The following is a 230089-nucleotide window of genomic DNA, read 5'->3' as shown; positions in this document are numbered from 1 at the left end:
GCGCTGCGTTTGGCGACAACGTTCTTAAGATCCTGGCGATTGACGCGGCGCGGGGCAATGCGGCGCGCCCAAAGGGTGAACCGGGTGTTCCCGCCGGGCACTGTGATCGCGATCAGCAACAACGCCCCCATCAGCGCCATGTTCTGCCAGAACACCGACAGCGCCGCGACCGTGGCCGCGTTGCCAAATTGCGAGAAGGCCGACCAGAAGACATAGACCGCCAGCAAAAGAGCCGCCGGTCTGACGCAGAAGCCCACCATCACGGCGAAAGCAGTTATGAACAGATACGCCGTGGTGACGGCCACCGCGGCGTCACGGGGCAGAATCGGATCCAGGAAGGTTCGCGTAGAGGGATCAAACACAAGACCCGTCGCGGATGCCAGGAAGTAGGACGCGATCAAGATCCGAACAATTGACAAAACCGTCCGACTAATCACATCCCCACCGGTGTTGATTTGAGCAGGTCGTGCCGTTTTCATCGTAGTTCCTCCGTGCCAATTTTTGTTGTTGGAAGGATCTAAGAATGGGCGGTGTGGCGCGGCTTGGTTCGAATCGCGTCAGCTTTAAGGCGACAACCCTAAGCGTATATTTTTATTAATATTGGTTAAAAATTCGATGTGAATTTGGCTGCAACTAAAACTGAAATGGCCCCGCATTGTTCAAAATACAGGGCCAATTCCTGAGACACGCCTGGGTTGCGGGCGCGTTAACGAATCACGACGCCTAGGGTTGTTCCGGAGCGATCTCGCTATCCTCTTCGTCGCCCTGATCCGCGATCCAAGCGACCGAAGCCACCCTTTCACCCTTGGCGGTGTTGAACACTTTCACGCCGCCCGCCCCGCGCGACCGGAAGCTGATCCCGTCCACCGGGCACCGGATCGATTGCCCGGTCGAGGTCACCAGCATGATCTGGTCGTCCATATCGACGGGGAAGCTGGCCACAAGCCGCCCGCCGCGCATGGCCCTGTCCATCGCCATCACGCCTTGGCCGCCGCGCCCGCGCACGGGATAATCGTGGCTAGAGCTGATCTTGCCCGCGCCTTCCGAGGTGATCGTAAGGATCAAATCCTCGGTTGCGGACATCTCGGCATAGCGCTCCTGCGTGATCAGGCCTGGCGCGACCTCGTCCTCGTCGGTCTCAGCGTCGTCGGCCAGACCGGCCACGGCACGGCGCTGCTTAAGATAGGCCACGCGCTCTTCAGGCGAGGCGCGGAAGTGGCGGATCACGGACATCGAGACGACCTCGTCATCGCCCTTCAGGTTGATCCCGCGCACGCCCACAGAGGCGCGGCTGTTGAAGACGCGTACCTCAGTTGTGGGGAAGCGGATCGCCCGGCCACCGGAGGTGACCAGCATCACATCGTCGTCTTGCGAGCAGATGCGCGCGTTGATCAGGCGCGTCCCGGCATTCTCGTCCTCGAACTTCATGGCGATCTTGCCGTTGGACTTCACATTCGTGAAGTCTGACAGGCGGTTACGCCGCACAGTGCCCTTGGAGGTCGCGAAGACAATCTGCAGATCGCCCCATTCCTCCTCGGGGACATCCACCGGCATAATCGCTGCGATCGACACGCCCTGCGGGATCGGCAGGATCTGGATGATCGGGCGGCCCTTGGCGGTGCGGCTGCCCTGCGGCAGGCGCCAGGTCTTGAGCTTGTAGGCCATCCCGTCGGTGGTGAAGAACAAAAGCTGCGTATGCGTGTTGGCCACAAAGAGCGTGGTGACCACGTCCTCTTCTTTGGTGGCCATGCCCGACAGGCCCTTACCGCCGCGCGCCTGGCTGCGGAAATCGGCCAGGGGCGTGCGCTTGATATAGCCGCCCTGGGTCACGGTCACGACCATGTCCTCGCGCTCGATCAGGTCCTCGTCATCCATGTCGCCGGACCATTCAACGATCTCAGAGCGGCGCGGCACGGCAAACTGCTCTTTCACCTCTTTCAGCTCATCAGAGATGATCGTCATAATCCGCGAACGCGAGCGCAGAATATCCAAGAAATCCTTGATCTTAGCCGCAAGCTCTTCAAGCTCGTCAGTGATCGTCTTGACACCCAGCTGCGTCAGGCGCTGCAATTGCAGGTCCAGAATGGCGCGGGCCTGGATCTCGGACAGGTAATAGGTCCCGTCGTCATTGACCGTATGGCTCGGGTCGTCGATCAGCCGGATATAAGGCGCGATGTCATGAGCGGGCCAGCGCCGCTCCATCAGCTTTTTGCGCGCCTCGGCGGGGGTGGCAGAGGCCCGGATCGTGGCCACGACCTCGTCCACATTGGACACCGCCACAGCCAGACCGCATAGCACATGCGAGCGCTCGCGCGCCTTGCGCAGCTCAAACGCCGTGCGGCGCGCGACAACTTCCTCGCGGAACTGGATGAAATAGCTCAGGAAATCCCGGAGCGTCAGCTGCTCCGGGCGGCCACCATTCAGCGCCAGCATGTTGCAGCCGAAGGAGGTCTGCATCTGGGTGAAGCGGAAGAGCTGATTGAGCACGACCTCGGCCGTGGCATCGCGCTTTAGCTCGACAACGACGCGCACACCGACGCGGTCGCTTTCGTCCTGAACATGGGCGATGCCTTCAAGCTTTTTGTCCTTGGCCAGCTCCGCGATCTGCTCGACCAGGCGGGCCTTGTTTACCTGATAGGGGATCTCGTCCAGCACGATGGCGTAGCGGTCCTTGCGGATCTCCTCGATGCGGGTCTTGGCGCGCACGATCACGCTGCCGCGGCCCTCGGAATAGGCTTTGCGGGCGCCGGAGCGGCCCAGGATGATCCCGCCGGTGGGGAAATCCGGGGCGGGCACGTATTCCATCAGCTCCAGGCTATCGAGATCGGGGTTCTCGATCAGCGCCAGCGTGGCGTCCACGACCTCGCCCAGGTTATGCGGCGGGATATTGGTCGCCATGCCCACGGCGATGCCGCCGGCGCCATTGACCAGCATGTTGGGGAAGCGGGCGGGCAGGACCGTTGGTTCCTGGTCCTTGCCGTCGTAATTGTCTTGGAAATCAACGGTTTCTTTGTCGATATCGGACAGCAGGAAAGCCGCGGGCTTGTCCATGCGCACCTCGGTGTAACGCATGGCCGCCGGGTTATCGCCGTCCATCGAGCCGAAGTTGCCCTGGCCGTCCAGCAGGGGCAGCGACATCGAGAAATCCTGCGCCATCCGCACCAGCGCGTCATAGATCGCCTGGTCGCCATGGGGGTGGTACTTACCCATGACGTCGCCCACCGGGCGGGCCGATTTGCGATAGGCCTTGTCGTGGCTATTGCCGGTCTCGTTCATCGCAAAAAGAATGCGGCGATGCACCGGTTTTAGGCCGTCCCGGAGGTCCGGGATCGCACGGCTGACGATAACCGACATGGCATAGTCGAGATAGCTCGACTTCATCTCGTCAGAGATCGAGATCTGCTCACCATCATAGGCCGGGCGTTCCGGCGTGTTTTCGTCATCGTTTTCAGGAGGTTCTGGCGTGTCGCTCACGTGGCGGTCCGTACTCGTTTTGGGCCTGCATTGTTGTTGCGAGCCTTATACAGCACGCAAGATATGGTGTCTAGCGAAGCCGGGCGATGTTTGGGTGTTTCGGTGGCCCAGAAAGGCCGCGCGGTGGCGCTCGGCGGGGACGTTGCGCGCGGCATGCGTTACCCGGTGGTAAACGGTGCGGGCGGTGGAATCGCGACGGGTTGGCGATTGCGTGGGGTAACGGCCTATTTTGTTGGGAAATTCGCGGTCGGCAAAGCGTCGGCAAAACGTCGGCCTTGCGTATGGCACCTTGTATGGCAACTGGTGGGGTTAACACACCGCGCGGTGGTGATGGCGTCGCGGTTTTTCCCAGGAGCGGTGCGTGAGGCCACGTATCCGGTGTTTGCATTGCATGGAGGGCGCGCGTGATCACGGTGGGCAAATTGCCCACCCTACAGATCGCACAAAAACCCTTGAGAGCGTGGTGGGCAGATTGCCCACCCTACGGGATGATGCGGGTGTATTTTGTGCCCTTTAGCGTGGCGCCGGCCTGTAGGCCGGCCTGACCAAAGATCAGCGCGATCACCGGCGACAGGGCGGTCACGGTGTCGGCCGAAAGGTTCTCGCCATTCTCGTTCAGCACGAACTCGGCATCGGCGCCCGCGGACCAGCCCGGCGAGGAGCGGAAATCGCTCAACGCGTCTTGGGTCATGAAGAACAGCACATGGCTGAACTGCTGCGCGCCGATTTGCAGCCCGAAGGACCCCGAGGCCTGGGAATAGTAGTCCACCGTGACCCCGCCCACGCGCAGCGCACCGCGCCCGTAGGAGGCGCCCACGCCGAAGCCGGCCTTTGTGACCAGCGGCATCACCAGCTTGCCCACTGCCTTGTTGTCCAGCTCAACGGTGTTTGGGTATTTGTTGAACAGAAAGTTCAAAGTCGACTCCACGCGCGCCTCGATCGTCTGAGCGCCACGGGAGTTCACGCCATTGCCACAGGCCGCGGTCATCAGCGTCGCCGCGCCTGCGCCCACCATGAAAGTGCGACGGGGAAGTTTGTCCATGAGTGTCTGCCTTGTCTTGCCGGTTGCCTCGGTCTAGCGATTTTCTGCCAGTTGCGCCCTTTATAGAGTGTGTAACCTGGGTTGTCACCACAGCATGTATGCTTTGGAAGATTGTTGCCGACGATTGCCGCCGCAACCGGCGCAGGGTTTCCGGGCGGTCCCCGCTTAGAATGCCAATGGAGACGTCGCTATGGCAGGGCGATTGCCTCAGCCCCCTTGGGCTTGCAGCAGGCGGGCAACCTGCGGCGCGAAGTAGGTCAGGATGCCGTCGCAGCCCGCGCGCTTGAACGCCAAGAGGCTCTCTAGCATGACCTTCTCGCCGTCCAGCCAGCCGTTCTGCGCCGCGGCCTGCAGCATCGCGTACTCGCCCGAGACCTGATAGGCGAAGGTCGGCACGCCAAAGCTGTCCTTAACCCGGCGGCAAATGTCGAGATAGGGCATGCCGGGCTTGACCATCACCATATCGGCGCCCTCGGCGAGGTCGCGGGCGACCAGCCGCAGCGCCTCGTCCGAGTTGCCCGGATCCATCTGATAGCTGTTCTTGTCGCCCTTGAGCGCGCCAGAGGCGCCCACCGCGTCGCGGAACGGCCCGTAAAAGGCGCTGGCATATTTGGCGGCATAGCTCAGGATCGTGACGTTCTGGTGCCCGGCGGCCTCGAGCGCCTTCCGGATCGCGCCGATGCGCCCGTCCATCATGTCGGAAGGGCCCAGGATGTCGGCGCCCGCCTCCGCCTGCGCCAGCGCCATCTTCACCAAAGCCTCGACGGTTGCGTCATTCACGATCTCGTCGCCGACAACGAACCCGTCATGGCCGTGGATGTTATAGGGGTCCAGCGCGATATCCGTCATCACGGCCACCTCTGGCACCGCCGCCTTGATGGCGCGGATCGCGCGGTTGGACAAGTTGTCCGGGTCCCAGGCCATGGCGCAATCCTGGGTGCGGTGCTCCATCGCCGTGTAGGGGAACAGGCAGACCGCCGGGATGCCCAGGCGGGCGGCCTGCTCTGCGGCGCGCACGGCGCGGTCCACCGAAAGCCGGCTGACGCCCGGCATCGAGGCAATCGGCTCTTCCACGTTATCGCCATCGCGCACGAAGATCGGCCAGATCAGGTCATCGGCCGTCAGGATGCTTTCGCGCATCAGGCGGCGCAGCGCGGGCTGCGACCGCATGCGGCGAAAGCGCGTTTCGGGGAACGGGGCAGGGGTCATCGGCGTCATTTGGGCTCTCTTCAGCGCGTGATCCGCATTTTGCAGGGAAAAGCCACCACCTCAACCCTAGGAATCGCCGCAGACAGGCGGTATGTCTCCCCAAACAATAATGCAGGCGCCCGAGTTGACCTGGTACGACACCGTTTTCGAGCTCATAGACATGCGGTCCTTCTCGAACCTCTGGTTCTGGATCGCGCTGGCCGTTGTCTGGTCCACCGCAAGCCATTGGGTGCTTGGCGTGCCCTTCGATATGGTGGGCCGCGCGGCGCGCAATGGCGGGCAGGCGGCGCAGGATCTCGAGGACATCGTCCGGATCAACTGCAACCGGCTGCTTTATGTGGCGCGGGTCTCGGGGCTTTGGATGGTGGGGATCGTGTTCGCCGCGCTGACGGCGCTAGCGTTGCTGGGGTTCCTCTACTTCTTGGAGTTCGCGCAGGCGGTGTTCCTGCTGGCCTTCCCGCTCTCATTTGTGGGCGCGTTGAGCCTTGCCACCGCGAATAAGATTGTCAGCCTGGGGCTCTCGGGGGAGGCGCTTTATGCGCAGATGAAGCGGCACCGGCTTTACATCCAGTTTATCGGCATATTCTCGATTTTCGTGACAACCCTGTGGGGGATGTATCAGAATTCCACGGTCGGGGCGTTGGGCGGGTGATCTGAGCCGTGCCGGGTGCTCCAGATCGTCGCAGGGGCGGATGCGTTAACCGAATCTTAGGCCAAAATTGGCGACAAACATAATCGAGGGTGGGCGGCGCCTTGGGCACGGTTCCCCACCACCACCCTTTGATTCTGCCTGAGTCGCTCTAACATCTCATGAACATCCGCCGCGCGTAATCAGCGCAGCCCGCGCGGCGATGCACCGCGCAGAGTTGACACCGCCCCAAACCGCTGTAGGTGAAGCGCGCCATGCCAAGCCAAACCCATATCTCCGTCGGCGGCGCGCCCGAGGGTTTCGACGCCCAGCTGGTGCTGCGCGAGGTGTCGAGCACTGGCGGCGCGGTGGTGCATGTGGCGCGCGACGACAAGCGCCTGGCCGCGATGCAGGCCGCGCTTGCGTTCTTCGCCCCGGACGTGCCGGTCTTGGTCTTCCCGGGCTGGGATTGCCTGCCCTATGACCGGATCTCGCCCAACGCGGACATCTCGGCGGCCCGCATGGCCACTCTGGCGACTCTGGCCGCGGGGCTGGACGGGCCGTTCATCGTTCTGACCACGCTGAATGCCGCCACCCAGCGCGTCCCGGCCCGCACGCTGCTGCGTGAGGCGGCCTTTGTGGCCCGGGTCGACCACCGGATCGACGAGAAGGGCCTGCGCGGTTTCCTGACCCGCATGGGCTTTACCCAGGCGCCCACGGTGATGGAGCCCGGCGACTACGCGGTCCGCGGCGGCATTATCGACATCTACCCGCCGGGCGAGGGCGGGCCGGTGCGCCTGGATCTCTTCGGCGACGTGCTGGACGGCGCGCGGCGTTTTGACCCGGTCAGCCAGCGCACCACCGAGCAGCTTGAGCTGGTCGAGCTTGCCCCGGTCAGCGAGGTGATCCTGGACGAGGCCGCGATCCGGCGCTTTCGGCAGAACTACCGCATCGAGTTCGGGGCGGCGGGCACGGATGACCCGCTTTACGAGGCGGTTAGCGCGGGCCGCAAGCACGCGGGTGTCGAGCATTGGCTGCCTTTCTTCCATGAAGAGCTGGAAACGCTCTTTGACTACCTGCCCGGCGCGTCGGTATGCCTGGACGACCAGATGACGCCGGCGCGGCTCAGCCGCTGGGACGGCATCACCGACCAATATGAGACGCGCCAGCACGCGCTGACCCAGAAGAACCGCCTGGACACGGTATACAAGCCCTGTCCGCCCGATCTGCTTTATCTCGACGATGCGGCCTGGGAGGGCGCTCTGGACGGGCGGCGATCCTTGCAGTTTCATCCGCTGGCCCAGGCCTCGGGGCCTGGCGTGATCGACGCGGGCGGGCGCATCGGGCGCAACTTCTCGCCCGAGCGGCAACAGGAAAACATCAGCCTTTTCGGTGCAGTCGCCGATCATGTTCAGGAGCGCGCGCAAGAGGGCGCCGTGGTGCTGGCCGCCTATTCCGAGGGCGCCGCCGAGCGGTTGGGCCACCTGCTGGAGGATCACGACATCCAGGGCGCGGCCACGGTGCGCCGCCACGCCGACCTTGGCAAGCACGAGATCGCCCTGGCCATCTGGCCCATCGAGGCGGGGTTCGAGACCCCCGAGCTGACCGTGATCGCCGAGCAGGACATCCTGGGCGACCGCCTGATCCGCGCACCCAAGAAGAAGCGCCGGGCCGAGAACTTCCTGACCGAGACGCAGAGCCTCAGCCCCGGTGACCTGATCGTGCATGTCGACCACGGGGTCGGCAAGTATAACGGGCTGGAGGTGATCGAGGCGCTGGGTGCTCCGCATGAGTGCATCGCGCTGGAATATGGCGGTGGCGACCGGCTGTTCCTGCCGGTGGAAAACATCGAGCTGCTCAGCCGGTATGGCCACGAAGAAGGCTTGCTCGACCGGCTTGGCGGCGGTGCATGGCAGGCCAAGAAGGCCAAGCTTAAGGAGCGCATCCGCGAGATGGCCGACCGGCTGATCCGGGTGGCCGCCGAGCGTCAGCTGCGTCGCGCGCCGATCATGGAGCCGCCCACCGGCATGTGGGACGCCTTCGCCGCGCGCTTCCCCTATCAAGAGACCGACGACCAGCTGCGCGCGATCTCGGAGACAATCGAGGACCTGTCCGGCGGCATGCCGATGGACCGGCTGATCTGCGGCGATGTGGGTTTCGGCAAGACGGAGGTCGCGATGCGCGCGGCCTTCGTGGCGGCGCTCAGCGGCAAGCAGGTGGCCGTGATCGCCCCCACCACGCTGCTGGCGCGGCAGCACTATAAGAGCTTTGCCGAGCGCTTCCGCGGCTTTCCCATCGAGGTGCGCCAGTTGTCGCGCTTCGTGTCCACCAAAGAGGCCGAGGAGACCCGCAACGCCGCCTCGCGCGGCACGGCGGATATCGTTATCGGCACCCATGCCTTGCTGGCCAAGAACGTGCGGTTCAAGGATCTGGGCCTGCTGGTCATTGACGAGGAGCAGAAATTCGGCGTCACCCATAAGGAACGCCTGAAGGAGCTGCGCAGCGACATCCACGTGCTGACCCTGACCGCCACGCCGATCCCGCGCACGCTGCAGCTGAGCCTGACCGGCGTGCGGGACCTGTCGATCATCGGCACCCCGCCGGTGGACCGGCTGGCGATCCGCACCTATGTCTCGGAGTTCGACGCGGTGACCATCCGCGAGGCGCTGCTGCGCGAGCATTACCGCGGCGGGCAGTCCTTTTATGTGGTGCCGCGCCTCTCGGATCTGCCGGAGATCGAGGAGTTCCTTAAGACGCAATTGCCCGAGCTGACCTATGTGGTGGCGCATGGGCAGATGGCGGCGGGGCAGCTCGATGACCGGATGAACGCCTTCTATGACGGCAAATATGACGTGCTGCTGGCGACCACGATTGTGGAAAGCGGGCTGGACATCCCCACGGCGAACACGATGGTGGTGCACCGCGCGGATATGTTCGGGCTGGCGCAGCTCTATCAGATCCGGGGGCGGGTGGGGCGTTCGAAGACGCGCGCCTACGCCTATCTGACGACCAAGCCGCGCACGCGCCTGACCACGACCGCCGAGAAGCGGCTGCGGGTGCTGGGCTCGCTCGACAGCCTGGGCGCGGGGTTCACCCTGGCCAGCCAGGACCTGGACATCCGCGGCGCGGGCAACCTTCTGGGCGAGGAGCAGTCGGGCAATATCCAAGAGGTCGGCTATGAGCTATATCAGTCCATGCTGGAGGAGGCGATTGCCAAGATCCGGTCCGGCGAGATGGAGGGGCTGACCGATACGGACACGCAATGGGCGCCGCAGATCAACCTGGGCGTTCCTGTATTAATTCCAGAGGATTACGTGCCCGATCTTGATGTGCGTCTGGGGCTCTACCGGCGCCTCAGCGACCTGAAGACCAAGGTCGAGCTAGAGGGTTTCGCCGCCGAGCTGATCGACCGCTTCGGCAAGCTGCCCAAAGAGGTCAACATGCTGCTGCTGATCGTGCGCATCAAGGACAAGTGCAAACAGGCCGGCATCGCCAAGCTCGACGGCGGCCCGCGGGGCGCCACGATCCAGTTCCACAACGACAAGTTCGCCAACCCGGCGGGACTGGTGGAGTTCATCAACGCGCAGGACGGGCTGGCCAAGGTGCGCGAGAATAAGATCGTGGTGCGGCGCGACTGGAAGAAGACCTCTGATAAGATCAAGGGCGCTTTTGCCATCGCGCAGGACCTGGCGAAGCACGCGAAATCGGCCTGACCGGTTGGTTCTGGGTGGGGGAAAACTCTGACTTCAGAGTTTTGCAATTTCCTTGGAGAGACCTCAGCGAAACGGTTGGATTTTCTCTGACTGCTTTTGCGTGTGGATTGATGTCCGCGGATGGGTGTTTTGGGGATGATTGGGCCGGGTTGCGTCCGCTGCCTCCCCTTTTTGGAGGGGCGTCACCTTGGTTGGGCGGCGATTGGTGGGGTTGTGGCGGTTGCGACTGAGGGTCAGCCGTATAGCCTCCTGAACCGCGCCCCTTTATGCAGGTTCCATCCGATGGCGGCGAGCGTCGTGACGGTCATCATCTTCGCCTCTCCCAAGAACCGGGTCCTGCGCAGGCCCCAGTGCCTCTTCCAGTGGCCGAAGATCGCTTCGACCCGACCGCGGGTCACGCCGATCTCGACATTGCGCGCCTTGTTCTCGTCGGAAAGCGGATGCCCCCGCGCGCCGCGGCGCTGCACCCGGTCGGCCATGCCCCTGCGCGCCAGCAGGGCCCGCGTGCGCGGCCCGATATAGGCCGCGTCGGCATAGAGCGCGCTTTCGTCGCCGGCCACCAGGGCCTCCAGGCTGTCCACCTCCGCGCGGTTGCCGGCGCTCACCGCGACCCGCCGTATGTACCCGTCCTCGTCGCAGTTGACAAAGGCCTGCCAGCCCCAGACCGCCTGCTTGCGGCCCTTCACCGTGACCTTCACGGCCGAGCCCGCGCCTGGATCCCGCTTGCGCAGCCCGCTCCGCGCCGCCTCCACCACGGTCGCATCGACGATGGCCACGCGCCCCTCCGCGAGCACCACGCGGGCCGCTTCGAGCTGCGCCACGACCTCCGCCACAACCGCCTCCAGCCGGTCCCTCAGCCGCGCCCGGAACCGGCCCAACGTGCTCGCCTGCGGCACGCCCTGGTCCAGCTCCAAGCGGCAGAACTTGCGGAACAGAAGGTCGCGGGCCAGCTGCGCCTCCAGCTTCACGTCCGAAAGGTCGTACCACAGGCCAAGCAGCAGCGCCCGAAACAGGGTCTGCGCCGGATAGCCCGGCCTGCCGGTCCGCGCCCGGTCTTAGCCGCGCGGCAGGAGCGCCTCGATCCGCGACCAGTCGAGCAGCTCCTCGACCCCGTCCAACGCGCTCATCGCGGGGTGATCAAACAGCTCCTGCGGAGCAAACAAGGCGGGCTGGGTCGTGAAGCTTTGTCTCATGCCGCACGATAGCAATCATTAACCGGCGCGGGAATCCCAAGAGTTTCGCTGAGGTCTCTTGGAAGGAAATTGTCGCACTAATCCTCGATCGAGCGCATCAACAGGACCGCTCCGGTGGCCGCCATGCAGACCGTCAGCACCTGCACCCACGGCGTGCCGTCAAAGAACATCCCCGCCAACGTCGCCAAGACCCCCGCGATCACCGTGCCCACCGCGGCGATGATCGAGTTCGCCAGCCCCGCCATATGCCCCAGCGGCTCGACGCCCAACGCGTTCAGATTGCCCAATGAGAGACCGCCTCCGACCATGAACACGGTCAAAACCCAAATCCAATAGGCGTAGAAATAGGCGAGCTCGGAGAGAACCCCGCTTAGGATCACCAGCAGCATCACCGCCGAGAACCCGATCTGCGCGCCGTTGGCCGCCAGGGTGACCCGCCGCATCCCCAGCACCGGCACCACCCGCGAGTTCAGCAATGCCCCGGAGGCCGATATCACCGACATCAGCGCGAACCACCACGGGAAGCTCGCCGCGCGGTCAAAGGTCGCGTCGAACACCTGCTGCACCGTCGAGATTATGAAGAAGATCATGTAGTAGGACAGCGACATCGTCAGAAGCACCACCACCACCCGGCGATGGTCAAAGACCTCTTTTATGCCGCCCCAGATCACCGAGACGCGCAGCGGGCGGCGGTCCTCCACCCGAAGCGTCTCGGGTTGCCGCGCGCCAAGCCAGAGGCTCATCATCGCCGCAAAGATCACGAAGGCCACAAAGATCCCACGCCAGCCGAACCCCGCCGCGATGAAGCTGCCGATAAGCGGCGCCACCGCTGGCACCATGGTGAAGACCATCATCGCCAGTGACAGGATCCGCGCCATGTCGCGCCCCGAGTAAAGGTCGCGCACCAGCGCCAGAGCCGCGATGCGCGGCCCCGCCGAGCCCAGGCCCTGGATGAACCGCGCCACCAGGATCGCCTCGATGGATTGCGCGAAATAGGCCCAGGCGGCGGCCAGCGAATAAATCACCGCGCCGCCAATGATCGTGCGCTTGCGCCCAATCGCGTCGGCCATGGGGCCGCTAAAGAGCGTCCCGATCCCCATCCCGAACACGAAGCTGATGATCATCAACTGCGCCCGATTGGGATCGCTGGGCGTCAGCTCGGCCGCGATCTCGCCCATCATTGGCAGCATCGAATCCACAGAGAAGGCGATCGTTGCGAACATCATCGCGCAGAGGGCCACGAATTCGGTTTGCGAAAGGCGAGGGCGAGCAGTCATCGCCGAGCTATCCCACTGGTTGCAGGGATATACCAGGGGAAAGCGACCGGCTTTGCTATACTAGTGAGACTTTGCTATATTGATGAGATCATGTGTGAAATCAACCTGCCATACCTGAAGGACGGTGTGTTTTGGTGGGGGATCGTGCTGGCATCCCTGCTGGTGGGGTTGTTGGTGCTCTTTGCGATCAACGTGCAGAATTCGGAAGCGATGGACCGCATCGCGGCGGCCTTTGGGGTGCCGCTGGCGGCGTCCGGCCTGGCCTGGGGACATTTCTTCAAAGCGAAATCGCAATCCATCGAAATGTATCGCGAACTCCACTCCAAGCGCCACGAGGAACGGCGCTGCAAATTGCGGAAACAGCTTGCGGAGTTTCGAAAGGAGGCCTCAGGTATCTATTGGGGCGTGCGCGCCTTTGGGGTCGTCTTTGTTTTTGCGGTGATAGGCCACGCGAGTTTCACCTGGTTCGCCAATGGCACGATTGAGTTCGCCGTCGCCTCCGGCCTGATCACCATGGCGATTGGCAACATCTGGGGGCATTTTTTTGAGCGCGCCGTTGAAATTCGCGCGCGCCATTATTTCAAGGGACGCGACCAAAAAGGGGCGTAGGGCTAGATCGACAGCCGGGCGGCCTGGGTGCCGCGCTCGCGATAGGGGGTCGTGTCGTAATGCGCCCGGTAGCATTTCGAGAAATGCGACGGCGAGGCGAAACCGCAGGCCAGGGCCACGTTGATCACGCTCATATCGGTCTGCAGAAGCAGGTTGCGCGCCTTCTGCAGCCTTAGCTCCATGTAGTAACGCTTTGGCGAGCGGTTCAGATAGCGCCGGAACAGCCGCTCCAACTGGCGCGTCGACATGCCGACATCCTTGGCAAGGACCGAGGGGCTGATGGGCTCCTCGATATTCTGCTCCATCATCTGGATGACCTTGCTCAGCTTGGGGTGGCGCACGCCGATGCGGGTCGGCACGGACAGGCGCTGGGTGTCCTGGTCGGTGCGGATCGAGGTGTAGATCAGCTGGTCGGCCACCAGGTTTGCAAGCTGCTCGCCATGGTCGTCGGCGATGATCTTGAGCATCAGGTCGATCGAGGCGGTGCCGCCCGCGGTGGTGATCCGGTTGCCGTCCATCACGAAGACGGATTTCGTCAGCTCGACCTCTTCGAACTCCTCGGCAAAGCTGTCCTGGTTCTCCCAGTGGATCGTGGCACGCTTGCCGTCCAGAAGCCCGGCCTTGGCCAGGGTGAACCCCGCCGTGCAGAGCCCGCCGATCACCGGCCCGCGCCGCGCCTCGCGCCGCAGCCAGTTCAGCACCCGCTTGCTCGAGGCGGCCTGCACGTCAATGCCGCCGCAGACCAGGATCACGTCATCCCGACCGACCTCGGCCAGATCGCCATCAACCCGGAACACGGTGCCCGCCGAGCACCGCACCTCCTCGCCGCCCTCGCCAACCAGCGACCACGAATAAAGCGGCTTGCCCGACATCCGGTTTGCAATCCGCAGGCTCTCGACGGCGCTGGCAAAGCAAAGCATGGTAAAATCGTCCAGCAAAACAAACACAAAGCGCTTGACCGGGGCCTCGCGTGTGCTGGTGTTGGATGCTTGGCGCATAGCTTGCATGGGACTCACAGGCGTATTGATCGAAAGACGGAAGCAGCTTTGTTCACCACGCGCAAGGTTACGCAAGGGTAAAAAAACCGAAATTCTCTGTTGACGCACGTTTTGGCCCCTTTTAGCCCGCGCGCCGCCCGCCTATAACAAGGCTCCTTAACCTTGCGATCTTGGAGCAAAGACAATGAGCATTTGGGACAAATCTGCCTGGCGGTCCAAGCCTCGGGTGCAGATGCCCGACTATCTGGACGCCGACAAGCTGACCGCCGTTGAGGCCCAGCTTTCTCAGTATCCGCCGCTCGTTTTTGCGGGCGAGGCGCGGCAGCTTAAAGAAAAGCTTGGCGCGGTCTCCCGCGGCGAGGCGTTTCTTCTGCAGGGCGGCGACTGCGCGGAGAGCTTTGGCGAGTTCAGCGCGGACACGCTGCGCGACACGTTCAAAGTGTTCCTGCAGATGTCGATGGTGCTGACATTCGGCGCCAAGCTGCCGGTAGTGAAAGTGGGCCGCGTGGCCGGGCAGATGGCCAAGCCGCGCTCGGCCCCGATGGAGACCGTGGAGGGCGTGGAGCTGCCCAGCTACCGCGGCGACATCATCAACGGGTTCGACTTCACCCCGGATGCGCGGATCCCCGATCCGGACCGGATGCTGCAGGCCTACACCCAGGCGGCGGCCTCGCTGAACCTGTTGCGCGCTTTCTCAACGGGGGGCTTTGCGGACATGCGCCGGGTGCATGCATGGACGCTGGGCTTCACGGATCAGGACGACGCACGCAAGTACCGCGACATGGCGAACCGCATCCAGGACACGATTGATTTCATGGAGGCGGCGGGCGTTGGCTCTGCGGCGGCGCATGAATACTCCACCGTCAGCTTCTACACCTCGCATGAGGCGCTGCTGCTGGAGTATGAGGAAGCGCTGACGCGGATCGACAGCACCTCTGGCAAGTGGCTGGCGGGCTCGGGGCACATGATCTGGATCGGCGACCGCACGCGGCAGCCCGACGGCGCGCATGTCGAGTTCTGCAAGGGCGTGATGAACCCCATCGGCCTGAAATGCGGTCCCTCGATGACCACCGGGCACCTCAAGTCCCTGATGGCGACGCTGAACCCAGAGAACGAGCCGGGCCGCCTGACCCTGATCGCGCGCTTTGGCGCCGGCAATGTGGGCGAGCACCTGCCGCGCCTGATCAAGGCCGTGCAGGAAGAGGGCGCCAACGTGGTCTGGTCCTGCGATCCGATGCATGGCAACACGATCAAGGCCGCATCCGGCTACAAGACGCGCCCCTTCGAGTCCGTGCTGCGCGAGGTGCAGGAGTTCTTTGGCGTGCACCGGGCCGAGGGCTCGATCCCCGGCGGCGTGCATTTCGAGATGACCGGCAAGGACGTGACCGAATGCACCGGCGGGGTGCGCGCGGTGACGGACGAGGACCTCTCCAGCCGCTACCACACGGCCTGCGACCCGCGTCTCAACGCCAGCCAGTCCCTAGAACTGGCCTTCCTGGTGGCTGAGGAGCTGATCGGGCTGCGCGAAACCCGGGCTGTGAAGGCGGGCTAACTGCCGAACTTGGCGCGACGGCCCAAATTCCTTCCAAGGAATTTGGGCCGTCGCGCCAAGGTCAGAAGCTGCGAGATACCACGGATCTTGTGGAAAAGGCCGCCCGAGACGATATCTTGGGCGGCCATCTAGTTTCACGTGAAGCATTCACGCCTTATTTTACTGGCGTTTCCCGGTGTCAGCCCCCCGCGTTCCTCGCCTTGTCAGTCGCTTTTCACCAGCTTCAGATGCGGGTGCTTTGTCTCTTTCAGGCGCGCATCCGGCGCGGGCTGGAACAGCGAAGGCGCCTCGGCCAGTTCGGGCTTGGTCTTGGGCGCGATGCTTTGCGGCTCGTCAAAGCTCTTGGCCCCCGCCGCCGCAACGATGCGGCGCGTATGCACGTCCGCAACCGTAAAGCGCCGCGGCGTGCGGCCGATGCCGCCATGCGATTGCAGGCACCCAAGCAACCGGCTGCCACCGCGGCCCTCATTGCTGAGCGGCGCAAGATACAGCCGCGCATTGATCGCGGGCCGGCCGATCCCCGCCGGGCTGGACAGTTGCACCTCGGCCACCTCGGGGCGCTGCGAGACGCGCTGCAGGATATCGGCGACCTTGCCGCGCGCGGCGGGCTCGAAGAAAGCGGTCAGCGGCATGCCGCGCACTTCCATGCCCAGGATGTCGCTCAGATGCATGCCGGCCACGCGGATGCGCGCCACGCCCGGCGCCACCATCTCGAGCATCAGCGCGAATTCCAGCGCGTTCTCCAGCCCGCGCGGATCCACCTCGGCGCGGTTCGGCATCAGGCGGCCATCGCGCAGCCCCTCCCAATAGGCGTCGACCTGTTTGATCGCGGGAAACTTCATTTCCATGGCCTGCGTCCCAAACGACAAGATTTTGCCGATCGTGTCACGTCCGAACTCCATACTAAACCCCTTCCCGAAACATCGCATTGCGTCGCATGTGATACCCCGTCTATTAACCCTACGGTTAGATTCCTTACTCTTTCCTTAATCTGCCACAGAATGGGGCTAAAAGGGGGCGAAAACACATAAATGGTTAACTCAGATGGTTAATTCGATGACGGGGTTCGCAACCCTGAAGGGCGAGGCGCAGGGCTGGAGCTGGGTCTGGGACATGCGCGCGGTGAACGCGCGCGGGCTGGACGTGCGGGTGCGCGCGCCGGACTGGCTGGACGGCCTGGATCAGGCCGTGCGCGCCGCGGTGCCCAAGGCCGTTTCGCGCGGCAGCGTGACCATCGGGCTGCGGCTTTCGCGGGGCGAGGCCGAGACCACCGAGGAAATCGACCTCGACGTGCTGGGCCGCGCCTTGGCGCATATGCACACGATCGAGGTCGCCGCCGACCGCGCCGGGGTCGAGCTGTCCGAACCCAGCACGCTGGACGTGCTGGCGCTGCGCGGGATGCTGACCGCCGACGCCGCGCAGGATGACGGCGCCGCGCTGACCAAGACGCTAAGCGCCGACCTGCCCGCGCTGATCGAGGCCTTCAACGCCATGCGCGCCACCGAGGGCCAGGCCCTGGTCGAGGTCGTCACCGCCCAGCTCGACCGCATCGCCGCGCTCACCGATCAGGCCGCCGAGATCGCCGAGGCGCGCAAGGATCAATGGGCCGCCAAGCTGAAAGAGAACCTTGCCCGCGTGCTGGAGAACTCCGAGGGCGCCGACCCGGCCCGCGTGGCGCAGGAGCTTGCCATCATCGCGGTCAAAACGGACGTCACCGAAGAGATCGACCGCCTGCGCGCGCATGTGCAGGCCGCGCGCGACCTGCTGGCCGCGAAAGAGCCCGTGGGCCGCAAGCTCGACTTCCTCAGCCAGGAATTTAACCGCGAGGCAAACACTTTATGTTCCAAGTCGCAATCGGCAGAGCTTACGCCGGTCGGGCTTGACCTCAAAGCCACCATCGATCAGATGCGCGAGCAGATCCAGAACGTGGAGTGACAGATGGCGCAGCGGCGCGGCCTATTGGTGATCCTTAGCTCGCCCTCTGGGGCGGGAAAATCCAGCCTCGCCAGGGCCCTGCGCGCCTGGGACGACAGCATCGTCTTCTCGGTCTCGGCCACGACCCGCCCGGCGCGCCCCGGCGAGGTGGATGGCGAGCACTACCATTTCGTCAGCCATGACCGGTTCAACGCGATGATCGACGGGGGCGAGATGCTAGAGCACGCCACCGTGTTCGAGAACCTCTATGGCTCGCCCATCGGCCCGGTGGAGGCCGCCATTGAGGGCGGCCGCGACGTGCTGTTTGATATCGACTGGCAGGGCGGGCAGCAGATCCGCAACTCGCGGCTGCAAAACGACGTGGTGTCGATTTTCATCCTGCCACCCTCGATTGCCGAGCTGGACAGCCGCCTGCGCTCCCGCGCCCAAGACAGCGACGAGACCATCGCCAAGCGCATGGCGCAGAGCCGGGCCGAGATCAGCCATTGGGACGCCTATGATTACGTGCTGGTGAACCGCGATCTGGAGGGCACCGCGACCGAGCTGCGCTCTATCGTGGTGGCCGAGCGGCTCAAACGCAGCCGCCGCCCGGGGCTTAGCGATTTTGTACGCGGGCTGAACACCGAATTTGAGGAACGCATATGACCCTCTACGCGCTTGGCGAGCATCGCCCGCAGACCCCCGAGGATGGCGATTTCTATGTCGCCCCGGGTGCTCATGTGATCGGTCAGTGCGTGCTGCATAAAGCCAGCTCGATCTGGTTCGGCGCCGCGCTTCGCGGCGATAACGAGCCCATCACCCTGGGCGAGGGGTCCAACATCCAAGAGAACTCGGTGCTGCACACCGATGCGGGCTTTCCGCTGAACATCGGTAAGAACTGCACCATCGGGCATAAGGCGATGCTGCATGGCTGCACGATTGAGGACGGCGCGCTGATCGGCATGGGCGCCACGGTGCTGAACGGCGCGGTGATCGGCGCGGGCGCCCTGGTGGGCGCCGGTGCTTTGATCCCGGAGGGCAAGGTGATCCCGCCCGGCGTGCTGGTGCTGGGCGCCCCCGGCAAGGTCGTGCGCGAACTGACCGATCAGCACCGCCAGACCATGCTGGCCGCCGCGCTGCATTACCAAGAGCGGGGCCGCGAGTATAAGTCCCAGCTTGTCGCATTGCCGTAACATTTTTGGCCCATAGGGGCGGTCCGGGCCGTCGCGCCCGATGGGGAAAGACATGACGAAGACACCACCCAAAACCATCGTGCGCCGCACGCCCTGGCCGGAAAGCTCTACCCGGGCGATTGGCACACCGCTGCAGCCCTCGGTGGTCTATGCCGCCGAGAGCCCCGACGCTCTGGACGATATGTATGAGGGCAGGGCGCCCGGCTATGCCTATGCCCGCGAGGGCCACCCCAACGCGGATGTTCTGGCGCGCAAGATCGACGCTTTGGAGGGCGCTACCGGCGGGCTTGTCTTCGGCAGCGGCATGGCGGCGGTGACGGCGGTGATGCAGGGGCTCTTGCGGTCGGGCGATCATGTACTGGCGGGCAACCAGCTTTATGGCCGCTCAATGCGGATGCTGTCCGAGGAGCTGCCGAAATGGGGTGTCGAGGCGGATCTGGCCGATCCGACCGATGCCGCGCGCTTTGCGCAAGCCATAAAGCCCAACACCAAGTTGATCCTTTTGGAGGTCGTGTCGAACCCGACCCTGCGGGTCTCTGATGTCACCGGGATCGCGGCGCTGGCGCGCAAGCATGGCTGCATCCTGGTGATCGACAACACCTTTACCACGCCGCGCGGCTTCCAGCCGTTCCAGCATGGTGCGGATATCGTGATCCACTCGGTGACAAAGCTTCTGGCGGGGCATTCCGACGCCACTTTGGGCTATGTGGCGTGCAGCGATGCGGCGCATCGCGATCCGATCTATGCCACCGCGGTGACCCTGGGGCTTACGGCCAGCCCCTTCGATTGCTGGCTGGCCGAGCGCGGGCTCTATTCCTTCGAGCTGCGCTATGACCGGGCCGAGGCGAATGCGCGCGCGCTGGCGGACGCCCTGGCCGAGACCCCGGGCGTGGCCCGTGTGCTCTACCCCACGCGCCCCGACCACCCCGACCACAACCGCGCCGCGTCCCTGCTGGGCGCGCGGGGCGGCAACATGGTCAGCTTTGAGATTGGCGGCGGCAGGGCGGCGGCGAACGCATTGGTGCGCGCGGCACCCGACATCGCCTTTGCGCCCACGCTGGGCGATATCGGCACCACGCTGAGCCACCCCGCCACGTCGTCGCACCGGGCCCTGACGCCCCAGGCGCGCGCCGAGCTTGGCATGTCCGAGGGGTTCTTTCGCGTCTCGGTCGGCGTTGAGGACGTAGATATGCTAATCGGCGAATTCCGCGCGGCCATCGCCGCCGCGACCGGTGCCTAGATGACCCCGGAGCAAGCCGCCTCTCTGATGGACGCCGTCCCGATGGCCCTGGTGCTGATCGGGCGGGACGAACGCGTGATCGCCGCCAACAAGGTGTCGCAGGGGCTCTTTGGGAACAACCTGGAGGGCCGACACTATATCACGGTGCTGCGCCAGCCCGCGGTACTGGACTGTGTCGAGCGGGCACTGAAGGCCGGGGAGACCACGGAAAAGCAGTTCCCCAGCCGCGACGCGACGCGCGACACCACCTATCAGGTCATCGCCACGCCGGTGCGCACCGAGATCGTCCGCGGCGCGCTGCTGAGCCTTGAGGACATCACCCATGTGCAAGAGGCCACGCAGATGCGGCGCGACTTCGTCGCCAATGTCAGCCACGAACTGCGCACGCCGCTGACCGCGCTCTTGGGGTTCATCGAGACCCTGCGCGGCCCTGCGCGCGACGACCCCGCCGCGCAGGAGCGTTTTTTGGAAATCATGGCGCGCGAGGCCGAGCGCATGAACCGGCTGATCCACGACCTGCTGTCGCTCAGCCGCGTGGAAGCCGAGGAGCGTATGCGCCCCACCGATATGGTGGACTTGGCAAGCCTGTTGACCTCTGCCTCGACGACGCTGGGGCAGACCGCAGCGGATCACGGTGTCGAGCTTTCGTTGACCGGGGTCGAGGAGAGCTTGCAGGTGCCCGGCGATGCCGACCAGCTGTTGCAGGTCTTCACCAACCTGATTGAGAACGCGATCAAATATGGCGGCGGCCGCGCCGAGGTGAACGTGTCGGTCAGTGAGCGCGACCCGGCGCTGCGCGGCCCGGCGGTGCGCGTCGAGGTCAAGGATGACGGCGACGGGATTGATCCGCTGCAATTGCCGCGCCTGACCGAGCGGTTCTACCGCGTCGACAGCCACCGCTCGCGCGAGATCGGCGGCACGGGGCTGGGCCTGGCCATCGTCAAGCACATCGTGAACCGGCATCGCGGGCGCCTTCGGATCGAGAGCACGCAGGGGCAGGGCAGCCGATTTGTGGTGATCCTGCCGGCGCCGGAGTAGCGCCGCGATTCGCCCGATTCCATCGTTGCGCGTCGCATGGATGGCATCGGCGACGAAATTTACCATGAAATCTGAACAGATCTTAACTTGCTGGGCGTTGGGGCGATTTAGTTAATCGGCCCGACTCGGGCGAGTTTAGGGGCCCGTGACCCGCAAGGCGTTGAAAGAAAGGAAATATCCCTCGTTTGACCATAGCGGCTTTTGTTGCGCGCCCGGTCGGTTGTCACAAAACCGTTACGCAACCGTCACAAAAGTAAAACGCGCCATTCCTAGGAACGGCAGCACGGACGCAGAGGGGGCTCTGCGTCGGACAACCAACCAGGAGTTTTCCATGTCCTTCGTTAAATTGACCGCCTCTGCACTGGCGATCAGCGCAATTGCTGCCACCGCGGCCTCGGCTCGCGACCAGATCCGTATCGTTGGCTCGTCGACCGTATTCCCCTTCTCGACCGCTGTGGCCGAGCAGTTCGGTAAAACAACCGACTTCCAGACCCCCGTTGTTGAATCGACCGGTTCCGGCGGCGGGCTCAAGCTCTTCTGTGCCGGTGTTGGCACCGAGCATCCCGACATCACCAACGCCTCGCGCCGCATGAAGGCGAAAGAGTTCAAGCTGTGCCAGGAAAACGGCGTCAGCGACATCACCGAGGCCGTTGTGGGCTATGACGGCATCGTCGTTGCCAACGCCATGGAAGGTGCGGATTTCGAACTGACCCGCGCGCAGATCGTTATCGCCCTGGCCGAGAACGGCCCCAAGCCGATGACCTGGGACGAGGTCGACCCCTCGCTGCCCGCCATCAAGATCGAGGTTCTTGGACCTCCGCCGTCCTCCGGCACCCGTGACGCGTTCGAAGAGCTGGTCATGGAAGAGGGCTGCGAGGACACCGACCTGGTGGACTGCGAAGGCGTGTCCGTGCGCGAAGACGGCATCTACGTTGACGCCGGCGAGAACGACAACCTGATCGTGTCCAAGCTGGAAGCCAACCCGAACGCCCTGGGCGTCTTCGGCTTCTCCTTCCTGAACCAGAACTCCGACGCCATCAAAGGCGCCACCGTTGACGGCATCGAGCCGACCTTCGAGAACATCGCCGCTGGCGACTACCCGGTCTCGCGTTCGCTGTTCTTCTACATCAAGCAGGCCCACGTAGGCGTTGTTCCCGGCATCCAGGAATACGCAAACGAGTTCCTCTCGGACGCCGCCGCTGGCGAAGAGGGCTACCTGGTTGACAAAGGCCTGATCCCGCTGCCCGCCGACATGTTCGGCACCATCCAGGGCAACGTGGCTGGCCTGGTGAAAATGACCGGCAACGAGTGGAACTAATCCACCCGGCCTAAGACATATATCGAGGGGCGCCCAACTCGGCGCCCCTCGGCACCTTTGTGACCCTTCGCGCGCGCGTGGCGCGATGCTGTTGCCACCGTCCAGGAAACTCCAATGACTACCGTTTTGTTTGCCTTCGTTCTTCTGGCTGCGGTCGCTTCCTTTGTGCTGGCGCGTCAGCGGGCCGTCTCTGTGGTCGGTGGAGAGGTCAGCGCGCTGCACTCGCGCCCGTCCTTCCATGGGCTCTATAGCGGGCTTTGGGTTCTGATGGCGGGCATCGGCGCTGTCATCCTGCTGACCATTGTCCCGAACTTCTTTATCGACCGCGCCCTGATGGGCCAGATCGCCGCCGCGCTGCCGGATGACCCACGGATCGCGCATCAGCTGGTGCTGTCGGACGCCAAGGCGCTGGCCTCGGGCGAGATCGCCTCGAAGACCGATGATCTGCGCCTGGAGATCGCCGCTAAATACAGCAGCAGCGCCGGGCTCTGGAATTGGGTGCGGGTAATCATGGTCGTCGGCGGAGCCGTGCTGGCCGCGTTCATGACGTTGGGGGCGATCTCGCCCGACCGCCGCGCCCGCAATCGCTCTGAGACGATCATCCGGTTCATCCTTGCGGGCATGGCCACCATCGCGATCCTGACCACGGTCGGCATCGTGATGTCGCTGATCTTCGAGACGCTGAATTTCTTCAACAAGATCGACTGGCAGCTGCAGAAGTTCCTGTTTGGCACCACCTGGTCGCCGCTGTCGGGCGTGCATGAGGGCAAGCTGGACGCCGATAAGGTCGGCGCGATACCGCTCTTCGCGGGCACGCTGATGATCACGATGATCGCGATGCTGGTGGCGGTGCCGGTGGGGCTTTTTGCGGCGATCTTCCTATCAGATTTCGCGTCGCGGCGGGTGCGCTCGGTGGTCAAGCCGATGCTGGAGATCCTCGCGGGGATCCCGACCGTCGTCTACGGCTTCTTTGCCGCGATCACCGTGGCGCCGTTCCTGCGCGGCTCGGGCGAGGCAATAGGGCTGACCGTGGCGTCGGAATCGGCGCTGGTGGCGGGGATCGTGATGGGGATTATGATCATCCCGTTCATCTCCTCGCTGTCCGATGACGTGATCAACTCGGTGCCGCAATCCCTGCGTGACGGGGCCTATGGCCTGGGGGCGACCAAGGCCGAGACCATGCGCCAGGTGGTGCTGCCCGCGGCCCTGCCGGGCATCGTGTCGGCGGCGCTTTTGGGGTTCAGCCGTGCCGTGGGCGAGACCATGATCGTGGTGATGGCCGCGGGGCAGGGGGCGAACCTGACCGCCAACCCGTTTGAGGCCGTGACCACGGTGACCGTGCAGATCGTGATGCTGATCACCGGCGACACCGAGGCCGAGACCGCTGCGGGCCCCGCCTTTACACTGGGCTTCACGCTGTTCTGCGTGACCCTTCTGATGAACTTCGCCGCGCAGCGCCTGGTGCGCCGCTACCGCGAACTCTACGACTAGGGGCCGGGTATGACCGACGCAACTTCCTCTTCCGGCCATTACGGCAATCTCATCGGCGGCGCCTCGCGGGCGTCCGGGCTGCGGCGCCGCAGGGCGGCCGAGACCCGGCTGAAGGCCTATGGGATCACCGCGATCACGCTGGCGGCCATCGCGCTGTTCTCGCTGATCGGTTCGGTGGTGTACCAGGCCTCTGGAGCGCTGACCGAGGCCTATGTGACGCTCGACGTCACGCTGAACGCCGACGATGTCGACCCGGACGGCACGAAGGACCCCAAGAAGGTGCTGCGCGCCGATTTCGGCGGGCTGACCAAGGCCACGCTGCGCGAGGCCTTCCCAGACGTGACCGCGCGCAAGGCCAAGCGCCAGCTCTATGACGTGGTGTCCTCGGGCTCGGCCTTTGAGCTGGCCGACCATGTGTCGAACAACACCGACCTGATCGGCGAGACCATCAGCTACCGCTTCCTGGCCTCCGACGTCACCGACCTCTATCTGAAGGGCAATTTCGGCAAGCTGCGCGAGCAAGAGGTGCGCGGGCTTCTGTCGGTGTTCCTCGACGAGAAGGGCAAGACCGCCACGATCTCTTCCTCCTCCAATGACTTCGCTGACGTGCTGGCCCAGGTAAAGCTGAACCTGATCGAGGACGCCAAGCGGTTGCGCCGCCACGCCGCGCGCCAGAACAACGCCGTCTCGGTGTTCCAGCGCCGCATGGAGAATGCCGTCGACGAAGAGACCCGTGCCGCCACCGAGGCGCAGTTCAAAACCGCCACCACGCAGCGCGACAAGCTCTTGGCCGAAGCCGAGGCGCTTGAGGCGCGGGCAGGGGGCACCGAGGGGGCCGAGGATCTGTCGGACGACAACCGCTCGATCTTCATTCGCGCGGGCGGCGGCTGGATCAAGCTGACCAAGATTGACGCCACAGTGGCCGAGGGCACGGTGATGAGCGCTCTGTCCGGCGATCTGGAGAACACCGACGCATGGACCCTGCTCAAGACTGATCTTCCGGAGGCCGCGCGCAAGGTCACCGACACCCAGATCGTGGTGATCGAGGACCTCAAGGCCGCCGGCGCCATCGACAGCGTGTTTAATTGGCGCTTCTTCTCTTCGGGTGACAGCCGCGAGCCAGAGCTTGCGGGCATCTGGGGCGCCACGGTGGGCAGCCTGTTCACCATGCTGGTGACGTTTAGCCTAGCCTTCCCGATTGGCGTCGCGGCGGCGATCTACCTTGAGGAATTCGCGCCCAAGAACAAGTTCACCGACCTCATCGAGATCAACATCAACAACCTGGCCGCGGTGCCGTCCATTGTGTTCGGCTTGCTGGGCTTGTCGGTCTTCCTGGGAGTCTTCGGGGTGCCGCGCTCGGCGCCGCTGGCGGGCGGGATCGTGCTGGCTCTGATGACGCTGCCGACGATCATTATCGCGGGCCGCGCGGCGATCAAGGCGGTGCCGCCATCGATCCGGGACGCCGCCCTTGGGGTCGGAGCCTCGAAAATGCAGGCCAGCTTCCACCATGTGCTGCCGCTGGCCATGCCCGGCATCCTGACCGGCACGATCATCGGCATGGCGCAGGCCCTGGGCGAGACCGCGCCGCTGATCATGATCGGCATGGTCGCCTTTATCGTCGAGGTGCCCACCAGCATCACGGACAGCGCCTCGGTGCTGCCGGTGCAGGTCTTCCGCTGGTCGGACTTCCCGGAACGGGCCTTCGAGGCCAAGACCGGGGCGGCGATCTGCGTGCTGCTGGTCTTCCTGGTGATTATGAATGCGATCGCAATTGTGTTACGACGTCGCTTTGAGCGGCGCTGGTAAGGAGATCCGGAGCGATGTTCGACAACGAGAAAGCTGAGAGGGACGCTGGCGTGACCGAAACGAAAATCTCCGCAAAGGGCGTGCAAGTCTTCTATGCTGACAACCACGCGATCAAGGACGTGGATGTTGACATCGGCGACAAGACCGTCACCGCCTTCATCGGGCCGTCGGGTTGCGGGAAGTCGACTTTTCTGCGCTGCCTCAATAGGATGAACGACACAATTGATGTCGCGCGGATCGAGGGCCAGATCCTTCTGGACGGCGAGGACATCTATGACCGCCGCGTCGATCCGGTGCAGCTGCGCGCCAAGGTGGGCATGGTGTTCCAAAAACCGAACCCGTTCCCGAAATCCATCTACGACAACGTCGCCTACGGGCCGCGCATCCACGGGCTGGCCAAGAGCAAGGCCGACCTGGATGAGATCGTCGAGAAATCCCTGCGCCGCGGGGCGATCTGGGACGAGGTCAAGGACCGGCTGCAATCGCCTGGCACGGGGCTTTCCGGCGGGCAGCAGCAGCGCCTATGCATCGCGCGCGCCATCGCCACCCAGCCCGAGGTGCTGCTGATGGACGAGCCGTGCTCGGCGCTTGACCCCATCGCCACGGACCAGATCGAGAACCTGATCCACGAGCTGCGCCAGAGCTACTCGGTGATCATCGTGACGCACTCGATGCAGCAGGCCGCGCGGGTCAGCCAAAAGACCGCCTATTTCCACCTGGGGAATATGGTAGAGTTCGGCGACACCAGCGACATCTTCACCAACCCGATCGATCCCCGGACCGAAAGCTACATCTCAGGACGTATTGGCTAAGCCCATGATGCAAGAGAAACATATCTCCTCAGCCTTCGACCGCGATCTCGAAACGCTGCAGGCGCTCATCATGAAGATGGGCGGGCTGGTCGAGGATTCGATCCGCGACGCCACGGACGCGCTGATCAATCGCGACGAGGAGCTGGCCCAGAAGGTGCGCCGCGCCGACAAGGCCATCGACGCGCTTGAGGAAGAGGTCAACCAGGAGGCCGCGCGGGTCATCGCGCTGCGCGCGCCCGTGGCGGGGGACCTGCGCACGGTGCTGACCGTGATGAAGATCTCGGCCAATCTGGAGCGCTGCGGCGACTACGCCAAGAACATGGCCAAGCGCACCTCGGTGCTGGTGCAGATGCCCAATGTGGACGGCGCCTCGCATGCGATCCGCCGCATGGCGCGCGACGTGGACCTGATGCTGAAGGACGCGCTAGACGCCTATATCGCCCGCGATGACGGGCTGGCCTCTGAGGTGCGCGAGCGCGACAGCGATATCGACCAGATGTACAACACGCTGTTTCGTGAGTTCCTGACCCATATGATGGAGGACCCGCGCAACATCACCGCCTGCATGCACCTGCATTTCATCGCTAAGAACATGGAGCGCATGGGCGACCACGTGACCTCGATCGCCGAACAGGTGATCTACCTTGTCACCGGCGAGCTGCCCGATGATCCGCGCAACAAGTCCGATAAGACGTCCTATGATCTTCCGGAGGGCGATGCGTAATGTCCGTGGCGCAACCCAAAGTCCTGTTGGTCGAAGACGAACCCGCGCAGCGCGAAGTTCTGGCCTATAACCTAGAGGCCGAGGGCTTTGACGTCGCCCGCGCCGAGAACGGTGACGAGGCGCTCATCCTGGTCGACGAGGAGGCGCCCGACATCATCCTGCTGGACTGGATGCTGCCCGGCGTGTCCGGGATCGAGATCTGCCGCCGCCTGAAATCCCGCCGCGAGACCCGCACCGTGCCGATCATCATGCTGTCGGCGCGTTCCGAAGAGGTCGACCGGGTGAGGGGGCTCGAGACCGGCGCGGATGATTACGTTGTGAAACCGTTCTCTGTGGTCGAGCTGATGGCACGCGTGCGCGCGCAACTGCGCCGGACACGGCCCGCGACCGTCGGGCAGCGGCTGGAATTCGATGACATCATCCTCGACAGCGAGACCCATAAGGTATCGCGGTCCGAAAAGCCGCTAAAGCTGGGGCCGACCGAGTTCCGTCTGCTGACGACCTTCATGGAGAAGCCCGGCCGCGTCTGGTCGCGCGAGCAGCTCTTGGACCGCGTCTGGGGCCGCGACATCTATGTGGACACCAGAACCGTGGATGTGCATATCGGGCGGCTGCGCAAGGCGCTGTGCCAGCATGGCGGCGAGGACCCGGTGCGCACGGTGCGCGGCGCGGGCTACGCGCTGGGGTAGGGCGCGCGCTAGCGCGCCTCCGCCCGCAGGCGCGAAAACGGATCGGTTGCCAGCTTTGTTTTTACCTCGGCGCGGGACATGCAGCGCTTTGTCGGTTTGGGCATCCTGACCCTCTTCTTGCCGGTGCCGCCGCCTGCCAGATTGATCACGAGGAAGATCAAGCCGAAGACGCCCAGCACGCCCAGCAGAGCAATGTTGACCTGTACATTCTTATCCTGAAGGTCGATGGCCGAAAGGACGACGGGCAGGGCGCCTGTGTCCGGGCTGATCGGGGCCGCGGCCAGATTGCTGCCATCCGTTGGCAACACGACCGCTGGCTCGGAAGCCCCCTGGCCGCCCGTTGACCAAACCGCGCTCATTATGCCGTTCATCGTTTCGCTGGCGGAGCCAAGCATCAGGAGCACGCCAAGAACCAAAACCCCGGCCAGTGCATACACGCTCCGCAGTAACCTGTTTGGCTTAGCCGAGCTTGCCGGTAGTGGTTTACGGTCGCCCTCCGCGGCATGTTTTAGTGGTTCGTCCGCTTGCGCTATGGGCTGGCTCGCCTGATTTGTTGCCGCCTCTGCACCGGAGGGGACCCCGTATTTCTCATACAACTCGGCCAATTGGGTGTTCTTGGGGGCTTGCAGAACTCGGGCATTCGCGGTGCTTTGGGATCTCGCCGCAACAGATCCATACGTGTGAACCTCCGCCTGTACACCTTTGTTTTCTCTTGGTTTTCCACCAATTATCTTGAAGAAGGCAAACCGCCCAACACCAAAGAGCGCCAGCCCCAGCGAAATCAAGTTGAAGAGCAGTCGCGTCTCGGAGGCTGCCTTGGGATTGGGCTGCAGAGCAACCTCGCGACCTTCGAAGTAAGGCACGACGAACACAAACTCCGGCGATTGGATCAGGCCTTCCTCCCACAAAACTTCGTTGAATTGGCCTTTCAGGGCGACGCTGGTGTCAATCTCGCCGCTGATCTTCAGGATTGGGCCGTTCGGTCCGTCCCGCAAAACCATCCCGGCAAAGAGCGCGTCAAACTTATCCAATTGCGTCTCATGAAGAGAAATGGCGGCGCGCACCTCGCGGCTCTCATACGTGTCACCCTCACCGAACAGCATGAAGACATAGCGTTCGGTATCCGTGAAACGACCTTCTGTGATAAGCTGGTAGTAGTAGTCGAGGTTTATCCAACCGCTGATGTTGATCTCATTCGCGGGCCCGACATTGGTAGCCTGCGAGAACTCCGCCAGGTCAACGAGGGCAGGGGCACCTTGCTGCAGGGCCACGGCTTTCTCTGCTTCAAACTGCTGCGCGTCCTTGGCGGCCATATGACCGAGGTAGACCACGCCACCAGCAGCCAAAAAGAACACCCAAAACGGCATGCGAAGGACGAGAAAGATGAGGTGGTGCATAGCTGAACCTGCTGTCCATGCGTTAAATTCCCGCCTTGGAGAATGGACGTGCTTATGGGCCAAATCACGGCGTGTTCTTGAAATTTAAGGTCAATTCTGAGGGCGCGGGCCGTCGGATAGGGCGCCGGGTGCAGATTCCATTCGGGCATCTATCGTTCGTATAATCAGTAACATGTTAAACGCCTAAACGCGACCTCGCGTTCTAGCTGTAGCTAGGGCGTCCAGATCTTGTAGATAGCGGTATCCTACGGACTACCGCAGGTGTTTTCAAGCCCTTCTATCGCTAGTTGTTATGATTTTTTGCACCACGGTACAAATTCTCTGGACCCCCCTGTCCCCTTTCTAGCCTCCCGGCTATCGGGTCTTTTTTTGCACCTTTTGGCGCGCGCTGCCTGGGTCAACGAATTCGGTTCATCCTCATGCGCCAAAGATGGCTTTATGCTGGGGGGTGTCCTTGAGTTCACAGTGGTGATTACATTGCTTTGCAAGGCGTGCCCAGGCGTCAAAGTCTGCGGGCGAGCCGCTTTCTTTATGCCTCTGTTTAAGGACCGCTTCGCTAAGTCTGGCGGCAATTTTTTGCGCCTTGGTTTTTCCTCTGAAACAACGGGCGCAGGGGCGCGGGCCACCACAGGTGGCCCGGATTCGCGCGGCTTGGACGCGCTTGTTGTTTTCCCCGTGACTGGTGGCGAGATGTGTCCGCCACTGCTGGAGGTCGAACGCTTGGGCTTCTTGTCTTTCTTCCGGGCCATATATCAAGTCCTCATAGTCGGTTACATTTTCAATTTGTTCCAGCGTGGATAGTAGGGTTGACCATTGAGGGGCATCGCGCCCCGTTTCCTGACGGACGTATTGATTGACATCATGGAGCATAAGGCACCATTGGCGCCTTATGGCTCCCTTGGGCCACCAAAACCCGGAATACCCGGGTATGGTTAGCTCTAGCTTTGGCGGCACCGCCCGTAGATCTTTCAGCCGCTGCGCTTTTTCTTCCAGATACCGAAGCCCTATTGGAGGCTTCTTAGACATTCTAAAGACGCCATGGGCATACGCTTCCGCGTGTTCCGCGCGGGCCTTTCCCTTGGATCGACCGGAACCAAATTGGGTTTTGAGTGCATATTTAAGCACGTAGGAGATACCCGCTTGGTCTGGGGCGTGCGTTACTATGTGGCCGTGCGGCCAGATGGACCAATGGTCCATAAACGCGTGACGCCGCCCCATTGGTGTGATCCTTGGTCCGTTTTCCCGACCCCTTTTTGCGTGCGTTACGTGATAGAAATCACTCCACTCACCGAGGTGTGCGAAAGCCCGCTTGGCAAACACGATGGTATGCCAATGGACGCGGCCCTTATTTTCGCCAAGCTCGCCGCAAATTATGTACGAAATCTCACCGGTTACACCGTATTCCCTCTCATAGAGGAAGCGGAGATTTTTTAGCCATAACTGGATGTCGCGATATTTGAACGCTCTTGCGCCGTCTGGCTTTTCGCCGTCGTGTTTATCACGGTAGGTAAGGTTGAACGCATAAGCGTGCTGAGACGTGGCCCGTTCGGCCATCGCCCGCGCAACCCAATCGTTTTTTCTGGCGCCAATACATTGGTCGCAGTTACGACAGGCGAAGGTATGACCGTTATGGGTTATGGGGTCGGAGCACATTTTCTTTTTCCTCGCTGTCACTAATTGCATACAGGATCAAGCAGTGATGCGACGACTTTTCCCTATTGTTCCAATAGGTTAAAAGCCGTCGCTGCTCCGCAGGCCATTTCATGGAGACCCTGCGGGGCTGTTAGCCACATGGCAGACCTGCAAACGCGCTTGCAGGCCGTTCCAAGTTTAGGAAGGTTTTGTGCGTCAAGCGAAATGCGGTCCAGTTGGTCCTATTTCGCTTGACCCACGGTTAGTTAGCCACCTCGCCGGGAATGCCGCTTGGCGACATCTGGGAGGACTTCGCAGAAGCGCTCCCATAGCTCGGATTGATTGAAGTGGCGCTTAACGATGCCTGGGGGATCGCCCGCCCGAATACGGTCGGCCTCCTCTTCCGCCCAGATACGTTCGAGACGCGCCCGGTTGGCCTTCCAGTCATTAAGCTCAATGTGGGCGCTATCTTTGAAGCGCCAATAGTGGCCGTGTTCAAGCTGGACGTCGAAGACCTCACCGACGATCCGCACGACCGACGCGAGTGTTTCCCAATAGTCCTTGGAGACGTCCCAGCCTTTGGACTTGTGGCAGATATCGACAGCATCATCGAATTGATGCGCACTCTCCCAAGGCCCCGCCCTCGTGACCTTGCGCCCCGGGGCCGTGCGGCCCTTGGCGTAGAGCTTCGCTTGGCGCTCAGCAGTGCGCCGCCCAAAGACGACCCTGGAAGGATAGCCCGCCTCTTGCATTCCCTTAACAATTTGCTGGCCGAGGAAGATCATAGGCCCCTCGGTATAGGTGAAGCGGGTTTGCAGCTTCACCTCCTGCATTTTCTCTTTCGGATATTGCTGCTCTAGCGCTGCGGCATAGAGCGCCTGCGGCGTCAGCTGCGTTTCTTCCGGCTCGCCACGTAGTGTCTCGCGAATCGCTCGAATAAATCCCATAGATTTTCTCCTGTTTTTTTCTGGGGCAAGGCGGGCGTGTGCCGCCCATTATGGGCTTTAGGCCGCGCCCTCCTCGGGCGGCTCTTTAACGGGCTCCCTGGGGGCCCCCTTGGGGGCCTCCTTCGGGGGCTCCTGGGGGGGCTCCGCGGGCTGCTCTGCGGGCTGCTCTGCGGGCTCATCCGGCTCGGCAGGCGGTTGTTTGGCAGCCGATTGCAGCGCCTTCAACGCAGATGCTTGGCGCTCAAGCGCACTCGACGCTCGCGCGGCGCCCTCCACCAATTGCCTCATGCGAATTTCATTCGCCGTTGCGGCGGTGGGGCGGAAATCCGGGTTAGCGCCGGTCGCAAAGGGCCGAGGGTCTAGAGCCGTTTCGGCGCGTAGACCTTCCGCCACAATCACTGTGACGCCTTCCGAAACCCCGACCGTGCCACCATCCGGCACAAGGTCTGCCAGATGGGCCAAGCCAACGACACCCGGCTCCAACCCTACGGAGGCCAGCACCTCGCCCTCGGCGCCATAGACAAACGCCGAACCCCCGCCGGCAGGGACAGCCGCTCGCGCTGTGCTTAACTCTGACTTTTCCATTAGCTCTCTCCTTTGTGTGATGTTTTGCCTAAACCGCGTCGCCAAAGACGTCGGCGGTCTCGATCTGTTCGAGCTCCTCGACCGGACGAGGGCCGAAAACTCGGGGCGTTTCGATGATAGCTTGCGAAGCAATGGTATACTGGCACACTTCGGCCAGTCGATCCGCGAACGGGTAATGGTGGATATCTGCAGGATAGGAGACCGTTTCCGGCGTTACAGAAATCGGCACGTCGACCCGCCAAATGGCCGTTTTTGCCGCCACTGTGGTAAGATCGGTTTTGCGACTGAAGCCGTAGTTGACATAGTTACGCTCAATCTCGTTGATGCCGGTATAACACACTACGTCCTTACGGTTTGCACTATCGACAGACGAGTCTACATCGGCAGCGTAAAGCGGCTGCGGATCGATCTGGATCTCGTCTGCCACATGATTGCGCGCCTTCCAGCCGCGCGTAAGGATAGGATGCGGCATACGTGCAAGCGCTTCATCGGGCTTAACCGACGCCATAGTAATAATGACGCCGCCCATCTCCGTCTTGGGAATTGGCACGGCAAAGTCGATCGTTTGAGTAAGACTGCTTTGCAGCTTGCCAAGGTTGGGGCCATCCGTCGCTCGCTGCAGGTTCTGTCCGAATGTAACCTCGTTCTCATAGATCACGAACGGCTGCGCGCCGACATCTACGTTAAAGCCTGCGGCAAACCTTGCCACGAGTTCGCCGCCATATTCGGGGAATTTATCGACCAGATCGCGCATTTCGCGCGTTAACTTGTCCATTTCCTCGGCACGATAGAAATCGCGCAAGCTGAGGCTTTGCGCGGCCCTTGCGAGATCTGCAAACAGGCCTGGGAAGCCCGGATTATCGGGGTCTTCTTGAAGAAGGAATTCGGAGAAGTCACTATCCCACTTTTTGGCATAGGTGACTCCAGGCAGGCTGCCGCCGGTCTCTTTAATCTTCGCCTCGTCTCCGCCCGGGCCTTTAACGACACCGAGGCCGGTAATCGGTATTTTTCCGGAAAGATCAACCGCCCCGTCCACCCGATCTTCGGGATCAAGCACGCCATTGAGACGCTCGAGGACGGTGCGACTATAAAGGGAAGGGACGACTTCATTAGACAAGACGCCCAACTGAGCGGCCTTATGATACTTCCGACGCCGCAGATAATTGACCGCGCAGTTGTATCCCAGCCGCGCCACTTCGTTCACCACCGGGCCCAAACCAGTCTGGCGCGGCTCGACGCCGAGACGCTTACTGATATCGTTTTCTGGTTCCAAAGCGAACGGGGTTTGCCCGAGCAGCATCTTATGCCGCAAGAACTCTGTATTTCCCGGAAGGTCGACCGAGGGATCTTTCAACGCGTCGATTGCTTGCACCGGAACGAAGACGGAGATCAACTCGGCTGTAATAGGGGAGACCAAACGACCAGCGATGGGGTCCAGCTCGTAGAACATAGTCTGTTGAAGGTATCCGCCCTCACTTTCGCGAAGCGGCACGCACATGACGGGCGCGAGCTTGCCACCCCGAAAGCGCCCCGCCTTCGTGACGCTCTCGCGCCGGGTATTCCGGCGCTGCTGATTACGGTTGTACATGTTAGTTCTCCTGTATTCAGGCCCGCAGAATTGCGGCCTGTTAAGTTGGTCGTTGGTAGGGGAGGGGCGGGTTCATCGGCTGCTAGCCGCACTTAGCGGTGTATGCCAGGAAAACGGGTGCGGGGCAGGGACCACCCCTCAACGGGGGTGTGCAACTGCACCCAGCCCTTAGGGAGCTCCTTGCCTTTGTACCAGAACGGCGGCCTGGGTACCCCATCGGGGATATCGTGCTCAGCTCGATACTCCTCCCACTGGCGATTTTGCTCCTCCCGGTGCATGCGTACCTTTTCCGCCAGGGTATACGCAACGGCATCTGCGCCCGCGGCTAGACCGAGTAAGGCTCCACCGACTTCGCCGGTTGCGTCTTCGAACGTTTCACCAGTGGAAAAGTTACCGGACCCGACGAAATCTTGCCCAAAGACAGTAAACCTTGGCGCACTGTTATCGTTAAACTCCTGCGGCGCGTTTACTGACCGATCAGCGACGCGAGGAAACCCAGCGTCATCCGACCCAAGAGAAGGCCGAGCGAGAAAATCAGAAACACCTCGAGGACCAGGCGAATCCGCTGGCGCCACGGTTCGCGGGTCTTGTGTTCTCGGGACTGGCGACGTTCGGCCATCGAATACACTCCTTGAAGGCGCCTTTAAGCTATTCTTTCTGACAAGTTTTTCAAGGCGTTTGTTTTCCGCCTCAAGGGCGCTCTCCCTCACTTTACGCCTCCGGCTATCGACCGCATCGCCCAGAAGCGCTCCAGCGCTGGCGACGCTGTCCCCGAAGGAAGGCGCATAGGCGAGGCCTTGAAGGCCCTGGCCAGCGAAGAGCAACGGGTTAAAACCCGCAAGCTCCGCCTCGCGGCGAATGTTTATAGGCCTTTGCGCCTCTAGCTCACGCCGCCGCTGCCGCCTGTCCGATGCGCCACCGATAAGGCTAGCGACACCGCCCAAGATAGATGCTAACGGCATCACTCAACCCCCCAGCTACCCGGCTGATAGCCGAATAGCTTTTCCACCCGGGCGAACTCTTTGACGAGGTACGGCAGGGCCTTTTCATCGCCCGAGCTGTGAATGAGGGTTTTTGCCTCGGCCGCCAGAACGACCATCAACGCGTCTTGCGCTCGTTGTTTCGGGGTAACCTTGACCGCTCGCTTGCCAGTCATGGCCGCATTCCTTGACGGCGGTTAAACCAGGAGGACAGGAGATCAACTCCTACGCCGCTAACAATAAACGCGGCTTCGGGCAACAAGCTTGCAGTTTCTCCGTAGAGATAACCGCTAGCAGCCAAGGTCCCTCCGACAAGCGTTCCTACACGCCGCGCGAAGGGGCCGATCAGGTTTTCCATTAAAACACGGTTCATGTGTCGTTTCTCCTTTTCGGCGAACTAATTCGCATAATCAGTATTATGTAAATAATGGACATATGGGAACCTGTTGAACCGACAGATCCCTCGCCAGGAAAAACTAAGAAATTATCATTTATTTAAAACGCCCTAGACTGCGCCCTTCACTAAACGCACAAAGAAACCCGCGGGCGCCACCCTGGCGACGGCATGCCTCTATCGGGTCGGCACGTATTCCGTCAGTCTCAGGCGCTGGATCTTGCCCGACGGACCTTTCGGCAACTCATCTAGGACGTGGATGACATCCGGCGACTTAAACGCGCCCAGCTTGTCGCGGCACAGCGCCATCAGATCCTCGGAGCCGATGCGAGAGCCGTCCTTGAGGCGCACCGCGGCCTCGATGGTCTCGCCATACTTCGCGCATTGCCGGGCAAAGGCCGCGGCCTCTACGACGTCGGGATGCGCGTAAAGCGCCTCGTCGACCTCGCGCGGCGCGATATTCTCGCCGCCCTTGATGATCAGCTCCTTCAGGCGCCCGGTCACAAACACGTAGCCGTCGCTATCCTTGCGCGCCAGGTCGCCGGTCCGCAGCCAGTCGCCGCGGAAACTTGCGCCCGTGGCCTCCGGGTTCTTGAGGTATTCCAGCATCACGTTCGGGCCACGGACCACGATCTCGCCCTGAACGCCCTCTGGCAGGCTCTGGCCATCCTGGTCTTGAATGTCGACCTGGCAGCCAAAACCGATCCCCGGTGAGCCGATCTTTCGGACGCCTGGCGGCAACGGGTTGGACAGGATCTGCGCGGCGGTCTCTGTCAGCCCCATGGTCTCGATGATCGGCACGCCGAACCTGGTCTCGAACGCGCTTTGCGTCTCGACAGCCAGCGCTGACGAGGCCGAACGCCCAAATCTGAGCCGCGCGCAGCAGGCCCGGCTTGGCGCGGCGTCCCCGTGCAACAGATGCGAGATGATCGTTGGCACGGCCGAGAACCACGTCGCCTTGGTGTCGTCGGCCTGCTGCCAGAACTTAGAGGCCGAAAAGCGCGACGTCATCGCAAGCGACCCGCCGGACACCAGGCTGCCCATGACCGTCACGCAGAGCCCGTTAATGTGGTAGATCGGCAGCACGCAGAACCCGCGATCCTGCGGCGTCAGCTCATGCGCGATGGCGGTGGTCCAGCCCCCCGCCAACAGACTGGCATGGGTATGCACGACGCCTTTTGGGCGCCCGGTCGTGCCGGAGGTATACATCAGCAAGGCGTGATCCGTGGCGTCGATCTGGTGCAATACCGCGTCGCCCGCCTGGGATAGCTCAACCCGTTGAATGCCAGCGGCGTTGGCCGCGTCGAAAACCTCGGCCGCGTGGCGGTGCACAAAGGCGAACCGGGCCTCGGAATGCTCCAACGCGTAGGCAATCGCATCGCGCCCGGCGGCAAGGTTGATCATCGTCGCGCGGAACCCGCCAAGCAGCGCACCGTAAAGCGCTATGACCCCCTCGCGGCTGTTTGGGGCCACGATGGCGACGCTTTCACCCTTCGCGGCGCCCAGCGCGGTGAGGCCGCAGGCAAAGCCGCGCGCCTGGGCCTCTAGGTCCGTCCAGGAAAGCTGCTCGCCGGTCTCGGGGAATACAATGGCAGCGCCACCCCCTGCCCCCGCCTGCGCCCGCGCAGCCAGCCAATCGCGCACCGTGCCCTTCGGCGGCTGCCGCGGGTCGAGCTTCATTTTCCGGCCTCTTGCCAATAATCGGCGAAGACATCCTCGACGGCGGGCTCGCGCGGTGGGATCTCGCGGACGACCTTGGTGGACTGCATGAAATGCCGCCAATGCAGGTTGTCGTCGATGGCGTTGCCACCCCAGCTGCCGCAACCCATGGACAGCGAGAACGCCATGCCATTGGTGAAAGAGCCGCCGGTGGCAAAGGTATGGGCCTGGTTCACGATGATCCGGCTGGTCGGTATCTGCGTGGCCAAGGCTAAGGCCCGCGCATCCATCGCGGAATGCAGCCCAACGGAATGCCCCGCGCCCTGGTGCAGCTGGATGTCGCGCGCGGTGGCGACGGCGGCGTCGAAATCCGGGGCGCGGTAGAGCGCCAGAACGCGGCTCAGCTTCTCGCCGCTCAGCGGGTGATCTGGCCCGATGCCGGTTGTCGGGACGGCGATATACTCCGTCCCCTCGGGCACCTGCCCCTCCAGGCCAAGCGCGGCGATCATCCTGTCTGCGTCCTGGGCGATCACCGTGCGGTTGAGATGCCCATCGGGCCAGAGCGCCCGCACGATTGCGGCCTCGTCTTGCACCAGCGCGCCCCCTGCCCCCGCCATCGCCTGGGTGAAGGCGTCATAAACCGCGTCCACAACGATCACCGAATTCTCTGAGCTGCACGAGGTCGCATTGTCAAAGGTCTTGGAGGCGCGGATCTTTTCCGCAGCATCGGCCAGGTTCGCGGTCTCGTCCACGATCACCGTGACATTGCCCGCGCCCACGGCCACGGCGGGCGTGCCCGCGGTCTGCGCCCGGTGCACGTTGTTCTGGCTGCCGGTGCATACGATCTTGTCGCAGGTCTCCATCAGGCGCTGGGTTTTCTCCTTAGAGCCCGGCGCGGGCACCATCTGCACCAGGTCCGGGTCCTCGCCGATCTTGGCGAATTCCGCATGGATGAAGGCGATCAGGCGCTCGCAGCAGGCCACGCCCTTTGGCGAGGGCGCCACCACGATAGAATTGCCGCATTTCAGCGCGTTGATGATGTTGTTGGCGGGCGTCGCGGCGGGGTTGGTCGAGGGCACGATGGCCCCGATCACCCCCATGGCGCGGGCGATCTCGGTGATGCCACTCTCGGCGTCGTCGCGGATCACCCCATAGGTGGCCGCGCTTTGGATGTCGCGCATCAGGCCGAGGGTCTTGCGGTGGTTCTTGATGATCTTGTCGGGCACGTTGCCCAGGCCCGTGGTCTCGACGGCCAGCTTTGCCAGCTCTGCGTTGCGCTCTGGCTGCATGATGGCCCAGGCGGCGGCCTGGGCGGCACGATCATATCTGGCCTGACTGCCACCCGCCTCATAGCGCGCCTGCGCGGCGCGGGACGCGGCGATGATGACGTCCAATTCAGCAATCGGGTCAGAGATGGTCATGACAAGTCCTTGGTTGATGAGGGGCGCAGACAGGAAACCCGCGCCCCTCTTAGGTTTTCTTTAGAGGCCGGCAAGAAGCTCTTTGAGCGTCTCCTCGCGCGCCGCCCACATCTCGAGCACTTCGTCGCGCGTCATGATATGCATCGGCGAGCCGCCAGCCTTCATGCGCGAGGCCACGCGGGAGTTTTCGAACATCGCGGGCACGGTGGCCGCAAGCTTGTCGATCACGCCCTGCGGGGTTCCCTTGGGCACCATCACGCCGCGGAAGTTCACCGAGGCGTTGTCGATGTCATAGCCCTGCTCTTTCAGCGTCGGGACGTCCGGCAGGAAGTCGTTGCGCTCTAGGTCGAACACGCCCAGGATCTTCACGTTGCCGGCCTCACGCGCGCGGAACGCGTCGGAGAGGTTGTTCACGCCGCCCAGGACCTCGCCCGCGATCACGGCCTTCATGGCGCCGGCGCCGCCCTTATTGTTGGGGATGTAGGCCAGCTTGACGCCCGCGGCCTTCTCCAGCTGCAGCGCCGCGATATGGTGGCCCACAAACAGCCCCGCGCCCGAGAAGGTCAGCTTGCCGGGGTTCTCCTTGGCATAGCCGACCACATCGGACATCGAGTTAAACGCGCTATCGGCGGCGACAACGAACACGGCCGGGTCGGCGCCCCAATTGGCGATGGGCTCGAAGCTATCGGTGGAATAGCTCACGCCGCCCTCAATCGACTGCGCGATAAAGTGCGGCACGTTATAGGCGCCCATGGTGTAGCCGTCCGCATCCGCCTGCCCGGCGAACCAGTTCCAGCCTACCCGGCCTCCCGCACCAGGCTTGTTGATGATCGCGATCGGCATGCCAAGCGCGTCCTCGTTGCCCGCGGTCATGGTCACGATGCGCGCCTGAAAGTCCGTCGCACCGCCCGCGCCATAGCTGACCATCAGCATGACCGGGCGCTCGGGGTAGTTGGCGTGGCCGTCCGCCTGGGCCGTGCCGGTGACGGCGGCGAGCGCAATGGCTGCCCCTGCAAGTAATTTCTTCATGGGTTTCTCCTCCCTTTGGATTGGTTCCTGCCGCTATTGCGGTTCAGAAAAATATCTCTCGTGGGGTGAAGACCCCCAAGAGCATGGCAAAAAGGCCGTACATCACCGCCAAAAAACCGGCGGTGATCACCGCGCGCCTGACCCAGCTCTTCAGCTCGGAATGCGGCGCGGGGTCGTAGAGCGATAGCAATATGAAGAAGGTGATCGTGCTGGCGGTGTAAAAGCCCAGGCCCTTGGCGGCCCAGAAGATGTAGACCAGCGCCACCAGCAGCCCCGGCGCGATGCGCAGCAGCGCCTCCGCGCTCAGCCCGTTGCCGACTTTGCTGCACCCAAGGATGGCCTTGCCAAAGGTCCACAGCGCCAGCACCACGAACACCGTTGAGATAAGGCGCGGGAACAGGAAGGCCGCCGCGGGTTCCTGTGTGTAGCTGACCCAGGTCACGGTGACGCCGACCAGCGCGACAACGCCCGAGGCACAGATATGCTGGATGCGCGGCAGGTCGGTCATGACAGCGCCTCCTCCTTTGCCACGGCCTCGTCCTTGGTGGTGACAACCCTGCGCGCGCGCAGCTCCATCAGGACAGAGTACCCGACCGACAGCACAACGATGGCGATCAGCGTCAGGTTCAGCGCGCCGGTAAAGAAGTACTGGCTGACGCTCGAGGTGGCATTGGCGATCATCGAGCCTTGGATGAAATTCGCCTCTGCGATGGGGCCTAGGATCAGGCCCAGCACCAGGGGCGCGGCGGAAAAGCCGAAGCGCTCGAGAAAATACATCCCCGTGCCAAGCGCGGCCATCACATAGACGTCCCCCATCGAGGTCTGCACCGAGTAGCTGCCGAACACCGCCAGCGCCAGCACCACCGCGGCCATGACCTCGTTGGGCACCTGCGCCACCCGCGCGGCCAGCCCGGCCACGTAGAGGCCAAAGATGCACATCAGCACCTGCCCGATCAGCATCGAGTTGATGAAGGTCCAGGCCACCTGCGGGTGGTTGTCGAACAGGTCCGAGCCGGGGAAGATGCCGTGGATCAGCAGCCCACCCAGCAGCACCGCCGCCGTGGGCGACCCGGGGATGGACAGCGTCAGCAAGGGCACAAGCGACGGGCCGACCATGGCGTTATTGGCGCTCTCTGCGGCGATCACACCCTCGGGGTGGCCGGTGCCGAACTTGTCGCGCTCGGGGCTGGTCTTCTTGGCCTGATCATAGGCCACCAGCCCGGCGATCTGCCCGCCCACGCCGGGGATCAGCCCAATGATGGACCCGGTGATCGTGCCAATAGACAGGGCGCGCATCCGGCCAAAGACCTCGCGGATGGCGTCCCCGATGGGGTGGCGCTCGACCTCAAGCACCTCGGCATCCAGCCGCGACCGGCCCTTGGCGAACATGGTTATGACCTGCGGGATCGCGAAAAGCCCGATCAGCGCCGGGATCACGTTGATCCCCCCCGCCAGGCTGTCGTGAAAGATGAAGCGCTGCGCGCCCATGATGTCGTCAAAGCCGATGGTCGACAGCCAAAGCCCGATGCACCCCGCCAGCAGGCCCTTCACCACCGACCCGCCATCCAAAGAGCCGATCACGGTCACGCCCAGGATCGCCAGCCAGAACAGATGCGACGGGCCAAAGGCCAGCGCCCATTGCGCTAGGACCGGCGTCAGGAAGATCAACAGGAAGACCCCGAATATGCCGCCCACCGCCGAGGCCAAGAAGGAAAGCTGCAGCGCCCGCGCGCCCTGCCCCTTCTTGGCCATCGTGTGACCGTCCAGCGTGGTGGCGATATTGGCGGGCGCGCCGGGGATTTTCAAAAGGATCGCGCTTACCGCACCGCCCGCCACGGTCGAGGTATAGGCCGCCCCCAGCAGGATCAGGCCCTGCGCGGGCTCCAACCGAAACGTGAAGGGGATCAGCAGCGCCACCGCCATCGTCGGCGACAGCCCGGGCGTCGCCCCCAGGATCAGCCCGCCGACCGTTCCCAGCATCAGAAGCATGAAGTTAAACGGGACGAAGACGTCGCCAAAGTACTGAATGAACTCCAAGCCCAGCCCTCCCCGCCAGCCGTGTTCAGGTTGACATCACAGAGTAGCCAATGAAAATAGTATTGCAAATGTTTTCATTTTTTTATGAGAGGTGGTCGACAAGGCATTGTTATGGATCATAAAAAGATAGATATTGTGGCCGTGGCGCGCGCCGCAAAGGTGTCCGCCTCGACGGTCTCGCGCAGCTTCAACCACCCCGATCTGGTCAAGGGCACGACCCGCAAAAAGATCGACGCGGCGGTGCGCCGGTTGGGGTACATCCGCAACCGGGCGGCGCAGACGATTCACGGCATCCGCAGCGGGACGGTGGGATTGATCGTGCCCACGATTGACCACACGATCTTTGCGGAGCTGATCCAAAGCTTCGCCACATCCATCGAAGAGCGCGGCTTTACCATCCTTTTGGCCTCGCATGGCTACAGCCTGGACCGCGAATATGGGATGGCGCGCAAGATGCTGGAGCACCGAGTCGATGGGCTGGCCTTTGTCGGCCACAACCATTCCGAGGACACTTTCGAGCTGCTGCGACGGCAAAAGACGCCCACGATCCTGCTTTGGAACTACGCCGAGGCCTCGCCCTTCCCCTCTGTGGGGTCCGACAATTTTCTGGCCGGGCGATTGGTGGGGGAGCATGTTGCGGGCCTTGGGCACCGCTCGGTGGCGCTGCTGTTCCCGCCGCTGGCGGGGAATGACCGCGCATCAGAGCGATTCGAGGGCGTGGTGAGCGCGCTGGGGGCCGCGGGTTGCGCGCTGCGGGACGATTGGCAGCTGGAGACGCCCTATAGCGTTGATGCCGCCAAGGAGGCGGTGATGCGCTTTGTAAGCGACGGTCACCGGCCGACCGCCATCATCTGCGGCAATGACGTATTGGCCTGGGGGGCGCTGCATGCGCTGGCGAAGCTGCGGCTGCGGGTGCCGGATGATGTCACGGTGACGGGGATCGGCGATTTCAAGGGGTCGGGCGCGTTCGAGCCGGGGCTGACCACCGTGCGCATTCCGGCGCATCAGATTGGCGCGCAGGCCGCCGAGATGATCGCCAACACGATCACGACCGACGCCTCCACGCCCAAGAGCGTGCTTGTCCCTCCAGTGCTTGTGCCGCGCAAAACCAGCGCACCTAAATAGGTGAATTTTGACCTCGCGAAAGAAATTCGTCGAATGTGACCGGTCACCTCTCGCAATAGGGTCAGTTTTTTGTTGTATAGTTGAAACTATGGGATGAGAATTTCAGGCCCGCCTGCTCGGCGGACCGGATGCTTTTGATTGATTTGGTGAACTTTGGAGGTTCGAGCATGCTCGACTACGTCGATGCTGTTGTGTCTGCGCGTACCATGGAAACCATCTGGCCGATCCACTGCGAGGCCATGGCGAAATTCGGTTTCAACCGCATCATGTATGGGATGACGCGGTCTCGGAACCCAGGCGCATTGGGCAGCCGTGAGGACTTTTTGGTCCTGACCAATCTCGAAGAAAGCTATGCTGAACCCTTTGTGGATAAGGGTCTCTACAAGCACGCGCCCATGATGCGCCATGTCCTGCACAACACCGGCGCGGCCAGCTGGGCCTGGCTCAGCCAGAACGCCTCGAAGCTCACGCCCGAGGAAAAGGCCGTGATGCGCTTTAACGCCGAACACAACGTTAAGGCCGGCTACACGATCAGCTTTCTTCAGATCACGCCGCGCACGATTGCCGCGATGGCGTTGATTGCGGACGAATCAGTCTCCCAAGAGGCGGTCGATGCCATGTGGGAGAACCGCGGACGCGAGATTCTGGCCCTCAACAATGTGTTTCACCTCAAGGTGACGCAACTTCCCTATACCGCCGCCCGCAAGACCCTGACAAAGCGGCAGCGCGAGACGTTTGAATGGGTGGGTGAGGGCAAAACAACACAAGATATCGGCATCATCATGGGCCTGACGCCCGCCACGGTTGAAAAACACTTGCGCCTTGCACGTGAGGCGCTAGATGTCGAGACGACTGCCCAGGCTGTCGTTAAGGCGTCCTTCCAGAATCAGATCTTTCTGGTGGACGGATTGGATGCGTGAATTGCGTTTCCGATCTCCAAATTTCGTTGATTTATTGGGTGTCAATCAGATAACCCTGACATGGTAAGGAATCCCGTACTTTCTAAATTTTCCCTTAATGGCATTCTGAGACTGTTCCGTGAGTGGTGGCATTAGCCAAGGAACAGCGGACCCGAGCGAGCCGAGATTTTGGCAAGCAACGGTCCGGTATCCGGGCAACCGGACGCTGGGTAGGGGCCTTTTAGTCGGGCCCCTCCCAGCACCTAAAAGAGGGAGCCTCCGTCCTCATCCCCAATAGTCGGGGCTCCCGAGGAATTTCGGCGCGGATCGTGCATGGATCCGCGCCGTTTCCTCGTCTTCCAGTTTGCTCAGGAAATCGGCGACCGGCAGCCCATCAGCGGAGCCGCGTCCCAAACGAAAAAGGGCGCCTCGCGGCGCCCCTTCCCGAACTCTTTGAAACGGCAATCAGCCCTGCGCGGCCTTTGCGACCTCGGCAGCGAAGTCCTCTTTCTCGACCTCGATGCCTTCGCCGACCTCAAGCCGCACGAAACCGGTGATCTCGACGCCGGCCTCTTTGGCGGCCTGCTCGACGGTCAGGTCCGGGTTCACAACGAACTTTTGGTTCAGCAGGGTGATTTCGGCCATGAATTTCTTCATGCGGCCCACGATCATCTTCTCGATGACCGCTTCGGGCTTGCCGCTTTCGCGGGCGATATCCATCTGGATCTGCTTTTCCTTCTCGACGACAGCCGCGTCAAGCTCGGCCTCGTTGAGCGCCTGCGGGCGCGGATCAGCGGCGGCCACGTGCATCGCGACCTGCTTACCAAAGGCTTCGTTTTCGCCGGTCATCGCGACAAGCACGCCGATCTTGCCCATATTCGGAGCGACGGCATTGTGGACATAGCTTGCCACCGTCTCGCCCTCTATTGTGGCCATGCGGCGGACGCTCATGTTCTCGCCGATAGTGGCGATCTTCTCGGTCAGAACGTCCTTCACGGTTTTGCCGCCCATGTCAGAGGCCAACAGTTCGTCCACATCGGCGGCATTCATCGCCAGTTTCGCGACGCCGCCAACCATTTCTTGGAACTCGGCTTTCTTGGCGACGAAGTCGGTCTCAGAGTTCACCTCAACCGCAACGCCCTTGCCGCCCTCAATGGCCAGCGCGACCAAGCCCTCGGCCGCGGTGCGGCCGGATTTCTTGGCGGCCTTGGCCAGGCCCTTGGTGCGCAGCCAGTCGACTGCGGCGTCCATGTCGCCATCGTTTTCGGTCAACGCCTTCTTGGCGTCCATCATGCCTGCGCCGGTCTGATCACGCAGCGCCTTCACCATGCTCGCGGTGATTGCCATCTTGGCTCTCCTAAGTCTTGAACTACTCGCGGGAGCGGCCTACCCGCCCCCGGTCTCAGTTATGTGACGCCTAAGCGCCTAAGCACCTTTGTGCCGGGGCGATTATGCCTCGGCTTTGGGCTCTTCAGCGGCGGCCTCTGCTTCGGCGGCGGGGGCCTCTTCTGCGACGGCCTCCTCGGCGGGGGCTTCTTCCAGCTCGCCGATGTCGATGCCTGCGGCGTCCATCTGCGCGCTCATGCCGTCCAGCGCGGCGCGGCTGACGAGGTCGCAGTAAAGCGCGATGGCGCGGGCCGCGTCGTCATTGCCGGGGATGATGTAGTCAACGCCGGCGGGCGAGCAGTTGGTGTCGACCACGGCCACAACCGGGATGCCCAGCTTGTTGGCCTCGGCAATCGCCAGGTCTTCCTTGTTGACGTCGATCACGAAGATCAGGTCCGGCAGGCCGCCCATTTCGCGGATCCCGCCCAGCGAGGCCTGCAGTTTGTTGCGGTCGCGCTCGATCGAAAGACGCTCGCGCTTGGTGAGGCCGTCGGCGCCCTCGACCATCTGCTCGTCGATGGACTTAAGGCGACCGATGGACTGCGACACGGTCTTCCAGTTGGTCAGCGTGCCGCCCAGCCAGCGGTGGTTCATGTAGTATTGCGCGCAGCGCTCTGCGGCGTCCGCGATGGGCTTTTGCGCCTGGCGCTTGGTGCCCACGAACAGCACCGAGCCGCCCTTGGCGACGACTTCGCGCACCGCGTTCAGCGCAGCGTCGAGCATCGGCACGGTCTGGGTCAGGTCCATGATGTGGATGCCGTTGCGGTCGCCATAGATGAACTCCGCCATGCGCGGGTTCCAGCGTTGCGTCTGGTGACCAAAGTGAACGCCCGCTTCCAACAGCTGACGCAAAGAGAATTCAGGCAATGCCATCTCTTGTCTTCCTTTCCGGTTTCAATACTCGGCGCAGCGCATCACCCCGGGTGGGGCAACCGGCGGACGCGATTGGGGATTTCTCCCCCAATGGCCCAAGCCACGCCTGTGAAGTGCGCGCCGATTACGCCAAGTGACGGGCTTTGACAACCCCCTTAGCCCTTGCGATATGGGCGCAATGGCAGATTCCCAACAAATCCTATGCATCGGCTCGGTCCTGTGGGACGTCATCGGGCGCTCTGCGGCGACGATGCGCGCGGGCTCGGACGTGCCCGGGCGCATCACCCGCGTTCCCGGCGGCGTGGCGCTGAACATCGCGATGACGCTACGCCGCTTTGGCCTGGCGCCCGCGCTCTTGACCACGATTGGCCGCGACGAAGAGGGCGACGAGCTGATCACGCGCTGCAACCAGATGAGTCTTCTAACGGATTTCGTTTATCGTTCCGAGGACTTACCGACCGACATTTACATGGCCATCGAGGGCGGAAACGGGCTGATCGCGGCCATTGCGGACGCGCATTCGCTGGAGGCCGCGGGCGACAAGATCTTGCGACCGCTGGCCGATGGAACGCTGGGCTCGGCAGACGCCCCCTACCCTGGCGTGATCGCGCTGGATGGCAACCTGACCGAGGCGCTTTTGTCGGAGATCGCACAAAGCCCGCTCTTCGTGGCGGCGGATCTGCGCGTCGCCCCCGCCAGCCCCGGCAAGGCCGAGCGCCTTTTGCCGCTGCTCGGGCATCCGCGCGCGACGCTTTATGTGAACAAAGAAGAGGCGGGTTATCTCTGCCAGCGCGGCTTTGAGACCGCGCCGGAGGCCGCCCAGGCGCTGGTCGAGCGCGGCGCGCCGCGCGCGCTGGTCACCGATGGCGGGGCAGAGACCGCCGACGCCACTGGCGGCGGGCTGATCGTCGCCACCCCGCCCGAGGTCATGGTCACCCGCGTCACCGGCGCAGGCGATACCTTTATGGCGGCGCATATCGCCGCTGAAACACGTGGACAGGATCGCGCCACGGCCCTGAATGCCGCGCTTTCGGCCGCTGCATCCTATGTCTCTGGAGACGTGCCCCAATGATCGACATCCACTATTCGGACGAGGTGCAAATCGCCAAGCTTGACGGCGCGCCGTTGGTGGCGCTGGAGAGCACCATCATCACCCATGGCATGCCCTTCCCGCAGAATGTCGAGACCGCGCGGCGGGTCGAGGCCGAGATCCGCGCCACCGGCGCGATCCCCGCGACCATAGCGGTCCTGGGCGGCGCATTGCATGTGGGGCTGAGTGACGGTGATCTGGACGCCTTGGGTCAGGCCAAGGACGTGATGAAACTCAGCCGGGCCGATCTGCCCGTGGCCATCGCCTCGGGCCGCACCGGGGCCACGACAGTGGCTGCCACCATGATCGCCGCGCATCTGGCGGGGATCGAGGTCTTTGCGACCGGCGGCATTGGCGGCGTGCATCGCGGCGCCGAGCAGAGCTTTGACATCTCCGCCGATCTGCGCGAGCTGGCGCTGACCCCGGTCACGGTGGTCTCCGCCGGGGCCAAGGCGATCCTGGATCTGCCCAAGACGCTAGAGGTGCTGGAAACCTACGGCGTGCCGGTCATCGCCTATGGTCAGGACCCCCTGCCCGCCTTTTGGTCGCGCGACAGCGGCCTCATGTCGCCGCTGCGGATGGACACGGCGCATCAGATCGCCGCCGCGCAGCGCCTGCGCGCCGAGATGGGCCTCAGCGGTGGGCAGCTTGTCGGCAACCCAATCCCCGCTGCGGCCGAGATCCCGCTTGCCGAGATGCAAGACGTGGTGGCCCGCGCCCTGCAAAGCGCCGATGCCGAGGGTGTCAGCGGAAAACACGTCACCCCATACCTGCTGGATCGTATCTTTAAGATCACTCAGGGCCGCTCGCTGGAGGCGAATATCGAATTGGTGCTGAACAACGCCCGTCTCGCCGCCGAGATCGCAAAAGAATTAAGCAAAATGCGCTAAGATCGGGCGCGTGGGGCGCAAGCTCTGTTGTGACCTGCGGGTTAACCCCTTATGTTGGCTAAGTGACAAATTTTGATACATCCGCATGACCGCCCCCTTTGATCCCAACGAGCCAGAGGTGCCCAAACCGCGCCGCGCGCCGATCACGGGGCTGCGCAACTCGTTCCTGACGGGGCTGGTAGTGATCGCGCCCATCGGGCTGACGGTTTGGCTGCTTTGGACGGTGATCGGCTGGGTGGACGCGTTTGTGCTGCCCTTCGTTCCGGGCGCCTATATGCCCGACGCGCTGCTGAACCGCTTCCTGGGCAACGCGCCGGGCAGCGAGGACTGGATCAAGGTGAATGTGCGCGGCGTAGGCGTCGTGGTGTTCCTGCTCTTCACGCTATTTATTGGCTGGATCGCCAAGGGGCTGATCGGGCGCTCTATCATCGCCTGGGCGCAGGGGCTGTTCGAGCGCACGCCCGTGGTGCGCACCATCTATAACGGGCTCAAGCAGATCGCCGAGACGGTGTTCAACCAGTCCGAGACCTCGTTTGATAAGGCCGTCCTGGTGCAGTACCCGCGCACAGGGATCTGGGCGATCGCTTTCGTGTCGACCTCCGCCAAGGGCGAGATCCAGTCCAGCATCCCGCGCGAGGAACAGCTGATGTCGGTGTTCCTGCCGACCACGCCGAACCCGACCTCTGGCTTTCTGCTCTTCGTGCCAAAGAGCGACATGATCGAGCTGTCGATGTCGGTGGAGGACGCCGCAAAGCTGGTGATCTCGGCAGGCCTTGTCTATCCGAACGGCACGGTCGCGCCGGTGGACCTGGACGCGATCCCCGAGAAGGACCGCGAACGGCTGAGCGCCTAGGCGAACCAAGAACCACAAAGCGTTTCGCGTCATAGGGTTAGGTTCCGGATGGCGGCGACGGTCCCGCTCTAACACGGGCTGTCCGCGGCATTCTTCAACCAGCGCACAAATCGCCGCGACAATCCTGTTTCGCGTCCATCAATCTGTAGGGTGTAGAACCCGACATGGATGTCCTCGCTATGCGGCAGCGGCACAAGACGGCCCTCGGCGACATCGTCTTCAACCATAAAACCGGCGGATAGCACCATGCCCATCCCCGCGGTTGCGGCACGCAATCCGGCGTCATCCAGGTCAAAACGCTCAGCATAATTGAGCTGCACATCGCTTTTGCCGGATTCGCCCAGCCAGAGCCGCCAATCCCAGTTCCCTTTCGTGCATTGCAGAGCGGGAATGGACGCCACGTCCAGAGGGTCGACCAGTTTCGACAGCAAACCGGGCGCAAGATACGGGCGGCAGACATCATGGAACAGGATGTGCGCGCCATCTGGGCATTTGTCGCGCCTGTAGTAACCGATTGTCACATCGGCGGTTCCGGTCGGTGGGTCGTCGACATCATAGAAGGTCTCAACCTGAACATTGGCATTGGGGTGCCTGGACTTGAACAAATGCAGCTTAGGGATCAGCCAGCGCATGGCGAATGACATGGAGGCCCGCACCCGAAGCTCGTCGCTGTCGCGGACGACATCCTCCAGCGCTGTGTGCAGCATCTGAAGGCCGGGCAAGGCCTGTCGAAACAATCGAGAGCCCGCCTCGGTCAGGTCGATCGCATTGTTGCGGCGCACAAAAAGCTGAACCCCCAACGACTGTTCAAGCGCTTTGATCTGATGGCTGACCGCGCCCGGGGTCACCGCAAGGAACTCTGAGGCCTTCCGGATGCTCATATGCTGCGCCACCATGCAGAACACGCGCAGAGCATTCAGTGAAATCGCATTGGCATCTTGCATCAAATTTCCTCACTCAAGCAGAGAATAACTCGTTTGAACGCAATGGGAAGCGTTCATTAGGAATAAAGAAATTCACGATCCGGGGTTCTCATGTCATCATTTCATACCAATGCTCAGGCCATCCTTTGGGTCCTGGTGAGCACAGCCATATTCACTGTCATTTTCGCTGCCGCAAAGTTCGCCGACGGGGCCATTGGAACATTTCAGATCCTGTTTCTGCGATATATCAGCTCTGGCGTGACCGTGTTTTGCTTGGCGGCGCGTTCGGGGCCCTTGGCGCAATACAAAAGCAAGGTCCCGTTTCGGCATTTGTTGCGCGCGATCTTAGGCACCTCTGCCGCCGCGGCGATCACCTGGGCTTCGGCGCATATGCCTGTCGCAGACGCATCTGCCATTGGCATCCTTTACGGTGTGATAACAGTTCTGATTGGCGTCGTTTTCCTGAAGGAATATGTCGGGCTGCGCCACGGGCTTGCGGTGCTGATATCGCTGGCGGGCGCTGCGTTGGTCATGTTTTCGCAAGGGGCATTCCAGAGCGGCCTCGCCGCAATTCCGGCTTTCATCGCCTTGCTCAGTGCCATTCTGATGGCCTCCGAGGGGTTGCTCATCCGCCTGCTGAGCCAGACCGAAAGCGCGCTGTCGATGATGCTTCACGTCAGCGTTTTCGGCGTGCTGTTGATGTGCATCCCGGCCTACATCGAGTGGAAACCCGTCAGTATGGCAGTGGTCTTGGGGTGTTTTGCGCTTGGGCCGCTTTCGGTCTTCGCACAGTATTGTACGATCCGGGGGTATCGCATTGCGCCGCTGTCCGTTGTCGGACCCGTTGATTACGCATGGCTGATATTCGCAATGATATTGGGCGTGGTTGTTTTTGGGGAGTATCCAGGCGCCGGTGTCCTTGCAGGTGGCGTTTTGATCATCATCGGCGGCGGGGTGCTTGCCAGCGTTCCCACCCAGAGGCGACGCACAAGTGCCGCAAATCGCGCGACATGCGTGCCGGACCCTTGAGATCCGCCCTTCGCGGAAAACGCTGCGCCGCGCCTAAACGCGCCGCAGCATCAGAAAGATCACCGGCAGGGTGACCAGATACATGGTGATGCCGTAGACCCCGGACGGCAGGGCGTAGCTGGAGAGCGCCTCGCCCGCGATCAGGCTGCCCACGGTGATCCCCAGAGTCGCGTTCTGCACCCCGGCCTCTATGGAGATCGCGATGCCCTCCTTGCGCTGCAGCCCGGCCACGCGCGCCAAGGCCATTCCGATCCCCAAGAGCAGCAGGTTCAGCGCCACCAAGAGCGGGCCAAGGCTGGCGAGGTTCTCGATGAACAAGGTCCAATTCGCCACAACCGCCGCCAGCACGATCAGAACAAACAAAGCGGCCGCGGCGCGGAACACGAAGGGTTCGATATCCGCCGTGGCCGCGGGCCGGAAGTGGCGCAGCAAAAGCCCCAGCGCAACCGGCAGGATTGTAATCAAAAACATCGCCACCGCCAGCGAGGCCACGTTGATCTCTGGCGCGGCGGCACCCTCGAAATACCCTGCGGCCCAGGCCACCAGCAGGGGCACGGTCAACGCCGAAACCAGGCTGATCACTGCCGTCAGCGAGATCGACAGCGCCACGGAGCCGCCCGCAAGCCGCGTCAGCATGTTGGACGTCACCCCGCCGGGGCAGAAGGCCAGGATCATCACGCCCACCGCCAAGGCGCTTTCCACCGGGAAGGCCAGAAGCACCAGAAAGGCCACCAGGGGCAAAAGGACAAGCTGCGCCAAGGCGCCAATGGCGAAGGCCTTGGGCGCGCGCGCGACCTGCGCGAAATCCGCCACGGTCAGCCCCAGCCCCAGTGAGAACATGATAAAGGCCAGCACCAGCGGCAGGCCCAGATTCAGCAGTATGTCCAAGTCGATCCCCCCGTTTTCGATGACCATAGGGGCAAAGCGGCGCGCCGCAAAGCGTTAGCCGAACATCTCGCGCAGGTCGACCGAGCCTTGCTTGCCCAGCTTGTCCCAATGGTCGTCCAAAAAGCCCGCCGCGGCGCGACGCCCGGCCTTGTGCAGCGCCGTAAGTACCTGCGGGACCGGCACCATCTTTGTCGCCACGCTGAGCTCGCGCATCAGCGCGTCATCGGCGATCATATGCACCAGAACGTCCTTCTTGACGCCCTTGGCCAACGCGCCCTCGGCAATCAGGTCCTTGACGAACTGGATGGCGCGCAACTCTCGAAAGAGCGAGGAGTTAAAGCTGATCTCATTGATCCGGTTCTGGATCTCTTGTGGTGTGGTGGGCAGGTCGAGCCGCTCTAGCGGGTTGATGTTCACCACAACAATGTCGTCCGGCAAGTCCCTGGCAAACATCGGGAAAAGCGCCGGGTTGCCGGTGTAGCCGCCGTCCCAGAACGCCTCGACATTGCCGGTCTTTGGGTCGCGGAACTCCGGCGCCTGAAACAGCGTTGGCAAACAGCCCGATGCCAGGATCACATCGGCATGGATATCGGCGCCCTCAAAGACGCGGATCTTTCCGGTGCGCACATTGGTGGCCGTGACGAAAAAGCGCGGGCCGGCATCGCCGCAGACCGCGTCGTAATGGAACCGCTCGACAATGCGGCGCAGCGGGTTCTTATAGAGCGCGCCATAGGCGTAAGGGCTCACCAGACGCGAGGCCGCGTCGGCGGCGGCAAAAAACGGCGAATACTCCAGCATCTTGGACACCGCGCCAGGGTCGCTGACCCCGCCGAACATCCAAGGCTTCAGCAAGGATGCCTCCACCGCGCCGATCTGCTTCCAAAGCCAGGCCAGGTTCTCTTTGGCGGCCTTACGGTCGCCCCGCACCAGCCCGGCCTTGACCGCGGCGCCGTTCAGCGCGCCGGCGGAGGTGCCTGAGATCGACGCGATCTCTAGGTCGTCCTGCTCCAACAGCCGGTCCAGCACGCCCCAGGTGAAGGCGCCATGGGCACCGCCACCCTGCAGGGCTAGGTTGATGCTTTTCTTCTTCATTCGACATGCTCCTCGCTGCGAGGTCGCGCATTCGGGCGGATGAGCGGCCCGCGCTAAAGCGCCGTCCAGCCGCCATCCACGCTGATTGTCGTGCCCGTAACCTGCGCCGCCGCGTCCGAGCACAGATACACAACCGTGCCGCCAAGTTGCTCGACCGTGGCGAACTCTTTCGACGGCTGCCGCTTTAGCATCACCTCGCGGATCACCGTCTCGCGATCCATGCCGTATTCCTTCATCGTGTCGGGGATCTGCGCCTCGACCAAAGGTGTCAGCACGTAACCCGGGCAGACGGCGTTGCAGGTGATGGGCTCTTCGGCGGTCTCCAATGCGGTCGTCTTCGACAGGCCGACCACGCCGTGCTTGGCGGCGATATAAGCGGACTTGTATGGCGACGCCGTCAGGCCATGGGCCGAGGCGATGTTGACCACCCTGCCCCAGCCCGCCTTGCGCATCACGGGAAGTGCTGCGGCGGTGGTGTGGAAGGCCGAGCTCATATTGATGGCGATGATCGCGTCCCATTTCTCCACCGGGAATTGATCAATCGGGGCCACGTGCTGGATCCCGGCATTGTTGACCAGGATGTCGCACGCGCCCGCATCCGCGATCAGGCGGCGGCAATCCTCGGCCTTTGACATATCGGCCTGGATGTAGCGCGCGGTCACGCCGGTCTCTTGCGCGATCTCGGCGGCGATGGCGTGGTCTTCGTCGCGATCGGTGAAGGAGTTCAGAACAACATCCGCCCCCGACTTGGCCAGCTCCCGGGCGACGCCCAGGCCAATGCCGGAGTTTGACCCGGTGATAACGGCGGTCTTACCTTTAAGAATCATTCCTTAACCCCATGCTGCGCTTGCAAGGCAGTTTATGCTGCATCCGCAAAGAAATGAAGGCGCGCCGGGACCGCACAAAAAAACGCCCGCACAAGGCGGGCGTTAAGTTATTGAGGCAGGTTTCATACAGGCAAGAAACCTATCGAGCAGTAAGGCGGTTATACGCCATCCCTCGCGCCCGTCCAAGCTAAAAGTTTGAAAAGGCTGGCTGCGCTCGGTAGGTTCGGGCAAAATCTTGGCGAAGAGCAGAGAGATTGTTGCGCAAATGAGACAGAGCTTCTTAACGAAAATTGGGACATTGGCGGCGTTTGCGGCGATTTCCTTAACGGCCGCGCCCCTTAAGGCAGAGCCCAAACACGGCATCGCGATGTATGGCGAGCCCGCTCTGGGCCAAGATTTTATAGCTCTTCCTTACGCAAACCCTAACGCGCCGAAGGGTGGAAAAATCGTTACCGCCGAAACCGGAAGTTTTGACAGCCTCAATCCGCATATCCGAAAGGGCTCGGTTCCCTGGCAGCTTCGCTTCCTGGCCTATGAGAGCCTAATGGGCCGCTCTTACGACGAACCGTTCACGCTTTATGGACTATTGGCCGAATCAATCGAGACTGGACCGAACCGCGAATGGGTTGAGTTCACCCTGCGGCCCGAGGCCCGATTCTCTGACGGCTCGCCGGTGACGGTCGAGGACGTGATGTGGTCCTACGAGACGCTCGGCACCCAGGGCCACCCGCGCTACGCCGGCGCCTGGACCAAGGTCGGCGCGATGGAGCAGACCGGCCCGCGCAAGATCAAGTTCACCTTCAACACCGAAGACCGCGAGATGGCGCTGATCATCGGCATGCGCCCGATCCTGAAGAAGGCGCAGTGGGAGGGGATCGATTTCACCGAGTCGGGGCTAGAGAACATCCCCGTCTCCTCGGCGCCCTATGTGATCGCGGATTTCGAGGCCGGGCGGTTCGTGTCGCTCAAGCGCAATCCGGATTATTGGGGCAATGACCTGCCCTTCCGTCGCGGCACGAACAACTTCGACGAGATCCGCATGGAGTTCTTCGCCGACGGCACCGCCGCGTTCGAGGCTTTCAAGGCGGGCGTGGCCAACACCTCTCGGGAATTCAACCAGCAGAAATGGGACACGCAATACGACTTCCCGGCTATCGACAGCGGCGATGTGATCAAAGCGATCCTGCCGCATCAGCGGCCCACCGGGATCACCGGGTTTGTGATGAACACCCGCCGCGCGCTGCTCGACGACTGGCGGGTGCGCGACGCGCTGATCCACGCCTTTAACTTTGAATTCATCAACCAGACCCAAACCGGCGGCAAGCAGACCCGGATCACCTCCTATTTCTCCAACTCGGTGCTGGGGATGCGGGATGGCCCGGCCGAGGGCAAGGTGCGGGCGCTCCTGACACCCTTCGAGGCCGAGCTGCTGCCCGGCGCGCTTGACGGCTACGCCCTGCCCGCGGGCGACGGCAGCGAGCGAAACCGCGCCAATATCCGCAAGGCCACCGCGATTCTGGCCGAGGCGGGCTGGACCGTGGACGATCAGGGCGTGCTGCGCAACCAAGCCGGAGAGGCGTTTGAATTCGAGGTGCTGCTGAGACAGGGCTCGGCAGAGAACAAGGCGATCATCGACATCTACACCAAGTCGCTGGAGCGGTTGGGTATCACCGCCAACGTCACCGTGATCGACCCGGCGCAGTATAAGCAACGCACGGATATCTATGATTTCGACATGACCTATTACCGGCGTGGGCTCTCTCTGAGCCCCGGCAACGAGCAGAAGCTTTATTGGGGCGCGGAGGGCGTCGAGGCGCCGGGCACGCGCAACTGGATGGGGATGAACTCGCCAGCGGCGGAGGCGATGATCGACAAGATCCTGAACTCACAGAGCCGCGATGACTTCATCGCCGCAACCCGCGCGCTGGACCGCATCCTGACCTCTGGGCGCTACGTGATCCCCATCTATGCGTTCAACATAAGCCGCGTGGCCCATGCCAAAGAGCTGCGCTATCCCGAAAATCTGCCGATCTATGGTGACTGGATCGGCTGGCAACCTGACGTATGGTGGTACGAAGAATGAAGTATTTTCTGCTGATCGCGCTGATGGCGCTGGCCTCCTGCGGCGTGCCGGGCGTGCCCTTTATCTAAGCCGCTTGCCAACCGCATCGCGCCGGGCCACAAACCCCACGTGACTTGGTGCCAATGGGGTAAACATGCAGCGGCTTTGGGCGGAATTTATCGGCACCGCGTTTCTGCTGATTGGCGTCGTGGGCTCTGGCATCATGGCCGAAGCGCTGGCGGGCGGCAACGTGGCGGTGGCCTTGTTGGCGAATGCGATTGCCACCGGCTGCGTGCTTTATGCGGCGATCACCATCCTTGGGCCGATCTCGGGGGCGCATTTCAACCCCGCTGTGACGCTGGCCTTCGCGCTGCGCCGCGAGATTGAGGTGCCCGAAGCGATGGCCTTCGTGGCCGTGCAGATCGTCGGCGGCGCGGTGGGCGTCTGGCTGGCGCATCTAATGTTCGACCTCGCGATCTTCCAGACCAGCACCACGGACCGCGCCAGCACTGGGCAATGGGCGGCGGAGGTGATTGCCACGTTCGGGCTGCTCACGATCATCTTCGGCGGCCTGCGCCACCGGCCCGAGGCGGTGCCCACGCTGGTCGCGCTTTACATCACCGGGGCCTACTGGTTCACCGCCTCCACCAGCTTTGCCAACCCCGCGGTGACCATCGCGCGCACGCTCAGCGACACCTTCGCGGGCATCAATCCAGCGCACGCGCCGATGTTTATCCTGTGTCAGATCGTCGGGGCGGTTGCAGCCGTCTGGGTCGCGCGTAAACTCTTTGCATGAGCAAAGCCCTCTTCGACGACGGACCACCGGAGCCCTGCCCCGCGCCGTTTAATCTCACCGAGTATGTGTTCGCCGCGGGGCAGGAGACGCCCGACAAGATCGCGCTTGCGGTGCTGTCGCTGACGGGCGCCGAGCGCTGGTCCTACGGCAAGCTGACCGAGGCCGTGCTGGGCACCGCGACGGGGCTTTTGCAGCAGGGGCTGGGGCCCAGGGACCGCGTGCTCATGCGGCTGGGCAACACCGTGGACTTCCCCGTGACTTATCTGGCGGCGATCGCCGTCGGGCTGATCCCGGTGCCGACCTCCGCGATGCTGACCGCCCCGGAGGTGACCAAGATATGCGCCGAGGTGGCGCCCCGGCTCATCGTTGCCGCGCCAGGCATCGCGGTGCCGGACGGTCCGCCCTGCCCTGTGATGGACGCGGCGACGCTGCGAGACATGCGCGCCCTGCCCCCGGCGCGATTTGAGATGGGCGACCCCGAGCGCCCGGCCTATATCATATACACTTCCGGCACCTCCGGCGTGCCGCGCGCCGTCACCCATGCGCATCGCGCGATCTGGGCGCGGCGCATGATGTGGGACGGCTGGTACGGGCTGACGCGCGAGGACCGGCTGCTGCATGCGGGCGCCTTCAACTGGACCTACACGCTGGGCACCGGGCTGATGGACCCCTGGGCGATCGGCGCCACCGCGCTGATCCCCGCCGAGGGCACCACGCCCGAGCAGCTGCCGCTTCTGCTCAAGCGCCATGATGCAACGATTTTCGCCGCCGCACCCGGCGTCTACCGGCGGATGCTGCGCGCGGCGCTGCCGGCGCTGCCGCGGCTGCGCCACGGGCTCTCGGCGGGCGAGAAGCTGCCTGCCGTGACCCGTACTGCCTGGGAGGACGCCACCGGCACCCTGCTGCACGAGGCCTATGGGATGTCGGAATGCTCTACCTTCATTTCGGGCAGCCCGCGGCGCTCCGTTCGGGGCGCGATCCTAGGGTTTCCGCAGACCGGACGTCGGGTCGCCATTCTGGATGGCGCAGAGATCTTGGCCAGGGATACGCCTGGCACGCTAGCGGTTAACGCGCAAGATCCCGGCCTCATGCTGGGCTATTGGTCCGCGGCCAAGAACGCCCCGGAACCCATTGAAGGCGAATGGTTCTTGACCGGCGACACCATGGCTATGGGCACCGATGGCGCGCTGAGCTATCTGGGCCGCGAGGACGACATGATGAATGCCGGAGGCTTTCGCGTCTCGCCGCTAGAGGTCGAGGCCGCGCTGTCCCAGCACCCGGCCATCCAGGAATGCGCGGCGGTGGAGCAGCGCGTCGCCGATGACACCAGCATCATCGCGCTGCATTATGTCGCGGTTGCCGAACAGGATTCAAAGGCCCTAGAGGAATTCGCCGCCGCCCATCTCGCGCGCTACAAGTGCCCGCGCGCCTACCATCGGGCCGACGACCTGCCGCGAAACCCCAATGGCAAGATCCAGCGCCGCGCGCTGCGAAGCGGTTAGACCTTGGCGCAGCCCTTGGCCTTGGCCAAGGTATTCATGGCTTAATATAGACGTCAAGCGCGCTGCGGGTCCCCGCTTCTTCGGTTCTCAAATATCCTGGGGGGTGCCGTTCGTTTGGCGCCATTGGTTCAAGCCCAATGGACGGCGGGGCTAGCCCCCCAGTCGGTCGGATTTGCGAAGCAAATTCGAATGCCCGCTCAAGGCCAGAAGCCGTTACATCTCCATCCAAATGTCACCCCATCATTGGCTCAGCCCTGGGATCCAGATCACCATATTCTCGGAGGTTATCGCCACCAAGGCGCACCCCAGAATGAGCGCCAGCGTCATCGCCCACATCACCGGCGTGAAACGCGCCGCGCGGCGCTTTGCCTCGGCCATGGCCAGGGCCTTGCCCTGCGGGGTGCGAAACTCTCGTGCGGTGTTTTGCCTGTGCATCGCCTGCTCCGTCAATTGCGCTACAGGGGCCTGCATAGACCGAAAGCCTCGAATATTCGGTTAAGCGCCGCCCGCGCGTTGCGGCCATAAGCAAAATCCGGCATAGGGCTGGGCATGGTAAAGCTCGACATCATCTCCGACCCGATCTGCCCCTGGTGCTATATCGGGAAATCCAACCTTGACCGCGCGCTGGAGAAGGCGGGCGACCACCCGTTCGAAATCGAGTGGCATCCCTTTCAGCTGAACCCCGACATGCCCGAGGGCGGCATGGACCGGCGCGAGTACCTAGAGACCAAGTTCGGCGGCAAGGAGAACGCTGTGCGGGTCTATGGGCAGATCGAAGAAGCCGCCAAGGCCGCGGGGCTGGAGATCAATTTCGAGGGCATCACCCGCACCCCGAACACGCTCGACGCGCACCGGCTGATCCATTGGGCGGGGATCGAAAAGCGCCAGACGCCCGTCGTCCAGGCGCTCTTTAAGGCCTATTTCGTTGAGGGGCGCGACATTGGCGATATCGACGTGCTGGCGGATATCGCCGACGGAGCCGGGCTGGATGCGGCGATGATCCGCGTCCTGCTCCAGGGGGACGCGGACCGCGAGGACATCCAGGGCCGCGACAGCTGGGCGCGCGAGAAGGGCGTCACCGGGGTGCCCTGCTTTGTGGTGGGCCAGCGCCACGCGGTGCCCGGCGCGCAGCCGCCGGAGCTTTGGGCGAAGGTAATCGAGGACATCGCCGCAATGGATGAGGGCGAAAACGGCGCGGCCTGACCCCCGGCCGACTGGCCTCCTCTGCATCGTTGCTTGGCGGGACCAAAACTCTTCCAAGAGTTTTGCAAATTTCTTGCAAGAAATTTGGCCCGCCCAGATTAACCCGGTGTGACCCGGTAGAGCGCGCCCTCATGCACGCTGAGGAACCAGATCGCGCCATCCGGGCCCTCGCGCACATCGCGCACGCGGCCCGATTCCGGGCCTTGCAGCTGCTCGATCTCTGTGAGCTTCGCGCCGCTAATCCTTGAAATATAATCAAATTTTAGCGACCCCACGAAGATATCACCGCGCCATTCCGGCCACAGCGCGCCGGAATAGACCATCATGCCCGAGGGCGCGATGGAGGGGTCCCAGTAATGCGCAGGCTGCTCCATGCCTGGTTTCGCGGTGCCCTCGCCGATCACCTCGCCCGAGTAGTGCCGCCCATAGGCGATGACCGGCCAGCCGTAATTCGCGCCGCGCCGCACCCGGTTCACCTCGTCGCCGCCCGCCGCGCCGTGCTCGACCACCCACAGGTTGCCCTCAAGGTCCAGCGCCGCGCCCTGCGGGTTGCGGTGCCCATAGGACCAGATCGCGGGCTGGCCCTGGCCGATGAACGGGTTGTCCGCGGGCGCCGAGCCGTCACGGTTCACCCGCACGACCGAGCCATTCTCGTTGCTTAGATCCTGCGCCGAGGGGCGGTCGCCCCGGTCCCCAACCGTCAGGTACAGCGTGCCATCCGGCGCCTCGACCACGCGCGAGCCGAAATGCCGCCCGCCTCTGGACCCCCGGGCGATCTCAAAGATCACCCGCATGTCCTCAAGCTCGCGCCCGTTCTCTGACAGGCGCCCCACGGCCAATGCGGTGCCGCTGCCCCGCAGCCACTGCTGTTTGGAGAAGCTGAGGAAGACCTCGCGCGTCTCAGCAAAGTCCCGCGCCGCGACCACATCCAAGAGCCCGCCCTGGCCGCGAACCACCGGGCTCAGCCCGTGCCGCACCTGTGTCAGATCGCCGCTCGCGCGACGCAGCAGCAAGTCACCGCCGCGCTCGGTGACCAGGATCTCCCCGTCGGGCAGGAAGGTGAACCCCCAGGGCTCGTCCAGCCCGGTCAACACCGCCTCTACCCGCAGCGGCCCCGCAGAGCTCTGCCAGTCCGCCGCCATAGCCGCGCTTAGGGATGAAATCAGGAAGGCAAAAGCCGTCAGAACACGCATGGGGTTCTCCTTTCTAGAGGTAGACTATCCGGTCTCTGCGCAATTTCCAGACAAGCTTTTGCGATCTGCGCAGCGCTTGGGCAAAGCCAGGAAAACCCGCGAACGGCATCGCAGAACCTGGCTTCCCTTTTTGCGGCACTCATTTTACGATGTCGGGCACAAACATATCCACTGGGAGGATAAACATGAAAAAACTGCTTATGACGAGTGCAGCGGTTGCGGCTTTGGGAACAAGCGCGATGGCTGCGGGGCATGAGGAAATCAAGCTTGGCGTCATCCTGGGCTTCACCGGGCCGATTGAATCGCTGACACCCTCGATGGGTGACGCCGCCGAACTGGCGATGGCCGAGGTCACGGCCTCGGGCAAGCTGCTGGGCGGCGCCAGTGTGACCGGCGTGCGCGGTGACAGCACCTGCATTGACAGCGGCGCGGCGCAGGCCGCCGCCGAGCGCCTGGTCGGCGAAGGCGTCAAGGGCATCATGGGCGCGGATTGCTCGGGCGTGACCGGCGCGATCCTGACCAACGTGGCCATGGCCAATGGCATCGTGATGATCTCGCCCTCGGCCACCTCGCCGGGCCTGAGCCACAATAACAACGAAGACAATGGCCTGTTCTTCCGCACCTCGCCGTCGGATGCGCGCCAGGGCGTGGTGATGACCGAGGTCCTGATGGAGGCCGGCATCAGCGAGGTCGCCGTGACCTACACCAATAACGACTACGGCAAGGGACTGGCTGACAGCTTCCAGGCGGCCTTTGAGGCTGCGGGCGGCTCTGTGACCATCAACGCCGCGCATGAGGACGGCAAGGCGGACTACACCGCGGAAGTGGGCGCGCTGGCCTCCGCTGGCGGCGACCGGCTGGTCGTGGCGGGCTATGTGGACCAGGGCGGCTCTGGCATCGTGCGCGCAGCACTCGACAGCGGCGCGTTCGACACGTTCCACTTCCCCGACGGCATGATCTCGGCCAAGCTGGTTGAGAATTTCGGCGCGGAGATCGACGGCTCCTCGGGGCAGCACCCGGCCCCGTCCGACGAGCTGGCGGCGCGCTTCACGGCGCTTGTTGACGGCGCCTTCGATGCGACCTCGCCCTTCACGCCCGAAAGCTACGACGCGGCGGCGCTGATGATGCTGGCAATGCAGGCGGCGGGATCCTCGGATCCGGCGATGTATAAAGAGCACATCATGGCCGTGGCCAACGCGCCGGGCGAGCAGATCCAGTCCGGTGAGCTTGGCAAAGCGCTGGAGATCATCGCGGCGGGCGGCGACGTGGACTATGTCGGCGCGACCGGTGTCGAGCTGGTCGGCCCGGGCGAAGCCGCGGGCAGCTACCGCGTTGTGGGCTTTGAGGGTGGCGAAGAAGTCACCGCTGGCCGCAAGTAATCTTGGCGCTTAAAAAGATGAGGAACGCCGCCCGCAAGGGCGGCCTTCCTTTATCAAGGGGGGCGACCCTGCGGGTCGCGATGTTACTGGGTTACCGAATATGATCGTCGTCGAGGACGTACACAAACATTTCGGCGGGTTCCGCGCCGTGGACGGCGCCACGCTGGAGATCAAAGAGGGCTCGATCACCGGGCTTATCGGGCCCAACGGCGCCGGAAAAACCACCCTTTTCAACGTGATCGCGGGCGTTCTTCCACCGACCTCCGGCCGGGTGACCATGGCGGGCGAGGACATCACCGGCCTGCCGCCGCACACGCTGTTCGGTAAGGGGCTCTTGCGCACCTTCCAGATCGCCCACGAGTTCACCACCATGACCGTGCGCGAGAACCTGATGATGGTGCCCGGCGGGCAGTCCGGCGAGAACATCGTCAGCGCCTGGTTCCGCCGCAGCGCGATCCGCGTCGAGGAGCGCGCCCTGGCCGCCAAGGCCGACGAGGTGCTGGAGTTCCTGACCATCGACCACCTGGCCGACGAGCGGGCGGGAAACCTCAGCGGCGGGCAGAAGAAGCTTCTGGAGCTGGGCCGCACCATGATGGTGGACGCGCGCATCGTATTCCTTGACGAGGTCGGCGCCGGGGTGAACCGCACCCTGCTGAACACCATCGCCGACGCCATCCTGCGCCTCAACAAGGAGCGCGGCTATACGTTCTGCGTCATCGAGCACGACATGGATTTCATCGGGCGGCTCTGCGACCCGGTGATCTGCATGGCCGAGGGCAAGGTCCTGGCGCAGGGCACGCTTGCCGAGATCAAGGCCAATGAGGACGTAATCGAGGCCTATCTGGGCACCGGGCTAAAGAACAAGGTGACGGCATGAATTTGGTTTCGAATTTCGCTTCGCGAAATCCGACCGATGCGAGGGGGCGCTGCCCCCTCGCGCTCCCCCGGGATAATTTTAAACCGAAGAAGCGGGGGGAGCTGACCAATGGCTGACCCGTTTCTGATTGGCGACAGCATGTCGGGCGGCTACGGCGCCGGGCCTGACATCCTGCATGACTGCACCATCGCGGTGAACAAGGGCGAGATCGCCGTCATCGTCGGCCCGAACGGCGCGGGGAAATCCACCGCCATGAAGGCGGTGTTCGGCATGCTGGACGTGCGCCAGGGCGCGGTGCGCCTAGGCGGCGAGGACATCACCGCGCTCACCCCGCAGGCCCGCGTGGCCAAGGGCATGGCCTTTGTGCCGCAGACCTCCAACATCTTCACCTCGATGACCGTCGAGGAAAACCTAGAGATGGGCGCCTTTCTGCGCCGCGACGACATCCAGACCACGATGCGCCAGGTCTATGACCTGTTTCCCATCCTGCGCTCCAAGCGCAACCAGAAGGCGGGCGAGCTGTCCGGCGGGCAGCGCCAGCAGGTCGCCGTGGGCCGCGCGCTGATGACCGAGCCGCAAGTCTTGATGCTGGACGAGCCCACCGCCGGGGTCAGCCCCATCGTGATGGACGAGCTCTTTGACCGCATCATCGAGGTCGCCCGCACCGGCATCTCGATCCTGATGGTCGAGCAGAACGCACGCCAGGCGCTGGAGATCGCCGACAAGGGATACGTCCTGGTGCAGGGGCGCAACCGCTTCACCGACACCGGCCAGGCGCTGCTCGCCGACCCCGAGGTCCGCAAGAGCTTCTTGGGGGGGTAGATGCGTATTTGTGACAAGGTGAATCGAGGGATGTTTTGGGTGCCGCTGACCTTGGCGTCCGCGGCAGGCCCTGCCTCCGCCGAGCGCGTCTATTGCGAGATGGTGCCCCCTTGCGCTGGTGCCGTCTGTGCCGCCGAGGCGGTGCCGTTGCGCTTTGAGATCGACCACAACCAGTTCGCCCCGCCAGTGGACGCCAAGGAGCCGCCGCGCAACAAGGTCACACTGGTGGCACTCGGGGATCAGCAGTTTCGCGCCGAGCCCATCGTCATGGAGGACGGCACGCTCGGCTTCTGGGCCCATGTAGCGGGCGTGGACCACCTAATGACCATGCGCCCCGACGGGTTGGGCACCTACGCTACCACCGGGGACATGCTGTTTCTTACCGGGCGCTGCGAGGTGACGGGATGAGGGCGCAAATCGCCGCCGCGGCGCTTTTGCTTGCCCTGCCCGGCCCGGCCGGCGCGAATACGCGGTTCGAGCCCGAGACGCGGTCATTCACCTGCACCTTCACGCAGAGCTGCACCACGCCCGAGCCCTATGAGGATGGCGCGTTCTGCCGCGACGAGATGCTGCGGCTGAGCATCATTGGCGGCGACGGGGAGACGCTAATCTACACGCCGAACGCGGACGGGCTGGCGGGCAGCTTTCACCGCTATTTCATCCATGCGACGCCGAAATACAGCGCGTTTGTATCGAGCGATGGCGGCGGCTCGAACCTGGTGACGATTTTCCCTGACATGTCAGTGGTTTGGACCGGGCACTTCACCCAAGCCGCACATCTGGCCTATTCGCATTTCGGCAGCTGCGAGGAGAAGCAATGAGGGTAACCCACTGAGATGATAGACCTCCTGAACGCCCTTGTGGTCCTGATGAACTTCGTGGTGATCCCCGCCGCGGCCTATGGCGCGCAGCTGGCGCTGGGGGCGCTGGGGGTGACGCTGATCTACGGGATCCTGCGGTTCTCGAACTTCGCCCATGGCGACAGCATGGCCTTCGGGGCGATGTGCACGATCCTGTTCACCTGGTGGTTCCAGTCGATGGGGATCACCCTGGGGCCGCTACCCACGGCGCTGCTGGCGCTGCCCTTTGGCATCGTGATCACCGCCGCGGTGATGCTGGGCACCGACCGCGCGGTCTATGCCTTCTACCGCGCGCAGAAGGCCAAGCCGGTGATCCTGGTGATCGTCTCCATGGGCGTGATGTTCATCATGAACGGGCTGGTGCGCTTCATCATCGGGCCGGACGACCAGCGCTTTGCCGATGGCGAGCGCTTCATTATCTCAGTGCGCGAGTTCAAGGCCCTGACCGGCCTCAAAGAGGGGCTGGCGTTCAAGACCGGCCAGGGCATCACCCTGATAACCGCGATCATCGTGGTGGCGGCGCTGTTTTGGTTCCTTAACCGCACGCGCACCGGCAAATCCATGCGCGCCTTCAGCGATAACGAGGATCTGGCGCTGCTCAGCGGCATCAACCCCGAGCGCGTCGTGGCCATCACCTGGATCCTGGTCGCGGCGCTGGCGACCATCGCGGGCACTTTATATGGGCTGGATAAGTCCTTTAAACCCTTCACGTATTTCCAGCTGCTGCTGCCGATCTTCGCCTCGGCCATCGTCGGCGGGCTGGGCAACCCATTGGGGGCCATCGCGGGCGGTTTCGTGATCGCCTTCTCCGAGGTGACCTTTACCTATGCCTGGAAGAAGGTGCTGAAATACGCCCTGCCCGAGAACCTGGAGCCCACCAGCCTGGTGCAGCTTCTGTCCACGGATTACAAATTCGCGGTGAGCTTTGTGATCCTGGTGATCGTGCTCTTGTTCCGTCCGACCGGCATCTTCGCGGGGAAAGCCCTATGAGTGTGCAGACGCGCAATATCCTGCTCTTCGCCCTGGTGTTTGGGCTGATCATCGCCAGCGGGTTCTATCGCAGCCCCGACTACGCGCTGCGGGTGGTGAATCTGGGCCTGATCAGCGCGATCATGGCGATCGGCGTGAACATGCAATGGGGCTATGCGGGGCTGTTCAACATCGGCGTGATGGGCTTTGTGGCGCTTGGCGGGCTGATGGCGGTGCTGGTGGGCATGCCGCCGGTGCCCGACGCCTGGACCGCCGGGGGGCCGCGCGCGTTGCTGGCGCTGATCGTGGGCGGGGCGCTGATCTTTGCGGCGGTGCTGGCCTGGGCCCGGCTGCCCAAGGGCAATGTCCGCGCATTCGCGATGCTGGTGCTGCTGGGCGGTGGCTTCTTTGCTTATCGCGGCATCTTCGACCCCGCCGTTGTGGCCATCGAGAAGGTCGAGCCCGCCCTGCTGGGCTACCTGGGCGGGCTGGGCTGGCCTGTGATCCTGGCCTGGCCCATCGGCGGGCTGGCCGCGGCGGGGGCGGCCTGGCTGATCGGCAAGACCGCGCTGGGGCTCCGCAGCGACTACCTGGCCATCGCCACGCTGGGCATCGCCGAGATCATCATCGCGGTGCTCAAGAACGAGGAATGGCTGAGCCGCGGCGTCAAGAACGTCAACGGCGTGCCGCGCCCGGTGCCCTATGAGATCGACCTGCAGAACGACCCGGCCTTTGTGGAGCGCGCCCAGGGGCTGGGGCTGGACCCGGTGGTGGGCTCAACCCTGTTCGTAAAGCTCTGCTACGCGGGGCTGTTCCTGGCGGTGCTGCTGATTGTGATGTTCCTGGCGCAGCGGGCGCTGAACTCGCCCTGGGGCCGGATGATGCGCGCGATCCGCGACAACGAGGTCGCCGCCGAGGCGATGGGCAAGGACGTCACCGCGCGGCATTTGCAGATCTTCGTGCTGGGCTCGGCGGTCTGCGGCGTGGCGGGCGCGATGCTGATCACCCATGACAGCCTGTTCACGCCCACCTCCTACCAGCCCCTGCGGTTCACCTTCCTGATCTGGGTGATGGTGATCGTAGGCGGATCGGGCAACAACTTCGGCGCGGTGCTGGGCGGGTTCCTGATCTGGTTCCTCTGGGTCGAGGTCGAGCCGCTGGGGCTGTGGCTGATGGACGTGATCACTGCCGGAATGGCCGAGGACAACTGGCTAAAGGCGCATCTGCAGGAATCCGCGGCGCATATGCGGCTTCTGACCATGGGGCTTATCCTGCTGCTGGTGCTGCGGTTCAGCCCGCGCGGGCTGATCCCAGAGCGCTGACCCCGTCGCGATGATCGTCACGCTTATTCCGGCGGCCGGGGCCTCCGCGCGCATGCGCGGGGCCGACAAGCTGTTGGAGCCGGTGGACGGCATCCCTGCCCTGCGCCACGCGGTCCAGACCGCGCTCGCCGCCGATCTTGGTCCGGTGCTTGTGACATTGCGCGAAGAGGACGCGGCGCGGCGGAGGGCCGTGACCGGGCTGGACTGCCAATTGCTGAGCGTGGCCGACGCATCGAGCGGCATGTCCGCCTCGCTCCGGGTGGGCGGCGCGGCGGCGCTGGCGCTGCTGGACGCCGACCGGTCCGAGGGTTCCGGACTGCTAGTGCACCTGCCCGATATGCCAGACATCCAAAGCGCGGATTTGGTCACGCTTGCGCAAGCCTTTTCCGCCGCAGAGCCTCACCCGCTGCGCGCCGCGACGCAGGACGGGACGCCGGGGCACCCGACGCTGTTTCCAACGCGCCTTCTGCACCAGTTCGCGGATCTGACGGGCGATCAAGGCGCCCGCAGCGTGCTGGCCACCGAGGGCGTCCAGCTTGTCCCCCTGCCCGGCCGCGCGGCCGTCATGGATCTCGACACGCCGGAAGACTGGGAGCGATGGCGCGCGCATAGGTCCTCAAACACGGTCTGAACCGGTCATTTTGGATCAGTTGCCCATAGGGACAGCCTTAGACTGAGCTGTAGGCCATCGAACCGTCATCAAGAGGCGCTGGGCAAGTGACCTAGCCGCGGATCTGAGCAATCTGACGGCCCAGAACATCGTCCAGAAGGAAGCGATACGCCGTCTTGCGCCGGATACGCAGATCATAATCCTCTGAGTCCGCCGCACGGTCAGCGAACAGCCGCGCAAGGTCACGCACAGATGCCGTAACAAAGCCATCAACGGAATCCAGAACATGCGCGGCGTCCGCGCCTTTACCCTCATCTCGCACGATCAGAACCACGACATCTTCGGGGCCGATCTTGATCCCAGGCAGGCGTTCGGTCGTTCGCACGACAACAGTGAGCTGCGCTTGCGCTTCCGTCACAGTGACGTCAAAGGGTTTGCCAGTCAGGGTCGCTTGCAGGCGCTGTGCGAGTTCCCTGAGGGCCTGATCGACGGGCACCCGTCCCGCGCGATAGAACACTTCTCCTGCCCCCCCCGCACTGAGCACTGCGGGGTCGGGCGCATCAACGCCCGCATGACCGCGTTGGATCTCGGCCGCCAGACCGGACGTGGCGTAAAACTCTCCGGTGCCAGCACCTACATGGTTCAGCGCAAAGATGGCCTGAAGCGCTGTGCAGATGCCCTGCCACAGCGGCGCTTCCGGCGCATCCGGGGCGCCCACTGCTTTGGACAGCGCCGCGCGATCCGCCAGGATCCGATGGGCCAAAGTGCTGGTTGCGTTCTGGATCAGGAACAGAAGCTCGCATTGATCGCGCTCTTCTCCCTCGGGGATCTCCGGGCCGATAACGCGCCACATCTCAGCGATTGTTTGCGGGTCCAGCAGCGCGGCCGCATGCGCGACAATGTAGTCGTCGAATGCGGCCACCCAAAGGTCCGTCGTATAGCTTACCTTGGTCGACGCAAGCAGCGCCTCAAGCCCCCAAGCCAGCGCCGCCGAACGCAGGTCCTGCTTTGCCAGATCCAACGTCGCGGCTGCCTTTGGGAGGGCCTTGGCAACGGCGGCACGGCGATGCGCGATGGCCTGGGTGATCGAAGTCTTGTCGCTGAGCAGGACCAGGCGCAGCCTGCGCAGGCGCTTGGCCAGTTTCCGGTCCACGGTTTTGTTCGCAATGGCCTCTCTGATGATGGTCGAGAAATCGTCGACGAAATAGGGCAGCGTTGGGATCGGAATGCCATCAAGCACAACTCCGTGGCCTTTCTCGACCCTGACCGAGCGCCAATGCTCTAGAAGTTCGACGGAACTGCGGGTCGAGATGCCAATGTCGATGAGTTCTCCGTTGACGCCCGAGGGGCGCACCCGAGATTGCGCCAACGCGCCGGAACCGGTGCCCGACATCTCCAAAGCCTCAGGGGCCAGATTGCCGGACAGAAGCGCCATCCTGGTGTATTCCGAGTGCTCATCGGGGTCGGTCAGATCGTCGAAAGCCAGATCGTCCGTCGCCTGCGGCGCAATCCGAGGCGCCGCCAATTGACCGGCATGCGCGCCGAGCAGCTGGGTGTAGCCGAACCGGGCCTGATCCAAGAATTCAAGGATTAGATCATTCACCTTGCGGAAGGCCGCGTACCAGTACTCTGGCGAAAGCGTGGGGTTGATCAACACGCCAGTGTCCCAGTCGTTGCCGCCTTTCTCCGGCGCACCCAGCGCCACATACATGGCCCGCCCGCCCTTCAGGTGAAACCGAAGCACATCCTGCGCAATACCAAACTCTGCCATCAAAGCGTCATTCAGTTCGCCCAGTTTGGTATCCAGCCAGACCACCCGGTCTTCGTGCCATTCGGTCAGCCACAGCCAGTCGGGTCGGTGCAAAGCGCCGGTCGCGGCACCGCTGGCAATGCCTTTGGCGGATAAGGTCATGGGCGCGCCTTCCGCGCCGCCCAAAAACCGGTGCATCAAGCGATAGAGATAGAACGGCCCGATGTTGTACAGGCTGCGCGGCGAAGCCGCGGCCACCGAGGGTTCTGTCAGGGGCTCGATCAGGCGCTCTCGCACCTCATCCACCAGCGCTTGAGTTTGCGCGGCCGATTGGTTGGGGTGCGCACGCGCCCAGTGAGCTCCTACGTCAGGGGGAGGAAAATCGTAGAGCCCCAGATAGGCGGCAGCGCTGCGCACCCCGTCGGTCGCAAATGCCAAGCTTTCGGCACTTGTCATACGGGCCACCAATTCGGCGGCGCTCTGCACGATTTGAACCAAAAGATCATAGGCCCCCTTCTGCTGCCCGTCGGCCTGCACCTGCGTAAACTTGAACGCGGCCAGCAGATCTTTTGTGGCCTCGCCGATCAGCGGAGCCGTCGCGACCCCAAGTGGAGCCGGTTCAGTGGATTCAAGGATGAAGAACTTCGACAGAGCCTGAAAGGCCGCCTCGCGCGCTTTGTCTGTATCGCTCCCGGCTTCAGCCTCTGCCTGTTGGACAAGCCGAATATACGCGGTCTCCAGAACGGCCATCGGGTGCACCGCAATGCCGGCCCAGGATGCCGATTTCGGCGTTTGCAGGTCGTCGAACACCTCGGGCGCCGGACCTGGCCCCGGCCATTTGTCGGCGACGGCTTCGGTCGCGATGTCGGCAATGCCTTGAAAATACTGCGCCAATGGCGCGGGGAGCCCTTGGTTCTTCATCAACATTGTTCAAATCCTGAGTTGAAACATATGAATGCTGGCGCGGAGCTGCGGCCCCGCGCCAGACCTCTTACACTCGATCAATTCGGAGCAGATTGGATGGTGGCGCCCCAGATCTGGGTCTTACCCTTGTCCAACTTGTAGCGGACGCTGAAACTGCCATCCTCGTTGTGGGTGAACTTCTGCTCATGCGTTGCCTTTGCAGTGCCCGAGAAGAACGGCCAAACCCCAAAGCGCGCCTCGGTCGAGATCTTCTGGTAGTCAGACTTCGAATAGCTGGCCGAGCTGGTCACGGTAAGATCGTAGTCGCTGACCAACAACAATTGGCTGACGCGGCGGGCAAGCGAGCCGTTCTCGGAAAAGAAGCTGTCCCAGTCGCCCTGGTTCGAGTTCTTATCCCAGACATCATAGTCGTTCTTGGCGTTGTAGGACCGAGAGACCTGCGAGCCATCATACCACTGCGCGGCTTGGGTGGTCATCGTGCCGTACTTGCCGATCGTGCCTTTGATCGAGAAGTTGGACGAAGTCGCCAATTCGTTCAGGCTCTGGAAGTCGACACTGGCTCCGCCCGAGAAGATCGAATAAAAACCCGAGGCCGATCCGTGCACCGTTGTGCCGTTCGAGGACGTGTCTGCGGTCGCACTATTGTAGTCGATGGTCACGGGACCGCCGCCGCCATTGATCGCGGCTTTCGCTGCATCGACGGTGCCCGAATATTTGGGCAGAGAGACCGGATCCCCCGCGCTGTCCTTGAACTCCTGGTAGAAGCTGGTGTTCACGAAGTTGTTCAGCGCGATGGTCAGCGGCTCGCTCTCGGCCAATGCAAAGACCTGATCGCCGGCATTCTTCACCACCGGGTCCAGATACCGGTTCGCAAATTGATTGAACAACTGGCGCTGGGTCGTGTCCGGCTTCCAGTTGCTGGCGTCGTTACGATAGTCGATCCACTTAGAGTACATGTCCCCCAGGGCGTCGCGTAGGTCGCTGGCCGTCGAGAGATTCAGCGCATGAAGAAGCTGATTGTAAGCGGTGGAGCGCTTGTTCTTGCCCGAGGCATCGAAATACGCGGTGGTCGAGACCGGCGGTACTGCGTCAGCCATTAAAAACAGGCCACTTGAATCGGAGGTCTGGAGGCCCAGCGTGCCTTGGGCCAGTTGAAAATTCGTGCTGTCCACCCCAAGAACTGTGGTCACTTGATTGCGCCATCCAGCGTTTAGGTCGTTGATTGTTTGTGCGACGGCGCTGTTGCCGGCGTCCATTTTGTCTAGCATTGTAATTCTCCTAAAAATTATACCCCGATCTTGGGAGGCATGGTTGACAGTGGAGCCACGATCCCACGACCGCCGGAGAAACACCTGAAAGGTCAACGAAACTGTTCCGAAATATTTTTTGATAGAAATTTCGGATAAGTTTCGGAAAACTTTTAGGACACCGATCAATTGCCAATCTAGCCTTTGGATATCCGTTCTTTGCGCATCGCACGAAGATCCCACCCAAGGCCACTGCATTGAAATAGCAACGTATTTCACCCTGCTTTGATCGGCCGCAGCAAGGTCAGCCCAATAAAGTGAATGCGATAATCGGTGGACTTGCTCAGTTAGCATCTGGTCGCAGAACTCAACTCTTTGAGCCTGCGCGGCGAGGCCAGCACGTTTCACGGCTGCGAAATAGCGGTCCTGGCCTTGGTCCCGACCGGCCCGTCATCTGCCACATTCACAGCGAGGTAATTCTTGCTGAAAGACAACTTTCCCCCTACCCTCCTAAACTGGAGCACAATCGGGGGCTGTATTTGGAGAACCTGGCCGGGCAGCAGCCGGCAATGTCCGTAGGTAACGCGGTGTATTCGCCCAGCTCGAAGCTGCTGACAGATTCAGCAGGGAAAGAAATTCGGCTCCGAGCGAAATCCGTTAGCGTGTTTGAGTTCCTGTTTGCAAATGCCGGCCGGCTTATTCCGCGCGAAGAGATAATTGACCAGGTTTGGAGCGGACTGGAAGTCACAGACGACAGCCTGACCCAATGTATCTCGGAAATTCGCAAAGCGATTGGCGACACCAAGCACTCGGCCCTGCAAACCGTTTCCAAACGCGGCTACAAACTGAATGTGGAACCGCTCCAGCCGGGAAACACACCTTCAGAAACCATAACCCAACGAGATCACTCGACGGTCGAAGTAATCGATGCCTTCGAGGGCGAAGGCGGTTCAGCCTGCCTATTCATCGAATCCGCTGAAGATCTGATGTCATACCCGCTGCAGTCGGATAACATTCGGCGTGTCGACACCGGAACGATGCTGATCTTTGCTGACGTCAATCAGGCGCTGGAATATGTCGTATCCTTGCGGGATGGCAGCTTTAAAGCCGTCGGCGTGACCATGGGAGGGCCAGACGCTCTGCCCGTGGCCCAGGCGCTGGCGCAGCTTTCAACGCAGGGAAGCGTTGTCGCATCCCTCTCGGTTTGGGACGCAGCATCCACAAATCCGCGGGTCAAATTCGAAGACATGGGAGAGCTGCTCTTCAAACCCAATCTGGGGCGCGGCAATGTGCAAATCCGCGCCTTCAACGTCGTGCGTGTTCCGGGTCCGGCACAGGTCGGCAACTTTACTCTGAACGTCCTCCCAACGCTGGCCATCCTACCTTTGCGGCAAGGTATTGAAGGAGAAACAGGCGGACCGCTGGGGCTTTTATTTGCCAACTCGATCACTCAGGAGTTCTCGCGCTCGCATGAGATCAACGTGATCTCCAGCATGTCGACCTCGGCCTTCATCGGGCAGAGTATGGACCTGCGGGACGTCCGTAAGATGCTGAGCGCGGATTTTGTTTTGTCCGGTTTCTGGGTCGAACATGGCGGTGAGATTCAGTTCAATTGCGAGTTTTCGGACACGCGGACGAACCGGATACTTTGGTCGGATGTGATATCGAGACCCCGCGGGGAACACCTGGACTATCTGGACGCGGCCTATCAGGCTGCGGGCCAAATTCATCGGGCCATCGTTCTGAATGAAACGCTCAAGGTTCAGTCGCAACCGTTGAACAGTCTGGAAGCCTACAGCATCCTCTTCGGTGCAATCGGGTTGATGCATCGCCTGTCACCCATCGAATTCAAGCGGGCCCGAACCCTGCTCAGTGCCCTAATCGATCGTGTGCCCGAACATCCGACGCCACTGGCCTGGATGGCGCGCTGGCATCTGCTGCGGGTTATTCAAGGGTGGTCCGACGATCCCGGCCATGACAGCGAGCTTGCCTATGCCTGCACCGCCCGGGCATTGGACATTGACCCCAACCACACCCAGGCGCTGGTCAGCGAAGGTCAGGTGCTTACGCATCTTAAGCGCCAATTGGATGATGCCGAGCATCGCTACAACACCGCGCTGGAGCTCAATCCGAACGACACATCCGGCCGGATGCTCAGGGCTATGCTGCTGGCCTTTACGGACCGAGGCGGCGAGGGGTTGGAGGACGCCAACCTCTCGCTGAAATTGTCTCCGCTCGACCCGCACCGGTTCATGAACCTAGCCCTGGCGGCGGGTGTCAATCTCAGCGCCGGCGACAACGAAACAGCCGCCGAACTGGCGCGGGCCTCTTACCGTATGAACCGCACGCACACTTCTACGTTGCGGATGCTGGCCGTGGCAGAGGCCAGATGCGGAAACATGGCCCAAGCGCAGAAAATCACGTCAGAACTTATGCGTCTGCAACCGGGGCTAACCGTCAGCCAGTGGCTGAGCGCGTCTCCAAGTGCAAGTTTCATCAACGGCCAGAAGTTCGCCTCGGACCTCAAATCCCTAGGCGTTCCAGAGTGATTTCAAATCCAATCACAGAGGGATGTGTTCATGTTTTTTCCAAGCGGCTTTCCGCAGAACGGGTACAACGGATATAACGGCTACAACGGGTATAATGGGTACAACGGCTATAACGGATATAACGGGTATAATGGCTACAACGGGTACGGCGTTCCGGATGATGGCGTACCTGTCCAGGCCCTGCTGACGAACCGTGACGGGATCGTCGGGGCCGAGCTGGAGTTCCCCCAGCACATCGTCTCAAATGTGCAGAACGATCCTGAGAACCTGAAAAGACTATCGCCCGGCGTGCGCGCCCAGATCCTTGACTTTGCGTTGAAATCTGAAATCGAGATGACCTTTGACAAGGGGAAAGCGTCCCTGTGGCGCCGCGGGCCTTTGACCGGAAAGAAGCCCAAGACGGCCTACCATTCGCTTATCTCGATGAAGGCGCCGGAGGAAAAGCAGCTCATAAGGCAGCTTCGTTTCCTCTACGGGTACGCCAATATCCGGCAGGATCGCGCGCCCGAGATCATCTCTCAGGTTCAGGCGCCGATGCCGTTTTACGCAACGATTGGTTTTCTGGACCCCGCCCGCACGCCCTATACGCTGGAATTCCTGGGCGCGGCGCTTCGCTTTACCGTCTATGCAGAGATGCAGCTGAAATACGCGCTCGCGGTCAAACGCCCGATCGAGTTTTCGCCGCAAGTCCAACCGATGATCCAGACGCCGACCCACGGGTCGCTGCCCAGCGGACATTCGACGGAAAGCTTCCTGACGGCCCGGCTGTTGCTGCACGTCTTACGCAGCTCGAACGCGCCGCAGTACAAACCCGCGGGGGACGGAGACGACCATTGGGGCGAAATGCTGATGCGCCTGGCCTCGCGCATTGCGACCAACCGCACCGTTGCGGGCGTTCACTTCCCGGTCGATAGCGTCGCGGGCGCCATCCTGGGTCTGACGCTGGCCAATCTGGTCACATCGCTCAGCACCGGAAAACACGTCTGGACCAGCGCCTCCTTCGACGGCACCGCGTTCAATGACGAAGACGATTTTGACTGGCACAAGCTCTACGACGCCAAGAGTGACAAGCAGGCCAAACTCCTGAAGAACGGCAAAAAGACCTGGGCTACGGCCGAGCGGTGTGAGCCACTGGGCGCCGCGCAGCCGGTTTTGGCCTGGCTGTGGAATAAAGCCGTCACCGAGTGGGACGACTTCGACAGCAGCAGCAAGTCCGGGGTTTGAGATGACCCAAAATGGCGCACTTAGACCACTTCATCCGGTCAAAAACGACCTAACGGATTTTCGCCTTGGCTTGTCTCCGGATGACGGTCAATGGTGGTCCGCCCTGTTGACGCTCGAAGAGGCCGCGCGTGGGATCAGCATCGACGAGTTTGTGCAATCGCTGCCGCCTGGCTTGATGGAGCACGTCATTGTGCCCGTGGCCTATACTCTGGGTGACCGGAGCGTGCGGCACCCGCGGAACTTTCTAACGGTCATCGCACACCAATCGGCGTTGCACGAGCTCAACCGGGCGAATGCTTTCCCCAATGTTGTCGATGTCGACCTGGGAACCCATGTCGACGAAGAACACCTCGATTTCAACGCAGAACCGATCGACACCACCTTTAACTTTGTCGCTGTGCCGCCTGACTCGGTCGTGATGGTGGTCATCGATGACGGCATCGGCATCGCGCATAATCTGCTTCGAGACAAGCGCACCTCGACCCGCGTCCTTCAGGCCGATTTCTTTGCCGTAAAACCTGATCCGGAGGCCAAGAACGCCACCTATGGGCGCCGCCTGGACAAGGCCCAGATCGATGCGTTGATGGAGGAATACCACATCAACGGCATTCTTGACGAAGTGGGCTTTTACAAGGCGACCGGACAGATCGATTTCGCCAGCAAGACGTTCGACGCGGTCTCGCTCAACCGCTCGCACGGGACCCATGTGGCCGCAATGGCCGCGGGCTATCCGATGGGAAAGATTGATACGGACGACCTGACGAAGCAGGGCGTAAAGAACCGGCCAATTGTCTGCGCCGCGCTCCCGGCGGCGGTCACCCAGGATGTGACGGGGCAAAGCCTGCTGCCCAGCCTTGCGCTGGCGCTGCAATCGATAAGCAACCTTACCCGGCGGCTGGTACTTGGCGACACGAAGGACCTTGCGCCCGTTATCTTGAATTTCTCGTATGGGAACACCTCGGGTCCACATGACGGCACCGACGGCACCAGCGAGTTGTTGGAGTTCTACGGGACCATCGCGCAGGACCAGAAAACATGGATGGCCTTGCCCGTTGGAAACGACAACCTGTCGCAGGGCCATGCCGTTGTACCGCTTGGGAAAAGCAAGAAGCCAAAAACCCTCACCATGGTCATGCTGCCTGATGACCGCACCGCAACCCAAGTCGAGTTTTGGATGCCCTTCGGCCTGGACGAAGAGCGAAGGTCTCGGATCAGCATCGCCGTGAGCTCACCCGATGGCGAGACGACCGAGTTGACGGCCATTGGCGCGGCCAACTCAAAATGGATCTGCGACAGCAATGGATGTGCGATCGGCCGGCTGTCCTTCAAATTCAAGCCCGCTCCCACCGAGCGCGGCATGTTCCTGCTATGTCTTAACCCAACCCACTCGCTTAGTTCAGACGCAGCACTGGCCCCGTCGGGTCGATGGCAGATCACGATGAAAACGAAGCAGAAGGGCAAGAAACTTGCCGGAGAAATACACGCTTGGATCCGCCGTGATGAAAGCCTGCCCGGATATGCCCCGCATGGGCGCCAGAGCTTCTTCGTGGGACCAGATTACAAGCGCTTTGGCGAGTATGGTCTGCCCATTACGACGGACCCAAACCTCGATGCCTCGCTGATCCGCCGCAGCGGCACGATAAGCGGGTTTGCCTGTGGCGAAACTCCGATCGTGATCGCGGGAATGAACCACAAAGCCAGCCAACCGGCGGACTATTCTGCAACTGCGCTGGCCCCGGTCCCGCAAAACGGCGGACATGCCCCGATGCCTAGAAATCCAGACGTCGCCACCATCAGCGATGAGAGCTATGTGCTGCGAGGCACGATCAGCGCTGGGACCTATAGCGGCTCGTTTGCTCGCATGAATGGGACAAGCGTTGCGGCCCCACGGGTGGCCCGGTTTGCCGGGGACCATATTGCCGAAGCTCATGTCCCTGCCAGAACGTTCCTCTACAAGTATCTCGGCGCCCCAAAACACGTTAGCCCGCGCATTGGTGCCGGAGTCCTTAATGTCCAAGTGCCTTGGTATACAGGCGAATAGTGCAACATGATGGCCACGGCCCGCCAGGAGGCGGCGCATATCCCAGGCCAGCACAGAATTCGAGGACACCACCAACACCGCGCTGGACTGCCCCAGTCGCGCGCGGCCACGCGGGCTGGGACGCCGTCATGGATCTCGACACGCCGGAAGACTGGTCGCGATGGCGCGCGCAAAGGACCTCACGGACGGTCTGAACGGGTCCATTTCGTCTCAGTTGCCTATAGGGGCGAAACCCTATGCCAACCGAGTATTTTTGACTTCGGTCTCACTTGGACTTGTTGGAAACCACGCGTTGTCGATCTTTGATGCACCTGAGGGCCATTCTGGGGAAGGCGGACGGTAGATCAATTGGGTTAATGAAGGTCGCCAGCGTGGGACAAAGTTAGCTTTCGCTGCGGCTGCGCCAATGGCTGCTGTCTATTGCAAACTCTAGGAAACTTTGCGTGCGCGACGATATAAGTTTCGTTCCATTTCTTTGACAAAGCGCTGATACTCGAAGCCGTGTTTGGTGAGTAACGCGTTAGAAGCGGCGTTCTCAGGATGGGCAAAAGCCGTGACAAAATCGGCTTCAACGTGTCGATCTGAGTAGTTGAGAGCCGCTCGACATAGCTCCGTCGCATACCCGTTTCCCCAGCTGGTTGGATCAAAGTAGTACGCAAGTTCGACACCCCATCCGGGGTCAAAAGGGTCATCATAAAGCCCGCCCCAGCCAATCACCTTTCCTGTTTTCTTGAGACGCACTGTCCAAGGAGCAAAGCCATCACGTCTTCTTCGCCATTCATGAACCGCAATGCGTTTTCGGCATTCTCGGACATTCGCATCACAGTGCGTATGCTGCATCGCTTCCCGATCACCCAAAAAAACAAACAAGTCGGGCACATCCATCAAGCGCGGGCGAGCAAGGTGTAGTCGATCTGTTTCAAAATAATCGTGCATACCCAATTGTATCCGGCGAGAGTTTGGGAAACCAGACATTCACGTACCGCGCGGCATCAGTTACTTCGGGCTCGAAGCCGCCATCCTCCGCGCAAAGGCAGGACAGACAATCTTTGCGTTAAAGCGTTATGCCCGCCAGGCGGCACATATCCCAGGCCAGCACAGAATTCGAGGACACCACCGGCACAGCGCAGGACTGCTCCAGTCGCGCGCGGGCCTCCAGGGTCGGCAGGTTGGTGCAGCTTAGGAACAGCGCGTCGGCCTCGATGCCCTGCATGAGCTCGGCGCTGGCAGCGACCACGCTGTCGGGCGAGATGCGCACCACGGCCTCCTCGCTGGGCTCATCAAAGGCCCCCAGCACGACCACCTCTATCCCGGCCTGGGTGATCGCGTCCACCAGGCGCTGGGAGACCTCGGGCGAGTACGGCGTCAGCACCGCAAGGCGCCTCACATCATGCGCCGCGCACCAGGCGACCAGCGCGTCCAGCGGCGTGGTCACGGCGCGGCAGGCGCGGCCTTGGCGGACCAGGTCGGCCACGCGCTTTGACCCCAGCACGGCGGTGGCGGAGGTGCAGCCATAGCCGATCACGTCATAGCTTGGCGCGGCGGGCAGCTGCGCCGCCCCGGCTGGGATCGTCGCCTGCATCGCGGCCAGGCTGTCCTCGGTGACCTCGGGCGCGCTGATCACCCGCGCGCTGTGCAGTTTCGGGCTGCCTGCGGCGCCCAGCCTGCCCGGAAGGGTCAGCCGCAGCTCCTCCTCTAGGGTCTCGTCGGTGGACAGCAGCAGCACGCCCATCACCGGGCGGGGCGAGTCCGCGCGCCGCGCCGTGAACCGCTGCACCGCCACCATCAGCGCGCCGCCAGGGCGTCGGTGAGGACCGCATGCACCACCTCGCGCGGCACATCTGATGTCACAAATGCCGCACCGATGTCGCGCGCCAGGATAAAGTGCAACCGCCCGTCCAGCACCTTCTTGTCCTGCGCCATCAGCGTCAGGAGCCCGTCGGCATCGGGCAGATCGCCCGCGATATCCGCCAGGTCCACCTTCATCCCCATGGCCCGCAGATGCGCACGCACCCGGCTGGGGGTCTCTTGCGGGCAAAGCCCAAGCCGCGCCGAGGTCTCAAACGCCAAGGCGCAGCCCACCGCCACGCCCTCGCCATGCAGCAAGCGGTCGGAATACCCCGTAGCGGCCTCCAGCGCGTGACAGAAGGTATGCCCGAGGTTCAGCAGCGCCCGGTCGCCCTGCTCGGTCTCGTCGCGCGCCACGATATCGGCCTTCATCTGCACCGACCGACGCACCGCCGCGGTGGCTAGCGCAGGATCGCCCGCCAGGCGCGGGCCGTGCGCCTCGAGCCAGGCAAAGAACTCCGCGTCCCCCAGCAGCCCGTATTTGACCACCTCGCCATAGCCCGCCAGGAAGTCCCGCGGCGCAAGCGTGCCCAGCACGTCGATATCGGCCAGCACCAGCGAGGGCTGGTGGAAGGCGCCGATGAGGTTCTTGCCCTGCGGCGCGTTGATCCCGGTCTTGCCGCCGACCGAGCTGTCGACCTGCGCCAAGAGAGTCGTAGGGATTTGCACGAAACGCACGCCACGGCGCAGCACCGCGGCGGCGAAGCCGCCCAGGTCGCCAATCACCCCGCCGCCAAGCGCGATCAAAATATCCTGGCGCTCCACCTTCTCGGCCAGGAGCCACTCGACCGCGCGCGAAAACTGCGGCCAGGCCTTTGTCGCCTCGCCGGCCGGCAGAGCCAGGGCGCTCATCTCGATGTCAGCCCGCGCCAGCCCTGCCCGCAGCGCGTCCAGATGCAGCGGCGCCACGCGCTCATCGGTCAGAACGGCGACCTTGCGGCGCTGCAAGAGCGGCGCGATCTCGGCGCCCGCGCGTGCCAGCAAACCCTGCCCGATGCGCACCTCATAGGCTCGCGCGCCCAGCTCTACCCGCACCGTTTCGCTCATGTCTTTCTCTCCAAAACATCGGGGCGCGTCAGCAGCACCTCGATCACCTTCTGCGCCATTTCCTCGATCGAGTAGCTTGGATCGGCATCCACCGCCAAGTCCGCCAGCGCATAGATCGGCTCGCGTTCGCTCTTGATCTCACTCAGCGTTTTGCGCGGGTTATCGGTGCGCAGAAGCGGCCGGGTGGTCTTATGCCGGACGCGGTTCCACAAGAGCTCCAGATCGGCGCGCAGCCAGACCGAGACCCCAAGCTGCGAGATCGTCTCGCGGTTGCCCGGCGTCATGAAGGCGCCGCCGCCGGTGGATAGGATGCCCGTCTGCGTTTCCAGAAGCCTGGCGATCACCTGGGCCTCCTTGTCGCGGAAAAACGGCTCGCCATCGCGCTCGAAGATCTCCGGGATGGTCATATTTGCCGCCCGGACGAGCTCGACATCGCTATCGAGGAAGGCCACATTCAGCATACGCGCCACCGCAGAGCCAACAGCGGTCTTGCCCGAGCCCATCATGCCCACCAGTACGGCGGTTTTTTTTAGTAGATATGTCAAACTGGCAATAGCCCGCGCAAAGATTAACCCATATCTCAATGGCGGGTGACGGCAAGAAATGCCATATATAAAACGCACGCGTCGCAAGAACCCAGCGGCGCCGCAGCGCAGCTAAGAAAGAAGGCACTGTCCCGGATGCTAAGATTATTGAGGTTTCTCACGATTCTCGTGTTCCTTGGAGGCATAGGACTGGTGGGCTACGCCTATCTTGGGGACCTCTCGCCCGAGCAAGAGGACGTCTCGGAGCCGGTGATGCTGGATGCGCGGTAGGCTTTGCCTCCTTGCGGCCCTTCTGGGCCTTGGGATTTTCCCGGCGCAGGGCCAAGCGCCCCTATCAGCCATAGACTGGCTGGAGGAGGTGCCCACAACGCCGGTCGAGACGCTCGATGCGCCGCAGCTCCTCAGCGAGCCCGCGGTGTCTCGCGGCGTGATCTCCGAGCCAATCCGGGTGACGCCGCTGGACGCGCCCACGCCCGACGCGGTGGGGCTGCTGCCGCGCGCGATCAGCGGCCTGCCCGCCACGCTCTGGGGCCCGACGCCAAAGGCCGAGCTTATTGCGCTGCTGCGCGATATCGAGACCGACGACCTGCTGCCCGCCACGCGCGAGCTTCTTTACACGCTGCTTCTGTCCGAGCTGGACCCGCCCATCGACAGCGACAGCCGCGCCGAGCTTTTCCTGGCCCGCGTCGACACGCTGGTGCGGCTGGGCGCCATCGAATCGGCACAGGCCCTGCTGGAGCGCGCGGGCCCCGACAGCCCAAAGCGCTTCGCGCGCTGGTTTGACCTCAGCCTGCTGCTGGGCACCGAGAGCATCGCCTGCGAGCGGCTCGTGACCATGCCGGGGCTGGTCAGGGCGCTGGCGCCGCGGGTCTTCTGCCTGGCGCGCACCGGCGACTGGGCGGCGGCGGCGCTGAGCTTTGAGACCGGCGCCTCCCTGGGCGGGCTTGACCCGCTATCGGAACAGCTGCTGCACCGCTTCCTGGACCCGGAGTTCGCCGAGGGCGCCCAGGCCCTGGCGGCCCCCGACAAGCTGGATCCGCTGACTTTTAAGTTGTTTGAAAGCATCGGCGAGCCGCTGCCCACCACGACGCTGCCCCTCGCCTTTGCCCATGCCGATCTGCGGCCAAGCACCGGCTGGAGGGCCCAGATCGCAGCCGCCGAACGCCTGACACGCCAGGGGGCCGTGCCCGCAAACAAGCTGCTTGGCCTCTATACCGAGCGCCAGGCCGCCGCCTCCGGCGGGATCTGGACCCGCGTCGACGCCGTCCAGACCCTGGACAAGGCGCTGGACGCCGATGCCGCCGAGGCCACCAGCCGCGCCCTGCCCATCGTCTGGGATGAGATGAAGAATGCCGGGTTAGCGCCTGTTTTCGCAGGGCTTTACGGTGAACGCATCAACGAGATCGCCCTGGCGGGCCCGGCCAGCGCACTGGCCTTTGAGCTTGCCCTTCTGACCAAGGACTACGAACGCGCCGCCATGGCGCACCTGCCCCAAACCGCCCGCGAGCGGTTCTTGATCGCCGTGGCGCGCGGCGACCTGCGCAATGTGTCGGCTCCGAACCAGACGGCGGCCGCAATCGCGGACGGTTTCCTGGCCCGCACGGCGGATCCGGCCACGCAACAGGCGCTGCGCGCAGGCGCGCTCGGCGCCACTCTGCTGACGGCGATCAAGCGGATGGGCGAAGGCGCGAATGGCGATATCGAGCAGCTCTCCCAGGCCATCGCGACCTTCCGCGTGCTGGGGCTAGAGGACGCCGCGCGCCGCACAGCGCTTCAGGTTCTAATCCTGGACGGGCGCGGATGAGCGACACCTGGCTCCGCAACTTCATAGAGGCGCAAGCCGCCGAGCAGGACGCCGCCGCGAACACCCTTAAGGCCTATGCCCGCGACCTTGGCGACTTCCGCGACTGGCTGGCGCGCAGGGGCGGCGATCTCGCACGGGCCCAGCGGGGCGATGTCGAAGCCTACCTTGTGCATTGCGACGCCCAGGGCTTTGCGCAATCCACCCGCGCGCGGCGGCTCTCGGCGATCAAGCAGCTCTACCGCTTCGCCTATGAGGAGGGCCTGCGCCAGGACAACCCCGCGATGCAGATCAAGGGACCGGGGCGGCAGAAATCCCTACCCAAGACGTTGAGCGTGGACGAGGTGGAACGGCTCTTGCAGGCCGCCCGCGAGGCCGGGCGGACGCCACTGGATCGGCTGCGCAACACCTGCCTTATGGAGCTTCTTTACGCGACGGGGATGCGGGTGACCGAACTGGTGTCCCTGCCCGTCTCCTCTGCCCGAGGCGACCCCAGGATGCTGCTGGTCAAGGGGAAGGGCGGCAAGGAACGCATGGTGCCGCTGTCGCCGCCCGCGCGCGAAGCCCTGGTGGCCTGGCTGGCCACAAAGGACGCCGCGGAGGCCGAAAGCGGACAGGCGTCGCCCTATCTCTTCGCCTCGCGCGGCAAGCTTGGCCACCTGACCCGGCACCGGTTCTACGCGCTGATCAAAGAGCTGGCCGTGGCGGGCGGGGTCTCCCCCGGCAAGGTCACGCCGCACACGTTGCGGCATGCTTTCGCCACGCATCTGCTGGCGAACGGCGCGGACCTGCGGGTGATCCAAACGCTCTTGGGGCATGCGGATATCTCGACGACAGAGATCTACACCCATGTTCTGGACGAGCGGCTAAAGGAACTGGTGCTCGAGCACCATCCGCTGTCCAAGAGCTAATTTTGTAGTTGGAGACAGAGGCGGAGGGCGGGACAAGTCCCGCCCTACATTTCTTGCGAGCTTAACCGGGTGACATCCCGCGCAGCCTCTCGGACCGGCGCCGCAGCAATTCAACCGTTGTCAGCAAGGCAATCGAGACCAGCACCAGGATCGTCGCCACCGCCAGGATCGTCGGCGAGATCTGCTCGCGCAGCCCGGTGAACATCTGCCAGGGCAGCGTCTTCTGGCTCGCCGAGCCCACGAACAGCACCACCACAACCTCGTCAAAGGATGTGATGAAGGCGAACAGCCCGCCCGAGATCACCCCCGGCAGGATCAGCGGCATCTGGATCCGGAAGAAGGTCGTCACCGGCCCTGCCCCCATATTCGCCGCGGCCCGCGTCAGCGAGCGGTCAAAGCCCACCAGCGTCGCCGTCACCGTGATGATCACGAACGGGATCCCCAGCACCGCGTGCGCCAGGATGACTTTAATATAACCCGATACTTTTTTGCTGACTCCGAATGCCTCAATCAAATGGCCGATGTCCGAATAAAAGAAGAACATCCCCGTGGCCGAAATGATCAGCGGCACAATCATTGGTGAAATCAGAATAGCCATAATCGCGCGTTTGCCGGGCACATGCGATTGGCTTAAGCCTATGGCTGCCAGCGTACCAAGGCTGACGCTGATCAGGGTCGCAATTGGCGCAATGGTAAAAGAATTCTTCAACGGAGTTATCCAGGCGCCGTTCAACCCCCACAGTTTGCCGATTATCAGACCGAAGACGGTAAATACCAAGATCAGAACGATAGCGCCGATTTGGCTGGTCTTTCCAAAGAAGGCCAATACAAGCGCCAAAAGCGCTCCAAGAACCGCCCCGGTGATCAGCCCCGTTACCGGGAAACCGCCGCCTTCAAGAAATTCCTTGCCCAGGAAGTCGCGGTAGTGCTTCAGGCTATAGCCCTCGGCCTCAAAGGCCAGCATCTCGGGCGTGAAGGTGAAGAAATCCTGTGCGTTGAACGACAGCCACATCACCGGGACCAGCGGCGCGACCAGGAAAAAGAAGATCAGCCCGCAAATCACCCGGAAGGCGTAGTGCCACAGCACCTGCTCGGCCGTGAGATACGGCAACAGGCGCGAGCGGTACCGCCCGCGCTCCATCCAGAACGAGAACCACCAGAAGAACGCCCCCAGCGGCAGCCCCAGGATCAGCGCGGGCACGATGCGCCCGGTGATCGCGAAACAGATTGCCACGAACGCCACGAGGGCGACCCAGAAGGCCAGCCGCTCGTTGCGGATCAGGCTGACCATCACAAAGGCCAGCCCCGCGGCCAGCACCGCGCCCGCGACCACGCCCAAGAGGCCCGACCCGTTCGCCGTGCCAAAGAACAGCCCCGCCAGCGCCCCCGCGCCCGCCACAACCGGCAGCGCAAAGCTGAGCGGTGTGGGCCTATCCGGTGTCAAACTCGCCATTGCGCTACCCCAGCTTCACGTTGTCGATGCCCACGATCTTGTCGTAGCACCAATAGAGTCCCAGAACGACGACCAGCAGGATCGTCCCCAGCGCCGCCGCCAATCCCCAGTTCAGCGACGAGGAGATGTGGTAGGCGATCCGGTTCGAGATGAAGACACCCTTGGTGCCGCCCACGATCTCGGGCGTGATGTAGTAGCCGATCGCCAGGATGAACACGAGGATCGAGCCCGCTCCGATCCCCGGCACCGATTGCGGGAAGTAGACCCGCCAGAACGCCGTCCAGTTCGTTGCGCCCAGGGACTTCGCCGCGCGCAGATAGGTCGGCGGGATCGTCTGCATCACCGAGTACATCGGCAGGATCATGAAGGGCAGAAGGATATGCGTCATCGCGATGATCGTGCCGGTCTGGTTGTTGATCATCACCAGCCTGCCGTCATCGGCCACCATGCCCAGCCAGACCAGGATGTCGTTGATCACCCCCTGCTGCTGCAGCAGCACCTTCCAGGCGGAGGTTCGCACCAGCAGTGAGGTCCAGAAGGGTAAGAGCACCAATATGAGCAACAGGTTGGCCTGCCGCATCGGCAGGTTCGCCATGATCCAGGCCACCGGGTAGCCCAGGATGATGCACACGCTGGTGATCACCAGCGACATCCAAAGCGTGCGCCCGAAGAGCTTGATCAGGACCCGCTTATCCTCGGGCTGCGCCGCCGCGCCCTCGGGCGTCAGGCGCATGTCCACCGCGTTCAGGAAGTACCCGCGCGTCACCGTGGGCGAGTAGGTCTGGATTACCTTCCAGGTCTCGATGTCGCCCCAGCCGTCATGCACATCAAGGAACTTCTCCTTGAAGGGCGCGTCCTCTACCGGGTCCCATTTCTTGACCGTGCGCCCGGAGCGCCGGAACATCGAGGCCATGCCGGTTTTCTCGTAGTTCAAACGAGAGCCCAGGCGGGTGTGCTGCTTGGCGTCGATCGCCACGATCAAGTCGCGGGCGAAGGCGGCATAGACCTCCTCAGAGGGCAGCTCGCCGGTCGAGGCATCCCACTCGGCCAGCGCCACTACGGTCTCGGGCAGCGTGTTGGCCACGATCTCGTTATTGACCGAGCGCGAGAGCATCTCGATGATCGGCCAAACGAAGGACAGCACCACAAAGAGCAGCAGCGGCGCGATCAGCGCCAGCGCCCGCAGCTTCTGGCGCCGCAACGCGCGCCCCAGGGAGCGCTTCAGCGGCGTGCCGTCGGCGGCCAGAACCGGCCCGGCTTGCGCGGTCAAATCAGCCATCCCAACCTTCCACGATCACCGCCATGGTTTCCGCATTGGCGAGACGGATCTTTAAATTTTCTTGGTATTCAGGACTGTTATAGGCGTCCTGCGCGGCCTGATAGCTAGGGAACTCGATCACCACCTGGCGCGGCAGTGTCTCACCCTCGGGCATGACGCACTGGCCGCCCCGGACCAGGAACTTGCCGCCGTATTTGGAGAAGATGTCGTTATTCTTGGACGCGTATTCTTGGTAGGCTTCTGGGTTATCCACCCTGCCGAACGCGATCATGTAGCCTTTTGGCATGTGTCCCCTCCGTCTGATTGTAGGGCGGGACTTGTCCCGCCCTAGCTGAGTGATTTTTATTGAGCGGGGCGGGACAAGTCCCGCCCTACGGGCACCAGCGCTTATTGCGCCAGCCAGGCCTGCCACTTGGCGTCGATGTCGTCGCGGTAGTCGGCCCAGAACTCGTAGTTGTAAAGCAGCGTGTTCTTGGCGTTCTCCGGATCGGTCGGCATGTGCGGCGCCATGTCGATGCCCAGGTCGGCATGCTGGCCCACCAGCGGCGCGGACGACATGCGTGCCGGGCCGTAGGAGATGTACTTGGCCTGGTCGGCCAGGCGCTGCGTGTCGGTCGCGAACATGATGTAATCACGCGCGCGCGCCTCACGCTCGGGGCTCAGGCCGGCGGGGATGATCCAGCCGTCCAGGTCGAAGACCTGCGCGTCCCAGAGCATCGCCACGGGCTGCTTCTGCTCCTCGATCACGCTGAACAGGCGACCATTATAGGTCGAGCCCATAACGACCTCGCCATCGGCCAGCAGCTGCGGCGTGTCGGCGCCCGCGGACCACCAGATCACGTCGTCCTTGATGGTGCCGAGCTTGGCCAGGGCCTGGTCCTGCCCCGCCGGGGTCGACAGCACGTCATAGACGTCCGCCTTGGCGACGCCGTCGCACATCAGGGCCCATTCCATGTTGTTGATCGGGCGCTTCTCCAGCGCGCGCTTGCCCGGGTAGGCCTCGGTGTCGAACACGGCGCAGACGGTGGTCGGCGGCGTGTCGCCCACCATGTCGGTGCGGTAGCCGAAGGTGGTCGAGTAAACGATCTGCGGGATGAAGCAGTCGCTGACCAGCAGGTCGCCGAAATCCTCAGAGGCGGGCGTGCCATCGGGGGCAGCGGCCAGGTCCTCATCCGGGTTGATCTCCAGCGCCAGGCCCTCGTCGCAGAGGCGGATCGCGTCAGCGGCCACCACGTCGACCACGTCCCAGGTGACGTTGCCCGCCTCGTTCATGGCGCGCAGCTTGGCCACAGCCTCGGCAGAGCTGTCGTCGTTCAGGATGGTGGCGCCCGTCTTCTCGGAATAGGGCTCGTGATAGGCGTTGAGCTGCGACTTGGAATAGGCGCCGCCCCAGGACACGATGGTCAATTCGGATGCCATGTGGCCGCCTGCAAATGCCGGAGCCGCAGCCATGGCGGCACCTGTCAGCATCAGTAGTGCTTTCGTTTTCATACAGTTAACTCCCATAGTTGAACCCGTGTAAGCTCCCCCCCTTGCCACGGGCAAGGCCTCCCAGTGAGGGGGAATTCGATATCGTCGCTAGGATCGCGGCCCGCCGGGCCGCCGCCCCTGGCCTCATGCGTCCAGTGCCCGGCAATCCTGCGGGCGCCAGCCGATCTCTAGCTTCTCGCCCGCCTGCAAGCGGCGCTGGTCCGGCGCGTTGCGCGTCTTGACGATGAAGTTCTCGTTGCCCGCCACCCGCAGCCGGGTGCGGTAGATGTCGCCCATATAGATGAACTCCAGCACCTCGGCGTGCACCGTATGCGCGCCGGGCTGTAGGCGGTCCTTGTTGAACTCCACCCGCTCGGGGCGGATCGACACAAGCGTGCGCTCGCCCACGGCGTTGACGTTCACCGGCACGGTGTCGATCACCTCGCCATTGTCGAGCTTCACCTCGGCCTTGTCCTCGGCCATCGAGACAACTTCGCCCATCAAGGTGTTGTTTTCGCCGATAAACTGCGCAACGAAGCTGTTCTGCGGCTCTTCATAAAGAAGGTCCGGCGGCGCAAGCTGCTGGATCACCCCGTCATTGAACACCGCGACGCGGTCGGACATGGTCAGCGCTTCGGTCTGGTCATGGGTCACATAGACCACGGTGATGCCCAGATTGTCGGCGATGTGCTTGATCTCGAACTGCATATGCTCGCGCAGCTGCTTGTCCAGCGCGCCCAGCGGCTCGTCCATCAGCACCAGCTCGGCCTCGAACACCAGCGCGCGGGCCAACGCGATGCGCTGTTGCTGCCCGCCAGAGAGCTGCGCGGGCCGCCGGCCCCCGAACTCGCCCATCTGCACCATGTCCAACGCGCGCTTGACCTTGCCCTCGCGCTCGGACTTGCCCATGTTGCGCACCTCCAGCGGAAAGCTGAGGTTCTCGGCCACGGTCATATGCGGGAAAAGCGCGTAGTTCTGGAACACCATGCCGATGCCGCGCTTATGCGGCGGGATGTTGTTGATCGAGACGCCGCCAAGGCGGATATCGCCGTGGGTGGCGGTCTCGAACCCCGCAAGCATCATAAGGCAGGTGGTTTTGCCGGACCCCGAGGGCCCTAGCATGGTCAGAAACTCGCCGCGCGGCAAGCTGAGGTTGAGATCTTTAACGACGAGCGTCTCGCCGTCATAGCTCTTTTGTACCCGGTCGAATTCGACGAATGCGTCGCCGTTGGCGTCTAGTGCCAAATTGATCTCCCTGACATCCCCTGGGCTTTTTATGCCCGTTTTTTACGCACCCCACCAAATCAAATGCCGAGCAATGACGCAACCGCCTCTGGGGGGCAAATCTTCTTTTTTAGAGGTCTTTTCCGGGTTTGACCTGCAAAATGGCGCGTTCATTCAGGAACGGGTGATATTTGAGCGCCTCTCGAACCGCCACCTGCGCCAGCGGCAGCTTGCCCTGGTTGAACAGGATCACCGCCTTTCCGCTGAGCGCGCCGAAATGGCGCGGCTCGCGGGCCAGCACCTCGTCCACATCGGCCAGGGACCTCTCGAATTGCCCGGTCAGGTAGAACAGCGTGGCGCGCTGGTTCCAGCCCTCGGCATAGTCGGGCCAGCCCTCGATCAGCAGGTTCGTTTCGCGGATCGCGCCCAGAAAGTCGTGATTGGCGCGCCGCTCCAGCGCGTTGTCCAGCACCTCCTGCGCGGCCTCGTCCGGCGCGGTCAGCCAGACCTGCCAGATCGCGCCGCTCAGCCGGTCGGCCTCTGCCTTGCTGGGGGCGGCGGCCAGCTCGGTCATCAGCGCCTCATAGGCCTCGTCCGCCTTGGCGGGGGCGACCAGGATGAGAACGGCAAGCAGAAGGCGCAGGAACGTCATGCCAGAATACTATGGCGCGGCCCGGCGACGCGTCCAGCCCCGAGGCTTCACATTCCCGCGGGGATACCCGTCAGCGGATAGCGATGCACCGCGTGGAAACGCCCGTCATTGTCCTCGCCGACCAGCGTGACCGCGTCGATCACCACCCGGCCCGGAATGAGCCGCGCGAAATGCGGCGTCAGCACATGGCGGCACGTCTCCGCCTCGCGCTCTGGCAGGCGCCCCGAGAGCGTCATGTGAAAGCGGAACTCGTTCATCACATAGGGGTAGCCCCATTTTTGCAGCATCTCTTCCTGGGCGGGCGACAGATTGGCCATGCGGCGGCGGGCAAGCTCTGCCTCGGTGGACGGGGCGCGAAAACTGTCCAGCCCGCGCACCAGCCGGGCGGCCAGCCCGCTGACAGGTTCCATCGAGCCCACCGGCACCAGCGCCAAGAAGCTGCCAAGGCGCTTGATGCTGAGGCCGTCCAGCACAACCGTGCCCAGCTCGCCGCAGAGCCGCTCAAGCGTCAGCCCCAGGGCGCTGATATTGGTGTGCTCGGCCAAGCGGAAGGGCGGCTTCAGCGTGGCATGAAAGCCATATTTGCGCGGCGTCGCGGTGATCTCTTCGATGGATTTCGGCAGGCCGGGGATCTTGGGATGCGGGCGCGGGCGCGCCGCCAAGCAGTCCCAGCCCAGCCAGCTTGCGCCAAACTCGGCCAGCGGCCCCACCGAGGGCGTGAAGTAGATTCCGTAGCGACGAAAATCCGGTTCGGTTTCGCCGATCTGCAATGCCAAGGCCATGTTTCAACCAGCCTCCCTGTTGACCGCGCCCGATAGGGCGCCGCGACTCGCTACCAATAGGGCCCACATTGCCCCTCTCTGGGTGTTTTTGGCAAGTTTGCTTGACCCTTTGTTAACAACGCGCAAATGATCCCCCCAAACCGGAGGCTTTGATGACCCATATACTCGCCATCGACCAGGGAACGACCTCGAGTCGCGCGATCATCTTTGACGCGCAGATGCGGATCGTGGCCGTGGATCAGCAAGAATTCACCCAGCATTTCCCCGCCTCCGGCTGGGTCGAGCATGACCCCGAGGACATCTGGCGCACGGTGGTCGAGACCTGCGCGGGCGCGATGTCCAAGGCGGATCTTGCCGCCAGCGACATTGCCGCCATCGGGATCACCAACCAGCGCGAGACCACCCTGGTCTGGGACCGCGCCACCGGGCAGCCGATCCACAACGCCATCGTCTGGCAGGACCGGCGCACCTCCGACACCTGCCAGGCCCTGAAGGCCGCCGGGCATGAGCCGATGGTGACCGCCGCCACGGGGCTGCTGCTGGACCCCTATTTCTCGGGCACCAAGGTCAAATGGATCCTCGACAATGTCGAGGGCGCGCAGGCCCGCGCCGCCGCCGGAGAGCTCTGCTTTGGCACCGTGGACAGCTATCTGATCTGGCGCATGACCGGCGGCGCGCGGCACGTGACCGACGCCACCAACGCCGCGCGCACGCTGCTCTATGACATCCACAAGGGCGCGTGGAGCGCCGAGATCTGCGCCCTGCTGGGCGTGCCGGTGTCGATGCTGCCCGAGGTGCTGGACTGCGCCGCCGATTTCGGGGTCACCGACCTGCTGGGCGGGCAGACGCCCATCCTGGGCGTGGCGGGCGATCAACAGGCGGCGACAGTTGGCAACGCCTGTTTCCAGCCTGGCATGTTGAAATCGACCTATGGCACGGGCTGCTTTGCGCTGTTGAACACCGGCGCGGCGCCCGTCGCCTCCAACAACCGGCTGCTGACCACCATTGGATACCAGCTGGACGGCAAGCCGACCTATGCGCTTGAGGGCTCGATCTTTATTGCGGGCGCCGTGGTGCAGTGGTTGAGGGACGGGCTGCAAGTCATTGACTCGGCGTCCGAAACCCAGGCCATGGCCGAGGCCGCGGACCCCGCGCAAGATGTCATCCTGGTGCCGGCCTTCACCGGGCTGGGCGCGCCCTATTGGGACGCCGAGTGCCGCGGCGCCGTGTTCGGCCTGGCGCGCAACACCGGCCCGAACGAGTTCGCCCGCGCCGCGCTGGAAAGCGTCGGCTACCAGACCCGCGACCTGCTGGAGGCGATGCAGCGCGACATGGGCGGCGATGGCGAGGCCGTGCTGCGCGTCGACGGCGGCATGACCGCCAGCGATTGGACGATGCAGTTCCTGGCCGACATCCTGGGCGCGCCGGTGGACCGGCCGCAGATCCTCGAGACAACCGCGCTGGGGGCCGCCTGGCTGGCGGGCATGCGCGCCGGGCTCTACCCCGACCAGGCGGGCTTTGCCGAGACTTGGGCGCTGGAGCGGCGCTTTACCCCGGCCATGAACGCCGAGACACGCGACGCGAAATACAGCAACTGGAAGACCGCCGTGGCCAAGACCTTGACCGATAGCTAGATGCGTCCGGGGCCCAGCCATGCCTGATCCCGAAGTGATCATCGCGGGCGGCGGCCCGGTGGGGCTGGGCCTTGCGATTGACCTGGCGATCCGGGGCGTGGCGACCACGGTGCTCGAGCGCAGCTCCGCGCTGCACGACATCCCCAAGGGCCAGAACCTGACGCAGCGCACGGGCGAGCATTTCCGCGCCTGGGGCGTGACCGCGGCGATCCAGGCCGCCACGCCGATCCCGCGCAGCTTCGGCAATGCCGGTGTGGTGACCTATGGCCAGCTTTTAAGCGACTATTCCTACGACTGGTTCCAGCGCTCCAAGGTTGGAGCCTATTACTTCGCCCAGAACGAGCGCCTGCCGCAGTATCGCACCGAGGCGGTGCTGCGCGCCCGCGCCGCCGCGCTGCCCCAGCTGCGCTTTATCGAGGGCGCGCGCCTGACCGGCCTTGCGCAGGACGGCAGCGGTGTGACCGCAAGTTACGAATGTGACGGCCAGACCCACCACATCACCGCCCCCTACGCGGTCGGCTGCGACGGCGCGCGCTCGACCACGCGCGGCCTGGTCGGCATCGAGAATGAGATCGACCACGAGGGGCCCAAGATGGCGCTCTTGGTGTTTCGCTCGCGCGCGCTGCATGCGCTGCTGGAGCGCTACCCCGGCAAGTCCATCTACAACGTCATGAACCCCGCCATGGACGGCTATTGGCAGTTCCTGGGCCGCGTGGACCTGGATGGCGGCTGGTTCTTTCACTCCCCCGTGCCCGCGGGCACCACGCGGGACAATTTCGACTTCAAGCGGTTCCTCTATGACATGGCGGGGGCAGAATTCGCGCTGGAATTCGAGCATATCGGCTTTTGGGACCTGCGCATCAGCCACGCGCGCGACTACCGCGCCGGGCGCGTCTTTATCGCGGGCGACGCCTGCCACAGCCACCCGCCCTATGGCGGCTATGGCGTGAATACCGGGCTTGAGGACGCGCGCAATCTCGGCTGGAAGCTGGATGCGGCCTTAAAGGGCTGGGCCGGCCCAGGCTTGCTGGACAGCTACAGCGCCGAGCGCCACCCGGTCTTTCAATCGGTGAACCGCGTTTTCATCACCCGCATGATCTCGGATTTCCGCGACTTCTCAGCAGCTTACGCCCCGGAGCGCAACAAGGACGCGTTCGAGGCCGCCTGGGCGCAGCGCGCCAGCGGAGGCAATGCCGACGTCACAGAGTTTCTGCCGCATTACGCGGGCTCGCCGATTGTGATGGGCGAGCCGGGCGCGGTCTCGGGCGCGCGGGGCAAGCATAGCTTCGCCGCAAGGGCCGGGCACCACCTCGCCCCGCAACCCATGCCGGATGGCGGCGATCTTTGGGACGCTCTGGGGCTCGGCTTCACCCTGCTCACGGCGACAGAGGCCGGGGCGGATGGCTTTGCCCAGGCGGCCGCCGCGCTAGGCGTGCCGCTGACGCGGGTCAGGCTTCCGGCAAGGAACGCCTATGGCTGCGAGGCGATCCTGGTACGCCCCGACCAATTCATCGCCTGGGCGGGACCCATGGCGGGTGCCGACGCCGCATCCATTCTGGCGCGGGCAATCGGACGAGACGCATGAGAGGCTAAGCATATGGACGGGCGGCATTATATTGGCGGGCAGTGGCTGGACGACGCGCCGAACGGCAGGCGCGCGGTCGAAAACCCCTCGGACGGGGCGGTCTTCGCCCAGGCGCCCAATGGCTCGGCAGAGCTGGCGTCGCAGGCGGTCATGGCCGCGCGGGAGGGTTTTGAGCGCACCGATTGGGGCTCCAGCCCGCGTTTGCGCGCCGCGGTCTTGCTGGAGTTCGCCGACATATTGGAATCCCGGGCGGATGACATCGCTCACCTCATGTCCCAGGAGAACGGCAAAGTGCTGGCCCAGGCGAGCCACGAGGTCGCGGCGGGCTACGGCGAGGCGCGCTACTATGCCGGGGTGGCCCGCAACGTCTTTGGCCGCACCTTCGAGAGCGCGCCGGGCAAGATGAGCCTGATGACGCGCGAGCCCGCGGGCGTCGTCTCGGTGATCGTGCCCTGGAACGCGCCGGTGACGCTGCTGGTGCGCTCGGTGGCGCCGGCGCTGGCGGCGGGCTGCGCCGTGGTGGTAAAGCCCGCCCCGCAGACGCCGCTGACCAACGCCGCGGTGATGGCCTGCTTTGACGCGGTCGCGTCCCTGCCCAAGGGGGTGATCAACTCGGTCAACGAGCATGGCACCGAGGTCGGCACGCTGCTGTCGACCCATCCCGAGATCGACGTGATCAGCTTCACCGGGTCCTCGCGCACCGGCAAGGTGATCATGGCCAACGCGGCCCAGACCATCAAGCATGTCTCGCTGGAACTCGGCGGCAAGGCCCCTGCCCTGGTCTTTGGCGATGCCGATCTTGACCTGGCGGTGGCCGAGATCAAGCGCGGCGTGCTGGCGCTGAACGGCCAGATGTGCACCTGCATCAGCCGCATCCTGGTGCAGGACAGCGCCTATGACGAGATGCGCGCCCGCCTGCGCGATGCGTTTGAGGCCACCGTAACTGGCGACGCCCGCGCCCCGGGCACCGAGCTCGGCCCGATCATCGACAGGCCAAACCAGCAGCGGTTGCTCGGCATCATCCAGCGCGCCGCGGACGAGGCCCAGATGGTGCTGCGCGGCACCTCGGGCGGCAATGACCTGGCGAGGGGGTATTTCATCACGCCCTCGATATTCGAGATCGACGACATCCAGCACGATCTGGTGCAGGACGAGCTCTTTGGCCCCATCGCGTCGCTCGAGAGGTTCTCGGACGAGGCCGAGGCGCTGCACAAGGCCAATGCCACCCGCTTTGGCCTGGCCGCCTCGGTCTATACGCGCGACCTGGGCGTCTCGATGCGCATGGCGCGCAAGCTCAAATTCGGCACGGTCTGGCTGAACAGCCATAACCGCCTTCTGGCCGAGGTCGAGACCGGCGGCTACCGCGAGAGCGGCATCGGGCGGCTGCACGGCGTGGAGGCAATGAATGACTTCCTCGAGACCAAGCACATCTATTACGAGGTCGAATAGGTGCCGCTGATCCAGTACCTGTCCCGCATCCTCTTTGATTTTGGGGCGCTCAGCGGCCTTGGGGAAGAGATCGCGCGGCTTGGGATCCGGCGCCCGCTGCTGGTCACGGATAAGGGCATTGCCGCCGCGGGCATCCTGACGCGCGCCCTGGATGCGGCCAAGCCATTCGCGCCGGTGCTCTATGACGCAACGCCTGAGAACCCGACCGAGGCGGCGCTGCTGGACTGCCTGGAGCTCTGGCGCGACAGGGGCTGTGACGGGGTGATCGCGCTGGGCGGCGGCTCGGCGATTGATCTGGCCAAGGCGGTGGCGCTGCTGACCAGCCATGGCGGCGCGCTGGCGGACTATGGCGTCAAGACGGGCGGTTCTGAGGGGATCGGTAAGGTCTCGCCGCAGATCGCCATCCCCACGGCCGCCGGCACCGGGGCCGAGGTCGGGCGCGCCTGCGTGATGTCCCTGCTGGACGGCCGCAAATCGGTGGCGGTGAACCTCAATATGGTCGCAGACACGGTGATCTGCGATCCCGAACTGACGCTCAGCCTGCCGCCGCAGCTGACCGCCGCCACGGGCATCGACGCGCTCAGCCATGGGATCGAGACAACCTGCAGCCCCTGGCAGAACCCGCCCGCCGCCGCCATCGCGCTCGACTGCGTGCGGCGCGCGGCCAAGTGGCTGCCCATCGCGGTGCAGGACGGCGGCAACCGGCAGGCGCGCTGGCAGATGATGATGGCCGCGCTCATGGGCGGCATGTGCCTGCAAAAGGCCCTGGGCGCGGCGCATGCCATGGCCAACCCGCTGGGCGCGCTGGGTCTGCATCACGGCACGCTGATCGGCGTGCTGCTGCCGCATGTGCTGCGCTGCAACGAGGGCCACGCCGACGCCGCCATGTCCGAGCTGCGCGCGGCGATTGGATTGCACCCGAGCGCGGCGCTGCATGATTGGGCCCGCGATCTGGTCGCGCAGCTGGGCCTGCCCGGCACGCTTGGCGCGCTGGGCGTTGACGCCGCTGTGCTGCCTGAGATGGCGCGCAAGGCCAGCCAGGACCGCCTGTCCCAAACCAACCCGCGCCCATTGACCCAGGCCGATTACTTGGCGCTGCTGCAAGGCGCGGCTTGACGGCATTGTTAAAGAGTTCATAATCCCTCGGAAAATTGTCAGTTAACCTGTGCGCGCGTTCCGCTGAATGAATACTTAAACGCTGGTCAGCGCCCCGGGGGCGCGAGGGGATTTCCAAAAATGAACGACGCGCTGAACGGGGCAAACGCCCCCGAAGAACATGAAAAGATTCGCGAAGAGCTTATGCGGGTGCTCCAGCACCAAGTGGCGCAGCGCTGGACGGAATCCGGCGCGCTCCTAGAGACCCTTATCGAGGAATATGGCGACCGCCCTATCCTGGTGCATTATCAGGGTCTTACCGCGATCGGGCAAGGCGATGACGAGACCGGGCAGGCCCTGATGGAGCGGGCGCTTGAGGCCTCCCCCGACGATCCGATCATGCTGTGCGACTACGGCGCGCAGCTGGCCAGTAAGGGCAAGCTGGACGAGGCGCTCCTGCATTTCCAGTCCGCGGTGGACGTGGCGCCGAACTATGCCATCGCGCGCGGCAATCTGGGCGCGGCCCAGGTCCTGAACAAGGATTACCGCAAGGCCATTGCCAACCTCAAGAAGGCCGTCGAGCTGGACAGCAACCTTTTGGATGCGCATACCAATCTTGGCGTTGCTTATATGGAGACGAACCACTTCGGACCCGCCGTAGATATCCTCTTCAAGGCGTTGTCGATCAACCCCTTAGGCGCCGACATTCACACGCGCCTATCGGCGGCGCTGTTCCGCCGCGAGCGCCATGACACCGCCGAATATCACGCCCGGCGCGCCATCGAGCTGGCCCCCAAGGCGGGCGAGCCCTATCTGCATCTGGGCAACGCGCTGGCCGCCGCCGGGCGCACGGATGACGCGGTGCAGGCGCTTATGTTTGCCGCCCGCCGCCCGCCGGTCGGGCTGGCCGCGCTGTCGCGCCTGATCCACGTGCGCAAGACCAAAGAAGACTCGCCAGAGTTCAAGCTGCTGCAGGACTTCCTGCAGCGGGCGGAAAAAACCGGCGACGAGCCGCGCGCGGCGCTCTACTATGCCGCGGGCAAGGCCTTTGACGACATGGGCGACTACAAGCAGGCCTTCGATTACTTCCACAAGGCCAACGAGCTGACGGCCGAGCAATTCCCCTTTGATGCCGAGCAATATGTCGCCCGCGCCGACCGCATGCGCGAATTCTGCGCCCCCGCCCTAATCAAGCGCTGCAGCGGTGGCGGCGTCGACACCGTGGCGCCGATCTTCATCTGCGGCATGCCGCGCTCTGGCACCACGCTGACCGAACAGATGTTCTCGCGCCACCCCAAGGTGCAACCCGGCGGCGAGATGTCCGCCGCGCTTCAGGCGCTGCAGCGCAACCAAAGCATTCGCGACGCGCTGGAAGAGAAAATCCCCGACGAAGAGATCACCGCCGACGATTTCAGCCGTTTGGGCGAGGATTACGTCGCAGCGGTGCGCGCCGAGGGCATTCGGGCGCAATATTTCACCGACAAGATGCCCGCGAACCACCGCAATATCGGGCTCTTGTCGCTGGCCCTGCCCCGCGCAAAGTTCCTGATCATGCGGCGGCACCCGCTGGGCTGCCTGTTCTCGAATTACATGCAGCATTTCGGGCAGAACCAGCCTTTCGCGAGCAAGTTTCAGAACCTCGCCATCGCCTATAAGACCTTCGACATCGATGCGACGCTTTGGGCCGACCGCCTGCCGGACGCGGCGCGCGAGGTGCCCTATGAGGGGATCGTGCAGGACGCCGAGGCCAGCATGCGCGGCCTGCTTGACTTCGTGGGGCTGGAATGGGCCGATGAGGTGCTTGATCACAAGGCGTCCACGCACCAGGTGAACACCGCCTCGATGGCGCAGGTCCGCGAGCCGATCTACACCCGCGCCGTGGCCCGCTGGGAGCATTACAGAGAGGAGCTTGCGCCGCTGATTGAGGCGCTCGGCCCCCTGGCCCAGCTGGACGGCACCGCCCACTAGCGCGCGGCGAAGAACCTAGATCACCGCATTCGGCCCTGCGCGCCCGCGATCAAGGCCGGGCGCTCTTTTGGGTCGTCATCGTGTCGTCGCGCCGGTGCCAGGGGATGCGCTGGAACCTGCCTGTTTGTGTTGCGCTCCGGCGCTGACCGCACGGTGGGTTAACCAATTTTTAACCAGCGACGTTTACCCATTTTTAACTGTTGGCGAGTCGGAGCAAGTTATGAATATCCTGCTGCTGGAGGATGACCCGGCTCTTCGTTTCGCATTGACCCAAGTCTTGGAAGACGAAAACCATAGGGCCCACGCCGCCGCCAATATCCTGGAAGCGGCCAAGCTGATGGAGACCGAGCATTTCGATCTGCTTTTGCTGGATCTTATGATCGGCGATGAACTCTCCACTCAGATTGCGGATCTTGCGGGGTATCGCTTGCCCAGGGCCGAGGTCATTTACATGACCGGCAGCAACCGATTTCCAAACGCCGAGCTGTTCAGACTGTCTCGAAACGCGTCCTGGGTTCTGCGCAAACCGGTCGATTTCTTCGAACTCAAAGCCATGATCGCGCATATAAACCGGTCAATTCCGGAAAGGCGCATGTCGTCTGCTTGCGCCTTTGCACATCGGGGGACAAGCACATGAAGAAACTGGCCCATATCTGCGCGATAACTGCCCTTCTTTGGGGCGCCTCCCCCGCGCTTGCCGATCAAAGAACGCTGACAGTCGTCGCGGACGAATGGCCGCCATTCTCGGGCGAGGCCCTGCCCAACAAGGGCATCTCCCTTGATGTCATCTCGACGATCTTGACCCGCGCGGGATACGAGGTGCGCACGTCCGTTCTGCCATGGGCCCGCATTATGAGCATGGCGACAGAGCAGGATATCGAGATTGTCGGCAGCCTGTTCTTTGACCCTGAAATGACAGAGTTTGTGACCTATGCAGAGCCGTTTTTCTCGACGGATGTGCGGCTGGTGGCGCAGACCGGGTCCGTTATCGCCTATACAAGCGTTGAGGACCTCCGGCCCTACTCCATCGCCGTCGGGACTGGGTTCCTTTATCAGGACGAGTTTGATCAAGCCGACTACCTCAACAAGGTCGAGGTGACGACGACCCTGCAAGCCATGCGCATGCTCGCGGACGGTCGGGTGGATTTGACGTTGGATAGCGAGGATGTGATCAATTATTCCTTTCGCAACCATGATCCATCGCTGGCGCAGAGGATAGCACTCCAACCGGGCGTTCTGGCCTCCCAAGACATCCACATGGCGGTCGGGAACTCTGTCGAGAACCGCGACGCGATCATCGCAGATTTCAACCGGGTGCTGGGCGAGATGCGGGCGGACGGCTCTCTTGATCAGTTGCTCGCCGTGCATACCGGCGGGTGAACACGAACTGGATCAAACGGGCCTTCGGCGATCCGCTTGGTCGGCGCTTGGTGGTCTACTCGCTGCTGATTAGCACGGTTCTGTCCACCATCGCCGCAGGCATCCAGCTATCGCATAGTTACCAGCGCCAACGCGAAGACGTCTCGGCGATCTTTGACCAGATCGAAGAGGCGCTCGCCTCTCCGCTAGAGAAAGCCCTGTGGAAGTTCGATTTCGGTCAGGTCGACGTCATCCTGGACGGCATATTCGCAAATGACGCCGTCGCCACGCTGACGCTGAGCATTCCATCGGGACAAACCTGGCAGCGGGGCGAAGGCGCGAGGTTTGATCTAGAGAACCTCTACACATTGATTCATGTCGATCAATACGGGCAAGAAATCGTTGTTGGCAAGCTCACGGCCTTCTTGACGCTCGACGAAGTCAACAGCCTGATTTGGGCGCAGTTCTGGACGCTCCTAGCGTCGAACTTGATCAAAGCCTATATCAGCGCAAGCTTGATGCTCGTCCTTTTCTATCTCCTCGTGACGCGGCATCTCAAAGCGATCACGCGGTACATCGCGCGTGCGGCTTCCGAGGCCGGGCCATGCGATCTGCGCCTCGCCCGCCCGCCCAAACATACAACGGACGATCTGGACAACATCGCCACGGCGCTCAATCAGTACCGGCACAGGCTGGCCGAGAAGATCGCCGATCTGCGATCCGAGATCGTCGTGCGAGAACGGGCGGAGGCAGAGGCGCAAAAGGCGTTCGAAGTCCGCAAGGTCTTCCTCGCCAACATGAGCCACGAGGTCCGCACGCCGCTGAACGCCATCATTGGCCTGTTCCAACTCATTCAGATGTCCGATGCGCCAGAGCGCCAAAAGAAGCAGGCCGAGGTCGGCCTCAACGCATCGCATCACCTTCTGTCGCAGCTGATAAACGTGCTGGAGATCTCGCGGATGGAGGCCGACTCCGTCGATGTCAAAATCCAGAAAGAGGCGCTGCAGCCCTTGACGGAGCAATGGTTGCAAACCGCCATCGCCACGCTGCACCGCCTGGGCAAGCCCATCGAGATCTCGTTGGATATCGCCGACGGCATGCCGGAATTTTGGCACCTGGACGCCAGGCGGGTCACCCAGATCGTGAACAACCTGACCGACAACGCGCTTAAGTTCACCGAGAAGGGCAAGGTCGATATTCGCATCGGCCTGGATGCGGCCACGGGTCAGGACGGCTCCGACCAGTTGGCGATTTCGATATCCGATACCGGCTGCGGCATCGCTGACCACCAGCGCGCGACGATCTTTGACCGGTTCGTGCAAATCGACAGCAGCGAGACCCGGGAGAACACCGGCTCGGGCCTTGGTTTGACCATCAGCCGGGAGCTCGCAGACCTAATGGGGGCGACGCTCGGGATCAGCGCTTTACCTAAAGACAGTTGTTACATGGCAAAATTCACGCTAAAGTTGCCATTTAACTTTCAACGGGGTGGCTAAGATATGCCAGACAAAAAGAAAATCCTGCTTGTCGAGGATGACGCCTTCACCCGTTTCATGATGAGAGAGATCATCGCCACTCTGGAAGTGGACGTGGATATCGCGATTAACGGCTACGAAGGCTGTGACCAGATCAGGCAATTCCCCGACGATTATGGGCTGGTCCTGATGGACATCCACATGCCCAAGCTCTCCGGTGTCGATGCCACCCGCATTATCCGCGAAGAGCCCAACGACCCGCCCCGCAACGTGGCCATCATCGCCGTCACCGCAGACGAGCGCTACCATGACAAATCGGTGGTGAGCGATCTGGGCATGGACGGCTTCATCGTGAAACCGATTACCGCGGGCGAGCTTCTGGGGCTTGTTGAGCAATACTGCTCCGCGGCTTAGCCGCGCCCGTCAGCTGCGCCAGCCCAGCAATCGGCGCTCGATCATCCCGATGATGAAGCTCACGAAGACCCCCAGAAGCGACAGGATCACCACCCCGGCGAAGAGCCGTTCCAGGTCGTAAAGCGACCCGGCCTCCAGGATGTATGCCCCGATCCCGTATTGCGCGCCCAGCATCTCGGCGGCCACCAGCAGGATGATCGCGATCGCCAGCGAGATCCGCAGCCCCGACAGGATCCCCGGCATCGCGCCCGGCAGTACGATCTTGCGCACGATGGACCACCAGGACAGGCCAAAGCTCTGCCCCATGCGGATCAGGGTCCGGTCCACATTGTCCACCGCGCCATAGGTCGCCACCACCGTGGGCGTGAAGGTGCCAAAGGCGATCAGCGCGTATTTCGAGCCCTCGCCGATGCCGAACCAGATCACAAAGAGCGGCAGCAGCGCGATCTTGGGGATCGGGAATATGGCCGCCACCAGGGGCACCAGCCCCGAGCGGATGTAAGAGAACAGCCCGATCAGCACGCCCACGCTGATGCCCACGCTGGCCCCGATGGCGGCCCCCACCACCAGCCGCGACAGCGACGGGCCAAGGTGCTTAAACAGCAGCCCGCTTTCGTAGAGCTCTCGGAACGTGTCGAAGACGTCCGAGGGCTTGGGCAATGTCAGCGCCGTGATCCAACCGCTGCGCGTGCCCCACTCGGCCAGTAGGATCAGGGTCACGAAGACGAAGACGCCGATCCAGCGCTGCGGCTTCGGCGCAAAGCCGCCACCGCGAAAGGCCACCGTTTTGCCGCGGCTCATGTCAGACATTGATCAACTCCGCATCCGCCGCGCGGGCCTCGTCGCGCATCAACTGCCAAAGGTGCTTTTGCGCGCGGTCCAGATCGGCGTCGCCGAATTCGCGCTCGGCCAGGGGCTTGTCGATCTCGACGACCTCGCGGATCTGCCCGGGCCGGCGCGACAGCACCACAACGCGGTGCCCCAGCCGCACGGCCTCGGCCAGGTTATGGGTGACATAGACCGCCGTGAAGGGCTGGCGGGACCATAGCTCGACCAGGTCATCCATCAAAAGCTCGCGGGTCTGGCTGTCCAGCGCCGAGAGCGGCTCGTCCATCAGCATCACCGCCGGGTTCACCGCCAGCGCCCGCGCGATGGCCACGCGCTGCTTCATGCCGCCCGAGAGCTGCTTGGGCAGCGCCTTGGCGAAATCGGTCAGCTTGGTGCGCGCCAGCACGTCGTCGATGATGCCCTGGGCGGCCTTGCCGCGAATGCCGTGGTCGTCCAGCACCAACGAGATATTGCCCGACACGCTGCGCCAGGGCAGCAGGGCGAAGTCCTGGAAGATATAGGTCAGCGGGTTCAGGCAGCCCTCTGGCGGCTCGCTCAGCTGCAGGACCCGCCCCCGCGAGGGCCGCTCCAGCCCGCCGATGAAGCGCAGCAGCGTGGACTTGCCGCAGCCCGAGGGCCCGACGATGCAGACGATCTGCCCGCTGGAGATGTCGAGGCTGATGTCGCGCATCACCTCGAAATCGTCATAGGAATGGCTGATCGCGTCGAGCCGAATATCCATGTCTGCCCCGAACTTAGACTTAAGGGTAGGATGGGTTTAAAACCCATCCTACGATCGTTGCGATCATGCGCCGATGATGTCGACGTAAGAGCGGTCGACCAGTTGGTCGATGCTAATATCGGCATCCACCAGGCCCTCGGACTGGAACCAGCTCAGCTGATCCTGGATCGAGGCAATGTTGAGCGCCGCGCCGCTGTTGAGGCGCATCGTGCCGTTGATGATCGAGGGCGCCGCCTTCTCGCGCGGGCGATCCGTGTAGACATATTTATGGATCAGATCGACCATCGCGTCCTGATCGGCGGTCTTGTCGATCATCGCCGCGGCGTAATCGTCGACACCGGCCGAGAAGCCCTGCAGGAAGCTCTCGGTCAGGCCGCGCTCGTCGGCGGCGTTCTTGGCCGAGGTGAACACCGTCGTGACCTGGTAACCCGGGATGTAGTCCGAGACATTGGCCACCATGTGCCAGGCGCCCGCCTTGGCCAGCGGCTTGGCGATATGCGGCACGATGGACCAGCCATCCACCTGCCCGGATTTCATCGCGCCAATGATCGCGCCGACCTTCTGCAGCGGCGTGAAGCTCAGCGAGATGCCCTCGGCGGCGGCCATCTTTGCCCCCATATAGTGGAAGGACGAGCCGGCCTGCGTCACGGCGTATTTCTTGCCGTCCAGATCCTTCAGCGTCTTGATGCCCGCGTCGTAGGACGCCGAGGAGATCAGGTATTTCTGCCCGTCAATGCCGTCTTCCTCGGCCAGCGCGCCGCCGATCACCTTGATCGCGCCCTTCTGGGCCAGGCTGACCAGCCCGCCGGACACGGCGGTGACCGCATAGTCCACATCGCCGGAGGCAATGGCCACGGCCATCGGCTGGGCGGCCTGGAAGAACTCGAACTCCACGTCCAGGCCCGCATCGGCGAAGTAGCCGCGCTCTTGCGCGATGAAGCTGCCGGAATGCGAGGTGAAGCGCAGCGCGCCCACCTTGATCTTCTTGTTCATCGCCAGCGCGGGGGCGGCAAGCCCGGACGCGGCAACGGTGCTGCCCATCAGGGCCAGCGCCTTACGGCGGTTAAGTTTCATCATGATTCCTCCCTTGGTGATCGCTATTTGGGTTTTAGCTCGGCCTCGATGTCCGCTTGGAGCAGCTCTATGGCCCGGGCCTTGTCCTTGCTCAGGATCGCGTCAAGCAGCGCCTTCTGCCGCGCCTTGCGGGCCGCCCAGTCCAGCTTGCCCTCGCGCATCAGCGCCAGGCGGAAGCGGCGGCTCTGGTCAAAGAACTTGGCGTGTGTGTCCAGCAGGCGCGGGCTGTCGCAGGCCTCTAGCAGGGCCAGGGCGAAGGCGCGGCAGGCCTCGTCCCATTCCAGCGCGGTCAGGTCGTCGGGCGCGTCGCGCAGCGCGGCTTCGGCCTTTTGCAGCGCGTGATGCGCGGCCATCACCCGGCCTTCCCAGGCCACGTCGCCCAGCTCGATGGCGCGCGAGAGCGCGATCTTTTCGACCTCCACCCGCACCAGCGCGATGTCGCGCAGGTCGTCCTCGGTGGCCGATGTCACGCGAAAGCCGCGCTGCGCGGTGGCCTCGACCAGCCCCTCCGATGTCAGGATGCGCAGCGTCTCGCGCATGGAGTGGTTCGAGCCGCCATAGCGGGTGCGCAGCTCGTTCAGCTTCAGCTTTTGGTCCGGAAGCAGCGTGCCAAAGGCGATGTCGCGCCGCAGGGACAGGGCCAGCAGCTCGACGATGGTGCTATCTTCGGACTTTTTGGCCGAGAAGATCATTTCTGTTCCGCGATTCCGAAAATGTTGGACATTTCTAGAGATCAGGGAGCATTAAAGTCAACCGGCCATCAAGGCGCCCTCAGCCATTCCAAAGAGCGGTGCCCGGATGGAATTGCGACCAGGCGAACCAGAACGCCTGGTGGCTGCCCAGATCCGCGCCGTCCGCGCTCACCGCCCGGATGCCGCCCGCGTCAAGGCGCAGCCGCACATTCTCAAAGCCGACCTCGTTGCCCGCCTGCAGCGCCAGGAACGCCTTGCTGCGCTGGAACGCCACGGGGGCGCCGGAGGCGGTGATCACGCCAATGATGTCCTCTTGCACCGGCAGGCGCGGGTCCACGTCGCCCACCGGGAAGATCGGCCCGCTCGCGTCCCGCCCGTTGCGGAAGTCGTAATTGCGGCCCAGGGCCAGCGCCTCGACCAGCACCGTGGTCTCGGGATGCGCCTCTTTCCAGGTGCCCCAATCGGTGGTGACAACGCTGGCCTGCTTAAGCTGCACGCCCTTCTCGGCCAGCGGCCCGGTGACGGCCTTGCCCAGGAAGGTGTCGAACACCGAGGACGTCTCGAGGTCATACATCACCTTGTTGGAGCGGATCAGCAGCCCCGAGGTGCGCAGCACGGGGCGCTGCTCGGCGCCGGGCACGTCATCGGTGAAATAGGCCTGCGCGGCGCCGCAGAGCGTGCAGTAGGGGATGCCAAGGTCGCGCCCGCCCAGCGTGTCGTTGACCATCTCGCGCACCTCCATGATCTGGCGCGGATAGGCGCGGTACTCGCCATTCACCTCGACCCCGAACACGATGTCGTCATCGTCCAGCCAATCGGCCTCCTGCGCGGTCGAGACCTCGGGGTTGTCCGCCGCCGGGATGCAGTTGCACAACGCGTCGGTCTTGTCATAGGGCCGGTCGTCGATCAGCACGCCGCCCCAGGACACGTGGCGCCAGTCGATATCGCCCTCGACAAAGATCTTGTCCCAGCCGGGCACCACCCCGGTGAAGATCGCCCGCTTGGCCCGCAGGTAGTCCGGCGGCGCGGGCACGTCCCAGGCGATCAGGTGGTCGGTGACCGCACCCCAATGGTCCTGACCGTCGAAATCCGCCCCCAAAAGCTCGGCGGCAAGCGCCCCAAGCTCGAAATGCAGCCCCTGGTCCGAGACAAAGCGCATCATATCCGCCAAGAGCCAGGCCAGGCGCGGGTCCTTGGCGGCGGCGATCTCATCCAGCGCAAGCCGCTGGTCGCGGCCCCAGGTGCCGTCCTGCATGCTGACGACAAAGACCTGCTCGACGGCGAAGGCCAGGCTTTCCGACAGCGGCCCGGTTGGGATCGGCGGCGGCGCGCCGAACTCCGCGATCACGTGATCGGACACGGGCGTCTTGTCCTGGGCCTGGGCCAGCCCGGGCCAGAGCAGCGCCAGCGCGGCGGCCGAAGCCAATAGAGTCGAACGGAAAGCGGAGCCGGGTGCAGTTGCCATTTCGGGGCCTTTCAAGATCAGGTTCGAAGCAGAGCATAGGACCCGACCTTCTCACGCCGCCAATCACAATCGCATCAGCAGAGCGCGAGCGCCCCGCGGCACGCTCCGCACGAGACGCAGAGCGCCCGCCGCCCGACCGCGCTCCTGCCTGCGAATGACCTTAAGCTTCTCTGCGGCTGGGTCTCGCATTCGTCGTCGCTCCCATCCCCAAGCATGCTTTCTTGCAGCAAACGGTTCACCGGCGTCAGCTCGCCACGATCGCCTTCAAGTCACGGGAATCCCAACGCAGATCCCTCGCCAGGCGTCACAAAACCATCACTTTGCAGCGGCACCTAGTGCAAATATTCATGAATTATGGAAACACTGATTCCCAGCCGGCTTTCGACGCTCGGTCATCCGCAACGGTTGGCCCTGTTCCGGCTCCTTATGCGCCGCTACCCGGATCGCGTCCCCGCGACCGAGCTGGCGCAGGCCCTGGGGCTCAAGCCGAACACGCTCTCGACCTATGTGAACGCCTTGATGCAGGCGGGTCTGCTTAGCCAAGAACGCGTGGGCACCTCCCTGCGCTATTCCATTGATATGGAGGCCGCCCGCCAGACCATTGATTACCTGCTGCACGACTGCTGCCGAGGCCGCCCCGAAATTTGCGACCCCGTCGCTCCTCCCGCCTCCGTCGCCGACAATCCAGAGCCCGACCGAAAGTACAACACCCTCTTCATCTGCACCGGCAATTCGGCGCGTTCGATCTTTGCCGAGGCCATTCTGCGCGACCTCGCCGGTGATCGCTTCGAGGTCTATTCCGCCGGGACCAAGCCTTGCTCGGAATTGAACCCCTTCGCGCTTAAGGTGCTCGAGCAGAAGGGCCATGATGTGTCGGCGCTGCAGTCCAAGGATATCACCGAGTTCCAGAGCGCCACTGCTCCGGTTCTGGATTTCGTGTTCACCGTCTGCAACCACGCCGCCAACGAGGAATGCCCCTCCTGGAAAGGCCAGCCCATCACCGCGCATTGGGGGCTGTCCGATCCGGTCAAGGTTGAAGGCTCCGCCTCGCAGAAAAGCCGCGCCTTCGACCGGACCTACGACGCCTTGCGCAATCGCATGACCGGATTTGCCAACCTGCCAATCGCCTCGCTCGACCGTTTGTCCCTGCAAAGGGCGGTCGATGAGATCGGGCAATCAAACGAAAAAGGAATGACCGAATGACCGTCTACGCCCTCAACGGCCTTGGCCGCATTGGCAAGCTCGCCCTCAAGCCGCTATTGGAGCGGGGGGCCAAGATCGCCTGGATCAACGATGCCGTCGGCGATCCTGAGATGCATGCGCATCTGTTCGAGTTCGACACTGTCCACGGCCGTTGGAGGGGCGATTTTTCCCACGATGCGGACAGCGTCACAATCGACGGGACCCGCCTGCCCTTCATCGGCACGCGCGACATAGCCGACCTGCCTTTAGACGGCGTGGACGTGGTCATCGACTGCACCGGCGTGTTCAAGACCGAGGCCAAGATCGCGCCCTACTTCGAGGCGGGCGTGAAAAAGGTGGTCGTGTCCGCGCCGGTCAAGGACGGCGATGCGGCCAATATCGTCTACGGCGTCAACGAGGACATCTATGAGCCCGCCCGCCACCGCATTGTCACCGCGGCCAGTTGCACGACCAACTGCCTGGCCCCGGTGGTCAAGGTCATCCACGAGAACCTGCGGATCAAGCACGGCTCGATCACCACGATCCATGACGTCACGAATACGCAGACCATCGTGGACCGCCCCGCCAAGGATTTGCGCCGCGCCCGCTCGGCGCTGAACTCGCTGATCCCGACCACCACGGGCAGCGCCACGGCGATCACGCTGATCTACCCGGAGCTGACCGGCCGCCTGAACGGCCACGCGGTCCGGGTGCCCTTGTTGAATGCGTCGCTGACGGATGGCGTTTTCGAGGTGGAGCGCTCAACCACCGCCGCCGAGGTCAACGCGCTCTTCAAGGCCGCCGCCGAGGGGGCTTTGCAGGGCATTCTGGGCTATGAGGAGCGCCCGCTGGTATCGACGGATTACACCAATGACGAGCGGTCCAGCATCGTGGATGCGCTCTCCACGATGGTCATCAATGGCACGCAGGTGAAGATCTACGCCTGGTACGACAATGAGATGGGCTATGCGCATCGCTTGGTCGATGTGGCCTTCATGGTCGGGGACAGCCTGTGACCGACCCCTCCGCGCGGCCAGAGGGGTTGTCGGCCTATATCGCGGTCACGGCGGCTTATTGGGCCTTTATGCTGACGGATGGGGCGCTGCGGATGTTGGTGCTGCTGCACTTTCACACGCTGGGGTTCTCGCCGGTGCAGCTGGCCTATCTGTTCGTGCTCTACGAGATCGCAGGGGTGGTGACCAACCTCTGCGCGGGGTGGATTGCCGCGCGGTTCGGGCTGACATCGACGCTCTACGCCGGGTTGGGGCTGCAGGTGCTGGCCCTATTGGCCTTGGCGCAGCTCGATCCCGCCTGGGCGGTCGGGGCCTCGGTTGTCTATGTCATGCTGGTGCAGGGGGCCAGCGGCGTGGCAAAGGACCTGGCCAAGATGTCGTCCAAGTCGGCGGTCAAGCTGTTGGCGCCCTCCGAGGACGGCGGGCTGTTCCGCTGGGTGGCGCTGCTGACGGGCTCCAAGAATATGGTGAAGGGCCTGGGCTTTCTTCTGGGGGCGGCGCTGTTGGCGGTGCTGGGCTTTGTCTGGGCGGTGCTGGGGATGGCCGCCATTCTGGCCGCGATCCTGGTCGCGGTCCTCATCGCGATGCCCCCGGGCCTGCCCAAGGGGCGCAAGGGCGCCAAGTTCTCCGAGGTGTTCTCCAAATCGGCCAATGTGAACTGGCTGAGTGCCGCGCGGGTGTTCCTGTTCGGCGCGCGGGACGTCTGGTTCGTGGTGGGCATTCCGATCTACTTCTATGCGGTGCTGTCGGACGGCACGACCGCGGGCAACCGCACGGCCTTCTTTCTGATCGGCACGTTCATGGCGCTCTGGGTGATCCTCTATGGCCTGGTGCAGGCCAACGCGCCGCGCATCCTTCGGGCCAAATCCCGACCAGAGCCCGAGCTGATCGCCTCGGCCCGCAATTGGGCCTGGGGGCTCGCCGCTGTGCCCGCGGGTTTGACGGCGGTCGCGGTGGCGGCGGGTGAGCCGCAACAGTGGTTGACGATCAGCCTCGTGGCCGGGCTCTTGGTCTTTGGGGCGGTGTTCGCTGTGAACTCATCGCTGCATTCCTACCTGATCCTGTCCTTCACCAAGGCCGAGCGCGTCACGATGGATGTGGGCTTTTACTACATGGCCAATGCCGCGGGCCGCCTGGCCGGAACGCTATTGTCTGGACTGACCTACCAAGCTGGCGGGTTGGCACTGATGCTTGGCGTCGCGACTGTGATGGTTACGATCTCTGCCGCCGCGGTTGGGTTTTTAAAGCCAGAGCGTTAACCTTGCCCCCTCGATGCTGTCGAAGTGATATCGCCCCAGCCATTCCTTGATCATGTGGATCCTGAACGCACTTATCGTGCTGTCACAAAACCCATGCTAGTGTTTGCAGCATATGCGAAATGAATTGAGTGTCCCCCATGGCGAGACCAGAGTTCGAATTCCGGTTTGCGAAGCCTCAGGACCATGCAGCGCTCGCTGACCTTATGCTCGAGGCAAACCGTCACTATTGGGGTGACGTCGAGAACGCAAAAGAGATGACGTCAAGAGCCGCCGAGGCCCTCGTGAGCGGCCGAACCGGGTGCCAAGCGGTCCTTGCCTGTGAGGCGGGCCTTCTCAAAGGCTTTGCGACGGTATGTGTTCTGCTCCCAGCAGTGAATGAACACGGCACATTCTTTATGAAGGACCTGTTTGTCTCCGAACGCGCGCGCGGCACCGGCTTGGGCAATCTCTTCATGCGCCACTTGGCCCGGCACGCGGTGGAGTTGGGATGCCACCGGTTTGACTGGACGGCAGAGACAGACAACCCCCGCGCGGTTGCGTTCTATGATGACCTCAAGGCCGAACGTGTTGCCGAGAAGGTCTATTTTAGGTTCAGCGACGCAAATCTGCGCGCCTTCGCTGGCACCGGCAAGGACTGAGCGCCCGCCGGGGAGCGGACATGCGGCGCCCCTCATGGTGCGTCAGCAAGCACGCTTAAGGTGGTGATCTCACGCATCTTCCCCCGATCACGCCACAACGCCCGCACCACCGCGCGCTCTGTTAATCCACCGGTTTGCCCGACAAGGTGCCATACGCAAGGCCGACGTTTTGCCGACGCTTTGCCGACACGCCCAAACCTCATGAAATGCTGGCCTTAACCCCCGATTCGCCGCGAGCCGCCACGAATCCGCCGCGCGGTGCGTTAAGACCTGAGTAACCGTCTCGGCCAGCCCCTCGCCAAGGCGCCGCCGCTGCGCTAGCCTGCACCCAAAAGGAGACCGCTTATGCCCGCAGCCACGCCACCCGTTTGCGACTTTGACTGGCCCGCCCCCGATTTCAGCCTGCCCGGAACCGACGGCAAGACCCACAGCCTTGCAGATGTCAAAGGCGAGAATGGCACCTTGGTCTTGTTCATCTGCAACCACTGCCCCTTTGTGATCGCGATCCTGGACAAGCTGGTGCGCGATGGGCGCGACCTGCAGGCGTTGGGCGTCGGCGTGGCGGCGATATGCTCTAACGACGCGACCTCGCACCCCGCCGACAGCTTCCCCAACATGATCAAGCTGGCCGAGGCGCAGGCCCTGCCCTTCCCCTACCTGCATGACGAGGACCAATCCGTGGCCCGGGCCTATGGCGCGGTCTGCACGCCGGACTTCTTCGGCTTTAACGCGGATCTCGGCCTGCAATATCGCGGCCGCCTGGACAGCGCCGGCATGTCGCGCGACCCTGACGCGCCAAGGGAGCTCTTTGCAGCGATGCAGCGCGTGGCCGAGAGCGGTCGTGGTCCCGCCGAACAGGTCGCCTCTATGGGATGTTCGATAAAGTGGCGCTGAGCCTTCGCTGAGTGCTTACGCATTATTAACATTTTAGTCACCAATTTGGTGCATTCGGCCAGATTGTTTCACGGCCTCGCCACAGTTTTTGCGCAATCCGCCAGTACCTTGCGGCCTAACGTATTGGAAAAGCGCGGAAAGTGATAAAGTGCAGAGCAGTGCAACCCTATTCTATGCCACCCCTCCAGAGCACGTCTTTGACCGCCTCGGCGATGACTTAACCGAAGCGTTTAAGGAGACCGGCATCACACCGCGCGCAGAGTTCACCTCCTCGACGGATGCGGCTTACTCCATCGACGCGCTGCGCGTGGCGGTCTCGCATGTCCCCATGGCGGTTGATTTGCACCCGATCCTGCGGGCCCATGCGCGCAGCTCCCACGGCCAGGCGCCCGCCTGTTTGCGGCGCTCGCTGCTCGAGCACCGCGCGGCGGTGTTCATCCAGGTCTCCGGCTCGGCGGAGGCCGCCCACGAGGCCACCCGCCTTGCGATCTGCTACATCGCCACCGCCGGGCTGATCCGCCGAACGCTGCCAGAGCTCATCAACTGGACCAAAAGCGGCGCACTTTACACGCCCGCCGAGTTCTTTCAGCAAACCGGCGATGAGGCCCCCTCGGTGGAGCAAGCGCCGGCACCCGCGCCCGTCGCGAATTTGGACAGCCCGGTGGTGGGCCACGTCGCCTAGAGGCCAACTTGAGCCCAAGCTGAATGACTTAAGCCGATTGTGCTGCGCCCGAGTTGCGAGACTTGGGCGAAATTATTCCCACCAGATCCGCGATAGCGACGCGCTGGTCGTCTCCGACGCCATGGCCAAGGTGGATACCCCCCCAATCTAGATCGTGAAGCCCCCACTAAGGCCCGCCGAAATTGCCGTCATCACGGCCGTGGGTCGTGGAGCGAACCCTCGCGTGACTATGCCGCTGGTTTGCAAAGGACTGTGAACGTTCCTTCGCCCCTGTTGAGGCGTGAACACCTATCGCAGCGATCCGGTGATCTAATGTTAACATCCTAACAAACGCCGCCCTGGAGTACTGAACCAGACTCTCTCAGTAAGACGCCAATCGAAGCTTAACAGGTCACATAGACTTCGCTCTATTGGTGGCAATGGCGCCACACTGATTACAAATGCCTATTCACAACATAATCTCGCGAAGGCCACATTCGCGCCAGGAACGTGAACAAAACCTTAACCCACCAAGAATGGTTGAAGGATTGCAAACAATGGACCGCAGAAGTCCCGCGTTCGAAGCAACGCTACTCTTAAAGACCACACCACAGGCCAAACACACTAGAATGACGGCCGAAGTAACTAAAACGATCGAGGCAAACACCAAGGCCAAGTGCGAAGCAGAGAAGTTAGACAGGCAAAACTTCCTGTTCAAGACCTCGGCCGTCAAAGTTCTTGTGGCGGTTCGGCCAGAGCCTTTGCCAATGGACGGTCTATTGGCCTGCGGCACGGCATCGGACCGCGAAACGCTTGCCACCAGAGTGCTGGACTCCAACGCCAGCGTGACGGTGCTGGTGATGCAGTTGGACGTGGTGCCAGGCCAGGTGCTGCGGCATCTCTGCGTCGCGATTGCCCAGAAAATCCACGCCATTTACCCCGCCGACCTGCTCTTTTGGAGCGACACCGAGACACTGCTGGGCTGCGAGGAGTTCGACCAGCTTAGCGCATTCGCTGCGGATCCGGCGGAGGAGGACAGCCTGGAAAAGACAATCGCTTCGCTCAAGGCCTCCCGACCGGCGCAATGGGACACAGGCACCCCAGAAATGAGCGAAGCGATGAAGGCCTGGTTCGAGGGCGGCGACGACGAGGCGCTCGGGTCCCATGAGCACGTGGAACAGAGCTTAAGCGAACTGGGGCTTTTGGCGGCCAGAGGCCTTGCTCAGAACTTTGTCGGTCAGGGCAGAGAATGCGCCGCGCGCCTGACTTTGGCATGCACAGCCGCCACCGTCAGCATGAGCAGCTACCCACGCATCACCGCGCTGGTCAGCTAGCCCACTGTGCCGCGCTCTTCGCCCAAGAGATGGGTGTGCTCGGCCAAGTGGCTCGCCAAGGCGGCCCGCTCTGCGGCGTCCATCGCGTCGCGATGCACCACCGATGTGTGGATCGAAAACGCCACCGCGCCGGTCCTTGGCAGCCGCAACAGGCATTGCCGCTCGGCGCGGATAAAAACCGCTTCGGCCTTGATCGGGCGGGAGCGGCGCGCATCCTCTGGGCGGGGCTGGAACAGTTCGAAATCGGCGTAGGGCAGGCAATTGGCGCGCATGATGGGCCGGTCCGCATGCAGCGCGTTGAACAGTCGCTGCACCCGGGTGGCGACGTTTTCGTCATAGCTTTCAACGGGTTCGTGGATGCCCACCAGCGGGCGCCCGATCTTTTCCGCCAGCGACCAGCTGGCCGGAAAGCACAAGATCGCGCCGGTCAGCACATGCTCGGAGCCCTGCTTGTCGAGCAGGCAGAAATCTTCTTGCACCAGCCGCCCCAGGGTCATGAGCGGCTCGGCACGCTCCAGTGCGACGGTCACTCCGTCCGGGCGGGTGACGGCGGCCTCCGCGACCTGGAAGCCGTCACGCGCACGCAACACCGCCAGCGCCATCTCTAGCAGCTCGTCCGCCGCGGCGCGCCCCTTGGGCAGCAGCGCATGGACCGCACCCGTTGCCTGCGCGATCAGCCGCTCTCGCAGCGCCATCTGGTCGGCAAAGGCATCATCCACCCGCATCCAATCATCCCTGGCAACTGGCCCGGTGCCTGGCAGCTTGGCGCCATTCGGAAACGACCAAGGCGGGTCAAGAAGCGCCCGTTGCAGGATGGGATTGGGCTGAATTTTCATGCGCTTAACACCCGCGAGTAATGCAGCATGCCCAGCCCGGTCAGCGCCGTCTCCACCGGCCCCCAGGCCGCGCCGAACGCGATCGGGTCCATTTTTGCGGCCTGTCGCAGCGCGGCAAGATTGCGGCGCCCGTTGACACCCGCAACGATCCCCGCGGCGGATTTCGGCAGCGCGATGTCGATGTCCTTGCCACCGGCGCTGGCGTTTATGCTGCCCTTTTGCGCGATGGCCCGCGCGAGCCTTGCCGGGTCCAGCCCGCGCAGATGCGGAATGGCCTCGGGATGGCCTTTGGGCGGCGCGACCCGGGCGCCCTTTTTGACCGCATAGACGGTGTGGACCTTAATTGTGCCGCGCAAGTCTTCGGAAAGTTGCATCTTTTCGGCGTCACCCAGCGTGTCGGGCAGCGCCCCAACCAGCGGCTCTGGATCATACTCAGCGGGCACCGGAACGCCCGCGAGTTCCAGCCCGGCGCGATCCAGGGCTGCCAAGAGCTCGGATATCCGGTAGGGCCGGTCCGAGCTGTGCAGCAGGAGGTCGTAGAAGCCTGCCTCGCTGGTGTTGTGGTCCACCAAATGGGGGTTGCGCTTGAACGGGTGCCCCTCTGGAATGGCCTGATAGACCTCCTGCGCACGGGCCAATCTATCCTGCGGGGCTAAACCCGCCGTCAACGCAGCGAACGCATCCTGAAGGGGATAGACACCGGACCGCCCGTGCGGGGCATAAACCATTAACCCGATGCCGCCGCCCGGGGCGAGCGCGCCGGCCAGCGCGTCAAAGCCGGCCTGTGGGTCCGGCAGGTGGTGCAGCACCCCGCAGCAGTCGATATAGTCGAACGGTCCGTATTCCGCCGCGTTCAGAATGCTTTGCGTGGTGAAGTTAATGCGCGTGAGGCGTCGCTGTGCGGCGCGATCCTCTGCGATCCGGCGGGCCGCCTGTGAGAGATCGAGATATGTCGCTTCATAGGCGCGCCCGGCGCTGGTCAGCATCTGCGCCAGCTGGATCAACCCGTCGCCCGTGCCGCCCCCCGCCGCCAGGAACCGCAGGGGCCGCGACCAGTCCCGCGCCCCGCCCCACAGCCAGTGGTCCATCTCGGGCGGGTAGCTGGGCGAACCGGTGATCAGCCGCTTGGCTTCATCCGCCGGGTCCCGCTCGGGATAGGGGAAGGCCTCGTATTGGGCGCGCATTTCGGGCTGGTTTTCTGGGGTCGGTTTCACATCATTCCCGCGTCGGTTTCTGGCCGGACTTTGCACCGTATGGGCGTAGCATTCCAGCCAGGGAGAAGGAAGCCAGGCCATGAACCAGCATCACCGCGACGCCCGCAAGATCGACCCCACAAGGGGCGCGACGCTGGGCGATGGCTCGCCCAATGACGCCAACCGGGTCGAGATCGGCCCCACCGAGCTGGCCTTTCGCGAGTGGGAGGCGGCGGGGCTGGCCCTGCCCAACCTGGCCGAGATGCGCCGCTACCGCTGGCAGCGCCTGGTCGGCCACATCCAGCAGCGCGACTACGGCGCGCTGGTGGTGTTCGACCCGCTCAACATCCGCTACGCCACCGACAGCACCAACATGCAGCTCTGGAACAGCCACAACCCGTTCCGCGCGCTGATCGTCTGCGCGGACGGGCATATGTGCCTCTGGGACTACAAGAACGGCATGTTCCTGAGCGCCTTCAACCCGCTGGTGGCAGAGGTGCGCACCGGGGCGGATTTCTTCTACTTCGACCGGGGCGACAAGATCGCCGAGGCGGCGGAGGTCTGGGCCGGGCAGGTCTGGGACCTCGTCCAGGAGCATGGCGGCGGCAACAGCCGCGTGGCCGTCGACAAGATCATGCTGCACGCCCTGCGCGCGCTCGAGGCCAAGGGGCTGGAGGTCATGGAGGGCGAGGAGCTGACCGAGAAGGCCCGCGCCGTCAAAGGCCCGGACGAGATCCTGGCCATGCGCTGCGCCAACGACGCCTGCCAGCAGAGCGTCAAGGCGATGGAGGATTTCGCCCGCGAGATGGGCCCCACCGGTACGGTGTCGGAGGATGAGATCTGGTCGGTGCTGCATGCCGAGAACATCAAGCGCGGCGGCGAGTGGATCGAGACCCGCCTGCTGTCCACCGGCCCGCGCACCAACCCCTGGTTCCAGGAATGCGGCCCCCGCAAGATGCAGAATAACGAGATCCTGTCCTTTGATACCGACCTGATCTCGAGCTACGGGATCTGCATTGATATCTCGCGCTCGTGGTGGATCGGCGACCAGAAGCCGCCGGCGGATATGGTCTATGCGATGCAGCACTCGGTGGAGCATATCCGGACCAACATGGCCATGCTGGGCCCCGGCGTGCGCATCGACGACCTGGTGGCGAATGTGCACAAGCTGGACGACCAGTTCTGGGCGCAGAAATACGGCTGCTTCATGCACGGGGTGGGCCTGTGCGACGAGTGGCCGCTGATCGCCTATCCCGACAAGTACGTGCCCGGCGCCTTCGACTACGCGCTGGAGCCCGGCATGGTCTTGTGCGTCGAGGTCGCCGCCGGCGCCGTGGGCGGCGACTTCACCATCAAGCTGGAGGACCAGGTGCTGATCACCGAGGACGGGTTCGAGAACCTGACCACCTATCCGTTCGACCCCGCGCTGATGGGGAACGTCAGCTAGCACCCCGGCGGCTATTGAACTCTAGCAAGAGGCAAGTTGGGCGGCGTCCGGTTCGAGCCAAATTTGACCGATGCTGCGGAGTGCTCGATAGTCAGATTGTTAGTTAACCATTCGGTCTGGCCGAACTTAGCCTACTGTTTTAAGCGACCATTCATTAGTTGGAAAAAAGGATGTTGCTATGGATTGCACCTTTACAATCAGAGAGATGTCGAAGGAAGATTTTAAACCTCTTTTCCAGCGCCATGTTCATGCAGCCTTTGCCGATGATCATTCTTACGCGTTGCGAGATGCACTTGATGACTCAGAGCAGGAGCAGATGCGAAAGCTGGACAGCAGGCTCGGCGAGGCTTTCGCACTATATTTGGGTGCATTCGACCCAGATGATCGTTTCGTGGGTTGGACTTGGGGCAAACAAGAACCCAAAGCCAAGTTTTGCATGGTAAATTCCGGTGTAATTGAAGAACAGCGGCGTAGAGGGATTTATAGCGCGTTGGTTCGATCGACAGTCGAAACGATCTCAGATCGCGGCTTTCAAGTCATCTACAGCCGTCACTGTGCGACCAACAACGCGGTCATCATTCCAAAACTCAAAGCCGGATTTGTTATCTCGAAGTTTGAGATTGACGATGCTCACGGAGTTCTCGTGCATTTGCACTACTACACAAACAAAGTGCGCCGCAAAGCCATGGACTACCGCACAGGTTCGTCCGCGCCGGACAATGATTTGAAGCGATTGTTCAAACTATGAGAGCGACCATTCATATCGCTTCTATTTACGGCAGCTTGGTCCCGCAGAGCCCCTTTTCGGTCTTCCGTGCGACCCCGGGGGGGCGGAACTCGCCAATGCGTCCCAATCCGCGAGGGACAGGCGGCCCACAACTCGGCCTTATCCGGATATGCAGCGATCGCTCGGTGTCGCATAAGCAGGATCGAACCGTCGATCAGGTTGGCCGGGACATCGGGCCTTCTCAGTCTAGTTCGGGGACCGGGTGCTGATCGCCCAGAATGGCTACGAGAACCTAACCACCTCCCCGTTCGACCCCGCGCTGATGGGGGGCGTCAGCTAGCCCTCCCGCGACTATTGAACGCTAGCGAGAGGCAAGATGGGCACCCGGTTCGAGCCCAGAGGCACCGATGCTGCGTCGTGCGCGAACGGCGGCTTTCCGTTTCGTGCAATATGTGTATCTTCCGACTGACCTTCAGAAACAAGTCAGTACGAGGACTGAAACTCTGTGACGACGGAGAAAAACAGCAAGCGCGTGCCATGGGTTCTTGCTTTGGGAATGTTTGTGATTGGCACGACGTCCCTTAGCATTTTGGGCTTGGGGCCCGCCTTAACGCGCGATTTGGCCGTGAGTCCTGCAAATGCGGGATGGCTCGTTACGGCGTTCGCTGCAACCTTCGCACTTTCGGCACCCCTGGCGCAGTTTACACTGGGACGCCGGTTCGCGCCGCGCGCGCTCATCCTCACAGGTGCGGGCGTTCTTGTACTCTCGCTGATTTGGTCAGCTCTGGCGACATCCTTCGACGCGCTTTTGGTTGCGCGCATCGCTTCCGCGTTTGGTGGCGCGTTAATTGCTCCGACCAGCGCCGCACTCGCCATCTCTTTCGTGCCCGACGACCGCCGGGGCGCGGTCTTGGCCGTGGTTTTTAGTGGGTTTACCCTTGCAACCGTCGGCGGCGTGCCACTTGCGGCCTGGCTGACCCTGCTATTGGGCTGGCGTGGTGCCATAGCCGGGATTGGTGTGGCCGCGCTTCTCTTTCTTGCCGTCGCGGCCATGTACCTGCCGCGCGACGGGGTGAAGGAAGGTGCGTCTGGACGGCAGAGGTCAGAATTTGTCGGCATCGTTGGCCCAGCCATCCTGCTCTTCGGGACCCTTGGAATGCTTTCAACCCAGTTTGTGGTCTATGCGCTCATGGGAGAATTGCTTGGGCAACAATTTCGGGTCAGTGACGCGGGCCTTCCAATCGCAATTCTTCTGTTCGGAATTCTGGGTGTCGCCGGAAATGCCGCCGCAGGGACGCTTTCGGGCCGCGTCGAAGCGGGGCGGCTAGTTTGGGCCAGTTTCGCTGGTCTCGCATTGCTCCTTGTCCTTATGACACTTGATCTGGGCCCATATCTGGGTGGGATAACTCTTGCTGGGTGCGCTTTCATGGGCACGCTATTTGCAACCCCACAACAGAACCGTCTTGTGACGCTGGTGCCCACGGAGCACCATGGCCTCGCTCTCGCGCTGAACTCTTCCGCGAGCTACTTGGGGATTGCGCTTGGCTCAGGAGCTGCGAGCGCGCTCGTCACTGGCTTCGGAATATGGATACTGCCCGTCGCTGCACTAGGTCTGCTAACAATGACGGCGATGGCTAACATCGCATTCATTGCCATCAACAAATGAAACTGGGCCAAACCACAGAGATGTATGGATGTAGATTGCGCATGCAGCCGTTGGCGCAACCGCAGCCAATTCACCCTTTGTCCGCGGAGCGCCTTTCGATCTTCAGTGCGACCGGGAGCAGTTTTGCCCGGACTCCCCAATCCGCGTGGGACGGGCCGCCCAAAAGTCGGCCTCATCCGGAAATTCAGCGATTGCTCGGTGTCGCATAAGCAGGATCGAACCGGCGATCAGGTTGGCCGCGACATCGGGCCTTCTCAGTCCAGCTCGAAGGCCAGGTGCTGATCGCCGAGGATGGCTAAGAGACCCGGACCACCTCCCCGTTCGACACCGCGCTGAAGGGGGACGTCAGCGAGCGCCCCCGCGGCTATTGAACTCTAGCGAGAGGCAAGACGGGCGCCCGGTTCGAGCCCAATTTGACCGATTCCTGTTGGCGCGATAGACAGCTTCCCCTGTCATATGAGTACAGGAAAGGCGCTGACGTGACGGAAATTGCTCAAGTTGAGGATCGGCTCTATGCGACCTTGGTGCCTGGCGCTCGCCAGATCAAAGTTTCTATGCTGCTCGTTAAAGCTTTCCCTCATTTGGATTTTCCTGCAGACGAAATCGTCAACTCTGCCTTAGCCACGCTCGCTGAACGACACGACGTCGAAATTTTCGGCGATGTCAATGAATGGCGGCACAGCGAAATATTACGGTTTGGCTCATTGAAATCTTGAACGGCAATTCTGTCCGCGGAGCCCCTTTTCGGTCTTCCGTGCGACCCCGGGGGGCAACTTGCCAATGCGTCCCAATCTGCGTGGGACAGGCCTCCCACAAGTCGGCCTCCTCCGGAAATGCAGCGATCGCTCGGTGTCGCATAAGCAGGAGCGAACCGGCGATCAGGTTGGCCCCGACATCGGGCCTTCTCAATCCAGCTCTAAGGCCAGGTGCTGATCGCCGAGGATGGCTACGAGAACCTAACCACCTCCCCGTTCGACGCCGCGATGATGGGGGACGGCCGCTGGCTCCCTCCGCGGCTATTGAACTCTCGCAAGAGGCAAGACGGGCGTCCGGATCAAGCCCAAGAGGCACCGATGCTGCATCGCGCGCGAATGGCGGCTTTACATCGCTTCAGATATTGGGTCAGCTATTTTCTTCATGATGATAAACGATTTCGCTGAGAGAGCCATTTGAAACCAGACCTGATCCCTCGGAGCGTTGAAGCAGTTAACCAAACCTGGTTGGAACACGCACTTTCTGGGGGTTTGCCGCTTCCGGCGTTCGATCTGCAAAAAATCGACGCGAACAATAGTAGTACAGCCCGTTTGGTTTTTGCAGATGACCCACAAGTCCAGCATATCCCTCGGTCATGCATTCTCAAGCTCTGTCCCGCAGGTCATGAATTCTTGGGGGCATCTGAGGTCAACTATTACAGGCGTGACTATGTCGGGCTGCCGGATGCTCCGATCCCGGAATGCTATCAGGCGGTTTGGGCGGGCGGTTCTACCGTGCAAAGCGTGGGGCAAAGCTATGCCTTGTTTCTTGAAGACCTGACTGCTGACCACATCGACCATAAGCAGATAGAACCAGTAGAGGCGCACGCGGCCAAGCTTGGTCATGCATTGGGGCAGCTGCACGCATACCGCTGGGGGCCCAGCGCCGACCCCGAAGGTCCACATGACCTGCAATCCGATTTTTGGCGGTTCCTTTCGCATGTATCCAAAGGCTTTGCACCGATACTGGATGAGCTGGGAGATACGCTCGACGCGGCCTCGCGCGCGAGGTTGACCAAGGTATTCGACACGGACGCTGATCGCATGCTTCAACGTGCGATGGCAGGCAAAGGGCTGACGCTTGTTCATGGCGATCCAAACCCGACGAATGTCCTGACCAGCAAATCGCGACGTAAAGATCGCCCGCGGCTCTATCTGATAGATCGGCAGCCCTTTCCATGGTCCTTGCGGCTTTGGTTGGGTGCCTCTGATCTCGTCTATGCAGTTGTGCCATTCTGGCCTGAAATGCATCGAAGAGCGCTTCAGAGAACGCTCCTGCATAGTTATCATCAAGCGCTCATAGCAAACGGGGTGCAGGCCTATTCGTTGCAAGACCTGCAAGAGGATTGGGAAATATGTGCCTGCATCGCAGCGCTTACGGCGATCGAATGGGGGGCCGATCCGACTTCGCTCAAAGAAATGAGGTGGCTTTGGGAGAAACAACTTCACAGAGCCCTTATTTTTCTTGAAGACTGCGACGCCGGGTTCACGACAGTTTGCTAAAGGGCCTTTCGCCCTCAGACAATATGCTGACATAGCCAGAAAGCGGCCCTTGGAGCAGCCGCAGCGAAATCTACGGGTGTCCGCAGAGCGCCTTTCGATCTTCTGTGCGATCGGGGGCAGTTTTGCCTAGGCTGCCCACAAGTTGGCCTCGCCCGGAAATGCAGCGATCGCTCGGTGTCGCATAAGCAGGATCGAACCGTCGATCAGGTTGGCCGGGACGTCGGGCCTTCACAGTCCAGCTCGAGGAACGGGTGCTGTTCGCCTACGACAGCTACGAGAACCTGACCACCTCCCCGTTCGACGCCGCGCTGATGGGGGACGTCAGCTGGCCCTCCCGCGGCTATTGACCTCTAGCAAGAGGCAAGATGCGCACCCGGTTCGAGCCCAGCTTGCAGTTTTCCTTCAATGCGGGGAAGGTCGGCTGCAAGTAAGTGGGGGGGATTGCTTGTGAAAGTAATGTGTCTAAACGGCTGGGGAGGAAAGCTGCACAGTGACCTTCTACCGTATGTAGAAACCTCAGCGCCCGACATCCTTTGCCTTCAGGAGGTCATTCACAGCCCCCAGACCCAGAAAGACTGGCTGACCTACCGTGATGATGATCACATTCTACCGCAGCGCGCCAATTTCTTCCGCGACGTCTGCCACGCCTTGCCCTATCATGTCGCGGTCTTCTGCCCGGCGGCGCAGGGCGTTCTTTGGGACGGGGATAGGTCGATCCCGTCGCAATGGGGGCTGGCGACCTTCGTGCATCGAGCCTTGCCCATAATTGGTCAGGTTTAGGGCTTCGTTCACAAGGGTTTCTCGCCGGTTGGCTATGGCGATCACCCCCGCTCCCGCAGCGCGCACGGTGTCAGGGTGTATGACTACACGGCCAAACGGGCCGTCAGCGTCACGCATATGCACGGGCTGCGCGATCTCAACGGCAAATTGGACACGCCCGAGCGCGCGGCGCAAGCCCAAAGGCTTCGTGATATGTCATCTCGCCTGTCCGAGCCGGAAGACGTGGTCGTGGTCTGCGGTGACTTCAATGTCGAACCGAACAGTGAGACCCTCGCGATCCTGGCGGATTCTGGGCTGACGGAGCTGGTGACGGGTCGCGGCTTCGAAGGCACACGAAATACGAAATACAAAAAGCCCGGACGGTTCGCGGACTACATGCTTGTGAACCAGGAAGAGGTCGTGAAGTCGTTCGACGTGATCCATGATCCCGAAGTCTCGGATCACTGCCCGCTTGTTCTCGGCCTATAGTGCCAAGAGCGTAGGCGGCGGCCCAACGCGCGAGATCGCCGCGATGGGCCGCCGCCGGATCTTCTCGCCGCGACTGGTGCCGCAAGTCGTGCTGCGCGCCTCACCATACGCCTGCTAAAGCGTCCTCACGTTTCGGCCGGTGATCCTCACCTTGCCGTTACAGCGCCGACATATGGGTTGCCGGTTGGGCTGGCTGTGGTCAGATAGAATGGCCAAACCAATGGCGGGAGAGCCAGCCCATGTCCACAGAGCGCGTCACATTCAAAGGTCACTCCGGCGATATGCTGTCTGCGCGCCTGGACTTGCCTGAGGGGCCGCATCTGGGCACGGCGCTTTTCGCGCATTGCTTCACCTGCGGCAAGGACATCCCCGCCGCGCGCCGCATCGCGGGGCGGCTGGCGGGCATGGGGCTGGCCGTGCTGCGGTTCGACTTCACCGGGCTGGGCCATTCCGAGGGCGAGTTCGAGAACACCTCTTTCACCTCCAATGTCAGCGATCTGGTGCAGGCGGCGGACTACCTTGCCGCGCGGGGCATGGCGCCGGGCATCATCATCGGGCACTCGCTGGGCGGCGCGGCGGTGCTGCGCGCCGCGGGGCAGATCGACAGCCTGAAGGCCGTGGTGACCATCGGCGCGCCCTATGACCCCGAGCATGTGACGCATAACTTCTCGGACGCGCTGCCCGACATCATCGCCAAGGGCGCGGCCGAGGTGAACCTCGGCGGGCGCCCGTTCCGCATCGGGCGCGACTTTGTGCGCGACGTGCAGGAGGAAAAGCTGGCGCCCGCCATCGGCGGGCTGCACCGCGCCCTGCTGGTGATGCACGCACCGCGTGACAGCATCGTCTCGGTCGACAACGCGGCGAATATCTTCATGGCGGCCAAGCACCCCAAATCCTTCGTGACGCTGGACAATGCCGACCACCTGATCACCCGCAAGGAGGACGCCGAATACGCCGCCGAGGTCATCGCCGCCTGGGCCGGCAAGTATCTGGAGATGCGCCCCCCCGCCCCGCCCATCGGCGCGCCCGAGGGCGTGGTGCGCGTGGCCGAGGCCGACCCGGAGGGCTTTCTGCAGGACATCAACCACGGGCCGGCGCATCACACCGTGGCGGACGAGCCGCTGGCCTACGGGGGCACCAATCGCGGCATGTCGCCCTATGGGTTCCTCTCGGCCGGGCTTGGGGCCTGCACCTCGATGACGATCCGCATGTATGCCCGCCGCAAGAACTGGCCGCTGACCAATGTCAGCGTCGACGTCACCCATGACAAGGTGCACGCCCAGGACGCCGAGGAGAACGGCGACACCACGCGCATCGACAGCTTCCACCGCGAGATCACGCTGGAGGGCGCGCTGGACGCCGAGCAGCGCAAGCGGCTCTTGGAGGTGGCGGATAAATGCCCGGTGCATCGCACTTTGGGCACCAGCTCCAAGATCACGACCGCCTTGGCGAATTAGTCAGGTTCGGAGGGGGCTCTGCCCCCGCCCTTCGGGCCCCCCGGGATATTTTTAGAACCGGAGAAGCCCAAAGCGTTCCGGCAAATCCGTTATGTGGACTGAAGGTCCGAGATGCGCGCAATCAGAGACGCGCTTCTTCGCTTCACCTTGTTCCAAATACGCAAAAACCACGCATGCGCCACGGCACACCGGTCAAATTGGAGCGTCGCCTCGCGCCCATCATAGAAAAGAGCGTGCGGAAGCACTCATTTTGGTAACGGTCCCGCGCGAGAGAAGGCGGAAACCATGGTGTAGTCCTTACGCGGGCCGGTGACGTGCCAGGTGGCGTGCCAATTCGGCCAGGCGGTGAAATCATATGCCACCTCATACCAATCCGGCGGGCAGTCATGGCTGGCCTCGGGCTGCGGTATGGTCAGATCCACAAAGTGGAACGGGCGCCCATCCGCAAAGAGCAGCTGCGCCCCCTGCCCGCTTTCGCGCCACAGATAGCGCCGCTCGGCGCGCATCTCCTGCCCGCCCAGGCTGAGCACCCCGTTCTCTGAGTATAGCAGCCCATCGGCGACCGGCGCGAACAGCGCCGCGCCCTCAAAGCGCCCCTTCTGCCCGGTCAGGTGGTCGTCGATCTCGCGGTCAATCCGCCAGCGGCCCTCAAACTCCGCCAGCCTCACTCGGCATAGACCCCATCGGTGAAGGACCCGTCCCCCGCGATGAACCGCAGCACGTCGCCGTCCCGCGCCATGTCGTAGCAGTCCCAGCCGTCGCCCGGCGGCCAGCTCGAGCAATACTGGTCCCCGCGCACCGCCCAGTAGCCCCAGCTGTCGCGCCCCGCGTTGTACAATGTCCGCCCCGAGGCGCGGAAATCCTGCCAGGCGTTGTCGTATTGCAGCTTACGGCCCTCCAAGGCGGCCTGGATCTGAGGCCCCGTCATCGGCGCCATCTCGGCCCAGGCCGGTCCCGCCAGCGCCACCAATACCGCGACCAGTCCACGCATGCGCCCGCCCTTCCCTTGTTCATCCATCACGCCCAGTCTATGACCGCCGCGACCCCGCCACAATTCAAGAAAGCGCGCGCATGATCCCTCGCTACTCCCGCCCCGACATGGTCGCCATCTGGTCGCCGCAGACCAAGTTCCGCATCTGGTACGAGATCGAGGCGCATGCCTGCGACGCGATGGCCGATCTGGGCGTGATCCCGCGCGAGAACGCGCAGGCGGTGTGGAAGGCCAAGGATGTCGAGTTCGACGTGGACCGCATCGACGAGATCGAGGCGGTGACCAAGCATGACGTGATCGCGTTCCTGACGCATCTGGCCGAGATCGTCGGCAATGACGAGGCGCGGTTTGTGCATCAGGGCATGACCAGCTCGGACGTTCTGGACACCACGCTGAACGTGCAGCTGGTGCGCGCCGCCGACATCCTGCTGGCGGATATGGACAAGCTCTTGGACGCGCTCAAGCGCCGCGCGATGGAGCATAAGGACACGCTGCGCGTGGGCCGCAGCCACGGCATCCACGCCGAGCCCACCACAATGGGGCTGACATTCGCGCGGTTCTACGCCGAGATGGACCGCAACCGCACCCGGTTGCGCACCGCCCGCGAGGAGGTCGCCACTGGGGCGATCTCTGGCGCCGTGGGAACCTTCGCCAATGTCGACCCGCGCGTCGAAGAGCATGTCTGCGCGCAGATGGGCCTGGCGCCAGAGCCGATCTCGACCCAGGTGATCCCGCGCGACCGCCACGCGGCGTTTTTTGCCTGCCTTGGCGTGATCGCCTCCTCCATCGAGAATATCGCGATCGAGATCCGCCACATGCAGCGCACCGAGGTGCTGGAGGGGGCCGAGTTCTTCTCGATGGGCCAGAAGGGCTCATCCGCGATGCCGCATAAAAAGAACCCCATCCTGACCGAGAACCTCACCGGGCTGGCGCGGCTGGTGCGCATGGCCGTGGTGCCCGCGATGGAGAACGTGGCGCTTTGGCACGAGCGCGATATCTCGCATTCCTCGGTGGAGCGCGCGATTGGGCCTGATGCCACGGTGACGCTGGACTTCGCCCTGGCGCGGCTGACCGGCGTGATCGACAAGATGCTGATCTTCCCCGAGAACATGCTGGAGAACATGAACAAATTCCCCGGCCTGGTGATGTCGCAGCGCGTCCTGCTGGCCTTGACCCAAGCCGGCGTCAGCCGCGAGGACGCCTATGCCATGGTGCAGCGCAACGCGCTGAAGGTCTGGGAGGAGCGCGTCGACTTCCAAGAGCAGCTCTTGGGTGACGCGGACGTGGTCGCCGCGCTTGGCGAGGACGCGATCCGTGAGAAGTTCGACATGGGCTACCACACCAAGCATGTGGACACGATCTTCGCCCGCGTGTTCGGTTGAAAGGCAAGGTAGGATGGGTTTCAAACCCATCCTACGCGAGTTTCCTTGTCCGGGACCTAATTCGTGCTACACTACCTAGCATTGAACAAGGAGACGCGTGATGAAGATCAAAACGACCTTGGCCGCCGCAATTCTGGTGCTCTCTCCAACATTCGCGATGGCGATGGGTTGCTCGGGCTATGGCCACACAGAGCAGGCCATGAGCTGCGCCGAGGGCACGGCCTTTGACGAAAAAACCGGCACCTGCATACCGGTCGTGACGGGATAGTCTCGGAACATCAACGGATTACAAAGACGCCGGGCGCCGAAACGTGCCCGGCGTTTGCTTTGAAACACGCGCTCAAGCATCTGTGATTGGATAGGAATGGCCCCTGCGGTGTTTCCTTTACACCAAACGCCAACAACGGAGTCCTCCCCATGCGTTCTATGATTCTCGCCACTGTTCTGGCCCTGCCGACCGTCGCTTTTGCCGCCGGGGGCGGCGATGACAGCGCCCCGACCCCGACCTCGGCCGAGAAGGCCTGCATGAAGCTGGGCAAGGTGCTGGCCGATGACGGCAAGACCTGCGTGGCGCCGAGCTCTGGCGCGCTGGATGACGCAGCGCTTTATCAGGCCGCGCGGGCCTTCGCCTATGCAGGGCAGTATCCCGAGACGCTCGCGGTGCTGGCCGCGATGAACGACGCGCAGGACGACCGCGTGCTGACCTATAAGGGCTTCGTGCACCGCAAGCAGGGCGATCTGGAAATGGGGAACGCCTATTACCGCCAGGCCATCGCCAAGAACCCCGATAACTTCCTGGCGCGCTCCTACATGGGTCAGGGCTTTGTCGAGGCCGGTGACCTTGTGGCCGCCGCGGCGCAGCTGAAAGAGATCCGCGCCCGCGGGGGTGCTGGCAGCTGGGCCGAGGTCTCGCTGACCAAGGCGATTGAGAGCGGCACGACCTACAGCTACTAGGATCCGCGCCAAAGAAAACGCCGCCGGAACGCGGGCCCCGGCGGCGTTTTTTTCGTTCTTTGATAGTGACTTAGGCGCGCTTCTTCAGGGCAACCCAGGCGCCCGACACGATCAGCGCCGCGATCACCGCCTTCACCGCGTCGCCGATGATGAAGGGCGACATGTACCAGGTCCAGATCGAGGCAAAGCTATCCGCGCCCCACTTGCTGGTGTCCAGGCCCAGCATCGCGTCCGCGCCCATCGCCCAGGCCACGCCGGGGATGTAGATCATCGCCGACAGCACCACGCCGGTGATCGCCAGCACCGCAAAGCTGCGCTGCCCGCGGTCGGTCACCATCCCCGCCAGGATGGCCATGAACACGAAACCGACCAAGAACCCCGCCGTGGGGCCAAAGAAGGCCACCCCGTTCATGCCCTTGGAAAACACCGGCAGCCCCATCGCGCCATAGCCCAGATAGGTCACCAAAGTGGCCCCGCCCAGCCGGGCGCCATAGGCGAAACCGATGGCCAGGATCGCCAGCGTCTGCAGCGTCATGGAGACCGGCCAGATGTTCACGCTGATCTGTGCGGCGACCGCGATCACAGCCGCGCCTCCAAGCACCAACAAAACTTGGGTCAATCGCGACATCGAGGGGAAGAGCGCGTGGCTGAGGGTCATGCTTCCTGTCCTTTTGTTAAGCTTGTCGTGCGGTATCCGGCAGCGAACCGCCCGTGTCAACCTGCCCCTTGTGGATGCTGGCGCCAAATGCGACAGGACCGCCATGTCTGTCTCTCATCTTGATGCCAAACCCATCCTGATCACGGGCGCCTCGCGCGGCCTTGGTGCCGCCCTGGCCGTGGAGCTCTCAGCGCGCGCGCATATCATCGCCGTGGCGCGCACGACCGGCGGTCTAGAGGAGCTTGATGACAGGATTCAGGCCGCCGACGGGTCTGCGACGCTGGCGCCGATGGATGTGACCGATGCCGGGGCCATGGCGCATCTGTGCCGGTCAGTCTTTGATCGCTGGGGCGGGCTTTCGATTTGGGTGCATTCTGCGGTCCACGCTCCGCCCCTGGCGCCCGCCGACCATATCGACGCAAAAGATCTTGCAAAAACGCTTGCCCTGAACGTCACGGCAACGGCGACGCTTATCCCGATGATCGCGCCTCTTTTGGGCGCGCAGGGCCAAGCCGTCTTCTTTGCCGATCCACATGCGGACGAGAAATTCTTTGGCGCCTATGCCGCTTCAAAGCAGGCGCAGATCGCACTGGCCCAGGCCTGGGCCGCCGAGACCGCGCGCAATGGCCCAAAAGTGCACATTCTAGAGCCCGCGCCCATGCCCACCGCCGTGCGCGCTCGCTTTTTTCCCGGCGAAGACACCGCCAGTTTGACCGTAACGCGCAGCGAAGCCGCGCGGCTGGCCGCCAAGTTCTGACCCGATCCGCCAAAGCGCCGCCGCGGCGCAGTGATTACTGCGCAGCGCGACCCGCGGGCCGCAATTGCGGCTGCGACCGGGTCTGCCAGTCCAGAACAAACTCCTGCAGCTTATCAATCGGCATCGCCTTGGCGAAGGCATAGCCCTGCAGCGTATGGCAACCAAGCTCGGCAAGGATTTCGGCATGTTCAAAGGTCTCAACGCCCTCGGCGGTGATCTTCAGCCCCATAAGGTCGGCCATGCCGACGATCTGCTTGAGCAAGTTCCGCGTCATCGACGAGCTGGTGATCGGCATCACCAACTGCTTGTCGATCTTCATGACATTGGGCATCAGATGCATCAGCCCCACGATAGAGGCGTGGCCGGATCCAAAATCGTCGATCTCGATCTTCACGCCCATGTCCTTAAGCCGGTCCAAGCTAAACATGAACATATCGGACTGCTCCTCGACCAGCACCGATTCTAGGATCTCAAAGGCCAAGGTCGGGCCGGAGTCGATATAGCGCTGCACCGTCTCGAAGATGATCGGGCTTTGAACCCGCTCCACGGTGACATTGAAGGACACTTTCGGGATGATCATGCCGGTCCCGCGCAGCGCGATAATCTGGTCCAACGCCTTGCGGAACAGGATCGCGTCAATGTCGTCCACCGCCGAAAGCTGCTGTGCGATGGGCAAGAAGTCGTCCGGATAAAGCAGCCCAAGCTCAGGGGATTCCCAGCGCACCAAGGTCTCGACGCCCACGATGTCATAGGTCCGTGCATCCACCTGCGGCTGAAAATAGGGCACGAATTCTTCGTTTGCGATGCCGCGGCGAATCTCGCGTGCCAAAGATCGCCTCTCAAGCACCGAGCGATGCAACTCGGGCGTATAAAGCCGCACGCGGTTGCGGCCTGTGTCCTTGGCCTCATAGAGCGCCGCATCCGCGCCGACCGTCAGGTCCTCGATCGGCAACAGCCCGCTGCCGGTGCTGGCGACACCAAAACTCGCGCCGACGCGGATGGTTTTATTCGCGTATTCCTTCGGCTGCTTAATGCGCTTTAGCATGCGCTCTGCCACGGAAAGCCCCTCGGACGCGTTGCGGCCCGCGCCCAGAAGCACCACGAATTCATCACCACCAACGCGCACCGGCAGATCATCGGACTTCGTCTCAGACCGCAAGATTTCGGCCACTTCGCATAAGACAAAGTCACCGGCCTCGTGCCCCATCGTGTCGTTGACGTATTTGAAATGGTCCAGATCGATCCGCACCAAGGTTGCCTCTGGCTCGGCGCCGGCACCAACACGTTCCTTCAACTCGATATCCAGCGCGCGCCGGTTCGGCAGCCCGGTGAGCGGGTCATGCAGCGCCTGAAGCTCGATCTGGTTTTTGGCCTCGATCAGCGCATCGCGCTGTTTGCGGGCCTCGGTGATATCATAGGTGATCGCCATGAAACCGTAGACCTGGCCATCGCTTGCCTCAAGCGGCGTGATGCTGATTGAGACCCAGTATTTCTCGCCGCTTTTGTGGTAATTCAGAAGCTCGACTTTTGTTGGTTCGCGATCACGCAATCCGCGCGATATCTCTCTTACGGTCGCCTGGTCCGTTTCGGGCCCCTGCAATAAGGCGCCCGGTGTGAGGCCTTTCACCTCCTCAGCGGAATATCCCGACAGCGCCGAGAAGGCCGGGTTCGTCCAGGTGATCTTGGAGTCCAGATCGGTCACCACAATCGCATCATTGGACAGCTTCGCGACGGCGGCCAGTTCGGAAAGGGATTTCTTCTGGTCATGCAGCTTGCGATGCGGCTCAACCAGGGCCGCGCGCCCAAGTGCGGCAAAGATGCCAAACGCCCCGAACAGCACCAAGGCCACAGCGCTTGCCGTGCGGGTCAGCAGCATCCGCCCGGCGGATGCGATCCCCTCGACATCCGGCACCAGCACCACCGCAAGAGCGGGCTCTTTCAAAGAGGCCGAGATGGAATTCGGCGGCAGATCGGCCAGCACCGTCTCTAGGTTTGCGCTTTCCACAATGAAGCTGGGCTGCGTCACCTCATCCGCGGCGAAGATCTGGGCGGGTTCCAGCCGAAACCCCGCAACGACCGCGCCCTCAGAGAACCCCTTATTGGTCACGGGCACGGCAAGCACCACATGCACATACTCGCCTTGCGTTCTCAGAACGACCATCTGCGAGGTTTCAACACCCTCCATCACCATGGAACTGGCCAGGTCCAAAAGCTCTCTTTCCTCAAACAACTCGAATTCGGCTGCCCGCACATCCAAGCCGCCGACCTGCTCTTCGAATGCATCATAGACCCGCACCCAAGACAGGGCATCCGGGCGCTGCATGTTCTCCAGCGTGTCGCGCACAATATTGGCATGCGCGACATAGCCGATGACCACATCCACAAAGTCGGAATTGCCGGCCAGAAATTGCAGCAGCAGCCGGTGCTGGGACAGCGCGCTTTCAAGTCCCTGAGCATCCTTGCGGACCTTTTCTGCCAGGTCCTCGCGCTGCTGCGCCTCTAGAAACGGCGTCGCGGTATAGCGCACGGCCAGCGCTGAACTGGCAACCGCCAGTATCAGGATCACAATCAGCAGCGACCAGAATCGCAGACTGACCGTGCCCGCGTCAGCACGACCGCTATCTCGGAACCTACTCAGCATGCTCTAGAAAGCCATCGGGCCGAAAGCGCGCCATGCACAGGTCGTCAAAACCCAGTGCCTCATGTGCGTTCGGGGCCAGTTCCGAATAGGGCGAGAACGGCGGCGCATAGCGGTCCAGAATACCCTCCACCGGGGTCTCTAGGTTCTCTAGCGCTGCGTGGACCGCCGCGCGCTTGGCCAGGATGTCCCCGCTCCACGCATCGGTTTTCGAGGCCTGTTCCACCGCTGCCAGCAGCACGCGGGCCAAGTCATAGCCATGCACGAACCCGGTTGGCGCGCCAATCTCGGCAACCGAGGCCACATCCGGGGCCCCCGCGGCCAAGGCGGCCTTTAGGATCGGGCTGCCCTCGTGCTCGCGGCGCAGAATGCAGGTCTGCAGCACCCTGATCTGCATGCTATCTCTTGTCTCTCTGGGCACAACTTCCGTGAATCGCCCGCCCATGATGCCCCAATGGCTAAACAGCCGAAGCGACGGCAATCTTTCATAAAGCGCGTTGATCACCTGGGCGCCATTGTCCCAATTTGCCAACATGATCGCGCAATCGGGCTTTGAGCGTGCGATCGTCTCCGCCAATGAAAGCGCCGATGCCGAGCCGATAGCGGAAGAGAAATACTCGGTCTGCGTGGGCTCCATCCCGCGTTCGGCCAGCGCCGCCGTCAGAGTTCCGAAATTCGCCCTGCCCCAGCCCGTATCAAGCAGCACCAAGGCGACGTTTTCGCAGCCCTGACGGTCCACGGCCTCGCGCACAAGGAAGCCCCCGGATTGGAAATCGTCCACCGAGAGCCGGAATATCCAGTTCTCTGACCCAGGCTGCGCGCGCGTGATCGGCCCCGCCGCGGACCAGGGCAGAAGTGTCAGAATGCGGTTGTCGTTTATGAACTCGCGATGCGAAAGGTAGGGCGGCGAGTGCAGCCCGCCCACGATTGCCAAGGCCGTCCCGCTTTTGAGGTATTGCTGTAAGTTGCGCTTTGATCGTTTGACATTGCCGCGGTGATCCATCGGCACCAACACGAGGTCGTGCCCGCCGACGCGGTGCCCCACCTCTGCAAGCGCGGTGCGAAAGCCCAGCTCGATAGCCCCGGCGGCGGAGTGGTTGATCGAATAATCCGCGTCGACGAAAAGCTCCAGCGGTTCGGCCTGCGCCACATTGGCGGTTCCCAGGCACAACGCGAACGCGCAGATTAGACGACTCAGCCAACTCATAACAACACCTCGTATCAAGCTCATCGTGCCGACTAGATGCCGCAAAAAACCTAACTGCCCATGAAGATTAGGCACATTCCATGCGCCCGGGCCAAATAATGAGAAGAGAGATAGGAGCAGGCTTAACGCGCGGTTAAACCGCCGCTGGCGCTGGCGCTAGCTCTGCCGCGCCAAGAACGCTCGGGCCAGGCGCACCGTGCCTTCGGCGAAATGCGGCGCCATCTCTTGCGGCTCCGGCGCCTCGATATGGCTGCCGATCCAGGCCAGCAAGGCCATCCGGCGGAGCATCACGAAGGTGTCGATCTCGGCCTCATCGGCGGGCGGCAGGGCGCGCACGCTGCGGTACCCGCGCAGCCAGGCGGCCTTGAGGTTGGGGATTTCCGGGCTGGTCTCGATAAAGCTGATCGCGGCGGCGAAGTCATACATCAGCCACCCAAAGCCGCAATCGTCAAAGTCGATCACGCGGGTCTGGCCCTTATGGACAAGCAGGTTGGCCAGGCGCATATCGGCGTGGATCAGGCCAAAGCGCTCCGCCCCGGTGCCGTAGGAGGTCAGCCGCTGCGTGATCACGCGCTGCAGCTGCTCGAGCATGTCGCGCTCGGGCGGGCCGACATGCGGGGCCGCGCGCCAATCGCCCCAGGTCGCGTCCGGCCCAAACACCGCGTTTAGGTCCCATGACATGCGCTCGAACCCCGCGGGGCGCGACCAGGCAAGGCTGTGCTCATGCACCCGGGCGGCAATCGCGCCAAGCGTCTCGAAGCTGGGGCGCAGATCGCCCGTCTCGTCGGGCGCCGCGCCGTCGATGAAGTGAAACAGCACAAGAAAGCGCGGGGCCTCCAGCCCGGGGGTGCGCGCCGTTTGGATCAGAGCTCCGTCTTTGCCGGCAATCGCCTGCGGCGTCGCCACGACGCCGTCGCCCTCCAGCGCGGCCATCCAGGCAAGCTCGCTTTGGATGGCGTCGCGGCTGTGATAGCCGGCGCGATGCACGCGCAGCACCGCGCGCCAGCCGCCGGGGGCCTCGACCAGATAGGTGGCGTTCTCGGAGACGTTGATCAGGCGGGCGGCGGCCCCGGCGGGCAGATCCCACAGGCTCAGCGCGCCTTGAGCCAAGGCCTGCAGGTGCTGCAGCAGCTCTTCCAGCGGCATCTGATCGTCAAGCATCTGCCAAACCTCAACGCAAAAAGCACCGACCAGGTCGGTGCTTTGAATGGTGCGGTCGGCGAGACTCGAACTCGCACGAGTGTTACCTCACAGCGACCTCAACGCTGCGCGTCTACCAATTCCGCCACGACCGCACATGCCCTAGCATTGGACGGACAGCGTATAGCGGCCTCATCGCGCGGGCTCAAGGCCAAATTAGCGCGTCGGCTCAGCGAATTTCCTGGCCCCGGAAAAGACCCGTTTCTTGTTTAACTTTAAGGGCTTGCTGGGCGCGCCGCTGCCGCGCGGTGGCCAGGCGCGGCACCAAGAAGAGCGCGCAAAGACCCAGCCCGATCAGCCCCCAGCCCGCCTCTGGCCATTCTGGCAGCACCATGCGATTCACGATCCGCCCCGGCATAAGCGTGAACAGCCCCGCGATCCCAATGCCGCGCCAGTAGAGCGACGACATCGCCGCGCGATGCTCGGTCACGCGCCCGGCGCGGATGGCCCGGATCGCCTGCCACAGCCCTGCGTAGACCAACAGCACCAGCGCGTGGATCGGCCCGAACGGCCCCAAAAGCGCCAACCCCGCCGAGGGAATGAACAGCGCGCTCGTCGCCGCCAGCAGCATCGCGCCGGTCCAGCCATAGCCGAGGCGTCGGTGCCACCGGTCCCGGCGGCGGCGGTAGAGCGCGAAGGGGCCCACCAGGATCGCCGCCAGGGCGCTGAGCATATGCACCTGGATCACCGGTGTGGCCTCAAGAAGGGGTGCAAGCTGCATCTCAAACTCCTAGATTAGGTCACAAGCGCTATGCCGCCGCCCGGCGGCCCCGCGCCAGACCGGTTACGCCAACCAAGGAGCCCGCTTCGTGGACGACACCCCTTCGCATTCCGCGCTTCGTGAATGGCGGGCCTTCATGGGGCGGCCCACGACACTCGCCATTCTGGCGGGGGCTGGGGTCGTGCTGGGCGTTGCCGGGCCCTTTGACACCGGGGATGTGATGCGGCTTGGCCCCCGCCTTGCCTATTGGCTGGTCGTGGTGTTCGCGACCTACGGGTTCGGGGCGCTGGTCGGGGCCTGGCTGGGGCCGCGCCTGGCCGCCCGGCCCCTGTGGCTGCGCGTCCTGGCGGTGGCCTCGGTCACCGCGGTGGGCGTCGCTCTGATCGTGATGGCGCTCAATCTCATGGCCTTCGCCGTCACCCCCAGCGCCGAGGCGCTGCCCGAGTTCCTGGGCGCGATCTTCGCGATCACTTTCGTCGTCGCGGGGGTCAGCACCTATCTGGACAGGCCCATCGGGTCGCCCCCCGCTCCAGAGGCGCCCCCCGCCCTGCCCGCAATCCTAGACCGCCTGCCCCTGGAAAAGCGCGGCGCCCTAATCGCGCTCTCGGTCGAGGATCACTATGTCCGGGTTCAAACCACCAAGGGCGAAGAGCTGGTGCTGATGCGGCTATCGGATGCGATCCGAGAGGTCGGCGCGACCCATGGCGGGCAGGTCCATCGCTCGCATTGGGCGGCGTATGATCAGGTCACCGCCGCGCGGCGCGATGGGGATCGCGCGATCCTGACCATGTCAAACGGCGCCGAGATCCCGGTGAGCCGCAAGCATGTCCCCCACATAAAAGAAGCGGGGCTGTTGCCCCGCTCCCAAACGTCCTCTTCTTGACGAACTGCTAGTTCTTCGGCGCACCAAAGGTCGGCAGCTTCGCCTTGGCACCGCCGGACTGTGCCGGGGTCACAAACCCGGTATTGGTTCCGCCAGCCAGCATGTCAGCCGCGGCGCGCACCAGCGCCGGGCGTTCGATCTGGTTGGGCGCAAAGACCGGCTGCGCGCCAGCGTCCAGCGCCGTTAGGGCCTCTTGGTACCACTGCAGCGCCAGGTCAACGCGCGCCGAGGTGCCGACGCCCTGGCTTAGGTGGTGGCCCATCATCTCGCCATAGGGCGGCTCGCCCAGGATCACCAGCAGCATGCCGGTCCCCAGCGCGACGTTCATGTCGTCCAGGCGGTATCCCGACGCCATGCAGATCCTGGCCGTGTTCGCCAATTGCGCCGGGTCCATGCCGGAGTTCAGCACGAAACCACCCACGCCCTCGATCACCTCAGAGCGCGGCTTAAGCGACAGCGCGGTCACGTGGTCCTTCAGCGCGTCGCCATACTGGCCGCATTGCGCGTCCACCTGCGCCAGGGTCACGCCGGGGATCGCCAGGGCCAGTTGCTCGCCCTGGTCCATCACCAATGCGCGGGTCAGGCAGAGCTGCTCCATCATCACCTTATTGGGATCATCCAGGAAGGCCACGGTGGTCAGCCCGCCATTGGCGTTGGCCACCATGGAGATCTTGGTGCAGGTGCTGCTGAGCGGCGCCGAGGCGGTTGCCGGGGCCCCAAAGAGCGGCAACGCGCCACCCGAGCCGGTGTCCGGCGTGCTGCCAAAACTCGGCAGGCCCGAGGCCGGCGCGTCACTCGACAAAGCCACCTCGGTCGAGCTCGGAAGGTCGCTGCTACTGGATGCGATCGAGGCCGTCACCACCTGCTCGGACACCACGCAGCTTGAGCCCACGCAGTTGAACGTCGCGGGGGTCGGGTTGAACGCCAGCAGGTCGTTGCGCGCGTAGCCGTTCGGCGTCGACACGAAAACCAGCGTCTTGCACTGCACGCTCGAGCACCAGAAGGTCGAGCCCGAGAACGACGTGTCCAGGATAAAGTCGTTGTTGCCGTCGCCGTTCAGGTCGGCCAGCTGGATGAAGCCCGAGCGCTGCAAGAGCTGCTCTGGCGTCGGGTCGGAGGAGTTCGCAATCTCGTCCACCGCCTGGCTGACCTCAAGGGGCAGACCCGCGTAGCCCGCGCTACGCTGCGTCGGCACGCCGGTCATCAGCTTCTTCTGCTCTTGCAGCAGGATACGCGAGCCGTCGGGGCTCTTGCTGACCAGCTGCACGGTCTCATAGGCGCCCCCGATGCCGCGCTGATAGGCGCCGATCAGGATGTCACGCTCGAACTGCGTCAAACGGCCCGTGACCGGGAGTTGCAGATAATTCTGCATGCCCGAGATCGCGGTGCGCGACTTGCGCCCCAGCACCCCGTCCGCGCCGCCCGCGTTAAAGCCGAAATAGTTTAGCGCGGTCTGCGTCTCGCGATTCTTGGTGCGCGTGGCCGAGCTGGAGCCGGAATAGACCCGCTTGGTCGTGCGCTTCTTGTTCTTGTTGGCGTTCGCAATCGCGCCGCCGATGATCACCGCGCCAATAAGGCCATGCACATCTGCAGAGCTTTGCGTGGCCGGAGCCGTGAAAACGGCGGCCATAACCGCCGCGGCAAGGAATTTCTTTGGCAACATGGAAATTGTCCCCTTTTACATATCCCAAATAAAAGATGGCAAAATCGTAACACGATTCGCTTGCATGACTAGCGGATTCTTGCCGCATCGCCCGCAATGGTCCGGAATTCCCGACCCTTTCGCTGCGCTCGGTGACGTAAGGTCAGGGCGGCCGGAATTGCCGCTGGCGAATCTGCCGCAATGTTGAAAAAACAAGGGCCATGGTCGAATGGGAAATCAGCGATGGGCTCACGCCCTACCCCGACGCGGTGGCGCGGATGGAGACGCGTGCCGCGCAGATCGCCGCGGGCACCGCGCCCGAGCTGATCTGGCTGGTCGAACATCCGCCGCTCTACACCGCCGGGACCTCTGCCAAGCCCGCTGACTTGGTCGACCCCGACCGCTTCCCCGTCTTCGAGACCAAGCGCGGCGGGCAGTACACCTATCACGGGCCGGGCCAGCGCGTCGTCTATGTGATGCTGGACGTGGGCAAGCGCGGGCGGGACGTGCGCTGTTTTGTGCGCGACCTGGAGGCCTGGGTGATCGCGACGCTGGAGCAGTTCAACATCCAGGGCGAGATCCGCCCCGGCCGCGTCGGCGTCTGGGTCGAACGCCCCGAGAAGCCCGCCCTGCCCGACGGCAGTCCGCGCGAGGACAAGATCGCCGCCCTCGGCATCCGGCTGCGCAAATGGATCAGCTTCCATGGGATCTCGATCAATGTGGAGCCCGATCTGGAGCATTTCGGCGGCATCGTCCCTTGCGGTATCACGGGACACGGCGTCACAAGCCTAGTCGATCTGGGCCTGCCCGTGACCATGGCGGATGTGGATGTGGCACTGCGACAGAGCTTTGGGGATATGTTTGGCGAATAGGCCGATTAGGACGGATGTCCGACATCTATATGGACCTCATAGAGCGCGCAGGCCGGGCCCAAATCTCTTTCAAGAGATTTGCCGTTTCCTTCCAAGGAAACGGGTTCGGTCTGCGACAAGGACCCATATACAAAGGACCAAGCAATTGAGCGCCGGGCAAACTCTTGCAAGAGTTTGGCAAATTTCTTCCAAGAAATTTGCGTCTCACTACGCCGGTAGGCGCATTGCGTTCACTCCACGTGTTCTGCGCAACTTTGATCAACTGCCGGTGAGGTAAGGAATCCATCCATTGATGGAAGGGCCCTGCGTTCTTAACCTTTTGGTCAAGACATTCGTCCCCTGTCAAAGGAAACGCCCATGCCCAGCAACCTCCTCTTCCTGTCGATGGTCGGCATTGGGATGGCTTTGATCATCCCGGTTATGGCTCTGGCCGGATAGGCCCGAACGACTGCTCAGGCCGGTTCCTCCCTGCCGGTCCGACGGACTGCGCCCGCCCCAACCGGCGGGCGCTTTTCATATCAGCACCTTACGCACCGATCCTTAGACCGTTCTGGCGATCCCGCCCCGTGGCAAACTGCGACAAAGTGAGTATCCACAAACGCGGCTTCCGTCATTGCCCTGTTAATCCCCGCGCACTAAAACCACCGGTAAGCGGGCGGACCGGTACGAATCGGGCGTCCTATCAACACTAAGCCTGGAGGCACGCCCATGGCAGACGCAGCCGTTCACGGCCACGACGACCATCACGATGAGCGGTCGTTCTTTGTCCGGTGGTTCATGTCCACGAACCACAAAGACATCGGCATTCTGTACCTTTTCACCGCTGGTCTGGTCGGGTTCATCTCGGTCGCCTTCACGATCTTCATGCGCTACGAGCTGATGGATCCGGGCGTTCAGTACATGTGCCTTGAGGGCGCGCGGCTGATCGCGGACCCGAGCACGCCCTGCACGCCCAACGGGCATATGTGGAACGTGCTGATCACCGGCCACGGCATCATGATGATGTTCTTCGTGGTGATCCCGGCGCTGTTCGGCGGCTTCGGCAACTTCTTCATGCCGCTGCAGATCGGCGCGCCGGACATGGCCTTCCCGCGGATGAACAACCTCAGCTACTGGATGTTCGTGGCGGGGTCCTCGCTGGCGATCATGTCGGTCTTCATGCCCGGCGGCAACGGCCAGGCGGGTTCCGGCGTGGGCTGGGTGCTCTACCCGCCGCTGTCGACGATCGAGCAGGGCTACTCCATGGACCTGGCGATCTTCGCGGTGCACCTGTCGGGCGCCTCGTCGATCCTGGGCGCGATCAACATGATCACGACCTTCCTGAACATGCGCGCGCCGGGGATGACCCTGTTCAAGGTGCCGCTCTTTGCCTGGTCGATCTTTGTCACCGCCTGGCTGATCCTGCTGTCCCTGCCGGTTCTGGCGGGCGCGATCACCATGCTGCTGACGGACCGGAACTTCGGCACCACCTTCTTTGACCCCGCGGGCGGCGGCGACCCGATCCTGTACCAGCACATCCTGTGGTTCTTCGGCCACCCGGAGGTGTATATCGTGATCGTCCCGGCCTTCGGTATCATCAGCCACGTGGTCGCGACCTTCGCGCGCAAGCCCGTGTTTGGCTACCTGCCCATGGTCTGGGCGATGATCGCCATCGGCGCGCTCGGCTTCGTTGTGTGGGCGCACCACATGTACACGGTGGGCATGAGCCTGACGCAGCAGAGCTACTTCATGCTGGCGACCATGGTGATCGCGGTGCCCACGGGCATTAAGATCTTCTCTTGGATCGCCACGATGTGGGGCGGATCGGTGGAGCTTAAGACCCCCATGCTTTGGGCCTTTGGTTTCATCTTCCTGTTCACCTTGGGCGGCGTGACCGGCATCGTGCTGTCCCAGGCGGGCGTCGACCGGGCCTATCACGACACCTACTATGTGGTAGCGCATTTCCACTACGTGATGTCGCTGGGCGCGGTGTTCGGGATCTTCGCCGGTATCTACTACTGGATCGGCAAGATGTCGGGGCGCCAGTACCCGGAATGGGCCGGCAAGCTGCACTTCTGGATGATGTTCATCGGCTCGAACATCACCTTCTTCCCGCAGCACTTCCTGGGCCGCCAGGGCATGCCGCGCCGCTATATCGACTACCCAGAGGCCTTCGCCTACTGGAACAAGGTGTCGACCTTCGGCGCGTTCCTCAGCTTCGCCTCGTTCGTCTTCTTCATCGGCGTGGTGTTCTACACCCTGCGCTGGGGCAAGAAGGTGACCGAGAAGAACTACTGGAACGAATACGCGGACACGCTGGAATGGACCCTGCCCAGCCCGCCGCCAGAGCACACGTTCGAGACCCTCCCCAAGCAGGAGGAATGGGACAAGCCGCACGCGCATTAAGCGCAGCGCGTTCCAACAGAACGAAGGCCCCGCTTACCCAAGCGGGGCCTTTTCTTTTGCGGCACCCCTGGGCGCAGCGTACCGCAGGCGGTCAGCGCAGGACCCCGGCGGTTACGGCCGTCAGCCCAAAGCATATGAGCGCAAGCGCGCGGACCGGGTGAGATCAGGGGATCGCCTCTGACAAGGCGTAGAAGCGCCAGCCGCGAAACCACAGGAGTGGTCCGCCAGCCGGCACGCGGCAACCATGCGCCAATGCCCGGCAGGCGCCGCTCGATGAAATCGAACGCCACCCGCCAGCGACGCCGATGCCGATTACTGCTGTGCGTTAAGAGGATCGCAGGCGGAACGCATGCCGCCAGACAGACAGGGCGCCGCCGGCACCCGCGCCTTAGACGGCGCTCTCTAGTCCAAAGCTGTCATGCAGGGCCTGCACGGCCAGCTCCAGATACTTGCGATCTATGAGCACCGAGATCTTAATCTCCGACGTGGTGATGACCTTGATGTTGATGCCCTCGGCGCTGAGCGCGGCGAACATCTGGCTGGCCACGCCCGCATGGCTGCGCATGCCGATGCCCACGACAGAGACCTTGCAGACATCCGTGTCCGCCACCAGGTCGTGGAAGTTGATCTCGCCGCTGTCCTTGGCGGCCTGCATCGCCTTCTCGGCGCGCGCCACCTGGTCGGTGGGGCAGGAGAAGGTCATATCCGTGCGACCCTCTTCCGAGATGTTCTGCACGATCATGTCGACATTCACGCCCGCCTCGGCCAGGGGGCCGAATATGGCGGCGGCGATGCCGGGCCGGTCGGCCACTGAGATCAGGGTCATCTTGGCCTCGTCACGGCTATAGGCCACGCCCGCTACAACATTGCTTTCCATAATATCGTCCTCGTCACAGACCAGCGTGCCCGCCGCGTCATCCAGTTCACCAAAACTCGAGAGTACCCGCAGTTTCACCTTGTAGCGCATCGCCAGCTCGACCGAGCGCGTCTGCAGCACCTTCGCCCCCAGCGAGGCGAGCTCTAGCATCTCCTCGAAGGCGATGCGGTCCAGTTTGCGCGCCTTGTCCGAGATCCGCGGGTCCGTGGTATAGACCCCGTCCACATCCGTGTAGATGTCGCAGCGCTCGGCCCCAAAGGCCGCGGCGAAGGCCACCGCGGTGGTGTCGCTGCCGCCGCGCCCCAAGGTGGTGATGCGGCCCTCGGGCGAGATGCCCTGGAAGCCCGCAACCACGGCGACCTTCATACCCTCGCCGAACTTCGCCAGGATGTTCTCCGGCGGGATTTCCTCGATGCGGGCGGCGGAATGCGCCGAGTTGGTCTTGAGCGGCACCTGCCAGCCCTGCCAGGAGCGCGCCGGCACGTCCATCTCTTGCAAGGTCAGCGCCATCAGCCCCGCGGTCACGTTCTCGCCAGAGCTTACCACGGCGTCATACTCGCGCGCGTCGTAGAACTGGCCGGTCTCGCCCACGAACTCCACCAGCTTGTTGGTCTCGCCGGACATGGCCGAGACGATGACGATCACGTCATAGCCATTGGCCACCTCGCGGCCCACGCGCTTGGCGGCGCGGCGGATGCGGTCGAGCGTGGCGACCGACGTGCCGCCGAATTTCATCACCAGGATTGGCATCTTTGCCCCTCTTTCGTCGGCGGGCTTCTTATCACGCCGCGGCGCGGCGGCAAGGCCTAGTCGCGCGCCATGCATCGGCGCGGGGCGGGATGTTGTCAGAACCTGTGGCGCGGCGCATCCGTCAGCGCGCTTGCATGTGCGTCAAAGCCGCGTCAGAGATGGGCGGATTTCGCAATGCGAGGACCCTTGGACCAGCTCAGCCTCTATCTCTTCGCCGCCTTTGCGCTGTTCCTGGCAGGGACGATTAAGGGCGTGGTGGGGCTGGGGCTGCCGACGACCTCGATCGCGCTCTTGACCCTGGCGGTGGACATCCGCGTGGCCATCGCGCTGGCGATCCTGCCGATGCTGGTCTCGAACGCCTGGCAGGTGCATCGCGCGGGGGAGCTGCGGCGCTCAGTGCGCACATACTGGCCCTTCGTGGCGGCGCTGATGCTGGCCCTGGCGGCGACGGTGGCGTCGACCGTCAACGCCTCGGACGCGGCGGTGATGGGCGCTCTGGGCGCGGTGCTGCTGCTTTATGTGGCCACCAGCGTCAGCGGCTGGCGCCCGGCGATACCCGCGGCGGCGGACCGGCCGGTGCAGCTGGGCGCAGGCGCCCTGTCGGGCGTGATGGGCGGGCTCGTGGGGGTCTGGGCGCCGCCGATGGCGCTCTATCTGGCGGCACGCGGCACCCAGAAGGACGAGTTCGTGCGCGCCACCGGGCTGATCCTGTTCTGCGGCTCGATCCCGCTGCTGATTGGCTATGTGCGGGCGGGCTTCCTGGAGGGCGCGCTGATCTGGTTCTCGATTGCGCTGCTGGTGCCGACCTTCGCGGGCTTCGCCCTGGGCGAGCGCCTGCGCGGTCGCCTGTCCGAGCGCGGGTTCCGCGCCGCATTGATGGTGTTTTTCGCCCTTGTCGGGCTGAACCTGATCCGGCGGGCCCTGTTTTGACCGCAGAGATGCTGCTGTTGGTGACCGGGGCCCTGGCGGCGGGCTTTGTGAACGGGCTGGCTGGGTTTGGCACGGCGCTGTTCTCGCTGGGGTTCTGGTTGCAGATCTACCCCCCGCGCGAGGCGGTGGCGCTGTCGGTGGCCACGGCACTGGTGACCGGATTGCAGGGGCTCTGGATTGTGCGGCGCGAGATCCGCGCCACGCGCCGGCGCCTGGCGCGGTTTCTGCTGCCCGCATTGCTCGGCATCCCGCTTGGCGCGGCCGCGCTGGGCTGGATCGAGCCGCGCCCGCTCAAGCTCGTGATCGGCGGGTTCATGGTGATCTATGGCGTGTTCTTCCTGCTGCGGCGCAGGCTGCCGCGCTTTGAGCGGCCCACGCCCTGGGCAGATGCCGGCGTGGGCTTCGCGGGCGGCGTGTTGGGCGGGCTTGCGGGGCTGTCAGGCGCCCTGCCCGCGATGTGGTGCGCGCTACGGCCCTGGCCGCGGCACGAGACGCGCGCGGTCATGCAGCCCTTCAACGTGGCGGTGCTGGCCATCACGACTGTGGCCTTTGCGGTGCAGGGCGCCTACGCGCCGCTCGCAACGCCGTTGCTGGTGGTGATCGGATGCGCGCTTGTGGCGGCGCAGGTCGGCATCGCCACGTTTCAGCGGCTCAGCGACGTCGCCTTTCGGTGGCTGGTGATCGGCCTGATGCTTGTGTCCGGGCTGGTGCTTTTGGGGCGCGAGCTGCTCTAGCCCATGAAGGCGCCAGCGCGCGCGCCCTCTACCGGCGGTCACAGCGCAGCCCAGATCCCCACCACCCCAACAAGGATCAGGCTGAAAGCCCAGACCAGATCCAGGTTGAACCAGCCCTGCTTGAGGAACCTCAGCCCCAAATAGCGATGCACCGCCCAGGCCACCGCCCCGCCGGAGCCGATCATCGCGACCGTGTGCAGCAAAGCCACCAGCAGCGCGATCAGGATGTTGCGGCTCATCAGCTCATAGGCCGCCTGGTGCCCGGCATCCAGCTCCTCCACCCGGCAGAGCCCCAGGTAGATCGGCACCAGCATCAGCCCCGCCCCATGCGCCGTGGCCACCAGGAAGGACCAGAGCGCCAGGCGCGAGGGCTTCACCCGGCTCAAAAAGCGCGGATGGCGCCGATTGATCACCAGATAGGCCCCCATGGCGATCACCACAGCCCCCGCCGCCAGGCGGATCTCGCGTTGGTAATCCACCAGCAGATACATCGCGCCAAACGGCAGCAGGATGCCAATCATCGCCAGCAGATGCCCCACGCCAAGCGCGGCCAGCGCCCGCCATAGCGCGCTTTGCCTTTGCTCAAAAAGCGCCGCCGAGACCGCCAGCGGCCAGCCCATGCCCGGGTTCAGCCCGTGATAGAGCCCAGAGGCAAAAACGGCGAGCCAAAGGCCCGCCGCCGTGTTCATCCAGTCGCCCAAGGGCTAGACCGAGGGGTAGCAGAAGCTGTCCGTCGAGCAGTCGCCGCCCTCGAGCCGGATCTGGTGGCTGCGATAGCCGTCCGGGAACTCCACCCAGAAATCCGGGTCCAGCTCGAACCCGCCGTTCTCGGCCTTGGCCATCACCATCGCCGCGCCGCGGTCGCCGGGATAGAACTGGTCGTCCCAGGCCGAATAGAGCGAGTTCGTCCAGTAGACGCGCTTGCCGTCGCGGCTGATCTCGACCATCTGCGGCCCGTAGCCGAAGGCCTTGCCGTTGGGATGCGCCGTCTGCTTGACGATGCCGCCGATCTCGACCTTGCCCGCCAGCACCGGGTTCATCGGGTCGCTGACGTCATACTGGTGCATCTCGCCCTGCCCCCAGCAGGCCACGTAGAGATACTTGTCGTCCATGCTGAGGTCGATATCGGTGACCAGCGCGGGCACCGCGCCGAACCCCTTGAGCATCTCGGGCAGATCGTCCGCCTCGGCGGGCTGCGGCGGGATCGTGATGGTCTTTTTGGCCTCGAACGTGCCGTCATCTTTCTGCCACCAGGTGAAGATCGCGCCCTCAAGGTTCGTGGTGTCCACCACCACCCCGCAAAAGCCATGCTTCTTGGCGGGGTCATGGGCGGGGCGGATCTCCAGCGCCATCTGGTGGTTCTCGCCCAGGTCTATCGTCTGCACGTTCTTGCGGTCGCGCAGGTCCCAGAAGTGGATCGAGTGGCCGTATTTGTTGCTCAAGAGGTCCTCGGGCACCAAGCCGTTCTCGAATTGCGGCGGCAGGCCCCATTCGCTGGAGACCATGTAGTCGCGCGGCAGGTTCCACCAGAAGTCATAATGCTTGTCCTGCACGCCGCGGTCCATCTCGTAGCGGCCCAGGATCTCGAAGGTCTCGCAATCCAGGATGAAGATGCCCGGAGGGCCGTCGGTGCCGTCCGCGCCTGCCCCGCCCAGCGTCGAGACATAGATCCCCTCCGGCCCGCAATGGATCGTGTGCGGGCGCGAATAGCCGGTCTTGGCAAAGACCTCCTCGGGCTCGATGGTCTTGTGGATCTTGGCGTTCAGCGGGTCCTTGACGTCGATGATGTAGATCCGGCTGGACCGGATGCCCGGGATGATCAGATAGCGCCGCTCCAGGAAGGCATGCCCCGACAGGGGCGACAGCGAGGAGGAACAGGCGTTCCAACCGAAATGGTGAAACTCGTCGCCCTTGTTGGGCATGATCACCTGATGCACGACCTTGCCATATTGCGCCGAGCTTGGGTCCACATTCACCACCGCCAGGCCGTCGGGCTGGCTGGCATCGGGGCTGAACATCAGCGTGAAGGCATAGGTCTCTGCCGGGGCCTCTATCGCGTCCTTGGGTGACGGATAGAATGTCGGATCGGGACGTAAATTCATAGGGTCTCCTCCAATAGTTAGTTCACGCGTGCAAAATGGCGATCCCGCTTAGGAGCGGGCTATTCAAGCGTTGGGAGTGTAATCTTTTGCACCGACTAAAGCGGCGATTTTGTTCTTGGTCAAGGAAAATGTCAGACAATTGCCACGCGCCGCGCCGCCCGTGATTGCTGGTCGCAGCAGTTCATACCAAGCAGCGTCTGCCAGGGGGACCACATTGGTTTTCAGGCCCCAGGAGCGCAATCGCTATGGGCCAAGGACCGCTCACGAGGCCCGTGATGGACCTGTGTTTTGCCCCCGCGACGGGGCACCCATATCGCAGTTCCACCGGATCGCCGCCAAGCCCGCCTTTTGACATTTGCAACCCGCGCCACGCGGGGCCTGCGCGAACGGTTTTGACACGCGCCACCCCTTCGGCAATAGTCAGCAGAATGAGGCCACAAGCGGCCTGGGAGGGGAACCAAGGCATGGCCAAGCGCGTGCTCTTGATCGAGGATGAACCCAACATCATCCAGGCGATCAGCTTTATCCTGTCGCGGGACGGCTGGACCGTGGACACCCATGCCGATGGGGCCACGGCGGTGGCCGAGGTAGAGCGCCGCGCGCCCGACGTGGTGATCCTGGACGTGATGCTGCCCAACCGCTCGGGCTTTGACATCCTGCAGGACCTGCGCGCCGCCGAGGCCACAGAGGCCCTGCCCGTGCTGATGCTCACCGCCCGCGGGCAAAAGCGCGACCGCGAGCTGGCCGAGCGCTATGGCGCCAGCCGTTTCATGACCAAGCCGTTCTCGAACGCCGAGGTGCTCGACACGGTGCGGGCCCTCACCGAGGCATGAGCCGCCCGCCGCAGCCACCCGTCTACCTGGAGCGGCGCAGCTACAGGCGGCGCAGGCTGATCGACGCCATCCGGCTGCTGCCGTTTCTGGGCTTCATCCTGTTCCTGCTGCCGCTGCTTGCGATCAACGGCAGCGACGCCACCGGCGGCTCGACCGCCTGGGGCGGGCTTTACCTGTTCGCGGCCTGGGCCGGTCTGATCGCGCTCTCGGCGGGCCTGGTCCGTTGGCTGTCGCATTTTGACGACGACGAGCCCGAAGAAGGCCCGCCGCAGTGATCGGCTTTGATGTCCTTGTCGGGGTCTGCCTTGGCTATGTGGCGATCCTGTTCGCCGTGGCCTTCGCCGCCGAGCAGCGCGCCCAACGCGCCGAGGTCAACTGGCTGCGCTCGCCGCTGATCTACACCCTCTCGCTGTCGATCTACTGCACCGCCTGGACCTTTTACGGCGCGGTGGGATACGCGGTGCGCTCGGGGCTGGAGTTCGTGACGATCTATCTTGGGCCGACGCTGGTGATGATCGGCTGGTGGTGGGTCGTGCGCAAGCTGGTGCGCATCGGGCGCACGCAGCGCATCACCTCCATCGCCGACCTGATCTCTAGCCGCTATGGCAAGTCCAACCTGCTGGGCGTGGTGGTCACCGTGCTGGCGGTGGTGGGCACCACGCCTTACATCGCGCTGCAGCTGCAATCGGTGACCCTTTCCTTCGCGGTCCTGGCCGCCGACGAGGGCACGACGCTGAACCCCGAGGACCTGCAGACCACGGCGCTGATCGTGGCCGCCGGGCTGGCCTTCTTTACCATCCTCTTCGGCACCCGCCGCCTGGACACCAACGAGCGCCACCCCGGCGTCGTCACCGCCATCGCGCTGGAGGCGGCGGTGAAGCTGATCGCGCTCTTGGCGGTGGGCATCTTTGTGGTCTGGGGCGTCGCCAGCGGCCCGGCGGACATCCTGGCGCGCACCGAGGCCTCCCGCATCGCCGCCTGGCAGCCCGACGGCGCCCGCTGGGCGACGCTGATCTTCCTGGCCGCGGCGGCGTTTCTGTGCCTGCCGCGCATGTTCCAAGTCATGGTGGTCGAGAACGCCGACGAGCGCCACGTCGCCGTCGCAAGCTGGGCCTTCCCGGGCTACCTCTTTCTGATGAGCCTCTTTGTGGTGCCCATCGCGGTGGTGGGGCTGCAGACCCTGCCGGAGGGCAACCCGGACCTCTACGTGCTGACGCTGCCGCTGGCGCTTGGCGAAGAGCGCCTGGCCTTGCTGGCCTTCCTGGGCGGGTTCTCCTCGGCGACATCGATGGTGATCGTGGCCGCGATTGCGCTGTCGACGATGGTGTCGAACCATATCGTGATGCCGATCTGGCTGCGCGCGGGCGACCCCGGCGCGGTGGTGTCGGGCGATGTGCGGCAGGTGGTGATGGTCTCGCGGCGGGTGTCCATCGGCGCGATCCTGGCGCTGGGCTACCTGTACTTCCTGTTCACCGGCGGCACCGGCGCCCTGGCGGCGATCGGGCTGATCGCCTTTGCGGGCCTGGCGCAGGTGCTGCCCGCCATGCTGGGCGGGATCTTCTGGCGCGGGGCGACGCGCGTCGGCGCGGCGGCGGGTCTGATCCTGGGCTTCTCCGTTTGGGCCTATACGCTCTTTCTCCCAAGCTTCGGCGGCACGTTCATAATGTCCGAGACCTTCCTGGCCCAGGGACCGTTCGGCATCGCGGCACTGCGCCCGCAGGCGCTTTTGGGGATGGAGGGGATCGACCCGCTGGTGCATGCGGTGCTCTGGTCGATCTTGCTGAACACCGCCGCGTTCATCGTCGGCTCGCTGTTCAGCTTCCCGCGCCCCCTAGAGCGGTTGCAGGGCGCGCAATTCGTCAACGTGTTCGAGCATTCCGCCAACCCGCGCGGCTGGTCGGGCGGCGCGGCGGAGGCCGAGGACCTGCTGATCATGTCGCAGCGCATCCTTGGCTCCAAGGAGGCGCAGGCGCTGTTCCGCACCGCCGCCGCCGTGCAGGGCAAGTCCGGCGACTATGCCGACATCACCCCGGAATTCCTGGAGACCCTCGAGCGCGAATTGGCCAGCTCGGTCGGCGCGGCCACCGCCCACGCGATGATCAGCCAGATCGTGGGCGGCTCGGCGGTGTCGATGGAGGACCTATTGGCGGTGGCCGACGAGACCGCGCAGATCATGGAATACTCGCTGCGCCTGCAGGAGCAATCGCAGGAGCTAGAACGCACCGCCACGCAGCTGCGCGAAGCCAACGAGAAGCTGACCGCGCTTTCGATCCAAAAGGACGCCTTCCTGAGCCAGATCAGCCACGAGCTGCGCACGCCGATGACCTCCATCCGCGCCTTCTCGGAGATCCTGATGGCCGGGTCCACGCAGGAGGCCGAGCAGAGCCGCTTCTCCAGCATCATCCATGACGAGGCAAAGCGCCTGACGCGCCTGCTGGACGACCTGCTGGACCTCAGCGTGTTGGAAAACGGGCAGGTCACGCTGAACTGGCAGGACGCGGATCTGCACGACATCCTAGAGCGCGCGGTGGCGGCGACCACCTCGATGGAAGGCCAGCCGCGGCTGAACGTACTGCGCGACCCAGACGCCGAAAGCATAGCGTTTACCACCGATGCCGACCGCCTGTCGCAGGTCTTCATCAACCTGATCACCAACGCGCAGAAATACTGCACCGCCGAGGCCCCAGAGCTTCGCATCTCAGTCACCCAGGCTGGCGATGGCGGCGGCGTGCATGTGGATTTTGTCGACAATGGCGCGGGCATCCCGCGCGAAAGCGAGGCGGTGATCTTCGAGAAGTTCTCCCGCCTGTCCGACAAATCCCAGGCCGGCGGCGCCGGTCTTGGCCTGGCGATCTGCCGCGAGATCATGGGCAAGCTGGGCGGCAGCATTTCCTACCAGCCCAGCGAGGCCGGCACCGCATTCCGCGTGATCCTGCCACAAAGAGAAGCACAAGCCGCCGAATGACGCCCCGGGCCAGAACCGGTAAGGCTTTGGTAATTTCGATCTGCCACCAATGGTTTGCAAACCGTACTCGAGTCGAGCTGGATGACAGAAGAGGCAGACCAGTCAGTTCTGCGCCGCAAGGCGAGCGCACGCGCATCCGCCGTGGGTCCATCAGCGATGGACACCGCCAAGGCGATGCGCTTTGCTATGGCCAAGGCCGGTGACAACGTGCTCGAAACCCCTGTGGGCGTGCGCGAGGTCTCCGAGGGCACCCTGCTGCCAGACGATCTGCCCGAGGGATTGCCAGACAACCCACTCCTGGTGCGAATAGAGGACGAGCTTGGCAATAACGGTGTCGCGATTTGCTGCCAGCAAACCGTCGGCGCGGTGATTGAGGCCTCGACCATGGGCACGGTGCTCCCGGTTGAGGCGCCAGAACGCGCGCCAACGCGCACCGATGCGGCGCTGGTCGGTGCTTTTTTGGATAGTTTTTTAGTCAAATTTGGCGAATTTGCGGAGACCTGCGAGGAAAGGCCCCCCGTCGAAGGCTTCCACACAGAGGAACGCCTGGACGACCCCCGCGCCGCGCAGATGGTGCTGCCAGACGCCACGCATCGGCGCTACCGCGTGACCCTGGATTTCGGGCTGGGGGCGAAGGTCGGACAGATGATCCTGATCTTTCCCAACAGCCGTAAAGAGATCCCCTCCGCCGTCAAAAGCGCCGAGGAATGGTCCGCCTCACTGGAGAAGGCCGTTATGGGGACCTCGGCGCGCATCGACGCCGTGATCTGCCGCACCAAGGTCTCGCTGGCCGAGGTCACCAACTGGTCGCCCGGGGACGTTGTGCCGCTTGAGGGTGCGGCGTTAAACAATTTGATGCTCTATGGCGCCTCCGGAAAGAAGGTGACGCGCGCCAAGATGGGCCGGGCCGGGCCGTTTCGGGCGGTGCGCGTCATCATGGGCGCCGATGCGGACAACCTGTCCGAGCCTAGCGCGTTGGACGCGCTCGCGATATCGGCCGCGCAAGACATGGGGCTCGCGGCCTTGCCGCCAGCGGCGCCGCCGCCGCCCGCACCGCTCGGCGCAGCGGAACCGCCGCCGCTCGGTGGCATTGACCTGCCCGGAGATATCGACACAGGCCCATCGCTGGGCGGGATAGACCTGCCCGGTGGCGACCCGCCAGCCCTCGGCGGCATCGACCTACCGACCGATGCCGGGGCTGAGCCCCCCGCATTGGGAGGGATCGACCTGCCGGACAGCTCCGACGGCGTCGAGCCCGTCCCAATCTCGCTCGGCGATCTCTAAGCCGTGTTCCTCCGCTAGTGGTGTCGGCAACTCTCGGGGCTTTGAATTGGATCTCTTGAAGTGGTTTTGGCCTCCAGCGGTCCTTTGGGCACGCCAAATCTCTTGCAAGAGATTTGCACTTTCCTTCCAAGGAAAGTTGGGCTCGCAAGCGGCCAAGAGATCGCCCTAGACGGATCATCTCGTGTCGCGCCACAGAAACTCTTGCAAGAGTTTCGCAATTTTCTTGCAAGAAAATTGTGACGTCCAAAACCCGCTCCTAGCCAAAGCCACCCAACGCCTGCGGACCTTACAAAACGCCAAGGTCTTTCCCATCGCAACAAAATCCGCTATGTTTCCAAATAATCAAGGCCCAAAGAGGCACGAGCAGGATGACATTGCACAGCGACATGCCGCGAGGACGCCCGCAAGGACGGAGGAGCGCGCCCCTTTTGGGGGCCGCGTGCTTAGCCGTTCTCAGCGCCTGCACTGACGTCTCCCTGCCCGACAACCGCGCGCCGCAGGTCGGCCGCGCCAACGATCCCAGCGGGCAGATCTCGCTGCCCGACCGCGAGACCGGCGCCTGCTTTGCCCAGGACTTCACCCCCGCCGTGATCCAAACGGTGACCGAGCATAACCTGGTGCAGCCCGCTCAGATCGCCGCCGATGGCAGCGTGATCTACCCCGCCACGTACCGCACCGTGACCCGTCAGGTGATCGTGCAGGATCGCCAGGAGCAGGTCTTTGAGGCGCTCTGCGAGGCCGATCTAACCGGACCCTTCGTGGCCAGCCTGCAGCGCGCGCTTGAGGCGCGTGGTCATTACAGCGGCCCGATCAATGGCGAGTTGACGCCCAGGACCCGCCGCGCGGTGCGCGCTTTCCAGCAGCACCAGGGGCTCGATTCGGCGCTGCTCAGCGCCGCCTCAGCGCGCCAGCTTGGCCTGATCTCTTACCTTTCCCGCCGCTAGACGCGCCTCGCTAGGCAGCAAAACGCCGCCAATCCCGCATTCCCCCTCCCCCGCGCGCCCGCATCGCCTTATAAGGGTGGGCGCAGAAGGTGGGAGCCCAGGACCATGGCCGAGACAGAACTGACCGAAGCCGAGGCGCAGGGCGTGCGCTATGCGCAGGAGCTCGAGGGCCATTTGGGCTGGCTGGACGCCTTCACGCCGGCGGCGCTGGCGGTGCTGGCGGTGGCCTCGGGGGTCTACACCTATCTGGGCGTCTCGTCGCTCCTCGATGACAACGGCGCGCTCAGCTTTTTCGCCGCGATGGCCTATTCCATCGCGGTCTCGGTGGGCATCTTCGTGTTCTGGTCCTACCTGATGCGGCTCTTGCCCGCGGTGCGCGGCGCGGGCGCGCGGATCGGTCTGGTCCTGTCGATGTTCCTAGGTTCGGCGGCGATCATCGCGATGTCGTCCTGGCTGAACGCGGCGGCGCTGGCGGGCGCGGCAGCGGTCGAGCAGCACCTGGCGCGCACCGTGCAAGACTACCAATCCGCGCTGGAGCGCGCCAACACGATCTCGCTGTCGGCCCAGGGACTGGAACGCGACATCGCCCGCGCGCGCCAAAGCTTCGAGGACCTCTCTGAACAGGAGGCCACGGGCGAGCTCTCCGGTCTGGCGGGGCGCGGCGCGGTGTTCCGCCTGCTGCGGCAGAAATCCGAGGAGCTTCAGGGCCTTGAGACGCAGATCTCCAGCCAGGCCCCGCTGGTGCGCGCCGCCTTCGAGGAGGGCAACCTGATCCTCAGCCGGATGCGCGCCCTGACCGTCGAACCCGGCCCCGTCGTGGCCCGCAGCGTGCTTTTCGCGGAGGAGGCCGTGCGGCTCTCGGGCGTGATCACCACCCTGCGGCAGCTCTCTGTGGCGCCCCTGGTGGCGCGCGCCGCACAGGACCTGTCGGCCTCTGTGGTGCTGCCCGAGGTCGAGACCCTGCGCGGCGAGCAGCAAGCCACCGTGACGTCGGTGCTGAACGTGCTGGGCCAGCGCGCCGACACGCTGCGCACCGCCGCCGAGGGTGTGATGGCGATGCCCCCCGCCCCCGACACGGCCTATACGCCGATCTCCACCGCCGATGCGGTGATCCTTTACGCCGAGAATTTCGTGCCCTCCTGGGCCGGCGCGATTGCCATTGACCTGCTGCCGATGGTGCTGGTCTTCATCGTGGCCATCACCCAGGCCGCGATCCGCTCGGGCCGCGGCCGCGCCACCGTCGAGGACACGCTTACCATGGCCGAGTTCCGCGCCGCGCTGTCGGCGGTGCGCGATGTGGAGAACGCGCTGCACCGCGCCCCTGACGGCACCGCCGCGCCGCCGGGCAATGTGAAGCCCTTCAAGGCCGCCAGCGATGAGTGAAAAGGCAAGCGGCGGGCTGAACGTTGCGCGCGGGATTAAGCTGATCCTGCTTGGGCAGATCGCCATCGCGGTGATCCTGTTCTCGGGCGACATCCTTCGGGTCCTGCCCAGCCTCGGCGCCTCCTCGGTCACCGCGCCGCGCCTGACCCAGCCCGTGGCGCCCGGCGACCAGATGCGCCGCTACGACCCCAGGCAGGTGCCCACGAGCCCGGACGCGCCGGATGTCAGCGACCTGCCCTCGCGGCTTTTGTTCGAAGGCAGCGGCGACGCGCTGACCCTGACCGGCGCCATCGCGGTTGGCGATGCAGAACGCTTTGACGATTACCTGCGAGGCCGCGCGATGCCGGTGAATGTGTGGCTGAACTCCACCGGCGGCTCGGTGAGCGACGCGCTGGCCATCGGGCAGCGCCTTAGGGACGCCGAGGTGGCGACCAATCTGGGCGCCGGTCAGGTCTGCCTCTCCGCCTGCCCGTATATCCTCGCCGCGGGCTCCGAGCGCCGGGTGCATAAGGACGCCTATGTGGGCGTGCACCAGCACTATTTCGGCGAGAACACCGCCCTGCCCGCCTTCCTGGCCGTGGAGGACATCCAGCGCGGCCAGGGCGAGGTCATGGCCTATCTGATCGAGATGGGCGTCGAGCCCGGGCTGATGCAGCACGCCCTCGTGACGCCGCCAGAGGCGATCTACATCCTGGTGCCCGAAGAGCTGACCACGTACCGGCTGGCAACGGAGATGCTTGGAGCAGAGTAGCACGAATCTCGGCGGGGTTGGCCTGTAGCGGGCCTTTGGACGCGCCAAATCTCTTGCAAGAGATTTGCACGTTCCTTCCACGGAAAGTGGGCCCCGCAAACCGGCGTGCGGTCGCTTTTAAGGGGTCAATTCGGGGCGCGCCAAAGAAACTCTTTCAAGAGTTTCGCAATTTTCTTGCAAGAAAATTGCGTCGCGCCAAGGTTCACTGCAGGCCAATACCAACGCCTATTCGAATGCCTCGGGCCGGGCCTCGCGCGCCATGTGGTCCAGCACCGCGTTGACGAATTTCGGCTCGCGCCCCTCGGGGAAGAACGCCTTGGCCACGTCCACGAACTCGCTGATGATCACGCGCGGCGGGGTCTCGCTGGCCAGCTCGGCCCCGGCGGCGCGAAACAGCGCCCGCAGGGTGGGGTCGATCCGCGCGATGGGCCACTTGGCCACCAAGGCGCGGTCGGTCAGCTGGTCAATGCGCGCCTGCTCGTTCACCGCGCCCTCCATGAGCGCGCGGAACAGGCCCACATTGCCCTCGGCCATGTCGCCCAGGTCGTGCTCCTCACCAAAGCGGTGGTCCTCAAACTCGCGCTTGATGGCGTCCACGGTCTGCCCCGCGGCCTCCATCTGAAAGAGCGCCTGAACGGCGTAGAGCCGCGCGGCGGATTTCATCTGTTTCTTAGAAGCCGTCTTGGTCATGCGATCTGAAAGCTCTCATCGCTGTTGCCCTCGCCGCCGCCGGGCTTGAACCCGACGCCGCCCTTAGGACTGCCCCATTGGCGCGCCAGCGCGATCAGGTGCAGCGCCGCCTCGGCGGCACCGCCGCCCTTGTTCTGGCCCGCCGCCTCGGCGCGGGTCTCGGCCTGGGCGCGGTTCTCGACGGTCAGGATGCCATTGCCCACCGGCGCGCCCTGCAGGCCCAGCAGGGTCAACGCGCGCGAGCTGTCATTGCAGACCGTGTCGTAATGCGTGGTCTCGCCGCGGATCACGCAGCCCAGGGCCACGTAGCCATCGAAATTCGACATCCGATGCGCCAGGGCGATCGCCTGCGGCACCTCCAGCGCGCCGGGGACCTCGACGGTCTCATGGGTCGCACCGGCGGCCTCCAAGGCCGCCCGCGCGCCCGTCACAAGCTGGTCGGCGATGCCCTTGTAATAGGGCGCCACCGCGATCAGCACCTTGACCGGTTTGTCGAACTCCGGCGCGGCCAGGGTGTAGTGCTCTTCATTTGCAGCCATGTCGCTACTCCATCGGGATCTTGCGGGTGCCCACGATGGAGAGCCCATAGCTCTCCAACCCCACCACCTTGGGCGTGGGCGAGTTCGTCAACAGGATCAAATCGCTCAGCCCCAGCGCGGTCAGGATCTGCGCGCCCAGCCCGTATTGGCGCAGGGTCGCGGGCGAGGCCGCGTCCTCGGTCAACAGCTTCATATTCGTGTCGCGCAACAGAACCAGCGCGCCGCGGCCCTCCTTGGCGATCTCGCGCATGGCGTGGCCGAATTCCTCGGTGCGCCCGGGCCCGCCAATGCCGACCATGTCCAGCATCGGGTCCAGCGTGTGCATGCGCACCAGCACCGGGTCGTCGCCCTCGATGTCGCCCTTGATCAGCACGATATGCTCGGAGCCGTGGGTGTCATCGGTATAGATGCGCATCTTCCAGTCGCCGCCATACTCGCTGGTGATGATGTTCTCCTGCGTGACCTTCACCAGGTTGTCGTGGCGCCGGCGATAGGCGATCAGGTCGCTGATCGTGCCGATCTTGATGTTGTGCTTTTGCGCGAAGGCCACCAGATCGGGCAGCCGCGCCATGGTGCCGTCCTCGTTCATCACCTCGCAGATCACGCCGGAGGGGTTCAGCCCCGCCAGCCGCGAGATGTCCACCGCCGCCTCGGTGTGCCCCGCGCGCACCAGCACGCCGCCCTCGCGGGCGCGCAGCGGAAAGATATGCCCCGGCGTGGCGATATCCGCCCCGGTCGCGTTGCTGTCGATGGCCACGGCCACCGAGCGCGCGCGGTCGGCGGCGCTAATGCCCGTGGTGACCCCCTCACGCGCCTCGATGGAGACGGTGAAGGCGGTCTCGTGCCGCGAGGAGTTATGCGACGCCATCAGCGGCAGCCCCAGCGCGTCGATGCGCTCGCCGGTCAGCGTCAGGCAGATCAGCCCGCGCCCGTGGGTGGCCATGAAGTTGATCGCATCGGGCGTGCACATCTGCGCCGGGATGCAGATGTCGCCCTCGTTCTCGCGGTCCTCGTGGTCCACAAGGATATACATGCGCCCGTTGCGGGCATCGTCGATGATCTCCTCGATCTTCGACACCGCGTCCTGGTAGTGGGTGCTCTCGCCGTGCGCCATCTTACTTGGGTCTCCTGAGTCTGCCGCGATGTACAGCAGCCAATGGGTGAGCGCTAGGGGGCGCAACGCCGCGTGGGGCCCAGTCCGGTGGAATGGTTGATGACCGTCAGTCTCGCGCTTGCCGCGGCGATATCCTGGGCGCGCATGGTCAGAATTGGTCCGGGGCGGGGATTGGCGCACCACAATTTTCTTGCAAGAAAATTGCGAAACTCTTGAAAGAGTTTCTGTGCCGCGCCCCGCAGTGATCCGCTATGCGCCACCGCTTGTCCGCTAGCGGGCCCAACTTTCCTTGGAAGGAAAGTGCAAATCTCTTGCAAGAGATTTGGCGGGCCCCATTGGCCACTCCAGGCCAAGAGCCGTCAGTCATGCGTCGGATGCCGTGATTGGCAGTGCCGGTCTAAAAATACCGGTCCGCCGCGATATACCCCGCAAGCCGCCCGGCGACAGACCAGTCGCGTTCCAGGCCGGTATCTCCCACCAACAGCACCCCCTCGGCGGGGAGGCGGCCGCGCGCCGCCGCGATCCTGCCCGCCGCCTCCGACCAGGAGCCATGCACATGCGGGGCCGCGCAGGCATCGTCCAATTCGGGGTTCTGCGCCAAGATCTCCTGCGGCTCCAGCCGCCCGATGACCAGCGCATTGCGGGCGCAATCGCGCATCGCGGCCAGCTTCTCGGCCCGCGCCCGCTCTAGCTTTTGCGCCTGAAGGAACAGCCGCAACGCGTTGGTTGAGAACAAGAAGGCGACCACATCGCGCCCCGTGGTGGCGCGCACGGTGGCGTAGGTCTTGTAGTCCAGCCCGATCTCGGCGGCGCGCGCCACGCGGCGGCGCACCACGGGCAGCGGCAGCACCGGCAGCAGGTCGCGCCGCGCCTTGGTCCAGACATGGCGGCGATAGCTGACGCCGCGATCCATAGAGGGTCCGTTATTATGCCCGATCATCTGCATGGCTGGCTGTCTCCTTTGCCGCCAGTGAACGGCACCCGCGCGGGAAGGTCAATCCGTCTGGTCCAATCTCGCCCGCCCCGCTAGCATGACCGCAACCGCCCAAACCCAGCCCAGACCGAAAGGTCCCGCCATGGCGCAGCCCGATCTAGCCGCCCTGGACCACAGCAACATCGTCGCCTTCATCGAGGACATCTTTGCCCGCCGCGGGGCGGAGGAGTATATCGGCGAGCCGGTGACGATCTCGGAGCACATGCTGTAATGCGCCGAATGCGCCGAGCGGGCCGGCGCCAGCGACGCGGTCGTCGCAGCGGCCCTGCTGCATGATATCGGGCATTTCACCAACGAGTTCGAGACCGACGCCGCCGAGCAGGGCATCGACACGGCGCATGAGGAGGCTGGCGCCCGCGTGATCGCCGATTTCTTCCCGCCGCTGGTGGTGGACTGCGTGCGCTACCACGTGCCCGCCAAGCGCTACCTCTGCGCCACCGATCCGGCGTATATGGACCAGCTCAGCGATGCCTCTGTGCTGTCGCTGGGGCTCCAGGGCGGGCCCATGAGCGCCGACGAGGTCGCCGCCTTCGAGGCCAACCCGCATCGCGACGCCATCGTGTAGGTGCGCATCTGGGACGATATCGGCAAGGACCCCGGCCACAAGGCGCCGGGTTTCGCGCATTTCCGCCCGCTGCTGGAGCGCGTGGCCGCCGGCCATGCCGCGCGCGGTGAGGTAGGGCGGGGTTAACCCCGCCGCGCTAGAAAGCCCCCGTGCGCACGACCCCGCGCGGCCTGACACCCCGCGCACCCCCACATGCTCCTGCCCCTTTTGGGGCCGGTTCAGATCGCTCCGGGCTGACACCCCGGGAACCGGCGGGCCCCGGCCCGCTTGTGTGACATCGGCGGCGCCGCCACCCCCAAACTTTGGCGTCCTCATAACAAATAGCAGCGGCACCCAGCCCGGAGCAGCAGCCCCGGGCGGCGCTTTGGTGCGTCCGTTTTGCTTGACATCGCGCGCCAGACCTCATTAATTAACCATATCGTTATTTAATGAGGTACAACATGAAACTTTACGTCCTGCCCCCCTCGCCCCATTCCAAGAAAGTGCTGTTTGCCAATGCCGCGATGGGCCTTGACCTGCCGGTCCAGGTGCTCAACCACGCCGAGCAAGAGCAGTATTCCGACTGGTACAAGGCGCTGAACCCGAACTGCCGCGCGCCGACGCTTGCGCTGGAGGATGGCGCGGCGCTTTGGGAATCCAACGCGATCCTGTGCAAGATGGCCGCCGCCGCCAAGAGCGACCTCTGGCCCGCCAGCGACGCGCGCTATGACATCCTGCGCTGGCAGTTCTGGGAGGCCTCCCATTGGACCCCGGCCTGCTCGAAATACATCGGCTACTATGTGTTCGGGAATCACGAGATCGACCTGGACGCCGCGGCGCCGGACTTCCACAAATTCGCCGCCGTGCTGGAGGGGCATCTGGCGGGGCGCGACTGGCTGGTGGGCGACGCGTTGACGCTGGCGGATATCTCCTGCGCAATGATCCTGTTCTACGCCGAGCCCTGCCACTACCCGCTGGGCGAATACGCCAACATCCTGCGCTGGTGGGGACGGATCCAGGGGCACGAGGCCTTTGCGGCCGTGGCGGCGGCGTCTGCGCAAGCGGCGGAGTGAGCGCGCAAGCGGCGTGCGGGCAGGAAAGGCCCGTACGCCGCTCGGCCGCCTGGACGTAACCAGGCGAATACAGACCGCCCGCTCCGGTCAGGGGCGTGGCCGTGCGGCGCTCAAAGCTCCTCGCCGACCATGAACCCCGCGGCCGCCTGGCCCAGGGCGCGGCTGATATCCACGAACATCTCGTCGAAGGCGGCGAAGATGGCCTCGTTCAGCGCCACGCCCGCATCGGTCTCGAAGAAGGCGATATAGGCGTTCAGCTCGGCATCGCTCAGCGGCGCGTAGGCCAGCGTGAGGTAGGACAGCAGCCACTCGGTGGTGTCAGAGCGGATGTCGGGCTCCTGGCTCCAGACATCGGCCAGGATCTCCTCCTCGGTCAGCGCGCCCGGAAGGCCGCCGCCCTCGGCGAGGCCCGTATAGAAGGCAAAGTTGGAATTCAGCGCGCCCACGACGTTGCTGTCGATCAGGTCGGCCTTGTCGGTGAGCGCCTCGATCAGCGTGAGGCGGGCGTCCTGGTCGGCGGCCATCCTGGCGACGGCGTCCTTGCTGGCCTGCTCGATATCGGGCTCCAGAAAGGCGCGGCGGGCGGAGACCTCAAGCGCGATGATCTCTTGCCCCAGATCCGAGGTGAAGAAGGCGATCATCGGCGCGAGATCCTCGGCGGCAAGCACGATGTCCATCCGGCTGCGCAGCGTGTCGGCCATGCGATCGGCGTCGTAGATGGCCGAGACCAGCGCGTCCCAGCGCGCGCCCCCTGCCCCGCCCAGCAGATCGGCGCGCATGTCCGCGCCATGCCCAAGCCCCTCCTCGCGCATGATCTCGACGATCTCCGGCAGACCCAGCGCGCGGTAGAGCGTGTCAATCGGCGCAACGCTCTGCGCCCGCGCGGCGGTCAGCGGCGCGAGGACCGATAGGACGGAAAGAGCGGCGGCGGCGAGAAACCTAAGCATGGCGGGGCCTTTGCGTTGAGCGACGTCTAGGGGGAACTTAGGCGCATCGCGGCCCGCTTCCAAGCGCTACCACCCCTCGCCGGCGGGCCCGCGCCAATAAATCGTCGCCCCGCGCCACCAAAACGGTTGCAGTGCCGCGGCGCTTGGCCTAAACGGCCCGCCAGACCCTTCGCGGAGAGGTGCCGGAGTGGTCGAACGGGGCGGTCTCGAAAACCGTTGATCCTTCACGGGATCCCAGGGTTCGAATCCCTGTCTCTCCGCCACTATTTCCCTGATATCGCTTGATAATTCTCCCCACCCAGGGGGAAGAGTTTCAGTATCTGCTATCGGAATTTTGGGCCAAAGGTGTCATACTATGACACCTTTTCGGGCTTCCGGGCATGCCGACTATGCCCCCTTGGGCGGGTTTCTATGCCCCTTTCACTGCTGACAGCACTCACCAAGCATGAAAAAGGGGATCCCGCGATCGCGGGATCGCCGACCAATTCCAACAATCTGGCGCCCACAGACAGGGAGGGCGGATTCCGGTCATTCGCCGCGTGTGCAGCCTCTCATGGCTCATTGGCAATAGCTGACCTTCATGCGGCGCGCTTCCAACACTTAACGCTACACCGCCGCAGGTCGGCTCGGAGCCCATAGCGGAAGCGTTTGAATCTTACTAAGCACGCATACGACATCGCTGTCCGGTAGCGCCCACTGCATTTTTTTGGCCATGCAGCACAAAAACAGTTGTATACGCGTACAGCCGCGCACCGGTAGTGCCCAAGAAATTTCATCATTTTGGGTGTGTCACACTGGACGTTCAGCCAGTGTTCTTTCTACCATATCTGTTGTATGTTCGCAGCATGATCGCACGGCAATACAGCCAAGCACGGCAATACAGCCAAGCTGGAAGGTAGATCGCAAAAAGGTATCGATTTGCCGCAACTGTTCTGGAACCCACTTTCTGTAAATTGTTTGGCGATCGGTTTACTTTCGATCGTACTCTCGGCGTTTGTGTTCCGCCGTTTATACCTGGGTTCGGAAAAGCAAAAGGCGGTTCGTTTTGTTGTCCTTTTGTGGCTTTGTAGCACTTTCATTTTGGTTCTGGCGATATGTCAATTCTTTTCGGTCACTGCGAAGCCTGACGTCGGAAACTACTTCCTTCTGTTTAGCAGTCCGGTGGGGTTTTTGTCCGTCGCGAGTTTTGTTGCATTTGCTTTTCTTTGGGGGCGTGAATCCAGTGGTTTCGATTGGATGTTCTCCGTTCTCATACTGATCTTTCTTGGGTTGTTCGGATTCGAAAGCTGGATCAGCGTTCAACGCTATAAAGAACTTCAGCGTGGCGTTGTCGAATTTCGCGAGGTCTGGGCTGATATCCCCTTTTCTGCTCTGTTACTTCTTGCTTGTATTTTCCTTACAACGAATTTGACCCGCGTAATTTCTGTTCAATCTAACTTGAGAATCGGAGTTGCGTCACTGCGGGCATTGAAGGTGCTTGCAACCCCATGGCGTGTTATTCCCGTCGAACAAGCAAGTGTTCGAGCTTTCTTTTACGTGTCAGTTTGGCCATTTGGCACGGGGATTGCTGCAGTGTTACGCAGCTACGGATATTTGTCTTGGGCAGAGGTAGACACCCTGTCGGTCTGGTTTTTGACTTTTGCGCTTGCGGGTCTTCTGGTCGCTTATCTGAATTATGTTTCTGAAACATCCTCTTTCAGCACAAAGCTCATCGGGATGACGTTTGTAGTTGTCCTGGTTGTTCTAAGCGGTATCTCGTGGCTGGTTGGGGGCATATACGTTCAGACCTACAGCAACCCGAATGATCCGACGTCACAGACATCGCTTCATTTCGAGCGCCAAGAGAACGGTGCCTACAGGATGCGGCACGCGTTTCCTGAATTTGATGCTAATATCGGCACACGTATTCGAAATCATGATAGGGCTGTTGAGCTGCCTTTTTCGTTTCCATTTTTCCAAGATCGTTTTGAAAAGTTCTATTGGCATCCATCGGGGATGATAGGATTTCATAGCATTCCGCGTTGGCGCGATGTTCAGTTCCAGTACGGTCCGCAGCCGGCCATTTTCGTTTTGGCGGCGGAACTGGAGGCAACGTCTCATTCGGGCATATATATGCGGTCTACGGAAGATCGCGTTATTCTAACATGGCATCAATTTTCGCCCGCAATGGACCTGAAACAGGATGTTACCTTCCAGGTGACCCTATTTCGCAAAGGCGATATCGTATTCTCGTATGATATCATTCCAAGCGCGATAGCCCACGACCTCTATGAGGCCAATCTTGGCTCTATGATGCGTGGCATCGTACCGGGCTTTGGCGAGCGCGAGGTGGTAGAGGTTGATATTGGATCAAATCTCCCCGTTCTTGCGGCACCTGGGCAAGGGATTATTGCGCCACACCGATACGAGTTCTTAGCTTATCTCAATCGTGTCTTCGCACCTGTGGCGCTCTATTTGATTGCTTCGACGCTGCTGGTTTTTGCTCTGTTTCCTCGACTATTGCGGACCAGTATTACGCTGCCTTTGGGTCAATTGCTTCGGGGCGTTCAATCCATAATGGCCGGCAACCTTTCGACAAAGATATCCATCGTAAACCGCGATGAAATTGGCTTCCTCAGTGATGCGTTCAACGAAATGGCTCAGTCGCAGCGCGATTTGATCCGGTCGTTAGAGCGCAAGGTGGCCGAGCGAACGGCGGAAGTAGCCGAATATGCTTCAGAAAACGCCCGTCTGCAAGAGCGAAACCGGTTGTCAAACGAGTTGCATGATTTGGTGTCGCAAAACTTATTCTCGGCAAATTTAATTGCTGACGCGTTGCCCGATTTGATCCTCCAAAATTCAGATCAGGTCGGGGATGCGCTCAAAGACATTCAACTCTTTAACAAAAATGCTCTCAATGAAATGCGCGAAGTTTTGGTTGATCTGAGAACAGAACGCCCCGAGAAAAAGTCTTTCGGCAGCCTTTTGCGACTGATCATTCAGGATGTAACCAAACAATTCTCCACAGAAGTAAATTTGATGATCGAAAGCGATACCGAGCTACCTGACGAGATTGACCTGGTATTTAGCAGGATCGCGCGCGAGAGCCTGGTCAACGCGAGCAAGCATTCAAATGCATCGGCCATTCAGGTGTATTTCGACGGGGTTGGCAGTCAGGCTTTGCTGCGCGTGAAGGATAACGGTAAGGGTTTTTCTCCCCTTGGGGTCGCTCCCAGGCACATGGGATTGCAGATCATGAACGAACGCATCGCCGCAGTAGGTGGAAGCCTCGACATAAAATCAACGCCAACTTTGGGCACCGTTATTACCGCGATATGGATTGCAGATGAAAACTGATGTGAATATTCATGTATTGTTGGTCGATGATCATGTCGTGGTCCGCAAGGGTGTAGCATTTGTGCTAGAAGCTGCGCCGAATATTTCCGTCATTGGTGAAGCCGCGAGCGGAGAGGACGCTGTCCGCATGTATCAAACACACCAGCCGGATGTGGTTTTGATGGACATCGTGATGGATGGGATCGGTGGTCTTGAAGCAGCGCGGTGCATCCTCGCGCGCGATAGTGATGCAAAGATTGTCGCGCTTAGTACGTTCACAGATGAGGAGATGATCGCGCAGATGCGGGCGGTTGGTGCCCGCGCATTTGTAGAGAAAAACGTTTCAGGCGCCGAGATCGCAAACATAATAACGCGCGTCTACAATGGCGAGCAAATTCTTGAAACGCAGGTTCCCAACTCAACCACCGAGGGCGCATTTAATTTAGGTAACCAGCAGAATAGGGTTCTTATCTTGATGACCAAGGGCCTGACCAATCCAGAGATTGCCGACCACTTGGGAATATCGCTCTCTACCGCACGCTATCACGTGAGCGCGATCCTTCGAAAACTTGATGTTTCTACCCGATCAGAGGCTGTTGCCTATGCGGTGAGCAAGAACATCGTCAACGCACGAAACCTTTAGCCACATCGATGGCGACCCATCGCTGCCCTGCAAACTAGACAGTCGTACAGTGTCGTAGGTTTCTTTTTTCCCTTAAAAACATCCTTGTAGCGTGATGAAGCTAAGTTTGGCTGTGCAATGCGCCGAATCCGGTCCGATTGGGTCGGGCTACGACCCTTATTGCCCGCCGAACTAGATGTTTGTGTTCGGATTGTTGTTTGAAACCAAAATGGAAATTCTCATGCCCAAGGTAAAAATTGTCTCTTTTCTGATCAGCGCTGCTGTCGGAACCTTTCTTGCAAACACAGGTTTTGCCCAAAACGCACCATATGCGACGGTCAAAGGTTGGGCCGTTGCATCGGCAAAATCGAACGGAGCGTTGACCGGGTGCACGATGTCAAAAACCACTGCGGCTGGTCGCTTGACACTGATCAAATTCACAAGTGGCAAATGGCGGCTGTTTGTCCCGACCCGACAATCCGGCACATTCGGTGGTGGGATCGTCAGTTATGACAAGGCCGATGTTGACAGCCAGTTTGGGTTTTCCCGAGGCTCTGCATCCCGCGACATGAGCGCCGATGAAATTTCGCGGTTCAAAGCTGGCCGTGAATTTGGTGTCCAGATCAACGGCGACGCGCCGCTCAGCTGGGCTTTGACCGGGTCGACCGCGGCGGCATTGAAGGTTGATGAATGCGTTTCCAATAAAGGAATACCGCCTGCAGCAAAGGCGCAAACGACGCGGCCACAAGCGCAACGTCCAAATTCGCAATCCGGCGCGCGCCCGTCAGCACAGGCCGCATCTGGACCGGTCTGCTGGACCGTTACGTCTGGAACCTACGATTGTGTCTATGAAGAATATGACGCGACAGGGCGGTTTTCCCGCGAATATGCGCTTTCTCCTAAATCAGGGGATGCTCCCGCTTTTGATATCCGGGTCGCCAGCGAGCAAGATGTGGAAGTCAATGTTTGGTTCGGCACAGGCCCTTGGCAGTATATGGGAATTTGGCAAGCAGTTCAAAATGTCGCCGGGGCGCCTGCCGGTGCGGAATGTATCGAACCGGCTTCAAATCAAACGGCCGAAGCCCGCAACAATCTGGGGCAGGATGCTTGGGTTTTCTGCGCACGTTGATCGGGGGCGACGACATGAAGTTCTCGACGTGTTTATGTGTCATTGCGTACAGCGCAATGACGGTTGTAAGCGGTCCAACGGCCTTGCAAGCAGAAGGGCATGAACAGCTGTTTGCGGGTGTGCGCGGTTGGCATGTTCTCATTGACAGTGACACCTGTATTGGGCGTCGCCAAAACGGGGGAACAGGGGCGGCGGAGGATTTTGAACCCTATGTCGCGCCTTCTGGGAATTGGGAGCTCAAACTACCCAACACCACCAGCCGCACATCTGGCGACGTTAACGTCACCCTCGAGATTGATGGCACCACCTTTCGCGATACGGGCGTTATATTGGGGTCGGAGATCCATTTGGTTTTCGACCTAAGAATGCGCCATGCGTTTCGTGATGGATATTGGGTGACTTTCACGGTCGACGGGCATGTGTGGGAACGATCCTTATACGGTGTCACAGCCACATTGCTGAAGCTCGAAGAGTGTTGGAACGAGGTTTCGGGGTATGACGCCGACGTTTCCAACCGTGCGCCGGCGCGAGCGTTTGAATGAATGCGCTATGGAGCCGGGCTCATTTACCTATGCCACCAAAGGCCAAAGCGGCGTTTGACGTCGACAATGAATTTCTGGGGCAGCCTCGTTGTCCTAGCCGCTTGAATTAATGGATTCCATCCAGGGAAATGAAACATGAAGAATGCTGTTGTCGGTGCGATAATTTTGGTTGCGGGATCTATGGCCGTGAACGCGCAAACGAATGAAATTGATGAATTGCGCAGCACGATAGATTCAATTCGAGATCTAACTTGGGTAAATAATGAAACCTACACAAAAAGCTGTAGTGTAAATTTGCCCATTAAAGACGCACAGGACAATGCCGGCTGGCGCAATGACGGTGCACTTTGTGGCTCCGCAACCAAGCATTTTGAGTTTTCAGACAGCGGCCCAGTCCGCGGCAAACGTTGCACACGCTTGAATGAACCCTTCGGATCTCCGGTTTGGGACGATAACTATCTTTGCACCGATTACGACTTTCCGTATGAACTTCGCTTTTCGATACATAATCGAATCACGACCGTTGGAAGCAATGGTGGATGTCTTCATATGCCCGAGCATGTACCGGCACAACAAGCCTGGGACGATAATTATCTTTGCTGGCAACCCAGTAATAGCTACGCAAGTGTTGTCCGTCACATCAGACTTCTGGAGGGCCGCCAGCGTGGCCTGGAATTACCTGAAGATCCCCTATTCGCCTGGAAACGATCGGACCTTCGCGCCTACGTCGACCTGCTCGAACCGTTCGAGGCACTTTTGGACCTTTTCAATTCGTCAACGGTAGCGGAAAGGGCGGCGCTGGCCAAGGTTCTGAAACCGGAAGAGAGCCGTTCTATCATCGAAGCGAACGAATTGATCTTCACATGGGCACTTGGGGCTCCCCTTCCGAACCAGCAATGCACGTTGATCTATGAGAAAGATTCTGGTTTCGACGGCTCATCATTCTACTCAAATGAAACTTCAAAAATCGCAGCAGGTGAACGCCTTCCCGGATTTGCTCATCTTTGCGCAAATCGCGATGTCGGCCTTAAATGGTCGCTAGATGGTGAACTGGCGGGAATGCGGTGTTTTCCTCTGAATGAACCGAAGATTTCCAGTGGGAAGGATAGCCAATTGTGGTCTGATAACTTCCTTTGTGCCCCAGAGGATTTTGACTATGATGTCCGCTTTGTTACGAATGGTAGAATTGAGGGGATACAAGACAAGTGTCTTTCAATCCGGACACCCGACGCTGGGCCCGTATGGAACGATAACTTTATTTGTTATGACAGAGACAAGCTAGGGGATTTCGACGGTCATTGGGAAGCGGCGACGCCCCCCTGCCCATCCTGTCCTGAAATCGACTATCAAGTCAGCTACGGGGTTGAAGAGGGAAAGGAAACCAGCTCAGAATCGTCCTTTGGTATCGAAATCAGCCTCTCTGTGGAGGAAGACGACGAAATCTTGGGCACAGGCGTGTCAGCAGAACAATCTATCTCCTCGTCCGCGAGTTTCAGTAGCGCTGTCGCCGAGAGTTTTTCGAGATCGAAAACAGAGGATATCACGGTTCCTTGCCATCTTGGTCAGGTATGGCAGTGGGTCAGCGTTGCCACACGCGACTGCGCATTCGGGGTGCAATGCCCAGCGATTACCGCCCGTTCCAGCGTCATACAATGCACTGTCCCCGGGGATGAGCCAATTCACGATCCTAGTTGGTCGCCCTGCGAACCGGTCTTTGTCGATAATCTAAGCGCCACGTTGGTGCGGTCCCAAAACAGTGGTAGCCGTTCCGATCTACCCGGTGGCTGGCGCTGCCGTGGGGTTAAAGAAATTATCGTCGAGCAGGCCACCTATGGCCGCAGCTGTAATGCGCCGGTCGGCAATGTAACGGATCGTGTGGCGATCAATTGTCAGGGCGGCGAAGGTCAGTGCCACTTTATAGTCGATATGGCTGAATTGGGCCGCCCGGGTGGCAATAGCTGTGAACATAATTTCGAGGCGTTTTATTCCTGCCCCGGTGACGGTGATCGTTTGCGTTCTGCCTTCGTATCGGGCGAGGCAGGCTATGGGACAAAAGTATCGCTTGCCTGCGGCTCAGATGACTCCAAATACAAGCCTGTGGTCCTCGAAGGAGACCCGCGTCCAGCGCAACAAGTCGAACCGAATGTCGCAACGGATGAAACCGCCGCGGCCATTCGCGAACTTGCAGAAACGTTGGGCCGCACAACACAGGGAACTGGCACATCGGAAGACGGGGTCGCGAACGCCATCCGTGCATTGGCGACAGTCATTCAGGAACGCCCTACACCGAAACCAGCGGACACGCAGCTTGCCGCCCGCGCTTTGCAGGACGTATCGGCCGCGATCCGCGAGATACCCACGCCACCGGTGCCAAACCGTGAGGCAGAAAATCGTATCGCCGCAGCGTTGGAAGCCCTGGCGATAGCAACACAGCGCGGTACTGAACCTGTTCCTGCAACGCCGGAAGAGAAGCAGGCAAGTGCCGCCGTCGTACGCGTCGCGGCTGCTTTGGAGCGTCTTGCTGTAGCGCATGAGGATTTGCCGCATTCTTTGGGTGCCAGCAGTTTGGATGTGGCTGGTATCATGTCCGCTTCGCTCAATAGAATCGCCGAAGCGCTGCCTTTATTGCAACAGGACCAAACCGCGTCTGACCGGGTGGCTCGTGCATTGGAACAGATGGCATCGGCCAGCGCCCAAGCGCCTCAGATCTATGGGGCTTTGACTGCTGAGTTCTTTGGTGTTGTTTCAGGTGCAATCCGCGAGTCAGCAGTCGCGATGGCAACACCTAACGCGACCGACCAAGCGGGCGCAGAGGCCGCGATGCGTTCAGCCGCAGCCCTGGAAGCGCTGGCACGAAACTTGGCAAACCTGCCATCATGCCCACAACATCCGGCTGGACAATGTGGTCCGGAGAATTTTCAGACCTTTGAGCAAGAAAGTTTTGTTGAGCCAAACTTTCAACAGCCTGAGTATGTGCCCGAGTATCAGGAAGAAAGCTCAATTGGACAGGACTTTCAGCCGAATTATGACCAACAAGAGTTTGGGGACAATGATTTTGCGTTAGACCAGCCCGGCGCTTTCTATGACCCAGAAGGTGAGCCGGTCTATGACGAGGAAAGCTTTACGGATCCGGCGCCAGAACCAGAGTATGGTGAATAAGTTGAAAAGTCTGGTTTGACTATGCCTACTGCAGAGCGTCAATAAGTGCACCTCAAACACAAATGGAAGCGGCGTCAGTACCGGCTCACCCGCAAGAGGCTGGATAGTCCGCGTCCCGCTTTTCCGACATCATCACCGCGAAGGTAGGGTCTTGGTTCAGGTGAGATCGACGCCGGCGAACGACCGGTCTGGCGACAGCAACCACGACGCAGCGACGATTGTGCCGCTCATGCGAAAGGTTGCTGCGCCAGCAATCGCCGCGTAAGCAAATGGCCGCAAATCCGCAATCCGTGAGCTCGAGTGAGCCAGAATTTCGGCAGTGCGGCGAAAGTCCTGTGTGGATGGCTCCTGCATGGCAAGACATTTTTTGAGCTGATATGAGCGCATGTCAGATGCAGTCGTGTGTCTGGCCTGTTTGCGCAGCGCACACGGCTGCTGGCCCTGATGGTTTCCGCTGACCGAGTCCCAAACCGCTTCGCGGACAACGATGTGTCCCTGACTTTCGACGGGGTGTCTTGGTTGGCGGGCTGACATTGCTTCATCATTTCAGTTGTCTTGCGTCTCTGATGTTCATTTGTTGGCGTTTATGCTGTGTGAAGCCGATACCTTTCGTTGCGCGTCAACACCGCCCAGATGATCCGGGCAGTCTTATTAGCCATGGCGACTGTGGCCACGCGCGGAGGTTTACGCTCACGCAGGGACATTGCCCACGGGTCGACGCGGTCGGGATTGACCTTCATCTGGTTCAATCGGGCCGTCATCCCGGTAACTAGCAGACGCCTGAGGCATCGGTCCCCCATCTTGGAGATGCGCCCGAGACGTTCCTTGCCTCCACTTGATCGGTTGATCGGTGTCAGCCCCAGCCAGGCGGCAAACTCTCGTCCATTGCGGAACTGATGCCCGTCGCCAGCGGTCGCCACAATTGCCGAGGCTGTGACTGGACCGACCCCGGGAATGGTCCTCAGCAGCATAACCTTCGGGTCTCTCCGACCTTCAAGCAGAATGCGTTTATCGTACCAGAGAATGCGCAAGTGCAGAGCAACCATCTGGTTGCACAGGTTCGTCAAAACTTCGATGGCGACTTCAGGAATGCTCGGACGATCTCCGTCCAGCACCGCCTTTGCAAGCTTCACGGCATGACCTATCCCTTGGGCAATCACGATGCCAAACTCCCCCAACAGCCCGCGCAGCATGTTGCTGAGTTGCGTCCTTTGCCGCACGACCAGATCGGGGGCGCGATGGAGGAACAGGACACCCTGCTGTTCCTCGGTCTTGATCGCGACAAAGCGCATCGTGGGACGGGTGACTGCTTCACAGATAGCCTCAGCGTCAATGGCATCAGACTTGCCACGTTTGACATAGGCTTTCACGTACATCGCAGGCATCAGTCGGACTTCATGGCCCAACTTCTGGAATTGCCGCGCCCAATGATGGCTCGCCCCACAAGCCTCCATGCCAATGAGACACGGCTCAAGCTTCCCAAAAAACGCCAATAGTTGCGCACGCCTAAGCGACTTGTTGAACGCAACGGTTCCATTCGATGTGATCCCGTGCACCTGAAAGATGTTCTTGGCCAGATCTAGGCCGACTGTTGTAACCTGCATTGGGTGGCTCCTTTCCTAGCAGTGATAGACAACTGCATTATGGCGCATTGCGACGCCGGTGGAGCAGGAGCCATCCACCCCATCCGGTCTGACGTGCCCCATCGCGGCGACAAGCATTATGGGCGGTCGGTAGCTTTGGGCCGTTAACTATTGCTTAAACGGGTCGACGTTTGAGCCACCGTTGACGAACGCAACTGGGCCTTCACTGCGAATTGTGCTGATTGCCTCCTCGAACGCGGCTCGGTCGTCGTCAAAGAGATCGTCCCACACAATGGATGTCCCATCTTCAGTCACTACTTCCAGCGACCGTCCATCTCCGCCTTCGAGTTTGTAGATGTCCACCTTGAACGGTACGCCATCCTCGACGATGCGCTGCGAAGCGCTGGAAATTACTAGGTTGGGTTCGCGTTCCATTTGAATGCCTCTTCGCTCCCGAATGGATGTTAAAGGCACTGATGACAGAAGCCAATGTCCGCAAAGCGGGCTGCAACCGCAGCATCAAGGCAACGGGTTGGATGACCGATAAGGGCCGTTCACGAAGGTAGACCTCGGCGCTTGTATGCAACATGCTGCGACCAGTCTAACGACTGCTCCGAGCCCATTTCGGAAGTTTTTGAATCTCGCTGCGCGCGCGCAGCACAGAAATCTCGGCAGGTGCGCAGGGTGGCGCGCTGCTACGCGACCGAGAAACCGGCCATTGGGGCGCTGTGAAGCGAGGCTTGGTGCGGCAATCAACTGGTTCTGAACATTGCCGTCCTTCGTCAAAGCACCGAAGATAACCGCTTTCAGTTTTTTCCTTTGGTTCAGGCGTCAAAAGCAGACAGTAACCCATATAGGCTTGCTGCCACCGCGATCCCCAGGCCGATTGCCCCCGGCGTTGTGCCAAAGCCAAGCCAGCCGATTGTCGATCCCACCAAGAGCCCAACTAAACCGCCAATGATCGGCTTCATGACTGTTTCCAATCTTTTGGATATTGCGACTTTAGTTCAACGGTCGAACTGCTTGTTGCAGGTTCTGATCGGATGGACCGATCAGAACCGGATAGTTTAGCTGACTCTCTTCAAGCACTCCGCGCAACAACGCGAGACAGCGGAATCGGGTTACTCAAAGCCTGCGGCTGTTGTGGCAAGTGTTTGATTTCGAGCATCAACTCTCGCCTGAACTGCGGCGCAGGCTTGGATGTTCCCATCCAAACAGGCAGCATCAAGCTGTTGGCTAGCTGAAATTTCCGCAGGAGAGTCGCACGCGCTTAGTCCAAGCACTGCCAGAATTACATATCTTTTCATCGAGGTTCCTTCTTATCATTTGGTTCCATGCCGGGGATCGAAATAGCACGGGGTGGTGGACAAGGCCGTGAACCTCGCGAGGAATTCGCGAAGCCATGACCTTTTGGTTTTAGGTGTTCGTGAGTGGTGGTTCAGTCTAGTTCGTCCTGATCAGTTTTGATGGATCAGGTGTCGTCTGGCTGTCCTTAAATGTCGTCCACCCCATCACGCCGAGACATATTTTTTCGATAACTTGTGGGTGTTTGTCCGGTATGCCGTTTGAAGGCATTGTAAAATGAGGATCGTGCGTTGAAGCCGACATCGTATGTGATGTTCACGACGGACTCATTTGTAGTAGCCAGCAAGGTTTTGGCTTCGGCGATCCGATAGCCGTTCACAAAATCGAAGAAGCTCTCACCTATCACCTCATTCAGTGTCTGAGAGATGTAGTTTGACGACGCGCCTATGTGTTTCGCCAATGCCCAGAGCGACAGGTTGGCATCTCGATGCAAGTGGTCCACTTCCATGGCGTTGCGAAGTTTGCGGCTCAAACGCTCGGATGCTTCGGGGCTCAAGGCCGACTTCTCATACTTTCCGGATGGCTGCGCGTTGATCGGCGCGGGATCATCTTCAGTGCTGGGTGGCAATGGAGGACGTTGGCGTATCCCCCAGAGTGTCAATGCGCTGACAAGCAAGAAACCGACGAGGCTTGCTAAAATGACAATTGAGGATGGGGCTTCGTTGATTCCGACGGCACCTAACAATAGCAGTGTGGTTGCGAGCCAAAATGAAAAGCCTAAATTGCCTATGACGTATATCCAGCGCAACTCGAACTGTTCGGTGCTGGAGTAGTAATCGCGCAGTTGAAGCCGGAATCCGGAAAGGCGGCGCAAAATGAGGATCAGGTAGATTGCGATTTGGGGAAAAACCGCGAGTTGGAGCAACCCCAAAAGAACAACGAGCGTCATACCCCATGCAGAGCTTAGCTCTGGATCGTCCGAAAACAGCGCTTCGCGAATGGCTGGCGGTGATGCCAGAACCATGATTGCGACGACCACGGCAGCGGCGGGCAATCCGAAATGTCGGGCCAGCCGTTTGGGCATCTCTTGGTCTTGCGACGTTAGGATTTGCACGTACAACCAAAAAAGCGGAGCAAGGAAGAACGAGCTGGGCCATGTGACCAAGTCCGCAGTCAACTGATAGCCGCTTGGCAAGGATGCCAATATCCGGGTGAACGCATCTGGAATGTTGTTCACTGCGATAGCTGAGAGAAAGATTGCAAAGCTTCGGCTGACGCGTGAATGTCGTGTTTGCATCAGACAGAATGCAGCTCCGAAAAGGGCGACTGCGACCGACCCAAGGCTCGTCATTTCTACGAGGATATCGTCCATAACCCCAATCCCCTCGCTCATGCCGCGCTGCAATTCACTGAGGAAGCAGTCCTTGCGCGTAGCTTTCTATAGCACCGTTTCGGTTGGTCACCGCCGCACGGACCCGCCCTGTTGCAAGCTCGGCAGCCATAATTGCATCGAACCCATAATTTCGCCCCTCGTGCCAGATGACACTGCCCGGTTCAACAAACATGCCCAATCCGGATTGCTGGCTTACGGGCGTGATCATACGGGTTGCCAGCGCGAACGGCAAAATGGCGCTACGTTTATGATGCAAAGAATCGAGCACTGCTTGGAGGATTTTCGCCAGGTCAGACGCCGTTGCCCATAGGCCGGCAGCCGCGCTTTCCGGGTGCCGTCTGAACCCGTCTTCCACGGGTCGGCCGCTCTCAAAGGCGCCATGGGCGAAGGCCGCTTGCGGTGTGATCGCAAAGGTTGCCGCAGCCGCGCCAATGGTCTGAAGAACCGTTCTTGATGTGTATGTAGAAAATGCCTCGCCGGTTATGTCTTCGATCAGCGCTTGCAACACCATAGTGCCACCGCCGCTATATCGGAACTGAGCGAACAGCCGTGGGCTGGCCCGCACCGCATCGGAATTTGCAGGCGCTCGCCCGCTCAGGATTTCAATCAGGTCGGGCAGGTTTTCGGATGGGCCGTATCCGCTAAATCCATGGATGGACGTGCCAGCTGTATGAGACATAAGTTCTGCAACAGTTGCCTTTTCGCCCCGCAGACCAGGCAATTGCCAGCGTCTGAGGTACTGTTTCACCGGTACGTCGAGTGTTAAGTGCCCATCACGGACCAGGGTCAGAACGGCAAGTGATGTCACAGTCTTTGAGCAGGATGCAACTTGAAACAGTGTGTGGTCATCGACAGCGACCCCATCCCGCGCCATGCCTCCATGTTGCACGGTCAAACGGCCCTCGTTTATTGCGGCAATCTGATAGCCAGCGTCGGGTCCTGCAGCGTGTTGTGCCAAAGACAGGTTTGGAATTGGCGCAAAAGCCGCGGCCAGGCTCAGTGCGTTAAATGTTCTTCGGTCCATGGGTTTGCTCTTCTCGCTTCCGGTTATGGCCAGAATTTCTGACTGTTCCGGGCAGAAGTGTGTCTTGATCAAGCAGATGTCGCCTGTGCCTATAGGTTTGGACGAACGATCTGACATTCAGGGCGTGCTGAAATTGCCAACACGCCCTGGATAGCCGTGAAGAATTGGACGGTGAAAAGTGAGTATCGCCAAGAGAGCTGGTGTCAGTCTGGACAAAATCGACCGTTGCGAATGGCTGGATTGGCGACATGCGCTGCGTTGCAACAATACAAGCGCCGCGACTGCGAGGAAATACTGCGTCAGCGAACCGAGGGAAACGATGACGGCAAAGTCCGCGATGTGTGAGTTCGCCCAAGTCCAGATTTTGCACTTGCAACGAATGTCGGCAATGCGGGCTGCTACCGAAGCATATGGAAGGACGGGCGAAAGTCCGGAAAGGGCCGACCACAGCGACGGCTATTTCCGAGAAGCTTGGATGGACGCTGCGACGCCGCATGGCGGCACTGAATCCTTAGGTTGAATTCGGTTTTCTAGCTGCATGCGTTTACGGAGTTAGAAATGCCGCGCAAGCGATGTAATTAGTGCCGCTCTGCAGCGAAAGGAGCGGTCATTCATACAAACCGGTGAGTGCGACAGAGGTCGACTTCATCGCTAAAAACAGACGGGTTCATTGAGTGCCGTAACGACCTGTGCGACGCTTCGTAGTCTCGGGAACAACACGCTCGGCCCCATAAAAATCGAAAGGTTCTTGATAGTTGTCGAAAGACTTGCAGTCCGTGGTGCCGGCGAAGGTCTCGGTAGGGGCATAATGCGCGAGAATTACATTTTAGTCCAAGCCAATAAATCGTCCCGCATTGCCGCCTTCAATCACGGTAGGCTCCGAGGGCGGCGTGAACAGGCCCTGCAAAGCCCCGGACTGCCCCTGCTGCATCAGGCTTTGCATCTCAAGGATCTGCTGGTTCGTGGGCGAGATGTAACCGTTGGAGTATTCCTGACCGACCTGGCCATAGGCGCTGACGACAATACGCCCCAGCTCATCGCGCAATGGTGCGATACTGTCTCCCGATTGTTCGGTGCACACCTGCAGGATATCTGTTGGCCCAAAGGGTGAGAGTAGCGCGCCGCGTTCTACATCCAAATAAACCGACTCCAGCGGGATCGTGAGCGGGTCGGTTTTTGACACTACTTGCCCAGGCATGCGCACCGCAAAAGAGCCACAGCCATAGTCCGCAAGATTGGTGACGTCGATCACGATTACATCCGGGATCGGGCACTTGCCGGCGCCCGCGTCGAACGTCGCATCGTTCCTGAGAGCACCCTGAGTGGCGTCCTCAAACCGGCTGTCCCAACGGTTGACCGCGTCTTTGACATCGGCCTGCGCGCCCAGAACGCCATCCACGACCCCATTGATCAGCCGTACGGCGTCCTCGGGTTTGACCTCTTGCACGTCGTTTCCGATCTGCTTGGCGGTCTCAGTGGTCGCTTGCTCGAGCTCTTTGACAGTTTCCACCAGCGCGGCGCGGTCCTCTGCAATCACCCGCCGCAGAGCGTCCATATCCTCACCAGGGAACGCGGTCTCGTAGAGGTCGCGCAGGATCTCGGCGCGCCAGGCGGCGTCGTATTCCTGCTCGGTGCGGGGTCCGTCGCCCATCCAGTCCGTGGGCGCGTCCTCGCCAAGGTTCAGCAGGTTTTGCAACCCGCTGAGGGCCTCGGCCTGTTGTTCGAGCTCCGCGGTCGTCGGGTCGCCGATACTGTCCACGCCAAACATGGCCTGCTCCAGCCACTGGCGGCTTTCCAGGCGTTTTTGCGAAAGATCGGCATCCACATCCTCATAGGCCCGCTGCATCCATTCCGGGTTTTTTAGGAATCTGCTGATGCCACGATCATAATCATAATTTTCGTAACTCGGCGTCGGGGCATCTTCGCCCCTGCTTTGCGCTTCGTAGTAAGCCTTTTTATACGCCTCCGATTCTGCCGCCACACGGGCCCTCAATTGCTTCTCGGCAAGCGCGCGCGCGCGTAGGTCGGCCTGCAGCTCCTCGTTCATCGTGCGGAAATTGCGCAAGGGGCCCATCAGCGGATAGAGGATCCGGCCGGTGTTCAACCCATAGTCATCATCGGTGCCATCCCCGGACAGGTTGACCTCGGGCTGCAGGGGAACCTGGCTGTCCAGCGGCTCCTCGGCCCAAAAGTCTCGCCGCTCGGCGCGCGTGCGGCGGCTCAGCTCAATCGGGCTGATCTCGCCATTCTTAAAGGCCTCGTTCGGGTCGACGCCCTCTGCCAACAGCTGCTGTTGGTAGAGCGCCTCGCGCACGGCGTCGGTCTCGTCCGCCAGGTATTGGAAATAGGCCAGCACCTTATCCTGGTCCTCTGGCGCCAGTTCGGTGAGCTTTCTGCTCAGTTTTCGGATGTCGATGCCTTCGCCATCGGCCAGGTCCTCCGCCAGGGGATCTGTGAAGTAGCGCCGCGATTTGTGTGTCGGGTCTGGCACCAGGCTGCGGACCAGGTTGTCCAGAAGCGCGTGGAACCTTTCATTGCCGACCGCACGCAGTTCCTCATTCAGGCCGTCCAGCCGATTGGATTGCTCTGTCAGTTCCCAAGGCGTGGGGAAGAGCGTCAACGGCTTAAGGATCTCGTTGACGCGTTCATGCAACTCGCGCCCCTTGGGCCCGTAATCTATCGGGCAATACCCCGCCGCGTTGCCACAGGCCGCGTCGAAGGCGACAAGTGTGACCGCGTTTTTTCCAAGCTTCGCGGCTAGGCTTGAAAAATACGCTTCGACCAAGGCCTGGTCTGACCCGAACTTGCGGCCCAGGTCCCGAACGCTGCCGTCATACTCGGTCAGGAACCGCTGCTTCGCCGCAAGAAAGTCATCCTGGATGTCATCAATGTCGTCGACATTGCCGTCATACAAGGACGGCGCGCGCATGTACTCGTAAATCGCATCGAGCATCGAGGTGTTCTGATCCGGATCGTAGTTTTCGATCAAACGCTCTTCGGCGGGCGCGCCAGACAGCGCCGCAAAGGTCCCGGCCAGCAGTTTGCTTTGGGCGGCCCAGTCCTGGGCGACCTGATTATAGAAGCGGTCCAAGCGCGCGCTTGCGTCGGCAATGTAGGTCGCAAGCGAGATCACGCGAATGGCGCGCTGCTCCCAGAGCTCGTCGTATTGCCGCTGGTCACAGGCGGCACTTGCCCCCCGCAAGGCGCTATCGAGCGCGTCGATCTCTGCGGTGGCGCGCGCGACCGTGCTGCCAATGCGAAACTTTAGGCCTCGGTTGTACCTCTCAAAAATTTTGGTCTGCTCAACCTTCCAAACATAAGTGTCACCGTACCCGTAGTCGTCAGCGGCCAAGGATGAAATCACAGTGTCGCGCAATCTGGTGCTGAGTTTCTCCATCTCGGCGGCGGCGAAATGGGCCAGAGGGCCTGGCTGCGCCTGCGCGTTTCCGGTGGACTGGGCAAGCCCGATTGTCGGCAGCGCGGGCACGACGAGGCTTGCGATTAGGATCGTGGCCACTGATGTCTTGAATCGGTTCACGCGCGCGCCCTCTGGTAAATAAACGGAATCTCTATCACGGCACCTTATGAAAAAGTCGGGCCCGGGTATACAGGGCGCAATTCACTTGCTAAAAAAGTTGATCGAATACTGCCGGAACAACAGCAAAGGCACAGTTGTTACCAAATCCGCTCTTGCAAATCGCCTGACCACACTTAACAATTTCGGCATCTGATGGCTGTGCTGGCCATACCAACATTTCGGAGCATTCGGTTTTCATGTCGCATTCAATCTTCGGGGGTCCGCGGTTTGCGCTGACCCTGTCCACAAGCCTTCTTTTGTCCAGCTTTGCCCTTGCCCAGGACGGATCGGATCGCGGCAAGGCGATGATGGTATTGGACGCATCGGGCAGCATGTGGGGCCAGATCAACGGCGAGGCCAAGATCACGATTGCCCGGGACGTCATCGACGGCGTGCTGGACGCGTGGGACCCGAATGTGGACCTTGGTTTGATCGCCTACGGCCACCGCCGTAAGGGCGACTGCGCGGATATCGAGGTCGTGCAGCAGGTTGGCCCATTGGATGCCGGAAGTTTCTCTGCCTTGATGCGCGGCGTAAGCCCCAAGGGTAAGACGCCGATTTCGCAGTCGTTGTTTCTCGCCGCCAAGGAGCTTCGCCATGTCGAGGAACCGGCCTCGGTTATCCTGGTCAGCGACGGGCTGGAGACCTGCGACGCCGACCCATGCATCATGGCCGCGTTGCTGGAGGACAGCGGGATCGACTTTACCGCGCATGTCGTCGGCTTCGATCTGACCGAAGAGGAAGCGGAAAAGCTTCAATGCATCGCAGACAACACAGGCGGCAAGTTCCTAAACGCCGACAACGCAACTGAGCTGACCGAGGCGTTGGCGCAAACGGTGGTCGCCGTCAGCGAGGACGTGGCCGCTGAGCCCTTGCAGTCCGAGGGCGTCGCGGACGACGTGCCTACTAAGATCTCCGAGCTTGATCTAGACTCGCTCAGCTTTGACGTCATCACGCTCGGAAACGATGCGGCGACAGGCAAAACGGTCGCATCCGGCACATCAAACGGGGTGGGCTGGACGGTTGTCGCCAACAGCATTTATGCGCCTTTGACCAATCAAAAAGGCGGTGCCCGGTTCAATGACCTACCCGGGAACTATGACGATCTTCATGTGGGTTCTGATTTCACCATCACGTTTGACCGGCCGGTAACCTCCATGCTGGTCGTTCTGGGCAATGACAATGACACGGGGGACGGGCCGAATTTCCAAGAGCTTGCGCCCATTGATTTTGTCGATGCTGCAAATCCGGACGGCGGCACTCAGGTTCGAATAGATGATCCTGGCGGGGCGCTGTTTTACTACAAAGACATCAACATAACTACGATGACGCATGTCAATGATAACGGAATCGGCGACGGATGGGACCTCGCCTTTTTTGTGTTCCCGGCTGCGAACTAAGACGCAGCATCGCAAAAGCAAGCTTTGACTGCAGTACGCGCTTTCATTCGCCAATCCGCCCCGGCTAATGGCAAACTGGTCCATGAAAACCGGGAGAGACCGCGCGGCCCTATGCGCCCTAGTTTCTTGGGATTCGGAAGTGCCAAGGCGTCACAAGCTATGCCCCGCGCCTCGATGCTTGAACAAAGTCGCTGCGAATATGTAGCTTGGATCTCCCGAGTTCGAAACTAGGCAATGACTGCAAACGGGAAACGTGGCGCAACAAAGAAAACACTACGCCGCAACCGCGAAGAGAGACTGCAATAGCAACGACCGAAGAACAAAGGTCGGGAATTTCCCGCACACTACCAGTTCACCACATCCAAGATTTTGCACATGCGGCGAATGGCCGGTCTGACGGGCCGCACCGCGGCATTCGAGACACAAATCGTGTGGCTGCTTTGGGCCGTCTTTGTGGGGCGGAGCGAACTGACGGGCGCAAATGCTGCGACCGACCTAACGGCGGCAGGGAGCGCACTGTGACCAATGCTGTACGATGCATGAACGTCTGCTTTGAACGCAGTTCGTCGTGAGTGGGCGCGCGTTCAAGCGTATGTAATCCGACGCAGCACCCATTCAAACGGACCCAGTTTGAACCAGATCCGCCAGACACTCAGGGCCGCGATCAGCAAGACTGTTACCAGAATTGCGATGCAAGACGCGGTTGCCCGGTCGACTTCGCTCCACAGTCCCAATCCATACGCCGAGAAGATGCTCGACAAGAGAATTGACTGGCCAAGATAGACACTCAGACTTGATCCACCAACAACTAGAGCCCGGGACATGATAGGCCCAGGTGGGCGCGAAATCAGCGCGATCAGGCCGAGGTATCCGAGGGTTGCTATCGGTGCCGCGACAATTGTGAGTGTCGCTCCTGGCCCGGCCGGACCCCATTGCCACAGCCCAGCCCCAAGCAAGCTGAGAACCAAACCCGGCAGCAGGCACAACCGCCGCGCGCGCCGCCAAAGCGGATGACGTGCATTGTCGATCATGCCTGACTTCACAGACGCCAAGCCAAGGCAGAACCATCCAAGCGCAGAGACGCCTTGGATGATCAGGAACAGTGGCAATGTGAATCCAAAGCCGATGCTTCTGAAGAGCACTGCGTCGAAAAACCCGCCTTTGGCAAGGGCGTATTTTTCGAACCGGAAGACCTCGGCAGGTGTTTCGGATGCCGCAAAGAGCAATGGCAATCCGACGAACAGTTGCAGGACAAGCAAAGCTGCACCAACTTTTACCAGACGCGCCGCCGTCCAATCGCGAAAAAAGTACAGAACAGAGCCGGTCACGGCATAGATCACGAGAACGTCGCCGGGAAAGAACAAGCATCCATGCGCGATCCCCAACAGCAAAAGGCCGATCATGCGGTTGCGATAGAGATGGCCAAAGGGCAAGCTACGACGTTGAGCGGAGCCCATCAGAAACCCAAGTCCGACCCCAAACATGAAGGAAAACAGGCCATAGGTCTTGAGCAGCGCCAACCCACTAACAAGCCAAAGGGTTACTTCATCGCTGAAGGTTTTTCCGACAGGTTCGGTAAAGCCATGCAAGGCAGAAAACGCGATGTACTGGATGTTGACAATGACAATGCCAAAAAGCGCACAGAGCCTCAGGTAATCGGGCATCAGGGCGCGGTCATCGGTTGCTTTCACCGCAGTGTTTCCTTGGGATGCACGTATGAAATTCTCCAGCGTTGTTTGCGCCAACCTCTCCCAAAATGCACCGCTTGTTCAAGCCGTTTGCTTTTGCATAGACGGATTGAAGACCAATTCTGGTTTGCCGTTTGTTTCATGAAACAACCATTCACAAGACAGAAGCGAGGGTCGGTTTTGTCCCGCCCTGCAGTCGTCTGCCACTGAAAGAACTGAGCAAGTGCAGCGAAAGTCGGCAATGCGGGCTGCGATCGCAGCATTGGAGCTGGGTGGCGAATGTCTCTTATGGGCCGTTCCCCGCTGGGGCGGCAAGATCCAGCAGGTGAAGTTGCTGCGACAGATCTAACGGCGGCTGAGAGCCCATACTGTAATTTTGTTTTGCTCGCTGCACGCGCTCGCGGCTCGAAATAGGCTTCATCTGCGCAAACTTGATCGCTGCGTGGCGGCGGGGAACCGGCCATTGATGCTCTGCGCGGCGAAATCTTAGTGGTCAACTCCCAGGCCGCGGGACGAAACGGCCAGGCAATTTGCAATCGACGCCTTATTTGCAAAGCGGTCTGGACCGGCAGATCGCGCCACAAAGCCTGATGCAATTGGGCGTCGCACGCTTCCTTGCCCATTCAGTTCTCAAATGTTTCCAGGACCCTTTTCCTCAGCGCCTCGTTCGCCTGAGCGTAGGCCGGCTCGACCCAATCAGACGCCCAGAACCAGACATAGAAACCGCGATCAACTTCGTTCTGGATCACTCTCGTTCCGCCGCCGACCGGCTCCAGCAGCCAATGATGGTCGAAGGTAATGAAGCCGCGGAGGCCACCGAACTGGTTGATCTCCTTGCCGGGCTCTACCTTGACCACATCGGAGGTGATGACCACGTCATCCTTGCCGGGTTCGCGCACCGTCGTTTTCACGGTGCCGCCCTGCTCGAACCGGCCCTCGACATTCACAAAGACCGGATGCCAGTCCTTGTAGCCCGAGGCATCGCTCAGCACTGCCCACACTGCTTCGGGCGGAGCTGGAATGTCGATCTCCACGCGGAAGGTTTTCTCTCCGGTAAAGGTTAGGAGGGCGACAGCCAGCACCGCCAGACCCAGACCCCATTTCATCAAGGACCACAGCATCGCCTAAACCGCTCCGCCGTTTAAATGGGTATCAAAACAGCCCATCAGCTCTCCGGGGTGGCTGCCGATGAAATCGTAGGCGGCAAACCGGCTCTTTTCCAGATCGAGCAACCTGAGTTCCTTTTCGACCGTGAGGGCGTCAAAATAGCGCTGCACCATGCCCATCTGCGTCCAGGGATCGTTCTTGTTCTGCACGACAAGCGCTGGCGCGGTGATCCTTGGAGTATGGTCGATGACATCAGGCTTGGCCATGTCAAATCCCAGATGTTCGTTGCTGGCCCGCGGGATGGGGCCGAGATCGCCTTTGCCATGGCCGCGCAAACCGTAGATCAGGACGGAATAGCTGCCCTCCGCCAGGTATTTGGCCTGGCGAAGGGGAGTGTTGTTTTGCTTCCGCCGCTTGATCTGCCAGCCCGCATATTGCGTTGGGGCGTAGCCCTGAGCCTTCGGCAAGCCGCCTTACTGCGCAGGGGACGGCGCGAAGGCCTTGTTCAATTGCAGCCAAGAGTACGCGGTGATCGGCAGCACGGTCCAAAGGGCGACCACCAGCATGGCGCCATAGATATCGGTCGCCCACCAATCATGCCCGTCAAGCGAGGTGACCATGTAGTTCTCGCGCCACATATAGCCGGTCAGGTTGTCCAGAAGCTGCGAGCCATAGACCAGAATGGCCATCAACCAGTAGCTCTTGATGTTGACGATATCCGGGGTCGGCTGATCGTTGCTCGACCGGTTCAGCAGCGCGAACATCAGATAGAAAATGAGGACGACGAAATACCACCCCAGAAAGTTCGATATCGGCACCCCAAAATAGGTCCCGCCCTCTTCCCAGACCCACATCGGATTGATGGTCGAGGCCAGAGGATCGATGCGCAGGTCCCAGGCTGACATGATGTAGGCGGCAATGATCGGCACGATGAGGATCTCGCCGCCGATGATTCGGTTGTCAAAGCGCTGCAGGATGATCCCGGCCAGGACCCAGGAGATGTAGCCAAACGCAAAATAGGACGGCATCACCGAAACCGGTACGACCCCGAGCTGCCAGCCGAGAAGCTCGGTATAGTGGTAGTGACCGAACGGGAACCCGGTGAGAACGCTCATGGTTTCAAATGTGAACCCGGTGCCGAAAACCATGATGAACAGAATGAACATCTTGCGCCAGCCGTAGCGCAAAGCGCCATGCCAGAAGGCAAAGGGCGTGACGACAAGGGGATAGCCCAAAGCGAGAAGCGGATGATCGATGAAACCGCGTAGATAGGCTTGGGTGAATTGAAGGGCGACAAGGGCCCAGGCGACGATGAAGAAAATCCGGTACTGAGAAGGCATGGTCTTGCTCCTTTTTCCGATATCTGGCGTGGGAAGTTGCCAGGGAACGGGCCCGCGTGACGCGATCACGCCGCGCGGGCCCGCGGTGGGTCACATATGTGCGTCGTACCAGGCGACCATCTCGGTCGGGTTCTGGCCGAAATAGCGACAGCCCTCGTAGCGTTCCGGCGGGCCTTCGATCCAGAGCAGCTTTGTGTCGGCACGAGAGATGGCATTGCTGCCAATGTGGCGAAAGCTGGAATAGGAGCTGTAGCGCGCGTGGAACCGTGCCACCGCATTCTCGACGCCATTGTCGCGCGGGGCCCGTTCGATGAAAGGCGCGGCCGACAGGGGTGGCCAGGCGACCTGGTCAATCAGGGCGTCTTCCTGGGTCTTGTCCATGGTTTCTCCTTTCGCTGTATCGGAGTTCCACCCGACGCGGTTCACTTTGGAACGACGCCCAGCTTGATCAGGCTTTCTGCGGTGGCCAGCGTCGCCTCCTTGGCGCCGCGTGGCTTTAGCCCAAGGATCCGTTGCATTTTGTCATTGGAGACACGCTGCGTCCGATCAAGATCTTCGATATTGGAGCGAAGGCCCTGATTGAACATCGCAATCAGCCGTACCAGCCAGTTGGGCATGCGCCGGGTCGGCACGCGCCGTTCCGGATAAGCCTCGCGCAGGAAAGCTCCGATATCTTCGAACCAGCAAAACTCACCGGCGCAGATAATGCGTTGCCCGGCGGCCTCCGGGTTGGTCATGGCCAGGATATGGCTGCGCGCCACATCGCGCACATCCACAACCGCATAACCCAGTCGCGGATACATGGGGATCTGGCCCGTCATCAATTGCTTAACCGCCTCGGCGGAGGTGCCGATATCCTGCATCAAGGCCGGCCCCAGGATCAGCCCGGGATTGATCACCGTCAGTTCAAGCCCGTCTCCCGCGGCGTTCACAAAATCCCACGCGGCCATTTCCGCCAGGGTTTTAGACCGCAGGTAAGAGTTGAGCTCCGGGCTGTCGGGGTCCGTCCAGTCCTCTTCGGTGTAGGGCCGGGTCTGGGTCTTGTCCTTGCCATAACCAATCGCCGCAATCGACGATGTCATGACCACGCGCTTGCATCCCGCAGCCTGCGCTGCCTTGAGAACCCGCAGCGCCCCGTCACGGGCTGGTTTGACCAGCCCGTCCCGATCCTTCGGAACCTGCAATGGGATCGGCGAGGCAATGTGCAGCACATAGGCGCAGCCCTCTGCCGCTTCTTTCCACCCTTCATCGCTGGACAGGTCGCCCTTGACGAGTTCGACCTGAGACGGATCAGACGCCCTTTGACGGAAGAATTCCAGCAGGTCACCGCTGCGCTCAGGCGCGCGCACGGTTCCGCGCACCTGATAGCCCTCTTCCAGCAGTTGGATCACGGCGTGACTGCCTACAAATCCAGAGGCCCCCGTGACCAATACGCGTTGTTCTTTCATAGTCGAAACTCCGATCAGACCCGCGACAAGCAGGCGAATTTGCGGTCAAGCGGCATCAGCCGCAAAGTAGTTGTTGATGGACTTCACTTCGAGCATGTCCTCGATGCCCCAGGCCCCCGCCTCGCGACCGATACCGGATTGCTTGTAGCCGCCCCAGGGCGCGCTGGGATCCTGGTCCAGCGCATTCACGCGCACCGTGCCGGTGCGCAGCCGCCGGGCCACGGACAGCGCCAGCGCGTGGTCGGAGCCATAGACATAGCCGGACAGGCCATAGGGCGAGTCATTGGCAATCTCGACCGCCTGTTCCACCGTGTCATAGGCGATGATCGTAGCGACGGGGCCAAAGATCTCTTCGCGGGCAATGCGCATGTCATTGGTGACATCGGCAAACATCGTCGGTTTGACGAACGAACCGGCCTCCAGCCCCTCTGGTTTGCCCGGACCGCCGGCGACCAGCCGGGCGCCTTCGTCGATCCCGATACGGATGTAGCTCTGAACGGTGTCCCATTGGTGCTGCGACGCGACGGGGCCGATGAAGGCGTCGCTCTCGGGCAGGCCGACCTTGAGCGTCGACAGGGCCGCGGCCATGGCCTGGGTGAATTCCTCGTAGATGTCCGCGGGCACCAAGGTGCGCGTGCCCGCCGCACAGATCTGGCCCGAGTTCAGCATGCAGGCCATGACAGCGTCAGTGGCCGCCTTGTTGATATCAACCTCGGGGAGCACGATGAAGGCGGATTTGCCGCCCAGCTCCAGCCCGACCTTCTTGGCCTGTGCCGCGGCCTTCTGGCCGATCCCGGTGCCCACCTGGGTCGACCCGGTGAACGAGATGTAGTCGATATCCGGATGGGTCGACATGGCCTCGCCCACCACCGAACCCTTGCCCAGCACCAGGTTGAACACGCCGTCAGGTAGACCGGCCGCCACCAGCGCTTCGGCCAGGACCATGGCCGAATGTGTGGCCAGTTCGGCCGGCTTGAAGACGATGGTGCAGCCCGCCGCGATGGCCGAACAGACCTTGCCACAGAACATAACCGCCGGACCGTTCCAGGGCGCAATCAGCCCGACCACGCCCACCGGCTCGCGGGTGACCAGAGTGCTGCCCTGACGGGTGTCGAATTCGAAGGATTGCAACGCGCCGATAATGCTGCGGATCACCTCGATACCAATGCCTGCATGCATCATCTTCGCCACGCCGATGGGCGCGCCGATATCGGTCATGACCGCCCGCTCCAGCCGGTCCACATGTTTTTCGTATTCGGTGGCGAAGGCCTGCAGATAGGCGACGCGGTCTGCGACAGAGACCTGCGACCGGGCCGGAAAGGCCGCCTTGGCCGCAGCGACCGCGCGGTCGAGGTCTTCGACGCCGGCGCGCACCGCCTGCCCGCTGACCGACCCATCGGCCGGGTTGATCAGGGTGGCGAATTCGGTCGCGCTGGGCACAACCCAATCACCGTTCCGGAAGATTTTCTCATAGCGCGGAAGTCTGGTCATTGTATCGCTCCTTCCCCATCACAGGTCTTGCGGAGTCAGCATCGGTGCCACTTGGTCCAGAAAGTCCTGCCGCGAAGATGCGGCGGCCATCATGCCCACCAGCATTCCTGCATCCGCGCCAACCGGGTTGTGCACCGGCGTCTCCTGCGTCGCGCATTCAAAGATTTTGTCCGCCACATCCTGCGGATCGGCCGCTGCGCCGCTCTGTGCTGCTGACTGTGCCACCTGCGCCGCAAAATGTGCACGCAACTTGGTCTCATAGGCCTTCAACTGGGCGTCATTGCCCGCAGAGCGGGTATCCACATTCGCTAGGAATTGTGTCGTCGGAAAAGCACCGGGCTCGACAATCCGCACCTTGATCCCGAAGGGCGCGCATTCCAGTGCCATGGCTTCGCTCAGACCGTTCAGCGCGTGTTTTGAGGCCGTGTAGACCGAGTTCCCGGGCACGGGTATCAGCCCCGCCATGGAAGAGACATTAATGATGGTCCCGCCGCCCTGTTTGCGCATTCCTGGCATCACCGCGCGCATCGTGTTCATCGGCCCGAACACATTGGTCTCAAACATCGCGTGGATCGAGGCGTCGGTGGCCTCTTCGAACAGCGCGTGGCCGCCATAGCCTGCGTTGTTCACCAGAACGTCAATGCCGCCAAACCGGTCGCTGCCTGCCTCCACAGCGGCACGGATCGAGCTGGGATCGGTCACATCTAACCGCGCCAGGATCAGATTGTCCCCAGAGATCAGCTCGGATTCCCTTTCGGGCGCGCGCATGGTGGCAATGACGTTCCATTGCTGCGCGAGGAAGCTCTTTGCTGCCAGTTTGCCGAAGCCGGATGAGCAACCGGTGATAAGAACGGTGCGGGCCATAGCGGTTCCCCAACTGCTAACTTTCCATATGAACGTTCTTCGTAAAATAGTATCTTACGAATCGACGTTGCTTGTCAAGTGGTGAAGCTGCCTTTGGTTGGCGACGTGAACCGGCAAGATTTGTGGTTGAGACTGGAATAGCCCCACTTGAGTGGTCGGATTTGATTGTTAGTGCATGACCGGCTGGAGCTGGACCCAACGGGTCGGGATGAGGCGGGGCTGGTTCCGCGGAAAAGGATCAGCCGCCTGGTGCGTCTGCGGAAAAGCAGGGTAAGGCCACCAATCCTAGAACTTTCTTTGCGGCTTCCCCCTGATCTCACGGATCCGGAATTTGGTGTCTCAACTTCCCGACGGGACAAGGGGCTTGCTTTGATCCAGGTGTTGCCCCTGGTTCTAGGCCGGCAATCTTTTGCAACCGCGTTGTTCTCTAAAGCCCGATGGCGCCACCTACACAAACCATTCACCCGACCCAATCTTGAGGCCTAGTTCGGGGCTGACGGATGAAGGCCCGTGTTTCTTGTTTGGAGTATCGAGACCGATCCGCGCCACGCCGCGCGTCTTTTGTGGCGTCAGTTTCGTTTGAACACGGGCATGGTGTGCAGGGGGGCATCGGCTGTGATCCACTGTCCGCCTTCAAACGTTGCACCTGTCCAGTAGCAGACCCAATCGGACCCTTTTGGTAGATAAACCTGTCGGCTGCGCGCGCCATATTCGATCACCGGAGCCACAAGATACGCGTCGCCAAACATATAGGTGTCGTCAATGGCAAGAGCCGCGTCATCCTCGGGGAACTCCATGGCAAGAGAGCGCATCACTGGCGTCCCGTGGGTCTGATATGCCGCCATTTGATCGTGGACATAAGGCCTTAGGGCTTCGCGATGTTGCAATTGCTCGGCCAGAATGTCTTCGACTTCGGGGCCATAAGACCAAAGCTCATTGGGGCCGCCATTTATGTAATCGGACGGCAGCCGGTTGCCGTGCAGTCGACAGACCGGGCAGAAAACCCCGAACTGAAACCAGCGGATAAGCAATTCACGGAATTCCGGATCTTCGGCATGGCCGCCCTGAAAGCCTCCGATATCCGTGGTCCACCATGACATGCCACTGGCCGCCATGTTTAGCCCCATTTTGATCTGCTCGGACAGGGCTCGGAATGTCGACTTTACATCACCGGTCCAGACCAATGCACCGAACCGTTGACTGCCGGCCCAGGCCGAGCGGCTCAGCAAAAGCACGTCTTCCTCGCCTTCGGATTTCATCCCGTCATAAAAGGCCATGGCATTGAAATAGGGATAGGCGTTGGTCACAGCCGACCCGGCCCCGGCCCAATAAAGCGTGTTCTCGTGAGAATCCGGGTAGAGTTCCGGCTCGCAGGCATCAAGCCACCACAGCTTGATGCCGTGCTTGTAATACCCGTCTTTGCACCGTTCCCAGACGTATTTGCGGGCCTCAGGATTGGTGGCATCGTAATAGGTGATGTTGACCTGGCCTTCGACGCCGCGCTCCAGAAACGGGGTTTTCAGATGGGACCCTTCACGGGACCGGATGAGGTATCCGTTGCTGTCCAGCTCGGCAAAGTTCTCGGCCAGCGGGTTCACCGAGGGCCAGATTGAGATCATGGTTTTCACCCCCTGATCCTCAAGCTTTGTGACCATGTCGGTGGGGTCGGGCCAATCTGGGGCGTTGAACTTCCATTCCCCGTGTTTGGTCCAGTTGAAATAGTCGATGACGATCACCGACAGGGGATACCCCTTGTCGAGATGGGTCTTAGCAACGCTCTCAAGTTCGTCCCGGGTCTCATAGCGCAGGCGGGACTGCCAGAACCCAGAGGCCCAGTCGGGGAATTTTGGCGCCAACCCGGTTGCCCGGGTATAGTTCTGCACGATCTCTTTTTGCCCACTGCCCACAGTGATCCAATAATCCAGCTGAACACAGCCCTTAGCGCGCCACAGGCTGCGATTGTTGTTCAGGGACACGCCACCGATCGAGGGGTTGTTCCAGAACAGCCCGTAGCCTTTGCTGGACACCGCAAAGGGCACCGAAACCGTTCCATTTTGCTGACGAAACGCGATGTGGTTGCCCTTTTGGTTCAGCGCCCCATTGGGGTTTTGCCCCAGCCCGTAGAACACCTCGTCCGCGTCGGAATCAAAATCCACCTCAACATCAAGCAGCTCCCCATCGCCATGGCTCAAGCGACGCGCGGGCATGACCACATCAATGGTATAGGAGCTTTGTTCTCTCAGGATGGGCAGGTCATCGCGGAAAAACGTGAGGTCGCCACTGTCTTGGTTGATTTCGCAGGAAATCCGCCCATTGGCGATGCGGCCCAAGCCGTTCTCAATAGTGATCGTGGGATCGCAGGGTTCAAGCGCGAGCAAGGCGCCGACCCGATCCTCGGCCAAGCGCGCCCACAAGGTGGCCCGCACGCGCAGGGAGTCACCGCCCCATGCCTCAACCCTCAGCGTTTGATGGCCGTTTCTCCAAACAAGAGCGCCCTCATGTGCGGTTAAGTTAGGCATACTAGGACCCCCTGCCTGTTTTTCTATCGCCCCTTGGCATAAAGAGGTGCGCACCTCACCACAAGCCATTAGTTTCATGAAGAATGACGCAATGATCCACTATCGTCCTATTTTGCTGTTTGTTGACATAAGGTGCGCACCTTATTAAGCCTTCGGGCAAGGGGAATCGGATGCCTGTTACGACCATTGAAGACGTTGCGGACAGAGCCGGAGTAAGCCCGGCCACGGTTGATCGCGTCATCCATGGCCGGGGCAAACCGCGCAACGGCACCATTGCCCGCGTCAAGGAGGCGATTGAGGCGCTCGGCTATCGCCCGAACCTTGCCGCATCCACATTGGCGCGCGGGAAAATACGGCGCCTCGGGTTGGTCATTCCAGACTGGGATGTAGAGTTTCTCAAGGGCCTAGCGGATCAAGCCGCAGACCTGGACGAAGAGCTGGAACTTGCCGGCGCTTCAGTTCACATGCTGAAATGCGACGAAACGGATCCGGCCGCTTTTGCTGAGAATTTTGAAGCTTTTGCGGAAGAGTTGGATGGGTGCGCGGTGCTGGCGCCGAATGATCCGGCCGTGGTCGAGGCCATCGCACGCCTTGAGGCTAACGGCGTCAGAATTGCGACGATCGTCACCGAGATCCCGACATCGGCGCGCACCTTGTTTGTGGGCCCCAATAACCGTGATCTTGGCGCCACGGCGGCCTGCCTTTTGGCCCCGACGCTGGAGCGTGTGGACGGGCCGGTTGCGGTGCTCAAGCCCGCCGCTCTGCAGGAGGATCACGAAGCACGCTATGTGGGGTTTTGCACAGCGCTGCGCGGGATTGGCATAGACCCGTCCCGGATCAAAACCTTTGTGGGGCGCAATCAGGATTCCGAGGATGATATCGCCGCGCACGCCATCAAAGAGCTTGGGCCCCACGCATTGACCGGGGCCTATATGACCGGTGGCGGGCTTGGTGCGCAAATGGCTGCGTTGACTGCCAGCCAGGCCGGAAAACCGGTCACGGTTGCCACAGATTTAACCTCCCTGAGTCGCAAACTTCTGCTGTCGCAAGATCTGAACTTCGTGGTGGCAAGCGACGTAAAGGACATGGTCAACACGGCCTTCGTCAGTCTTTTACGCACATTGAATGAGCCGCTGTGGAAGCCAAAGGCTGGCTTTCAGCAAGTGCAGGTGTTCACGCGGTTCAATCTACCACAACAACCATAAATGAAACGAGAGGGAGACTTATCATGACGTTCGGAAACGTAATCAGGTCGGTCACGGCCGGTCTGCTGGCAATACCCGCAACAACTGCGCTTGCGGAGCCGATCCAGATCACAATGTGGAGCCAGGACGGCAACGGTGCGACGGGCCAGCTGGTCCAAGAATTCAACGCATCGCAAGACGAAATCGAGATCGTCCTTGGCATTCGGGATTTCTCGTCCTTGGTGCCGGACACTGTGCGCGCCTTTGCCACCAAAACCGCGCCTGATATCGTTGAAATCGACAACCCCGAGGTGGCGATCTTTAGTTCGCGCGGGTTGCTGTATGATCTGACCGACCTTGCCGCCACTGCCGAGAATTTCGACGTGGACGCCATGTTCGCCGGACCTCGCGCAGCGAGCACCTGGGAGGGTCGTCTGTTTGGCATCCCCAAAGCGGCCAACACAATCGCGCTTTACTACAACGCCGATTTGTTTGAGGCCGCAGGACTTGATCCAGACAATCCTCCCGCCACGTGGAGCGAGCTTGAACAGGCTGCCGCGGCGTTGAATGATCCCGAAAACGGTGTCTCAGGCCTGTCTTTCTCGGCCGCGGCGAACGAAGAGGGGACGTTTCAGTTCCTGCCGTGGATTCAAATGGCTGGCGCAGGGTGGGATAACCTGAACAGCGAAGGCGCCATTGCTGCGCTGGAGTTCTGGGCGCGCCTGTATCAGAGCGGAAATGTGAACCCGGATGCAATCAACACGGGTCAGTGGGATCTGACCGGCGTGTTCAATTCTGGCAAAACCGCGATGCATATCTCCGGTCCATGGGAATTGAACCGGATGTCGGAAAGCGCTGAATTTGACTGGCGGGTCACACTGCTGCCGACGATGGACGGGTCGGATCGGCGGTCCTCAGCATTGGGTGAATTTGCCCATCTGGTCAATGCCGAAACAGAGCATCCAGAAGCGGCATTTGCCTTTATCGACTGGTTCCACAAGCATGACGCGGACATGTGGAACCGCTTTGGGCTTTTGCCTGCCTTTGGCGGGGTCGACTCAAATCCTGAAAACTTTGCCAAGGCTTTCGGGGTCTTCAACGAGCAGATGAAATACGCGTCGGTTCGCGGACCCCATCCTGAGTGGCCCCGCATTTCGCGAGCGATCCAAGACGCGCTTCAGTCTGCGCTGGTTGGCGAAGCGACAGCCGCAGAAGCGATGGCAACGGCCGCCGCAGAAGTTGACGACGTCCTGGGCAACTAAGCCTTACTACGAGCAGGCCGCCCCATCATGCACTGACGGGGCGGCCATTCTCCAAAATAAGAAAAAACGTGCAGTAAGGGTTTCGGATGAAACGCGGGGCAACCTTCGAATTTGCAATGCTTGCGACAGCAATCCTGTTCTTGCTGGTCTTTGCCGGCATTCCCCTGATTTACACCGTGATCCTGAGCTTTCAGGAGATCGACCCGTTCAAGATCAATCGGATCGTGCATGAATGGGTCGGCTTTGAGAACTACCGGGACACGCTTGGATCCGCGAAGGCCTGGTCTGTGTTCTCCAATACCGTGATTTTCCTATGCCTTTCGGTCTCCATTCAGTTTGTGGTCGGCTTCGGGCTCGCGCTGGTTTTTGTGTCGCGGTTCGTCGGGCGGGACGTGATGCGCGGGCTGTTTCTGGTGTCATGGATCACACCGCAGATTGCCGTCGGCATAATCTGGGTCTCGATCTTCTCGCAGAAGATCGGAATTCTGAACTACGCGCTCACCAGCCTCGGGATCGTCGATGCGCCGATTGGGTGGCTGACCGATCCTGATTATGCGCTTTACAGCGTCACGATTGCCAATATCTGGCTTGGCATCCCGTTCAACATGATTTTTCTAACGGTTGGCCTTCTGGCGATCCCCAGCAACCTGTACGAGGCCGCACGGATGGACGGCGCAAATGCCTGGAGCCGGTTTCGCCATGTCACCTTGCCCTCGATGATCCCAACCATCGTTACCGTGATTTCCCTGGGCATCATCTTCACCCTGCAACAGTTTGAGCTGTTTGCGGCGATGACCAGCGGGGGCCCGGCAGGGGCCAGCCTTGTGATGCAATACTGGTCGTGGGAGTTCTCCTTCCTGACATTCGAGATCGGCAAAGGATCCACAATTGCCACGGCGATGCTGCTGTTTGTCACGGTTGTAGGCGGGTTTTATGTCTACTTTTCGCGCGTGGATGACGTGGTATGAGCACAGCTTTTCAAACACATCGAAAACTGGCCGGCCCAATCCTTGCCGGTCTTCTGCTACTCTTGTTCCTTTTCCCGATCTACTGGTTCTACATCACTTCGCTCAAGGGCCCGAAAGAGATCGACAGGTTCCCGCCCGCGCTTTGGCCAGAGGAGCCGACGCTCAATATCCTGCGTGTTATTGCCGAAGCGAATGTCGCCCAATACCTGTCCAACAGCCTGATCATCGCGACGGGAATATCTCTTCTGACAATGGGCCTTGGCGTCGGCGCGTCTTGGGCGCTTGTGCGCATCCGCGGAAAATGGATTGATGCGATCCTGATCACAATTGTCGTTCTGCAGATGCTGCCCGCTGCGCTCATGGCGACGCCGCTTTATGTGATTTTCAGCAACCTGTTTCTGCTTGATACAAGGGCCGCCGTGGTAATTGCGGCCTCGGCAAAGTCGATCCCCTTTGTGATCATTTTGCTCAGGCCATCATTCCTGAAAATCCCAAAAGAGGTTATCGAGGCCGCAGCGGTGGATGGGTGCACAGGATGGCGACTGTTCCGGTTCATCGCGTTCCCGCTTGTTCGAAACTCTGTGATCATCATCTTCGCGCTGATATTCATGCAAGCCTACGGCGAATATGTCTTTTCACGCAGTTTCCTGAACAGCGACGGCAAGCTGCCGGCAAGCGTCGGCCTGGTAACCGAATTTTTCGGCCAATATGAACGGGACGTTACTGGCGCTATGGCATTTGGCACGATTTATCTTACGCCAATGCTGGTTGTCTTTGTGGCCATCCAACGAAAGCTTGTCTCAGGGCTCACTGCCGGGGCGGTCAAATAGGGCAACGCGGTGAATGCGTCGCTTCAGTTAATCAGATTGATTGACGCGACGCGGAAGTCGGGCAACCCAGGTCAGCCGGAAAAAAGACACCTGATGTCGAAACGCCCAAGTAACCTGCCCGCTATTGGCATCGTTGCGGTCCAAGAGCGCCTGATAGAGCGAGATATGATCTGGCACTCAAATGAAGTGCCGGAAGTTTAACCTCCAAGCCAAGCGCGGCGATAGTGGTCTTTCACCGAAATCTTGTTGCGCTCGACTTCTGCGAGCACTTCGCATTCCCGTTTGAAACGATCCGCTGCAAGCCGAAATGTTTTATCGCTCAGCAATTCACCGTGCCGCAGCTTGTCTCGCAGCGAGAAAAATCAATCCTCGGCGATGTCCTTCGCGCTGGCCAGACTTTCTTCCTTGGTGCTCACCCGGTGGTTCTTACCGCCAAGGTAAACAGAACTCTGCTAAACAGGGCTGCCGGTTCGCTTGTAGACGCGCACTTTACCGCCCAGAATCGAGTGTTTTTCGGCCATTTTCCATGCACCCCCAAAATGTGTCATCTTGTGTAAGGGTTGTGTAATAGTAAACCGAAGCGGATTCTCCGCATCGAGCCCCGCGTTATGGCGCTGAAAATCCAAAAGATATGCAATTATTATCACTTTGTTAGTGGCGGAGAGACAGGGATTCGAACCCTGGAGACGGTCTCCCGCCTACACACTTTCCAGGCGTGCGCCTTCGACCACTCGGCCACCTCTCCGTGACGCGCCTTCTATCGCTGAAAACCGTTCGGGGGCAAGGGGCATTCAAGGCCTTTCTGCCAGATTACTCGCCGCAGACGGCACCGGTTTCCTTGGCCACCGCGGCCAGGGCCTTGGCTGTCGCGGTTTGCACCGCCAGATCGGCGCCTCGCGCGGCGTTGTAGGCGGTCATGGCGCGTCGGGACCCCGGCCCCCAGAGCCCGTCGATCGCAATGGTGTAGCATCCCACCCGGGCCAGTTCGGCTTGCAGCTCGCGCGCCAAACCATCGGGCGCGCCAGCGGATGCGCTCGGCGCCGGGTTGGGCCCCGTCCCCGCCTCGGCATTGGCCTCGCCATCGACCGCGACCGGGTCGACCTCTTCCACGGCCTCGCCGCATCCCGGTGTATCGCAGCCCAGCGGCGCGATCTGGATCGGCAAGAGCATGGGCCCCACGGTCGCGTCCTGGCTTGGCTCCACGGCGCGGGCCTCCAGATCGAAGGCCCAAACGGAGGGATAGAAGACCAGCCCGCCCTCCAATGTCACTGCCTTTTGCGAGATCAGCACGGCCAGGACCTGCCCCGCGCGCGCCAGCCCATCGCCGGGAAGGGGCGCAAAGACCTCGCCATCCTCGCTGATCAGGAGCGCCGCTTTCGCCGCGTCCTCCAGCAGAGCGACGGCCTCGGGCCAGTCCTCGGCGGCCGGCCCCGCAGCGACGGCAAAGGTCATTGCAACGGATTGATCGGCCAGCACCTCCCAGCGGTACTCGCGCCAGGCCTGCTGCTCGAGCGCGGCGATGGCATCGCTGTCCTGCTCTGGATCAAGCCCCGCGGCGCCTGCGAAGGTCCCCTCTCCGGTGGCCACCACCGAGGCCTCTTGCGCTGAGACCGGTAGGACCAGCAGCGCCACAACGAAACTCAATAAAAACCGCGCCATGCGCATCAGCAACCACCCTGCCCTTTTCGTTCCAGCCTCACCCCGCCAAAAGCATGTTCACTCGGCGGTTTTGCGCGCCCTTCTTCTCGACCTTGCCGAGCGTGACGCGCCCGATCTCGCCCGTGGAACGCACATGCGTCCCGCCGCAGGGCTGCAGGTCAACCTGCGCCTCACACGCGCCAATGCGCACTAGGCGGACGCGTCCCGCGCCGGTGGGCGGCTTCACCGACATGGTCTTGACCAAGCCCGGATTCGCGGCGAGTTCAGCGTCGGTGATCCATTCCTCGCCGACGGGAAGGTCTCGCGCTATCAGGTCGTTCAACCTGGCCTCGAGCCCCTCCTTGTCCTCCAGCGCCTCGGGCATATTGAAATCCAGCCGCCCCTTCACGGCGCTGATCGCGCCCCCCGTCACGGGCAACGGGATCACCACAGACAGAAGATGCAGCCCCGTATGCACGCGCATATGCGCCAAGCGGCGCGGCCAGTCCAGCCGCTGCGTCACCGCGGCGCCCACCGGCGGCAGAGCGCCCTGCATCTGCAAGACGATCTGGTCGCCCTCGCCTTTCACCGCGTTGCTCACCGGCGCGTCATTGCCCTCGAACAGGACCCAACCGGTGTCGCCCGGTTGGCCGCCGCCTTGGGGGTAGAAGATCGAGCGGTCCAGCACCAAGCCGCCTTCGACATGGGCCACGACCCGCGCGGGCGCCTCTTGCAGATAGGCATCTTCGCGAAAGAGCATCTCGGTCAAGTGTCGCCCTCCGCCTCCGTGTCGCCATCCGCGATCAGATCCGGGTCCAACTCCTCGACCATCTTGCCGGGGCGCGGCTCTGCTGGCGGCGCGGCCACCTGGCGCAGCGTCTCTGGATTGCGCAGCCATAGGTCGCGCTGCGCGAAGGGGATCTCGATCCCCTCCTCGGCAAAGCGCTCGGCAATGCGGTGATGGATCTCGTTTTTGACCGACAAGGAGTAGTTCACATCCGAGAGCACCGCGCGAATGCGGAAGTCCAGGCTGTCGGCGCCGAAGCCCAGGAAATCCACCCCCGGCTCGGGATCGACGGTGACCAGGGGATGCTCGGCGGCGATCTCTTCGAGGATCTGCGTGATCCGACGCGTGTCGTTGCCATAGGCCACGCCCACCACGACGATGATCCGCCCAATGTTGTTCGTGCGGGTCCAGTTCTTCACCGCGCCGGCGATGAAGTCGCCATTGGGCACGATCACATCCACCCGATCAAAGGTCTCGATCAGCGTTGAGCGCACCGAGATCTTCTTGACGATGCCCGTATGCCCGCCGACCTCGATCCAGTCGCCCTCGGCCACCGGGCGCTCGATCAGCAGGATGATGCCCGAGACGAAGTTCTGCACGATGTTCTGCAGGCCAAAGCCAATGCCCACTGACAAGGCCCCTGCCACCAATGCCAGCGAGGACAGGTCGATCCCCGCGGTCGTGATCGCGATCAGCGCCGCCAGGAAGATGCCAATATATCCGACCCCAGAGACCACCGCGGTCTGCCCCCCGGGGTCCATGCTGGTCTTGGGCAGCACATTCGTGCGCAAGGCGCCCTGGATGATACGCGTCGCGATATAGAGCGCCACGAAGACCAGCACGAAGGTCAGGAAGATCTGCGGCGAGATGCGCGCGTCCCCGATGGTAAAGCCCTCGCGGAACCGCGCCCAAAGCTCGGTCAGGTCGGCCACCCGCGCGCCCCAGACCAGCGCGAAGAACGGCAATGAGGCGAGGATGATCAGAAGGCTGAGAAGCGTGGGGATCAGGGCGGCGCTGGCGCCCTCCTCGGTGTCGCCCACGGCCAACTCATAGACCTCGCGCGTCAGATCGATCAGAACGAACAGCAGGCCAATCAGGGCCAGCGTGCCAATCGTCGGCAAGAGCAGGAACAGGCCCGCCTCTAGGTAGCCCACCGCCAGAAGGACCATCCCGGCCACGGCCAGCAGCACCGTCAGGCGCCCTGCAAACCCCAGCCAGCGCCCACCGAACACCGCCGTCTCGTCGATAGGTTCCGTGCGGGTCACATGCACCAGCAACCGGCCCAGGCGGATCAAGGACAAACCCGCAAGCAGCCCGAACGGGAAATACAGCACCGCCAGCGTCGCCGGGGCGAAATCATCGAACTGCGACAGCGCCCCGATGATCGCCGTCAGCCCGTAAAGCAGCCCCAACAACGTCGCGGACCGGCGCAGGCTGGCGGCCCGATCTGGCGCGATGGAGATATAGCGCGCCGTCGTGAAAAGCCGATTACCCAGCCAATAGGCCACAAAGAGAAACAGCCCAAACAACGGCAACGCATTCGCCAACGCAACACCACGGAACCCCAAAAGCCCGGTTGCGTTCAGCGCGATCACGGCCAGGTAGATGCCCAGGATGGGCGCCAGAGCCTCAATCATGCCCCACAGAATGCGGGCCAGCCGCGCGGCTCGTGCGGGGATCTGCTCTGCTGTGGCGGCCTGTGCGCGCCGCACCAACTCGCCGCCCCGCAGCAGCAGGATCAGCGCCGCCACGGCAAACAAAAGCACGCGCGGCAGGGCGTCCTGCAGGGCGTCGCGCCGGATCGGCGAGGCCCAGCTGTCAGCGGCCTCGGTGTAGATCACCCGGAAGGCGCGCTTGATGTCCTCCCAAGCGTCCGTCCAATTGGCCGGGTTCAGCGGGGTGGGTCCCAGTTGCACCAGCGCGTCGGCCTGGCGGTCGCGAATGATCGCGTCAATTTCGCGTGCGAGCCCATCGGCGCGGCTATAGGCCTCTTCGGCGCTCACAGCCGGGGCCTGGGCGCCGGCCAGCTGCTCTGCCAGTTCCGCGCGCCGGTCCGCGATCTCTTGCGCCTCGGTCTCGCCCTCGCCGGGGGCCGGCCCCAAGGCCTCGATCTGCGAGCTCAGCGTGGTAATGCGTTCCGCGTTAAGGTCCTGGCCGCGCAGGAAACGTTCGCGCCAGACCACCACCTCAGAGCGCAGGCTTTCGAAGGCCTCGTTGGAGGCACGCCCGGCCTCAATCGCCCCCTCGGCCCGCTCGGCCACGGTGGCCCAGGCCTCGTAGTCGATCTCTTCGGCCGTGGTCTGCGCCAGGGTGACGCCCGCCAGAACGGTGCTGGCCAGAATGACCCAGACAGCAACCGCCGCGATATGCCAAAGGCGGCGCATCACTCGGCTTCAAAGACCGTTGGGATGTCCTGCGGGGCCGCGTCCAGCCAATCAGGCACTGGCAGGTCCTTGGAGCGCAGGAAGTCCGGGTTGAAGAGCTTGGATTGATAGCGCGTGCCGAAATCGCACAGGATCGTCACGATGGTCTTGCCGGGCCCCATCTCGCGCGCCATATGCATCGCGCCCGCGATATTGACGCCGGTGGAGCCACCCATGCACAGCCCCTCGGCCTGCAAGAGGTCAAAGACAATCTGCACCGCCTCGGCATCCGGCACGCGGGTGACAAAATCGGGGGTGAAGCCCTCTAGGTTCGCCGTGACACGCCCCTGCCCGATGCCCTCGGTGATCGAGTTGCCGGGATTCTCCTGGCCGGTATAGATCTTGTACATGCCGGCGCCCTCTGGGTCGGCCAACCCGACCTTCAGGCCCTTGGGCTGCAGCGCTGCGCCGATGCCCGCGACCGTGCCGCCAGAGCCCGCCGCGCAGATGAACCCGTCCACCTTGCCGCCGGTCTGCTCCCAGATCTCGGGGCCTGTAGTCTCGATATGCGCCTGCCGGTTGGCGGTGTTGTCGAACTGGTTCGCCCAGATCGCGCCATTCGGGTCGGTCTTGTTAAGTTCAGCCGCCAAGCGCCCGGAATATTTGACATAATTGTTGGGGTTCTTGTAGGGAACCGCGGGCACCTGCACCAGTTCGGCCCCGGCCAGGCGGATCATGTCCTTCTTTTCCTGGCTCTGGGTCTCGGGGATCACGATCACCGTCTTGAACCCCAAGGCCGCGCCGACCAGCGCCAGCCCGATCCCGGTATTACCGGCCGTGCCCTCGACGATCGTGCCGCCGGGCTTAAGGTCGCCGCGCGCGATCGCGTCGCGGATGATATAGAGCGCCGCGCGGTCCTTGACGGATTGGCCGGGGTTCAGAAACTCTGCCTTGCCGTAGATGTCGCAGCCCGTGGCCTCGGAGGCGGCCTTTAGACGTATCAGGGGCGTCTTGCCGATCGCATCCGGCAAATCCTTGTAAACCCGCATGGCACGCCCCCTATGATCTCTTGGTTCATCGAGGTTTAGGCCGGGCAATTGGTGAACTCAAGCGCCGTTTGTGGCGGCGCCCGCGCAGCGGGCATAGCCGGATTGTTCCATGCTGTCGGGTTGGGCGGTGGTCAACGCGGTTCGTCGAACCCACCCGGTTCGATTATTCCGCCGATTCGCTTAATTTTCCCCCAACGAAACTCAAATCGAACCCGCCCCGCGCAGACGCCCCCGGTGCGCCTGCAGCCATAGCGCCGTCAGAACCAGCGGGCCGTTCTGCGCCTCGCCGCTTTGCAGCAGCTCCATAAGGCCATCAAACGGCAGGATCACGCCGCGGATGTCTTCGGCCTCGGCCTCAAGCCCGCCGATGCGCGCCGCCTCATCCGGCAGATCCGCGATGCCCACATAGCTGAACAGATATTCCGAGACCGCGCCCGGCGAAGGATAGTAGTTTGCAACGCTCTCCAGGCGCGAGATCGCCAGGCCGGCCTCCTCCTGCGCCTCGCGCGCCGCCGTATCTGCGGGGCTCTCGCCGGGGTCAATGCGGCCCGCGATGGGCTCCAGGCTCCAGGGCCATCGGTCGCCACGCAACAGCGGCCCGAAGCGGAACTGCTCGATCACCAGGACCCGGTCGCGCACGGGATCATAGGGCAGCACCGTCACCGCATCACCAGACACGAAAGCGGCGCGCTGCACCGTCGCGCTGACGCCGCCGTTGAATTTGCGGAACCTCAGATCCTGTTCCTCCAACATGAAGAAGTCCAGGTAAGGCTTTCTAGCGGCGTCAGTTTCCACGTCCTCGGCTGTGAATCCATGGCGCATGTTCATGGGGGTCTCTTCGGCCTGCGCGCGCGCCCAACTCGCGGCGCGCACCATGATCTGTTCTAATGAGCGGCGCATGGTCTGGGGGTCACGATCACCCAGAAAGCTGATCACATCCTCAGAGGCGCGCCGAACCGTAGCGCCCCAGCGGTCTTGCCAGGCGGCCAGGTCCCAGTCCTGCCCGGCCTCGGCGCAGCCATAGCCGATGGCGTCGATCTCGGGCAGCGCGCGGGGCTGATAGCCGAACACGTCTGCCCAGAACTCGAGGCGTTGCTGTGGGAGGCCCGATAGATCGGCGACCGCCCCGCGCACCTGCGCGCCTGCTGCGCTGACCAGCGCGGCGCCATGGGTTTGGCGTGTAAGACCGGCACGGAACCCAGGCAAGGTCACCTCGGCAAGCGGAACCTCCGCGCCCAGCACGGCCCGCCGCAACCCGGGGTCAAGCAGACCCCCAAAGAGAAAAACCCGCGGCACTGCGCCTTATGACCAGATCCGAGAGACGGCCTTGACCACCGTCCCCGCCAGGATAGAGCCAATGGCAAGGCCGATGATCACGTCCGGCTTGGCCAGAAAATCCAGCGCGTATTCCCAGGCGATTGCGAACATATCCTCCAGCGCCTCAAACGGGTTGCCGCCATAGGCCAGGCGCATCGCGCGGCGGATCATCTCGTAGCCCGAGAAGTAGATCAGCGAGACCAGCACCAACACCACCCCCGCCGAGAGCCCCAGCCCAGCCGCGTTGGACTATTCGCCCACGATGCGCCGGCCGAGAAACATCCACCCCACCAACAGACCGAAGAAAGCGGTGATCTCGCGCAGCATCCCCTGCGGTTTCTCTGGCGGCAGGTGACCGCCCACCAGATCGGCCACAAAATACCCCAGCACCGCGAAAAGGATCGCCGCGAAGAGTTTGGCCATTGTGGGCATGTTATCAGACCGGTTTTGCGAGTGTTACTTGTGTTACGTCGCAGTTTCCGCTCTCGAAGGTCGCCGCGCAAGAGGTCAGGTAATAATTCCACATTTTCCGGAAACGTGTGTCAAATCCGAGAGCCGCCACATCCGACCATCTGTCGTTGAACGTCTCATGCCAGCGGCGCAGGGTAAGCCCATAGCTGGGGCCGAACTCGGCGGAGCCCTCCCAGGTCAGGCCGCTCTTGAGCACCTGCGCGCGCAGCACCTTCGGCGCCGGGAGCATGCCGCCGGGGAAGATGTATTTCTGAATGAAATCAACGCTTCGGCGGTAGAACTCCCAGCGCGCATCGCTGACCGTGATGATCTGCAACGAGGCCCGTGCGCCGGGCTTCAAGCGCTCCTTGACCGTGCGAAAATATGTCGGCCAGTAACGCTCGCCCACCGCCTCGAACATCTCGATTGAGGCCACCCCATCGAATGTGCCCTGAATGTCGCGGTAGTCCTGCAGGCGGATCTCGACCTGATCGGCCAGCCCAGAGCGTTGCATTCGGGCGCGGGCATAATCGTGCTGCTCGCGGCTGATTGTGACCCCGGTGACCTTCAGCCCGCGCTCGCGTGCGGCGAATTCGGCGAAGCCGCCCCAGCCACAGCCGATTTCCAGCACGTGATCCCCGGGCTTGGCGCCAATGGCATCCACCATGAGCGCGTATTTGGCGGCCTGCGCGCGCTCTAGGCTCTCTTGCCCGGTCTCAAACAGCGCCGAGGAATAGGTCATCGTGTCGTCAAGCCACAGCCCGTAGAACTCGTTGCCCAGATCGTAATGCGCAGAGATGTTCCTCTTGGCCTGCCGCTTGGAGTTGCTCTGCAGCCAAAAGCGCACCCGCTCGAACGCCCGCACCAGCGCCATGCCGCCAAAGCTGTCATAGACCTCGTCATTATCGGCATGCATCAGATCCATGAAGGCCTGCAGATCGGGCGTGGACCACCAGCCGTCCATATAGGCCTCGGCAAATCCCAGATCGCCCTCGCGGATCAGCCGCGCGAATAGGTCGTCATTATGGATGTGCAGTTCCGCCACCGGCCCCGGTGCGCGCCCCTCGGCGCGAAAGCGCCGCCCGTCCTCAAGCACGAAGTCCACGCGCCCTGTGTTCATCGCCTGCGCCATGTCCAACACGCGCGCGAAGTATCGAGGCAGCCCCGCCTGCCCCTCAACCGTCTGAAGTATAGTCATTCCGCTCCTTGCCTGGGGCGAGCCCGCACCCGTCCTCATCCTATGGCAGGCATTACGTACGAATTCGCGCTTTGGGTCAAATTCTTATCTATCTTTAAACATCCCATAGGCTTGCAGGGCGCGGTCTCGCCCGTCAGCGGCGGTCACAATGGGGTGAGGATAGGGCGCGCCGGGATCGAGCGCCCAGGCTTTCGGCACCGCTTTGAAGTAGTCCAGCGCGGTCTCGGGCGGGGCCCCCTGCTCCTCGGCGATCCAGCGGTTGCGGTAGCTGCGGTCAGCGTCGAACTTGTCGGATTGCGTGACCGGGTTGAAGACGCGGAAATACGGCGCCGCGTCCGGGCCGCAGCCCGCCACCCATTGCCACCCCATCGCGTTCGACGCGGGGTCCCAGTCGGTCAGGCAATCGGCGAACCAGTCCAGCCCGATGCGCCAATCCGCCAAGAGGTGCTTGGTCAGATAGCTGCCAACGATCATCCGCGCCCTGTTGTGCATCCGGCCGGTGACATACATCTCGCGCATCGCCGCATCGACGAACTCGATCCCGGTGCGGCCCTGCTTCCAGGCGGTGACCTGGGGCGTCTCCGCGCGGTTCCAGTTGAAACCCGCCCATTCGCGGCGCCAGGTCTGGCGCGGCAGATCGGGCCAGTGGTGCAGCAGGTGATAGGCGAACTCGCGCCATACAAGTTCCTTGAGGAAATGCTCGGCCCCCGCCGCGCCCTCGGCCAGCGCGCGCTGCCCGGCGTGCCAGATCGTGCGCGGGCTGATCTCGCCATAGGTCAGCGGCTCGGAAAGAGCAGAACTCGCGTCCACGCCCGGGAAGTCTCTTTGCTCTTTGTAGCTTTCGACGGCGGTTTGTGTGAACCAGTTGAGCCGGTCCAGGGCCGCGCTCTCTCCGACACGGGCATGCTTGGCCAGGATGGGTGCGCCGCGCCGCATAGCCGCGCCGAGGTTCCAACGCTCAAGATCATCGGATGCGGGCCAGGTGCCCGGCGCGCGAAGCTCTTTTATAGCGGGCGGCGGCGTTGCCACGCCCCGATCCTTCACCGCGCGCCAGAAGGGCGAATACACCTTGTAGGGCCCGCCGGTCTTGGTCTCGACCGTCCAGGGCTCAAACAGCAGATGACCCGCGAAGCTTTTGACCTGAACGCCCCTTTGCCTCAGCGCAGCCTTGACCTTGGCGTCGCGGGCCTGCTGCTCTGGGTCATAGCTGCGCTGCCAATAGACCGTGTCGGCGCCGGTTTCTTGGATCAGGTCGCTTAGCCCCTCCAAGCACGGGCGGCGCCGGAGGATCAGTCGCGATCCTATCGCCTCAAGGGATTGCGCGAAGGCGCCTACCCCAGCGCCAAACCGCCACTTTGCGGCCGTACCCAGCCCCTCCAGAGCCTCATCGCATAGAAACACGGGCAGCACGGGCCGCCCGGATTGGGCGGCGGCGCTGAGTGCGGCGTGGTCGTGCAGGCGCAGATCCCTGCGGATCCACACAAGGATTGGCGCTGTCATAAAACCCGATCTAGCGCGTCCACCAATCGGTCAACATCTTCAGCGGAGGTATAGTGCACAAAGGACAAGCGCAGCACGCCCTTGTCTGGGTCCACGCCCATCGCTGTCAGAGGCCGCACGGCGTAGAAATCGCCGCCCCCGGCCATGATGCCGTGGGGCGCCAGGCTTGCCGCCAGATCCTCGCCCGGCGCGGCGCAGTCCAGCGCCACCGTCGGCGCCCGCCGCTCCGCTCGAGCCGGGCCGATCAGCCGCACGGAATTCTTCTTCGCGGCATAGTCCAGCAGCGGCTGCAGCACGGCGGCCTCCTGGGCGCGCATCATGTCATGCACGGCCTCGGCGCGCGCCGCGGGCGCCTCTTGTCCGCCCATGTGATGGGCATAGAGCGCGTCGATATAGTCGGCGATCCCGGCGCAGGCCGCGACCTGGGCATGGTCAGGCCCCGCGGGCGTGAAGCGCATGGGAAGCGATCCGGCGTTGAAGGAATGCGTCTGGTTGGGAAGGCGCTCTGCCAATGCGCGGCGCACGACCATGATGCCCTGATGCGGCCCATAGGTCTTATAGGAGGAGAACATGTAGATATCGGCCCCAAGTTCGGCGACATTCGGCAGCCCATGCGGCGCGTATGAGACGCCGTCCACGCAGGTCACCGCCCCGGCGGCATGCGCCAGTTGGGTGATTGCGGCCACGTCGTTGATCTCGCCCACCACGTTGGAGCAATGCGGGAAGCACACCAGTTTGACCTGGTCGTCCAGAAGCGCGGTCAGGGCCACCGGGTCGAGATGCCCGGTTTCGGGATCAATCTGCCACTCGCGCAGCTCAATGCCCCGCTCGGCCAGGCGGCGCCAGGCGCCGGTATTGGCCTCGTGGTCCTGGTTGGTGACGATGATGGCGTCGCCCGGCTCAAGCATCTCGCCGAAGGCCTGCGCCAGGACATAAACGTTCTGCGTGGTGGAGGGGCCAAAGCTCAGCTCGTCCTCATCGACGCCCATCATTGCGGACAGGCGCGTGCGCGCCTCGTCCATCTCCTCGCCGCCCAGGCGGGACGCCGGGTAGGGAGCGTATGGCTGGACCTTTCGCGCGCGGTAGAACCGCGTCAGGCGATCGATCACCGCGCCGCAGGTATAGGACCCGCCCGCGTTCTCAAAAAAGGACTGCCCCGCAAGCGAAGGCTCTGAAAAGGCCGGGAATTGCGCCCGGACGAAGTCAAGATCGAGTGTCATGGGCGGGACGATTTCACAGGGCGGGGACGCCCGCAAGGGCGGATCGAACCCGCCCTTTCCAAGCAGCGCCTAGACGAACTTGTTGACCCAGTTTTCCAGCCGTTCCTGCCTGCCGGATTTCGGCTGCGGGTCCAGCCCGGTCGTCTCGACATAGTGGGCCATCTCTTCCAGCCCGTACTCGCCGGAGAGCATCTTTTGCGCCTCCGGGCCCTCCCAGCCGGCGTAGCGCGCGTCGCGCATGCTCTCTAGCCCGCCATCCTCCAGCATCGCGGCGGCGGCCTTGAGCCCGCGTGCGCAGGCGTCCATGCCGCCGACATGCCCCAGCACCAGATCCTCGGGGTCCAGGGACTGGCGCCGAATCTTGGCGTCAAAATTGGTCCCGCCGGTGGTATAGCCGCCCACCTTGAGCACCTCGTAGAAGGCCAGCGCCATCTCTGGCACATTGTTGGGGAACTGGTCCGTGTCCCAGCCGCTCTGGTAGTCGTTGCGGTTCATATCGATCGACCCGAAGATCCCAAGCGAGGCCGCCAGCGCCAGCTCGTGCTCGAACGAATGCCCCGCCAAGATGGCGTGCCCCTGCTCGATATTCACCTTCACCTCGTTCTCAAGGCCGAAGCGCTTGAGGAAGCCGTATACCGTGGCCACGTCGTAATCATACTGGTGCTTGGACGGCTCCTGCGGCTTGGGCTCGATCAGGATGGGGCCGTCAAAGCCGATCTTGTGCTTGTAGTCCACCACCGACAGCAGCATCCGCCCCGCCTGCTCAGCCTCGCGCGTCAGATCGGTGTTCAGCAGGGTCTCGTAGCCCTCGCGACCGCCCCACATGACATAGTTGGCGCCGCCCAGCTTATGCGTCGCGTCCAGGCAGCTTTTCAGCGTGGCGCCGGCATAGGCGAACACATCCGGGTCCGGGTTGGTGGCCGCCCCCGACATCCAGCGCCGGTGGGTGAACATGTTGGCCGTCCCCCATAGCAGCTTCATCCCCGTGGCTTCCATCTTCTCGCCGAAGATGTCCACGATGGCGTCCAGGTTGGCGCAGCTCTTGGCAAAGCTTTCGCCCTCGGGGCGCACGTCCAGGTCATGGAAGCAAAAGAACGGCGCGCCCAGGATCTCAAACAGATCAAAGGCCGCGTCCGCCTTGGCGCGGGCGTGCTCCATGGTCTCGCCGAACCAGGGGCGCTCTAGGGTTTGCCCGCCAAACGGATCGCCCCCCGGCCAGGCAAAGCTGTGCCAATAGGCGACGGCAAAGCGCAGATGGTCCTCCATCCGCTTGCCCATGACCACCTCATCGGGGTTGTAGTGGCGGAAAGCGAACTCGTTATCGGACTCGGGGCCCTCGTATTGGATCTTCGGGATATCGGAGAAGTAACCAGTCATGTCAGTCCCTTGATGGCTGCTTGGGCGGCTTTGAAGCGGGCGTGGCCTTCATCGAAGGCCTCTGCCAGCGCCGCGTTGGGGTCTATGGTGCGTGCGATTTGGGGCGGCGGGGCCAGCTCTGCGCCGCCGCCGGTGGCCGCCATCTGCGCGAGCCGCGCGGCGCCGAACGCGCCGCCAAAGTCACCCGCCACGGGCACCTGCACCGAGGTGCCAAGTGCGGTGGCGATGGCCTCTAGCCAGTAATCCGAGCGCGAGCCGCCGCCCACGGCGAGAAGCGAGGTGATCTGCGTGCCCGTCGCGGCCAGCGCGTCGCGGCAATCACGGATCGCATAGGTGACGCCCTCCAGCACCGCGCGGCTGCCCGCGGCCTGATCGGTGGCGTGCTCTAGCCCGATGAAGGCGCCGCGGATGCTGGCGTCATTAAGCGGCGTGCGCTCGCCGCCAAGATAGGGCAGAAAGCGCGTCTTTCCAGGGGCTTGCAGCGGGCCCAGATCGCTGGTTAGGCTGGCGGCATCCTCGCCCACCAAGCCCGCGTACCAGTTCAGCGCGTCCGTCGCGGCCAGGATCACACCCATCTGGTGCCATGTGCCGGGCAGCGCGTGACAGAAGGTGTGCACAGCGGTGGCGGGGTCCGGTTGGTATCCGTCATTGGCGGCAAAAAGCACGCCCGATGTGCCCAGGCTGACGAAGGCCTGCCCGGCCCGCACCACGCCCGCGCCAATGGCCGAGGCCGCGTTGTCACCGCCCCCACCCGCGACCGGCACCTGGTCTAAGCCCCAGCGTTGCGCAAGCTCGGCACGCAACTGCCCCGAGACCTCTGATCCCTCCACGAGCGGCGGCATTTCATGCCGCGATAGGCCTGAGGCGGCAAGCAGATCGTCCGACCAGTCCCGCGCGGCCGTATCAAGCCAGCTCGTGCCCGCCGCATCCGACATCTCTGCGCCATACTCGCCGGTCAGCCAGAGCCGCAGATAGTCCTTCGGCAGCAGCACCTTGGCGGTCTTGTCGAAGAGATCGGGCTCGTTGCGCCGCACCCATTCCAGCTTGGGCGCGGTGAAGCCGGGGAAGACGATGTTGCCGCTGATCTCGCGCCAACGCGGGTCCGCGTCCATCTCCGCCGCCTCTTCGTGGCTGCGCGTGTCGTTCCACAGGATGCAGGGCCGCAGCACCTGGTCCTGTGCGTCCAACAGCGTCGCCCCGTGCATCTGCCCGGAAAGGCCAATGCCCCGCACGTCGCTCAGACCATGCGCGGCCAGCTGCCCCATAACTGATTCCGCCGCCGCGATCCAATCGGCGGGCGCCTGCTCGGACCAGCCATCCTGCGGGCGCGAGACCTCCAGAGGCGCGTTGGCCTCCGCCAAGATGCTCTGATCCTCGCCGATCAAGATCCCCTTCAGCCCCGAGGTGCCCAGGTCTAAGCCAATATACATCCCCGCCCCTTCACCTTGTTCCAAATACGCAAATCCCGACCTCGCCTAGTTAAGCCAGCGGTCGTAGTCTGAGACCAGCAGGTGCCGCGGGTCCACGTCCTCTTCGATCTCAGAGAACCGCCCGATCTCTTCGCGGAACACATTGTCGGTGCGGTCGTCATTCACATTCGAGACCTCACCGATCAGCACCTTGCCATTCTCGCCCCAGAAGGCGTGCCAGGTATCGGGCTCCAGCGTGACGCTCTCGCCAGGCTTCAGGCGTAGGCGGCTGCCGGCGGCCATCTCGCGCCAGCGCCCATCGGTGCGCACACGGACCGGCGCTTGGTCGTCAATCGAGCCGTCCTCGGCCGCGGTGAACAGCTCCAGCACCAGGTCGCCGCCGCCCCGGTTGATGATATCCTCGGTCTTGAGGTTGTGGCGGTGCATCGGCGAGATCTGCATATCGCCCGATATCATGATCTTCTCGGCGTAAAGCATGCCCATCCCGCGCTGCACATTCGCGTTCGAGCCGTTGCGCACCGTGAACAGGAACAGCCCCAGCTCTTCAAACCGGCCTTGCCCGTAATCGGTGATGTCCCAGCCCAGCATATGGTCGCGGATCATCGCGCTGTCGGCGGCGGTGCGGTCCTTCATCTGGTCCGGGGACCAATAGGCGAAGGGCGGCATCACAAAGCCATGGCTCGTGATGAACGCATCGCTTTCCTTTAGAATTTCATTGACGGTTGATCGTAGCATCTGACCAGTTTCCCTCTCCGTAATCGTTTTAGAAGCCGATAGGTCCGCAGCGCGCAAGACCGGCGCAACGCTCCCCCTTGCAATCCACACGCTTTCCCTCATAGCTGCAAGAAAATCGACGCCGCGCCGCAGATAGCGCGCGCATTGGCACTCCATATCATGAGGGAACGGGATGGCACAAAGACGCAAACTTGCAGCAGGTAACTGGAAGATGCATGGCTTCCAGCCCGATCTCGGGCAGGTCCGGGCGCTCGCCGATGCGCACCCGGCGCCCAATTGCGATGTGTTGATCTGCCCCCCCGCCACGCTGATCTCGCGCATGTCCGATGCGCTCAGCGCCAACCCCATTCAGGTCGGCGGGCAGAATTGCGCGCCGCAATCTTCGGGCGCGCATACGGGCGAGATTTCGGCCGGGATGCTTGCCGATGCGGGTGCCACTTACGTGATTCTGGGCCACTCCGAGCGCCGCGCGGACCAAGCAGAAACGGACGCGATGGTTTGCGCCAAGGCATCCGCAGTGTCAGCGGCCGGTCTTATCCCCGTTATCTGCGTTGGCGAGACCTTAGAGGACCGCGCGGCTGGCCGCACATTGCAGGTCGTCGGCACGCAATTGGCGGGATCGGTGCCGGACACGTCACAAGGTGGCAGCATCGTCGTGGCCTATGAGCCCGTTTGGGCCATAGGCACAGGCGAAGTCGCCACGACCGATCAAATCGCAGAGGTTCACGATGCCATTCGCGCCCTGCTGATAGAGCGCCTTGGCCCAACGGCGCAAGAGACCCGGCTGCTTTACGGCGGCTCGGTCAAACCCGGAAACGCCGCCGAGATTTTTGCCACCTCAAATGTCGATGGGGCGCTGGTCGGCGGCGCGTCCTTGAAAGCCAGCGACTTCGGCGCGATCATCGAGGCCCTGGACGCATCCTAGCCGGGTTACCTACAGCGCCTGATACATCTGCACCGCTGCATTGGCCTCGCGCAGCACCTGGTCGATGCTGTCGAAAACATGCAGCAGCTCTGCCTCGGTTGGCGCGGCGCCGTCAGCGACACGCAGGAAGATGGCTTGCAAAGGTATCCATAGCTCGGCGACATGCTCCAGCTGAAACTCCAGTTCCGCCGTGGGCGCCCCAATCAGGTCCAGCTCTTGCGACCCGAATCGCAGCCCCTCAAGCGAGCGGTCGAACAAAGACACGGTCTTGCCCAAAGCCGCGCCCATAGCATCCTTGTCGGCGCCCGCGGCGATCAGGCACATCTCTTTGGTGGCGCGTTGCGTGAGCATTCGTTGACGCCCCGAGACGTTTATCAGCCGCGCCAGTTCCGGCATCTCTAGCGCGTCCTGATACGCCACCTCCAGCGCTTGCACCACGTCGTTGGCCTGGACCAAAAGATCGACCGAGAGCGCTGCCAGGTCCGATACATCAGCCCCCTTCTCTGTGACATCGAGAATGGCGCGGTTCACGACCGGCCAGAGGCGGTCCACCTCGGTCAGCTCCTTCAGAACCGGCGCAGATTGCTCTGGCATAAGCTCCATATCGCCACCGCCGAAGCGGATGCTTTGCCGCGCGCTCTCAAACTCCGCCATGGCGGCGCGCATGATCTTTTCGCTTTGGTCAGCGGCCACACCGATCGCCACAAAGCATGCCGCGCGTGTCATCCGCTGCGACAGCATCCGCTGGCGGCCCGCGATGTTGATCTTTCGCTTCGCATCCAGCCGCGTGCCGTCGTCCATAGCCTGCGCCGGCGGTGCGCTTGTTAAAGGAAGAACCAAGAGAATTGCGAACAGAATACGGACCATTGCGTCGACTCACCAAACTACAGAACACTTGGCCGGAACCTGCCCAAGAACCGTTTCAAAGTCGTTACCAAGGCATGCGTTAAACAAAGGCGGATTGCCGAGGCCGCCTATCGCGTCACGTCATGCCCATAGAGCCAATCAAACCGCCGCAGCGCCGCGCCGGGCGCGATAGCCCCGCCCAACCTCAGGGCCGTATGGGCCGCCAAACGCAGAGCGGGCCGCCGCAGGTGATAGTTGCGCGCATTCGCGTTCGCCGCCGTGATGGCCCGGCAGACCCGCGCGCGCCGCTTGTCTTGGAACGCCGCAAGCGCAACCGGCACGTCATGCCGCTGCAAGCAATCGGCCAGCACCCAGGCATCCTCTAGCGCCAGGTTCGCGCCCTGCGCCATGAAAGGCAGAGTCGGATGGGCGGCGTCACCGATGACCACACTCCGCCCATCATGCCAGCGCGTCGGCACGGGGTGCCGAAACAGCCCCCACAGCTTGACCTCTTCGACGGCATCCAGCCATGCACGTATCTGAGGCGAGAAATCAGCGAATGCGGCGCGCAGATTATCGGGCTCGTCCGGATGGTCCCAGCCCTCTGCGGCCCAGGCCGCGCGCTCCTCCACCGCCACGATATTGCGCCAGCCGCCCGGCAGGGGATAGCTGACAAGATGCCTGCCCGGCCCCATAAAGACATGGGCCTCTGGGGCGGCGTCCCCCTCGGGCAGCACCGCGCGCCAGGCAACCTGCCCGGTGAAGGAGGCCGCCGGGAGGTCGTGATTGAACTGCCGCGCCGTGGCGGCGTGCACGCCGCCCGCCATGACCACAAGTTCGGCCTCTAAAGCCGCAGGATCCGCCGTGACACCGAACTCAAACCGCGCGCCCGCCGCCTGCGCGGCCTGGCCGAGCCCGTCGATCAAATCCCCCCGATGCATCAGAAGGAACGGGTGCCGCCAGCGGCGCCGCGCCAGCTCAAGCCGCAGCACACCGGCGCCGGCGCGGTGGTCGCGCAGCGCGATGGCCCGGGTCTCTAGCGCGCGCGGCTGCGCATCCAGCGCTGACAGTACGGCCGCACCGTTGGGCGAGATCTGAATACCGGCGCCCTCTGCGCGCAGCGCGGATGCGCGTTCATAGACCACAACGTCGCCGCCGCGGCGGGCCAGCGCCGTGGCGGCTGCCAGCCCGGCGACGCCCGCGCCGATGATGGATATGCGGCGCCCGTCGAGGCTCATGTTACGCACCCGAAACGCAAAGCACCGGCGCAGTCGCGCGCCGGTGCCGGTTTTGTCATGGACCTGATGGCCATATCAGTCTCAGTCGTCGCGGTGGACTTTCTCGCGGCGCTCGTGGCGCTCTTGGGCCTCAAGGCTCATCGTCGCGATGGGCCGCGCGTCCAGGCGCTTGAGCGAGATCGGCTCGCCCGTGACCTCGCAATAGCCGTATTCGCCCTCATCGATCCGGCGCAGGGCGCTGTCGATCTTGGCGACCAGCTTGCGCTGGCGGTCCCTTGTGCGCAGCTCCAACGCGCGGTCGGTTTCTTCGCTGGCGCGATCGGCGATGTCTGGCACCGCGCGCGCGCTGTCTTGTAGCCCTTCAATCGTGTTTTTTGAATCGTCCATCAGCTCGGCTTTCCAGGTCAACAACTTGCGTCTGAAATACTCGAGCTGGCGGTCGTTCATAAAGGGTTCGTCTTCCGCAGGACGGTAGTCCTCGGGCAGAAAATTCTCGGCCTTCATGGTGTTCCCCTCATGTGCGCCAGGCTGATCTGCGTTATCTATTAGCGTCATCTGGCTACCTCCACTCGAGCGAGCATCTAGCGCAACGCCTCGTGGTTGTCACGCCCGAAAGCGCGCGCTTGCGGGATTGTGTCCGGCTCTGTAAGGAGATGTGAACAATTTCGCCTAAGGGGCATGATAATCCCATGAAATTCACGGGCACCGACGCCTATGTGGCAACTGACGATCTGACCATCGCTGTGAATGCGGCGGTCACCTTGGAGCGCCCCCTTCTGGTAAAGGGCGAACCCGGCACGGGCAAGACCGAGCTTGCCCGCCAGGTCTCCGCCGCCCTGGGGCTGCCCATGATTGAGTGGCACATAAAGTCCACAACCAAGGCGCAGCAGGGGCTCTACGAATACGATGCCGTCAGCCGCCTGCGCGACAGCCAGCTTGGCGAAGAGCGCGTGCATGACGTGGCCAACTACATCAAACGCGGCAAGCTCTGGCAGGCCTTCGCCGCGGACCAGAAGGTCGTGCTGCTGATCGACGAGGTCGACAAGGCGGATATCGAGTTCCCCAACGACCTGCTGCAAGAGCTCGACCGCATGGAGTTCCACGTCTACGAGACCGGCGAGACCGTGGCGGCCAAGCACCGCCCCATCGTGATCATCACCTCCAACAACGAAAAAGAGCTGCCCGACGCCTTCCTGCGGCGCTGCTTTTTCCACTACATCCAGTTCCCGCAGATGGACACGCTGCGCCAGATCGTCGAGGTGCACCACCCGGGCATCAAGGAGGCGCTGCTGACCACCGCGCTGACCCAGTTCTACGAGATCCGCGAGACGCAGGGGCTGAAGAAGAAACCCTCCACCTCAGAGGTGCTGGACTGGCTGAAGCTTTTGCTGGCCGAGGACCTGTCGCCCGAGGACCTCAAGCGCGACGGCGCCAATGCCCTGCCCAAGCTGCATGGCGCGCTTTTGAAGAACGAGCAGGACGTGCATCTCTTCGAGCGACTGGCGTTTATGGCGCGGGGGCAGCGGTAGAGAACTCGGCCTTTTCACTCAAGATATTCAAGAGCTTCGACGAGACCTTTGGTTTGAGTAATAACACTTCTTTCACATGAGTTTCGGACCGCCGCAATTGGATTGTCCCCGTAACGACGAACGAAAGCCGGAGATATGTGGTCATCAAACATGCTACTTGCGACTTTGATCGCAACAGCATGCGGTACGCGCAACACGCGGTTTTTGGTACGAGACATCGCTTTCAGGTGCTCAAGCTTCATATTAGTTTTCTCAGCGAGCGCGTCCTGATTGCATTCCGCAAAATAGTGACCAAGACCATTCACGTACCATTCGAAGCCTACAATTTCGTGCACAAAAACCAGATGCTCTCTTTTTTTCCTTTTCCGGATTTGATTAAGCAAAGCCAATACATCCAAACATGCCTGTTGCTTTACGAGTTTTGTTCCACTGATCATTGGCCCCAGCGTGTTTCGGTGCGGGATTTGCAGACACTCCGCCTCTGCTATGGATTTAACTTTACCCGGCTCAGGAGAAATTCCCAAATCTACAAGCCTCCGGTGCAAATTCGGCACCGCGTAAAGAGCACGTGACTTCAGTTTTTGATTCAGAGGATTCTTATCAATTATCATTTGCAGCCTTCTGCACTCTTCAGCACATTTTTGGAATTGTGCTCAAATGATACACAAAATTGTAACAAATTTATGATTTCTTTGACTTGAACACTGAGGCATTGATGCTTGAACTTCGCGTACCAGACTTAACAGAAGATAGGCAACCCGTCGAAAACGCGGATGTTTTGGACGTGTTTAGATCGGTAGGTGATGTTGTCGAGGCTGAAGAACCAATACTGATGATTCAGACCCCGCAGGCATTCCTAAACATCAAGGCTTCGCAGCCCTGCAAGATTGAAGAGATTCATGTTAGAGACGATGACCTGGTCGTGCCCGGGCAATTGCTGGTCAAACTTTCGGTCTTAATGGAAGGCGAGGGCCAAACAGATAAGCACAGCCAAAAAGAAATGCTAGAAGCCGATACATCAAGTACCCCGGTCATCTATACGCCATCTTTTAGCCGGGCGGACCGCACGCAATTCGACGCAGCCGCAAAAAAAGATCGCGTGTTTTTGAGTTTTGGCCACAATGAAACCGCCCAAGTCAAGCTACGTCTGCTTTTGGAGTGCCTAGGCGTCGAGCCCGTGGAACTCGGGCAACAGATTCAAAACGGTATGACTTACTTCGAAACACTTAAAAGTACATACGCAGATGTGAGGGCCGCAGTGTGTTTATTCACACACGATGACGAAGGCTATCGCTTAAGCGGCCCAGACCAGGTACCTAAACCAAGGGGCCGTCAAAACGTTGTTTGGGACGCTGGGATGTTTATGGGACGCGTTGGCGCACAGAACGTTCATTATGTCGTTGAGAAGAGTATTGAAATGCCCTCTAATCTAGCGGGACTGAAACACATTCGCTACGATGAAACGGGAGCCTGGGGCACCAGAGTGGCTACTAACCTTTTGAGGACCGGAGTCCGTATCAACATGGATGGGTTGGCAGACTGGATCAATTGATACCTGGATGGCACCTGCAGTCTAAAGGGTACCACCCTGCAATCCTGGTGGCTTCGTCTTAACGGTCTTAATCAGAATCCAAAATTGCCATGTTTCGTCTAATTCGCTGTTTCCTGCCAGCCATGGATCGCTATCAGGCAAAAATACTAGTAACCATCACAAGTGCGCGTAAAGGGGGCAAACTATGATCACAATTCGATCGCTCTGGCAGGCGGACCGCGCCGAGTGGCAGCGGCTCTGGACCGCCTATCTGGAGTTCTATGAAACCTCTGTGGCGCCAGAGGTTTACGAGACGGCGTTCCAGCGGCTTTTGGGCAACGACTCGCAGGATTTCCACGGCGCGCTGGCGGAACTTGATGGCAAACCTGTCGGTCTGGTCCATTACCTCTTCCATCGTCACCTGTGGAAGATCGAGAACGTGTGCTACTTGCAGGACCTTTATGCGGACCCGGACGTTCGGGGCCAGGGCGTGGGCCGCAAACTGATCGAGCATGTCTACGCGCAGGCCGACGCGGCGGATTGCCCCTCGGTCTACTGGCTGACGCAGGACTTTAACGCCGAGGCCCGCAAACTTTACGACCGGATCGGTGTGCATACACCGTTTATCCGATATAACCGGGGGTAATATGCGCGCGTTTGTTCTTGTCCTTGCGGGGCTTTTGCTGTCCGCCTGTGCGGCCTCGATCCCCGATGACACGGCGACGCGGTCGGCGCCGCTGCCGTCCTCGCTGCCGCCGATGAAGCTGTTCTCATCGCCGCAGATCGCCCCGCCTTCCCGTTTCAACGCCGCGATCGCGCGGGACTTCCTAGACCTGGCCTTCGAGCTGGAGAGCGGCCGCAAGCTGCCGGTGCTGACACGTTTTGAAGGCCCTATCAGCGTGCGGGTCACCGGCGCCCAGGCGCAAAGCCTGCGCACCGACCTGACGCGCCTGTTGCAGCGCCTGCGCCGCGAGGCGGGGCTGAACATCACCCAGGTGGAGCGCAACCAGGAGGCCTCGATCACGATCCAGGTCCTCAGCCGCGCAGAGCTGCAGCGCTATGTGCCGCAGGCCGCCTGCTTTGTGGTGCCGCGCATCTCTAGCTGGGAAGAGTTCAAGCGGAATCGGCGCGGCGCCGCCGTGGACTGGACCACGCTGCAGACCCGCGAACGCATGGCGATCTTCCTGCCCGGCGATGTCGCCCCGCAGGAGATCCGCGACTGCCTGCACGAGGAATTGGCCCAGGCCATTGGCCCGCTTAACGACCTCTACCGCCTGGGCGACAGCGTCTTTAATGACGACAACTTTCACACCGTGCTGACCGGCTTTGATATGCTGATCCTGCGCGCCTATTACGCGCCCGAGCTGAAATCCGGCATGACGCGCGAGCAGGTCGCCGCGCGGATCCCGAGCGTTCTGGCGCGGCTGAACCCGCGCGGGCAGAAAATACGCTCGCCTGTTGCCAATAAGACGCCGCGCGCCTGGATTGACGCAATCGAGACCGCTTTGGGCCCCAAGGCCTCGGACGTGAAACGCCGGGACGCGGCGCGCCGCGCCATCGAGATCGCGCGGGTCCAGCAATGGACGGATAACCGCATGGCCTTCAGCCTCTTCGCCCTTGGTCGGCTGTCGCTGGCAGGCGAAAGCGATATCGCGCTGGCCTCGTTCCTGCAGGCCAACACGATCTACAGCGCCGGACCGGGCACGCGTTTGCAGAGCGCGCATGTGGCGATGCAACTTGCGGCCTTTGCGCTTTCCTCTGGCCAGACCGAGGCGGCCATCCGCTTGGTCGACGAGAATACCAGCGTAGTGGCCCGGGCCGAGAACGCCGCGCTTCTGGCCACGCTGTTCATGATAAAAGCAGAGGCCCTGGCGCTTCAGGGCCGCACGGCAGAGGCCCGCGCGATCCGACAGGACAGCCTGGGCTGGGCGCGCTATGGGTTCGGCTCGGAAAAAGCGGTCCGGGCGCGCCTGCGCGAAATTGCCGGGCTCAGCCAACGTCTACGAGAGGGTCGTCCATCGTGATTGTCATTGTAAGCGCGCTTGTCGGCGCGATCATCGGGGCGCTGCAGGCCCGCCGGGGCGGTGGCAACCGCAAGGACATGGCGCAATACGCCGCCGGGTTCGGCATCGCCTTTGCCCTTATTGGCATGCTGGTCACGGTGATCCTGGCGCGAACCGTCGCCTAGAAAGCTTGACAGACCCGCCGCGACGCGACGACATTTGCCGGGCTACCCCCGCAACAGTTTAGCGAGCGCGACATGTCACCCGAAATCTATAGCCTGTTTCTGGCCCTCGGCATCTTCGCGGTGGGCTTCATCAGCATCGGGCCCAATATCCTGGCGATCATTGGCACGTCCATGCAGCGCGGGCGGCGCGATGGCGTGCAGCTTGCGCTGGGTGTGGGGCTGGGCTCTGGTCTATGGGCCGCGATGACGGTGCTGGGGCTGACGGCTTTGATCACCGCCTATGCGGGTATTGTCACCATCCTGAAGGTCTTTGGCGCCTGCTACCTGGCCTGGCTGGCGTGGAAGTCCTTTCGTGCGGCGGTGGCGCCCCGAGACCAGATCACCGCGCGCGCCGCCACCGGGCAGAACCTTTTGCTCAAGGGCATCGCCATTCAGATGACCAACCCAAAGTCCGCCCTGCAATGGATCGCAATTGTCGGTTTGGGGCTCGGCGCGGAGGCACCGCTCTGGCTGGGCGCGACGCTTGTTGTCTCGGCGATGGCGCTTTCGGTGGTCGGGCACCTGGCCTATGCGATCACCTTTTCGACCAGCCCGGTCATCGCGTTCTACAACCGGTTCCGGCGCTGGTTGGAGGCGGGTTTGGGCGTGTTCTTTTCCTTTGCGGCCTACAAGGTCGCGACGTATCGGGCCTAAAATCCACGCGATGTGATTGTCGGACTGTGCTTTCGAAACAAGACCTTAGGCGATCACAGACGTGTCGCGCACCAGCCGCTGCTCATCTGAATAGGCGCGGCGCGCGGCAATGAAGGCAATCTGTGCTGCGCGGGCCGCGACCTTATCGGACTCGCTCCATGTGGCGCGGCGGGCCGATCTTGAGGCATAGGCCAGGTCGGCGCGCGCCGCGTCTTTTGCGCGTTTCGTGCGCAGCCTGGCAAGCTCGGCCTCTTCTTGGCGGCGGGCCTCTTGCGCCCGGCGGGCGTCCTCGGCGCGTCTTGCGGCCTGCGCGCGAGCCCAACGCGCGGCTTCTGCCTTGCGCGCCTGCTCTGCCTGTCTGGCGGCTTCTGCCGCGCTCGCCTGCTCTGCCCCTGACGCCTGTGTGTTGGCCTCGACCAGATCATAGGCCGCGTTGATCTCGGCCAACCGTTGGTTGGCCGCCCCCGTATCCCCGCGCACCATGTCCGGGTGATAGGCCCTGACCAGCCGGAGCCAAGCCCGCCGCACGGTGGCGGCATCATCCCGGGGCCCCACCCCCAGGATGCGATAGGCGTCTCTCAGCGTTGCTATTGCAGTGGTCATGAGCCCCTTCCCGACCTTCACACGTCGCAGCAAACGCCTGTGCAGCAAGGCTTTCCTGGGTTACACCCGCATCTGCTAAAATTAGACATAACTTTGTCGAAAGCTTTTGGGGAGCCCATTTCTTGACACAAAGTTAACGTTTGAGGGCCGCGATTGGACCTGCTAAGCCGGGCGCAAAGAGGCCCGCCACACATGTTCGTTCCCTTCTTTGAGAACCTTCGCAGCGCCCGCATCCCGGTCAGCCTGCGCGAGTACCTGACCTTCCTGGAGGGCATGTCCAAGGGGCTGGCCACCTATGACATCGAGGCGTTCTACTACCTCGCGCGCAGCGCCATGGTCAAAGACGAGCGCAACATGGACAAGTTCGACCGCGCCTTCGCCGCGACCTTCGAGGGGCTGGAGAATATCTCGCTGGATCAAGTGGTTGAGGCGGTCGACATCCCCGGCGACTGGCTGGAGAAGCTGGCCGAAAAGCACCTCAGCGAGCAGGAGAAGGCCGAGATCGAGGCCCTGGGCGGCTTCGACAAGCTGATGGAGACCCTCAAGGAGCGCCTGAAGGAACAGCAGGGCCGCCACCAGGGCGGCAACAAATGGGTCGGCACCGCGGGCACCTCGCCCTTCGGCGCATATGGCTACAACCCCGAGGGGGTGCGCATCGGCCAGTCCGAGAGCCGCCACCAGAAGGCGGTAAAGGTCTGGGACAAAAGGGAATTCCGCGACCTGGACGACACGGTCGAGATCGGCACCCGCAACATCAAGGTGGCCCTGAAGCGCCTGCGCCGCTGGGCCCGCGATGGCGCCGACGAGGAGCTGGACCTCAACGGCACGATCCGCGCCACCGCCGAGCATGGCTACCTGGACGTCAAGACCCGCCCCGAGCGCAGGAACGCCGTCAAGGTCCTGTTATTCCTCGATGTTGGCGGCTCGATGGACCCGCATATCAAGGTGGTGGAGGAGCTGTTCAGCGCCGCCCGCGCCGAGTTCAAGCACCTGGAATACTACTACTTCCACAACTGCCTCTATGAGGGGGTCTGGCGCGACAACCGCCGCCGCTGGGACGCGCAGACGCCGACGCATGAGGTGCTGCGCACCTATGGCGCTGATTACAAATGCATTTTCGTGGGCGACGCCAGCATGAGCCCCTACGAGATCGCCTTTCCCGGCGGCGCCAACGAGCACTGGAACGCCGAGGCCGGCCAGGTCTGGCTGGAGCGCGCCCGCGATCAATGGCCGGCGCATCTGTGGATCAACCCCCTGCCCGAGCGCTACTGGCGCTACACCCAGTCCATCGAGATGATCCAGGGCGTTTTCGGCACGGACCGGATGGTGCCGATGACCCTGGAGGGGATCGAGCGGGGCATGCGCGCGCTGGGGCGGTAAACGAAACCTAAACGCGCCGCGACGGGTTTTGACGCGAATCGGGCCTTAACGCCTGCAAAACAACGCCGAACCGCGGTCGGACTTTTGTCGGCAAAGCGTCGGACTTGCGTCGGGCACGGGTCGGGCGGAGCCCATGGTTAACAGGCCGCGCGGTGCCCCCGCTTTCCCAGAAGACAGCCGTTCGGGGCCGCCGCCGCAGGGCGATCCTTAACAGATGTACATCTGCACGATATGTCGTTACCATATCAATGTATACGGCGATTCGCCGACTGACCCCCGTCATGCACAGGGTCGTAGTTGAGCAAAGGAGGCACAGATGGTGCAGTTCCTCGATTATGAGATTTCCGTTTCGGATTTTACGGCTTCAGTCATCAATACCGGTTCAGTCACATTCACCAACTCTGGTGCCAGCTTTCGGTTCCAAACATTGAATGGTGACGGAGCTAACAGGATTACTGCATCTTTTAGCAGTGCGTCTATTTCTTCTTTGAACGCCGGTTGGAATACTGGAGCCGCAGGCAATGCTGGCACGCAAGAGGTCTTTACCCTTCTTGCAACCGCTATGGGTCAGACTGTCTTTAACGGCACCGTAAACGCACCGCTTACGTTGGCTGGCCGCATAGGTAACGCGACGATGGACGTCACTTTTGTCGGGCCTAACGACGGCACCTCAAATGTCGTACGCGTGGCGGGTGGCGGAGCTAATCTTGGCAATTTTTCTTTCACCGATGTGGTCGGGTCATTCTCGGCGATCCGATTCACGCCGACAGCGTTTACTGGTAGCAATGCAAGTTTCTTTCTAACTTCCCTAAACGCCACGCTGAGCTGCTTTTGCGAGGGCACGCGGATCGCCACGCCGCAGGGCTTTTCCTTGGTCGAGGACCTCTGCGACGGCGATTTGCTGGCCACCGCGGATGGCGGCACCACGACCGTGCGCTGGCTGGGCCGCAGCACCATCGACACGCCGCTGGCGCATCCCGCCAAGGTCAACCCGATCCGCATCTCGGCGGGCGCGCTGGGCAACGAGCGCGACCTGCTGCTCTCGCCCGACCACGGGGTCTATCTGGACGGGTACCTGGTGAATGCCGGCGCGCTGGTGAATGGCGAGACGATCTATCAGGTCGCCAAGATGCCCGAGAGCTTCACCTATTACCACGTCGAGACGGACGGCCATGAGCTGATCCTGGCCGAGGGGCTGGCGGCAGAGACCTACCTGCCGCAGCACCAAGAGCTCGCCTTCGACAATGACGCGACCCGGCCCGCGCGCGAGATCCCCGAGATGGACCTGCCCAGGATCACCTCTGCGCGCTTGCTGCCCGCAGGTCTCGGGATACGCGCGGCCGCTTGAACGGCGACGGGCTAGCGGTGCGCGCCGAGCGCCTTTGAGGTTTTTCTTCCGCGCGGGGCCGCCGCCGCAGGGTTATCCTTAACAGATGTACATCTGTACGATGTGTCGTTACCATATCAATGTATACGGCGATTCGCCGACTGACCCCCGTCATGCACAGGGTCGTAATTGAGCAAAGGAGGCACAGATGGTACAGTTCCTCGATTTTGAGACTATTCACTTCGCTAGTACGGCTTCAGTCACCAATACCGGTTCAGTCACATTCACCAACTCTGGTGCCAGTTTTCAGTTCCAAACATTGAATGGTGACGGAGCCAACAGGATTACTGCAGTTTTTGACAATGCGTTTGTTCTTTCTTCTTTGCGCGCCAGTTGGAATGCTGGAGCCGCAGGTAATGCTGGCACGCAAGAGGTCTTTACCCTTCTTGCAACTGCTATGGGTCAGACTGTCTTTAACGGCACCGTAAACGCACCGCTTACGTTGACTGGCCACATGGGACGCGGGACGATGAACGTCACTTTTGTCGGGCCTAACGACGGCACCTCAAATGTCGTACGCGTGGCGGGTGACGGAGCTCCTTTTCCCAGATTTTCTTTCAGCGATGTGGTCGGGTCATTCTCGGCGATCCGATTCACGCCGACAGCGTTTTCTGGTAACAGTCCACGTTTCGTTGTGAGTTCCCTAAACGCCACGCTGAGCTGCTTTTGTGAGGGCACGCGCATCGCCACGCCGCAGGGCTTTGCCTTGGTCGAGGACCTCTGCGACGGCGATTTGCTGGCCACCGCGGATGGCGGCACCACGACCGTGCGCTGGCTGGGCCGCAGCACCATCGACACGCCGCTGGCGCATCCCGCCAAGGTCAACCCGATCCGCATCTCGGCTGGCGCTCTGGGCAATGAGCGCGACCTGCTGCTCTCGCCCGATCATGCGGTCTATTTGGACGGGTACTTGGTAAACGCCGGCGCGCTGGTGAATGGCGAGACGATCTATCAAGTCGCCAAGATGCCCGAGAGCTTCACCTATTACCACATCGAGACGGACGGCCATGAGCTGATCCTGGCCGAGGGGCTGGCGGCGGAGACCTACCTGCCGCAGCACCAAGAGTTCGCCTTCGACAATGATGCGACCCGGCCCGCGCGCGAGATCCCCGAGATGGACCTGCCCAGGATCAGCTCTGCGCGCCTGCTTCCCAACGCGTTGCGGCCCGCGCGCGCCGCCTAAGACCCGCCGCGTCGCCCCGGCGCCACACGGTTTCGCGACCCTGGCGCGCATCCGTCCGCGCGCTTAGAGTGATGGCCGGATGATCGACGCACTCGCCCAATACCTGCCCGTTTGGGGCTATGCCTTGCTGGTGGTGTTCAACGCCGTGGGGCGCTGTGGGATCCCGCTGCCCTCCTCGGCGCTGATGCTGATGCTGGGCGCGCTGGTGGTGGGCGGCCCGACCGAGCTGGGGCTGGCCATCGCGCTGGGCTATGGCGCGGCGCTGGCGGGCGATCTGGCGGCCTACCCGCTGGGGCGCTGGGGCGGGGCGCGCCTGGGCGCGCTGACCGCGCGACGGCCCAAAGTCGCCGCCCTGATGGCCAGCGCCGAGGCCCTGGCCGCGCGCTGGGGCGCGCTGGCGGTGCTGATCACGCGCTGGCCCTTATCGACGCTGGGCCCCTATGTGAACCTGGTCGCCGGCGCGGTGCGCATGCCCCTTGGCGGCTATATCGGCTGGTGCCTGGTGGGCGAGCTGATCTGGGTGAGCCTCTACCTGTCGCTGGGATACGGCTTTGCCGCCAGCCTGGACTGGATCCTGGCGCGCGCCGGCCAGGCCTCGCAGGCCGCGCTGCTGGTGGCGGGGTTGGCCGCCCTGCTGGTCTGGCGGATCGCACGCCGCAGGCGCGCCTTGCCCCCAAAGGAATGATCGCGCAGGGTTGGCCCATGCCCCGCGCCCCCGTCTACGAGATCGACCCCGCCGCCTTTCATGCGGATCCCTACCCCGATCTGGCGCGGATGCGCGCCGAGGCCCCGATCTGCCATGTGCCGCAGCTTGGCGCCACGCTGTTCACCCGCCGCGACGACATCTTTGCGCAGGAAAAGCGCGTGGAGGTGTTCTCGTCCCACCAGCCGGACGGGCTGATGAGCTTGTTGATGGGCGAGAACATGATGCGCAAGGACGGCGCGGCCCATGCCGATGAGCGCAAGGCGACCTTCCCCGCCTTCAGCCCGCGCACCGTGCGCGACCATTGGAAGGCGCAGTTCGAGGCGGCCTGTGCTGCGATCCTGGACGCTCTGGCCCCGCAAGGCGGCTGCGAGCTGGTGCGCGACTTCGCCATGCCGGTCTCGGGCGCGGCGCTGCGGGTGATCACCGGGCTCACACAGCTCTCGCCCGCCGAGATCGACGCCGCCAGCCAGGCCATGATCGACGGCATCGCGAACTACGCGGGCCTGGCAGAGGTCGAGGCGCGCTGCCGCGCCGCCACCGCCACGCTGGACGCCGCCGTGGACCAGGCGCGGGACCTGGACCCGCTGTCGCTGGTCGCGGTGCAGCGCGCCGCAGGGCTGCCGGACCAATCGGTGAAGGCGAATGTGAAGCTGGCGATCTCGGGCGGGCAGAACGAGCCGCGCGACGCCATCGCGGGCACCGCCTGGGCGCTGCTGACCCACCCCGATCAGCTGGAGCTGGTCCGGGGCGGCGCCGCGTCGTGGCGCGATGCTTTCGAGGAATACGCGCGCTGGATCTCGCCCATCGGGATGTCGCCGCGCCGCATCGCCCGCGCCGACAGCGTCGGCGGCGTAGACCTGGAACCGGAGGGGCGCGTCTTCTTCATGTTCGGCTCTGGCAACCGCGACGAGGCGGTGTTCGACGCGCCCGAGCGCTTTGACATCACCCGGGACACCGCGCCCAGCCTGGCCTTCGGCGCCGGGCCGCATTTCTGCGCCGGGGCCGCCGCCAGCCGCGTGCTGATCGCCGAGGTCGCCCTGCCGATGCTGTTTGAGCGCCTGCCGGGGCTGCGCCTTGCCGGGGAGGCACCCTTTGCCGGCTGGGCCTTCCGCGGGCCATTGTCGCTGCCCCTGGCCTGGGGCTGACGCGCCCCGAACGCAGAAAATTCAAGATGTTAGCGCCACCAGCGTTGGACTCTACCCCGCAAAAGCGTAGAGGACGGGCGAGAAATTTTTAAGGGATGCAAGCCATGGGCACGTTGGATCAAACACAGCAGATGACGCAAGCGCCGGGGTTCATCGCCGCGCTGGACCAGTCGGGCGGCTCCACGCCGAAGGCGCTGAAGGGCTACGGTGTGAGCGAGGACGCCTATGGCTCTGAGGCGGAGATGTTCGACCTGATCCACGGCATGCGCGCGCGCATCGCCCAGGCGCCCGCCTTTACCGGCGCGAAGGTCATCGGCGCCATTCTCTTTGAGCAGACCATGGACCGCGAGATCGCCGGCATGGCGACCGGCGACTACCTGTGGCAAGAGCGCGGCGTGGTGCCGTTCCTGAAGGTCGACAAGGGGCTGGAGGATGAGGCGGAGGGCGCGCGCCTGATGAAGCCCAACCCCGGGCTGGACGCCACGCTTGAGAAGGCCGCCAGCAAGGGCATGTTCGGCACCAAGATGCGGTCCGTGATCGATGCGGCCAACCCGGCGGGCATCGCCGCCAACGTCGCCCAGCAATTCGAGATCGGCAAGCAGATCATCGGCCACGGGCTGATGCCGATCATCGAGCCCGAGGTGACCATCTCGATCCCCGACAAGGCCGAGGCAGAGGCGATCCTGCTGGGCGAGATCGCCGCGCAGCTTGATGCTCTGACGGGCGACCAGAAGGTGATGCTGAAACTGACCCTGCCCTCGGTGGCCAACCATTACGCGCCGCTGATCGCGCATCCGCGGGTGATGCGGGTCGTGGCGCTCTCCGGCGGCTACACGCGGGACGAGGCGAACGCGCATCTGGCGCAGAACGCCGGCATGATCGCCAGCTTCAGCCGCGCCCTGGCCGAGGGGCTGTCGGCGGCGCAGTCCGATGATGAGTTCAATGCGACTATCGCGGGTTCGATCGACAGCATCCACCAGGCGTCCGTGGCGGGTTAGCCCGAACCAGAGGGCATCACGCGCGCCAGGATCGCATCCACATCAAGCCCCGACACGGTGCCCGCGACATGGCCGCGGTCGCCGATCACCCGGCTGGCGACGTAGCCCTCTGCCACCGCAGAGGGCGCGGTCTTGATCAGGGCCGCCGCCGTCAGAAGCGTTGCCGTGCGCTCGGTGAAAAGCCGCGCCTCGGCCTCGCCCGCGGGCGAGGACCAGAGCCGCGCGTGCTCTGCCAGCGCCTGGTCATAGCGCGCGTCCGCCCCAAGAACCGAGCGCAGCTCGTGGATCAGGGCCTCTGATGCCTCTGGCTCGCGCGCGAGCGTGCGCAGCACATCCAGGCAGATCACGTTCCCCGAGCCCTCCCAGATCGAGTTCAGCGGCGCCTCGCGATACAGCTGCGGCATTGGCGTGTCCTCGACAAAGCCCATACCGCCGAGCGCCTCCATGCATTCATAGATCACGCCGGGCGCGCGCTTGTTGTTGAGGAACTTCGCCAGGGCGACGGCGATGCGCGCGAAGGGGCGCTGGTCGGGGTCGTCATAGGCCGCGGCGACGCGCAGACCCAGCGCCAGGGCGCCCTCGACATCCAAGGCCAGATCCGCCAGCACCGCCCGCATCAGCGGCTGGTCGATCAGCCGCCGCTGGAAGGCCGACCGCCCGGCGCACCAATGCAGCGCCTCGCCCAGGGCCGCGCGCATCAGCCCCGCGGGGGCCACGGCGGTGTCCAGCCGCGTGTGATGCACCATCTCGATGATGGTGCGCACGCCCTGCCCCTCCTCGCCCAGCCGATGCGCGAAGGCGCCGTGATACTCGATCTCGGCGCTGGCATTGGCGCGGTTGCCCAGCTTGTCCTTCAGCCGCATCAGGTGGATGGCGTTGCGCGAGCCGTCCTCTAGCCAGCGCGGCACCAGAAAGCAGGTCAGCCCGCCCGGCGCCTGCGCCAGGGTCAGAAAGCCGTCCGACATCGGCGCCGAGCAGAACCACTTATGCCCAAAGAGCCGGTAATCGTCGCCGTCGGGCTCGGCGCGGGTCGTGTTGGCGCGCACGTCGGAGCCGCCCTGTTTCTCGGTCATCGCCATGCCCAGGGTCGCGGCGGTCTTGCCCGAGAGCGGCACGACGGATGGGTCGTAGTGCCGGGCGGTCAGCTTGGGCACCCAGCTTTGCGCCAGCGCGGCATCGGCGGACATAGCGGGCACCGCGGCATAGGTCATCGTCATGGGGCAGCAGACCCCGGGCTCGACCTGGTTCATCAGATAGACCATCGCGGCATGGGTCACATGCCCGCCCCGCGCGCCGTCCTCCCAGGCGCAGGCGGCGTAGCCGTGCTCCAGCCCCAGCCCCAGAAGCCAGTGATAGGAGGGGTGGAACTCCACCTCGTCCAGGCGCCGCCCGGCGGCATCAAAGAGCCGCAGCTGGGGCGCGTGGCGATTGGCCTGCCGCCCGGCCTCTTGCATCTGCGGCTGCGACAGCGCCTGGGCCAGGCCGCGCGCCGCCGCGATGTCCCCCCTATGCGCCGCCAGCCCATCCTGCAGCGCGGCATCCCGCCAGAGCTCTGCCACGCGCGGGCCGGGCTGGTTCTCTACCGTGTGGGTCGGAAGTTCGCTCGTGGGATCGGTCACACCCATGGGCCCCCTGAGTCTGTTTGGCCACGCACAGGGATACCGCGCCAAATGGGGATTCACAAAAACAAATCGCTATGCAATAGTCACGCCAGACCGCAATTAATGCGGCAGGCAGGCGAGATCATGAACACCCCACGCACCGCTCCTACCCTTGGGACGCTTCTGTTTTTGGCGATTGTCATGGCTCTGGGCCTGTATTTCACCTTCGCCAGCGTGCAGGGCGATTACGGGCTGTTCCGGCGCATCCAGGTTGAATCCGAGGCCGCCGAATTGCAGGCCGAGCGCGACGCGCTTCAGGCCGAGGTCGCCGCGCTGCGCAACAAGACCAAGCGGCTGAGCGATGACTTCCTGGATCTCGACCTGCTCGATCAGCAGGCCCGCGACGTGCTTGGGCTGGTGCGCGGCGACGAGGTCGTTATCCGCTGATTGCGGCCGCCGCGGCACGCGGCTAGGCTACCCCCAAACGGGCCGTTTCGCGCGGGGATTCGCCCGGCAGTTGCCGCAATCGCGCGGGTTTCGCCGCCATTCCGGCCGCACACCAAAACTTTTTAACGGCGCAACGCGTTGATTTCAAACAGCAATCCGAACAAATGTAAAAAGCCTTCACATTTTCTCTTGATCCACCACCCGAAATCCCCATCTTCAGTAATGTGAAAGACATTCACATAGACCCGAAACACCACAAACAGGAGTAATTCATGTCCACTGTCGCAACCTGGCCCATGCAAGCAGAAAGCTGGCTCGACGAGCGCGGCAAAGGCGCTTGGATCGCGGCCACGGTCGTCGGTTTCTTCATCTTCTGGCCCGTCGGCCTCGCCCTTCTTGCATATATGATCTGGGGAAAAGGTATGTTCAAAGGCTCCTGCGCCAAGTGGCGCACAACTAGCACCGCCCGCCACGGCTTCACGACCACCGGCAACGCCGCGTTCGACACCTATAAGGCCGACACGCTGAGCCGCCTTGAGGAAGAGCAAGAGGCCTTCGAGGCCTTCCTGCAGCGCCTGCGCGAAGCCAAGGACAAGTCCGAGTTCGACCAGTTCATGGACGACCGCGCCACCTCCGCCAAGAAGGCGAAGGGCGACGAGGCCCGGGCCTAACCCAACTCCGCGCGGCCCCGCCCCCTTCTCACCCCCCGGGGGCGGGGTCCGCCAGATCCAACCAGGGACTCTTTTTCATGAGCATTACAATGACAGCCGATCACCACCACGCCGCCCATACGGGCCCGCAACCCTCCGTTCCGCGCCCGATGCCGGTGGTGGTGCAAATCCTCTCGACGCTGATGTTCGGCGCCTTCTCTATCATCGCCGTCGTCATGGCCTTCCACTCCTTCTGGCTGGCCGGCTTCGTTATCGCCGCCATCCTGGGCTGGCGCGGCGGCTTTGTGCCGGGCAACTTCAACCAGGTCTCGGCCGATGAGATCGCCGAGCGGGTCCGCGCGCTGAGCCCCGAGGCGCAGCACCGCTCCAGCGGCAACACCAGCTTTGACGCCTATCGCGGCGACATGCTGCGCCGCCTGGAGGAGGAGCAGGACAATTTCGACGGCTTCCTGACGCGGCTGCGCGAGGCCAAGGACCGCTCGGAGTTCGACACGTTCATGGATGAGCGTGCGTCCAAGGCCCGGCGCGAGGCCATTGAGGTCCACGACGAGAGCTAAGACAGGAGCGCGGCCCGCTGGGCCGCCTCCGCCCATCCTCGCCGCCCACCCTCGCCAAGAGAAAGCACCATGCCCCAAGAAAACGATCCCTACTGGGGTCTTCCGGACCCGCAGATCAAGCCAGAATTCTATGCCAGCACGGCCACCAAGCGCCTGCTGGCCTGGTTCATCGACTTCGCCGCGATCTCGGCGATCTGCGTCGTGATCCTGCCCTTCACGGCCTTCCTGGCATTGTTCATCTTCCCGGTGCTTTACCTCGTGGTGGGGTTCTTCTACCGCGTGATCACCATCTCCAATGGCTCTGCCACGCCGGGGATGCGCTTTATGGCGATCGAGCTGCGCACCCGCGAGGGCGCCCGGCTCGACAGGACGCTGGCGCTGCTGCACACGCTTGGCTACACGCTGTCGACCTCGATGGTCCTGGTGCAGCTTGCGTCGATGGCGCTGATGGCGACCACGCCGCGCGGACAGGGGCTGAGCGACCTGATCCTGGGCACCACGGCGATTAACCGTTCCAATCATCTTTGACGTGTGGTGCGACCAAAGGGCTTGGCGGCGCCGATTGCGATTGCTAACCTCCTGTTAAGGGGACAAAGTAAAAGCATATGCGTCACACGCTACCCATCGCGCCACAATTCTATGTCACGGCTCCGCAGCCGTGCCCGTATCTTGCTGGCCGGATGGAGCGCAAGCTTTTCACCGCCTTGCAGGGCGAATATGCCGAGAAGCTCAACGACGTGCTTTCGCAGCAGGGCTTCCGGCGCTCGCAGAACGTGCTCTATCGGCCCAGCTGCGCGGAATGCTCGGCCTGCATGTCGGCGCGCGTCCGCGTGGCGGATTTCAAGCCCTCCAAGAGCCAGCGCCGCGCGCTTAACCGCAACGCGGATCTGCGGCGCGAGGCGACCTCTCCCTGGGCCACCGAAGAGCAGTTCGCGCTGTTCCGCGACTACCTGGAGCAGCGCCACTCCGACGGCGGCATGGCCGATATGGACATCTTTGAGTTCGCCGCGATGATCGAGGAGACCCCGGTGCGCAGCCGGGTGATCGAATACTCCGCCCCCGCGGGCACCGGCAGCCGAGAGCTGGCCGCGGTCTGCCTGACCGATGTCCTGGAGGACGGGCTGAGCATGGTCTACAGCTTCTTCGACCCCGCCCGCGCCAGCGACAGCCTGGGCACCTATATCATCATGGACCATATCCGCATCGCCCAGGAGGCGGGCCTGCCCTATGTCTACCTGGGCTATTGGGTGCCCGGCTCGGCGAAGATGGGCTATAAGGCCAAATTCGGCCCCCTGGAGATCTACAAGGACGGCGCCTGGCAGGATATCGGCGACCCCGAGGCGCATAAGGCCAGCATGCACCCGCTATCCACCGCGCCGATTGCCGAGCAGGTCTCGCAGATCAGTCTGCCCGACAGCCAGCCGATCCGCGGGTGACCCAACGCGTCGCCACCATTGCGCTTGTGGTGCCGGACTACGAGGCCGGGATCGCGTTCTATGTCGGCAAGCTGGGCTTCGAGCTGCGCGAGGATATCGACTTTGGCGGCGGCAAGCGCTGGGTGGTGGTGGCCCCCAAGGGCGGCGGCGCGGGCGCCGCGATCCTCCTGGCAAAGGCCTCCGGCCCCGAGCAGGAGGCCGCCATCGGCAACCAGACCGGCGGGCGCGTGGGCTTCTTTCTAGAGACCGACGATTTCGCCCGCGACCACGCGGCCATGCTGGCCGCCGGCGTCACCTTTGACGAAGAGCCCCGCCATGAAAGCTATGGCAGCGTGGCCGTCTGGCGGGACCCTTTTGGCAACCGCTGGGACCTGATCGAGCGGCGCTAGGCCGATGATGGGTAAGTATGGCAAACCTGACGCACGCTTGCGCAACGGACACGACGGCTTGATGGCATTGTGCCTCAAGATGTCCGTGAAACTCAGGAATGCCGCCGTGCGCGACCCCTCAAAATCCGCGGAACTTAGAAAGAGCGGGTATCGGGCGTTGGGAAATAACACTGATATGGCTGACGCCAACGGCCATGCAGCCAAATCGCAGACGGGATTTTGGGCCCTCTCTGAGGGCGAGATTGCAGGTCTCCAGCGCCTTATCGTTCTGATTCTGATCGCATCGCCCGCCGTCTTCTTTATCACGGCGGGATCTATCGGCGTCAAAGTATTCTGGGCTTTGGTCATCGCCTATGTGGTCTTTGGCAGCCGCGCGCCCTGGCCAAGCCTGCGCAGCGTTGGATTGTGGGCAGCGCTTTCCATCCCGGTCTTGGCGTATTTCTATGTCTTAAGTAACGGGTTTTACGGCACATTCTTTGACTGGCGCAAAAGCGAGTGGCTGCTTTACATGCTCGCCGAAACCGAGTGGCCGCAAGCTGAAAGCGACACCGTCATCCTGCGATACTACTTCGGCGCCTATGTCTTCCCCGCCCTCACAAACGCTTTGCTCGGGTTAGGCCAACCGCAGATTGCGTTTTGGATCTTCTTTGGGATGTTCTTCGCCTTGGCTGTGTTGGTGATA

General features: G+C 62.5%; 210 protein-coding genes, 3 tRNA genes and 3 pseudogenes (2 of these 216 cut by a window edge). 114 read left to right on the top strand and 102 right to left on the bottom strand.

Annotation, left to right across the window (positions count from 1 at the left end):
• The 4 genes from AIOL_RS11040 to hemB form a co-directional block, all read right to left on the bottom strand.
• Positions 1–419, bottom strand: partial view of a DoxX family protein gene (locus tag AIOL_RS11040; protein ID WP_049643022.1) — the 5' portion only. Its footprint begins 184 nt before the window's first position; the window shows 419 of its 603 coding nt (coding positions 1–419); it begins with the start codon at positions 417–419; the stop codon falls past the left edge of the window.
• Positions 420–723: 304 nt separating this feature from the next.
• Positions 724–3474, bottom strand: coding sequence for a DNA gyrase subunit A (gyrA, locus tag AIOL_RS11035; RefSeq protein WP_049643021.1), 2751 nt, complete (start codon positions 3472–3474; stop codon positions 724–726).
• Between the two features lie 481 nt (positions 3475–3955).
• The gene (locus AIOL_RS11030; protein WP_049643020.1) at positions 3956–4516 is read right to left on the bottom strand and encodes a lipid-binding SYLF domain-containing protein; all 561 of its coding nucleotides are present in this window, start codon (positions 4514–4516) and stop codon (positions 3956–3958) included.
• Between the two features lie 207 nt (positions 4517–4723).
• Entirely contained in the window at positions 4724–5734 is a 1011-nt protein-coding gene (gene hemB / locus AIOL_RS11025; protein WP_049643019.1) for a porphobilinogen synthase, read from the bottom strand.
• A gap of 115 nt (positions 5735–5849) precedes the next feature.
• Between hemB and AIOL_RS11020 the strand changes: the two genes are divergently transcribed.
• On the top strand, positions 5850–6377 hold the full coding sequence (locus AIOL_RS11020) for a hypothetical protein (protein WP_049645398.1): 528 nt from the start codon (positions 5850–5852) through the stop codon (positions 6375–6377).
• A gap of 251 nt (positions 6378–6628) precedes the next feature.
• Positions 6629–10066, top strand: a complete 3438-nt coding sequence (gene mfd / locus AIOL_RS11015) for a transcription-repair coupling factor (RefSeq protein WP_049645397.1) — start codon at positions 6629–6631, stop codon at positions 10064–10066.
• Positions 10067–10299: 233 nt separating this feature from the next.
• On the opposite strand, the pseudogene AIOL_RS11010 reads toward mfd, so the two are convergent.
• The 3 genes and pseudogenes from AIOL_RS11010 to AIOL_RS11005 form a co-directional block, all read right to left on the bottom strand.
• Positions 10300–11103, bottom strand: a pseudogene (locus AIOL_RS11010) (IS5 family transposase); the annotation flags it as partial.
• 18 nt (positions 11104–11121) lie between these two features.
• Complete coding sequence (locus AIOL_RS25500; RefSeq protein ID WP_160314467.1) at positions 11122–11259, bottom strand: hypothetical protein; 138 nt, start codon at positions 11257–11259, stop codon at positions 11122–11124.
• Positions 11260–11336: 77 nt separating this feature from the next.
• Positions 11337–12482, bottom strand: a complete 1146-nt coding sequence (locus tag AIOL_RS11005; RefSeq protein ID WP_235438981.1) for an MFS transporter — start codon at positions 12480–12482, stop codon at positions 11337–11339.
• 27 nt (positions 12483–12509) lie between these two features.
• Here AIOL_RS11005 and AIOL_RS11000 point away from each other — a divergent pair, with 27 nt between their 5' ends.
• Complete coding sequence (locus AIOL_RS11000; protein ID WP_152912487.1) at positions 12510–13145, top strand: hypothetical protein; 636 nt, start codon at positions 12510–12512, stop codon at positions 13143–13145.
• A gap of 2 nt (positions 13146–13147) precedes the next feature.
• On the opposite strand, the gene AIOL_RS10995 is transcribed toward AIOL_RS11000, so the two are convergent.
• Entirely contained in the window at positions 13148–14143 is a 996-nt protein-coding gene (locus AIOL_RS10995) for a GlxA family transcriptional regulator (protein ID WP_394298924.1), read from the bottom strand.
• A 184-nt stretch (positions 14144–14327) separates the two neighbouring features.
• On the opposite strand from AIOL_RS10995, the gene AIOL_RS10990 reads away from it, so the two are divergent.
• Positions 14328–15695 (top strand): class II 3-deoxy-7-phosphoheptulonate synthase, encoded by a 1368-nt coding sequence (locus tag AIOL_RS10990; RefSeq protein ID WP_049643014.1) that lies wholly within the window; start codon positions 14328–14330, stop codon positions 15693–15695.
• Positions 15696–15898: 203 nt separating this feature from the next.
• Here the strand turns inward: AIOL_RS10990 and AIOL_RS10985 are convergent, their stop codons facing one another.
• Positions 15899–16543: a PAS domain-containing protein gene (locus AIOL_RS10985; RefSeq protein ID WP_160314466.1), complete on the bottom strand. Its 645-nt coding sequence runs from the start codon at positions 16541–16543 to the stop codon at positions 15899–15901.
• A 208-nt stretch (positions 16544–16751) separates the two neighbouring features.
• Between AIOL_RS10985 and AIOL_RS10980 the strand changes: the two genes are divergently transcribed.
• The 11 genes from AIOL_RS10980 (at position 16752) to phoB (ending at position 27920) form a co-directional block, all read left to right on the top strand.
• Positions 16752–17630 carry a YicC/YloC family endoribonuclease gene (locus tag AIOL_RS10980; RefSeq protein WP_235438979.1) on the top strand — a complete coding sequence of 293 codons (879 nt, stop codon included), beginning with the start codon at positions 16752–16754 and terminating at the stop codon, positions 17628–17630.
• Positions 17631–17633: 3 nt separating this feature from the next.
• On the top strand, positions 17634–18275 hold the full coding sequence (gene gmk / locus AIOL_RS10975) for a guanylate kinase (protein WP_049643012.1): 642 nt from the start codon (positions 17634–17636) through the stop codon (positions 18273–18275).
• Entirely contained in the window at positions 18272–18802 is a 531-nt protein-coding gene (locus AIOL_RS10970) for a gamma carbonic anhydrase family protein (protein WP_049643011.1), read from the top strand. Before gmk ends, AIOL_RS10970 begins: the two co-directional genes overlap by 4 nt.
• A 52-nt stretch (positions 18803–18854) precedes the next feature.
• Complete coding sequence (locus tag AIOL_RS10965; RefSeq protein ID WP_049645395.1) at positions 18855–20042, top strand: trans-sulfuration enzyme family protein; 1188 nt, start codon at positions 18855–18857, stop codon at positions 20040–20042.
• Positions 20043–21080: a sensor histidine kinase gene (locus AIOL_RS10960; protein ID WP_049643010.1), complete on the top strand. Its 1038-nt coding sequence runs from the start codon at positions 20043–20045 to the stop codon at positions 21078–21080. It abuts the gene before it with no gap.
• Positions 21081–21411: 331 nt separating this feature from the next.
• A complete protein-coding gene (locus AIOL_RS10955; protein ID WP_049643009.1) occupies positions 21412–22398 on the top strand; it encodes a substrate-binding domain-containing protein in 987 nt (328 codons plus the stop codon).
• Positions 22399–22512: 114 nt separating this feature from the next.
• The gene (gene pstC, locus AIOL_RS10950; RefSeq protein ID WP_049643008.1) at positions 22513–23889 is read left to right on the top strand and encodes a phosphate ABC transporter permease subunit PstC; all 1377 of its coding nucleotides are present in this window, start codon (positions 22513–22515) and stop codon (positions 23887–23889) included.
• Between the two features lie 9 nt (positions 23890–23898).
• The gene (gene pstA, locus AIOL_RS24425) at positions 23899–25695 is read left to right on the top strand and encodes a phosphate ABC transporter permease PstA (RefSeq protein ID WP_082152539.1); all 1797 of its coding nucleotides are present in this window, start codon (positions 23899–23901) and stop codon (positions 25693–25695) included.
• A gap of 14 nt (positions 25696–25709) precedes the next feature.
• Positions 25710–26507, top strand: a complete 798-nt coding sequence (gene pstB / locus AIOL_RS10940; protein ID WP_049643007.1) for a phosphate ABC transporter ATP-binding protein PstB — start codon at positions 25710–25712, stop codon at positions 26505–26507.
• Positions 26508–26514: 7 nt separating this feature from the next.
• The gene (gene phoU / locus AIOL_RS10935; RefSeq protein ID WP_049645393.1) at positions 26515–27231 is read left to right on the top strand and encodes a phosphate signaling complex protein PhoU; all 717 of its coding nucleotides are present in this window, start codon (positions 26515–26517) and stop codon (positions 27229–27231) included.
• The gene (phoB, locus tag AIOL_RS10930; RefSeq protein ID WP_049643006.1) at positions 27231–27920 is read left to right on the top strand and encodes a phosphate regulon transcriptional regulator PhoB; all 690 of its coding nucleotides are present in this window, start codon (positions 27231–27233) and stop codon (positions 27918–27920) included. Before phoU ends, phoB begins: the two co-directional genes overlap by 1 nt.
• Positions 27921–27928: 8 nt before the next feature.
• Here the strand turns inward: phoB and AIOL_RS10925 are convergent, their stop codons facing one another.
• The 12 genes from AIOL_RS10925 to AIOL_RS10875 all read right to left on the bottom strand — a co-directional run bounded on the left by AIOL_RS10925 (position 27929) and on the right by AIOL_RS10875 (position 41589).
• Entirely contained in the window at positions 27929–29317 is a 1389-nt protein-coding gene (locus tag AIOL_RS10925) for a hypothetical protein (protein ID WP_049643005.1), read from the bottom strand.
• A gap of 417 nt (positions 29318–29734) precedes the next feature.
• On the bottom strand, positions 29735–31000 hold the full coding sequence (locus AIOL_RS25030) for a rolling circle replication-associated protein (protein ID WP_152912486.1): 1266 nt from the start codon (positions 30998–31000) through the stop codon (positions 29735–29737).
• 215 nt (positions 31001–31215) lie between these two features.
• On the bottom strand, positions 31216–31896 hold the full coding sequence (locus AIOL_RS23950) for a M15 family metallopeptidase (protein ID WP_053101246.1): 681 nt from the start codon (positions 31894–31896) through the stop codon (positions 31216–31218).
• 613 nt (positions 31897–32509) lie between these two features.
• Positions 32510–34069, bottom strand: coding sequence for a hypothetical protein (locus AIOL_RS10905; RefSeq protein ID WP_049643002.1), 1560 nt, complete (start codon positions 34067–34069; stop codon positions 32510–32512).
• A 466-nt stretch (positions 34070–34535) separates the two neighbouring features.
• Positions 34536–34688: a hypothetical protein gene (locus AIOL_RS25495; RefSeq protein WP_160314465.1), complete on the bottom strand. Its 153-nt coding sequence runs from the start codon at positions 34686–34688 to the stop codon at positions 34536–34538.
• Between the two features lie 342 nt (positions 34689–35030).
• Positions 35031–35225, bottom strand: a complete 195-nt coding sequence (locus AIOL_RS10900; protein WP_049643001.1) for a hypothetical protein — start codon at positions 35223–35225, stop codon at positions 35031–35033.
• Complete coding sequence (locus AIOL_RS25025) at positions 35222–35422, bottom strand: hypothetical protein (RefSeq protein ID WP_152912485.1); 201 nt, start codon at positions 35420–35422, stop codon at positions 35222–35224. The genes AIOL_RS10900 and AIOL_RS25025 overlap by 4 nt, the downstream gene beginning before the upstream one ends.
• A 198-nt stretch (positions 35423–35620) precedes the next feature.
• On the bottom strand, positions 35621–37123 hold the full coding sequence (locus AIOL_RS10895) for an AMP-binding protein (RefSeq protein WP_049643000.1): 1503 nt from the start codon (positions 37121–37123) through the stop codon (positions 35621–35623).
• On the bottom strand, positions 37120–38523 hold the full coding sequence (gene sauS / locus AIOL_RS10890) for an acylating sulfoacetaldehyde dehydrogenase (protein WP_049642999.1): 1404 nt from the start codon (positions 38521–38523) through the stop codon (positions 37120–37122). The genes AIOL_RS10895 and sauS overlap by 4 nt, the downstream gene beginning before the upstream one ends.
• Positions 38524–38583: 60 nt before the next feature.
• Positions 38584–39552, bottom strand: coding sequence for a tripartite tricarboxylate transporter substrate binding protein (locus AIOL_RS10885; RefSeq protein WP_049642998.1), 969 nt, complete (start codon positions 39550–39552; stop codon positions 38584–38586).
• A gap of 43 nt (positions 39553–39595) precedes the next feature.
• Positions 39596–40060, bottom strand: a complete 465-nt coding sequence (locus AIOL_RS10880; RefSeq protein ID WP_049642997.1) for a tripartite tricarboxylate transporter TctB family protein — start codon at positions 40058–40060, stop codon at positions 39596–39598.
• Positions 40057–41589, bottom strand: a complete 1533-nt coding sequence (locus AIOL_RS10875) for a tripartite tricarboxylate transporter permease (RefSeq protein ID WP_049642996.1) — start codon at positions 41587–41589, stop codon at positions 40057–40059. The genes AIOL_RS10880 and AIOL_RS10875 overlap by 4 nt, the downstream gene beginning before the upstream one ends.
• Before the next feature lie 111 nt (positions 41590–41700).
• Here AIOL_RS10875 and AIOL_RS10870 point away from each other — a divergent pair, with 111 nt between their 5' ends.
• Together AIOL_RS10870 and AIOL_RS10865 are read left to right on the top strand one after the other, a co-directional pair.
• Positions 41701–42714 (top strand): LacI family DNA-binding transcriptional regulator, encoded by a 1014-nt coding sequence (locus tag AIOL_RS10870; RefSeq protein ID WP_049642995.1) that lies wholly within the window; start codon positions 41701–41703, stop codon positions 42712–42714.
• Positions 42715–42881: 167 nt separating this feature from the next.
• Entirely contained in the window at positions 42882–43634 is a 753-nt protein-coding gene (locus AIOL_RS10865; RefSeq protein ID WP_049645391.1) for a helix-turn-helix transcriptional regulator, read from the top strand.
• A gap of 444 nt (positions 43635–44078) precedes the next feature.
• Here the strand turns inward: AIOL_RS10865 and tsf are convergent, their stop codons facing one another.
• Together tsf and rpsB are read right to left on the bottom strand one after the other, a co-directional pair.
• Positions 44079–44960: a translation elongation factor Ts gene (gene tsf / locus AIOL_RS10860; protein ID WP_049642994.1), complete on the bottom strand. Its 882-nt coding sequence runs from the start codon at positions 44958–44960 to the stop codon at positions 44079–44081.
• 102 nt (positions 44961–45062) lie between these two features.
• A complete protein-coding gene (rpsB, locus tag AIOL_RS10855; RefSeq protein ID WP_049642993.1) occupies positions 45063–45872 on the bottom strand; it encodes a 30S ribosomal protein S2 in 810 nt (269 codons plus the stop codon).
• Positions 45873–46050: 178 nt separating this feature from the next.
• Between rpsB and AIOL_RS10850 the strand changes: the two genes are divergently transcribed.
• The 3 genes from AIOL_RS10850 (at position 46051) to AIOL_RS10840 (ending at position 48705) form a co-directional block, all read left to right on the top strand.
• Complete coding sequence (locus AIOL_RS10850; protein WP_049645390.1) at positions 46051–46944, top strand: PfkB family carbohydrate kinase; 894 nt, start codon at positions 46051–46053, stop codon at positions 46942–46944.
• On the top strand, positions 46941–47852 hold the full coding sequence (locus tag AIOL_RS10845; protein ID WP_049642992.1) for a pseudouridine-5'-phosphate glycosidase: 912 nt from the start codon (positions 46941–46943) through the stop codon (positions 47850–47852). Before AIOL_RS10850 ends, AIOL_RS10845 begins: the two co-directional genes overlap by 4 nt.
• Positions 47853–47937: 85 nt before the next feature.
• On the top strand, positions 47938–48705 hold the full coding sequence (locus AIOL_RS10840; RefSeq protein ID WP_082152538.1) for a DUF502 domain-containing protein: 768 nt from the start codon (positions 47938–47940) through the stop codon (positions 48703–48705).
• A gap of 68 nt (positions 48706–48773) precedes the next feature.
• Here AIOL_RS10840 and AIOL_RS10835 read toward each other — a convergent pair whose 3' ends face one another.
• The gene (locus tag AIOL_RS10835) at positions 48774–49649 is read right to left on the bottom strand and encodes a LysR family transcriptional regulator (RefSeq protein ID WP_049642991.1); all 876 of its coding nucleotides are present in this window, start codon (positions 49647–49649) and stop codon (positions 48774–48776) included.
• A gap of 90 nt (positions 49650–49739) precedes the next feature.
• Between AIOL_RS10835 and AIOL_RS10830 the strand changes: the two genes are divergently transcribed.
• On the top strand, positions 49740–50657 hold the full coding sequence (locus tag AIOL_RS10830; RefSeq protein WP_049642990.1) for a DMT family transporter: 918 nt from the start codon (positions 49740–49742) through the stop codon (positions 50655–50657).
• Positions 50658–50690: 33 nt separating this feature from the next.
• On the opposite strand, the gene AIOL_RS10825 is transcribed toward AIOL_RS10830, so the two are convergent.
• From AIOL_RS10825 to AIOL_RS10815, 3 genes are read right to left on the bottom strand one after another with little or no spacing between them, the layout of a single operon-like run.
• Positions 50691–51545, bottom strand: a complete 855-nt coding sequence (locus AIOL_RS10825; RefSeq protein ID WP_049645388.1) for a bile acid:sodium symporter family protein — start codon at positions 51543–51545, stop codon at positions 50691–50693.
• A 54-nt stretch (positions 51546–51599) separates the two neighbouring features.
• Complete coding sequence (locus AIOL_RS10820) at positions 51600–52637, bottom strand: patatin-like phospholipase family protein (protein WP_049642989.1); 1038 nt, start codon at positions 52635–52637, stop codon at positions 51600–51602.
• A gap of 53 nt (positions 52638–52690) precedes the next feature.
• Positions 52691–53464, bottom strand: a complete 774-nt coding sequence (locus tag AIOL_RS10815; protein ID WP_049642988.1) for a 3-hydroxybutyrate dehydrogenase — start codon at positions 53462–53464, stop codon at positions 52691–52693.
• Between the two features lie 265 nt (positions 53465–53729).
• Here AIOL_RS10815 and AIOL_RS10810 point away from each other — a divergent pair, with 265 nt between their 5' ends.
• From AIOL_RS10810 to AIOL_RS10800, 3 genes are all read left to right on the top strand, one after another.
• Positions 53730–55547: an extracellular solute-binding protein gene (locus AIOL_RS10810; protein WP_053101244.1), complete on the top strand. Its 1818-nt coding sequence runs from the start codon at positions 53730–53732 to the stop codon at positions 55545–55547.
• Positions 55548–55680: 133 nt separating this feature from the next.
• A complete protein-coding gene (locus AIOL_RS10805) occupies positions 55681–56322 on the top strand; it encodes an aquaporin (RefSeq protein WP_049642987.1) in 642 nt (213 codons plus the stop codon).
• A complete protein-coding gene (locus AIOL_RS10800; RefSeq protein WP_049642986.1) occupies positions 56319–57824 on the top strand; it encodes a class I adenylate-forming enzyme family protein in 1506 nt (501 codons plus the stop codon). The genes AIOL_RS10805 and AIOL_RS10800 overlap by 4 nt, the downstream gene beginning before the upstream one ends.
• Positions 57825–58064: 240 nt before the next feature.
• On the opposite strand, the gene AIOL_RS10795 is transcribed toward AIOL_RS10800, so the two are convergent.
• Positions 58065–58259 (bottom strand): hypothetical protein, encoded by a 195-nt coding sequence (locus tag AIOL_RS10795; RefSeq protein ID WP_049642985.1) that lies wholly within the window; start codon positions 58257–58259, stop codon positions 58065–58067.
• A gap of 114 nt (positions 58260–58373) precedes the next feature.
• Between AIOL_RS10795 and AIOL_RS10790 the strand changes: the two genes are divergently transcribed.
• Positions 58374–59027 (top strand): DsbA family oxidoreductase, encoded by a 654-nt coding sequence (locus AIOL_RS10790; protein ID WP_049642984.1) that lies wholly within the window; start codon positions 58374–58376, stop codon positions 59025–59027.
• 98 nt (positions 59028–59125) lie between these two features.
• Here the strand turns inward: AIOL_RS10790 and AIOL_RS10785 are convergent, their stop codons facing one another.
• Entirely contained in the window at positions 59126–60220 is a 1095-nt protein-coding gene (locus tag AIOL_RS10785) for a PQQ-dependent sugar dehydrogenase (protein ID WP_053101242.1), read from the bottom strand.
• A 185-nt stretch (positions 60221–60405) separates the two neighbouring features.
• On the opposite strand from AIOL_RS10785, the gene AIOL_RS10780 reads away from it, so the two are divergent.
• The 8 genes from AIOL_RS10780 (at position 60406) to AIOL_RS10745 (ending at position 67080) form a co-directional block, all read left to right on the top strand.
• Positions 60406–61599 (top strand): ABC transporter substrate-binding protein, encoded by a 1194-nt coding sequence (locus AIOL_RS10780; protein WP_049642983.1) that lies wholly within the window; start codon positions 60406–60408, stop codon positions 61597–61599.
• Between the two features lie 100 nt (positions 61600–61699).
• A complete protein-coding gene (locus AIOL_RS10775; RefSeq protein WP_049642982.1) occupies positions 61700–62476 on the top strand; it encodes an ABC transporter ATP-binding protein in 777 nt (258 codons plus the stop codon).
• 108 nt (positions 62477–62584) lie between these two features.
• The gene (locus AIOL_RS10770) at positions 62585–63298 is read left to right on the top strand and encodes an ABC transporter ATP-binding protein (RefSeq protein ID WP_049642981.1); all 714 of its coding nucleotides are present in this window, start codon (positions 62585–62587) and stop codon (positions 63296–63298) included.
• Entirely contained in the window at positions 63299–63706 is a 408-nt protein-coding gene (locus AIOL_RS10765; RefSeq protein ID WP_152912484.1) for a hypothetical protein, read from the top strand.
• Entirely contained in the window at positions 63703–64119 is a 417-nt protein-coding gene (locus AIOL_RS10760) for a hypothetical protein (protein ID WP_049642979.1), read from the top strand. Before AIOL_RS10765 ends, AIOL_RS10760 begins: the two co-directional genes overlap by 4 nt.
• Before the next feature lie 18 nt (positions 64120–64137).
• Positions 64138–65148 carry a branched-chain amino acid ABC transporter permease gene (locus AIOL_RS10755; RefSeq protein WP_049645385.1) on the top strand — a complete coding sequence of 337 codons (1011 nt, stop codon included), beginning with the start codon at positions 64138–64140 and terminating at the stop codon, positions 65146–65148.
• On the top strand, positions 65145–66449 hold the full coding sequence (locus AIOL_RS10750) for a branched-chain amino acid ABC transporter permease (protein ID WP_049642978.1): 1305 nt from the start codon (positions 65145–65147) through the stop codon (positions 66447–66449). Before AIOL_RS10755 ends, AIOL_RS10750 begins: the two co-directional genes overlap by 4 nt.
• 10 nt (positions 66450–66459) lie before the next feature.
• Positions 66460–67080 (top strand): nucleotidyltransferase family protein, encoded by a 621-nt coding sequence (locus AIOL_RS10745; protein WP_049642977.1) that lies wholly within the window; start codon positions 66460–66462, stop codon positions 67078–67080.
• Between the two features lie 91 nt (positions 67081–67171).
• On the opposite strand, the gene AIOL_RS10740 is transcribed toward AIOL_RS10745, so the two are convergent.
• Both AIOL_RS10740 and AIOL_RS10735 read right to left on the bottom strand, forming a co-directional pair.
• The gene (locus AIOL_RS10740; RefSeq protein ID WP_049642976.1) at positions 67172–69736 is read right to left on the bottom strand and encodes a hypothetical protein; all 2565 of its coding nucleotides are present in this window, start codon (positions 69734–69736) and stop codon (positions 67172–67174) included.
• A gap of 74 nt (positions 69737–69810) precedes the next feature.
• Complete coding sequence (locus AIOL_RS10735) at positions 69811–70830, bottom strand: hypothetical protein (protein ID WP_152912482.1); 1020 nt, start codon at positions 70828–70830, stop codon at positions 69811–69813.
• Positions 70831–71519: 689 nt separating this feature from the next.
• Here AIOL_RS10735 and AIOL_RS10730 point away from each other — a divergent pair.
• From AIOL_RS10730 to AIOL_RS10720, 3 genes are read left to right on the top strand one after another with little or no spacing between them, the layout of a single operon-like run.
• Complete coding sequence (locus tag AIOL_RS10730; protein ID WP_152912481.1) at positions 71520–73529, top strand: winged helix-turn-helix domain-containing protein; 2010 nt, start codon at positions 71520–71522, stop codon at positions 73527–73529.
• A 30-nt stretch (positions 73530–73559) separates the two neighbouring features.
• The gene (locus AIOL_RS10725) at positions 73560–74753 is read left to right on the top strand and encodes a phosphatase PAP2 family protein (RefSeq protein ID WP_049642973.1); all 1194 of its coding nucleotides are present in this window, start codon (positions 73560–73562) and stop codon (positions 74751–74753) included.
• Between the two features lies 1 nt (position 74754).
• Entirely contained in the window at positions 74755–76794 is a 2040-nt protein-coding gene (locus AIOL_RS10720) for a S8 family serine peptidase (RefSeq protein ID WP_082152537.1), read from the top strand.
• Positions 76795–77223: 429 nt separating this feature from the next.
• Here AIOL_RS10720 and AIOL_RS24420 read toward each other — a convergent pair whose 3' ends face one another.
• From AIOL_RS24420 to AIOL_RS10705, 4 genes are all read right to left on the bottom strand, one after another.
• Positions 77224–77730 carry a GNAT family N-acetyltransferase gene (locus AIOL_RS24420; RefSeq protein ID WP_082152536.1) on the bottom strand — a complete coding sequence of 169 codons (507 nt, stop codon included), beginning with the start codon at positions 77728–77730 and terminating at the stop codon, positions 77224–77226.
• 118 nt (positions 77731–77848) lie between these two features.
• Positions 77849–78580: a maleate cis-trans isomerase family protein gene (locus tag AIOL_RS10715; protein ID WP_082152535.1), complete on the bottom strand. Its 732-nt coding sequence runs from the start codon at positions 78578–78580 to the stop codon at positions 77849–77851.
• Positions 78580–79689 (bottom strand): 3-dehydroquinate synthase, encoded by a 1110-nt coding sequence (gene aroB / locus AIOL_RS10710; RefSeq protein ID WP_049642971.1) that lies wholly within the window; start codon positions 79687–79689, stop codon positions 78580–78582. Before aroB ends, AIOL_RS10715 begins: the two co-directional genes overlap by 1 nt.
• A complete protein-coding gene (locus AIOL_RS10705) occupies positions 79686–80234 on the bottom strand; it encodes a shikimate kinase (protein WP_152912480.1) in 549 nt (182 codons plus the stop codon). The genes aroB and AIOL_RS10705 overlap by 4 nt, the downstream gene beginning before the upstream one ends.
• A 147-nt stretch (positions 80235–80381) precedes the next feature.
• Here AIOL_RS10705 and AIOL_RS26125 point away from each other — a divergent pair, with 147 nt between their 5' ends.
• Genes AIOL_RS26125 through AIOL_RS10695 form a run of 3 tightly spaced genes read left to right on the top strand, consistent with a single transcriptional unit; the run spans position 80382 to position 82946 of the window.
• Complete coding sequence (locus AIOL_RS26125) at positions 80382–80504, top strand: hypothetical protein (RefSeq protein ID WP_268760239.1); 123 nt, start codon at positions 80382–80384, stop codon at positions 80502–80504.
• On the top strand, positions 80494–82038 hold the full coding sequence (locus tag AIOL_RS10700; RefSeq protein WP_049642969.1) for a hypothetical protein: 1545 nt from the start codon (positions 80494–80496) through the stop codon (positions 82036–82038). Before AIOL_RS26125 ends, AIOL_RS10700 begins: the two co-directional genes overlap by 11 nt.
• The gene (locus AIOL_RS10695) at positions 82035–82946 is read left to right on the top strand and encodes a site-specific tyrosine recombinase XerD (protein WP_049642968.1); all 912 of its coding nucleotides are present in this window, start codon (positions 82035–82037) and stop codon (positions 82944–82946) included. The genes AIOL_RS10700 and AIOL_RS10695 overlap by 4 nt, the downstream gene beginning before the upstream one ends.
• A gap of 61 nt (positions 82947–83007) precedes the next feature.
• Here the strand turns inward: AIOL_RS10695 and AIOL_RS25905 are convergent, their stop codons facing one another.
• From AIOL_RS25905 to AIOL_RS10660, 7 genes are all read right to left on the bottom strand, one after another.
• Positions 83008–84399 carry an ABC transporter permease gene (locus AIOL_RS25905; RefSeq protein WP_049642967.1) on the bottom strand — a complete coding sequence of 464 codons (1392 nt, stop codon included), beginning with the start codon at positions 84397–84399 and terminating at the stop codon, positions 83008–83010.
• Between the two features lie 4 nt (positions 84400–84403).
• Positions 84404–85678: an ABC transporter permease gene (locus tag AIOL_RS10685; protein ID WP_049642966.1), complete on the bottom strand. Its 1275-nt coding sequence runs from the start codon at positions 85676–85678 to the stop codon at positions 84404–84406.
• A complete protein-coding gene (locus tag AIOL_RS10680) occupies positions 85671–85964 on the bottom strand; it encodes a DUF1330 domain-containing protein (protein WP_049642965.1) in 294 nt (97 codons plus the stop codon). The genes AIOL_RS10685 and AIOL_RS10680 overlap by 8 nt, the downstream gene beginning before the upstream one ends.
• 101 nt (positions 85965–86065) lie before the next feature.
• Positions 86066–87169 carry an extracellular solute-binding protein gene (locus AIOL_RS10675; RefSeq protein WP_049642964.1) on the bottom strand — a complete coding sequence of 368 codons (1104 nt, stop codon included), beginning with the start codon at positions 87167–87169 and terminating at the stop codon, positions 86066–86068.
• A 123-nt stretch (positions 87170–87292) separates the two neighbouring features.
• On the bottom strand, positions 87293–88393 hold the full coding sequence (locus AIOL_RS10670; protein WP_049642963.1) for an ABC transporter ATP-binding protein: 1101 nt from the start codon (positions 88391–88393) through the stop codon (positions 87293–87295).
• 109 nt (positions 88394–88502) lie between these two features.
• Positions 88503–89024 carry a tetratricopeptide repeat protein gene (locus AIOL_RS10665; RefSeq protein WP_049642962.1) on the bottom strand — a complete coding sequence of 174 codons (522 nt, stop codon included), beginning with the start codon at positions 89022–89024 and terminating at the stop codon, positions 88503–88505.
• 47 nt (positions 89025–89071) lie between these two features.
• Complete coding sequence (locus AIOL_RS10660) at positions 89072–89806, bottom strand: DUF1045 domain-containing protein (RefSeq protein ID WP_049642961.1); 735 nt, start codon at positions 89804–89806, stop codon at positions 89072–89074.
• Positions 89807–89958: 152 nt separating this feature from the next.
• Between AIOL_RS10660 and glpK the strand changes: the two genes are divergently transcribed.
• The 9 genes from glpK (at position 89959) to AIOL_RS10615 (ending at position 100785) form a co-directional block, all read left to right on the top strand.
• Positions 89959–91440, top strand: coding sequence for a glycerol kinase GlpK (gene glpK / locus AIOL_RS10655; RefSeq protein ID WP_049642960.1), 1482 nt, complete (start codon positions 89959–89961; stop codon positions 91438–91440).
• Between the two features lie 19 nt (positions 91441–91459).
• Positions 91460–93025 carry an FAD-dependent monooxygenase gene (locus AIOL_RS10650; RefSeq protein WP_049642959.1) on the top strand — a complete coding sequence of 522 codons (1566 nt, stop codon included), beginning with the start codon at positions 91460–91462 and terminating at the stop codon, positions 93023–93025.
• Positions 93026–93037: 12 nt separating this feature from the next.
• Positions 93038–94474: an aldehyde dehydrogenase family protein gene (locus AIOL_RS10645; protein WP_049642958.1), complete on the top strand. Its 1437-nt coding sequence runs from the start codon at positions 93038–93040 to the stop codon at positions 94472–94474.
• A complete protein-coding gene (locus tag AIOL_RS10640; protein ID WP_049642957.1) occupies positions 94475–95590 on the top strand; it encodes an iron-containing alcohol dehydrogenase in 1116 nt (371 codons plus the stop codon). It abuts the gene before it with no gap.
• A gap of 120 nt (positions 95591–95710) precedes the next feature.
• Positions 95711–97537, top strand: a complete 1827-nt coding sequence (locus AIOL_RS10635) for a tetratricopeptide repeat-containing sulfotransferase family protein (RefSeq protein ID WP_049642956.1) — start codon at positions 95711–95713, stop codon at positions 97535–97537.
• Between the two features lie 220 nt (positions 97538–97757).
• Positions 97758–98174 (top strand): response regulator, encoded by a 417-nt coding sequence (locus tag AIOL_RS10630; RefSeq protein ID WP_049642955.1) that lies wholly within the window; start codon positions 97758–97760, stop codon positions 98172–98174.
• Positions 98171–98917, top strand: a complete 747-nt coding sequence (locus AIOL_RS10625) for a substrate-binding periplasmic protein (RefSeq protein WP_049642954.1) — start codon at positions 98171–98173, stop codon at positions 98915–98917. Before AIOL_RS10630 ends, AIOL_RS10625 begins: the two co-directional genes overlap by 4 nt.
• Complete coding sequence (locus AIOL_RS10620; RefSeq protein ID WP_049642953.1) at positions 98914–100392, top strand: ATP-binding protein; 1479 nt, start codon at positions 98914–98916, stop codon at positions 100390–100392. Before AIOL_RS10625 ends, AIOL_RS10620 begins: the two co-directional genes overlap by 4 nt.
• 3 nt (positions 100393–100395) lie before the next feature.
• The gene (locus AIOL_RS10615) at positions 100396–100785 is read left to right on the top strand and encodes a response regulator (protein WP_049642952.1); all 390 of its coding nucleotides are present in this window, start codon (positions 100396–100398) and stop codon (positions 100783–100785) included.
• Between the two features lie 9 nt (positions 100786–100794).
• Here AIOL_RS10615 and AIOL_RS10610 read toward each other — a convergent pair whose 3' ends face one another.
• The 5 genes from AIOL_RS10610 to AIOL_RS10590 form a co-directional block, all read right to left on the bottom strand.
• Positions 100795–101595, bottom strand: coding sequence for an ABC transporter permease (locus tag AIOL_RS10610; protein WP_049642951.1), 801 nt, complete (start codon positions 101593–101595; stop codon positions 100795–100797).
• The gene (locus AIOL_RS10605) at positions 101588–102355 is read right to left on the bottom strand and encodes an ABC transporter ATP-binding protein (RefSeq protein ID WP_049642950.1); all 768 of its coding nucleotides are present in this window, start codon (positions 102353–102355) and stop codon (positions 101588–101590) included. Before AIOL_RS10605 ends, AIOL_RS10610 begins: the two co-directional genes overlap by 8 nt.
• A 63-nt stretch (positions 102356–102418) precedes the next feature.
• Positions 102419–103432, bottom strand: a complete 1014-nt coding sequence (locus tag AIOL_RS10600) for an ABC transporter substrate-binding protein (RefSeq protein WP_049642949.1) — start codon at positions 103430–103432, stop codon at positions 102419–102421.
• A 20-nt stretch (positions 103433–103452) separates the two neighbouring features.
• The gene (locus tag AIOL_RS10595; RefSeq protein WP_049642948.1) at positions 103453–104121 is read right to left on the bottom strand and encodes a GntR family transcriptional regulator; all 669 of its coding nucleotides are present in this window, start codon (positions 104119–104121) and stop codon (positions 103453–103455) included.
• Between the two features lie 79 nt (positions 104122–104200).
• Positions 104201–105586, bottom strand: a complete 1386-nt coding sequence (locus AIOL_RS10590) for a DUF3179 domain-containing (seleno)protein (RefSeq protein ID WP_049642947.1) — start codon at positions 105584–105586, stop codon at positions 104201–104203.
• Positions 105587–105940: 354 nt separating this feature from the next.
• Here AIOL_RS10590 and AIOL_RS10585 point away from each other — a divergent pair, with 354 nt between their 5' ends.
• The 7 genes from AIOL_RS10585 (at position 105941) to AIOL_RS10555 (ending at position 112567) form a co-directional block, all read left to right on the top strand.
• A complete protein-coding gene (locus AIOL_RS10585) occupies positions 105941–106789 on the top strand; it encodes an arsenate reductase/protein-tyrosine-phosphatase family protein (protein ID WP_049642946.1) in 849 nt (282 codons plus the stop codon).
• A complete protein-coding gene (locus tag AIOL_RS10580) occupies positions 106786–107784 on the top strand; it encodes an ArsJ-associated glyceraldehyde-3-phosphate dehydrogenase (RefSeq protein WP_049642945.1) in 999 nt (332 codons plus the stop codon). Before AIOL_RS10585 ends, AIOL_RS10580 begins: the two co-directional genes overlap by 4 nt.
• Positions 107781–109040 carry an organoarsenical effux MFS transporter ArsJ gene (gene arsJ / locus AIOL_RS10575; RefSeq protein ID WP_049642944.1) on the top strand — a complete coding sequence of 420 codons (1260 nt, stop codon included), beginning with the start codon at positions 107781–107783 and terminating at the stop codon, positions 109038–109040. Before AIOL_RS10580 ends, arsJ begins: the two co-directional genes overlap by 4 nt.
• A 137-nt stretch (positions 109041–109177) precedes the next feature.
• On the top strand, positions 109178–109678 hold the full coding sequence (locus AIOL_RS10570) for a GNAT family N-acetyltransferase (protein ID WP_049642943.1): 501 nt from the start codon (positions 109178–109180) through the stop codon (positions 109676–109678).
• 345 nt (positions 109679–110023) lie between these two features.
• Positions 110024–110572 carry a thioredoxin family protein gene (locus tag AIOL_RS10565; RefSeq protein ID WP_049642942.1) on the top strand — a complete coding sequence of 183 codons (549 nt, stop codon included), beginning with the start codon at positions 110024–110026 and terminating at the stop codon, positions 110570–110572.
• Between the two features lie 148 nt (positions 110573–110720).
• On the top strand, positions 110721–111254 hold the full coding sequence (locus AIOL_RS10560; protein ID WP_049642941.1) for a hypothetical protein: 534 nt from the start codon (positions 110721–110723) through the stop codon (positions 111252–111254).
• Positions 111255–111862: 608 nt separating this feature from the next.
• A complete protein-coding gene (locus AIOL_RS10555) occupies positions 111863–112567 on the top strand; it encodes a hypothetical protein (RefSeq protein ID WP_049642940.1) in 705 nt (234 codons plus the stop codon).
• On the opposite strand, the gene AIOL_RS10550 is transcribed toward AIOL_RS10555, so the two are convergent.
• The gene (locus tag AIOL_RS10550) at positions 112564–113403 is read right to left on the bottom strand and encodes a heme-dependent oxidative N-demethylase family protein (RefSeq protein ID WP_082152534.1); all 840 of its coding nucleotides are present in this window, start codon (positions 113401–113403) and stop codon (positions 112564–112566) included. The two genes, AIOL_RS10555 and AIOL_RS10550, sit on opposite strands and share 4 nt — an antisense overlap.
• Positions 113400–114587 carry a class I SAM-dependent methyltransferase gene (locus AIOL_RS10545; protein WP_049642939.1) on the bottom strand — a complete coding sequence of 396 codons (1188 nt, stop codon included), beginning with the start codon at positions 114585–114587 and terminating at the stop codon, positions 113400–113402. Before AIOL_RS10545 ends, AIOL_RS10550 begins: the two co-directional genes overlap by 4 nt.
• 109 nt (positions 114588–114696) lie before the next feature.
• Here AIOL_RS10545 and dddP point away from each other — a divergent pair, with 109 nt between their 5' ends.
• The 8 genes from dddP (at position 114697) to AIOL_RS10505 (ending at position 123396) form a co-directional block, all read left to right on the top strand.
• Positions 114697–116043, top strand: coding sequence for a dimethylsulfonioproprionate lyase DddP (dddP, locus tag AIOL_RS10540; RefSeq protein WP_049642938.1), 1347 nt, complete (start codon positions 114697–114699; stop codon positions 116041–116043).
• A 178-nt stretch (positions 116044–116221) separates the two neighbouring features.
• A complete protein-coding gene (locus AIOL_RS10535) occupies positions 116222–116791 on the top strand; it encodes a GNAT family N-acetyltransferase (protein ID WP_049642937.1) in 570 nt (189 codons plus the stop codon).
• A gap of 484 nt (positions 116792–117275) precedes the next feature.
• Positions 117276–118436 carry an MFS transporter gene (locus AIOL_RS10530; protein ID WP_152912479.1) on the top strand — a complete coding sequence of 387 codons (1161 nt, stop codon included), beginning with the start codon at positions 117276–117278 and terminating at the stop codon, positions 118434–118436.
• Between the two features lie 479 nt (positions 118437–118915).
• Complete coding sequence (locus AIOL_RS25020) at positions 118916–119152, top strand: hypothetical protein (protein WP_152912478.1); 237 nt, start codon at positions 118916–118918, stop codon at positions 119150–119152.
• Positions 119153–119605: 453 nt separating this feature from the next.
• Positions 119606–120691 carry a phosphotransferase gene (locus AIOL_RS24405; RefSeq protein WP_082152532.1) on the top strand — a complete coding sequence of 362 codons (1086 nt, stop codon included), beginning with the start codon at positions 119606–119608 and terminating at the stop codon, positions 120689–120691.
• Positions 120692–121147: 456 nt separating this feature from the next.
• Positions 121148–121471, top strand: a complete 324-nt coding sequence (locus tag AIOL_RS25900; RefSeq protein WP_235438974.1) for a hypothetical protein — start codon at positions 121148–121150, stop codon at positions 121469–121471.
• Positions 121472–121546: 75 nt separating this feature from the next.
• On the top strand, positions 121547–121939 hold the full coding sequence (locus AIOL_RS25895; protein WP_235438972.1) for an endonuclease/exonuclease/phosphatase family protein: 393 nt from the start codon (positions 121547–121549) through the stop codon (positions 121937–121939).
• A gap of 239 nt (positions 121940–122178) precedes the next feature.
• On the top strand, positions 122179–123396 hold the full coding sequence (locus tag AIOL_RS10505; protein ID WP_049642932.1) for a bifunctional alpha/beta hydrolase/OsmC family protein: 1218 nt from the start codon (positions 122179–122181) through the stop codon (positions 123394–123396).
• 245 nt (positions 123397–123641) lie between these two features.
• Here AIOL_RS10505 and AIOL_RS10500 read toward each other — a convergent pair whose 3' ends face one another.
• Positions 123642–124064, bottom strand: a complete 423-nt coding sequence (locus AIOL_RS10500; protein ID WP_049642931.1) for a DUF6314 family protein — start codon at positions 124062–124064, stop codon at positions 123642–123644.
• On the bottom strand, positions 124061–124387 hold the full coding sequence (locus AIOL_RS10495; RefSeq protein WP_235438970.1) for a hypothetical protein: 327 nt from the start codon (positions 124385–124387) through the stop codon (positions 124061–124063). Before AIOL_RS10495 ends, AIOL_RS10500 begins: the two co-directional genes overlap by 4 nt.
• Before the next feature lie 80 nt (positions 124388–124467).
• Here AIOL_RS10495 and purB point away from each other — a divergent pair, with 80 nt between their 5' ends.
• The 3 genes from purB to AIOL_RS10485 all read left to right on the top strand — a co-directional run bounded on the left by purB (position 124468) and on the right by AIOL_RS10485 (position 126723).
• Positions 124468–125769 carry an adenylosuccinate lyase gene (gene purB, locus AIOL_RS10490; protein ID WP_049642929.1) on the top strand — a complete coding sequence of 434 codons (1302 nt, stop codon included), beginning with the start codon at positions 124468–124470 and terminating at the stop codon, positions 125767–125769.
• Between the two features lie 100 nt (positions 125770–125869).
• A complete protein-coding gene (locus AIOL_RS25715; RefSeq protein ID WP_200898750.1) occupies positions 125870–126037 on the top strand; it encodes a carbohydrate-binding module family 14 protein in 168 nt (55 codons plus the stop codon).
• 149 nt (positions 126038–126186) lie between these two features.
• Complete coding sequence (locus AIOL_RS10485) at positions 126187–126723, top strand: tetratricopeptide repeat protein (protein ID WP_049642928.1); 537 nt, start codon at positions 126187–126189, stop codon at positions 126721–126723.
• 70 nt (positions 126724–126793) lie between these two features.
• On the opposite strand, the gene AIOL_RS10480 is transcribed toward AIOL_RS10485, so the two are convergent.
• Positions 126794–127381, bottom strand: a complete 588-nt coding sequence (locus AIOL_RS10480) for a biotin transporter BioY (protein WP_049642927.1) — start codon at positions 127379–127381, stop codon at positions 126794–126796.
• A gap of 103 nt (positions 127382–127484) precedes the next feature.
• Here AIOL_RS10480 and AIOL_RS10475 point away from each other — a divergent pair, with 103 nt between their 5' ends.
• Positions 127485–128138 carry an SDR family NAD(P)-dependent oxidoreductase gene (locus tag AIOL_RS10475; RefSeq protein WP_049642926.1) on the top strand — a complete coding sequence of 218 codons (654 nt, stop codon included), beginning with the start codon at positions 127485–127487 and terminating at the stop codon, positions 128136–128138.
• Positions 128139–128172: 34 nt separating this feature from the next.
• On the opposite strand, the gene AIOL_RS10470 is transcribed toward AIOL_RS10475, so the two are convergent.
• The 5 genes from AIOL_RS10470 to AIOL_RS10450 form a co-directional block, all read right to left on the bottom strand.
• Positions 128173–130779 carry a putative bifunctional diguanylate cyclase/phosphodiesterase gene (locus tag AIOL_RS10470; protein WP_049642925.1) on the bottom strand — a complete coding sequence of 869 codons (2607 nt, stop codon included), beginning with the start codon at positions 130777–130779 and terminating at the stop codon, positions 128173–128175.
• A complete protein-coding gene (locus AIOL_RS10465; protein WP_160314462.1) occupies positions 130769–131983 on the bottom strand; it encodes an ABC transporter substrate-binding protein in 1215 nt (404 codons plus the stop codon). The genes AIOL_RS10470 and AIOL_RS10465 overlap by 11 nt, the downstream gene beginning before the upstream one ends.
• 156 nt (positions 131984–132139) lie before the next feature.
• Positions 132140–133144, bottom strand: coding sequence for a phosphotransferase enzyme family protein (locus AIOL_RS10460; RefSeq protein WP_200898749.1), 1005 nt, complete (start codon positions 133142–133144; stop codon positions 132140–132142).
• A gap of 47 nt (positions 133145–133191) precedes the next feature.
• Positions 133192–133278, bottom strand: a tRNA-Leu gene (locus AIOL_RS10455).
• Positions 133279–133352: 74 nt separating this feature from the next.
• Entirely contained in the window at positions 133353–133904 is a 552-nt protein-coding gene (locus AIOL_RS10450; protein WP_049642923.1) for a DUF2306 domain-containing protein, read from the bottom strand.
• Between the two features lie 88 nt (positions 133905–133992).
• Here AIOL_RS10450 and AIOL_RS10445 point away from each other — a divergent pair, with 88 nt between their 5' ends.
• Entirely contained in the window at positions 133993–134787 is a 795-nt protein-coding gene (locus tag AIOL_RS10445; protein WP_152912477.1) for a LytTR family DNA-binding domain-containing protein, read from the top strand.
• A 7-nt stretch (positions 134788–134794) separates the two neighbouring features.
• Here the strand turns inward: AIOL_RS10445 and AIOL_RS23945 are convergent, their stop codons facing one another.
• Complete coding sequence (locus AIOL_RS23945) at positions 134795–136450, bottom strand: peptidoglycan-binding domain-containing protein (protein WP_053101240.1); 1656 nt, start codon at positions 136448–136450, stop codon at positions 134795–134797.
• A 170-nt stretch (positions 136451–136620) separates the two neighbouring features.
• Here AIOL_RS23945 and lipB point away from each other — a divergent pair, with 170 nt between their 5' ends.
• Both lipB and ctaD read left to right on the top strand, forming a co-directional pair.
• Complete coding sequence (gene lipB / locus AIOL_RS10435; protein ID WP_268760229.1) at positions 136621–137301, top strand: lipoyl(octanoyl) transferase LipB; 681 nt, start codon at positions 136621–136623, stop codon at positions 137299–137301.
• A gap of 708 nt (positions 137302–138009) precedes the next feature.
• The gene (gene ctaD / locus AIOL_RS10430) at positions 138010–139686 is read left to right on the top strand and encodes a cytochrome c oxidase subunit I (RefSeq protein ID WP_049642920.1); all 1677 of its coding nucleotides are present in this window, start codon (positions 138010–138012) and stop codon (positions 139684–139686) included.
• Between the two features lie 388 nt (positions 139687–140074).
• On the opposite strand, the gene AIOL_RS10425 is transcribed toward ctaD, so the two are convergent.
• On the bottom strand, positions 140075–141313 hold the full coding sequence (locus AIOL_RS10425) for an aspartate kinase (RefSeq protein WP_049645380.1): 1239 nt from the start codon (positions 141311–141313) through the stop codon (positions 140075–140077).
• A gap of 174 nt (positions 141314–141487) precedes the next feature.
• Between AIOL_RS10425 and AIOL_RS10420 the strand changes: the two genes are divergently transcribed.
• Both AIOL_RS10420 and AIOL_RS10415 read left to right on the top strand, forming a co-directional pair.
• Positions 141488–142243: a sulfite exporter TauE/SafE family protein gene (locus AIOL_RS10420; protein ID WP_160314461.1), complete on the top strand. Its 756-nt coding sequence runs from the start codon at positions 141488–141490 to the stop codon at positions 142241–142243.
• The gene (locus AIOL_RS10415) at positions 142240–142977 is read left to right on the top strand and encodes a sulfite exporter TauE/SafE family protein (RefSeq protein WP_049642918.1); all 738 of its coding nucleotides are present in this window, start codon (positions 142240–142242) and stop codon (positions 142975–142977) included. Before AIOL_RS10420 ends, AIOL_RS10415 begins: the two co-directional genes overlap by 4 nt.
• Before the next feature lie 38 nt (positions 142978–143015).
• On the opposite strand, the gene AIOL_RS10410 is transcribed toward AIOL_RS10415, so the two are convergent.
• Both AIOL_RS10410 and AIOL_RS10405 read right to left on the bottom strand, forming a co-directional pair.
• Positions 143016–143666: a hypothetical protein gene (locus AIOL_RS10410; RefSeq protein WP_082152528.1), complete on the bottom strand. Its 651-nt coding sequence runs from the start codon at positions 143664–143666 to the stop codon at positions 143016–143018.
• Between the two features lie 15 nt (positions 143667–143681).
• Complete coding sequence (locus AIOL_RS10405) at positions 143682–145079, bottom strand: selenium-binding protein SBP56-related protein (RefSeq protein ID WP_049642916.1); 1398 nt, start codon at positions 145077–145079, stop codon at positions 143682–143684.
• Between the two features lie 464 nt (positions 145080–145543).
• Between AIOL_RS10405 and AIOL_RS10400 the strand changes: the two genes are divergently transcribed.
• The 7 genes from AIOL_RS10400 (at position 145544) to AIOL_RS10370 (ending at position 153239) form a co-directional block, all read left to right on the top strand.
• Entirely contained in the window at positions 145544–145912 is a 369-nt protein-coding gene (locus tag AIOL_RS10400; protein WP_049642915.1) for a response regulator transcription factor, read from the top strand.
• Positions 145909–146187, top strand: a complete 279-nt coding sequence (locus tag AIOL_RS10395; protein ID WP_049642914.1) for a hypothetical protein — start codon at positions 145909–145911, stop codon at positions 146185–146187. The genes AIOL_RS10400 and AIOL_RS10395 overlap by 4 nt, the downstream gene beginning before the upstream one ends.
• A complete protein-coding gene (locus tag AIOL_RS10390) occupies positions 146187–148877 on the top strand; it encodes an ATP-binding protein (RefSeq protein ID WP_049645379.1) in 2691 nt (896 codons plus the stop codon). The genes AIOL_RS10395 and AIOL_RS10390 overlap by 1 nt, the downstream gene beginning before the upstream one ends.
• An 81-nt stretch (positions 148878–148958) precedes the next feature.
• Entirely contained in the window at positions 148959–150161 is a 1203-nt protein-coding gene (locus AIOL_RS10385) for a FliM/FliN family flagellar motor switch protein (protein ID WP_082152527.1), read from the top strand.
• A 428-nt stretch (positions 150162–150589) separates the two neighbouring features.
• The gene (locus AIOL_RS10380) at positions 150590–151105 is read left to right on the top strand and encodes a peptidoglycan-binding domain-containing protein (protein WP_053101238.1); all 516 of its coding nucleotides are present in this window, start codon (positions 150590–150592) and stop codon (positions 151103–151105) included.
• A 105-nt stretch (positions 151106–151210) separates the two neighbouring features.
• Complete coding sequence (locus AIOL_RS10375) at positions 151211–152488, top strand: hypothetical protein (protein ID WP_049642912.1); 1278 nt, start codon at positions 151211–151213, stop codon at positions 152486–152488.
• Positions 152481–153239, top strand: a complete 759-nt coding sequence (locus AIOL_RS10370; protein WP_049642911.1) for a COG3904 family protein — start codon at positions 152481–152483, stop codon at positions 153237–153239. The genes AIOL_RS10375 and AIOL_RS10370 overlap by 8 nt, the downstream gene beginning before the upstream one ends.
• Before the next feature lie 225 nt (positions 153240–153464).
• Here AIOL_RS10370 and nusB read toward each other — a convergent pair whose 3' ends face one another.
• The 4 genes from nusB to AIOL_RS10350 all read right to left on the bottom strand — a co-directional run bounded on the left by nusB (position 153465) and on the right by AIOL_RS10350 (position 156528).
• A complete protein-coding gene (gene nusB, locus AIOL_RS10365) occupies positions 153465–153929 on the bottom strand; it encodes a transcription antitermination factor NusB (RefSeq protein ID WP_049642910.1) in 465 nt (154 codons plus the stop codon).
• Entirely contained in the window at positions 153926–154468 is a 543-nt protein-coding gene (locus AIOL_RS10360) for a 6,7-dimethyl-8-ribityllumazine synthase (RefSeq protein WP_049642909.1), read from the bottom strand. The genes nusB and AIOL_RS10360 overlap by 4 nt, the downstream gene beginning before the upstream one ends.
• A gap of 4 nt (positions 154469–154472) precedes the next feature.
• Positions 154473–155582 carry a 3,4-dihydroxy-2-butanone-4-phosphate synthase gene (gene ribB / locus AIOL_RS10355; RefSeq protein WP_049642908.1) on the bottom strand — a complete coding sequence of 370 codons (1110 nt, stop codon included), beginning with the start codon at positions 155580–155582 and terminating at the stop codon, positions 154473–154475.
• 397 nt (positions 155583–155979) lie between these two features.
• Positions 155980–156528, bottom strand: coding sequence for a hypothetical protein (locus AIOL_RS10350; protein ID WP_152912474.1), 549 nt, complete (start codon positions 156526–156528; stop codon positions 155980–155982).
• A 130-nt stretch (positions 156529–156658) separates the two neighbouring features.
• Here AIOL_RS10350 and AIOL_RS26235 point away from each other — a divergent pair, with 130 nt between their 5' ends.
• The 4 genes and pseudogenes from AIOL_RS26235 to AIOL_RS10340 all read left to right on the top strand — a co-directional run bounded on the left by AIOL_RS26235 (position 156659) and on the right by AIOL_RS10340 (position 158193).
• Positions 156659–156787, top strand: a complete 129-nt coding sequence (locus tag AIOL_RS26235) for a hypothetical protein (RefSeq protein WP_326973101.1) — start codon at positions 156659–156661, stop codon at positions 156785–156787.
• Positions 156788–156805: 18 nt separating this feature from the next.
• Positions 156806–157141, top strand: a pseudogene (locus AIOL_RS26230) (HD domain-containing protein); the annotation flags it as partial.
• On the top strand, positions 157142–157267 hold the full coding sequence (locus AIOL_RS26225) for a hypothetical protein (protein WP_326973100.1): 126 nt from the start codon (positions 157142–157144) through the stop codon (positions 157265–157267).
• A gap of 314 nt (positions 157268–157581) precedes the next feature.
• Positions 157582–158193 carry a glutathione S-transferase family protein gene (locus tag AIOL_RS10340; protein ID WP_049642907.1) on the top strand — a complete coding sequence of 204 codons (612 nt, stop codon included), beginning with the start codon at positions 157582–157584 and terminating at the stop codon, positions 158191–158193.
• A gap of 110 nt (positions 158194–158303) precedes the next feature.
• On the opposite strand, the gene AIOL_RS10335 is transcribed toward AIOL_RS10340, so the two are convergent.
• Positions 158304–159140 carry a DUF2059 domain-containing protein gene (locus tag AIOL_RS10335; protein WP_049642906.1) on the bottom strand — a complete coding sequence of 279 codons (837 nt, stop codon included), beginning with the start codon at positions 159138–159140 and terminating at the stop codon, positions 158304–158306.
• A gap of 173 nt (positions 159141–159313) precedes the next feature.
• Here AIOL_RS10335 and AIOL_RS10330 point away from each other — a divergent pair.
• From AIOL_RS10330 to AIOL_RS25010, 6 genes are all read left to right on the top strand, one after another.
• A tRNA-Ser gene (locus AIOL_RS10330) sits at positions 159314–159403 on the top strand.
• Positions 159404–160058: 655 nt separating this feature from the next.
• Positions 160059–162476 carry a sensor histidine kinase gene (locus AIOL_RS10325; protein ID WP_152912473.1) on the top strand — a complete coding sequence of 806 codons (2418 nt, stop codon included), beginning with the start codon at positions 160059–160061 and terminating at the stop codon, positions 162474–162476.
• Positions 162466–163098 (top strand): response regulator transcription factor, encoded by a 633-nt coding sequence (locus tag AIOL_RS10320; RefSeq protein ID WP_082152524.1) that lies wholly within the window; start codon positions 162466–162468, stop codon positions 163096–163098. Before AIOL_RS10325 ends, AIOL_RS10320 begins: the two co-directional genes overlap by 11 nt.
• 175 nt (positions 163099–163273) lie before the next feature.
• Complete coding sequence (locus AIOL_RS25015; RefSeq protein WP_152912472.1) at positions 163274–164206, top strand: hypothetical protein; 933 nt, start codon at positions 163274–163276, stop codon at positions 164204–164206.
• A 14-nt stretch (positions 164207–164220) separates the two neighbouring features.
• Entirely contained in the window at positions 164221–164748 is a 528-nt protein-coding gene (locus AIOL_RS10315) for a hypothetical protein (RefSeq protein ID WP_152912471.1), read from the top strand.
• Between the two features lie 135 nt (positions 164749–164883).
• On the top strand, positions 164884–167907 hold the full coding sequence (locus AIOL_RS25010; RefSeq protein WP_152912470.1) for a hypothetical protein: 3024 nt from the start codon (positions 164884–164886) through the stop codon (positions 167905–167907).
• A gap of 156 nt (positions 167908–168063) precedes the next feature.
• Here the strand turns inward: AIOL_RS25010 and AIOL_RS25005 are convergent, their stop codons facing one another.
• From AIOL_RS25005 to AIOL_RS25890, 8 genes are all read right to left on the bottom strand, one after another.
• Positions 168064–168441, bottom strand: coding sequence for a hypothetical protein (locus AIOL_RS25005; RefSeq protein ID WP_160314460.1), 378 nt, complete (start codon positions 168439–168441; stop codon positions 168064–168066).
• 50 nt (positions 168442–168491) lie between these two features.
• On the bottom strand, positions 168492–169511 hold the full coding sequence (locus AIOL_RS10290) for an IS110 family transposase (RefSeq protein ID WP_049642898.1): 1020 nt from the start codon (positions 169509–169511) through the stop codon (positions 168492–168494).
• Positions 169512–169658: 147 nt separating this feature from the next.
• Complete coding sequence (locus AIOL_RS10285; RefSeq protein ID WP_049642897.1) at positions 169659–169925, bottom strand: hypothetical protein; 267 nt, start codon at positions 169923–169925, stop codon at positions 169659–169661.
• 389 nt (positions 169926–170314) lie between these two features.
• A complete protein-coding gene (locus AIOL_RS25490; RefSeq protein WP_160314459.1) occupies positions 170315–170461 on the bottom strand; it encodes a hypothetical protein in 147 nt (48 codons plus the stop codon).
• Between the two features lie 521 nt (positions 170462–170982).
• A complete protein-coding gene (locus AIOL_RS10280; protein WP_160314458.1) occupies positions 170983–172167 on the bottom strand; it encodes a helix-turn-helix domain-containing protein in 1185 nt (394 codons plus the stop codon).
• Positions 172168–172201: 34 nt separating this feature from the next.
• Positions 172202–173284 carry a serine hydrolase domain-containing protein gene (locus AIOL_RS24400; protein ID WP_160314457.1) on the bottom strand — a complete coding sequence of 361 codons (1083 nt, stop codon included), beginning with the start codon at positions 173282–173284 and terminating at the stop codon, positions 172202–172204.
• 754 nt (positions 173285–174038) lie between these two features.
• On the bottom strand, positions 174039–176750 hold the full coding sequence (locus tag AIOL_RS10270) for a hypothetical protein (protein WP_049642894.1): 2712 nt from the start codon (positions 176748–176750) through the stop codon (positions 174039–174041).
• An 88-nt stretch (positions 176751–176838) separates the two neighbouring features.
• The gene (locus tag AIOL_RS25890) at positions 176839–176988 is read right to left on the bottom strand and encodes a hypothetical protein (RefSeq protein WP_235438967.1); all 150 of its coding nucleotides are present in this window, start codon (positions 176986–176988) and stop codon (positions 176839–176841) included.
• Between AIOL_RS25890 and AIOL_RS23940 the strand changes: the two genes are divergently transcribed.
• Positions 176987–178189 (top strand): vWA domain-containing protein, encoded by a 1203-nt coding sequence (locus tag AIOL_RS23940; protein ID WP_053101236.1) that lies wholly within the window; start codon positions 176987–176989, stop codon positions 178187–178189. The genes AIOL_RS25890 and AIOL_RS23940 overlap by 2 nt on opposite strands.
• A 584-nt stretch (positions 178190–178773) precedes the next feature.
• Here AIOL_RS23940 and AIOL_RS10260 read toward each other — a convergent pair.
• The 9 genes from AIOL_RS10260 to AIOL_RS10220 form a co-directional block, all read right to left on the bottom strand.
• A complete protein-coding gene (locus AIOL_RS10260) occupies positions 178774–179853 on the bottom strand; it encodes a DUF418 domain-containing protein (protein WP_235438965.1) in 1080 nt (359 codons plus the stop codon).
• 647 nt (positions 179854–180500) lie between these two features.
• Positions 180501–180998 (bottom strand): SRPBCC domain-containing protein, encoded by a 498-nt coding sequence (locus tag AIOL_RS10255; protein ID WP_049642892.1) that lies wholly within the window; start codon positions 180996–180998, stop codon positions 180501–180503.
• A gap of 3 nt (positions 180999–181001) precedes the next feature.
• Complete coding sequence (locus AIOL_RS10250; protein WP_049642891.1) at positions 181002–181451, bottom strand: hypothetical protein; 450 nt, start codon at positions 181449–181451, stop codon at positions 181002–181004.
• Positions 181452–181457: 6 nt separating this feature from the next.
• The gene (locus AIOL_RS10245) at positions 181458–182324 is read right to left on the bottom strand and encodes a carotenoid biosynthesis protein (protein WP_049642890.1); all 867 of its coding nucleotides are present in this window, start codon (positions 182322–182324) and stop codon (positions 181458–181460) included.
• A 90-nt stretch (positions 182325–182414) separates the two neighbouring features.
• Positions 182415–182705: a hypothetical protein gene (locus tag AIOL_RS10240; protein ID WP_049642889.1), complete on the bottom strand. Its 291-nt coding sequence runs from the start codon at positions 182703–182705 to the stop codon at positions 182415–182417.
• A gap of 41 nt (positions 182706–182746) precedes the next feature.
• A complete protein-coding gene (locus tag AIOL_RS10235; RefSeq protein ID WP_049642888.1) occupies positions 182747–183772 on the bottom strand; it encodes an SDR family oxidoreductase in 1026 nt (341 codons plus the stop codon).
• 45 nt (positions 183773–183817) lie between these two features.
• On the bottom strand, positions 183818–185263 hold the full coding sequence (locus AIOL_RS10230) for an aldehyde dehydrogenase family protein (protein WP_049642887.1): 1446 nt from the start codon (positions 185261–185263) through the stop codon (positions 183818–183820).
• Positions 185264–185281: 18 nt separating this feature from the next.
• Positions 185282–186127, bottom strand: a complete 846-nt coding sequence (locus tag AIOL_RS10225) for an SDR family oxidoreductase (protein ID WP_053101235.1) — start codon at positions 186125–186127, stop codon at positions 185282–185284.
• A 569-nt stretch (positions 186128–186696) separates the two neighbouring features.
• Positions 186697–188646: a glycoside hydrolase family 31 protein gene (locus AIOL_RS10220; protein ID WP_160314456.1), complete on the bottom strand. Its 1950-nt coding sequence runs from the start codon at positions 188644–188646 to the stop codon at positions 186697–186699.
• A gap of 170 nt (positions 188647–188816) precedes the next feature.
• Here AIOL_RS10220 and AIOL_RS10215 point away from each other — a divergent pair, with 170 nt between their 5' ends.
• The 4 genes from AIOL_RS10215 to AIOL_RS10200 all read left to right on the top strand — a co-directional run bounded on the left by AIOL_RS10215 (position 188817) and on the right by AIOL_RS10200 (position 192890).
• On the top strand, positions 188817–189851 hold the full coding sequence (locus AIOL_RS10215; protein ID WP_049642885.1) for a LacI family DNA-binding transcriptional regulator: 1035 nt from the start codon (positions 188817–188819) through the stop codon (positions 189849–189851).
• A gap of 23 nt (positions 189852–189874) precedes the next feature.
• The gene (locus AIOL_RS10210) at positions 189875–191092 is read left to right on the top strand and encodes an ABC transporter substrate-binding protein (RefSeq protein ID WP_053101233.1); all 1218 of its coding nucleotides are present in this window, start codon (positions 189875–189877) and stop codon (positions 191090–191092) included.
• 116 nt (positions 191093–191208) lie between these two features.
• Entirely contained in the window at positions 191209–192060 is an 852-nt protein-coding gene (locus AIOL_RS10205) for a carbohydrate ABC transporter permease (protein ID WP_235438964.1), read from the top strand.
• Positions 192057–192890 carry a carbohydrate ABC transporter permease gene (locus AIOL_RS10200; RefSeq protein WP_082152521.1) on the top strand — a complete coding sequence of 278 codons (834 nt, stop codon included), beginning with the start codon at positions 192057–192059 and terminating at the stop codon, positions 192888–192890. Before AIOL_RS10205 ends, AIOL_RS10200 begins: the two co-directional genes overlap by 4 nt.
• Positions 192891–193545: 655 nt before the next feature.
• Here the strand turns inward: AIOL_RS10200 and AIOL_RS10195 are convergent.
• From AIOL_RS10195 to AIOL_RS10135, 13 genes and pseudogenes are all read right to left on the bottom strand, one after another.
• Positions 193546–193635 (bottom strand) — tRNA-Ser (locus AIOL_RS10195).
• Between the two features lie 65 nt (positions 193636–193700).
• On the bottom strand, positions 193701–194549 hold the full coding sequence (locus tag AIOL_RS10190; protein WP_235438963.1) for a peptidoglycan-binding domain-containing protein: 849 nt from the start codon (positions 194547–194549) through the stop codon (positions 193701–193703).
• Between the two features lie 37 nt (positions 194550–194586).
• Complete coding sequence (locus AIOL_RS10185; RefSeq protein WP_049642881.1) at positions 194587–195297, bottom strand: alanyl-tRNA editing protein; 711 nt, start codon at positions 195295–195297, stop codon at positions 194587–194589.
• Entirely contained in the window at positions 195294–197699 is a 2406-nt protein-coding gene (locus tag AIOL_RS10180; protein ID WP_053101231.1) for a DUF3772 domain-containing protein, read from the bottom strand. The genes AIOL_RS10185 and AIOL_RS10180 overlap by 4 nt, the downstream gene beginning before the upstream one ends.
• On the bottom strand, positions 197699–198727 hold the full coding sequence (locus AIOL_RS10175) for a cysteine synthase A (protein WP_049642880.1): 1029 nt from the start codon (positions 198725–198727) through the stop codon (positions 197699–197701). The genes AIOL_RS10180 and AIOL_RS10175 overlap by 1 nt, the downstream gene beginning before the upstream one ends.
• A gap of 201 nt (positions 198728–198928) precedes the next feature.
• Complete coding sequence (locus tag AIOL_RS10170; protein WP_049642879.1) at positions 198929–199969, bottom strand: NUDIX domain-containing protein; 1041 nt, start codon at positions 199967–199969, stop codon at positions 198929–198931.
• Positions 199970–200029: 60 nt separating this feature from the next.
• Positions 200030–200467: pseudogene (locus AIOL_RS25885) on the bottom strand (TrgA family protein).
• Between the two features lie 13 nt (positions 200468–200480).
• Positions 200481–201692, bottom strand: a complete 1212-nt coding sequence (locus AIOL_RS10160) for an SAM-dependent methyltransferase (RefSeq protein ID WP_049642877.1) — start codon at positions 201690–201692, stop codon at positions 200481–200483.
• A gap of 84 nt (positions 201693–201776) precedes the next feature.
• Positions 201777–203192, bottom strand: coding sequence for a cryptochrome/photolyase family protein (locus AIOL_RS10155; protein ID WP_049642876.1), 1416 nt, complete (start codon positions 203190–203192; stop codon positions 201777–201779).
• Complete coding sequence (locus AIOL_RS10150) at positions 203189–204412, bottom strand: aminotransferase class V-fold PLP-dependent enzyme (protein ID WP_049642875.1); 1224 nt, start codon at positions 204410–204412, stop codon at positions 203189–203191. Before AIOL_RS10150 ends, AIOL_RS10155 begins: the two co-directional genes overlap by 4 nt.
• Positions 204413–204481: 69 nt before the next feature.
• The gene (gene xylA / locus AIOL_RS10145) at positions 204482–205789 is read right to left on the bottom strand and encodes a xylose isomerase (protein WP_049642874.1); all 1308 of its coding nucleotides are present in this window, start codon (positions 205787–205789) and stop codon (positions 204482–204484) included.
• A complete protein-coding gene (gene xylB / locus AIOL_RS10140; protein ID WP_049642873.1) occupies positions 205786–207219 on the bottom strand; it encodes a xylulokinase in 1434 nt (477 codons plus the stop codon). The genes xylA and xylB overlap by 4 nt, the downstream gene beginning before the upstream one ends.
• Positions 207220–207264: 45 nt before the next feature.
• A complete protein-coding gene (locus AIOL_RS10135; RefSeq protein ID WP_049642872.1) occupies positions 207265–207954 on the bottom strand; it encodes a D-lyxose/D-mannose family sugar isomerase in 690 nt (229 codons plus the stop codon).
• Between the two features lie 172 nt (positions 207955–208126).
• On the opposite strand from AIOL_RS10135, the gene tpiA reads away from it, so the two are divergent.
• Positions 208127–208879 (top strand): triose-phosphate isomerase, encoded by a 753-nt coding sequence (gene tpiA / locus AIOL_RS10130; RefSeq protein ID WP_049642871.1) that lies wholly within the window; start codon positions 208127–208129, stop codon positions 208877–208879.
• A gap of 9 nt (positions 208880–208888) precedes the next feature.
• On the opposite strand, the gene AIOL_RS10125 is transcribed toward tpiA, so the two are convergent.
• The 3 genes from AIOL_RS10125 to dksA all read right to left on the bottom strand — a co-directional run bounded on the left by AIOL_RS10125 (position 208889) and on the right by dksA (position 211467).
• Positions 208889–209680: a type IV pili methyl-accepting chemotaxis transducer N-terminal domain-containing protein gene (locus AIOL_RS10125; protein WP_049642870.1), complete on the bottom strand. Its 792-nt coding sequence runs from the start codon at positions 209678–209680 to the stop codon at positions 208889–208891.
• Between the two features lie 173 nt (positions 209681–209853).
• Entirely contained in the window at positions 209854–210963 is a 1110-nt protein-coding gene (locus tag AIOL_RS10120) for an FAD-dependent monooxygenase (RefSeq protein WP_049642869.1), read from the bottom strand.
• Positions 210964–211044: 81 nt separating this feature from the next.
• The gene (dksA, locus tag AIOL_RS10115) at positions 211045–211467 is read right to left on the bottom strand and encodes an RNA polymerase-binding protein DksA (protein ID WP_049642868.1); all 423 of its coding nucleotides are present in this window, start codon (positions 211465–211467) and stop codon (positions 211045–211047) included.
• A gap of 185 nt (positions 211468–211652) precedes the next feature.
• On the opposite strand from dksA, the gene AIOL_RS10110 reads away from it, so the two are divergent.
• On the top strand, positions 211653–212492 hold the full coding sequence (locus AIOL_RS10110) for an AAA family ATPase (protein WP_049642867.1): 840 nt from the start codon (positions 211653–211655) through the stop codon (positions 212490–212492).
• A 14-nt stretch (positions 212493–212506) separates the two neighbouring features.
• Here AIOL_RS10110 and AIOL_RS24995 read toward each other — a convergent pair whose 3' ends face one another.
• Entirely contained in the window at positions 212507–213103 is a 597-nt protein-coding gene (locus tag AIOL_RS24995; RefSeq protein ID WP_152912464.1) for a hypothetical protein, read from the bottom strand.
• A gap of 104 nt (positions 213104–213207) precedes the next feature.
• On the opposite strand from AIOL_RS24995, the gene AIOL_RS10100 reads away from it, so the two are divergent.
• The 5 genes from AIOL_RS10100 to AIOL_RS10085 all read left to right on the top strand — a co-directional run bounded on the left by AIOL_RS10100 (position 213208) and on the right by AIOL_RS10085 (position 216904).
• The gene (locus AIOL_RS10100) at positions 213208–214044 is read left to right on the top strand and encodes a TIR domain-containing protein (protein ID WP_049642865.1); all 837 of its coding nucleotides are present in this window, start codon (positions 213208–213210) and stop codon (positions 214042–214044) included.
• Between the two features lie 184 nt (positions 214045–214228).
• The gene (locus AIOL_RS10095) at positions 214229–214669 is read left to right on the top strand and encodes a GNAT family N-acetyltransferase (RefSeq protein ID WP_049642864.1); all 441 of its coding nucleotides are present in this window, start codon (positions 214229–214231) and stop codon (positions 214667–214669) included.
• Position 214670: 1 nt separating this feature from the next.
• A complete protein-coding gene (locus AIOL_RS10090) occupies positions 214671–216047 on the top strand; it encodes a DUF2927 domain-containing protein (protein WP_049642863.1) in 1377 nt (458 codons plus the stop codon).
• A complete protein-coding gene (locus tag AIOL_RS24395; RefSeq protein ID WP_082152519.1) occupies positions 216044–216211 on the top strand; it encodes a PGF-CTERM sorting domain-containing protein in 168 nt (55 codons plus the stop codon). The genes AIOL_RS10090 and AIOL_RS24395 overlap by 4 nt, the downstream gene beginning before the upstream one ends.
• 72 nt (positions 216212–216283) lie before the next feature.
• Positions 216284–216904, top strand: a complete 621-nt coding sequence (locus AIOL_RS10085; RefSeq protein ID WP_049642862.1) for a LysE family translocator — start codon at positions 216284–216286, stop codon at positions 216902–216904.
• Between the two features lie 45 nt (positions 216905–216949).
• Here AIOL_RS10085 and AIOL_RS10080 read toward each other — a convergent pair whose 3' ends face one another.
• The gene (locus AIOL_RS10080) at positions 216950–217507 is read right to left on the bottom strand and encodes a J domain-containing protein (RefSeq protein WP_082152518.1); all 558 of its coding nucleotides are present in this window, start codon (positions 217505–217507) and stop codon (positions 216950–216952) included.
• 192 nt (positions 217508–217699) lie between these two features.
• Between AIOL_RS10080 and AIOL_RS10075 the strand changes: the two genes are divergently transcribed.
• From AIOL_RS10075 to AIOL_RS10050, 6 genes are all read left to right on the top strand, one after another.
• Positions 217700–218887: a vWA domain-containing protein gene (locus tag AIOL_RS10075; protein ID WP_049642860.1), complete on the top strand. Its 1188-nt coding sequence runs from the start codon at positions 217700–217702 to the stop codon at positions 218885–218887.
• A gap of 562 nt (positions 218888–219449) precedes the next feature.
• On the top strand, positions 219450–220235 hold the full coding sequence (locus AIOL_RS24390) for a Hint domain-containing protein (RefSeq protein WP_235438823.1): 786 nt from the start codon (positions 219450–219452) through the stop codon (positions 220233–220235).
• A gap of 673 nt (positions 220236–220908) precedes the next feature.
• Positions 220909–221457 carry a Hint domain-containing protein gene (locus AIOL_RS25485; protein WP_049642859.1) on the top strand — a complete coding sequence of 183 codons (549 nt, stop codon included), beginning with the start codon at positions 220909–220911 and terminating at the stop codon, positions 221455–221457.
• Positions 221458–221536: 79 nt separating this feature from the next.
• Complete coding sequence (locus AIOL_RS10060; protein WP_049642858.1) at positions 221537–222142, top strand: DedA family protein; 606 nt, start codon at positions 221537–221539, stop codon at positions 222140–222142.
• A 17-nt stretch (positions 222143–222159) separates the two neighbouring features.
• Complete coding sequence (locus AIOL_RS10055) at positions 222160–223308, top strand: cytochrome P450 (protein WP_049645372.1); 1149 nt, start codon at positions 222160–222162, stop codon at positions 223306–223308.
• A gap of 104 nt (positions 223309–223412) precedes the next feature.
• Positions 223413–224306 carry a fructose bisphosphate aldolase gene (locus AIOL_RS10050; RefSeq protein WP_049645371.1) on the top strand — a complete coding sequence of 298 codons (894 nt, stop codon included), beginning with the start codon at positions 223413–223415 and terminating at the stop codon, positions 224304–224306.
• Here the strand turns inward: AIOL_RS10050 and AIOL_RS10045 are convergent.
• Positions 224303–225931, bottom strand: coding sequence for an acyl-CoA dehydrogenase family protein (locus AIOL_RS10045; RefSeq protein ID WP_049642857.1), 1629 nt, complete (start codon positions 225929–225931; stop codon positions 224303–224305). The genes AIOL_RS10050 and AIOL_RS10045 overlap by 4 nt on opposite strands.
• A gap of 120 nt (positions 225932–226051) precedes the next feature.
• Here AIOL_RS10045 and AIOL_RS10040 point away from each other — a divergent pair, with 120 nt between their 5' ends.
• From AIOL_RS10040 to AIOL_RS10010, 7 genes are all read left to right on the top strand, one after another.
• Complete coding sequence (locus AIOL_RS10040; protein WP_049645370.1) at positions 226052–226354, top strand: FtsB family cell division protein; 303 nt, start codon at positions 226052–226054, stop codon at positions 226352–226354.
• 272 nt (positions 226355–226626) lie between these two features.
• The gene (locus AIOL_RS10035) at positions 226627–227025 is read left to right on the top strand and encodes a DUF2852 domain-containing protein (protein ID WP_049642856.1); all 399 of its coding nucleotides are present in this window, start codon (positions 226627–226629) and stop codon (positions 227023–227025) included.
• A gap of 77 nt (positions 227026–227102) precedes the next feature.
• Positions 227103–227582 (top strand): DUF2852 domain-containing protein, encoded by a 480-nt coding sequence (locus AIOL_RS10030; RefSeq protein ID WP_235438961.1) that lies wholly within the window; start codon positions 227103–227105, stop codon positions 227580–227582.
• 69 nt (positions 227583–227651) lie between these two features.
• The gene (locus AIOL_RS10025; RefSeq protein WP_049642855.1) at positions 227652–228110 is read left to right on the top strand and encodes an RDD family protein; all 459 of its coding nucleotides are present in this window, start codon (positions 227652–227654) and stop codon (positions 228108–228110) included.
• A 77-nt stretch (positions 228111–228187) separates the two neighbouring features.
• Positions 228188–229018 (top strand): arginyltransferase, encoded by an 831-nt coding sequence (locus AIOL_RS10020; protein WP_049642854.1) that lies wholly within the window; start codon positions 228188–228190, stop codon positions 229016–229018.
• Positions 229015–229407: a VOC family protein gene (locus AIOL_RS10015; protein WP_049642853.1), complete on the top strand. Its 393-nt coding sequence runs from the start codon at positions 229015–229017 to the stop codon at positions 229405–229407. Before AIOL_RS10020 ends, AIOL_RS10015 begins: the two co-directional genes overlap by 4 nt.
• Positions 229408–229411: 4 nt before the next feature.
• Positions 229412–230089 carry the start of a hypothetical protein gene (locus AIOL_RS10010; protein ID WP_049642852.1) on the top strand. 939 nt of this gene lie beyond the right edge of the window, so 678 of the gene's 1617 nt are visible here — the first part of the coding sequence; the start codon lies at positions 229412–229414; its stop codon lies off the right edge, out of view.

Origin of the sequence: Candidatus Rhodobacter oscarellae, assembly GCF_001078595.1 — a bacterium.
Taxonomy (GTDB): Bacteria; Pseudomonadota; Alphaproteobacteria; order Rhodobacterales; family Rhodobacteraceae; genus Rhodobacter_B; species Rhodobacter_B oscarellae.
This window is presented reverse-complemented; position numbering and strand designations above follow the sequence as displayed.

Bases quoted from the DNA above. Each gene is read 5' to 3' on its own strand.
- AIOL_RS10625 (WP_049642954.1), top strand. From the start codon at position 98,171: ATGAAGAAACTGGCCCATATCTGCGCGATAACTGCCCTTCTTTGGGGC.
- AIOL_RS10715 (WP_082152535.1), bottom strand. From the start codon at position 78,580: ATGGTGGCGGTGCAGCGGTTCACGGCGCGGCGCGCGGACTCGCCCCGC.
- AIOL_RS10960 (WP_049643010.1), top strand. From the start codon at position 20,043: ATGACCCCGGAGCAAGCCGCCTCTCTGATGGACGCCGTCCCGATGGCC.
- AIOL_RS26235 (WP_326973101.1), top strand. From the start codon at position 156,659: ATGGCGCAGCCCGATCTAGCCGCCCTGGACCACAGCAACATCGTCGCC.
- AIOL_RS10750 (WP_049642978.1), top strand. From the start codon at position 65,145: ATGAGTGTGCAGACGCGCAATATCCTGCTCTTCGCCCTGGTGTTTGGG.
- AIOL_RS10285 (WP_049642897.1), bottom strand. From the start codon at position 169,925: ATGGAACGCGAACCCAACCTAGTAATTTCCAGCGCTTCGCAGCGCATC.
- AIOL_RS10045 (WP_049642857.1), bottom strand. From the start codon at position 225,931: ATGGGTGTGACCGATCCCACGAGCGAACTTCCGACCCACACGGTAGAG.
- AIOL_RS10220 (WP_160314456.1), bottom strand. From the start codon at position 188,646: ATGCCTAACTTAACCGCACATGAGGGCGCTCTTGTTTGGAGAAACGGC.
- AIOL_RS10290 (WP_049642898.1), bottom strand. From the start codon at position 169,511: ATGCAGGTTACAACAGTCGGCCTAGATCTGGCCAAGAACATCTTTCAG.
- AIOL_RS10835 (WP_049642991.1), bottom strand. From the start codon at position 49,649: ATGCAAGATGCCAATGCGATTTCACTGAATGCTCTGCGCGTGTTCTGC.
- AIOL_RS23950 (WP_053101246.1), bottom strand. From the start codon at position 31,896: ATGGGATTTATTCGAGCGATTCGCGAGACACTACGTGGCGAGCCGGAA.
- AIOL_RS10090 (WP_049642863.1), top strand. From the start codon at position 214,671: ATGCGCGCGTTTGTTCTTGTCCTTGCGGGGCTTTTGCTGTCCGCCTGT.
- AIOL_RS24995 (WP_152912464.1), bottom strand. From the start codon at position 213,103: ATGATAATTGATAAGAATCCTCTGAATCAAAAACTGAAGTCACGTGCT.
- phoU (WP_049645393.1), top strand. From the start codon at position 26,515: ATGCAAGAGAAACATATCTCCTCAGCCTTCGACCGCGATCTCGAAACG.
- glpK (WP_049642960.1), top strand. From the start codon at position 89,959: ATGACCCATATACTCGCCATCGACCAGGGAACGACCTCGAGTCGCGCG.
- AIOL_RS10075 (WP_049642860.1), top strand. From the start codon at position 217,700: ATGTTCGTTCCCTTCTTTGAGAACCTTCGCAGCGCCCGCATCCCGGTC.
- AIOL_RS10055 (WP_049645372.1), top strand. From the start codon at position 222,160: ATGCCCCGCGCCCCCGTCTACGAGATCGACCCCGCCGCCTTTCATGCG.
- AIOL_RS10505 (WP_049642932.1), top strand. From the start codon at position 122,179: ATGTCCACAGAGCGCGTCACATTCAAAGGTCACTCCGGCGATATGCTG.
- AIOL_RS10160 (WP_049642877.1), bottom strand. From the start codon at position 201,692: ATGACTATACTTCAGACGGTTGAGGGGCAGGCGGGGCTGCCTCGATAC.
- AIOL_RS10025 (WP_049642855.1), top strand. From the start codon at position 227,652: ATGCCCCAAGAAAACGATCCCTACTGGGGTCTTCCGGACCCGCAGATC.
- AIOL_RS10280 (WP_160314458.1), bottom strand. From the start codon at position 172,167: ATGGACGATATCCTCGTAGAAATGACGAGCCTTGGGTCGGTCGCAGTC.
- AIOL_RS10680 (WP_049642965.1), bottom strand. From the start codon at position 85,964: ATGCCAAAAGGCTACATGATCGCGTTCGGCAGGGTGGATAACCCAGAA.
- AIOL_RS10605 (WP_049642950.1), bottom strand. From the start codon at position 102,355: ATGGATATTCGGCTCGACGCGATCAGCCATTCCTATGACGATTTCGAG.
- AIOL_RS10765 (WP_152912484.1), top strand. From the start codon at position 63,299: ATGCGTATTTGTGACAAGGTGAATCGAGGGATGTTTTGGGTGCCGCTG.
- dksA (WP_049642868.1), bottom strand. From the start codon at position 211,467: ATGAAGGCCGAGAATTTTCTGCCCGAGGACTACCGTCCTGCGGAAGAC.
- AIOL_RS10155 (WP_049642876.1), bottom strand. From the start codon at position 203,192: ATGACAGCGCCAATCCTTGTGTGGATCCGCAGGGATCTGCGCCTGCAC.
- AIOL_RS10850 (WP_049645390.1), top strand. From the start codon at position 46,051: ATGGCAGATTCCCAACAAATCCTATGCATCGGCTCGGTCCTGTGGGAC.
- AIOL_RS10125 (WP_049642870.1), bottom strand. From the start codon at position 209,680: ATGGACGACGGCACGCGGCTGGATGCGAAGCGAAAGATCAACATCGCG.
- pstB (WP_049643007.1), top strand. From the start codon at position 25,710: ATGTTCGACAACGAGAAAGCTGAGAGGGACGCTGGCGTGACCGAAACG.
- AIOL_RS10990 (WP_049643014.1), top strand. From the start codon at position 14,328: ATGAGCATTTGGGACAAATCTGCCTGGCGGTCCAAGCCTCGGGTGCAG.
- AIOL_RS23945 (WP_053101240.1), bottom strand. From the start codon at position 136,450: ATGTTGCCAAAGAAATTCCTTGCCGCGGCGGTTATGGCCGCCGTTTTC.
- AIOL_RS10370 (WP_049642911.1), top strand. From the start codon at position 152,481: ATGAGTGAAAAGGCAAGCGGCGGGCTGAACGTTGCGCGCGGGATTAAG.
- AIOL_RS23940 (WP_053101236.1), top strand. From the start codon at position 176,987: ATGTCGCATTCAATCTTCGGGGGTCCGCGGTTTGCGCTGACCCTGTCC.
- AIOL_RS10480 (WP_049642927.1), bottom strand. From the start codon at position 127,381: ATGACCCTCAGCCACGCGCTCTTCCCCTCGATGTCGCGATTGACCCAA.
- AIOL_RS10685 (WP_049642966.1), bottom strand. From the start codon at position 85,678: ATGGCTGATTTGACCGCGCAAGCCGGGCCGGTTCTGGCCGCCGACGGC.
- AIOL_RS10775 (WP_049642982.1), top strand. From the start codon at position 61,700: ATGATCGTCGTCGAGGACGTACACAAACATTTCGGCGGGTTCCGCGCC.
- xylB (WP_049642873.1), bottom strand. From the start codon at position 207,219: ATGTATATTGGCTTAGACCTGGGCACCTCGGGGCTGAAGGGGATCTTG.
- AIOL_RS10375 (WP_049642912.1), top strand. From the start codon at position 151,211: ATGGCCGAGACAGAACTGACCGAAGCCGAGGCGCAGGGCGTGCGCTAT.
- AIOL_RS10725 (WP_049642973.1), top strand. From the start codon at position 73,560: ATGTTTTTTCCAAGCGGCTTTCCGCAGAACGGGTACAACGGATATAAC.
- AIOL_RS10135 (WP_049642872.1), bottom strand. From the start codon at position 207,954: ATGCTACGATCAACCGTCAATGAAATTCTAAAGGAAAGCGATGCGTTC.
- AIOL_RS10040 (WP_049645370.1), top strand. From the start codon at position 226,052: ATGAACACCCCACGCACCGCTCCTACCCTTGGGACGCTTCTGTTTTTG.
- AIOL_RS10035 (WP_049642856.1), top strand. From the start codon at position 226,627: ATGTCCACTGTCGCAACCTGGCCCATGCAAGCAGAAAGCTGGCTCGAC.
- rpsB (WP_049642993.1), bottom strand. From the start codon at position 45,872: ATGGCATTGCCTGAATTCTCTTTGCGTCAGCTGTTGGAAGCGGGCGTT.
- AIOL_RS10255 (WP_049642892.1), bottom strand. From the start codon at position 180,998: ATGCTGTGGTCCTTGATGAAATGGGGTCTGGGTCTGGCGGTGCTGGCT.
- AIOL_RS10745 (WP_049642977.1), top strand. From the start codon at position 66,460: ATGATCGTCACGCTTATTCCGGCGGCCGGGGCCTCCGCGCGCATGCGC.
- gmk (WP_049643012.1), top strand. From the start codon at position 17,634: ATGGCGCAGCGGCGCGGCCTATTGGTGATCCTTAGCTCGCCCTCTGGG.
- nusB (WP_049642910.1), bottom strand. From the start codon at position 153,929: ATGACCAAGACGGCTTCTAAGAAACAGATGAAATCCGCCGCGCGGCTC.
- AIOL_RS10215 (WP_049642885.1), top strand. From the start codon at position 188,817: ATGCCTGTTACGACCATTGAAGACGTTGCGGACAGAGCCGGAGTAAGC.
- AIOL_RS10925 (WP_049643005.1), bottom strand. From the start codon at position 29,317: ATGCACCACCTCATCTTTCTCGTCCTTCGCATGCCGTTTTGGGTGTTC.
- AIOL_RS10615 (WP_049642952.1), top strand. From the start codon at position 100,396: ATGCCAGACAAAAAGAAAATCCTGCTTGTCGAGGATGACGCCTTCACC.
- AIOL_RS10635 (WP_049642956.1), top strand. From the start codon at position 95,711: ATGAACGACGCGCTGAACGGGGCAAACGCCCCCGAAGAACATGAAAAG.
- AIOL_RS10630 (WP_049642955.1), top strand. From the start codon at position 97,758: ATGAATATCCTGCTGCTGGAGGATGACCCGGCTCTTCGTTTCGCATTG.
- AIOL_RS10420 (WP_160314461.1), top strand. From the start codon at position 141,488: ATGCGAGGACCCTTGGACCAGCTCAGCCTCTATCTCTTCGCCGCCTTT.
- AIOL_RS25900 (WP_235438974.1), top strand. From the start codon at position 121,148: ATGTGTCTAAACGGCTGGGGAGGAAAGCTGCACAGTGACCTTCTACCG.
- AIOL_RS10645 (WP_049642958.1), top strand. From the start codon at position 93,038: ATGGACGGGCGGCATTATATTGGCGGGCAGTGGCTGGACGACGCGCCG.
- AIOL_RS10320 (WP_082152524.1), top strand. From the start codon at position 162,466: ATGAAAACTGATGTGAATATTCATGTATTGTTGGTCGATGATCATGTC.
- AIOL_RS10485 (WP_049642928.1), top strand. From the start codon at position 126,187: ATGCGTTCTATGATTCTCGCCACTGTTCTGGCCCTGCCGACCGTCGCT.
- AIOL_RS10665 (WP_049642962.1), bottom strand. From the start codon at position 89,024: ATGACGTTCCTGCGCCTTCTGCTTGCCGTTCTCATCCTGGTCGCCCCC.
- AIOL_RS10190 (WP_235438963.1), bottom strand. From the start codon at position 194,549: ATGGCGCGGTTTTTATTGAGTTTCGTTGTGGCGCTGCTGGTCCTACCG.
- AIOL_RS10095 (WP_049642864.1), top strand. From the start codon at position 214,229: ATGATCACAATTCGATCGCTCTGGCAGGCGGACCGCGCCGAGTGGCAG.
- AIOL_RS10590 (WP_049642947.1), bottom strand. From the start codon at position 105,586: ATGGCAACTGCACCCGGCTCCGCTTTCCGTTCGACTCTATTGGCTTCG.
- AIOL_RS10120 (WP_049642869.1), bottom strand. From the start codon at position 210,963: ATGAGCCTCGACGGGCGCCGCATATCCATCATCGGCGCGGGCGTCGCC.
- AIOL_RS10460 (WP_200898749.1), bottom strand. From the start codon at position 133,144: ATGCTTGACGATCAGATGCCGCTGGAAGAGCTGCTGCAGCACCTGCAG.
- AIOL_RS10260 (WP_235438965.1), bottom strand. From the start codon at position 179,853: ATGCCCGATTACCTGAGGCTCTGTGCGCTTTTTGGCATTGTCATTGTC.
- AIOL_RS10060 (WP_049642858.1), top strand. From the start codon at position 221,537: ATGATCGACGCACTCGCCCAATACCTGCCCGTTTGGGGCTATGCCTTG.
- AIOL_RS10110 (WP_049642867.1), top strand. From the start codon at position 211,653: ATGAAATTCACGGGCACCGACGCCTATGTGGCAACTGACGATCTGACC.
- AIOL_RS10780 (WP_049642983.1), top strand. From the start codon at position 60,406: ATGAAAAAACTGCTTATGACGAGTGCAGCGGTTGCGGCTTTGGGAACA.
- AIOL_RS10425 (WP_049645380.1), bottom strand. From the start codon at position 141,313: ATGCCAATCCTGGTGATGAAATTCGGCGGCACGTCGGTCGCCACGCTC.
- dddP (WP_049642938.1), top strand. From the start codon at position 114,697: ATGAACCAGCATCACCGCGACGCCCGCAAGATCGACCCCACAAGGGGC.
- AIOL_RS10245 (WP_049642890.1), bottom strand. From the start codon at position 182,324: ATGCCTTCTCAGTACCGGATTTTCTTCATCGTCGCCTGGGCCCTTGTC.
- AIOL_RS10740 (WP_049642976.1), bottom strand. From the start codon at position 69,736: ATGTTGATGAAGAACCAAGGGCTCCCCGCGCCATTGGCGCAGTATTTT.
- AIOL_RS10995 (WP_394298924.1), bottom strand. From the start codon at position 14,143: ATGCGCCAAGCATCCAACACCAGCACACGCGAGGCCCCGGTCAAGCGC.
- AIOL_RS10675 (WP_049642964.1), bottom strand. From the start codon at position 87,169: ATGAAAACGAAAGCACTACTGATGCTGACAGGTGCCGCCATGGCTGCG.
- AIOL_RS10360 (WP_049642909.1), bottom strand. From the start codon at position 154,468: ATGGCTGCAAATGAAGAGCACTACACCCTGGCCGCGCCGGAGTTCGAC.
- phoB (WP_049643006.1), top strand. From the start codon at position 27,231: ATGTCCGTGGCGCAACCCAAAGTCCTGTTGGTCGAAGACGAACCCGCG.
- AIOL_RS10080 (WP_082152518.1), bottom strand. From the start codon at position 217,507: ATGACCACTGCAATAGCAACGCTGAGAGACGCCTATCGCATCCTGGGG.
- AIOL_RS10700 (WP_049642969.1), top strand. From the start codon at position 80,494: ATGCGCGGTAGGCTTTGCCTCCTTGCGGCCCTTCTGGGCCTTGGGATT.
- AIOL_RS10650 (WP_049642959.1), top strand. From the start codon at position 91,460: ATGCCTGATCCCGAAGTGATCATCGCGGGCGGCGGCCCGGTGGGGCTG.
- AIOL_RS25030 (WP_152912486.1), bottom strand. From the start codon at position 31,000: ATGCAATTAGTGACAGCGAGGAAAAAGAAAATGTGCTCCGACCCCATA.
- AIOL_RS10450 (WP_049642923.1), bottom strand. From the start codon at position 133,904: ATGCAGCTTGCACCCCTTCTTGAGGCCACACCGGTGATCCAGGTGCAT.
- AIOL_RS24390 (WP_235438823.1), top strand. From the start codon at position 219,450: ATGGGTCAGACTGTCTTTAACGGCACCGTAAACGCACCGCTTACGTTG.
- xylA (WP_049642874.1), bottom strand. From the start codon at position 205,789: ATGACTGGTTACTTCTCCGATATCCCGAAGATCCAATACGAGGGCCCC.
- AIOL_RS10470 (WP_049642925.1), bottom strand. From the start codon at position 130,779: ATGCTGAGTAGGTTCCGAGATAGCGGTCGTGCTGACGCGGGCACGGTC.
- AIOL_RS10050 (WP_049645371.1), top strand. From the start codon at position 223,413: ATGGGCACGTTGGATCAAACACAGCAGATGACGCAAGCGCCGGGGTTC.
- AIOL_RS10030 (WP_235438961.1), top strand. From the start codon at position 227,103: ATGAGCATTACAATGACAGCCGATCACCACCACGCCGCCCATACGGGC.
- AIOL_RS10790 (WP_049642984.1), top strand. From the start codon at position 58,374: ATGGTAAAGCTCGACATCATCTCCGACCCGATCTGCCCCTGGTGCTAT.
- AIOL_RS10965 (WP_049645395.1), top strand. From the start codon at position 18,855: ATGACGAAGACACCACCCAAAACCATCGTGCGCCGCACGCCCTGGCCG.
- AIOL_RS10395 (WP_049642914.1), top strand. From the start codon at position 145,909: ATGAGCCGCCCGCCGCAGCCACCCGTCTACCTGGAGCGGCGCAGCTAC.
- AIOL_RS10610 (WP_049642951.1), bottom strand. From the start codon at position 101,595: ATGTCTGACATGAGCCGCGGCAAAACGGTGGCCTTTCGCGGTGGCGGC.
- AIOL_RS10410 (WP_082152528.1), bottom strand. From the start codon at position 143,666: ATGAACACGGCGGCGGGCCTTTGGCTCGCCGTTTTTGCCTCTGGGCTC.
- AIOL_RS10475 (WP_049642926.1), top strand. From the start codon at position 127,485: ATGTCTGTCTCTCATCTTGATGCCAAACCCATCCTGATCACGGGCGCC.
- ribB (WP_049642908.1), bottom strand. From the start codon at position 155,582: ATGGCGCACGGCGAGAGCACCCACTACCAGGACGCGGTGTCGAAGATC.
- aroB (WP_049642971.1), bottom strand. From the start codon at position 79,689: ATGAGCGAAACGGTGCGGGTAGAGCTGGGCGCGCGAGCCTATGAGGTG.
- AIOL_RS25715 (WP_200898750.1), top strand. From the start codon at position 125,870: ATGAAGATCAAAACGACCTTGGCCGCCGCAATTCTGGTGCTCTCTCCA.
- AIOL_RS25490 (WP_160314459.1), bottom strand. From the start codon at position 170,461: ATGAAGCCGATCATTGGCGGTTTAGTTGGGCTCTTGGTGGGATCGACA.
- AIOL_RS10465 (WP_160314462.1), bottom strand. From the start codon at position 131,983: ATGAGTTGGCTGAGTCGTCTAATCTGCGCGTTCGCGTTGTGCCTGGGA.
- AIOL_RS10795 (WP_049642985.1), bottom strand. From the start codon at position 58,259: ATGCACAGGCAAAACACCGCACGAGAGTTTCGCACCCCGCAGGGCAAG.
- AIOL_RS10810 (WP_053101244.1), top strand. From the start codon at position 53,730: ATGAGACAGAGCTTCTTAACGAAAATTGGGACATTGGCGGCGTTTGCG.
- AIOL_RS10760 (WP_049642979.1), top strand. From the start codon at position 63,703: ATGAGGGCGCAAATCGCCGCCGCGGCGCTTTTGCTTGCCCTGCCCGGC.
- AIOL_RS10180 (WP_053101231.1), bottom strand. From the start codon at position 197,699: ATGCGCCGCCTTTGGCATATCGCGGCGGTTGCTGTCTGGGTCATTCTG.
- AIOL_RS25015 (WP_152912472.1), top strand. From the start codon at position 163,274: ATGTTTGTGTTCGGATTGTTGTTTGAAACCAAAATGGAAATTCTCATG.
- AIOL_RS10805 (WP_049642987.1), top strand. From the start codon at position 55,681: ATGCAGCGGCTTTGGGCGGAATTTATCGGCACCGCGTTTCTGCTGATT.
- AIOL_RS10200 (WP_082152521.1), top strand. From the start codon at position 192,057: ATGAGCACAGCTTTTCAAACACATCGAAAACTGGCCGGCCCAATCCTT.
- AIOL_RS25495 (WP_160314465.1), bottom strand. From the start codon at position 34,688: ATGGCCGAACGTCGCCAGTCCCGAGAACACAAGACCCGCGAACCGTGG.
- AIOL_RS10870 (WP_049642995.1), top strand. From the start codon at position 41,701: ATGGATCATAAAAAGATAGATATTGTGGCCGTGGCGCGCGCCGCAAAG.
- pstC (WP_049643008.1), top strand. From the start codon at position 22,513: ATGACTACCGTTTTGTTTGCCTTCGTTCTTCTGGCTGCGGTCGCTTCC.
- AIOL_RS10785 (WP_053101242.1), bottom strand. From the start codon at position 60,220: ATGCGTGTTCTGACGGCTTTTGCCTTCCTGATTTCATCCCTAAGCGCG.
- AIOL_RS10880 (WP_049642997.1), bottom strand. From the start codon at position 40,060: ATGACCGACCTGCCGCGCATCCAGCATATCTGTGCCTCGGGCGTTGTC.
- tpiA (WP_049642871.1), top strand. From the start codon at position 208,127: ATGGCACAAAGACGCAAACTTGCAGCAGGTAACTGGAAGATGCATGGC.
- AIOL_RS25500 (WP_160314467.1), bottom strand. From the start codon at position 11,259: ATGAGACAAAGCTTCACGACCCAGCCCGCCTTGTTTGCTCCGCAGGAG.
- AIOL_RS10905 (WP_049643002.1), bottom strand. From the start codon at position 34,069: ATGTACAACCGTAATCAGCAGCGCCGGAATACCCGGCGCGAGAGCGTC.
- mfd (WP_049645397.1), top strand. From the start codon at position 6,629: ATGCCAAGCCAAACCCATATCTCCGTCGGCGGCGCGCCCGAGGGTTTC.
- AIOL_RS10210 (WP_053101233.1), top strand. From the start codon at position 189,875: ATGACGTTCGGAAACGTAATCAGGTCGGTCACGGCCGGTCTGCTGGCA.
- AIOL_RS24420 (WP_082152536.1), bottom strand. From the start codon at position 77,730: ATGCACGATTATTTTGAAACAGATCGACTACACCTTGCTCGCCCGCGC.
- AIOL_RS10600 (WP_049642949.1), bottom strand. From the start codon at position 103,432: ATGATGAAACTTAACCGCCGTAAGGCGCTGGCCCTGATGGGCAGCACC.
- AIOL_RS10535 (WP_049642937.1), top strand. From the start codon at position 116,222: ATGGATTGCACCTTTACAATCAGAGAGATGTCGAAGGAAGATTTTAAA.
- AIOL_RS10385 (WP_082152527.1), top strand. From the start codon at position 148,959: ATGACAGAAGAGGCAGACCAGTCAGTTCTGCGCCGCAAGGCGAGCGCA.
- AIOL_RS10570 (WP_049642943.1), top strand. From the start codon at position 109,178: ATGGCGAGACCAGAGTTCGAATTCCGGTTTGCGAAGCCTCAGGACCAT.
- AIOL_RS25010 (WP_152912470.1), top strand. From the start codon at position 164,884: ATGAAGAATGCTGTTGTCGGTGCGATAATTTTGGTTGCGGGATCTATG.
- AIOL_RS10100 (WP_049642865.1), top strand. From the start codon at position 213,208: ATGCTTGAACTTCGCGTACCAGACTTAACAGAAGATAGGCAACCCGTC.
- AIOL_RS10565 (WP_049642942.1), top strand. From the start codon at position 110,024: ATGCCCGCAGCCACGCCACCCGTTTGCGACTTTGACTGGCCCGCCCCC.
- ctaD (WP_049642920.1), top strand. From the start codon at position 138,010: ATGGCAGACGCAGCCGTTCACGGCCACGACGACCATCACGATGAGCGG.
- AIOL_RS10660 (WP_049642961.1), bottom strand. From the start codon at position 89,806: ATGGCCTTGGCATTGCAGATCGGCGAAACCGAACCGGATTTTCGTCGC.
- AIOL_RS10085 (WP_049642862.1), top strand. From the start codon at position 216,284: ATGTCACCCGAAATCTATAGCCTGTTTCTGGCCCTCGGCATCTTCGCG.
- AIOL_RS10955 (WP_049643009.1), top strand. From the start codon at position 21,412: ATGTCCTTCGTTAAATTGACCGCCTCTGCACTGGCGATCAGCGCAATT.
- AIOL_RS10720 (WP_082152537.1), top strand. From the start codon at position 74,755: ATGACCCAAAATGGCGCACTTAGACCACTTCATCCGGTCAAAAACGAC.
- AIOL_RS11030 (WP_049643020.1), bottom strand. From the start codon at position 4,516: ATGGACAAACTTCCCCGTCGCACTTTCATGGTGGGCGCAGGCGCGGCG.
- AIOL_RS10580 (WP_049642945.1), top strand. From the start codon at position 106,786: ATGACCGTCTACGCCCTCAACGGCCTTGGCCGCATTGGCAAGCTCGCC.
- AIOL_RS10175 (WP_049642880.1), bottom strand. From the start codon at position 198,727: ATGCGGGTTTACAAGGATTTGCCGGATGCGATCGGCAAGACGCCCCTG.
- AIOL_RS10895 (WP_049643000.1), bottom strand. From the start codon at position 37,123: ATGAAGCTCGACCCGCGGCAGCCGCCGAAGGGCACGGTGCGCGATTGG.
- AIOL_RS10545 (WP_049642939.1), bottom strand. From the start codon at position 114,587: ATGCGCGCCCAATACGAGGCCTTCCCCTATCCCGAGCGGGACCCGGCG.
- AIOL_RS10800 (WP_049642986.1), top strand. From the start codon at position 56,319: ATGAGCAAAGCCCTCTTCGACGACGGACCACCGGAGCCCTGCCCCGCG.
- AIOL_RS10770 (WP_049642981.1), top strand. From the start codon at position 62,585: ATGGCTGACCCGTTTCTGATTGGCGACAGCATGTCGGGCGGCTACGGC.
- purB (WP_049642929.1), top strand. From the start codon at position 124,468: ATGATCCCTCGCTACTCCCGCCCCGACATGGTCGCCATCTGGTCGCCG.
- AIOL_RS10240 (WP_049642889.1), bottom strand. From the start codon at position 182,705: ATGGACAAGACCCAGGAAGACGCCCTGATTGACCAGGTCGCCTGGCCA.
- AIOL_RS10405 (WP_049642916.1), bottom strand. From the start codon at position 145,079: ATGAATTTACGTCCCGATCCGACATTCTATCCGTCACCCAAGGACGCG.
- AIOL_RS10820 (WP_049642989.1), bottom strand. From the start codon at position 52,637: ATGAAGAAGAAAAGCATCAACCTAGCCCTGCAGGGTGGCGGTGCCCAT.
- AIOL_RS10845 (WP_049642992.1), top strand. From the start codon at position 46,941: ATGATCGACATCCACTATTCGGACGAGGTGCAAATCGCCAAGCTTGAC.
- AIOL_RS10900 (WP_049643001.1), bottom strand. From the start codon at position 35,225: ATGACTGGCAAGCGAGCGGTCAAGGTTACCCCGAAACAACGAGCGCAA.
- pstA (WP_082152539.1), top strand. From the start codon at position 23,899: ATGACCGACGCAACTTCCTCTTCCGGCCATTACGGCAATCTCATCGGC.
- AIOL_RS10555 (WP_049642940.1), top strand. From the start codon at position 111,863: ATGACGGCCGAAGTAACTAAAACGATCGAGGCAAACACCAAGGCCAAG.
- AIOL_RS10150 (WP_049642875.1), bottom strand. From the start codon at position 204,412: ATGACACTCGATCTTGACTTCGTCCGGGCGCAATTCCCGGCCTTTTCA.
- AIOL_RS10985 (WP_160314466.1), bottom strand. From the start codon at position 16,543: ATGGAAATGAAGTTTCCCGCGATCAAACAGGTCGACGCCTATTGGGAG.
- AIOL_RS10970 (WP_049643011.1), top strand. From the start codon at position 18,272: ATGACCCTCTACGCGCTTGGCGAGCATCGCCCGCAGACCCCCGAGGAT.
- AIOL_RS25905 (WP_049642967.1), bottom strand. From the start codon at position 84,399: ATGGCGAGTTTGACACCGGATAGGCCCACACCGCTCAGCTTTGCGCTG.
- sauS (WP_049642999.1), bottom strand. From the start codon at position 38,523: ATGACCATCTCTGACCCGATTGCTGAATTGGACGTCATCATCGCCGCG.
- AIOL_RS10020 (WP_049642854.1), top strand. From the start codon at position 228,188: ATGCGTCACACGCTACCCATCGCGCCACAATTCTATGTCACGGCTCCG.
- AIOL_RS25005 (WP_160314460.1), bottom strand. From the start codon at position 168,441: ATGTCAGCCCGCCAACCAAGACACCCCGTCGAAAGTCAGGGACACATC.
- AIOL_RS10225 (WP_053101235.1), bottom strand. From the start codon at position 186,127: ATGGCCCGCACCGTTCTTATCACCGGTTGCTCATCCGGCTTCGGCAAA.
- AIOL_RS10840 (WP_082152538.1), top strand. From the start codon at position 47,938: ATGACCGCCCCCTTTGATCCCAACGAGCCAGAGGTGCCCAAACCGCGC.
- AIOL_RS10235 (WP_049642888.1), bottom strand. From the start codon at position 183,772: ATGAAAGAACAACGCGTATTGGTCACGGGGGCCTCTGGATTTGTAGGC.
- AIOL_RS10695 (WP_049642968.1), top strand. From the start codon at position 82,035: ATGAGCGACACCTGGCTCCGCAACTTCATAGAGGCGCAAGCCGCCGAG.
- AIOL_RS10400 (WP_049642915.1), top strand. From the start codon at position 145,544: ATGGCCAAGCGCGTGCTCTTGATCGAGGATGAACCCAACATCATCCAG.
- AIOL_RS10885 (WP_049642998.1), bottom strand. From the start codon at position 39,552: ATGAAGAAATTACTTGCAGGGGCAGCCATTGCGCTCGCCGCCGTCACC.
- AIOL_RS10205 (WP_235438964.1), top strand. From the start codon at position 191,209: ATGCTTGCGACAGCAATCCTGTTCTTGCTGGTCTTTGCCGGCATTCCC.
- AIOL_RS10550 (WP_082152534.1), bottom strand. From the start codon at position 113,403: ATGAAAATTCAGCCCAATCCCATCCTGCAACGGGCGCTTCTTGACCCG.
- AIOL_RS10585 (WP_049642946.1), top strand. From the start codon at position 105,941: ATGGAAACACTGATTCCCAGCCGGCTTTCGACGCTCGGTCATCCGCAA.
- AIOL_RS10830 (WP_049642990.1), top strand. From the start codon at position 49,740: ATGTCATCATTTCATACCAATGCTCAGGCCATCCTTTGGGTCCTGGTG.
- tsf (WP_049642994.1), bottom strand. From the start codon at position 44,960: ATGGCAATCACCGCGAGCATGGTGAAGGCGCTGCGTGATCAGACCGGC.
- AIOL_RS10595 (WP_049642948.1), bottom strand. From the start codon at position 104,121: ATGATCTTCTCGGCCAAAAAGTCCGAAGATAGCACCATCGTCGAGCTG.
- hemB (WP_049643019.1), bottom strand. From the start codon at position 5,734: ATGACGCCGATGACCCCTGCCCCGTTCCCCGAAACGCGCTTTCGCCGC.
- AIOL_RS10495 (WP_235438970.1), bottom strand. From the start codon at position 124,387: ATGCGTGGACTGGTCGCGGTATTGGTGGCGCTGGCGGGACCGGCCTGG.
- AIOL_RS25890 (WP_235438967.1), bottom strand. From the start codon at position 176,988: ATGAAAACCGAATGCTCCGAAATGTTGGTATGGCCAGCACAGCCATCA.
- AIOL_RS10865 (WP_049645391.1), top strand. From the start codon at position 42,882: ATGCTCGACTACGTCGATGCTGTTGTGTCTGCGCGTACCATGGAAACC.
- AIOL_RS10815 (WP_049642988.1), bottom strand. From the start codon at position 53,464: ATGATTCTTAAAGGTAAGACCGCCGTTATCACCGGGTCAAACTCCGGC.
- AIOL_RS10340 (WP_049642907.1), top strand. From the start codon at position 157,582: ATGAAACTTTACGTCCTGCCCCCCTCGCCCCATTCCAAGAAAGTGCTG.
- AIOL_RS10980 (WP_235438979.1), top strand. From the start codon at position 16,752: ATGACGGGGTTCGCAACCCTGAAGGGCGAGGCGCAGGGCTGGAGCTGG.
- AIOL_RS11005 (WP_235438981.1), bottom strand. From the start codon at position 12,482: ATGTTCGCAACGATCGCCTTCTCTGTGGATTCGATGCTGCCAATGATG.
- AIOL_RS10735 (WP_152912482.1), bottom strand. From the start codon at position 70,830: ATGGCTGACGCAGTACCGCCGGTCTCGACCACCGCGTATTTCGATGCC.
- AIOL_RS10315 (WP_152912471.1), top strand. From the start codon at position 164,221: ATGAAGTTCTCGACGTGTTTATGTGTCATTGCGTACAGCGCAATGACG.
- AIOL_RS25025 (WP_152912485.1), bottom strand. From the start codon at position 35,422: ATGAACCGTGTTTTAATGGAAAACCTGATCGGCCCCTTCGCGCGGCGT.
- AIOL_RS10350 (WP_152912474.1), bottom strand. From the start codon at position 156,528: ATGCAGATGATCGGGCATAATAACGGACCCTCTATGGATCGCGGCGTC.
- AIOL_RS10230 (WP_049642887.1), bottom strand. From the start codon at position 185,263: ATGACCAGACTTCCGCGCTATGAGAAAATCTTCCGGAACGGTGATTGG.
- AIOL_RS10335 (WP_049642906.1), bottom strand. From the start codon at position 159,140: ATGCTTAGGTTTCTCGCCGCCGCCGCTCTTTCCGTCCTATCGGTCCTC.